This window comes from Vibrio sp. Y176 (genome assembly GCF_033438945.1).
Genome location: NZ_JAWOQS010000002.1, coordinates 610,846 through 841,531 on the forward strand (window position 1 = coordinate 610,846; position 230,686 = coordinate 841,531).

The following is a 230,686-nucleotide window of genomic DNA, read 5'->3' on the forward strand; positions in this document are numbered from 1 at the left end:
ACGTAACTGACCACAAGATTCCAGAATCGCCCAGGAAAGAGGATTCACTGCGTCTTCAGGCTCACCCTTTTCATTCAACTTCTGACCGCCGATACACACGTTTTGGTACAGCGGAGAACCAGCCGATGCTTTTGAGTGTGCACCAGAGCGAATCTTGTTTACTTCAAGCAACTTCAACCAGCAGCTTTGTAAAAGCTCCAGTGCGAAGTCTTTCTCAATCGTGCCGTTTTCGATATCGCGAACATAAAATTCGTTGAGGAATTGGTCCATACGACCGAAAGAAACCGAGTGACCGTTCGATTCGATTTGTAACATCAACTGAACGAAGTAGCTCAATTGCAGTGCTTGCCAGAAGTTTTCTGGAGCGTGGCTCGCGACATGACGACAGTTTGCCGCAATGCTTTCTAACTCAGCTTTGCGCAGCGGGCGCGTCTCTTCAAGCGCCATTTTCGCCGCCAATTCAGCATAGCTCAGCATGTGATCTTGAATCGCAAGCAGCACGATTTCGACTGATTTGTAGAACTGCTCTTTCTTCAAGCCTTCAAAGGTCGAAACATCATTGTTAGCACGGTGCTGACGAACATCCTCTAGCAAACCGTTCATGCCTAGCTTCAAGATTTTCTCGTTATCCACCGCAAGGTGCGCGTCACCCGAAGTCATGTTGCCTTCGGCTTTAATGATGGTGCTGGCTAAGATTTCTTGCTGCTCATCAGTAAACAAACCATAACAACGGTCTTGAACAGTTTTACCGCGCCAATACGGTGTGATGCTGTGGATGCTTTGCTTATCTTCTTCAGTAACAGCAAAGCCTGCACCAGGACGGTCGGCTAGCTCATCAATTTCCGCTTCAATCCAACGTACAGTGTATTCTGGGAAAATAGGCGCAGCGCGCACTTTGCTCGCTTGGTTACCGACGATCAATTCATCGTGTTTAATCCAAATCGTTCGAGTGCGTAAGTGCTCTTGCAGTGCTAGCGCACGTTGGACAATTACAGGTTTGTCTTCGTTTGCTTGATAAGCACGAGTGTATGCCTCTGCACGCTCGGTACAGACAGGTGGCGTTACGATATTTACCAGTGCCAATTTGTGCGCTTTGATACGCTCAGGAAGGTAATTCAGGTCCATAGTTAACCTCTTACAATCACGTTAAGTTGGGTGTTTTCGCTTGCGTATTGCATGGCGCTTTCTAGCAGTTCTGGTTTGTTTAATGGCTTGTCAGAACACTCGTAAGGCATATCGAGCAAACGGTATTTATTGATGCCGAGCGTGTGGTACGGCAGCAAGTGAAGTTCTTGGCAGCTCTCTAGTGAAGCCGCAAAATCGATGATGTCTTTCAACTCTTCGATGGTGTCATTGAACCCCGGCACAACGGGAACGCGAATCACAATGCGTTTCGCGATAGGTGCCAGTTTTCGGAAATTGTCTTTGATGCGTTTTAGTGAACCTTTCGCCCAACTAAGAAACTTTTCTTCGTCGGTGTGTTTTAAATCCGCCAACCAGCAATCAATATGCGACGCGGCTTTTTCGACGTTCTTCCACGGCACATGCATGCACGATTCAATGGCGGTAGAGACTTGGTTGTCATGCAGACGTTGTGCGAGTTCTGCCACCAAATCGGCTTGCATGAGTGGCTCACCACCGGAGAAGGTCACGCCACCTTGGCTTTGGTCATAGAAAGGTTTGTCTTTCATTAAGGTGTCGAACAGCATGTCTGATTTTGCTTCTTCACCGCAGACAGTCAGTGCTTGTGTAGGACAGACGTTTCGCAGCGCGATCAGTTGGTCTTCTTTGATGGCTTTGCGATTGATGATGATCTGGTTGTCGATGCGTTGAATACCATCGCTCACCGTTTCACCACCCGCCGTGGTTTGAGTTGTAGCTTGATACGCAGAAACGCACAGCTGGCAATCTTCCATGCAGCTTCGCTGATCAAACAACAGTGAATGCTTTTCGCTGCGGCTTTCTGGGTTTTGACACCAAGGGCAAGACAAGCTGCATCCTTTAAGAAAAAGAATGGAACGAATGCCATCGCCATCATGGGTAGAGAATCGTTGGATATTGAAATACATCTCTGCTTGCCTCTTGGTCTGTGCTACCGCTGTGTACCTAATTCGCTTCTTTTGCTCGTTGAGTCTTATGAACAGCTTTTCTGTTTTCTAACTGAAAGCTTCATTTGAGCTTTTACAAGTTTCACTTAACTTTCATTTAATGAAATTATTATAGTTTCAAATGAAATTTCAATTGATCAAAATCAAGATCTCGTTCGATTGTCAGATCTATAGTGATCCCATCATCAAAACGAAGATTTTGTTTAAGGTAGAAACCATGATTGAACTTTATTTAGATACTGCTGATGTGGCAGAAGTAAAACGCTTTAACCAATGCCTACCGCTAAAAGGCGTGACGACAAACCCAAGCATTTTGGCGAAATCAAAACAGGGACTGAATGAAACCCTAGCAGGCATGCAAGAAGCACTTGGCGGTACACCTCGCTTTCACGCTCAAGTCGTGAGTTCAACCGTCGAAGGTATGGTGGCAGAAGCGCGCCAACTGAATGAATTGCCTTACGACATGGTAGTAAAAGTGCCAGCAACAGAAACCGGCTTAGCGGCAATTAAGCTAATGAAAAAAGAGGGAATTCAGGTTCTTGCTACCGCTATCTATTCAGCTCAACAGGGTTTCCTTGCGGCACTGTGCGGTGCAGACTACCTAGCACCTTACGTAAACCGCATCGATGCGATGAACGGCAACGGTGTTGAAGTGGTCGCGGATCTTCAATTGTTGCTCGATCAAAACCAACTACCAGCGAAGATTTTGGCAGCGAGTTTCAAGAATACTCAACAAGCGATGGAGGTGATGAAACTGGGCATCGAAGCCATTACATTGCCAACCGATGTGGCGGCACAAATGTTCGCACATCCAGCAGTAAAACCGGCGGTTGAGCAGTTCGATAAAGACTGGAAAGAGACGTTCGGCGAGAAACTTTCATTTGAAAGCTAATTAAAAGTAGCAGCTAGACGTCTCAATGAATAATAAAGGGAGTCTTAACTCACCCTGTACGTAGGTGAACTTAAGATTCCCTTTTGTATTTCATATAAAGAGGTGATGTTTACAGCAGTTCTCTGTTGGTTAGAGACCAAAGGTACACGCGCTTGAGTAAACTGATTTTGAGCCTCTTACGAATACCTCGTTTGGAATTGCGGAGCCGGTTTGGTAGCGCAATGGCTTTCATCTCGGTTTTCATTTCTTTTCCATCCACCAACACAGTAGACCTCCAATGCAATAAGCCAGCAGATCTTTCCAATCAAATGTAGCGCCCAAAATTACAGCCAGAAGCGATGAAGATTCGATACCAAGCCAAACTGCAACCTGTAACAGTTGCCCTAACTCAACAGCAAACGCAATCAACACCACCAATGAAACCAGCCAGTTAACGGGTATGGAAAACAAGCTTGCAAGAGAGTAGTAGAGCCAAACCACAACCAGAACATCACCAAATGTCGGACGAATAAAGCTGTCTCGAACAAAGAGCGCGATAACGCCCAATGCGATAAAACACACCAAGCTTTTGAGTCCATTTGTTGCAGAAAATCGCAGGTGGATAGCGGACGTATCTTCCACCATATCGCTTGGCTGACCAGTGAGAGTTGCTCGCTTAAATATCTTCATGATTCGCCTTTGCGCTTTCTTCTGCTTTCTTATTTCGTGCGTACCAGTCGATGTTGCGTGTAATAACCATAGTGAAACTCAAAATCGCGAAACACAGCAATGTCCCCATAACCAATGCGTAGCTTTCTGCTTGTAGCAAGCCAAACAGTAATCCGTAGAGAGTGAGCAAACACGCTCCGAATATCGCGCCGTGCTTGGTGTTGCTCAACATACCGCTCACGTACACACTTAAAAGCCCGGTCGAGGCGACTGCCGACACCACATACGCCCAGTTAAAGCCGAGGTGTTCACTCATCGAAATCAGCAATAGATAGAAAAGTGCTAAAGCCAGACCAATAAAGCCGTATTGCACTGGGTGAACCGGACGCGCTTGGAACAGCTCCAGTAAGAAGAAACTCGCAAACACTAATGTGATAACCAACAGTGAATAGTTCACAGCTCGGTGAGACTTCAAATAGTGGTCCACGGGATCAATCAAATCTACGCCCATTTGTCGCTGTTCAAGCTCGTGACAAGCGTGATTCGACGACAAACAGCTTTGGAACAGCTGCGCGATATTGGTAGAGAAGTTATTGCTCGCCCATTGTGCATTAAATCCATCCTCAGAGACTTCTGATGACACCGGTAAGTAATCACCGATAAAGCTTGGATGTGCCCAAGTTGAAGAGAGTTCAACCGTTGTTTGACTGCCGATTGGTGTGACTTGAAGCTGTCCCATCCCTTGTAGCAAGAAGTTAAGATCGAATGCCAAAGGTTGTTCTGCGTTTAGGTCTGCAAGTGTCAGATCACTGTGGAAGCCTTGTGGTAACTGATTTAACCCCGTTCCCGGTGCGACTTCGATATCAGAGCTCGCCATGGTCATGTCATCCAAACGAATCAATCCACGGCTGTCTTCAATGCCAACGACTAGGCTCATGTTGTCAATATCAAGCCCCTGCAACGCCGCGAGATCATCTGCATCAAAAGTGCCTTTCAGTGCCACTTGTGCTTTGTATAAACGCGCGCGGTAAATGCCTCGGTACTTTTCAAAACTGTCCAGATTCGCGCTCATATCAAAAGTGCTAGGTAAAAGAAATTTACGACGCTCTTTAATCTGTACTTTGTCATCTCGGTAACTGGTTTCGGTGTAGTTAACCATGATGAATGGACCAATGATGCGCTGCTCGCCGCTGCTACTGCGTGCGATGTCGTTTCTAACTTCATCTTGGCGATATGAGCGTTCTGAGATCAGCCCAGTGACCATTGAAAGCGGGATTTGCAATAAGACAAACAAAAACAGCACGAAGGCGAACTTCGTGCCGAGTTGGTTATTGAGGATCTTTTTCATGTTTCATTCTCCATTTGCTGATGGGAGTAATCTAAATCAGCAATTTGGAGAACGAATGGAGCTAATGTGGAGTTTCTATGGAGTTGGTAAAACCAGCGTCACTTTCACGCCAGAATCGACGTTTTCGACTTGCAACTTACCCTTGTGCAGTTTGATCACTTGCTCAACAAAATTCAGCCCGAGCCCAGTGCTCTTAACACCATTTTCCCGAGCGAGGGAGTAGAAGCGCTCGGTTAAACGAGGCATTGCATAGTCGGGAATGTGAGGACCTGAATTGAAAATCGACAAGCACACTTTCTCTTTCGCGACCTCAGCTTTCCATTCAATGCATCCCTCCGAATCAACAAAATCCAGCGCATTGTCCATCAAGTTAAAAACGGCTTGTTTCAGCAAGAAGGCATCACCAAGCACGGTGAAATGTTCATCAATTTGAGTGTTGGCAATCACAGACTTAGCACTCAAACGCGCATCCGCCGATTCAACCACTTCATTGACCATTTGTTTTAGCGAGATAGCTTCGACTTGTTCTAGTTCAGGGCGCTTTTCAAGACGAGCCAGTTCTAGCAACTTATCAATCAATGACTGCATGCGATCGCTTTCTCGCTCAATGTTGCCAGCAAAGCGCGTGACCTTTTCTTCAGGCAATGGCATTTGCAATATTTCACTCGCGCCTTTAATTGCTGATAACGGACTTTTCAGCTCATGAGTCAGCGTCTGTACGTACTCTTCCACATACTGTTTACCATCGAGCTGATTGCGCATTTTCTCTAATGCATCACTTAGCGTGCCGTACTCATAAAAGATACGAAATGTCGGCTTAGAGACCTTTTCACCTTCACCCATTTTGGTTGCGTAATCTTCCAGCTTGTTCAGTGCCGAGTGAATTCGCCAAGCAAACAATGCCCCTGCCAATAGCACTAAACCACTCATCCACACCATCCAAAACAATACATTGCGTTTAGAAAGATCGATGAAGGGTTGTACTGAGCGATTGGATTTTGCCACCGTCACGCTGCCAATGATTTCGCCTTTGTGGTAGATGGGCGCAGCCACGTGCATAACGGTTGAGAGCGGATCTTTCGGGTCTTCGATGGTACTGCGCGCGCCGTATTGACCACGCAACGTGAGATAAACATCGTTCCATTGCGAGTAGTCTTTGCCTACGTCTTGCTGCCAAGAATCCGCAATCACAATGCCTTGTTTATCGGTGATGTAAATTCGATGGTTAATCGCTTTTTTACCGATTTCCCAAATGCGCGCTTGAGGCTCTCGCTGTCCATAAGCCGTTAATAGTTTGGAGAAGCGACTCTCAGACAACTTGTCATTCGCGACGTCTTCTTCCGCCAATACCGCGAGTAAGTTCGCCATATCCACTAGCGTCTCTTCGGTGGTTTGGCGCACGGTTGGCTTAAGTTCTTGGACAACCGTTTTGCTCACCATGTAAGCCGTCATCCCGACTAAGATGAAGTAGAGAAAAAACAGTCTGAGTCCAAGCGGGATCTTCGGCCAGCGATTCATCATTCACCTTTAATGCAGTAAAAGTAACCAAAGCCACGTTTGGTACAGATGCGTTCAGACATCTCAAACGGCTTCAACTTATGGCGAATGGCTTTGATGTGGGTATCGATATTACGCTCGTATGCAGCTTCCGGCGCCATGTCAGCAGCGACCATAAGTTGCTCTCGGCTCAATACATTGGAAGAGACAGAAATCAGTTTATCGAGGATTTTGAACTCCACCGCGGTCAGCCCAAGCATTTGCCCGCCAACACCGTAGTCGAAGTTCTGCGCAACTAAATCATGGTTCAATGGAGGTTGTTCTGGAACAGCTACAGGCTCTGGTTTGTCCTCCATCATTGGCGCTTTAGCTTTGATTCGAAGTTTAATGCGAGCCAACATTTCGCGCGGGCTAAATGGCTTAGTCACGTAATCATCCGCGCCAATTTCCAAACCGACTACGCGGTCAATTTCATCGCTTCTTGCGGTGAGAAAGATTATGGGAATATCAGAAAACTCACGGATGGTTTTGCATAATTCAAAACCATTGCCATCCGGTAAGCCTACGTCTAAGACAAGTAACGCTGCGGAGTTGTGCTGCAAAAAAGCTAAGCCCTCTCCTGCTGTTGCAAACCACTCTGCGTGGTAGCCATCCATCTCTAATACATGAATCAGGTTCTCTGCGATAGCAGATTCATCCTCGATAATAAGGACGGTGGGTTGTTCGCTCAATGTCTTAGCCTCATTGACGGTGTTTATCTTTATGTTGGTATTATCACTTAATTTGGGGCCAAGGCTAGTGGATTGATGCAGCAAAGGCGCAGTTCGTGGATAATACTAATCAAACACACTTCTATTCAGCATAATAAATTTATCACTTAGATTAATGAGTCACCACAATTGTGAATACAATGATTTCAACCATTGATATGAACAGTGTTCATTTTAAACTCAAGTTATCAATTCGATTTTATTTAAAGGACAGTCACTGATGAAAAGAGCGCTAATCCCCCTGGCTTTACTGACTTTGCTCTCAGGTTGCGCCAGCATGTCTCCGGATGAGTGCAAAACGGCAAACTGGTACAACGTAGGTTATCAAGATGGCCGAGACGGCAACGATCCAAACATTATCAATAGCTATACCGAAGACTGTGGTGAAGCGGGTGTGACACCCGACCGAGCGAAATGGAAAGAAGGCTTTGATAAAGGCACTATCCAATATTGCTCACCAGACAATGGGTACACTGTCGGTATCGAAGGCAAAGAATACTACGGTGTGTGCAGCAGCAAAGAGTTCATTGAGAACTACCAGTTAGGTCATCAAGAATATCAACGCCAGCAACGCATCCAACAAATCGATACTGAAATCTCGGTCATCGATAATCAGCTTGATGGCAATCCAGACAAAGACAATGCCAAGAGACTGAAAGAGAAGAGAAAGCGATTGGCTGACGAGCGTTCAAGCCTCCTATCGCCAACCATCAACTTGAATCTGAATTTCTAAATCGATTGGATTTAGCTTCTAAAAATTCATGGCCCTAGCTCAGTTCTAGGGTCATGAATTGACTGTTCGGATCGAGTTCGTAATCCCCGAACGGCTCGCAGTACACAAAGCCATGCTTTTCATACAACAGGCGCGCTGGTTTAAAAAACTCCATCGAGCCCGTTTCTAAACTCAAGCGCTGCAAACCTTTTTGCTTCGCTTGCTCAATCACATGAATCAATAATTGAGATGCCACACCTTGGTTTCTTGCCGTAGGCGTGGTGCGCATGGATTTCAGCTCCGCGTGTTGGTCATCCAACTCTTTAATCGCCGCACACCCAAGCAGTTGCTCACCTTTCCATCCGGTCCAAAATGTCACTTCTGGCGCTTTGAGCTTATCTAAATCTAACGCATGCACGCTTTCTGGTGGTGACGTGGCGTACATGTCCTGTAAATGTCCTTCCAACAGCGCTATCACTTGCGACCGTTCTAAATTGTCGATTTCAATCCTCATCTTTCCATCCTTGGTTTTTCCTAGCTAAAGCGGCTGTCTCATAATGTGTTGCGGTCCAACGGGGCCTCCGTGGTAAAGCTCATTGGTATCTTCAAACCCTGATTTTAAATAGCACTGATAAGCGGGTATGTTGCGGCAATTCACGGTGAGATAAAGCGCATCAAACTCGGGATAATGGCGTTTGGCGAAATCGGCAAACTGTTGAATGGCTCGCTTGGCGATGCCTTTGCCTTGATGACGGTGATCCACCAGCAAAGCACGTACGCCTAAACTGTTTTTCGGGCAAAAATCGTATTTCTCGCTGTAAGCAGCATCAAATAGAAAAAAGCCAACCACGTCATCGTCTGCCAAAATCAGATGCGGAAGCTCTGTGGGTTCAAGACGTGTAAGCATTTCACCCACATCCGCGACCGTAAACTGCGATTGCTCTTCTAGAACGCTAAGTTCGCAAGTGTGTTCATGTCGCTCAGGCGAATACTTTTCAATAGTAATCATAATCTTCCTTGTTGTTTTTATGCTCAATTCATACAGGGTATGTCGTAAATAGAAATACCTAGTGTCGTATTTCCCACTCGCAGGCAAACGTTTAGCACTCTATTATCCTCGCCATTCGATAGAGAGGTTTCCATGTCCCGTTTTTTACTTTGTAGTTTTGCACTCGTTTTACTCTACCCTACTGCCATTGATTTGTATCTTGTTGGTTTGCCTCAAATTGCGTCAGATCTCAACGCCAGTGAATCTCAGTTGCATATTGCGTTTTCGATCTATTTAGCTGGCATGGCTACCACGATGTTATTCGCGGGAAAAATTGCAGACTCTGTGGGACGAAAACCTATTGCCGTCGTCGGCGCGATGATCTTCGTGCTCGCATCTTTTCTCGGCGGGATGGCCGAGCAACCAAACACTTTCTTGATTGCTCGCTTTTGCCAAGGCATCGGTGCTGGATCTTGCTATGTCGTCGCGTTCGCGATTTTACGCGACACGTTAGACGATGAACGCCGCGCGAAAGTATTGTCGATGCTCAATGGCATCACCTGTATCATTCCAGTGATCGCACCCGTGATTGGTCACTTGATTATGCTGAAATTTCCTTGGCCGAGTTTGTTTACCACTATGGCAGGAATGGGCATTCTCGTCAGTGTATTGGCCATTTTTGTTCTCAAGGAATCACTAACCAGCCAACAAGGTGAAGAACAGACAACGCCAGAGAGCCATCAAGAGACTTTCTTCGAGCGATTTTTTATCAGTAGGCTGATCATTACTGCACTTGGAGTGACCACCATCCTGACCTTTGTTAACGCTTCACCAATTGTTGTGATGAGTATGCTTGGTTTTGATCGCGGTAGCTATTCTTCCATCATGGCGGGGACTGCGACGATCAGTATGTTGATTTCGTTCTCGGCGCCATTGGCATTGGGGATTTTCAAGCAGCGAACCTTAATGATAACCTCTCAAGTATTGCTCGCTTGTGCAGGCATCGTGCTCAGTGCAGCCCATTTCCATGATGGACAACCTTTTTACTATGTGTTCGGACTTGGGCTGATTTGCGCTGGCTTCGCTTGTGGCTTTGGCGTGGCCATGAGCCAAGCGCTCAGCCCATTCTCTCAACAAGCTGGCGTGGCGAGCTCACTACTGGGCATTGCTCAAGTTTGTAGTTCCGCGTTCTATATTTGGTTTATGGGTTTCATCGGCGTTACTGCACTGAATATGTTGGTGTTTATCTTAGTGCTAGGTAGCGTAATCAGCCTTGCTCTAATACTATTGATTCCAAAGCCTGTTCACGATACCCATTATGAAGAAATCCCTAGCGCGACTTGATTTAAACTTACTGTTCACTCTGCAATTATTGTTGCAAGAGCAAAGCGTCTCGAAAACCTCGAAAAAGCTGAACGTTACGCCCTCTACCGTAAGTAAGTCGCTCAACAAACTTCGTCATTGGTTCGATGATCCTTTGTTTGTCAAAACACCTAAAGGTCTTGCGCCAACGCCTTTGGCGCAAAGCATGGAGCAAGATCTTGCAGAATGACTGCAAATTGGCAGCCAGATTGCAGAAAAACGCAGCGATATTACGCCTAAAGGAGTGCGTTTTGATATCACGATTGAGTCGCCATTAGTGCTCACAGTGCTGGACAGACTCATCGTCGCTATCCACCAGCGATACCCTGAAGCGAAAGTAAAAACCAGTAACTGGGATTACGATTCACTCGACGCCATCATTCGGGGCGAGGCGGATATCGGTTTTACCGGCCGAGAAAGCCACCCTAGATCGAAAGAGTCGTTGGATCTTCTGCCTTATTTCTTGGATTTTGAGATTCTATTTTATGACCTGCCGATGGTGTATTTACATAAAGATCATCCGGCATTACAGCAAGAGTGGAATCTCGAGACCTTTCTGAGCTACCAACACATCAATATTGTTTGGGAAAAAAGTGAAACTTGGGCGTTGGATGAAGTATTAGCGGAACTAGGGCTACAGCGCTCTATCGGGCTGACGATGTCCAACTTTGAGCAATCCCTTTTTATGGCAGCGCAGCCGACGCATGACATGATCACCACCGCGCCGCACTATTGCAAAAGTTACACAGAAAAGCTGCATCTCGATTTGGTGTGCTTGCCAATTCCATTAGACCAAGCTCAACAAGACAAATTACTGATTCCATTTACCATGATTTGGCATAAACGCAATGCGTACAATCCCAAATTGCTATGGTTGAAAAACACCATTGAGTCATTGTACAAACAACCTTTCCAACCACAGTAAGACTCAGGCTAAGGTCAGGTTTTCTCTGGTTATTTTTAATGACTTTCTTGCTCTGATAGCTATAACTAATCACTTTATCAACTAATAAAAATGTTCTTTTGGATCTACACTAGCTGTTCATTTACACGCTAAGGATCAAGGATGTCGACCTTCTTACTCACTGCTATTGCAATGCTGGCGTTCGCTGCCAATTCATTATTGTGCCGACTTGCATTGGCCGAAGGGTTAATTGATGCAGGAAGCTTCACGCTCGTTCGATTGATATCTGGCGCTGTTATCTTAATCGCATTGCTTGTCGTGAGAGGTCAGTGGAAAACCGATCGGCCAACGTCTCGCTTTCGCTTTTTTGCTGGCGTGGCGTTATTTGGTTACGCTGCCCTTTTCTCTTTCGCGTACTTACAACTGGCGACAGGAACCGGTGCTTTGCTTTTGTTTGGTGCCGTGCAACTTACGTTACTGGCAATCTATTGGTGGCAAGGTGAGCGCTTTCAGTTTCTCGAAATCATCGGTATCGGCCTTTCAATTGTTGGATTTGTTTGGTTGATGTTGCCATCTGCCACGCGCCCCGATATTAGCTCTGCACTTCTCATGTTGATTTCTGGCGTTTGTTGGGCTGCGTTTACTGCGCTCGGTAAACAAGCGCCTTCTCCAAGTAGTGGAATCACGTGGGGATTCATCGCAGCATCAATAATTGGCGTGCTCCTTTCGCCATTAATCTTGTCCTCAATCCACCTTTCTTTGAGCGGAGTGTTGCTCGCTATCGCATCTGGTGCCATTGCCTCTGGCCTTGGTTATACACTTTGGTACCAAGTCGTACGTAAGCTCTCTTTACTTCAAGCCGCCGTCAGCCAACTTTCCGTGCCAGCCATTGCTTTACTACTCGGCAGCATCGTACTCCACGAGCCTCTTTCACTGCATACTCTTTTAACCAGCGGCATCATTCTTGGTGGGATCGCTTTGGTTTTTTTATCTCGATCCAAAAAAACAAACGAACAATCGGCAAGCCGATAAAAAGTAATAACTTTCCCTCTCAAATACCCATTCATCATCTATGCTTTTTAAAGCAGTAAAGCTCATTGCAGATGGTACAAGTGGTCTGCTTTGGTACCAGGCGAAGAATATAAGGTGAGAATTGGCTCACACAATGCAGCGATTTTGTTTCAAAAGTGAGAATCATCACAGATCGCGAATTTGCTCGTTTTAGGCGTTTCACCAATAACGCCAAGGGCTAGCACGAGATCAAGCCAAATACGCACTTTTTGTTTTGACAAAGGGTTTACAAAGCACACTTTTTCACCCGCTATATTCCGCCCCCCGAATTTATTCAGAACAAGATTCTGATTATTCATATAAGAAATTCATCAACTTATAACGATAAGCCTGAGCAAACTTTGACACTATGAACGACAAAATAAAATTCGCTATTAAAGTATCGCTTAGCCTAACTCTGGCTTATCTGATCCCGTTTGCCATGGGTTGGCCGCAAGCATCGACGGCCGCAACCACAGTGATGCTGATTGCATCCACAGGTAGTCGTCGTGAATCCCTCGCCAAAGGTACCTTACGCGTGTTCGGTACATTGGTTGGTGCCGTGGTTGGCTTGTTACTGGTGGGGTTGTTTGCTCAAGACCGCTTGCTGTACATGCTGAGCGTGTCGGTTGTGGTCTCATTCATTTTTTACTTCCGTAATGCCTATCAAAAAGATCCTACGCTACTCATGCTGACCGGTGTGATGACGTTGATGATGTCCAATGGCGGTGACGCAGAAGGTGCGTTCCTTTATGGCGTTGACCGCGCCTATATGACGGTGTTTGGGGTGGTGGTTTACACACTCGTGGGGACTTTCTTATTCCCGACCAAAACAGAACAAAACCTAAGGCAGCTCATCGAACAACTCAACCAAGCACAACGCGCGTTGTTCTCCGCTATCTTGCAAAATTTCGAGCAAAAATCGGCAGGGCAAATCTCTCCTCAAGAAGGCGGAGAAGAAAATCCAGAAGCGGAACAGCCACAACCTAGCGTGGACACTCTCATCGAACAGATGTTTGCCGCTCAAAATGCGCTCGAACAGCGCTTTGCTACGGTCAGTGTGGAATGCAGTGACGTGTCGGCCTACATGAAAGAGTGGCGCTTGGCAGTTCATTTGAACAAACAGGTAACGCAACAATTGACCGTCGCGGCGCACAGCCACTTTAGCCACCAGCAAGACCGTGAAAGCATCAGCAACTTTGATCAAGCCGTGGCGGAAATTGACGCGCTATTTGATACCTGCCAACAAGTCTGGGACGAAAAAGAACCCACTTATCGTGCCCAGGAATTCAAAGTCAAATACAACCAAGCGTTGCTTGAAGACGCAGCTCACCTAGAGAAAGGCTCTGCGCTTACGCTTGGTCACCTATTGGAACTGATGCATCAAAACTTGTCGCGTTTAGCGGAGAGCATTAGCTGCATTGACTCTGTGACGAACAATGTCTCCTTTGACGTGCCACTGCCGAAACCGAAAGGCAAGTTTCTATGGTGGGACGCAGAAAACTTTAAAACCGCGGTCAAAACCTTTGTCACTTATTGGGTTGCTGGACTGATTTGGATTTATTTCAATCCACCAGGCGGCTACTCGTTCGTGGTCTTCTCGACCATGTTTATGTCTTTGCTGTCGTTCGTACCTGTGCACCCGATATTGTTACTTGTGCTGTTCACTTTCGGCTTCTTGTTCGCGGTACCTTCTTACGTCTTCATCCTTCCGCAATTGGATCTCGGATTAGAACTTGGCCTGTTTATCTTTATCTACACCTTTATCGGTTTTTATCTGTTTAACGGGCCAGTGACGATTTTCTATATGATTGGCTTGTTTGTTCTCGGTTTAGACAACAACATGTTTTATCACTTCGGGATCCTCATGACGATCATGCTGTTGTTCTACATGGTGGTGTTCATGATTATTTTCGCGCACTACTTCCCGTTTAGCTCACGACCAGAACACCTCTTTTTGACCATAAAAGAACGCTACTTCCGACATACCCGAGAGCTGTTCACTACCTATCAACAGCAGTCTAGCTCGGTTATTACGCCGCTCAAACGGGCCTTACACTTGGTGACGCTCAATGTCTCATCGAAAAAGCTCAAAGTCTGGGGTTCGAAAATCAACCACAAACACTTTGATAAAACCACGCCAGAAGCGATTGGCGCGTTTAGCAAAGCGTGTGATGTACTCAGTAATCACATCAACATCTTAATGGCCGCCGAGAAAAAGTTGATGACCAATCCACTAATTACTCAGCTTCGCCAACAGCACCGCGATTCCATCATTCCTTTGATGGCGGGCGCTTTAGCCAGCCATCAAGCAACACAAGAACTCGACTCCGTATTCGACCAATACAGTCAGGATTACCAAACATTCGAAGATAAACTGGAAGATTTTTTTAGTGAGCTGGATTTATCTGACTACGCTTATTCAGAGATAGCCGGTTTTTATATCTTGCTGAATTTAAAACGGAACGTGTTCGAAGCAATCAAGCATTGCAAGCAAACCTACGAGGATATCGATTGGGTGAACTTACAACAGAAGCGTTTTTAAAGGTGGGGATATGATGCTTCCAAAACTAACCAAACCAAGCCTCGCCATACTTTCTTTGCTCGGACTCAGTGCGTGTACCACGGTAGGACCAGATTATGTTCATCCAAAGCAGGCGCCACTGCCAAGTGACTGGTCGGTGCAAAAAGCAGCCAAAGATACGCAGCAATCAGAGCAACAGCTACAACAATGGTGGCAGCAATTTAATGACTCGACTCTTAATCAGCTGGTTGAGTTGGCGAGCAAACAAAACCTCGATTTAGAAGCCGCAGGGCTACGAATTGTCCAAGCACGTTCATTGCTTAGTATTTCGACTGGCTTGCAATACCCACAAGTTCAAACCGTGTCAGGAAACCTAGCGCGTGCCTACGTAAATGATCAGGGCGTGAATAACGCCACTTTGTCGTTTGATGCTGCTTGGGAAATGGATGTTTGGGGCAAGTATGCTCGCGGAATTGAGTCGGCAGAAGCGGGTTACTACGCATCCATCGCATCGTATCACGACATCATGGTCACTATAACCGCCGAAGTGGCGCGCAATTACATCAACTATCGCACATTCCAAGAACGTATTTTGCTGTCTCGCCGCAACATAGAGATTCAAGAGCGTGTCGTACGTATTACTCAGGTGCAGTTCGACTCTGGCAACGTTACAGAATTGGACGTTCAACAAGCTAAAAACCAACTCTACACCACCAAAGCAGCGTTACCGAGCCTCGAAGTGGCAATGAAGCAATCACGTACTGTGTTGGCTTTGCTACTGGGTCTGTTACCAGAAGAAGTAGATCGACTGCTACAGTCGGATGGGATGCACAAGCAAATCGCTGAGTACGAAGCCCAGTTCAAATCGACGGGCAGAAAATCGGCGCTATCGGGCACCGACGAGCGTTCCATTGTGCCACGTCCACCGCTTTTGGATACGCTAGTGGATGCTAACTTAGTGATGCGACGTCCGGATTTGCAAGTCTCTGAGATGCAAGCTCGCGCGCAAAGTGCGCAGATTGGCGTGGCAGAAACCGCTCTGTACCCAAGCTTTTCGTTGTTCGGTTCCATCGGTATCGACAGTACGGTTCCCGATGGCAGCAGTTTCAGTTTTAGCGATTCGCTCACCATGGTGGTTGGCCCAACGTTCAGTTGGAACATTTTCCAATACGGACGCGTGAAAAATAACATTCGTTTCGAAGATGCTCGCTTCCAAGAAACGCTGACGAACTACAACAAAAAGGTACTGCAAGCCGTTAATGAAGTCACCAATGCAATCGAAGCGTATGACCTGTATTTGCAACAAAAAGATTTACGCTTGCAATCGGTCAACTCTTCCATTCGTGCGTTCAACATATCCATGACACAGTACGAAAACGGACAAATTTCATTCGAACGTCTGCTTAACTCGGTAGAAAAAATGACCCGTGCGGAAGACAGCTACGCAACGATCAAAGGTAATGTTGCGAACCAAGTTGTCGCGCTCTACAAAGCCCTCGGTGGAGGCTGGCAAACCCAAACAGGCAAACCCTTCCTAAGTGAATCGATTGCCACGCAGATGACAGAGCGCACTGACTGGGGAAGTTATTTAAATGAAGAAAACCGCGTATTGCCGCCTTTGCGACTCGAAACTCCAACTGAGACCAGTGATGAAAACAAAACGGAGGATCGGTAATGCCTCATGAACTCTCTTGGGGAGACGTTTACTTTTCTCCTACGCTACTCGTGCTCTTTCTCGCCGTCACGGCCACGTGGATAACGGTGATGATATTGAACAAGACACGTTTGTCTCGCTTCATCGCTTTTCCGTCTCTGACGTTTATTGCCATCATGGTCGGTTATGTGGTGGCCATCGACAGCTTTTATATTCAATTTTAGGTGCCAAACAAGATGAAAAAACTATTCGTAATCGCACTCAATCTTGTCATTCTTGGTGGCGCAGCTTGGCTCGGCTATCAAAAGTTTGAGGAATACTTTAATAACCCATGGACACGAGATGGGCAAGTGCGTGCTAACGTCATCAAAGTGGCTCCTCGCGTATCAGGCCCAATTGTAAATGTCGCGGTGCAAGACAACCAAGAAGTAAAAACGGGGGATTTACTGTTTGAAATCGACCCTGCGACTTACCAGGTTGCGTTATCTCAAGCCGAAGTAGCACTGGAGCGCTCCATTGTTAGCTCTCGCGGTAAAAAAATCGAATATGACCGCTTAAAAGACATTCGTGCCAAAGACCGTGGCGCAGTTTCTCATAAGGATCTGATTCGTCGTGAAATCGCTTACGAAGAATCGCTACTGCAAATCAAATCTGCAGAAGAACAACTAAAATCAGCACGCCTTAACCTCAGCTTTACCAAAGTTTATGCGACCGTCGATGGTTTTGTATCTAACCTCGATATTAGAAACGGTACGCAAGCGGTCGCAAACCAACCACTGCTCGCACTGATCGACAAAAACAGCTTTTGGGTATTTGGTTTCTTCCGTGAAAACCAACTTGCGCAAATCGAACCTGGCAGCCAAGCGCGTGTCACTTTGATGTCTCACCCAGACACGCCAATTGACGCGACGGTTGACTCGATTGGTTGGGGTATTGCGCCCAAAGACGGCACGGTCGGCTACAACCTTCTTCCAAACGTAAACCCTGTTTTTCAGTGGATTCGCCTAGCACAACGTATTCCGGTGCGAATCTCCCTACAAGAACTTCCTGAAGATGTTGATCTTCGATTCGGGCTTTCTGCGTCCATCATGGTGATGAAAGAGTCATCCGCAGAAAGTGAACAATAACTAAGTGAGAAGAGCCATGGTCATTGGTAAAAACCTCAAAAATATTAATGAAGAAAACAACTTCTTCTATCTAACCTTAGCACTAGTGATTTTGTTGCTAGGGAGTGCGATGGCACAAGTAGTAGGTGAAGGGACGATTGAACACATACTTCAGGCTTTCACGGTTCTGACGTTTATCGTCTGTTTTGCGAGCCTTCGCTTTGACAAAACCTGGTCTCGTTTCCTCTACAGCCTGTTTGGTGTTTGGGTTCTTGTGATTGTGATCAAGACCGTTTTCGACATCAGAGAGATGAATGTGGTGATGCTTGCCCTCACCTTTGCGTTCTTTTTCGGCACTTTCAAATCCATCGCAAGACAGATTCTTTTCACCGGCCATGTCAACAGCAACAAAGTCATTGGCTCGGTAGCGCTTTTCTTGCTGCTTGGTCTGATGTGGGCGATTGCCTACCTCATTCTGCTTGAGTTTTCGCCTGAAGCCTTTACCGGTATGGAAGCGATTTCTTGGGGGCAGAACTTCTCCAATGCAGCGTATTTCAGTTTCGTTACCTTAACCACGCTCGGTTATGGCGACATTAGTCCTCTAACACCACTGGCTCAAGTCGTGGTGTATTTAGAGGCCATCACAGGTGTTTTTTATATGGCGATTGTTGTTTCAAGTCTCGTCAGTTCTAACATTGATCATCAGGTAAACAAAAATGGATAAACAATCGGTAAAAATCGACAGTAAGCTTTTCATCAGTAATATGGTGGAATCGGCAATACGCATTGGCTTGATCTTTGTCTTGCTGATGTTTACGTACGACATCATCAAACCCTTCATCCTTCCGGTTATTTGGGGCGCTATTATAGCCGTCGCTTTAATGCCGCTTACCCAAAAATTGCAGCGTGTATATGGTGGTCGTAGAGGCTTGGCAGCCACAACCATTGCTTTACTTGGTATTGCCCTCCTTGTCACGCCACTTGTTATGGTATCAGGCTCCATTGTGGATGGTGCAACGCACGCGCTTGAAGTACTACAAAATGGACAAGTGAAAATACCAGGGCCAAAACCTTCCGTAGCGGATTGGCCTATCGTGGGTGATAAGCTCTACGAAGTGTGGACCCTATTCGCTACTAATCTTGAACAAGCTATTCAAACCTTTATGCCACAAATAAAGGCAGGACTCACATCTTTACTGGGTACACTGGGGGGCGTATTGGGAAGTTTACTGCTTTCAATCTTGTCACTTGCGATTGCAGCAGGTTTCATGACGTACTCTGAATCTGCAGCATCAGGCTTAAGAACCATCGCGATTCGAACCGCTGGTGAAAACGCAAAAAGCTGGACCACGCTTATCGCTGCGACAATTAAAAGCGTACTGCTTGGCGTAGTCGGTGTAGCGGCAATTCAAGCACTGTTGATCGGTGCTGGTTTCTTCGTATTTGGCGTTCCGGCAGCAGGTTTACTCACACTGCTTCTAATGATTTTATGTATCGCTCAGCTCCCGGCGTTGCTCGCAGTGCTACCTGTGATTGGCTTCATGTACATGACCCAAGACACCTCAACAGCAACCATGTTTACTGTTTGGGTCGTAGTTGCGGCTCTTTCTGAAAACCTGTTCAAACCAATGTTAATGGGACGTGGCGTCGACGTGCCAATGCCTGTGATTCTGCTCGGTGCCATCGGTGGTATGCTTTTCTACGGCATCGTTGGTCTGTTCTTAGGTGCCGTTATCCTAGCAATTTGGTATGAGTTATTTGTTTGGTGGTTGAGCATTGAGAAAGCACAACAGCAAGAAGAAATGGCAGAACAACAAGACGCTTCTGATGACCAATCAGAACCTGGACATGGTGCTGGCATTTAATAAATCAATAAGTTAGAAAGAAATTTAATCTATAAGTTATGATATCAAACCGCTGAATTTCAGCGGTTTGATTCTATTTGGATCACAGTTTCGTCGTAATAAATGCGATAAAAATGACGTTCTTGTTAAATTTTCATACTTATTACACTTGGGAGTTGCAATCGGGCAATGAACGATGCACTCTCGATGACCACTAATTTGCTTAGGATAAAAACAATGAAATTGATCAAGCCTTTAACTTGTGCGCTTGCTCTCGCAATGAGTGGCATGGCATTCGCAGATGTAACCGTGAGTGTTCCTGACAACGTTTCAGTATTAGCGGCTAACGGTGAAAAAGCAGAACTTTCGGGTGGTTTTTTCGCCTCTGAGAGAACACTGACGTTACCTGATGGCCTTAACCAAGTCGTATTTCGTTTCGCCCCTTACTTCAACCAAGGTAATGACCGTTTAAGTGTTGAAAGCGATGTTATCGTTACACGATTTGACGCGACCAATACCGAACTCACTCTACAAATGCCAGAATACCGCAACCTACGTGATGCGGAAGAGAAGATCAAAGACTTAGATTGGAAACTGGTTGATGATTCTGGCAACGCAATCGCGGTTGACCAGGACAAGTTGCTCAAACCGGGTATGCAAATCGGTCGTGATTACGTACGTGAAATCGAAGATTATAACCAAGCTGGCGGTGCAGCAGCCGTGGCTTTTGCTGGCGCAGCGACCATGCAGCCAGTCACGCTTCCTGCAAAGGTTCCTGCGGATATGAAGCAAGTGAGAGCTACTGCGGTTAAAGCGGATTCGACAGCTGAAGAGATGCTGCACTTCTGGTACCAAAAAGCAGACGCAGAAACCAAAGCTCGCTTTAAGAAATATGTTAATCAACAGTAAATCTGGTTAACTTTATCGATATTAAAAAAGCCACTTCACGTGGCTTTTTTGATCAAAAATTAGGAAACTTGGACAACTTTAGTATTGGCGATCAAGTCATGCAACAAACGTCGCTCCGGATGAAAGAACAACAATGCCAAATTTACCAACGGGATCCCCGGAATGAGCATCTCCAGTAAGTAGCTAATAACAAGCCTTAACCCTGCTGTAACTTTCGTTGCCTTACTATCATTTTTCATTACAACTTTAATACCAATCATGCGCATACCAATGGTTTGCCCATGACTCAATGCATTCCAGTTGATCATTAAAACCGTTGGTAAAGAAAGCAAGTAAAACGCCTGAGTTTCACGAACAAGCGTGAGGTTATCTGCTAAAGAGAGCTGAAAGTCGTTAAGAAAAGAGTTAATACTCAATGCAATTATTAACACGACCACCATCGTAAAGAGCAGGTCGATAAAACCAGCAATGATTCTCTGTTGCTTGCTCGCGATAAAAGCATACATGGACTTCAGTCACCTCAATGTAATTGGTTAAGCGAGAATGACTGAGTGTACAGACGCGCAATGGTGAGCGCAGTTTAGGTATTGCCAACATAATATTCAACTAAGAACATACTAAATCGCGGTCGTATCTCAAAAGTAATCATTACATCTTGAGCATAACCGTATCAATTTAACAAAACGCTACCAGTAACGTTCGTAAATGATATTTCCCCCAGTTTGATGGCGATACTTTTCCAAGCCTAGCTCTTGTAAAACGGGCACGGTATCTTTGATCATTTGCGGATTCCCACACATCATGACAAAGCTACGCTGAGCTGAGAATGGCGCATCAGCGGCGTTGGACAGTAAACCCGATTCGATGAGTTCAGGAATTCGGCCTTGTAATTTACCGTCAACCACTTCCCTGCTGACTATCGGTATATACTTTAATCTGCCTTCATATCGTTGCTGAAGCTGTTCAATTAGGTATTTATAAACCAGATCTTTTTCGAAACGAACGGCATGAACCAGCACAATGCGCTCATTGTGAGGCGGTAAGTTTATATCATCCAGCAGCGATAAAAACGGTCCAATCCCCGTACCTGTAGATAGCAGCCACAGGTCATGAGCCTGTTTAGGAATAGAGTCATGGATTAAATCGCCATGTGCGGTGGCACCGACATAAATGCTATCACCAGATTTAAGCTTTTGGAGCCGTGGAGAAAGTTGTCCTTGAGGGTCGGCTACTATTAGAAATTCCAACCAGTCGAATTGCTCGCTTGGTGCATTAACCACAGAGTAAGCACGGCTGATCGGCTTACCTTCATCATCAAGCAAAGCAAGCTTGGTGAATTGGCCAGCTTTAAAGGAAAGAGGCGCGCCAGATATTCTCAAACTGAACAGCTCACCTGTCCAATCAATGCGTTTCTCAACTCTTGCGAGGTTGAAACCTTTGAGTTCAATCATGAGACACCTCCTATCTGGTTACTCTTAGTTAAACTTACGCCTTCAACTCGATTATGTAAAGTTTCTAGTTTACATAATCAAACCACTATTTCATTTCACATTTTAAAAACAATTTTATTACATATTAAATGATTACATCTAGAATAAATGCTCAAAGTGATAAGTAGCGTCGCAATTTGTGGCAAAGCAGATGAAAAAGGAGCTATAAAAATGGACACACTGTTAAAGGACTTTCCCGTTATCACAGAGATAAAAGTCGCATGGGGTGAAATGGATGCTCTGCAACACGTTAATAACGTGGTCTATTTTCGCTACTTCGAGACCGCACGTTTAGATTACTTCAACAAAATTAACCTGCTGGTCGACCTGCAGACCTCGCAAATTGGGCCAGTACTGAGCGAGACTCAATGCCGCTACAAATTGCCTGTTACTTACCCAGACACGCTATTAGTCGGTTCTCGCGTAATCGACATGCAAGAAGATCGCATCACAATGGAGTACCAAGTGCTGAGTAAGAAGTGGGGGAAAATTGCGACCATCGCGACCGCCACTGGTGTGATGTTTGATTTTAAGAACAACGTTAAAGCTGCGATTCCAGATCACGTTCGCCAGTCGATTTTAGACTTGGAAGGAACCGTGGGTAGTACGCATCATTTGGAGTAGCAAGAAACGAGAGATTAAAGGCGAGGTTCCCGACAGCGCTCCTTCATCGCTATCGGGAATGATGCTGAGATACCATTCCAACTTACGCAATAAGAAAACTAGAGTCATTCTAATGAGCCTAAGTGAATCATTCGAAACCTCGCTAAACGTAACAGCAGCGCGACTCTTCCAGCCTACGCGATAAGAAAGCTACGTCATTCTAGCGAGCCATAGCGAGACTAAGAATCTACTTACCGCTTGCTGCAGACCATAAAGCCATGAATAAACTCAATACAATCTGAGAGTAGATTCTGAATCACGCTCGTTCCTCGCGGTTCAGAATGACGGTTCGAGTTTGGCTCTGAGCTCTACAAAACCATCTAAAAAAGCGATTCCAGAAGAACCTAAGTGAGTCACTCGGAATCTCGCTTTAGACGTATCAGCAGACCGACTCTTCCAGCCTACGCGATAAGAAAAGCTGCGTCATTCTAGCGAGACTAAGAATCTACTTGCCGCTTGCTGCAGACCATAAAACCATGAATAAACTCAATACAATCTGAGAGTAGATTCTGAATCACGCTCGTTCCTCGCGGTTCAGAATGACGGTTCGAGTTTGACTCTGACCTCTACAAAACCATCTAAAAAAGCGATTCCAGACAAGCCTAAGTGACCATCCGAAATCTCGCTTGAGACGCATCAGCAGCGCGACTCTTCCAGCCTACGCGATAAGAAAAGCTGCGTCATTCTAGCGAGCCAAAGCGAGACTAAGAATCTACTTACCGCTTGCTGCAGACCATAGAGCGGTTAGCAGAATGTCTCGATGTACAGCGCTTCCACCTTATCTCTGGCCCATTGCGTTTTGCGCAGGAACTTCAGCGACGATTTGATTGAAGGATCTTTCTTGAAACAGTTCACACGAACGCGCTCATACATGCCATTCCAACCAAAGTGTTCAACTAGTCGGGTGACGATTTTCTCTAAACTCAACCCGTGAAGTGGGTTATTCGGCTGATGTTGGCTCATGCTATTGATCCGGTAAAGTGAAGTTGCGCGCTAATCTAACTCAAACTCGCCGTGCAACCTAATGTTTTAACCTTGAATTGGCCTACGACTCTCCCCTATAGTAGCCCAAACTTCATAAAAGCCCTTTTCACGATGAAAGCCCTCAACGACCTCAATATTTTTGTCGAAACAGCGCGCCAAGGCAGCTTTTCAAAAGCCGCTAACAGCATGGACATGACACCAGCCGCCATTAGCGCATCGATTAAGCGTCTTGAAGGGCAAATCGGTTTCCCGTTGTTTGTGCGTTCCACCCGAAGCCTGCGTTTAACCTCAGAGGGCGAACTGTTTTTAGACAAAACCACGCAAGCGTTGGCAACATTGCAAGAGGGGTTGGATCAGATCTCAAGTGCGCGCGGGGAGTTGTCTGGTCAGCTGCACATTACTGCACCCTCCGATTTTGGTCGCAATATGTTGCTCGATTGGGTGGATGAGTTCATCGATCTCTACCCAAATGTTTCCATTAAACTAGAGCTGTCCGATAGCTTGACGGATATGTACACCAAGCCTGTCGATATTGCGATTCGCTACGGCGAACCGGCCGACTCCAATCTGGTCGTATTGGCATTGTGTGGGTCAAACGAACGGATATTATGTGCATCGCCAGAGTACGTAGCTACACATCCAGAACTCACCTCTCCTGCCGATTTAACGCAACACAATTGTTTGTGCTATATGGTCGCGGATTCGGTCTACAACAAATGGACGCTCACGCGTGACGGCGAGAAAGAACAAGTCGTGGTCAGCGGTAACTTGATGAGCAACGATAGTGACTTGCCACATCGATTAGCGATCAAAGGCAAAGGCATTGCGAATAAATCATTGATGGACATTAGCCGAGACTTAATCGAGGGAAGATTGGTACGAGTGTTACCAGAGTGGGATTGCGGCCCAGTGCCGCTCTACATGGTATGTGCCGATCGTCGATTATTGACGCCAACGATTCGGACTTTCCGCGACTTTATCCAACAAAAATGCTGCCAGCAACGCGCCAACGTGCTGGCAACCTTCTGTCATTAGGCGATAAATCGAAGAGGACGAATCTGGGTATATTCAACCCAATCATTCTCTTCCAATGTTTCAAGAAACGTCGCCATATGCGGGCTTTGCAAATGCTTATCCAAGGCCTCTTGCGATGCCCAGATTTCTTGGAACATAAATAGGCCATCAACTTTTTCGTCGAGATACAACTCGTATTGGCAACAGCCTTCTTCTTGACGAGTTGGCTCTAGTAAACCAGCAAGCAAATTCACCACCTGATCCTTACTATCTGGATAGGCTTTCACTTCTGCGACTAAGTGGATCATCGTTTTATCACTCTTTTGCGATTTATATATTGATTACGGGGTTCTACGTCACCTGTAAGTAAGCTCGAATTAGATCTCGGTGAATACGGTTTCTGCGTCCCAGCGAGACTTTGGCGTTTTCGCGTTGAAGTCATCTTCCGCGTGGTAGCCAAGCGGCACGATCACAACACTGGTATAACCTTTTTCACGCAAGCCAAATTCTTCATCCAGCACTTTTGGATCAAACCCTTCAATTGGTACTGCATCGATTTCTAACGTCGAAGCACCCAACAGCAACGTACCCACGTTGAGGTAAACTTGTTTCTCCATCCAATGGTTTGCATCTTTCAGATCAAAACGGTGCATGTTCACAAAGTAGCTACGACCACCGCGTACAGCCGCTTTCGCTTCTTCAGTTGGGAATCGACCATCTTTTTCTTCTTGCACCATTAGCGCTTCAATGTAGTCGTTATCAATGCCTGTTTTCGCACAAAACACCAATACGTGAGAAGCGTTGAGAATCTTCGCCGCGTTAAACGCGTAGTTCTCTTGCGCCGCTTTAGCGATGCGCTGTTTGCCTTCTTCTGTGCTTGCCAGAATGAAATGCCAAGGCTGGGAGTTCACACTCGATGGACTAAAACGAATCAGCTCTTTAACTGCATCGATTTTTTCTTGAGGTAGCTTGCGCGTTGGGTCAAACACTTTCGTTGAGTAACGAGATTTTGCAGCTTGTACGATATCCATGAGGTTCTCCAATTAATGAATTTAAGCTGTGTAACAGCATAACCTCATGAGATAAAGGGAAAAACCGATTTCGATTAAAAACATTTTCAAAATAAATTTGAAAATAAAAGATAAGAAAGGCTTTGAACGTTCTCACTGAACTTCTTCATCTTTTCAGCAATAATGCATGTTTGCTCGCAACCAAACTCAACTCATGCTGCCTCAAGATAACGTTATTACATCCTTTCTGTGCAAAAAGCTCGGTCACAATCACCTTCGAATTGCCGGCGAATATTGGCACATTGAGAAGTTGGTGGCCTTGCAATGCATGATGTTGAAAGAAGCGCCTAACCTCCAAGAAGGGCTGCTTTGGTGGAGTAAAAGTGTCTCATTATTCGACCGCCGTTTGTACGTCACATTGCAACATGGTGATGCCCAAATCCATCTGCAAGTCGAATGCAGAACAGCCGATATGCCAAATTGGGCGGAGTCGGTGTTTGGCTTGCTCAAAATGCAATTGGAAATGCTTGAGCTAAGCGAATCAATACAGGTACAAATTCAAGCAAGCAATCCACTCGCGGCCGATATTTTTCTAGAGGAAACGCAAGATTCTAAAACGAGTTCAAACGTGTTTGACTTGGTGAAACATGTTTATTTGCTGCTTTCTCACCAGCCAATTGAACAACCAGAATTACTGAGTGTTTTGAACGCCTTGTTCATCAAAAACAGCAATTACGCGCTCAAGTTAGAGCAAGCGGCAAGGCAACTGGGCGTCTCCAAACGCACCTTGCAACGTCGACTGCAAGAGAAGCAAATGAGCTACTCTCAATGCGTTGATTTCGCTAAAAGAAAGCAAGCACTCACTTTGCTTGCCGACACCCAACTCACAACGCAGCAAATCGCCTATCAACTTGGTTACGAAGAACCATCGAACTTTCACCGCACTTTTCGTCGTTGGTATCCGTTTTCCCCCATGCAGTATCGCCAACAATGTTTGGATAACCGAACTCAACTAAATCAACAACCGATCCGCTTGTACTACGCCAAAGCCAATACCTTCGACGATAACCACATCGACCAACCTGTCGGCAAAATATGGATGGAAGTGGACAATATTGCGTTTGAAAAAGTGGTCTCGGTAGAATGCCGTGACCGTGATGGCGCATGGCGGCGCTATCCCGCCTTCTTCGAGCGTTTTTTAAGTCATGGCACCGAACTCTGGGCGACGACCGAACTTCCGGTGGCGCATCCCCTTACCTTTCGCCTGTGTTATGAAGTCGATGGGGAACGTTACATTGAGAATAACCACCAGCGTGATTATGTGGTTTCTAAGGGGCTTTTAATTGGCGCAACGGAATATATTGTCCCGACTCGGCAGCTTATTAATATTGGGGCGCAATACACGCTCTTTATCGAACTGGCATGCCGACTTGAAAACGTTGTGAGGATTGACTGTTACGCCGATGATGACCCCACACCTCACGCAATGCGCTTGACCCAACACTCGCAACATTATGCTTGTTGGGTGCTGCAATTATCGCTCACTCAAACTGCAAAGCAGTGCCGTTTCCGCCTTTATGATGAATCCGACAACGAGCTCGCGAAAGAGCATTACCCGATACAATATCCTATTGTGCAACCGCTCAATTAAAACTGTCGGTCAGATCAAAACCATCACTTCGTGACATCATTTCACGTCTTTTTTGGCGTGAGATGACACTCTCAATTTCAAACCTTTACTTTATCGTTTCTGCATTGCTGCATAACGGAGGCAAAAACTGTGTTTGAAACTCTACCTAACCCAATGAATAAAATAAAAATACTTCCTTTAGCGATCGCTCTTGCTCTTTCTGGCTGTGGAAGCGACGAAACCACACCAGTCGATACAGGCAGCCACGTGGCATCTCCTGATTGGCAAGATCAAATCATTTACTTCCTGATGATCGACCGTTTTAACGACGGCGACAGCGCTCTTAATGATCAAGGGCAAAACGAATTCGATCCGACTTCGGATAAAAAATTTAGCGGCGGCGACCTCGTTGGTGTGAGTGATAAGTTAAGCTACATCGAAGATCTCGGTGCCACATCGATCTGGATTACTCCGCCAGTTGCTAACCAATGGTGGGATGCAGAGCAAAACTACGGCGGCTACCACGGGTACTGGGCGCGCGATTTCCAAAAAGTGGATGAGCACTTTGGTGACATGGAAAGCTACCAAGCGTTAGCACGCGAAGTGCATGCGCGTAACATGTTCTTAATTCAGGACATCGTGACCAACCATGTAGGCAACTTCTTCACCTACGATGATCCTTACAGTTATGATCCAAGCCTACCTTGCCAAGGCTTCCGTTTGATTAAAAATGCACTACCCGCCGGGCAAGAACTGCCGTACCCACTCAACATGAACGAGTGTAAAACAGACGGCACAGGCAGCTACCACTGGACGCCAACCGTCACCGACCACAACGATCCGGTACAAGAAAAAACCTGGCAACTCTCTGATTTGGATGACCTTAATACGTCCGATCCTGAAGTACGCGCTTATCTAAAAGAGAGCTACCGAAAATGGATTCGCGAAGTCGGCGTCGACGGATTCCGTATCGATACGGTGAAGTTTGTTGAGCACGATTTCTGGAACGACTTCCTGCACGCCGACGATGGTGTGATGACTCAAGCGGTTGATACCGGTCGTGACAACTTCCTCACTTTTGGTGAAGTATTCGAAACATCGACGCCTTACCACACCGAAGGCGAAGAGAAGATGCTGACTTACATCGGCGAAAGCGGCTCGCCGGAGCAGTTAACCTCGGTGTTGAACTTCCCATTGCAAGCAACCATGACTCGCGTGTTTGCAGCAGGACAACCGACCGATTACCTACGCTTCCGTCTTGAAAAAATGATGGCGATGTTCCCGAATCCATACATCATGCCGAACTTCATTGATAACCACGATATGCCACGTTTTCTATCACAAGGCAGTGTCAATGATATGAAGCAAGCGCTGATCACAATGATGGCTGTGCCGGGTATCCCTGTGATTTACCAAGGGACAGAACAGGCGATGTCAGCGGCGCGCGATGCGATGTTCGCCGGAGGGTACCGTGAAGATGGCAACTACGTAGACTCGTTCGACCAAAACAGTGAGATGTACTTGTTTATTCAAGAACTTGCCAAGCTACGCACTGAAAACAAAGTCATGACACGTGGTGAAATAAAAGTGATTGGCAGCGATAAAGCGGGCGCGGGCGTGTTCGCCTTTACTCGAACGTTGGATAACGACGAAGTCTTGGTTGTGATGAATACATCCAACTCGCCGATGTTGATGAACCAACTCGATGTAGAACAAGTTGGTGGCACCGTCTTCAAACAACAAATCATGTCGAACTGGGTAGACGCTCCAGAGCAGTTAATCGCAGATGAAAACGGTCACGTAACCCTTGAGCTACCAGCCAAATCTGCCGTGATTTACTCAAAAACTAACGATACCCAATCGGTAGATACCCCAGACCTCAACATCCAACTGGCGCAGGATTGGGAAGGAAAAACCATCACTGGTGATATTGTTATCGCGGGTAGTGCGAACGCCAACGAGAAGTTGAACCTCGTCGTCGATGGTAACTTGGAAACAGCGCAAACCATTACTGTAGGTGCTGATGGTCAGTTTAGTGTCACGCTGTCGACTCGTCATTTTGCGATTGGCGAGCAACAGCACCGCTTCGCGATTTATTCCACCGAGAAAAAAGCAGGCATCGAGGACGTGAATTTTGTCTCCAACCTAAGCTGGTCAAACACGCCGGACGACACCATTGATGATGCGGGCGATGCACAAGACGGCGTGGGCGGCCCAAACGGCAACTACTCATTACCAACCGATCCAACGTTCGACAAAGACAACAGCCAACTCGCGATCAACAAAGCAGAAGTGTTTACCGTTGGCAGTAACGTACGTTTGACCTTCACTATGGACAAAATCACCGACACTTGGTTGCCACCAAACGGCTTCGACCACGTGGGTTTCACCATCTTTATTGATTTACCGGAAGAAGCCGCAACCAACTTGTCTGAGCTACCGAAGATCAACGCTTCTATGCCAAGCGGAACCTGGAGTCGTAATGCGGTTGTTTTTGGCTGGCAAAGCTCGATTTACAACACCCAAGGTGCAAACGCGACAACATGGGGCGAAGCCGTTACACCCGCACCAACAGTGACAGTAGACAAAGCCAACAACACCATTTCAATGGACTTTGCCAGCGATGCACTAGGCCGCCCAGATTCGCTCGATGGAATCCGATTCTATGTCACGACTTGGGACTTAGACGGCCTTTCGGCAACTTACCGTCCGCTAGAACAAGACAAAGGCCCTTGGAACTTCTCCGGTGGCGCATCGGATGAAAGTAAGATTTGGGATGACTTACCAATCATCACCTTGTCGGAATAAACCGTTAAATAAAACACCGCCCAGCGTTTAGCTGGGTGGCCATCAACAAAAGAATGCAGAAAGACACTTCTGCTCGTTTTTATTCTAGTTAAAGAACGATTTCACCCACAGCACCAGACTGTCCCAAAGCTGACCGAACCACGAGCCCTCTTCTACCGCTTGGCTGCTGACCAAGGGATAACTCGCCACGGTACTGTCATCGCTTTTCCAAACGACCTTACCAATCTCATCTCCTTGCGCGATCGGCGCAATCAACGGTTCATTTAGCACCACACTCTTATCAAGCCCAGCCGTCATTGAACGAGGCAGAGTGAGATAGGCATCTTTAGCAAAGATCGCCTCAACTTGATTGGTATTTCCCTTCCAAACGCGAACTTTAGACTCAACTTGGCCTTGCTTAGCAACTTGCTTGGTGTCATAAAAACGAAAACCATAGCTGAGTAGATTCTTCGATTGGCTGATCCGAGCCTGTTTACTTGGCGTGCCCATCACCACCGAGATAAGGCGCATTCTTCCTTCTTTGGCCGAGCTCACCAAGCTGTATCCGGCATTGCTGGTGTAGCCGGTTTTGCCCCCGTCGACATCAATGGAATTGTCCCACAACAACTTATTGCGGTTGTACTGCGTAATGTCGTTCCACTTGAAGACTTTCTCGCTGTATAGCGCATACACATCGGGAACATCGCTGATGATCGACTGCATGAGTTTTGCCATATCGGTTGGTGAGGTTTGGATGCCATCACTATCAAGACCATGGGAGTTCACAAAATAGGTGTCTTGCAGTCCTAATTTCTCCGCCCAACCGTTCATCAAGGCGACAAAGCCGCGTTCACTGCCTGCAACGTGCTCAGCCAGTGCAACGCACGCGTCATTTCCTGATTGGATGATCACGCCGCGCATTAAGTTCGCAACGCTAATTTCATCTTTCGGTTTGATGAACATTTTAGAAGAACCGGGAAACTTGGCCGACCACGCGTTTTCGCTCACGGTGACAACATCATCCCATTTCAAACGCCCCGCTTTGATTTCTTGTCCAACTACATAAGCGGTCATCAACTTGGTTAAACTCGCCGGAGCAAGGCCTGCTCGCCCGTTATGCTCGGCAATAATGGCACCGGATTGAAAGTCCATTAATACGTAGCCTTTTGCCTGTAACTGAGGTGGGTTGGGCGTAACAACGGCAAAAGTAGGTACGCTTATTAAACAAGTCACAATTGTCCATCGAGCCAGTGACACTTTCATCCGACTTCCTCCATGCTCTTACTTTGTCGTAACTCTATTGAGCATAGCTCACTCAACCAGTTGCACCAGTCGCTAATCGTTTCATTTTCTTGAACTTACATTGATTTGACCAAGGTATAGAACTGAAGAGGCAATTGGGAAATAGCGTTGGTTCTTCGCGCCATTCGCAGTAAAGTAGCGCTACCCCTCAATAAGGAAATAAAGATAACAATGAACGCTCAATCATTTATCGACGCAGGATTGCATTACACTCCCCACAGTTTTACCGTTCCTCTGGATTACCAAGACGCAAGCAAAGGCACCATTAGAGTCTTCGCCCGTTCGGTTTGCCTAGTTGGCGATGAAGAATCGACCAAACCTTGGTTGGTTTACTTTCAGGGCGGGCCTGGCTTTCCCTCTCCACGTCAAAACGGCAATAATGGCTGGGTAAAACGCGCCCTGCAAGAGTACCGAGTTTTGCTTCTCGACCAGCGCGGTACGGGCAACAGCAGCGTAATTAATCACCAGACGCTTGCTCACCTCACGCCAGAGCAACAAGCAGACTACTTGAGCCGCTTCCGAGCGGATAACATCGTGCGCGACGCGGAATACATTCGTGAGCAATTTGGCGTCGAAAAATGGGCGATCTTAGGTCAAAGCTTTGGTGGTTTTTGCTCCCTCACCTATTTGTCTTTGTTCCCAGACCGCTTGCTACAAAGCTACATCACAGGTGGCGTGCCATCAGTCTCGCGTCATGCCGACGATGTGTATGAAGCCACTTTCAAACGCACCATGGAGAAAAACCAAGCGTTCTTCCAACAATTTCCCAATGCACAGCAACTTTGCCAAAACATTGCGAATCACTTGCTAGAAAATGAAGAGTACCTACCAAATGGTCAACGCTTCACGGTGGAACAATTTCAACAAATCGGCATCAACTTTGGTGTGAGTGATACTTTCTTACCAACTTACTATTGGCTAGAAAGCGCGTTGATTGAAGTGAACGGCAAACCACAACTTCGTTATGAGTTCTTAAACGATATGTTGGCGCAGCAAAACTTCCAAACCAACCCGATCTACGCCATTTTGCATGAATCGATTTACTGTCAAAGCTTCGCGTCGAATTGGAGTGCGCACCGCGTTCGCCAAACCCGATCAGAGTTTAATTATGAATCTGGCAAGCCATTTTACTTTACGGGGGAAATGGTCTTCCCATGGATGTTCGACCAATACGTTAACCTCAAACCACTAAAAGACACCGCAGAAATATTGGCAGCGAAAGAAGATTGGGCTGCGCTGTACGATCAAACACAATTGGCTCAAAACAAAGTGCCTGTCAGTTGCGCCGTTTACGCCGATGATATGTTTGTTGAAATGGATATCAGTCGAGAGACGCTCGCGTTAATACCAAATTCAAAAGCGTGGATCACCAATGAGTACGAGCACAACGGTTTACGTGCCGACGGTGAACGTATTCTCGATAGGCTCATAGCCATGGGCAAACAGACCGCAGCTACGTTGAAATAAGCCCGGCAGAAATTAGAAATACGCCTTTTCAGTATGTGGTGAAAAGGCGTTTATAGCGGTTTATGAACAATGGCGATCAGTCATTCACTCTTTATCCCTAAACCTTTATCCCTCACCACCTCATGTATAAAACTGCGACATGTCCTTTCCTTGTCAATGACTCCGGTGATTACTTGGTGCTTCTTGCGCCTAACTTTTTTGAAGGGCCTAAAAGAGAATAACAGCATAAATTTAAACCAAAAGTATCGGCTCCAACCTACCTAACCCACTATAATTAATGCTTATAATTTGAACACATAGCGACTTCACCTGCGGACATGCTCCCCCTATCAAAGACCGCCAGGCCCCGCCTACTCATAATATCCGTATAATTTGTCCGTATTTCCGACTAGTTTAGTCAGGTATACTTCGTGCCGCTAAAATTTTAAGGTCGTTGACCACCTGTATTTTTAAAGGAAACCTCATGAGTCAGTATGTAGTTTGTGCGCTGTACAAGTTTGTTGAGCTGAATAACTATCGAGAGCTACGCGAGCCATTACTTGCGTTGATGGAAAAACACCATATTCGCGGAACATTACTACTGGCAAGTGAAGGTATCAACGGTACTGTTGCATCTGATCGTGCAGGTATTGATACGCTACTGGAGTGGCTAAACAACGAACCTCGTTTGACTGGCACCGTATACAAAGAGTCGTATTCTGAGACCCAGCCATTCAATCGCACCAAAGTGAAATTGAAAAAAGAGATCGTAACATTAGGTGTTGAAGGTATAGACCCTCGCCACGTAGTGGGTACTTACGTGAAACCTCAAGAGTGGAACGATCTTATTGCTGATCCTGAAGTGTTTGTTGTCGATACACGTAATGATTACGAAATCGAGATCGGGACATTCAAAGGCGCTGTAAACCCAAATACTGAAACCTTTCGTGAATTCCCAGACTATGTAAAAGAAAACATGGACCCGGCAAAACACAAGAAAGTTGCGATGTTCTGTACCGGTGGTATCCGCTGCGAAAAATCAACGGCTTACATGAAAGAACAGGGCTTTGATGAGGTCTACCACCTAGAAGGCGGCATTCTTAAATATCTTGAAGAAGTTCCTCAAGAAGAGAGCATGTGGGAAGGCGATTGTTACGTATTTGACGGGCGTGTTGCCGTGAACCACCAGCTAGAAAAAGCAGATTACGATTTATGTAACGCTTGTCGTCTACCGATCACTGAAGAAGACAAACAGTCAGAATTGTTCGAGCAAGGCGTGAGCTGTCCAAAATGTCACGGCACACACTCAGAAGAACAAATTGCTCGATTCCGCGAGCGTGAAAAACAAGTTGTTCTTGCAGAGCAGCGAGGCGAGCAGCATGTTGGTGGTGAAAGTGCCAAGCAAAGAGAAGCCCGACGTGCCGCTAAGTACGCGCAAAAAGAAGCGCAGCGTAAACAAGACTAAGCCCAACTCTCCTTATATTTAGCGAGCTGCCGTAAGGTGGCTCGCTTTTACTACGCACCAATACTCTTTCAATACAATTTTGTATCCCTCACCAATACCTCTAGTTGATTGTCTCTTTTGCCTTCGGGTAGCCCCACCATTTCATCATAAGCACTTTGATGTACTAAAACCTGCTTATTTGCTTTGATATTCCTGCACTTCTTTTGCATCTCGATCAGGGAATGAGCCCTCAAAAAGATACCGTTGTCATCAGTGATAAATTGCGCTTCTCCATCAATCACGACAGATGCCTGGTACAATGCGAGATCAAGCGAATGAATGACCAATTTGTCTACATAGAAGTATTTTTGTAACTTACTCAATGGTATTGCCATGTGTCACCTCCCTGAAAGTTACCTCTACGTTTTGTAGAATAAAACCGATCATTGGATGAGATTTCTTCGGTTTACTTGCGTACAACATCGGAAACAAAGAGGATTCCGATGCAAACAATCAATGTCGTGTGGTTAAAGCGAGATTTAAGGCTGACTGACCATCAACCACTAACTCAAGCATTATCAACAAAGCACCCAACTGTGCTTTTGTATATTGTTGAACCATTGCTATTGAACAACCCACACTATTCTGAGCGCCACTGGCGATTTGTTTGGCAATCACTGCAAGACATGGATGAAACGCTCAAAGCGTATGGGCATCGAATCACGGTGCTGTTTGACGATGCCTTAGCATGTTTCCAATCAATTCAAGCGCAATATCAAATCAACGCTGTTTTTTCTCACCAAGAAATAGGACTCAACTGCACCTTTGAACGAGACCGACAAGTTGCCGCTTGGCTGTATGAGCAGAACATCGACTGGTTTGAATTCGAACACGGTGCTGTAATCAGAGGTGCAATAAACCGGCAAGGTTGGGACAAACATTGGGACTCTGTCATGAGAGCCTCAATAAGCCCTATTGAGCTCCAAACCGACTTATTGCATTCACCGGATGCAGAAGCTCTCGGCTGTTCGTTTTCGCCACCATCATCCTGGCTATCAAAATGCAAAGGAATGCAAACGGGAGGAAGCCGGCTCGCTTGGAAAACACTAGAGGACTTTTTCCATCGTCGAGGTCGTGATTACTATCGAAGCATTTCTAGTCCCACAGCCTCACGCACAGCCTGTACTCGACTTTCTCCATATCTCGCTTGGGGTAACATATCCTTGCGTGAAGTTTATCAATACCTTTTGAAACACTGGCAAGTCGCTGGGTTTCGTCGCAGCTTAATTGCATTGTCTTCACGGCTTCATTGGCACTGTCACTTCATCCAAAAATTCGAATCGGAATACGACATGGAGTTTTACTGCGTTAATCGGGCTTACGAACCATTGATTAAACAAAGTAGTACTTTCGATGAAGAAAAGTTAGCAGCATGGAAATCCGGGCATACTGGCGTACCTTTGATTGATGCCTGCATGCGCTGTTTGCACCACACTGGTTACATTAACTTTCGCATGCGTGCCATGCTGGTTAGCTTTCTTACTCACCACATGAACATGAATTGGCGAGTAGGTGTAACGCATTTAGCGCAACTGTTTCTCGACTTTGAGCCCGGAATTCATTACCCACAATTCCAAATGCAAGCAGGAGTAACCGGGACTAACACAATCCGTATTTATAATCCGATCAAGCAAGCCCAAGAACATGATCCTGACGGCACGTTCATCTACAAGTGGGTACCTGGATTGCAAATGGTTCCTCCCCCTCTTTTATTCGAGCCTTGGACAATGACCCAGATGGAAGCTGTCATGTATCAGTTGCAGCCAGATAGCCGTTACCTTGCACCTATTATCACACCAGACAACGCAGCTAAGGCAGCAAGAGAGCGCTTATGGACGTGGCGGAAACGAGCCGATGTGAAACAAGAAGGCAGACGAATTCTTGCGCGACATGTTAGACCCTCAAAAGAAAGTAGGACGCGATGATCATCTCTCAATCACAATGCGTACAAATGCAAACACACTCCAGGGAACCCGTTGTACCCTCAACTAGTAAGGAACACATTATGTTCAAACGTATCTTAGTTATCGCGGCGACACTGATGGCGACGTTATTTTTTATGCTTCCCGTCAAGGCTCATGAGCATGGCATGATGAAAGCCGATATTGTCGACGTTGCCGCTGAAAACGGCTCTTTCAATACGCTTGTTGCTGCGGTAAAAGCAGCGGGCTTGGTTGACACTCTCAAAGGGGAAGGCCCATTTACTGTTTTTGCACCAACGGATGACGCTTTTGCAAAACTGCCAGACGGCACAGTCGACATGCTCTTAATGCCGGAAAACAAAGACAAGTTAGTATCTGTTTTGACTTATCACGTCGTCCCAGGGAAAGTGATGGCTGCCGATGTTGTTAAGCTAGACAAAGCGACTACGGTTCAGGGGCAAGATGTGATGATTAAAACCATGGGCGATAAAGTCATGGTTAACGATGCAAATGTCATTGCAACCGATGTGAAAGCTAAAAACGGTGTCATTCACGTGATTGATACTGTCATCATGCCGAAATAACACCATTCAAAGGGCGGGACACTCCGCCCTTTAGACAGAACTTCTTCCACCCTTAGCACGATTCCTCTCCACTTATCCCCAACAAACCTCCATTCATTCACCGTGGCTATAAAAAAGATAAAAACAAAATTAAAATCAATATCTTGCAAGACGACACTGCACAATATTGACGAGGTTAAGATATCGTTATCTTTCAATTTGAGAACAGGATTCCATGTCAGTGACGTTTACTTTTCCACATGTAAATTCTTAAGCTAAATTTTGGCTGCTCAATCACATTTCGGCAAACCATTCGAAAGGGTGGGACGCAAAGCTTCCGGTCTGTCAGCATTTAAAAATCTAAAAGAATGCTCATGATAGCGGGGTTACCATGACGCAGTGTTACAGAAGTCCAATTTCTGTAGCGTTGCTTTATGCTCAGCATGCGCCGGGGTGTGACACTAGTTTGTCAGCCATAACAGAGGACATGTGATGAAATCATTTCCAACCAAATCCGTACTCGCGTTAGCACTTGCAAGCATTAGCTCAGGTGCTGCGGCTCACGGTTATGTATCAGAAACCAATGGTGGTGTCGCTGCAAGTCGCTCGGCACTATGTAAGTATCCAACGCCAGATACTAACGAAAAAAATAATAACTGCGGTGCGATTCAATATGAACCGCAAAGCGTTGAAGGCCCTGATGGCTTTCCCGAAACAGGGCCTCGCGATGGTAAAATAGCGAGTGCCGAAACCGCTTTAGCAGCCGCCCTTGATGAGCAAACTGCCGACCGTTGGGTAAAACGCCCTATTCAAGCAGGTACACAAACTTTTGAATGGACATTTACCGCTAACCACGTGACGCGCGACTGGAAATATTACATCACCAAGCCTGATTGGAACCCAAACGCTTCACTATCACGAGACTCTTTTGATCTAACTCCTTTCTGTGTCGTCGACGGCAATATGGTTCAACCCCCGAAACAGGTAAGCCATCAATGTAATGTGCCTACTCGCGAGGGATACCATGTCATCCTGGCAGTATGGGATGTTGGCGACACTGCAGCCTCATTTTATAACGTGATCGATGTGAAATTTGATGGTGACAGTCCCGTTATTCCAGATTGGAAGCAAGGCGGTCAAATTATTCCTACAATGGATTTAAATATTGGGGATTCGGTTTATACGCGCGTATTTGATCAAGCAGGTGAAAACATAGCGTATAGAACTGAACTAGAAATTACCGATGCAGCAATGGGCCAAGCGAAAAACTGGTCTTACGCACTCGCGACTAAGCTAAACCAAGAACAAGCAAAACTGCAAGCCGGGCAGTATGCAGAGGATAAATTCACTCCTGTTTATGGTACTAATCCGGTGTATCTGCAAGCAAATAGCGGCCTTGAGCGAGTAGAGATCGGCTATAACATTGAAACTCCTGTTCCAGAATACTCACTCACAGTAGATGGCTTAGCAGACGAATATATCATTGAGTCAACACCGACAACGTTGGATCTGACACTAACTGCTGAAGGCGATTTAAATGCAGAACTCACCGTTTACAATCACCATCGCGAACCACTTGCAAGTTGGGCAAACGAAATGAAAGACGGCTCGGTAGAGGCGATATCGCTCGCTTTAAGTAAATCGGAGCCGGGTCACCATATGCTCGTAACACGTATTAAGGATAAAGATGGCAACTTGGTGGATCAGCAAACACTCGACTTTCACTTAAAAGAAGAGTCAGTTACTCCACCACCATCTGATGAGTACGATTTTGTCTTCCCTGAAGGACTATCTAGCTACACGGCGGGCACAAAAGTGCTTGCCAGCGACGGGGGCATTTATCAATGTAAACCTTTCCCATACTCTGGTTACTGTATGCAGTGGAAAGAAAGCGCAAATCATTACGAGCCTGGAATAGGTTCACACTGGGAGATGGCTTGGGATAAAGTCAACTAAATCACCCTTTGAACGTTAAGTAAAAAGAGCCTCACTATGAGGCTCTTTTATAATCAAACGCAAAAATGACAATTTTCCCGGTCTAAACCATGAACACCAGATAAACTAGTGAGATGCGCTCGCCCCTCAATCAGCCCCATTTCATACCCTTCTAGTAAAACGGATTGTCGCATTGATAAGCGCTGAACATGAAAATTATCTGGTGGGGCAATTACCCTAACATGTGTTCCTGGTGGAGGGTTACGAATAAACTCTAATGATTGATTATAGTTATCTGCACGTCTTAACATCGCATCCGCCATTTTGGGGTGCTCCGCAAACAGTTTCTTCATCAGCCATGTGGTCTTAACTGGCTTTTTGGCATAATTCAGCGGGTGAGAGAGTACTACGGTTATGTCGCGAGCCCCTCGACGATAAGCCTCACGCACTGGTATAGAGTCAGCGACCCCACCATCGGTATAACAACCGCCAGAAAAACAAGGGGTATGCTTGTAGGCAATCGGCAATGCTGTTGTCGCTTCAATCGCATGGTGAAAATTATCACGTGTCACGCGATAGTAATCTGCTTGCCCTGTATCTACATTTGTTGTCGCTGCGAGAAAAGGAACGCCATTAAACAGTTTATTTTCATCGACGGGATACAAGCGATTAGATTCTTCAAACAGCCACTTCACATCAATGAGGTCCCCACCTTTAACGAAGCGAGTTGGGTCAAAAAAGCGTTTGCTTGTGGCCAGCTTAGTAATGACGTTAATACTGCGATGCGGGTAGTCGGTCAAATACCCAATCAAATTTGATGCACCAGCAGATACACCGATTGCAAAATCAAACGGTTTATAACTCTGCTCTAAAAACGCATCTAACACTCCGCTTGCGAAGACGCCTCGCATCGCGCCACCTTCTACTACAATTGCTTTTGTTGCCATATTTCCCCCATTCTCCTTGCCAAAAGAGTAATGAAATTCGTGCAATCACAACAATTGAATATTCTTATTATTGAAATAGGTGAAGTCTATTTATTTCTCTCTTAGAAAATGAAAACTAAAGTTCAAAAAATCCGTACCCGTTAGAAATGTAATTGCGGGCTTAACCAAGGTGGCAAAGTCTAAGAGAAATCTAGGAGAAAACCGTTTTATAGGCTTCGCCCGCGCCATCAATGAACATTTGAGTACCAATAACCGCTAGAATTAAGCCCATCATTTTAGTCACAACATTTAGAGCACTTGGTCCAACCGCTTTGACCAATTTGTCTCCAAATAAAAACAGTACATAGGTGATCACACAGAGGACAGCGAAAGAAACGATAGTAATAATGGTTTGATCGAAACCACCCGCTGTCGCAAAGTTCATCGCGGTAGCAATCGTTCCAGGCCCAGCTAATATTGGCATCGCCAGTGGAGACACTGCAATACTCAATGCCGCCCGTTGCTGAGCTGGTGAATACGCCTTCTCTTTGGTTTTCTGATGCGTCGAATCACCTTGAAGCATGTTAAAACCTATCAAAAACACCAAAATGCCGCCTGTTATTCGCAATGCATAAAGCGTGATACCAAACAAATCAAAAATTAACTTACCGGCAATAGAAAATATCGCGATGATAATAAATGCAATAAAAACCGAGCGGAGCGCAATGGAACGGATGGTTTCTTTATCTTCATCAGCAGTTAAACTCAAAAAGATGGGAATATTGGCGATAGGGTTCATGATGGCAAAGAAGCCCATAAACACCGTAACTGTATGAACAATGAGTTCTTTCATATTTTCCACTGCATTTAAATTATTGATTCTAAAAACAGTATATACGCTCTCAAACAGAACGAGTGGTGTATTCTCGATTCGTCTTCACACTTATGCACCAAGCATTGTTTTTCTTTTGAGATAGTTTACCGACTCATCAAATGTCGCTAAGGTGAGTCTTCAGCCTTTAACGTAACAGGGGATGTTAAGTCACCATGAACAGCACGATTCAAACAATTCTCAATCACCGCTCAATTCGAAAATTCACCTCACAACCGATTGAGAGCGAACAATTAGATGCCATTCTTCAAGCCGGCCTTGCGGCGTCCTCATCAAGCATGTTGCAAGTCGTTTCAATTATCCGCGTGACCGACAAAGAAAAACGTACGCTATTAGCTCAATATGCCGGAAATCAAGGGTACGTTGAAAGCGCGGCTGAGTTTTTGGTGTTTTGCATTGATTACCAACGCCACGCCAGTATCAACCCAGATGTTCAAGCTGACTTTACCGAGTTAACGCTAATAGGCGCTGTAGACTCGGGCATCATGGCACAAAATTGCTTGCTTGCGGCGGAGTCGATGGGACTAGGAGGTGTGTATATTGGTGGTTTACGAAACAATGCCCAAAAAGTAGACGAATTATTAGGTTTACCCAAAAATACTGCCATTTTATTTGGTATGTGTCTTGGTCATCCAGATCAAGCCCCTGAAGTAAAACCTCGCCTACCTAAGCATGTCGTGGTGCATGAGAATCAGTATCAAGACCTAAACTTGGATGATATTCAGACGTATGACCAAACTATGCAAAACTACTATGCAAACCGTTCGAGCAATCAAAAACAGAGTACTTGGTCGCAAGAAGTCACCAGTAAACTGGCTGGCGAATCACGTCCGCACATCCTTCCGTATTTGAATGGGAAGGGGTTAGCGAAGAAGTGACCATGTCGAAAGACAACAAAACAAAAAAACGAGATATGAGTCACATTTTTAATAATCCTATTTAATACAACGAGATAATTAGTCGGTAAATTTTCTTGGTTGTATTTTAGAAAGAAAACACTATATATAGAGCTAATAAACAAAATTTGAGCTAATTGAACAAGTTTTTTATCCGCAATATGAAATCTTGTAAGTGAAAACATAAAAATACGATATTTATTTGGACACTTGCTGCATTACTGTCTATTGCTCTAACCATTGAAATTCATTAGAGTTCATGCCTCCAGATGCAATCAATCCCTTATTGAGCGCTTTATAAATAGAAGAAGATGGTGCTTATAAGGTTATGTTGTGAAGTCTTTTCTGGAAAAGAATGTTGCTACCAGCAACTCGCTCTTTACGTCAGATGAATGAAAAAACATGAATTTCAAACATAAAAAGCTAGCTAGTTTAGTGCTTTCCTCAGTACTTCTTTCTGGATGTACTGTACCCGGTAGTCACCTTTCCACAGATGGAAAAAACTTCGTCGAAGACAGCAATGTTAGTCGCACTTCTGATTTCAATGTTTTTCCACTTACACTTGATAAAGTATCTGAACTTAAAAGTTTGGGGATAGAAGCCAAATCCAACCCTGAACTAGATCGCCAACTTAGCGCTTATGAGTATGAGGTTGGCCCTGGAGATATACTAAACATTACTATTTGGGATCACCCAGAACTAACTATTCCTGCTGGTTCTTATCGCAGCTCTGCTGAAGCGGGGAATTGGGTACATGCTGATGGTACTATCTTCTATCCATATATAGGTATTGTTGAAGTTGCGGGTAAAAACGTTCGTCAAATTCGTGCTGATATTTCTCGCCGATTAGCAAAGTACATAGAAAGTCCTCAAGTGGATGTCAGCGTAGCAGCTTTTCGTTCGAAAAAATCCTACATTACTGGTGAAGTAAGTAATCCTGGACAACAACCAATCACCAACATCCCACTCACCTTGTTAGATGCAATTAACCGTGCAGGTGGATTAGCCGAAAACGCCGACTGGAAAAATGTAACACTGACAAGAAACGGCATAGTTGAAAACATATCTCTTTATGCGCTGATGCAAGAAGGCGACCTCACTGAAAATAGGCTACTTCAACCAGGTGATATCATCCATGTGCCAAGAAATGATTCACAAAAGGTTTTCGTTATGGGTGAAGTTAACGATCCTAAACTACTGAAAATAGATCGCGCTGGCATGAGCCTTACGGAAGCTCTGAGCAACGTTGGCGGTATTAATCAGATATCAGCGGATGCGACAGGTGTATTCGTAATTAGGAGGTCACAAGACGCAGGTTCACTGGGCGACATATATCAACTTGATGTCTCCGATGCGGCAGCGCTCGTTATTGGTACTGAATTTGCTCTGAAACCGTATGACATCGTTTATGTCACTGCGGCGCCTATCAGTCGTTGGAATCGCGTTATTGCACAACTAGTACCTACCATCTCAGGCTTCAATGAACTTACAGAAGGCGTCCTTCGAGTCAGGACTTGGCCATAGAAAAAGCATTCTGAAGGGCTTGTTTGAACACAAACAAGTCATTCAAACGTTGTCTATAAGGAGCAAAACATGTTTTCGAACATTCTTGTCGTGTGTGTAGGTAATATTTGTCGCTCTCCCACAGGAGAGCGGTTACTACAGCAACTACTCCCAGATAAACAGATTTCTTCGGCGGGTATTGCCGTAGAAAAAAGTCGCCTAACCGGAAAGCCAGCAGATGAAACCGCCAGACTTGTCGCGTCAGAACGTGGTATCTACCTGCTAGACCACAAAGCGCAGCAGCTAACCGCTAAGTTGTGCGCAAAACAAGACCTAATATTGGTGATGGAACAAGGTCATATCGATGCTTTGACGGAGCTGGTACCAGAGGCTAGAGGTAAAGCAATGTTATTTGGTCACTGGATAGGTTCCGTGGATATTCCAGATCCATACAGACAGAGTAGAGAAGCCTTTGAGCATGCATTATCTCTGATTGAAAATGCTGCTCATGCATGGGCAAAAAAAATATAAATTCAGATCACTTGGCGAAATTAAAAAATAATGGCTAACCAAACAATACAACCATCTGCTCTTGCTGATGATGAGATCGACCTAGGCAAGCTCTTCGGCATATTGATAGACGCGAAATGGTTTATCATCAGTATTACACTCTTTTTTGCAACATTAGGTATCGCGGTCGCGTTGCTATCAACTCCGATTTACAAAGCCGACGCGTTAATACAAATCGAAAAGAAAAGTTCAGGTGGTATTTCGGCGATGGTCGGTGACATGGGAGAACTCTTTTCTGCCGAATCATCTGCAACTACAGAAATTGAAATAATTAAATCGAGAATGATTCTTGGCGATACCGTTGATAAGTTTAACTTAACAACCATTGCCACTCCTGATTACTTACCTTTTGTTGGTAAAGGTCTAGCACGAATCAACGGTACTCAAAACTACATTTCTTTGACCACGTTTGAAGTACCTCGAACGGCTAAAGGATTATCTCATCAACTGATTGCTACAGACACCGAGAAAGGTCAATTCAGCTTGATGCTTGAAGACCAAATGGTACTTTCTGGTTCAGTTGGTCAACTAATTGAGATGAATGGCTATCGTGTAAAAGTGAACCAGCTCAATGCTCAAAATGAAGATACTTTTACAATAAGTAAAATAAGCAAGTTAGATGCTATCAACAAGTTAGCCTCACAACTTTCTATTTCAGAGAGAGGTAGCCAAACAGGTATTGTATCTCTAAGTATTGAAGGTGAATACCCAGACCACAATCAGCTTGTTTTAAATGATGTTGTTCAAAACTATTTTTTGCAGAATGTTAGAAGAAACTCAGCTGAAGCTGAGCAGAGCCTCAACTTCCTTAAAGGTCATTTACCCGAGATTAAGGACAAGCTAACTATTTCAGAAGATACATTGAACAGTTTTAGACAAGAAAACGAATCTATCGATTTAAATCTCGAAGCACAATCTACTCTAAAAGTGATGGTGGCACTTGAAGCCCAACTTAATGAGCTAACATTTAAAGAAAGTGAAATCAGTCAAAAATTCACCCAAGACCACCCAGCTTATAAATCGCTGTTAGACAAACGTCAGACATTACTACAAGAGAAAGAGCGTCTTAACAAACAAGTTCAAAAACTGCCAAAAACACAGCGCGAAGTCTTGCGTATGACTCGTGATGTCGAAGTAAACCAGCAAATCTACATCCAACTTTTGAATAAAGTTCAAGAGCTAAATATCATAAAAGCTGGCACCGTAGGTAATGTGCGTATTATTGACAACGCACAATCTTACGCAATTCCTATTAAACCGAAAAAACCTTTGATTGTAGTTTTGGCTACTCTTCTAGGAGGCATGGTAGCTGTCGCATTTGTTCTGGTAAAAACCGCGTTTCATCGTGGAGTGACTTCTCCTGATGTAATTGAGCAAACTGGAATATCTGTATATGCAAGTGTTCCAAAATCGGCACAACAATTGGAAGTTGCGAACAAGCTAAAACGTAAAAACAACAAAGACTTACTTCTTTTAGCAAATGCCAATCCAGCAGATCTATCAATTGAAGCACTACGTGGACTTCGAACCAGCTTACACTTCGCAATGTTGGAAGCCAAAAACAATGTCTTAATGATTTCAGGCCCAGCGCCTTCCATTGGTAAGACGTTCGTATCAACCAACTTTGCTGCAGTTGCGGCTAAAACGGGTCAAAAAGTCCTTTTGGTGGATGCTGACATGCGAAAAGGTTATTTACAGCAATGTTTTGGCCTCACAGCAGAGCAAGGGTTATCTGACTTACTAAGTGGAAAAATTGATCGAGCAACCGCAATCAAGCCAAGTCAAGTTGAAAACTTGGATGTGGTTACTCGTGGTCAAGTACCACCAAATCCATCAGAGCTTTTGATGCATCCACGATTTGTTGAATTTGTAGAACAAGTATCAAAAGAATACGATCTAATCATCATCGATACACCGCCTGTACTTGCAGTAACGGATCCAAGCATCGTTGGTGCACTTGCTGGCACCACATTGATGGTAGCTCGCTTCGACCAAACGACATTGAAAGAAATTGAGGTAGCACGTGGTCGCTTCGAGCAATCAGGCGTTGAAGTTAAAGGGGTGATTCTCAATGCAGTTGAGAAAAAAGCATCTAACTCATACGGCTATGGATACGGCTACTATAACTACGCGTACAAAAGCGAATCATAACTTGAATTTAGATCGCTAATTAAACCAAATATGACAAAGCCCTGCTAGAAACAGCAGGGCTTTTTCTATTGCACTCTTAATTGCTTGTACGTAATCAAACTAAGCAAGACAAAGAATATTGGGTCACTCCAACCAAAACCGACAAATACTCCGATAATGCCGGCATAGGTAGTAATCACTGCCCCTAAGCCATTAGTAATCAATAATGCTTTAAACAGCTGTTTCGCGGTATGCCCTGATTCCACATTACGTAACATCAAACGCACCGCAGCGATTCCACCTAAAAAGATCGAAGTATGCTGCGATAAAAACAGCGCGTACTGGTCGTTAATTTGTACTCCATAGATCGGCCACATTATGGTTGGTACAAAAAACAACGCAAAAGCGAATACCGTATATACGACACCATGAACGGTTAGAAAAGTGCGGTTGGTCATCATCTCCTTATCCTCTAATAGGCCCTTGATTGAGCGTAGTTAACGGCACATTGATATCGAAAATTTGACCTCGTACTTCGACTACGCCCATTTTTCGTAAGCGTGCGGCATGCATTTCGAGATAAGCTTGCGCCGTGGCTTCATCTTCAAAAAGATAGATACCACCACCGAGTTTGTCTTTTTCGCTTTCCGTCCAGATTTTCCAAATCATGCCCGGCTCTGGGTTAATCGACTTAGCTAAGTCGACCAGAGCATTCGACATCTCGTCACCAAACGGACCATGAAATTCAAAATCAACTTGCAATAATTTCGCCATCTTGAGTCTCCTCTTCTTATTGACTCGTTTTCGATGACAAGATTATTACCTTTATAAAACTGACAGAAAAGTTCATAATTTCGCCATTAACTGTCTAAAAAATTGACTCATGAGACTAAAAACGACCTTAGAACAATGGCAAACGCTACAAGCGATTAATCAAGAAGGCAGCATTCAATCCGCAGCTTTACTGCTCAACAAGAGCCATACCACATTGAACTACTCGGTGAGGAAGTTAGAAGACCAACTTGGTATTCAACTTATCGAAGTACGAGGGCGCAAAGCGGGTTTGACAGAGCACGGCAAAACCATACTGCGTCGTGCACAATCCATGCTTGAACAAGCGCGGGAACTAGAAGTCATCAGCGAGCAGTTAAAAAGTGGGGTGGAATCTCAAATCACGGTCGCAATAGATCATCTTTGTGACCCTTGTTGGCTTTATGCACCACTCAGTCAATTTTTGGAGGACAACAACACGACCTCCGTTCAAGTGGTTGAAACGTCACTGAGCAAAACAACCGAAATGGTCGTAAATGAGCTCGCTGACATCGCAATCATCAACTTACCGATAACCAACTACCCTGCCGAAGCATTTGGCGTAACAACCATGCTGCCTGTAATCGCAGCACACCATCCACTCGCTAAAAAGCCGCATGTTTCCATCGACGATTTTGCAACCACCAGCCAAATTGTCATCCGTGACTTAGGTGATTCAGACAAAACGAAAAGAGATGTGGGTTGGTTACGCGCACGTCAGCGTATTACCGTCGATAACTTCGACCACGCTTTTCACGCCGTAGAGCAAGGCGCTGGATTTTGTCGGCTACCAGCGCACTTAGTCGCAACCCGCAAGAGCGATAAAATTAACGTATTGGAGATCGAACACTCCCATCAATATCAAGTTGCGCTGCACCTCACTTTGCCCAAAGGAGCCAAAAGTGGTCCTGCGACTCAAGCGCTTTATCGTACTTTACTCAAAAGTGTAGAAACTCGAGTCTAGCAACAGTGGTATTGAGTTGAATCGCTAGTGTTATCGGCTATTGATTCTCCCTAAATATAGAGAAACGGCCATTTTGTGACGCTACACTCTCACAAAAGGTTGCACGAAGGATAGCGACCACCTACTATCACTCTGCTCATGCCTAAAGCACCCAACACTCGCGGAAAGAACTCGGTTCACGGCAATATCCTCACCTGCTTGGTTTAGCAGGCACAATCTGTTTTTACCTTCTTTTTAGCTTCTATATAGGCGAGTGTGGAAGAAATAAGAAAGGTGAAATATGAACTCTACAAATAGCTTCTCGATCAATATCAATCAGCAAAAATCCATTGCTAAAAAAAGGCTCAAAGCTATCCGCCTATACGATGACGCCATGTTGGAGTTAGTTAAGCGATTTCACTCCAAACCAGAATCTTTGGCTCCCAATACAATTCAATTGGCTGACGTTCAACATGCACTCGCAAGAGAACTTGGCTTATCCAGTTGGAGTAAACTAAAAGCTCATGTCGAAGAGCTAGAAGCGCACAAACTAGCCATCAAACAACAAAAACCGCCCCTAGATGCGAAAGTAAAAACGCTACACGTTCGTTGCGGTCACGATATACAACAACAGCTTAAAACCAGTGGATTTGAAGGGACATTTTTAGCCCTGATCGATCCGCTTTGTATTGGCCCCATACCAGCAACACCGCAGAACTTCCTTGCCATTCGTGCCCAATATGTCGTAGAGACTCTGCTGCCTGTGATGAAGCGTGAAGACTCGGTTCAAGATATAGTCACATTGGAACAATCAAACCTCGATCTGTTGCAAAGTGATGTATTTGAACGAATCGTCTTTTGGGTCGAACATGACAGTTATGATCAATTGATGCTAATTCGTGCTCTAACACAGTTAGAGAATGTAGAGAATAAAGTGATAGAGATCATTGAGTTGAACCAGTTCCCGGGCACTGAACGATTCATCGGCTTTGGGCAGTTGCCTGAAGAAGCTATTCGTTCTTGTTGGCGATACCGTAAACCTGTGACAGCAAAATTATTCAGTCAGGCTAAACGGTGTTGGCACGCTATTACATCACCGACACCTATTTCCATAGTTAATTTGATTCAGCAGCATAACCTGGATTGCTTGCCCAATATATTCAACGTGCTTAAACGCCATTTGCAAGAGTTACCTAATTCACAAACTGGATTGAGCTTGACACAACACCTCGCACTAAAGGTCTTGAGCTCGCAAAATCGTTCAATTCCCATCAAAGATTGGTTTGAGCAATATCAACAACTAGAACCTCTTCCTTACCTAGGAGACGTGATGTTTTACGCGTTACTCCTCCCTCTAGCACAGTGTCAAACACGTTTGATCACGATTGAGTCACGTGAAAGGCACTGGTGGGAACAAAGCGTCCGTATCACTGAGGCTGGCAAGCAGTGTTTGGAAGGCTTAATACGAGCGAAACAATGCTATTGGGTTGGAGGGATTAAAAATACCAGTCAAAGTTATTGGAGCTGGGATCACCTCCAACTAACTACACTTGCCAACCATCATTGAGTTGACAAATATGAAAGCATAAAGGGTTCGTTGGCTCTGATGAACACTCAATACTAAATTATCCCTAAAGAAGCGACCGCTAGCCTGAATATAACTTAAATAGTTATGCAGAAATGCATCCACTCAAAGAGAGTATGCACTCTATCTCTTATTAAAATTTATTGTAAATCCTCTTTGTTATCGGTTGTATATTCGATAAAAGTGTTAAAATACAAACTTTTCATCCGGCCAATTCGTTAATATTTGGTTAAAATCCCATTTTTATTAGTGATAAAGTTCACATCTATTAACCATTTAGAGGATTATTCTTTCGTATTTTCTCACTCCGCTGCTAATCTGCTCGCCGCTTTGAAGTGAACTCAAGGTGCATAACTATAAGGAGTGTTCTCATGAATACCAAGAAACCGATGTCGCTTACCAGCCGCGTAATTTTAGGTATGGTTGCGGGTATCTTGACAGGATTTGCAATTCGCACACTTTTTGCCGACAACGGATTTGTCGACGCATACATTGTTAATGGATTATTCGAAGTTGGTGGACAGATCTTCGTTGCCAGCTTAAAAATGCTTGTTGTACCGCTAGTATTTGTTTCGTTAGTTTGTGGTACTAGCTCTCTCAAAGACCTCTCTACACTGGGTCGCATGGGCGGTAAAACCCTCGCTTTCTACGTTACGACAACGGCTATCGCGATTACGCTTGCTCTAACTATGGGTACTCTATTCCAGCCAGGGGCAGGGGCAGATCTAACGGCAGCAAGTTCATTCAAATCAGCCGAAGCGCCATCTTTAGGTCAGGTGATCATCGATATGTTCCCGACCAACCCAATCAGCGCAATGGCAGAAGGTAAAACTCTGCAAGTTATCGTGTTCGCCGTGCTATTCGGTATCGCGATCAGTGCAGCGGGTAAACCAGGCGAACGCATCGCAGCATTCTTCTCTGATCTGAATGAAGTGATCATGAAACTGGTCGCGATTTTGATGAACTTGGCGCCTTATGGGGTGTTCTTCTTAATGGCGAAGCTATTTACTGGTCTTGGTCTGGGCGCGATCGTCAATCTGGCAGAGTACTTCTTAGTACTGGCTGGTACGCTTGTCCTACACGGTCTAGTTACTTACAGCTTAATGTTAAAAGGTTTCACAGGTCTAAACCCAATTACGTTCCTACGTAAGATGGAAGACGCGATCATGTTTGCTTTTTCTACAGCATCATCGAACGCGACGATTCCAGTGACAATGGAAACAGCAAAGCACCGCATGGGTGTTGAGAACCGTGTATCATCGTTCACAGTACCACTTGGTGCAACCGTGAACATGGACGGTACGGCGATCATGCAGGGCGTAGCAACTGCGTTTATTGCTCAAGCTTTCAATATTGATTTAACTATGGGCGATTACCTAATGGTTATCATGACGGCAACTCTGGCGTCTATCGGTACCGCAGGTGTTCCTGGTGTGGGTCTTGTCATGCTTGCTATGGTATTGAACCAAGTTGGTCTGCCGCTTGAAGGTATCGCGCTCATCATGGGTGTTGACCGTCTTCTTGATATGATTCGTACCGCAGTAAATATCACTGGTGACAGTGCAGTAACCGTCATCGTTGCAAAATCAGAGGGTGCATTGGATGAAGCTCGCTTCAACGACCCAATGGCAGGCGTAGCCGAAGAAGAAGTGCACCTGAAACGCGCGGAAGCTTAAACCCTTCCAAGTTAAATTATCCTGTCTAAGCAAAAACCACCTTACTCTAAGGTGGTTTTTTATTTCCAATTAACCCGAAGTCAAAAAGGTTTAGATAAAATTCTCGTCCCCCGAGGTTGTTTCAATTACTAATCGGTAAGTAGTTAGAAAGTAGTTAGATTCTATATTAGCTCATCTAGAGCGTTAAGATAACTCGCCTATGTTTATCACTTTGAAAATGATATAAGGAACATTTTCATCATATAGAGATACAAATTCCATTATCAAATTAAAGTTCAAAACCAAATCGCGATAGATAGTAGTCTGATAATTAAGTTGGTACTAAGATACATACATCATAATTTTATGTTTAAAAATAGTCTTTTTTTATTCATTTTCTCATTTCCAATACTTGCATTAGGTTTCAACGAAAGTATGTTCGATTTTTTTAAGAAATTTAAATATACATTAAGCCCAGAGGTAAAAGGTACTTTAGTTCTTGATCAAAGACCTCTAGAAAATGTAACGGTTTACTTAGAAGCTAATTTTTTAAAAAATAATTACAAAAGGAGTTCAAGTACTAATGAGTTAGGTGAATTTCACTTTAAACCAGTCATACATTCTCAAAGGTTCAAAGAATCAGCTTTGAATCAAACATATTCATATATCGGAATATATACCTATATAAATGAAGAAAAGAAATATATTTGGGAGTCTCAGTTAAACTACGTTTCACCACCTATATTTATAGAGGACAACTTAAGTAATCTTTACTGTGAGCTTGAAGATACCGAGTTTCGATACTTTTTCAAGAATATCAATCTAGATAATGCTGGAGATCTAATGGTTATTAGCAACTGCAATTTAAATGGATTTTTATATAAAAGACACTTTTCATAGAGTTTATGATTGTGATGATTATTAAACTCAAAGTTCTTTAAAAGCAAAAGCTATACCTGCACGCCTCAATCAAGTTTAAACATATCAATCAAAGTGCTAATTCGCAGAATATTTCTCTAAAGTAATTCACTACTTAACTTTCGTATACTCCTGATTCTACATAACCAGTTAGTTTGCACTGACTGTACACATAAGTATCATCTTCACCATTTCCAAAATAAGAAAAAGCGAAGTAGTAAACTTCATTGGTTACTTCACAATTCAAATTTCCCATATTTTCTCTAGCAAACTCATAAGTCTCATAACCATCAATTCAAGACTCCCATATCGTCACCTCTTCTCCATTTGCTAGATGAGTCTTCAAGAAAACGAGCACGTATTTCTGATCTAAGTTCAATAAGTCTTGAGACTCATGCTCTTCCAATGCAGGGAAGGCAAACGATCCGTTAGCATCAGTAATAGTTTGAAACTCATGAATGGTTCCACGCACATCGACTCGGAGGACCACTAATTGAGATGACAACGGTTTTCCGTTCAAAGTTAGCATACCAATAATATCTGGCGTATACATGTACATGAAAGGTTTCTCTTAGATAAAAACTTGAATCTGAAAGTACCCTTTCAAATCGAGCAAATCTACTACGGAAAAACGTATTGTGACGAGCTCGTGTGCTTTGAGTAAATGTTAAAAATAACAATTTCTTGTTTGCGCTAAACCAAACATAGAACATGTTTGATGGGCCATACCTACTCCACCATCGAATTCAGTTTTTCTCTGGCTTGTGCTTCGTGTTCTTTAGTGATGGCATTACCGACTGAGTTAGCGGCTAAGGTAAGTGCTGCCATGTCATCGGTAAAACCGACGCCAGTTAGTACGTCTGGCACCATATCTGTTGGTAGGACGAAGTAAGCCAGCGCGCCACCTAGTATAGCCTTGTGGCGAACGGCGGTGTTGGAATCTGTCATCGCGAGCCATGATTTAATGCCCATTACGGCAATTTCTTCACCCGCTTTCTTAACCGACCCTTTCATTTTTCGCCAGAATGTTTTCTCATCTGGCGCTTGCATCGTTTGATCTTTGGCGTCTTTCGGCGCCGATTTTACAGACATTGTTGTGCTCATCGTTGCCTCCGAAATTTATGACTATGTCCAACATATTAATAAATCGAACCTGAACGCAAGATTAATAACAAGAAATGATAGTAAAGTGAAACACAGATAGAAAAATCCCCAAACCGAAGTCCGGGGATTATTGCCTTGGAAACAAAAAGTCTTGGAAAACAAAAAGTCTTGGAAAACAAAAGTTTTGAAACCAAAAGCTTTGGGAGCCAAGCTTTAGAAGCAGAATGCCTTATTGAACAATCGTCTCCAGTACACGTATCAACATTTTGATACGTGGTTCAATAGACTCAAGCAACAAGTACTCTTGATCGCTGTGGAAGCCCGCACCGATAGGTCCTAGACCATCCAAAGTTGGAACACCAAGAATAGCCGTGTTGTTTGCATCAGAGCCACCACCGACTTCTTTCCAATTGATGTCGATAGCCAGTTCACTTGCCGCTTCTTCAACTAGCATCATCAGGCTTTCTGTTTGTGGGCTTGGCACCATAGAAGGCTTATAAGCTTCACGAACCAACTCAATGCTCACGCCATCAACGAATGGTGTTTCCAGCATGCCATTTAGCTTGCTATCGACATCATCGTATTCTTCGTTGTTCCAGAAACGCACATCCACGATCGCTTCAGCGTGATCAGGGACGATGTTCGCACCGTTGCCGCCAGAAACAATGCCGACGTTCAGCGTAGTACCAGATTCAAAGTTGGTCATTGCATTGACAGCCAGAATCCAATTCGCCATCTCAGTGATTGCGCTGTGGCCATTCTCTGGCTCGTTACCTGCGTGAGCAGCAACGCCATTAAAGGTCATTTTGTAGCGAGCCATGCCTTTACGCGCTTTCACTAAACCACCGTCTACACGTGCGGCTTCTGCAACCAGTACATTCTTAGCGTTTTTCGCAACTGATTGAATCCAATCCACAGAGTCCAGAGAGCCAGTCTCTTCATCTGGGTTCATGCAGATAGCCATAGACAACTTATCCAACACCGCTTGGTCTAGATTGCGCATCGCGTATACGATGTTCAGCAAGCCAGATTTCATGTCCGAGACGCCCGGACCGTAGGCTTTTTCTGCATCTTGAGACATTGGTCGAAGCTCAGCGGTACCCACAGGGAACACAGTATCCATGTGACCAATCAGCATCACATCGATTTGCTCAGCTTCCGGCTTGTTTCGAACTTCAAGACCGATGCCCGCTTTGCCACAGTCGATGCGTTTTACGCTCCAACCTGACATCGCTTGGTACTTCTCTTCAAATTGAGAAGCGATAAACTCGATACCATCAGTCGTGTAAGTGCCACAATCCACATTAATCAGCGGACGTAGCTCTTCTAGATATTCATTTAGAGAGAATTGCATGACTCACTCCTAGACAAACAGATTCATCACCAGCATTGCGCCAAATGCGTTCAATACTGAGATTGCAATCATAACTGGGATGTAACGACCTTCAGTACCGATTGGCCCCATGATACGACCCATGTACTGAACTTGAGAGCCCATTAGGTAGATAGCAGGTGCAAGAATCGCAATGTGCGTGCCGTTAAGGATACCTTGGTCAAACAGCGTGATAACCACACCCACTGCGCCACCCATCGACATCCAAGCACCGATCAATACCGCTGCAGCTTCACCCGGAAGACCAAACACCGCCATGATTGGAGAGAACACCGTGCCCATCAGATCCAGCGCGCCAGTGATTTGTAGCGCCTTGATGATAACAAATGCCATCAATACGTTAGGCACCGTAGAGGTAGTCGCAATCACCCAACCTTTCTTAGCACCTTCGACGAAGATATCCGTCACCATTGGTTTTTTCGCTTTAACGTCACCCATTATGCCGTCTCCTCTTTTAAGTTCTCTGATTTGTTTTGGTCTTGCTTGTCTTCTTTACCTTCCGTCATGTTCAGGTAGATACGGAACAGGTTCGCGCCGATGATCTTAAATGCGAACATCACCACAACTGCTAAACCAATAGAAGACGTTACTGCTAGAGAGCCGTCAGCCATCGTCAGTGTGAACAGCACAGCACCCGATGAGAAGAAGTTCACGATGGTTGCACCTGCAGTGAACTGGAACATGGTAAATACGTCCGTTTCACGCTTAGTTAGGTGACCTTCATCTTTTAGCTGACGCGTCATTGCCGCACCTGCATCGGTACTTTGTAGAGAAGCAATTAAAGCCAGACCAGAGTTACCAGGGATGCCCATTAGAGGACGTAGAAGAGGAGTAAGAAGCTTACGAGCTGCTTCAAGTGCACCGTAGTGCTCAAGTACGTTGATCATACCTAAGGCGAACATAACAGTTGGAATCAAAGTAAGTGCGAAAATGAAACCGTCGCGAGCACCGCTACCACCAGTACCGCGAAGCGACGTTGTTGCAACTTGCACACCGTCAGCCGTTTCGGTGACACCATACGCCACCTTGCCGAAAGAGCCATTGAGCGTTGTAAAATCGAATACACCGTACCATTCGCTAGATTGCATCAGGCCAGAAAAGAACACAACCGCAAACGCCAGAGCAACGTAGCACCCCAGTGTAACTTTACGCTCAGTTTGAACAGGAATTTTCATAACATTACCTACACATGTGGAACTTAACACATATGTTCACCTGAATAATGTGCTAGAGAGATGATCAAAATCAATCCGCCTGCCGAACATTATCGCGACTCAGTTATGAAGTTTTGTTTTATGATTCCAATCACAATTGAAAGATAATAAAAATTTGTGCCAACAATTAGGTATTTTAATCTATATCGATAGCTCACGACTTCTTCATCAACTCAACAAATGATTCTGACGAATATTGCTTTCTACAACATTCATGACGTACTTCATACTTTGGCATTGAGGCAATATCGATTAACTCGAAAGTAACATTCAGCCACGAAATTTAGGTTAGGATGGCCCGGTCATATGTAAACGGCATAAACCAGAATTAACAGGACTATACGACCCATTGTTACGCTCACAATATAAAATAGCCAAATGGACACTCGCCCTCGTGCTTTGGGTGGTGATGATATGCTTAAGCCAAAATTCTGGTTTCTCGAAAAGCTGCCCGAAGGCTCACCAAATACAGAGTCAGCAAGATGAGAGTGTGAATTTATCACCATCTTGCGACCTTTCAGAAAAGCTGGTTCAAGCGTACCAACATCAGTTTGATCATATTCTTATTCCATTTTTTCTGTTTGCTTTGATTGTGGCGCTGCCGATGACAACCACAGCAATTCGTTATCTGGAATACACAGAACCGATACCGGAAAAGTATCGGGTTCACCTAAAACTTTGCGTGTTTAGAGAATAAAGCCAGCAAGGCGAGAGACCTTTCTGCCTGACTTTTGTACATATTTTATTCACTTCACATAACAAACAACGAAATTTAAAAGTTTTAGGAAATATTATGACATTCACTCGTACACTTTTGGCGTTAACGATGGCTATCGTATCTGCCGTATCTTTCGCATCAGAAAAGACCGCAGAACAAAAGCTAGAGGAAGTTAATCAGATACTAAAAGATAACCCTCAAATTCTTGATTCATTGCACCAAAACCTTCAAGAGTACATTGCGTATCAACAGTCATTTGGCGACACCTTGAAGGAGGTTCGTCAATATCTAAGTGATGGCAAACATTCCTCTTTTGGTGCTGAAAACCCTGAGTTAACCATTATTAACGTAACAGACTACAGCTGCCCTTTTTGTAAACGTTTAGAAGGAGAGCTGGTCAAAGTTGGTAAGGAATATCCGCAGGTAAAAGTGCTTAACCTCAATGTCTCTTTTAAAGAACAATACGAGAAGAACGGTTACAACTCGGCAAGTTACGCATTAAATGTTTGGCAAAACCAGCGAGATAAATACGAACAAGTGCATGAGTTATTGGTGAAAAAACCGGGCGCACATGACGCACGTTCCTTAAATCAAATCGCAAAAAAAACGGGGACAGAAGCACAGCTTGTCGACGACAAAGAGACCAAGGCGTTGCTTGATAAAAACTATCAGTATTTCACGCAACTTGGTTTACGCGGCACGCCTGCGTTGATCATTAATGATCAAGTCATTCCTGGCTATGTGCCGTTTGACGAGCTAGAAAAAGTCATCGACCAAGAACTGGCGAACTAATACAACAAAGCCCTTCCCTGATAACTCAAGGAAGGGCTTTTTCTATCTAGGCTTAAAACGAAGTTCTAACTACTTGTCGCGACCCACAAACGCCACAACGACTTTGTCATTGCCAAGCGAGCGAGAGAACACGTACGCGCCTTCTTGTTCAATTACTTGATGCTGACCCGCACCAATCGCTGGGTGCGCTTTACGGAACTGACCAAGAGTTTGCCAGTGTTTGAGCAGCGCTTGCTTCTCATCAGATAGCTTCCATACCATGTCAGAACGAGTGCCTTGGTGGAAATCGTCCGCGTAAGGACCAATGTTACGACCAACTTCATCACCATAATAAACCTGAACAGCACCAGGACTCAGAAGCAGTGCATTCGCGGCGTTACGCTGCATACCGTAATCTTTGAAGCGAGAGAAGAACAGCTCGGTATCGTGAGAAGACATGTAGCTCACAGGGTTAAAGTCTTTCTCATTGGCGATAGTGTCCGCATAGCTTTGGTAAGTGTCTGCCATTTGGCTGAAACACGCCGCGCCTTTATCTAATTTCTTCTGCATGTCGAAGTTAATCAACGCATCAAAGCCATCGTCAAAGTAAGGGCTGCGATAAGCGGTATGTCCCCATACTTCACCCATCATCCAGAATGGCTGACCTGACTTACCGTTCTCTTTACGCCACTGCTCAAGGCTGCTTGAAGCCTCTTCTTTCAAGCGTTTCCACACATCGCCTTCAACGTGCTTCACCGTATCGACACGGTAACCATCAATGCCAAAGCGTTTCACCCAATCAGTTTGCCACTCAATTAGGTAGTCCGAGACGGTGTAATTGTCGCGCGCCTCTACGCGAGTACCAGGGTTATCCAATAGCCACTGCGCGGGCTTCACGGCTTTGTCTGATTCGGTGATAAAGTCAGGTAAACCCGCCAATGACATAGTGATATCACTGCTGCCCGGAGCTGGGTATCCCGGTAGACCTGTTCTTACCCAGTCACCGCCCCACCATTTCGACCAGTTTGGACTCTGGTAATCAATATTCTGGTGATAGCTATGCCAATTTTCACCCGCTTTTGGTTGCCAGTCACCCCACTTATTCGGTAAATCAGCGTTTGGTTTTAACACCTCAATACCGTCAAATTGCAAATCGGCTAACGTTGAGTAACCGGTGTGGTTGATTACTGCGTCCATCAAGACTTTAAGGCCACGTTTGTGTGCCTCTTCCACCAGCTTTTTCAGATCAGCTTCGTTACCGAAGTTCTCATCAATCTTGGTAAAGTCACGCGTCCAGTAACCGTGGTAAGCGTAGAATGGGAATGAGCCGCTATCGCCGCCGCCAACAAAGCCGTGCACTTGTTCAACGATTGGCGACAACCAAATCGCATCTGTACCTAGGCTCTTGATGTAATCTAGCTTTTCGATCACGCCTTTTAGATCACCGCCGTGGAAGGTGCCGATCTCTTCTTTGCCGTCTTTCTTGCGTCCATAGCTGTTGTCATTGCTCGTATCAGCATTCTTGAAACGGTCGACCATCACGAAGTAAATGTTGGCATTGCGATAATCAAACGATACTGCTTCTTTGGTTTTCTTCACTGGCTCTAGTAGCACCAACCCGCCTGAATCTTTGCTTGGCGTCAGCGATACTTGCTGATCTTTTACTTCGACCATTTGCCCAGAGTAAGCATCACGCAACTTGGTGCCATCGGGGAAACTGTCACCCAGCGCAATGGTGACTTCGCCGCCTTGATAAACCTCACATTGCACTTGTGGGATTGGGCGTTTGAATTCTGTCTTCGCGGCTTTCTTAGGTTCACGCTTGAAGCGCAGTGTTTTCGCTTCCGCATCAAAAGCAAAAGAGTAATCGCCAGTAAAGCGGATTTTTAACGGCAGTTCCGTTGGCTTTCCGCAGTTCAGCGCGATAGGTTTATTGAATTTGACCTTCTGGCCATCAGGCGCGACACAGTCGCCTTCAACACCCGTAATTTTGAGCGTGTATCCATCTTTGGTTAAGGGCACAACCAAAGGCTGCTCTGCATTTAAAGGAAAGTCACGGCTGTTGGTCGTGGTCGAAATGGTGATGTTTGGCTCGGCGATGGCACTTGCCGATGCAAGCAATAAGGTAGTCGTAATCAGATTCAGTTTCATCGTTCAGTCCATTGGTTGCGCATAGGCGCAGTATTCGTGTTGTATTTTTATTCACACTAATAGTAAATGGATGAAAAACTGAGCACATCATTCTGAAAGGCTACGCCCTAAAGCTTGTGACGCTTCACATTTTATTGATATAGGGGCGTAGTTCTATTTAAGTGCAATAGATTGAGGGAGTTAAAGTTGCACGCTGCCAAGATTGCTCATTTGATTCATCGCCCATCTTGTGCGGCGAGCAGTGTACTCACTTTGTGGGTAGACTTTGATTCGATATGGGTTTGGCAACACAACGGCTAAACGCGCTGCTTGCCACTTCGAGAGTTGCTTTGCACTGACACCAAAGTAATTCTGCGCCGCTGCTTCGGCTCCGTAAATACCGGGACCAAATTCAACCACATTTAGATACACTTCTAGAATACGCTCTTTACTCCACATCAGCTCCATCAGTAAGGCAAAGTAAAGCTCGTAAGCCTTGCGAACGTAGGAGTGAGAAGGAAACAAAAACACATTTTTCGCAGCCTGTTGGGTAATAGTGCTCGCGCCTCTCGACGGACCATTATTACCAGCCTCGGAAATCACGTCGAATAGCGATTCGAAATCGACACCATAATGATGAGGGAATTTTTGATCTTCGGTCGCAATCACCGCTAACTGCATATTTTTTGAAATACGCGACAAGGATACCCATTCGTGTTGGCTGCTGTCTGGATAGTTCTTTGGTGGGGCAACAATACGGCTTAACTTCCACCCCCATATTGGTGGATCGACATATTTCACCAAACCAACCAAAACGACTGGGGCGATCAGCAATATCAACACCATTTTAAATAGAAATGACTTAAGCCTTTTCAACATGTGTAGTTCCCCAATGCATTAGCGATTGATGATAAACAAACCCGTGAGCTTGCCTGATTCAATCAAGAACAACAAGTTTTAGAGGTAAAAAGTAGGTCAAAAAAAGCCCGATTTACAATGTAAAACGGGCTTAGAATTTGATTAGACTAAATTATTTGTGCAGCTTGTAGAACACGGTTGAAAGTGGAGGCAAACGAAGCTCAAGTGATTGAGGCAGTGATTCACTTTCAACTTTTTCCGTTTTCACAATGGTCAGCACTTTAAAATCGCTGCCGCCGTATTTGCTGTCGTCCGTGTTCAGCAGCAGTTCGTATTGACCTGCATTTGGAACACCTAAACGGAAACGCTCGTGTGGTACGGGCGTAAAGTTGGTGATGATGAGAATACGCTCACCCTCTTTACTGATACGCTCGTGCGCTAGGATACTCGCATCCGCTTCGTCTTGTAGACGCCACTCAAAACCAGCAGGAACACAATCTTGATCGTGCATCGCCGCTTCATTTCGGTACAAGTGGTTCAAATCTCGCATCAGCTTTTGGACACCTTGATGACGCTCATATTCCAGCAAGAACCATTGCAACTGATCATCGTGGTTCCACTCCGCCGTTTGGCCGATTTCCGCGCCCATGAAGTTCAGCTTTTTGCCCGGTTGACCATACATGTAACCGTAGTATGCACGTAGGTTTGCAGTTTGCTGCCATTCATCACCCGGCATCTTGTTATGGATAGAGCCTTTGCCGTACACCACCTCATCGTGAGAGAGAGACAAGACGTAGTTCTCGCTGTGCGCATAAACCAGCGGGAATGTGATGGTATTGTGGTGGTATTTGCGGTGAACAGGATCTTCTTTGATGTATGAAAGACTGTCGTGCATCCACCCCATATTCCACTTGAAGCCAAAACCTAAACCACCCATAAAGGTTGGCGCAGACACGCCCGGAAACGCCGTTGACTCTTCCGCAATCGTCATCGCATTCGGGAAGTGCTTGTACACTTCTTCGTTCATCCATTTTAAGGTTGCGATTGCGTCGTAGTTTTCGTTGCCACCGTCGACGTTTGGTACCCACTGATCGTGACTACGTGAATAATCGAGATAGAGCATCGACGCGACAGCGTCCACGCGAATGCCATCGATATGGAATTGTTCAAACCAGTACAGCGCATTCGATACAAGGAAGCGACGCACATGTTCACGGCCTAAATCATAGATGTATGAGTTCCAGTCTTGGTGCCAACCGCGACGCGGATCTGGATCATGGAACAGAGGCGTACCATCAAAGTTCGCTAAACCATGATCATCCGATGGGAAGTGCGCCGGTACCCAATCCAGCACAACACCGATACCTGCTTGGTGACACGCATCCACGAAGAATTTGAAATCATCAGGGGAGCCAAAGCGGCTAGTTGGTGCAAACAAGCCAACAGGTTGATAGCCCCATGAGCCATAGAATGGATGCTCAGACACAGGCATCAGTTCAACGTGGGTGTAGCCCATATCCACAAGGTATGGCACCAACTGCTCCACGAGTTCGCGGTAGTTCAGGAAATCACCTTTCTCGTCGCGCTTCCATGATCCAGCATGTAGCTCGTAAAACGATAACGCTTCATCACGCTTTTGCGTCACTGCACGGTTTTGCCATTTCGCATCTTGCCATTGGTAACGCTTGTGATCGTAAGTAATGGACGCGAACGATGGGTATTGCTCAGAGTAGAAACCCCAAGGGTCTTGTTTATGAGGAAGCCCTTCCCCATTTGGCCCTTTGAGCTCAAATTTGTATTGTACCCCCTCTTCCAGACCAGGAATGAATAGGCCCCAGATACCGTAGTCTAGGCGTTGCATTGGATGACGACGGCCATCCCATTGGTTGAAGCAACCCACAAGGCTAACAGCAGATGCATGTGGTGCATAAACAAGGAAACGCACACCAGAGATGTTTTCACCGCCACGTTCTAGCGTGACAAAGTGTGCGCCCATGTAGTGATACATGTCTTTTGGCGTATGCAGATGCTCGTACTCTTGGTAGATATTGTGGTACTGGTACGGGTCATCAATAATTTGTTCAACACCATTCCAATCGACCGCTAAACGGTAGTGGGTCAGGTGTAAATCGCGTTGCTCTTTTAAGATGAAACCGCTGTCGCCATCACGCTCAAGCGCCACGCGAGGTTCACCATTAACAAGCAGTTCAACCTTGTTTGCGCCCGGCATCCAAACTCTCAGCGAAGCTTCGTCGTCAATGAAAGGACCCAGCGCCGCAAATGGATCTGAGTAAGCCGCCTCAGCAAGCAGTTCGTATGCGCGTTCGTGTTGTTTCTTTATTTTCTTGGTTTTGGTGGTTTTCAAATCTTTCTCCCTAGAGCCAACATCCTTTTCAAGACCAGAGATCTGAATCAAACATCGGTTTCTCCACAGCCAACGTTGTGAACTCACAAAAAGACTCCGCTTCTCACATTCGTTGCGTAAACGGCGTCAAAATACAAAAATGCCCGCTATTGTCGCGGGCATAATAACGGTACTTCATCCTAACGGATTGTGTTTTAGGAATGAGTGACCTAGACGGAACTTTCGTACCTCTGAGCTAACAAAATTGGTAATCAGCTCGTCCATCTACGCCACTCTAGGCATCTTACTTACTCGCCTGTGCACGAACTTCAGTAAGGCGTTTAGAAATACGATTCACATCTTCACGGCTGAAGATTTCATCTAGGTTCATCGACAATTTACGACGCCAGTTTGGATACTCATCCACCGTACCAGGAATATTGACCGGTTGATCCATTTCTAGCCAGTCTTCAAGCTGAACACTAAGCAGTGCAGAGTCACCCGCGGCTACGTGCAGTTGCAGCGCTTCGCTTAGGTATGAATCCATTGGCACGTACTGAGCATCATGACCAATGCCTTCTGGCAAATAGCCATGCCAGCGAACACTGTCTAGAATGCCTTGTTTGCACTTCAAGCGATCAGCGAATAGGCCTTCCAACTGCTGCTCATCAGGGTACAGACCAATCTCACGCCCCATCTTCAAGTCATCACAGTGCCAGAAACCGCGTAGTGTTGGCATATCGTGCGTACACAGCGCAGCCATAGACTGCTCAGCGTAGTGCTTCGGAGAAATAAAGCCACCGTCGTCTTTTGATGTTTCGAAGAAGAAGACTTTGTACGAATGCACACCCGCATCACGAAGGATATCAACGATTTCATCAGGTACAGTACCCAAGTCTTCACCGATTACAGAACACTGATGACGGTGAGATTCCAACGCTAGGATTGCTAGCATGTCTTCCACTGGGTAGTACAAGTATGCGCCTTCTGTCGCTTTCTCGCCTTTTGGAATCCACCAAAGGCGAAGCAGGCCAAGTACGTGGTCGATACGCAATGCACCACAATGCTTCATGTTAGCACGTAGCAATTTGATGTAAGCGTCGTAGCCAGTCGCTTCTAAAACCTGAGGGTTAAGCGGAGGCAGACCCCAGTTTTGGCCTAGTGGACCAAGTACATCTGGTGGTGCACCGATGCTTGCATCCAATACTAGCGCGCCTTCATCAGCCCATGTTTCACTACCAGAATCAGCAACACCAACCGCAAGGTCACGGTACAAACCCACAGCCATGCCTTTTTCTTCGGCTAGCGCTTGCGCTTCTTTGATTTGATCGTCTGCGATCCATTGCAGGTACATGTACAAGTGAACACGATCTTGGTTATCCTTGATGTACTTCTGAGTACCAGCTGCGTCGAATGTGCGGTATTTCTCAGGGAATACAGGCCAACCCCACATGTTTGCATCTTCTGCATGTAAATCAGCATGAAGTGCATCGAATGCAGCTTGATGTAGCAAGCTGTCGCCGCCTTTTTCAACAAAGTCCAAGAAGGCACGAGCGCGATCGGTGTTTTTGTCTAAATGGCGAGCTTTAAACTCACTGAATAGTAGCGGAAGAACGCTCATTTTTAGTTGCGAAACTTCGGTGTAATTCACCCAATGAGAGTCTCGCGCTTTTTGTAAACGTTGTTGGAACTCTGCGCTACCAACACGCTGTTGTGCTTCTGCACTTAGCGCGAATTCAGGTACAGAGCTTACGTCGATGTACATGATGTTCAACCAACGACGAGAAGACGGGCTGTATGGGCTTGCCCCTTCTGGATTCGCAGGGAACAGCGAGTGAATAGGGTTCAAGCCAATGAAGTCACCGCCACGAGAGGCAATATCACTCACCAGTTGTTTTAGGTCGCCAAAATCACCGATGCCCCAGTTATGCTGAGTACGCAGTGTGTAAAGCTGGATACTAGGACCCCATAGCTTTTTGTGTTGGTTTAGATCGTCTTGTTTGAAACACGCTTTCGGCGTAATGATCAATGACATCTCGTAAGGTGTTTTACGACGCTTACGACTGATGATCAGTTTGTGATAACCCCAAGCCAAGTTCTTTGGCAATGCAAACACTAGAGGGCCACCCTCAGCACGCTCATCACGAACAATTTGGGACTGAAGATAGCCTTCAAGTACCTCTCCTTGTTCTGTTTCTAAACGCCAGCTGAATTCACTCTCACGAGCACTCGTACCTAGGTTTAGTTCCACTTCGACTGGTTCGCCGTCGCGTAAAACAAGAACAGGGGCTAGTACGTCTTTTTTATGTTTCTTTTCAGCAGAAGCCAGTAGTTTTTCATCACTGCTAGTATCGTAGCCAAGCGAAGCGAGCAAGCGGCGTAGCGTCTCCTCAGACACTTTAGCCTCATCTCCCCAAGCACTGACATAGCTATCAGCCAATCTCGCCATTTCCGCGACTTTCTTTAATGCTGTTTGTTCTTTCATCGCTTTCTCCGAAGGTAATACCAACACCTTCCATGTAGGGTTTTATTGTTATCAATAACTTCTTTTGGAAAATGACCAAAGGTAGCGCTTGGCTACCTTGGTCTTAACTAGGTTCTATTAGCGTTTCACCGCTTCAAGTTTCCAGATATTGTTCACGTAGTCTCGGATTGAGCGGTCTGACGTGAACTTGCCAACAAGGGCGGTATTAAGAATGGCCTTCTTCGCCCAGCCAGCTTGATCTTTATATTGTTCGCTCATGTCTTCGTGCGCTTTCACATACGATGCGAAGTCCGCAAGACATAGGTATGGGTCACCGCCATCCAGCAGGCTATCGTACGTTGCACGTAGTAGGCCCGGTTGACCTGGAGTGAATTCTTCACCCAGTAGTAGGTCCATGGACGCTTTGAGTAGGTGATCCGCGTTGTAGTAGTCAAATGGGTTATAACCTTGAGCTTTTAGCGCTTTCACACCTTCAACGTCTAGACCGAAGATGTAGATGTTCTCATCGCCCACTTCTTCACGAATTTCAACGTTCGCACCATCCATCGTACCGATAGTTAGGGCACCGTTTAGCGCCATCTTCATGTTACCTGTACCTGATGCTTCTTTACCCGCTAGCGAGATTTGTTGAGAAACGTCAGCCGCAGGGATAATGATTTCAGCCATGCTCACGCGGTAGTCAGGGATGAATACCACTTTCAGCTTGTTACCGATGCGAGGATCGTTGTTCACCTTGTCTGCAATCTTGTTGATTGCGAAGATGATTTCTTTCGCTAGGTGGTAACCCGGTGCTGCTTTTGCTGCGAAGAACACAACGCGTGGCGTACACTCAAAACCTGGTTCATTAAGAATACGGTGGTACAGAGACAGTACGTGTAGCAAGTCTAGATGCTGACGTTTGTACTCGTGCAGACGCTTGATTTGAACATCGAAGATTGCATTAGTATCGAGCTCGATACCCATGTTCTCTTTCACCCAAGTTGCTAGGCGTTCTTTGTTCTCTTTCTTCACTGCCATGAATTCTTTTTGGAATGTCGCGTCAGTAGCGTACTTCGCAATACCTTCAAGTTGCTCTAGTTTCGCTGGCCATTCTGGGCCGACTTTCTCAGTGATAAGCTGAGACAGACCTGGGTTACAGAACTTCAACCAGCGACGTGGCGTAATACCGTTCGTTACGTTGTGTAGACGTGTCGGGTACATTTCGTGGAACTCTGGGAATAGGTCTTTCTTAACCAATTCAGAGTGAAGTGCTGCTACACCGTTTACTGCGTAAGAGCCGATTACACATAGGTTTGCCATACGAACCATGCGGTGGAAACCTTCTTCGATGATAGAAAGCTTCTGTTGCTTCGCGACATCACCCGGCCACATTGCACGTACGTCTTGTAGGAAGCGGTGGTTAATCTCGTAAATGATCTCCATGTGACGTGGTAGCAGGTGCTGGATTAGCGACTCTGGCCATGTCTCTAGTGCTTCTGGAAGTAGCGTGTGGTTGGTGTACGCAAATGTCTTAGAGCTGATTTCCCAAGCCGCTTCCCAAGCTAAACCTTTTTCATCCATCAGGATGCGCATTAGTTCAGGAATCGCAATCGTTGGGTGTGTATCGTTAAGCTGGATAGTCTCTTGCTTAGGTAGATCCGCTAGCGAGTAGCCCGCAGCTTCGTGGCGACGTAGGATGTCACGTACAGACGCTGCTGAGTGGAAGTACTGCTGCATTAGACGCAGTGTTTTACCTTTCTCGTGGTTGTCGTTCGGGTAAAGCACTTTAGTGATGTTACCTGCGTCGATCAGTGCGTGCTGAGCTTCGAAGTAATCACCATTGTTAAAGCTTGCTAGTGAGAATGGTGCAATCGCCTGACATTCCCAAAGACGTAGCGGGTAAACCGTGTCTGATTCGTAACCCACAATTGGAAGATCCCAAGGCATTGCTCTTACTGTCATGCCTGGTACCCATTTGCGAACTTCTTTACCGTTCTCGTTAATCACTTCAACGTGACCGTAAAAACCGATCTCTTGCGCAAGTTCTGGACGCGCAATTTCCCAAGGGTAGCCTTCTACACCGCGCCATGCGTCAGGTGCTTCTTGCTGGCGACCATCTTTGAATGACTGTTTAAATAGACCGTATTCGTAATGTAAACCATAGCCGACAGTTGGGAATTCTTGTGCCGCACATGAATCCATGAAACACGCAGCCAGACGACCAAGGCCACCGTTACCCAATGATGGGTCGCGCTCTTCTTCTAGCAGATCAGTTAGGTTGTAACCCAGTTCAGCCATTGCTTCTGTTACTTGTTCATACAGACCCATGCTGATTAGGTTGTTACCCGTCAAACGACCGATAAGGAATTCTAGCGAAAGGTAGTTAACGCTCTTCGCACTTTTAATGCGTGGATCTTCTTCTGTCGCAAGCAAATCTAGAGTAGTAAATTCAGCCAGAGCATGCCCCATTGCTAGGTACCATGCGCGGCTGTCTGCGTTTTCAATCGTATGAGCGTAAGTTACAGATAGGTGTTTCTTTACGCTTTCTTGGAACGACTTCTTGTCAAATTGTTTTTGTTGAGTAGGTTTCATTACGAAATTCTCACGTCTTTTGGTAATTCATCTGCCATACATCGTGCATTTACCTCTGTGAATAAACATCCTCCTAATTCTCATCCTTTGAAGGAGGAGGGCTGAGGGCGTAGAGGGGGTACCATTGCTAGGTTAGTGATCCAAATCTCAACAAAGTGAACTTTGCACCAGTTCTTAGTGATTTTGATCACAATGGAATGTGAGAAAGGTTAAAACCCGTTCATGACGCTTTTTATAGTCCACTCATCTGATGATGTGAAAATTGTAATATCGGTCACATTAACTCGGTCAGCGTAGAAGAACTTTTCGTAATCTATGTGCAACGCGATCTTAACGCTAACGAAACAAACGATATTTAAGTGACGACAATCACAAATAAAGGGCGTAGTTGATGGTAAATCCATCAACCCTTGAGAATTAGGAAGTGGATCAAAGTAACGAACATTTCTGATGTCGTAACATCCCTCTCAGCTCACAGGATTGTACGCTTTTTATACAAACTAGAATTAGGCGATGTGAGTTATTTCTAGTTTTCGCTAGCTTTTATATTTAAGTGACCGTATGGAATGGTTTTTCAGACGGACGCAAGCCCCAATAGTAGCGACATTATCCGGTATTCAAACAGTGTTTTTGATGCTGATGGCATCATTCAGTAAGACGGCTTTCAAGGGGGCTTTACTAGAATGATCACGTTGCTGTCATTTGGGTATACATAAATAAGGACATAACTACTAATGTGGATTCCATCTAAGCTTACTCGACCAGGACGCCTGCACAATGCCATCGTGCGCCCACGAGTGTTGGACTTACTACAGCAAGCGCCTTACTACAAATTGGTTTTATTCCGATCCCCAGCAGGTTACGGAAAAACAACAATGGCAGCGCAGTGGCTATCCGATAAGCCAAACGTCGGTTGGTACAGCATTGATGACAGCGATAACGACGGCTTTCGCTTTGTAAACTATCTGCTTCAAGCATTAAACAAAGCCACCAACTTCAGTTGCGCTAACGCACAAAAACTGGCGGAAAAACGTCAGATCTCGTCTTTACGCTCCCTATTTAGCGAAGTATTCGCAGAAATGGCTGACTTTCATCAAGAGTGTTACGTGGTGCTTGATGACTACCATTTAATCACGAATGATGAAATCCATGAATCCATGCGTTTCTTTTTAAAGCACATGCCAGACAACCTCACCGTTGTGGTAACCAGTCGTGCAGCGCCGCCTCTAGGCACTGCAAACTTACGTGTTCGTGATTTAATGATCGAAATTGGCAACGAGATGTTGGCGTTTGATACCGAAGAAACCACTCGCTTCTTTAACCAGCGTATCGCCGATGGTATTGATGAAGACATGGCGAACAGCCTAAGAACCTATGTTGAAGGTTGGCCATCGGCGATGCAGTTGATCGCATTACAAGCCCAACATCAAAACCGCACATTGGCGCAAACTGTAGAGTCGGTATCGCAGTTCAATCACGCGCACTTGTGGGATTACTTGGTCGAAGAAGTGTTTGACTTACTCGATCACGAAACTCGTCACTTTTTAATGCAAGTATCCGTGCTTGACCACTTCAATGATGAGTTAGTGTTTGCCCTTACCCAACGCGAAGACGCACTGGGAATGATTGAATCGCTTAACCGTTACGGCTTATTTATTTACCCGCTCGAAGGGGAACAGAACTGGTTCCGGTTCCATAACTTATTTGGCGAGTTTTTATCTCATGAGCGCCAAGCTCGTATTCCTCAGCAAGAAAAAGATCTCCACCGCAATGCTGCTATCGCTTGGTTACAACAAAAAGCACCACACCAAGCGATTCATCATGCACAAAAATCGAATGATAAGGACTTAGTGGTAGAGATCCTAAACGAATTCGGCTGGAAGATGTTTAACCAAGGCGAACTCAGCACACTGGAAAGCTCAATTAACAAGTTGGACGATGATCTGTTGTTCAGCCACCCAAAACTTACGATGCTCCGAGCATGGTTGGCTCAAAGTCAGCATCGTTATAACCAAGTGGGCCACCTGCTTGAAGAAGCGGAAGAGGAACACAAAAAGCGTAACATTGCGTTAGATATTCATTATCAAGGTCAAGCAAACGCGTTGCTTGCTCAAGTGGCTATCAACAGTAACCAGCCAGAAAAAGCTCTCGAATTAGCGGAGTTAGCGCTTAGCCAACTTGATAACACAATTTACCGTAGCCGAATTGTGGCGACTTCGGTTGTTGGTGAAGTTAACCACGTGCTAGGTAAACTAGACCGTGCTTTGCCAATGATGCAACAAACTGAAAAGCTAGCTCGTCAGTATCAGGTATACCACCAAGCGTTATGGGCAATATTGCAGCAAAGCGAGATTTTAATTGCACAAGGTTACGTGCAAGCTGCCTTTGAACTACAAGATTCCGCATTCCGTCTGATTGAAGATCAGCAGCTTCAGCATGTTCCTCTTCATGAATTTTTGCTGCGTATTCGCGCGCAAGTACTTTGGTGCTGGAACCGACTTGATGAAGCGGAAGAATGCGCGTACAAAGGTCTGCAAATTCTCGAAAACCATTCACCAAGCAAGCACTTACATAGCTATTCGATGTTGGCGCGTATTGCGATTGGACGCGGTGAATTAGACAAAGCCGGTAAATTCATTGAGCATATACAGCACTTGATGAAACAGTCGACTTACCACGTAGATTGGACTGCAAACGCTTCACTATCGTTGATTCTATTTTGGCAAGCGCGCGGGAATACCGATGCAATGCAAGAATGGCTCAACACTGCGGTTCGTCCTGAATCGGCATGCAACCACTTTTCTCAATTGCAATGGCGTAACATTGCCCGCGCCCACATTAACTTAGGCCAATATACCGACGCTCGTGCTGCGTTAGATTTCCTCCAAGGTGAAGCTCGTCGCACTAACCTAATCACAGATACTAATCGCAACTTAGTGGTTGAAGCGGTCCTTTCTGCTCGCCAAAAAGATGAGGAGCAAGCCAAGGCACTGTTAAAAGAAGCATTAGTAATGACGAACCAAACTGGCATGGTCGGAAACTTCCTGATTGATGGTGCAACCATTGGCGGTCTGCTGGAGAAGTTGAGCCTCCGCCATGAACTGGGCGATCTTGAGCGTCACCGTGCTCAACAGTTAATGAAGGACATTTCATCGAATCAACGTAGCCGGTCGATTCACTTTGATGAAGACTTTATTGAAAAGTTGGTGAATCACCCTAATGTGCCAGAGCTAGTACGTACCAGCCCATTAACACAACGCGAATGGCAGGTTCTGGGACTGATTTATTCAGGCTTTAGTAACGAGCAAATCGCACAAGAGCTGGATGTGGCAGGTACGACAATTAAAACCCACATTCGCAACCTGTACCAAAAGCTTAATATTGCTAATCGTAAAGAAGCCATTGTGACAGCTGAAAACTTGCTGCAGTTGATGGGATACTGAACTGCTCGATAAACGGGTTAAAACGTAAAGTAAAACACAAGGGTTGGCGTAACACGTCAGCCCTTTTTTATGACTGACAGTAAGAGAAGTGCAATTTGCAAAGCACGTAAGTAACGTTGTTCATATAAAAAAATAGCCAACCGCAATAATCGCGATTGGCTTATATTTAGTGTGAACAAATTGTATTCACTAACAACGTCAGTTGGCTAGGTGACCCTCGGCTTAAGAAGGGTCGAGCAGTATTATGCATTAATCATGCCAAAATGCAAAGACTTATTTTTGGGCACAAGATCTCATATAAGCTGGATTTGTTCACGCGCAAATTATCAAAATGCAATTTGATAATGCAAATTGCAATTGCATAATGCAACCAAGATTAATAATTGATAGTAGAGTTAATCATCTCAAAAATGTAAACCAAGCATTAAAAGCTCGTTACGGCGGCATTGTCTCTTGGCGGGTAATAAAGATAGGCAATAGATTGGATATAAAACCAAGTAGTTACAGCACTATTTCATACTTTTTTCATCGCAATGTTTGTATACTCTCTGCCATCGAAACGACTTAGCATTAGAGCAATGAACTACTTAATTACTTTCTTCAAGGGAATCGCCATGGGTGCAGCAGATGTTGTACCTGGTGTATCTGGCGGCACCATCGCGTTTATCACTGGTATTTACGATACGCTGCTTGAAAGCATTCGACGCATTAACCCCTCACTTTTCTCTATCTGGCGAAAAGAAGGGGTTAAAGCCGCGTTTAATCACATCAACGGATTCTTCCTTATCGCTCTGTTTGCCGGCATTTTCACCAGTATTGCAACGCTAGCAAAGTTGATTACTTGGCTTCTTGACACACACCCGATCCCACTCTGGTCATTTTTCTTTGGCCTGATTTTGGTCTCTGTGTATCACATTATTCGTCAGGTTGAGCAACGCGATCTTGTCCGCTTTGTCATTCTGCTCGTTGGTGTCGGGTTTGCTTATAGTATTACTGTGCTCAAACCTTTACACATGGAACCAACGGCCATTAACACCTTATTCGCTGGAGCTATCGCGATTTGTGCGATGATCTTGCCGGGTATCTCTGGCAGTTTTATTTTGCTGCTGATTGGCATGTATGCTCCTGTATTAGCCGCAGTGAAAGGTTTTCAAGTCGATACATTAGCGCTATTTTTGTCTGGCTGCGTGATCGGTTTACTGTCCTTCTCTCACTTATTGTCGTGGTTACTACGCAAGTTCCGTGATTTCACCCTGATGTTTTTGACTGGATTAATGATTGGTACGTTGCCAAAGATTTGGCCATGGAAAGAAACCATCACTTGGCGCACCAATTCGAAGGGCGAACAAGTGCCATTGCTACAGCACAACCTATCACCATTTGAATTTGAACACGTGACATCACAACCTTCTCAGTTAGTACTTGCTGTCGTAATGATGCTTGCAGCCATTGCTCTGGTTTTGGGTCTAGAGAAATTCGCAGATTCAGATAAATAACTTTGGTATCAAACACATACTGAACCAAATAAAAACGGAGCCAATTGGCTCCGTTTTTATCTATTGGCTAAGGGCAAAAACATCTCAATTGAAAACTCTGCTGTATTTGATGCAATAAAGTCCGTCGCGTTACTAAGAAGCTGGTCACCGAGGTATAACGCACAATTTACCGAGGTCACGAGTTGGCGAGCGGCGCATCTGTGCTACGATGCTCGTAATGTTAAGTGATAAATGCTGAACCTTAATGAAACTGTTACAAATCGCCGCTGTTTCAGCCGCATTAGTTGCGGGATTTTATGCCCCGACTCTAATAAAAAACTTTTCTTCTTCCACTCAAAGCAAGTCAATAGATGAATACTGCTTTCTCTCTACAACCTCTTGCGTCCAAGAAAATGTTACGATGACGCTAAACTCAGAAACTGCTCAACCCTTGGTTCCTACCACTCTAAATGTTGAGTGGCATACAAGCGATGCTAAGCAACTCATCCTAAGTCTTTCAGGAAGAGAAATGGAGATGGGTGAGCCTAAGTTTTTGCTGAAGCAAATCGCTCCTGGCCAATATCAAGGTGACATCATTCTCCCAGTTTGCACGGAGGATGCAATGACTTGGGTTGGTGAACTCAGTGATGGAGAGAATACCGTTTACCCTGCTATAAAAATGCAAAGATAAGGAATCGTTATGAGCCGCAATTGGTCCCTATTTCTCGTAGCTGCTTTCGCACTCGGGTTTGGCGTAAAGAGCTATTTAGATAATCAGAAAACGAAGCCAGAGCAAGTGGACAGTTCCACCTCTCAACAAACAGTATTGTTTGGGGAAAATAACCAAGCCATCAATATCTTCGATGTGAATGACCCTCGCATCCGAGTCGTCTATTTTGGCTTTACTCGCTGCCCAGACGTTTGCCCAACTTCTCTTGCAATGCTGGCAGGAGCACTGAATCAAATTGACGACGCGCAAAAAGCACAACTACGCCCGATGTTCATTTCTTTAGACCCAGAGCGTGATGAGGCCGATGCATCAGCAAAATATGCCCATTACTTCCATCCAATGATTGAAGGCCTATCGGCACCACTTGATGTAACGACACCTTTGGCACACAACTATGGTGTCATTTTCCGCAAGACAGAATTGGAAGGCTCAGAACTAAAATACACGCTGGATCATAGCTCTTACTTTTACTTCTTGAAGCCGGATGGCACGTTAATCACTAAAGTACCGCATACGCTCTCACCGGCACCGATTGTTGAAGCCATTTCAAAACTAACGACCGAAGACTCTTCAAATGACGGTTAAGTCAGCGCTGAAGCAATTTTTCAATTTCCTAACTCATACCAACCCCAATGTCGAACAAGACGTCGATACGATCATTGACGCCATTGGGGGCATAGAGAACCTGCTAGAAACTGGTGCATGTGCGACTCGGCTGCGTCTTACCCTCAGAGCGACGTCCGTCATCGATAAGAACGCACTCAAGAATCATGGCGCGCATGGCGTCGTGATATTGGATGATCGTCATGTCCAAATCATATACGGCTTAAAAGCCAACACGTATTCGCAGATTATGGAAGAGCGCATCACAAAACAAAGTTAATATTTTTGCAGTATAGCTACCCTCTTTAAAAAAGGGCGGCTATACTCTTTTGGCTTAATTAACTCACTTATTTATTAACCAACGAAGAGGACACAAGATGATTGTATTGAATAACACTAACTGGGCATCGCAAGGGTAACCCTAACAGCACCAACTCTGTGGCATAACCACAACTTCCCCTTCTCTGCCCGGTCTTCACCGGGGTCAACTCTATCCGAATTAGACCCTAATGCGATTTGTATTAAGGCGCTTTGTTGCGTCTGGGATAATTCAATAATGAATCAAACACATACTTTTTGTGACACATTAGTTTCAACTTCAAACCCTCTAAAACAATTGGGTTGGAAACCATTTTTTCAGCAACAACTGACATTAGACGATTACGACAACACTATCTTTGCTCGTGTAATTGCGCATCACCGAAGTGGTTATTTATTGGCAACAGAAACTGGGCAAGTTCATCTTAATGCCCACCATTCTTTACCCAATATGACCGTCGGAGACTGGGTAATCTTAAATGAAGATCAGCAATTTGTTCGCCTACTGGATCGCTTGAGCCTCTTTAGCCGCAAAGCCGCTGGCAGCAAAGTGGCAGAGCAACTCATCGCAGCCAATGTGGATACAGTGTTTATCGTCTGTTCCCTTAACGACGACTTCAATTTAAGTCGTATTGAACGTTATCTTGCCTTGGCTCATGAAGCCGAAGTCGAACCCGTCATCGTGCTTTCCAAAGCCGATTTGTGTGACAATACTGATGAACTAAAAAGCCAAGTACAGAAGCTCGACCCTCTATTAGCGATAGAGACAGTCAACGGCTTAGAAATAGAGAGTGCTTCTAAACTCATGACCTGGTGCAAAGAAGGACAAACCCTCGCTTTTATCGGTTCTTCAGGCGTTGGCAAATCAACTCTTGTTAATGCATTACTCGGGCAACAAGAACAGGCAACTGGGCATATTCGTGAAGACGATAGCAAAGGGCGACATACAACTACATCGCGCTCTATCCATCTATTACCTGATGGCGGCATCTTGATTGATACTCTGGGAATGCGCGAGCTTCAACTAGCAGATTGTGAATCGGGGGTCAGTGAGGCATTTTCTGATATTGAGGCTCTCGCTCAGCGTTGTCGCTTTGGTGATTGCCAGCATCAAACTGAGCCGGGTTGCGCAATTCAAACTGCGATTGAAAATGGCAAACTGGAAGTTCGTCGTTTCAATAACTATCAAAAACTATTGCGAGAACAAGCCTTTAACGGTGCGACTTTGGCAGAGCAACGAGCTCAAAGTCGACAGTTCGGGAAACTCACTCGAAATGCCATGAGTGATAAGCGCAGGCGCCAACAAAGTTATTAATTTGTTGCGTTTGAGTTGTCAATAAAATCAAAGGAGACGAAAGTCTCCTTTTTAACAACTTTATTAAAAACCATTACTCATAACTAATGATAATTTTCAACATAAAAATCTTATTTAAATAACATTGAGCAAACATTTAATCCAAAAACAAACTAAAACTAGACACAAAATATTACCAAGCTAAGATATGTGATATTCAGCAAGAAAATGGCTGAATTTATAAAAACAGGATAATTGATAATCATGTGTCTTAGTGACCAGAAGCAATGCTCACCCCTTGCAATACAAGGGCATTATCGCCGTGTAATGATGGACTATTGCCCTGCCACTCTGGCATAAAATTGCAGGAATGATGTATGCAACACAACAGCCTCGTTGCCCGATATGCTCGTGGTAACCTCGTCGTCCAGATCCTTGTCGGTATCGTCTTTGGTATTTTGCTCGCGACAATTTCTCCAAGCCATGCCGAAAGCGCGGGATTAATTGGTAGCCTTTTTGTCGGTGCGCTTAAAGCGATCGCGCCAATTCTTGTGTTTATTTTGGTTGCCGCTTCAATTGCAAACCAAAAGAAAAACCAACACACTTACATGCGCCCAATCGTTGTACTGTACCTGATGGGTACATTCTTCGCGGCGCTATCAGCAGTGGTTCTAAGCTTCCTTTTCCCGACCAATTTAACGCTTGTCACCGGCGCTGAAGGTGCAACGCCTCCTCAAGGTATTGCTGAAATTCTACGCACATTGTTGTTTAAACTGGTCGACAACCCAGTAAATGCACTAGTAGAAGCAAACTACATCGGCATTCTTGCTTGGGGTGTGGGTCTGGGTCTTGCACTACACCACGCATCGGCAACAACGAAGGCCGTATTTGAAGATCTAAGCCACAGCGTGTCTCACATTGTGCGCTTTATCATTCGTCTTGCACCATTTGGTATCTTTGGCTTGGTTGCTTCAACGTTTGCGACAACGGGCTTTAGCGCGCTAGCAAGCTACGCACACCTTCTGGCGGTTCTTCTTGGCGCAATGATGATCATCGCACTCGTTGTAAACCCGGCGATCGTGTTCGTTAAAACCAAACAAAACCCTTACCCACTTGTATTCCGTTGTCTACGTGAAAGTGGTGTAACAGCGTTCTTCACTCGTTCAAGTGCGGCGAATATTCCAGTAAACATGGCACTATGTGAGAAGCTAAAACTGGACGAGGATACATACTCAGTATCTATCCCTCTAGGTGCGACCATCAACATGGCTGGTGCTGCAATCACTATCACAACGCTAACGCTTGCAGCTGTGCACACTATGGGTATCGAAGTTGATCTACTGACTGCGCTACTTCTAAGTATTGTAGCTGCGGTTTCTGCATGCGGCGCATCAGGTGTTGCAGGCGGCTCTCTACTACTTATCCCACTTGCGTGTGGCCTGTTTGGTATCTCAAACGACGTAGCAATGCAGGTTGTAGCGGTTGGCTTCATTATCGGTGTGATTCAAGACTCTGCAGAAACTGCGCTAAACAGCTCAACAGACGTTGTCTTTACGGCAGCAGTTTGTAAATCAGATCAGCAAAAAGCTCAGTAAGACTGACAGAACAAATAGAAAGGGGAGCCGATGATGGCTCCCCTTTTTTGTTTAATTGCGCTCAATTATGCGGTGACCAGAGCCACTTCTTCAATCGGGAAGTGTTTGCTTGGTTCAACAAACTCTTGCTGCGCCGCGATAGTTTGCAGCTCCCATTCGCCTGCATGATACGTTGCACTTAACACCCCGTAGCACGCGTCATGACAATGTTGGAAAGCTTGTTTAGGAGACCAGCCTTTTAAGAGTCCCGCGGTAAAAATAGCTGAAATAAGATCGCCCACGCCAACAGGTTGTTTAGCAAACTCAAATTGAGGACGCTTCGCAAGGTAAATACCTTCTTGCGTAGCCAATAGCATGTTAAAGCTGCCATTTTCTAGGCAGTAAAGGTGCTTAACTAGCACCACTTTTGGACCTTTCTCTAGCGCACGTTGGCATGCGGTGATCGCATCGTCTAGTGAGTGGATTTCCATCTCAGCAAATTGACTTAGCTCGAATTGGTTCGGAACGATCACGTCCGCCATTGGCATCAAACGCGTTAGAAGATTTTCAGCAATGCCCGGAGCCACAATGCAGCCTTTGTCTGGCGCGCCCATCACAGGGTCGCAAACATAAAGTGCGTTCGGGTTCGCTTGCTTCACTTTCGTCACGGTATCTTCAACAGCAAGGCACTGCTCTGCGCTACCTTGGTAGCCCGTCAATACCGCTTGGCACTTTTCCAGCGCGCCGATGTTACCAAGTCCACGAACTAACTCGCTGATGTCTTCAGCCGCAAACGCTCGCCCAGTCCAGCCTTCTTGATACTGCGTGTGGTTAGAAAATTGAACGGTATGAATCGGCCATACTCCGAAGCCCATGCGTTGCATTGGGAAAACAGCACTGCTGTTACCAGCATGACCAAAAGAAACATGAGATTGTATAGAGAGGATACCTTGCATAGTACCTTACCTCTTATTGTAGTTATCGATAGTTCAAAGACAGCGGCAAGCGCCAGTTTTGCGAAACCAGTAGTGTATCCGACAAACCAAGATTCTCTAACTCAATTCTCCTCGATATCTTCAGAGTAAGTTGGAGCGTTGGTTTTCAACACCATCTTCTTAATTTCCATTTTGTCTTTATTCAGTGCGATTTCTAGGGTATCTCCTTCCCTTATCCTGAGCTGAGCCAGGATTACGCTTGGAATGACTACGGCGGTGTCGTCACCGATTTTAACAGGTTGACTTATCATCTTTCGTCCTCCAAATGTCGAAAATGAGTTTTCACGTCATTGGATGTCTAGCCTCAAATACGTTGAGCTGACTTGGGTTTGGCGTAAATGCCTAAAAACAAAGAGCCTTCCACACCGCGTTTGGGAAGGCTCTTTCTGTATTATTTTTTAATTTGCTAAAGGCTCATGCTTCGCAGCAATCAGACCGTAAGCACTCCAGCCTAGGAAGGTTACGATAGACCCCCACATCATCGCTTCGTAGCCGGAGCCGTAAAGCGCATAGAAGCTGTACAGAGAGCCAATCAGAGCGATAACGTTGGTGGTTTTCATCTCGCGCTCTGGCACGTGCGCCACTTGCTGCATAATAAAGATTGCGCCCATACATAAGATGTAAGGAATAACGTTTGTTACTACCGCTAGGTTAACCAGTGCTTCGAACTGCTCGTTCAGCGTTGGAGAAATCGTCATTAGAGACAATACTGATTGGATGATAGTAATCGCGATCATACCTTTGATCGGTGTGCCGCGTTTGTCCACTTGAGAGAACAATTTAGGGAAGAAGCCCGCATCAGAAGACGATTTGAACACTGACGCGATAGTGAATTGCCAACCCAATAGAGAGCCCGCACAAGCCAATACCGCCATACCCGCAACCACTTTACCTGCTGCTGAGCCAAGCATCACAGACCATACGGTTGAGAATGGTGCGGTAGAAGCGGCAAGCTCAGAGTTTGCAACGATACCAGAACAGATGTTTGTCGATACAATGTAAACCACAGCCGCAATTAGCGTACCGCCTAGCACTGCGATTGGTACGTTCTTCTCTGGATTTTCTACTGCTTCAGAGTTCGCACAAGCTGATTCAAGACCAAGGAATGCCCATAGAGTCATCGCAATAGAAGCACTCACCGCTTCACCAAATGGCAAGCTGTGTGGGTTCCAAGCTTCAATGTACATGGTTGGGTTAAACCAGAACCAACCAACAATACCCAATGAACACACTGGTAGGATTACGCCCCACACGGTGAATGTACCAATTTGACCTGTGATTTTCGCACCACCGAAGTTAGCGAAAGTACAAATCCAAAGAATGGCGATGGTGTACAAACAGGTTTCGACCGGAGATAGGGTCACTTCAAAGAATGCGGAGCCGTAACCCACACAAGTAATCGCGATCGCAATATTCGCAATAAGGAGCGACAAACCGTAAGTCCAGCCCGCCATAAATGCACCCGATTTACCGAATGCATAAGACGCGTAACCGTTCATACCACCGTCACGTTTACTAAAGCGACCACATTTTGCGAACACGTAAGCCAACGCCAAAGAGCCCGCCGCCGTGATCAGCCAAGACAACACAGAAATGGTGCCCACTTGCGCCAGTTTACTTGGCAGCATGATGATACCGGAGCCAGCCATGTTGATGAATGTCAGAATGGTTAACTGCACCACCGACATTTTTTTAGTTTCAGTACTCATAAATTATTCTCCACGAATAAGCGGTTCGCACCGACGCCGGAGCGTGGTGCGAACGGGTAGATTAATCTTTTAGGACATAACAATGTGCGGTAGTGCGACCGTTAACATCTTCAAGGTACACACCTTGAATTTCTGGCGCGAAGCCTGGGAAGCGGTTAATGCCTTCTTCTAGAGATAGGAAGTAATCCACCACCTGTTGAGTCCAGACTTCACCAGTGATCACACAGATAATGCCTGGAGGGTAAGGAAGTGCACCTTCAGCGGCTACGCGGCCCACGGCCTCTTTAAGTGGTAGGTAATTGCATTCACCACGGAAGTATTTGCGTGTTGCTACGTCAGGTTTGTGAACCATTTGTGGGAAGTACTCGCTGCGGAACATCGCTTTTTGTAACTGTTTCACGTTCAGCTCTTTGTACATGTCATGCATTTCCTGACATAGCTGACGGATGGTGTAGCCACGGTAGCGTTCTTTATTCGCTTCGTAGACGCTTGGAAGTACGATACTTAAAGGGGCATCATCACGGATGAATTTTTCGAATCGGTTAATTTGAGCCACAAGGTGACGGATCTTACCCATATCTTCCGCAGGAGTGAGTAGGAACAAGATAGAGTTCAAGTCGCACTTTTCAGGGATGATGCCATTTTCACGAAGGAAGTTCGCTAAAAGCGTTGCAGGAATACCGAAATCTGCGTAGCTGCCATCTTCAGCAATACCTGCTGTGGTTAGTAGCAATTTACATGGGTCAACGAAGTATTGACCTTCACCGTACCCCTCGAATTTGTGCCAGCTTGCGTTTGGCTCAAACATGAAGAATTTCTTGTTCGTTGCGATCACGTCAGTGTCGTAGCTGCCCCAAGGTTGGCCTTCGACTTCATCTGGAATGAACGGACGAATCAATTCACAACTCTTAAGGATTTCTTTACGCGCTTCGATACCTGTCTTAACCGCATCGCGCCATAAACGCAGACCTGCTTCGCCGTCGTGGATCTTCGCGTTCACATCAAGCGCAGAGAACAGTGCGTAGAATGGTGAAGTCGATGCGTGCATCATAAACGCGTTGTTAAAGCGTTTGTGGTTACAGTAACGAGCTTGACCTTTGATATGGCGGTCTTTTTTGTGGATTTGCGATGTTTGAGAGAAGCCAGCTTGTTGTTTGTGAACAGACTGAGTCACGATCACACCTGCGTCTTCTGGTTTCAAATCCAGCAGCAGTGGTGAACAGTCTTTCATCATCGGGATGAACTGCTCGTAACCAACCCATGCAGAGTCAAACAGGATGTAGTCACAAAGGTGACCTATCTTATCCATTACGTAGCGAGCGTTGTAGATAGTACCGTCATAAGTACCAAGTTGGATAATAGCAAGACGGAAAGGACGTTCATCGCGTGCACGTTCTGGATCCACTTTCGCGATTTGAGCACGAATGTACTCTTCATCGAAACAGTGCTCATCCATACCACCGATGAAGCCCCAAGGGTTACGCGCCGTTTCTAAGTAAACTGGCATACCACCCGCTTGGATTAACGCACCGTGGTGGTTCGATTTGTGGTTGTTACGGTCGAACAGTACCAAATCACCTTCAGTTACTAGCGCGTTACACACCACTTTGTTTGAAGCAGAAGTACCGTTGAGTACGAAGTAAGTTTTGTCCGCGTTAAATACTTTTGCAGCGTGCGCTTGCGCTTGGTGTGCAGAACCTTCGTGGATCAGCAAGTCACCTAAATCCACGTCCGCGTTACACAAGTCACTACGGAACAGGTTTTCGCCGAAGAAATCGTAGAATTGTTTACCAGCTGGGTGTTTTTTGAAGAACTGACCACCTTGGTGTCCCGGACAGTCAAACGCTGAGTTACCCATCTCAACATAGTGCGTTAATTGCTTGAAGAAAGGAGGAAGCAGACGACATTCGTACTTGGTTACCGCTTCGTTGATTTGACGACAGTAGTACTCAATAGATTGTCTTTCTAAATCGATAACGCCAGTTAGCCAAACGTAATCTTCTGCCGAAACTGGGTTTTCATCCGTTACTAAGAAAACTGGAATACCGTAACCCGTTTCAGAAATCATTTTATGCAGACCTGCTTTAATGTCTGCTGAAGTAATAATAGCCGCACCAACGTCGGTTAATTCAACTTGCTCTAAAGGTTGTAAATGACGATTAAATTGTTCATCTAAAGATTCAGCTAATAAACTGAAGTCTTCTGGCATGTAATTACTAACACCTATAATTAAACGTTTCATTTGGAATATCTCTTTTTTGTTCTTTAAAATTGACAGGTACAGATATTACAAACGAAAACGATATTTAAAATTCAAAAAACAAATTTCGTGATTAAATTTTCATATTTAAAAGTCTTATTTTCTCGAATTAAAATTTCGCGATCTTCATCACTTTCCAATTGATAGCCCAATGATATTGAAACCAGGCTTAAAAGGAAAAATAATTAAAAATTGTGTGACCACAGCCATTGTTGTTAGAAATAAAATATCAAGAAAATAATTTTTTGAGATTTCCATCACTATATAATTATTAGGACTATATTATTAGGAATGATAAATATTTTAATTTTAACTAAATTTAAACACATAATAAAAAAGCCATCAACACATGTATTGATGGCTTTTTACTTTAGGTGCAAAGGAAACACAATTCAATTAAATAAATGACTATCTAGTTTGACTCCATCATTCGACCATTGCTGATAACGTTTTACAGACATGCCTGACGAGTACATAGTGTGTTTACAATCCATGCACTCGACAAAATACAAGCCACTCATGCCAGCCATAACGTGCAGTCTACGGCTATCGCAACGCTTACAGGACAAGCGTTTTACTTTGGTATTGACGTCAATACGACGAGCAAAGTTTAACGTTTCATGAGAGCATAAAGCATCAACAGCACTATCTTTAAATGGATGTTCACTCAACAAGTAATGAATGGCGTAATCATACACCGGGGGGATTGAAGATTTTCCACTTTCAATATTACTTATTTTAGCGACGGAAACACCTAATAAAGAAGCGAACTCAGCCTTACTGTACTCTAAGATAAACCTTGAAGAGATAAATTTATCTGCACTAATGATTCTCAACATACACAAATCTCTAATATAAATAAAAACAGAGATAAAAAATTATCTCTATTTATTATGAAACATGTAATGAAAAAGTTACTTCCTAGTGTAATTCTGCATATTAACTATGCTATTTTATTTTTACGTTATCTTGCGCCTAATTAATCATAAAATCAATAATCAACACCTAAATATAAAAGAACAATTTAAGATTTATAATACATTTTTTAATTTACATTATTAGATAAAGTAATGAGTACTATTCATCTATAAATCGGGGCATCAAGCAATTGCTCTTCAATCATTATTACTATCAATTGAAAAGGCTTGATCTAAGCCCAATAGCGGAAGTAAATAAAGAGGGAAAAACCTCTTTTTTAAGGTACACAGATCCCATCTTAGTTAAGTACTAAAAATATGTTGAAAAATCGCATAAATAGTATGCACATCAGTAAAATGACTGCTTAAGTAAGTTTACATTCTGTTGTCGTGACTGATAGAGATACTGGCAAAAGAGCAAAAGAAAAGCCTCAATCTTGAGGCTTCTGGATAAGATAGGTTATGGCTGAAGGAAGTTTTGAGTGAAATCGAGCGCATCTTTAGAGAGTTTTTTTTCGTTGGGCGATGTGCTTGCCTGGTCTTCTGCTGTTACCGTTGTCATGTTAGGCTGAAAATCTAGTGTTGATGTCTCCTCCCAAGCTTCGGAGACGTCTTTATTCTCATCATTCAACACCGCATTGAGCTCCTCTTCCGCAGGAAAATACGCTTCGCGTTTGTACACTTTGTTAAGGGCTCGAATAATAGAGTGCTTTCTCACCATTCCTGAGGCCAGCTTTCTTTGCAACGGCTTCGCTATGGACTGCAATCCAACGACAACATCAACACCAATATTGGTTGCCACTTCATCACGCAACGTACGTGCAGGTTGGTAGCCCATATTAGCAGCAAGAAACAGCCAAACGTAAGCAATTGCATTACCCGTTTTACCTTTATCCTTCCACGCTTCGCCAGCATGATACATCGCTTTAGCACTGCCACCTTCCGCGGCTCGTTCTAGCCAGTAGCAACCTTTAACCATGCTTTTTTCTGTACCAATGCCATTTAGGTAACATAAGCCGACTTGGATCTTGCCATCTGCACTGTCTTTTTCCGCCGCTTTCATAAACCAGTAAAGCGCATCTGCACTGCGTCCTGCACTATTGTCTGGTGAAAGCTGCCATTCCCCCATATAAATCATGGCATCAATGCAGCCTTCTTCGGCGGCCGTTTCAATCAGTTGGTTACCTTTTGGGATATTTTTTTCAGTTCCTCGACCAAAGACCAAGGCCTTGCCCGTCGAAAATTTCGCTTCGGTATCCCCTTCCATTCCCGCAATTGCGGTACGCCAGAAGTTTGCCTGCTCTTTTAAAATCACATCTTCGCGCATGCGTTCACTTAAGCGAACAATGCCGTACATCCCCGTCACATTGTCCAGTTTAGCGGCTTTATCATACCAATACAGCGCTTGACGAATGTTGTCCTTTTCGGCTTCTTTCGCTAGAAATAAAATGGTGGGGATATGCCCGGTTTCTGCTTTGAACTCTCGCTCTTTACGCTCTTGCTCTCGCGCTTTATGCATCGCCTTTCGATAAGCGGCTTCGCGAGCTTTCCTCTCTGCCTCGAGTCTCTGTTTCCGCATCGACAACGAGATCATCCACACAAATATCAGGACGAGTGAAAGGCCAGTTGCCGCAATGGCAATGCCCATACTACTCATAAATAGCCTCTTTCGGTTTCAGGGCCCAATTCAACTCCCTTTCAGGGAAATCTTATGATTACGTGCCGACATAACGCCGACTACCTTCATTATATAACGACCACTTAGCGAAAATCTGAAGCTTGCGAAGACTTAATGGCGGTATTTTATTCAACATCACTGCAACTTATTTTTAAAAGAAAAATATAGCCCTCATTTTTATAGAACTTAATCACGGTTTTGGGGCTGAGACATTCTCATCCCCTATCATCCCCCCTTACTCATCCCATAAAAATTTACATTTTAATGATGTGCAGAATCTCTCACTATGCGCCTATTTTATTATTTAATTTGTGAACAAAATCGACTGTGACAGAAAATTTGCATCTGTAAAAAACTTAACAGCCTGCTCTCACATTTTGCTGATGATTCAGTGTATTAGCATCTAATTGAACATTTCCTTTTTTGGCATCTGCCTTTCTAGCGTGTGCAAAACCTTCTTGATGATTGAGTCAGCGAAGGCAGCGCGCAGCTCAATATCAATTCAATAACAATGGATTTGTAAACGTGGACAATAAGACATTTAAATTATCAACAATTGCCAAAACCGTACTGCCTTTGATTTCCGTCGCGGTAATCAGCGGTTGTGGTAGTGATAGCACGAACGAAGATACGACGAACCCTGGCTCAGGCTTGTACCCTGCGGGAGAGAACGAAGTCGTCATTTATTACAAACGTGACGTAGCATCAGCTTCAACGGCCAGCGACTACGAAGGTTGGGGCTTGCACCTATGGAACGGTGAGGGCTGTACCAGCACAGATTTAGACGCAATGGGCATTCCGGGAACAGGAACGGATTGGTCTGCGCCACACCCATTCGATGGCATCAACGACACCTACGGTGCTTACTACGTACTGAAAATAAACCCAGACGCCTCTGACCCACACGAATGCATGAACTTCATTCTGCACAAAGGTGATGAGAAAGCGTTCGGCAGCGCAAACTCAAAAGTAGAGTTGACGAAAATCGGCGAATCGAAAGGTTTGTTTGGCTTCCACGGCAGCAGTGAACTTTACTACGAGCCAATAGAAGAGCGCCCTGTTGAAATTGATGGTCAAAAAGCCCATTGGTTAGACGCCAACACCATTGCATGGGAAGCAGCGACCAGTGCGGATTCCATGAAGCTGTTCTACAGCCTTCGCAATGACATCAAAATGGATGAAGACAAGCAAATCTCTGGCGGTACAGCGATTGAGCTGACAAAAGCTGGTGAGTTGTCTGATGGTCTAAAATCACGCTTCCGTCACCTTGCTAGCCTTCAAGCTGCGGGTATCGATGTCGATGACGCGACCTTGCGTACGATCCTGAAGTCACAAATCGTTATGGTGGCTTACAACGCAAATGGTGACGTCATTTCTGCAACTGAAGTGCAAAAACCGGGCGTTTTGGATGCGGTGTTTGCCGATTCCAAGGCAGGTAACGCGATCGGTCAAGAACTCGGTGCGATTGTGGAAGGCGGTGCCGCAACCTTCAAACTATGGGCACCAACTGCCCAAGATGTTGATCTGATAATCTACGATGAAAACTTAGCAGAAGAAGCGACCGTTGCCATGACGGAAGACCCAGCAACAGGTATCTGGGTTTCTGAGGCACAAAGCAACGTTGTCAACAAATACTATCGCTACCAAGTTAAGGTATACCACCCAACAACTGGCGTTGTTGAAACGCGTTTGGTAACAGACCCATATTCAATGAGCTTGTCTAAGAACTCACGATACTCGCAAGTGGTTGATTTAGATGATCCAAGCTTAATGCCTCAAGATTGGAAAAACTACGCACGCCCAACGGTTAAAAAAGACGAAGACCACGTCCTTTACGAGTCACACATTCGTGATTTCAGCTTTAACGACAGCAAAGGCACACCAAGTCTTGATGGCAAATATCTGGCGCTTACAGAACCTGAGCGTGAGTCTGTATCTCACTTACAAGCTTTAAAAGATGCTGGCCTAACAACGCTACATATCCTGCCAGCATTTGATATTGCAACCGTGGATGAAGACGCTGACAAGCGAGTCGATATCACCGACACCGTGGGTAAACTTTGTGGCATCAAGCCAGAAGCCTCCATTTGTGAGACCGAAGATGACGGCAAAGTGATTGAAGAGGTATTAAATAGCTACGACCCAACAACGGGCAAAGCACAAGCGTTGATGAACGATCTTCGCATGCTAGACAGCTTCAACTGGGGTTACGACCCTTACCACTACACCGTGCCAGAAGGCAGTTATGCGACCGATCCTAACGGGTCTAAGCGTATTCTAGAGTTCCGCGAAATGGTTCAAGCGACGCATAAAATGGATCTGAAACTGGTCATGGACGTCGTGTACAACCACACAAATGCATCTGGTGTGAACGAAAAATCAGTACTGGATAAGATTGTCCCTGGGTACTACCACCGCCTAAACGTCAACACTGGCGGCGTCGAAAACTCAACCTGTTGTGATAACACCGCAACCGAGAACTTGATGATGGGTAAACTAATGGTTGACTCATTGATGGTATGGGCGGATGACTATAAAGTCGATGGTTTCCGTTTTGACCTTATGGGCCACCAGCCGAAAGATGTGATGGTTTACGCACTTGAAAAAGTCCGTGAAATTGATCCGAATACTCTGTTCTACGGCGAAGGTTGGGACTTCGGTGAAGTCGCGCAAAACGCTCGCTTCGATCAGGCGACACAAGTCAACATGGCGGGGACAGAAATCGGTACTTTCTCTGATCGTCTGCGTGACGCAGTTCGTGGCGGAAGCCCGTTTGATGGCGGTGTAGATTCTGAAGGTAAGCACCCACTTCGCTTTAACCAAGGCTTTGGTAACGCCGCTTATCCTAACGAAGAAACCAAAACTGACGCAGAGTCGGTGAATGGTCGTTTACACAACCAAGATCTGGTTCGTCTAGGTATGGCTGGTAACTTGGCTGACTACATCCTTCTTGATTACAAAGGCGAAACCAAACTGGGTAAAAACGTTGATTACAATGGTGCGCCTGCAGGCTACACAAAAGTGCCATCAGAGAACATCTCTTACGTGTCTAAGCACGACAACCAAACATTGTGGGATAACAACGCCTACAAGATTGCGACAGGCACTTCATCTGCCGAGCGTGCACGTATGCAGTCTGTGTCCCTATCAACGGTGATGCTTGGTCAAGGCATTCCATTCATCCACATGGGTTCTGAGCTATTGCGCTCTAAATCTATGCAGCGCGACTCGTACGATTCTGGTGACTGGTTCAACCGTGTATTCTTCGACGGAAGCGACAATAACTGGAACGTTGGTCTACCACGTGAAGACAAAGACGGTGCAAACTGGGAGCTGATCAAAACCATCGTTGGTGACAGCACGGCGAAACCAGATTCAACCGACATCGAGCTGACTAAGCAACAATTCCTAGAGCTACTAAAAATCCGTAGCACAAGCGAACTGTTCCGCCTAGATACCGCGCAAGAAGTGATGAACCGTGTGGACTTCCGCAACGTAGGGAAAGACCAAGTGGAAGGCTTGATTGTGATGTCTATCGACGATGGTACATCAGCGGGTGCCGATTTGGATTCGAACTACGATGCTGTCGTGGCCGTTGTGAACTCAACATCAACTGAGAAATCTTTCAAAGTTGCTGGCGCAACTGGTTTCGAACTGCATGAAGTTCAACAAAACTCTGCGGATGACATCGTCAAAGGTGCAAGCTTCACCAATGAAACGTTCACAGTACCAGCACTGACAACAGCGGTATTCGTGCAGCCACAAAACGGCGCGCAAGGTGCTGGCCTACCAGTAAACACGGATAACAAAGACGTATCGAGTATTCCTCCTTACGGCGAAACTGTTGTTTACGTGAAAGGCACGATGAACGAGTGGTCTGATAGCAGTGATTGGGCGATGACCTTTATTGGCAACGGTATGTACTCTGTAACTGGCGTTCTTGAAGCTGGTGAACACGAGTTCAAATTCGCGGACTCTGGTTGGGCAAATCCAAACATCGGTTGTGATGCTGCGAATATAGCTTCTGGTTCACTAGAATTAGGTTCAGAAGGTAACTGTAAGCTGTCTGTTGCTGAAACAGGTAAGTACAACTTCACTCTGAACGCGCTGCATGTTCAAGATGAAAGCGTAGAAAAACCGGTCGTGTCAGTGACCAAGTCAGCAGATGCACCAACATTCGGTGAAACAGCACTTTACTTACGTGGCACTATCACTACATGGGATGCTCCAGCACAAGACTCAACAGCGAAGTTCAGCTATGTTGCAAATGACGTTTATTCGCTAGACATTGACCTAGCGGCGGGCAACTACGAGATGAAAGTTGCGAGCGCAGACTGGGCAGCAGACACCAACTTCGGTGGCGAAGGCAGTGTTGAGCTTGGTAAAGCGCTAACGATGGAAGTCGGTGGCGGTAGTGCAAACCTGAAAATTGCGATTGCAGAAGCAGGAAATTACAACTTCCACTTCAACGCGGCTGACAAGTCAGCGCCAATCGTAACCGTCACGAAGAACTGAGTTCTCCAGTTTTCACAACATCCGTAAATACAAGGGGAAGCATTATGCCTCCCCTTTCTTATTCTCAATGGTTCGCCGTGAGATTGACTCGCAATGTTGAAACCAATTGCGCGTTAATTCCCCCAAATTTGCTCAACAAATTCAGGATGATCGATAAACGGGTTGCGGTTTCCTTGGAACTCAAACACCAAGTCATTGCGACGGATTTCTTTCGCGCTAACAGGATCATTTTTGTGCCAACGTTTCAGCATGTTTAGCATCCAAGGTTCAAATACGTTCGTACTGGTGCCATCCAACACCGCGTCAGAGTTGCTCGTGTTGTTCTCCCAATTGCCAATCACGTTCTCGTAACGGGTTGCCATGTAAAAATACGCGCGCGCAAAATCGCCTTTAAACTCATCAATCGGCTCAAACACGGTGCCTGAATAACCCAGTGCTGTGCTCGCTTGACCTAGCTTAGAACCATTGCTGGAAACATAAGTCGAGGTGCCCACTTCGCCAAATGGCCAGTTGCTACGTTTGGCGTTTACATAACCATCGGTGGCAAACAAATGGTGACCGTCTGAGTTCATCGGTTCAACTTTTCCACCAAACCAGCTTTTCGGGAACGAGTGTTCACGGTTGTAGCAATCCCCTTCTTGACTGTATTGACCGCATTGGTCGGTTACTTTCGTGAAACTCACTGCATCGTTGCCCGCAGGCTTCTCTGAATACATATCAAGAATGGAGCCGTCTTTCTCGTAGTAGTTATCCAAATCTGCGTCTTTTACCAAAGTCCAAATCGCTGAATAGCCACGGCTGGAGTGATTATTGATGATGTTAAACAGCGCCGTTTTTAGAGCGTATCCCGTCTTACCAGACGCGGCTTGATAATACCCATCAACCACTGGTGGAGTCGTGGTGGTGTCACCTAACGTAAAATCAGTGGTTTCGCTTTTGGCGAACTCAGCGCCAGAAGCAAGGGTCTTGGTTCCTTCCATCAACGTGTACGAACCCGCGCCACTTCCACAACAAATGCCGTCACCATACTCATCTTGAATGGTGAACTGGTAATCACCGTCGGCTAAACACATGCTTTTTTCAACGGTGGTTGCCGACTCATAACCCTGACCAGAGAACAGCACTGCGGATTGGCTGTTTTTCAGCGTCCAACTCGTTTCAGAGCCATAGTTGTCGGTCGTGAGAGTCAAGACCACTTGGTGATCACTACAGCTCTCTACGGGAGGCTGCGTGCTTGTCTCAGTCGGTTGAAAATTATCGACGTAGACAACTTCTGAGCCATCAAAACTGGCTTCATCGTAAAAACGCAAACCGACGTTGATGGTCTTGTTCGAGCTCGCTGTGTAGTTGTGCGCGAGCTCTTGCCACTGGTTTATCTGTTGTGGGTTCGAGTAATTGTGATAACCATCAACCACCAGACGTGCTTTTACATTTCCTTCGGTATGATAAACCGAGACAGAAAACGGATAGGTTTTCCCTTGCTCCACATTAATGGTTTGCAAAAAGTCGGTGTTGCTTTGGGTACCTGTATTCACGACGACCTGGGCAGCCAGACCACCCGATTTGATTTGCTCGCTGCTTGGCGACACTGTAATGCCCGCGTCAATCTCTGACCACTGCGTAGGTACATTGCCATTCCACTGCTCAAAGTCACCGTTGATAATTTGGCTATATGCAAACGGAGAGCTAACAGCAGCAAGGAGACAGAGGGAGTTCGTTATGGATTTCATTATACTTTTCCATTAGTTATATAAATCCCAAACACGATAAACATATTAGTGGGGCATAAGTAATCCTTCAGTCACATTTTTACGTTGCACAAGTGTTAATTTACTTTTTAATGTGCAGCTTATCTCACAAATATTCACCTGCTGAAAACAAACGCCAATACAAAAAGCGAAGCTACTTGTTGGCTACATCGTCGTAAAACCATTAAGGGAAAAGTAAAACAGACAGAAAAAAGCCAAGTGTGCGCCTATGGGGGTCAGCAACAACACTTGGCTTGTTTATAAGAAAGCTTGTGGTCAGCTCAACTGGTGAGCATCAATTCTGGATAATTCCTTAAGGTTTTACCGCAAAGAATCGCCCTTGTAATGGCGACATCGGAAGTTGATATTGACCATTGCTCGGAGCAATTTTTTCATTCGTGAGTAAATCCACCAGCTCACCGGTGCCAACACTCTCCTGAGCAAGAATGACGGTTCTCGCGCTCTCTAAGGTATTTAGCGCAAACAAGATTTTGTCTGAACCAGATTGTTTCAAGTCCACATAACTGCCGTTACTCGCAACTAAATTCGTGCGTGACCCCTGATAAAGTGCGGGATGCGTATCGCGCATTGTCATCAGCGATGTCACATAAGCTTTGAGATCGGCTTGGTTTGCATCAAGCGTCGTCGTCACGCCTTCAATTTTCGCACTGCTGCGCGCAACGTGATCATCGCACAAACCTTGAATAGCACAGGTGTTGTTGTCTTCTTTTGCGGCAAAACCATCCACTTGATCCCCGATTTCATCGCCGTAATACAACGTGATTGGCCCAGTGTACGCAGCTTGGAAAGCAAACGCGGCTTTATGGCGTAACCAATATTCTGCATCATTCACATCCGCCAAGTTTCCGCGCTGCAACAAGTCACCAAAGCGCACTAAATCATGGTTGCCGATCATCAAATTCGGCTGCGCATGTGTTGGATATTGGTTGTGTGTGCTGTAGCCGTTGTCTAGCCAATCCACACCGCGACCACCCACGCCACTCTCATTCACGGCCAAAGTTTCAACGATGCGATAGCGCATAGGGAAGTCAAACGCAGAGCACAATGCGGGATCGCTGTTCGATCCATACGCCTCATTCGCGATCTCAGACTCCCCTTTCCAAATCTCTGCCACCATGTAACCCAACGGATTCACTTGATCGCCTTTGCTATTGGTGTACGTCACACTTTGTGAGGCTTCATCGACGGCTTTACGAAGTTGTGTCCATGCGTCTGTCGGAACTTGATAGGCTTGATCTAAACGCCAGCCGTCAATCTTGAGTTCTTTGATCCAATACGTCGCAACCTCTTTGTAGAAATCGAGACTAGCTGGGTAATCAACAGGATTGCTTGAGCCAGAAGGCAACAAGCCGGAAGGTGAGGGTTTGATCAAACCATTCTTATGGTGGCCAAATACGCCATCAAAAAATACGTACAAACCGCGTTTGTGTGCTTCTTCGACTAGAGTTTTCGCGGTCGCTAAGTCACCAAATTTAGGGTCGATTTCAAAGTAATCTGTCGCAAAATAGCCGGTGGCGTCCAAACGATCCGCCCAATGATCTTGTCCTGCTATCGCTTCTGATTCAAAAACTGGCGTCAACCAAATCGCGTTCATCCCTAAATCTTGGATGTAATCGAGTGAATCAATCACTCCTTGCAAATCGCCGTTATGATGGCTGGTGCCATAACCTGTACCGTGACCAATGCTCGCATCACCATCCACAAAACTCTCTACCATGATTTGATAAGTACGAAGTTGGTTACTTTGCGCCATGACATTGGCTTGGCAAGCATAACTGGTATCCGGTAGCGGAGTGCTGCTATTAGTGTCGCCACCACCAGAAGAATTACACGCAGATAAAGCACCAATCACACTTAACGCAAGCAACGAGCGAGACAGGCGATGGTTACGTAGGATATTACGCATTTTATTCTCCCTAACTTACTCAAATAAACTACTGGCATTTGAGTAATAAAATTAACCCCGACATTTGTTTCATGCAGGGGTTAATAAATAAAAAATAAATCTTAAATAACTGAATGAAATATTATTGGCATTTATTTACCATGACATGAACAGGTTTGCCTTTTCCTTCAAACTGAAGACTCCATACATATTTACCATCTTCTTTAATATCAACCGAAGTATCCGTACCGTAACCACCAAATGTTAATGGTGTTAATTCACCAACGTTCATTCGATTGCCTTTTGCGGTAAATTGTGGGAACCATAATTCGGTCGCATACTGCATTTTGTAGGAGCCTACTTTTTCTTGAACCACGGCTTGGTAGAAATTATTCCCTTTGTAGGTGTATTGACGCTGAGGCACGTGTTTCCAATCGGAATCCGCAAACGTACCCACCACAAATAGTGGTTTAGAAATAGGTCCTTTCGCCGTGCTGTCTGGGTTGTCACACGCTTTCATGAAAGCAACCACTTCGTCTTGAGACATATTAACAACTGGCTCTGTGGCCGCTTCAGGTTCTGCCGTCGATTGACAACCTACTAAGGCAACAAGTAGGGCAGCAGCAAGAGAGGTCTTCATCATGTTCATTTCACGTAATTCCTTTTTAGTATATCCAAAGCAAAATAAACTCAACGGTTAAAAGAAATATTAATCGTTATTAAAATGGAAATATCAAACGCCAAATAAATATCGTCAGATTGTGAATTTAAATCACTTCGAGAAGTTTGTTTATTTCCTAAGTACACAAAATAAATTAGGAACTGCCATTAATTATTGATCCAACCTATATAAAAAACAAAGTAATAAAAATAATTATGTGAATAAGGTAACTCTATGTAGGGGTATTTTTATTAGTTTATTTTCTATGAAAAAGGTCAGCATTTCGCTGACCTTTTTTTATCTGATTATTTTCTATTTACGGCTTTCACAAACACTTGTTGCGCACCTTCGATACCTAGCTCTTTTGCTTCATCAAGCAAAGTGAGCGCTTTCGGAATATCATTCGCTGCGACTGCTGCTTCAATGGAGCTGTAGTAGTAGCTAGTAAGGTCCGTACCTTGGGGAATGTTATCGTTTTTCGCAACAATCTTAGTATTCACAATATCATTCGCGGATACCGAAAAGCGGAACTGACCAAGTGGGCTATGTTTCGCTAGAGGGTCTGCAATATCTGGCGGCTGAGTGTGGCGCGCCATGGCGAAGGCTTTTGCAGGGTGTAAAACTTGTGTACTTCCTTTTAGATCGGCGGAAGTCGTGTAAACCAACACATGCAGATCGTTACCTGTCATGTCTGGAATCACATTGAGATCAAGTACGAATTTATCGTTGTCCAACAGTTTTGCTGGTTCGTACTTAAACTTTGAAAAATCTGCTTGGTAAATGGTTTCTCCTGCCGAGTTCATCACTGCGACATTAGGAGCATAAAATTGAAGCTCTTTACTTACGAATGTCTCTAATTTGATATCGAGACTGCCACGGTTGCCTGGAAGAGCAAACGCTGCAATAGCGCCAGCACTGTTACCATCCAACAACATTTGGCTTTTATCAGTCAAAGCGAATTCAGTAACCACAGGCACGTTAAGCGGTACCCATTGAATATCACCCGATTGCGTGATCACTTGTTGCTGACCTTTTGGACTCATCTCTACTTGTTCTACAGACGCACAACCAGTAGCCAACATGCCCAGCAGTACGGGAGCAAGCCATTTTTTCATTACTGTCTACCTCGACTCTTTATTGTTTTTTAAATAAATACAGCCAGATAAGTTCTGGCTGTATCATTCTAGGACAATTTAGGACTTAGTGGTTAGATGATTACCACCAAGCTTCAGCTTGTACACCGAATTGGAACGTATCGTCTGAACGGCCGTTGTCAAATGTGTTTGAGTTGTCTTCTTTGTCAGCCGTTAGGTAAGAAGCGTAAACACGGATTTCAGGACGAGCCCAGAAGCTAGAGCCAGCAGACCATGCTTGAGCAACAGTTAGCTTACCGTATTTGTTTTCTTCGCCGTCGTTATCGTCGATAGCGTAACCAGCTTCGAAGATAGTTTTGTGGTTGTCATCCCATTTGTACATTGGACGAACAACAACAGACATTGTTTCCCACTTGTCTTGGCCAGCCCACATGTCTTCACCAACACCGTACACTAACTGGTGACCCATTTCCCAGCTGTCGCCCATGCCGATTACACCCCAGTTGATTAGGCGGTAACCAGATGCACCGTTGTCAGCTTCTGCGCCGTACCAGCTACCGTCGCCGTAGAATGCCATTGTTTTAGAGTAACCTTCAGTACCGTACTGAAGCACTGTTTTGTTGAAACCAGCGTCTAGACCTTGAGTCAATTCTGCTGTGAACATTACGCCGTTTTTCGCATCTTTAGTGCCGTTTGGCGCAGCGTCAGTTTCGTTAAGAATTGCGTAGTTCAAGCCCATTTCTAGAGAACCGTTGTCCCATAGAGGAAGACCTGCGTAACGTACGTCTAGAGTGTTTACGTTTGTTGCGCCACCATCGTTGCCTGGGTCAGCGATATCGCCGCGGTCGTTACGAACCCAAGCGAAAGAAACTTTACCAGGACCAGCTTCGATACCTTCAACACCAGCGCCCGCGCCAGAGATGTTCCAGTAGTAGAAGTCAGAGATATGAATGTCGTGACGTTGGTAGTAGCGTTTACCTGCCCAAAGCGTTGCTTCAGGAGCAAAGTTTAGTAGGCCTTTAGCTTGAACGTTGAACTGACGTAGTGCGAATTGTGCATCGTCTACACATTTCACTTCGCCGTTATCCAAACCACAGTTAGCAGAAGTGCTTTCCCAGTCGTTTGAACCGTTAGAAGTCATTGCAACCATAGAGTCTACGTAGAACGTTTTGCCGTTGTTGTTGTAAACTTCTTTACCTAGTTGAATCTCGCCGTAGATATCGCTTTCATTACCTAGACGACCGATCTTGTTCTTTTCGAATGTTAATTGTTGACCACCGTCAGCGTTCACGCCAACGCCAGCACGCATGTAACCGTGGAAATCCACTGCGAATGCAGAACCAGCAGCTAAAGTTGCAGCTACAGCAGCAGCAATTGCACTTACTTTTTTCATTCTTAACTCCATTAAGGGTATTTATAATTCTGTCTTCCCTGCTCACTCTTTTAGGTGAATATAGGCAGTAAAAACACACCTAAAGAAAGAGAGGTAAGATGGGAACGAATCCCCGTTTGTTTCAACAGTTGTGAGATTACCCGAGGCGTACAAGGATGACTTCCTCCGCCCTAAACTAATTTAAGGGGGATGAGAAGGGAGTAGAAAATTTACCGAATGGTGTTTTTTCGAGTCAGATCACCAATCTAGGGAGGAATTAGTAAGTTTGTTCGGTTTTGAGCCGCTACAAAGTGATAGCCATTTCATATTTTTGACTCTAAGCCGTCACATAAAGTAATTAAATTACACGAATATTTTTATATTTAGGGTGGTTGACCTTAGTAAGACAAAGTTTTTAACTTATAGTTTCCTAAAGGTAGCAATAAATATTAAATAAAGTATCTCCGATGACACGACTTCTCTCTCGCCCCTACCCCCTGGGCGCAACATTGAATAAAGAAGGCTGTAACTTCTCTATTCATGCTCCAGGCGTAAAAGACATTCAACTGGCATTGTTTGCAGACGATGGCAGCTACGAGCTTCACGGTTTACCGAATGAATACGCTGGCATACGTCATACTTTTATTCCAGATATTAAGCCGGGGCAAAAATACGGTTACCTTGTCTCCCACAAGGAAGAGCCACTGTTAATTTCTGATCCGTACGCAAAATCAATAGATAAAGCCCTCCACTATCACCCTCCGTACTCTCCAGCCAAAAGTTTCGATATGTCGAAGTGCGTCGTTATCGAAGATGATTTTGACTGGCAAAACACGGATCACCCGCGTATACCCAGAGAAGAGATGGTGTTGTTTGAGACGCACGTCAAAGGGATTACCCAACGCCACCCAGAGGTTGAGGACAAGCTGAGGGGGCGCTATTTAGGTCTTGCATCACCTGAAATGCTGGCCTTTTACAAACAACAAAACATCAACACGCTGCAATTGCTACCTGTCGCAGCATGCATGCATGAGCCTCACCTACTAGAGATGGAAAAGGTCAATTATTGGGGATACAACCCTTATCTCTTTATGGTGCCCGATCCGCGCTACGCAGAACAAGACGCCGTTACGGAATTAAAAACAACAATTCGCGAATTGCATAAAAACGGTATCGAAGTGATTCTCGACGTGGTTTACAACCACACTGCTGAAGGTGGTGAAGGGCCTACAATTTTCAACCTGAAGGCCCTCGATTCCTGTTTTTACATCAAACATGGCAACCACTTCGCCAATTACACTGGCTGCGGAAATACAGTGGATCTCACCTACCAACCAGCCTTAAACCTTGTGATGGATACATTGCGCTACTGGGTTAGCGAATTTAAAGTCGATGGCTTCCGTTTTGACTTGGCTGCAACGTTAGGTCGACAGGGCGATGATTACAACCCAGAAGCAGCTTTCTTTAAAGCCGTTGCGCAAGACCCAATTTTGCGTGAAACCAAATTGATTGCCGAACCTTGGGATATTGGTCCAAATGGCTACCAAGTGGGTAACTTTCCATTTGGTTGGAACGAATGTAATGACAAACTGCGTGATATTTCCCGCAGTTTTTGGCGCGGTGATCAAGGCTATTTAAAAGAGTTTGCCACTCGATTAATGGGCTCTCGTGACATTTATAGTGCAGCGAACTGGCCATACAAACTCACCGTAAATTACATCACTTATCACGATGGCTTCACACTGCAAGATTTAGTGTCTTACAAGCACAAACATAACGAAGCCAATGGCGAAGAAAATCGCGACGGTCACGGTGACAATCGTTCAGAAAACTACGGTGTTGAGGGCGAGACGGAAAATCTGATGATCATCGCCACGCGTGAGAAGCAAAAACGCAACCTTATTGCTAGCTTGCTGTTTGCCTTCGGTATCCCACACATTCTCACTGCTGATGTTCTGTCTCACACCCAAGGCGGTAACAATAATGCCTATTGCCAAGACAACGAAACCAGTTGGCTGAACTGGGAAGAGACAGAACGTAAGCAACATTTCAAAGCATGGATGTCACAAATGGTCGCCAACCGAAATCAATACATGGTGCCATTTATCCGAGCTTTCAGTGGCGAAAACCGCAATAACAACCGTATTTTCTGGCGCCGTACAGACGGTCGCTTAATGGAGCACGATGATTGGAACCGTTTAAGCTCCGTCGCACTTCACCTTGGTATCGGTAAAGAAGGGCAAGAGCTGGTCTACCTCATCAACCAAACTAACGCCACAGCGCGCTTTAAGCTCCCCAATGAGCGAAAGCAAGAATGGGTGACGATCTGTGATACAAACGTACGTAATCTCAACCCAGGACATGCTGAAGGCGAAGTCTTGCTGTCACCCACCTCGATGGTGATTTTGCACTATCAACCAAACCAAAGCACACCAAAAGGTGAGCAAACGCATAGCTAAGTTGTAAACGCTCCAAAAAAGGAAAGCCGATGCATCTCAGTGCTTCGGCTTTTTTGTTGGTTAGATGTGCCTAACTCATTATTCGCAAGGCGGCGCTAGGTGAATCAAAGCTAACCCACCCAGTGACGTCTCGCGGTATTTCTTGTTCATGTCCTTGCCCGTTTGGTACATGGTTTCAATCACCTTATCCAACGAGATCAAACATTTACTATTACGTTTTAATGCCATGCGAGAAGCATTGATCGCTTTCATTGCACCCATTGCATTACGCTCAATACACGGTACTTGCACTAAGCCACCAATCGGGTCACACGTCATGCCTAGTGAGTGCTCCATGGCGATCTCGGCCGCAATACAAATTTGCTCATTGCTGCCACCACGCAGCGCGGTCAAGCCAGCTGCCGCCATGGAAGAAGACACGCCAACTTCGCCCTGACAACCCACTTCGGCCCCCGAGATAGACGCATTGGTTTTGTACAAAATGCCAATCGCACCGGATACAGCAAGGAAGTCTTTAAGCTGTTTGGTATCCAGCTCTTTGATGAAGCGATGGTAATACATCAATACCGCCGGAATCACACCCGCCGCACCATTGGTTGGCGACGTTACGACTTGTCCACCAGCCGCGTTTTCTTCACTCACAGAAAAAGCAAACAGGTTAATCCAATCCATGATTTCCATTGGATCGTTTTCAATTGCTGCATTTGCTTCAAGCTTCTTCAGCAAGTTAGGCGCACGGCGGGTCACGTTCAAGCCGCCATCCAAGATACCTTCTGTCTCGAAACCACGCTCCATGCAACGCGTCATCACACGCCAGATCTGTTCTGCACGTTGATTGATGGCTTCCATTTCCTGAAACGCTTGTTCGTTTTTCAGAATCATGCCGCCGAGGCTCATGCCGTTCTTCTCTGCCTGTGCCAACATTTCGTCTGCACTGGAGAATGGAAACTCAACTTCTACGGGAGCTGTCGCACTGCCATTTTGCAGTTCATCTGCCGTTGCGATGAAACCACCACCGATAGAGTAGTAAGTTTCAAACCCAACCTGATTGCCATGCGCATCTAACGCAGTAATCGTCATGCCATTCTCATGCAGAGGAAGGTTCTCTTCATGGAACAACATGTCCGTTTTGTAGTTGAATTCGATTTCATGACGGCCATCGACAGACATCATGCCCTCTTCAATCGCCTTGCGCATCGCTTTGTTCGCAGAAGCGATTTTGATGGTATCTGGTTTGTTACCCAATAGACCCAAAATCGTTGCACGGTCAGTATGGTGACCAATCCCCGTTAACGAGAGTGAGCCGTATAAATCGACTTGAATACGAACCACTTTTGCCAAGTTCGATTCAATCAAACGAGTGAAGTGATAACCCGCGATCATTGGACCATTGGTGTGAGAGCTAGAAGGGCCCACACCAATCTTGTAAATATCAAAGATGGACAGCATAAACTTACCTATTACGACAATGCAGCATAAAGCCAATCAGGGAGAACCATACAAGCAGCGATGGTCGCCACAGCGAACACCAACAGCCCGTAATGGCTTGCGGTTGGCTTTGCAAAAAGATGTTTTTGATTATTGATAAAGATTTGTTGCTCGGCAGTCACAGCGCCCCAACGACGGCTCACTAACACACCAAACAAAAGGAAGACAAACGTACCAATTGGCGCGAACCACGGCCAAGTCACGTCGAGATACATGGCAGTAAACACCGCAATCACACTCATGATACTGCCAACGATCACGCCTTTCTCATTGGCTTTTGCCCAGAATAAGCCAAGCACGAATGACCCAAGACGGATACCAACAAAGATGGAAGTCAGGCTAGCGATGGTTTTGAGTACCGATTCATTCGATACAGCCAGAAGAGCTGGCACTACCACCATAGCCGCAGCGAGCAAACTCATCTTTCTTGCGACTTTTTCGTAGTGCTCATCATCGGCACTCTTGCGAACGAAACGCTTGTAGATATCAAACGTTGCGACGGTCGCCATTGAGTTGTAGGTAGAATCCAAGGTCGACATTGCGGCCGCCGCCAATGCGGAAATGATCAAACCAACGACGATTGGGTTAGTGTGGTTGAAGACGAAATCCAAAATCACTTCGTTGCTGTTTTCAAACGATTGATCTTGATAGAAAACACTCAAAAGAACACCGAGTACCGCGAAGAATAAGTACACAAAAAATGCACCGTAACCACACAACAGCATCGACTTCTGCGCCGTCTTTTCACATCTCGTCGCTAACGTGCGTTGGATGATCAATTGGTTGGTGCCGTACACACTCAAATGCAAAAAGCTCACGGCAACCACGCCAGCCCAGAGTGTGGTATCTACGCCTAAATCAAAGTCTAAGTTGATGATATTCAGGTGATTACGAGAAAGGTAATCTGCCGCATTAATCTCTGTCATTAGAATGGCAAAGATAGCGATGCTGCCTGCTACCAATACTGCAGATTGCAACATATCGGTCCAGATAACCGTGGAAATTCCGCCCGCATAGGTATAGCAAGCGGTGAAAATACTAATGTAGATAATGGCTTCAGAAATACTGATAGGCAGAACTTGCACTAAGATCAGCGCCACGGCATACAAAATCACACCCGCAGAGATACATTGAACCACAATGAACACAATCGAGTTGATGGTTCTTGCATACACCCCAAAGCGGTGCTCAAGGTATTCATAAATCGAAGTCAAGCCCAGCTTATAGAAGACAGGCACAAAGAAAATGACGGTGAAAAAGATAACGATGGGATAGTTAAGGTGAATACTCATCGCTTCCATGCCAGAGCTATAAACCCAACCAGGCATCCCTACAAACGTCATCGCACTAATGTAAGTCGCAAGTATCGAAACACCCGCCGTAAACCAGCCAAATTGCTTTCCACCCGTAGAAAAGTCGCCACCATTGCTGTAGCGCTTGTTCACTAAATAGCTGATTAATATGGTGATTAACACGTATAACGCAATCACCACAAAACTTGAGTACGTAACCATTTCAGGGTTTCCATAATTCTGGGTGCTAACTATTTGTGCTTGGATATTACTTTAAAAAAGCATATCTAAACGATAATCCCGCCATAACTGTGACTATAATCACCAATATAGACGGTTATATATTCAAAAATACCAAAAAGACCGATTTAATGAGACTCCCATCACTAAAAATCACTAATTGGGTACGCATTCATTTTAAAATTGATATTGATCACGGATCTAATGACCTTAAAAAAACTATGATTCACCACGACACGAAATCGAAGATGATCCCAATAAGATCGTGTTCTTTAAGTTTGAATAGCAACAAATCCTAAGTGAAATAGAGGTTTATCGGTCATGAATGCCAAAAGACACATGAGCGAAGTTCCTATGATTCAAAGGGTAGCTGCCTATCTAGCGATACTGGTTGGTTACTTTTTCTATTGTTATAACTTTGTAATTATTGACTACGTACGCCCATACATCGTCGAAGCGTATGATGGTATTAGCCTGTCAGACACTGCCCAGTTCTATACATGGCAGTCGGTTGGTGCACTTATCGGTGCATTGAGCTGTGCTTGGTTCGCAACAAAATTTGGTAAGAAATCCACTCTTATTACCATCACAGCCCTAAACGGTGGCGCAACGATCATCAATATGATGTTCACCGACTACACAACATGGGCAGCAATGCGTTTCATCATTGGTTTGTCACTGGGTGGTTACTTCACCGTGGCAGTAAGCCTGATGATCGGCCTATTTACGCCAACGGTACGTGGTAAGTTGACGGCATTCGCGTCTTCTATGTTCTCTGTTGCACTGATGGTAATGGGTGCGTATGCAGCGTTTATTGCAAGCATCGATGCACCATGGGAAAGCCTAATGCTTGTTGGTGGTATCCCACCATTGGCAGCCGCTGTTGTCATGATCTTTGTACTACCTAGCGACAGCAAAGTGATCGCTTACGGTGAAGAAGAGCAAGCAAAAGCGGAAGAATCAGACGCACCAGCGAAAAAAGGCTCTTGGGGAGAAATGCTAAGCAAGCCCTACCGTAAGATCACACTAACCTGTCTATTACTGGCTGGCCTTAACTTCTATGGTTTCCAATTCTTTGGTGGCTTCGTAACCACTTACCTACGTGATGTACGTATGTTCGACGGTGCAACTATCGGTCTCATCTTCTCTATCTCAGCATTTGGTTCACTGTTTGGTGCTTGGTTCTGGGGTTGGGTAGCTGACAAATTCGGTCGTAAGGTGAACGCATTTGGCTTCATCCTAGCGGGCATCATGGTTTCAATCTTCTTTGTTGCACCTGGCGACATGGTGATTGGCGGCCTAAACATGCTGGCTCTACTTGGTTTGATTTACAACTTCGGCCTGTCTTCTTCAGCGGTATGGGGTGGTTACTTCTCAGAACTGTTCCCAGCACACCTACGTAGCTACGGCGCAGCGCTATTCCACGGCGGTCGTATCCTCGGTATGTGGGCACCAATGGTACTTATCTTCATCCAAGAACGTACCGACCTACAAACCGCAATGTGGGGTTCACCAATCGTATGGATCCTTGCTGGTCTTCTATGGCTATCACTGCCAGAGACACTAAAAGGCGGCGTGTTCGATAAGAGCAAAAAAGCCGAAGCAGCAAAAGCGTAACTGAATTTCAAAAACTCCGGCTGGCTCCCCGGCCGGATGAAAAAACTTAATTTCGAGTCCTGTTCCCAAAGCCGACTCGACAGCAAATAAGAGAGTTTATTATGTCTAAATATCAAGAAGCGAAACGCGTTGTACGTGAATACTTCAGCGCAATGGAAAACGCAACTCACGAGAACGTGGCAGAAGTACTAAAAGCACACACTTCAGAAGATTACCTATGGCGTGGTGTTTACCCATTCCGTGAGCAACAAGGCGCTCAAGCAGCGGCTGACGTTTTCTGGGCTCCTTTGATGAAATCAATGACTCGCATGCAGCGTCGTCAAGACATCTTCATCGGTGGTGAGAACGAAGTAACATCAGGTGAAATCTGGGTAATGAGCATGGGTCACTTCATGGGTCTATTCGACGCTGAATACCTAGGCATGCGCCCAACTGGCAAAATCATGAACATCCGCTACGCAGAATTTAACTGTGTTGAAAACGGCAAGATCACTAAGACTGGCCTATTCCTAGACCTTCTAGGTGCAATGGACCAAGCGGGTTGTTACCCACTACCACCATCAACAGGTAAGCACTTCGTATACCCTGGTCCTCGTAACCACGATGGTCTACTGTTCGAAGACGCAGCACCAGAAGAAGGCGTAGCAACACTAGCACTAGTGAACAAGATGGTTGATGACCTATCTGCACTAAACGACAGTGGCGCTATGGGTTGCCCACCAGAAGTTCTTGAGAAGAGCTGGTCTAAAGACATGATCTGGTACGGTCCATGTGGTATCGGTGCGTCTTACACAATTCCTCGTTACCAACAGCAGCACCAATTGCCGTTCCGTAACAACCTGAAAGACAAGAAGTTTAATGGCCACGTATGTCGTTTCGCAGAAGGTAACTTCTCTTGTTTCTTCGGCTGGCCAAACCTATCTAACACGCCAATCGGTGGTTTCCTAGGTATGACAGGTGGTGAAGTACGTGCAGACATGCAAGTGGTTGACGTTTACTACCGTGATGGCGACAAGCTATCTGAGAACTGGGTACTGATCGACCTTCCTTACTGGCTAAAACAGCAAGGTCTAGACGTGTTCGAGCGTACTCAACAGATCCTAAACCCTTCTCTATAAGAAGTCCTAGGGGCGGATTGTCAAACCGCCTTTATGTTGCCTGAATCCCCTCTCGGTTCAGGCGACATGCTCCCAACTCGTGCCTCAAGGATGGGGCACAACCTCAAGATAGAACCCTTATTCACAACGGGCATGAACGCACGGTGGCTTTCTGCGCCCTGAATAATGAGATTGATGATGAAAAAGTCGACCCTTTCTGCAGTGATTTTAGCAGCGCTTACTTCTAGCTCAGCCTTTGCTGCACACACTTTTGTTAATGACGCTGGTGACAGCTTAACCATCGATGGCCGTTTCGATCTTCGCTACCAAGACCGTGGCGGTGATGACAACGGCGAATGGAATAGCGGCAGCTCACGTTTCGGTTTGAAAGGCCAAATGGGTCTGGATAACGGCTGGACTGGTTTCGGTCACGCGGAATGGGGCTACAACTCTGGCGCGAACGGCGACAACATTTACGACCGCTTGCTATACGCAGGTGTTGATCACGAAAAATACGGCAAGATTGCTGCGGGTACTAAGCAGTGGTCTACCTTCTACGACGTAGCATGGTACACCGATTTAGGTCGTGTATTCGGTACTCGTGGCTCAGGTGTTTACAACCTAGCTGACTGGGGTATCGCATCAGGTGCAGGTCGTGCAGAAAACTCAATTACGTACCGTAATTCAATTAATGACAAAGTGAGCTACGGCTTTACTTACCAAACCACGCGTGAAGATGTTGCTCTAGCAAGCAATGCGACAGCCTCACTGAAAAACGGCATGGGTGCGTCTATCACTTACAAACCCGTTGATGGCGTAACACTTGGTGCGGCTTACCATCAAAATGAAGTTGCGGATCTAGACGCAAGCGTGGTTGGCGTAGAAAACGGCGACAACATGCGCATCATGCTATTGGGCGCAAACTACAGCAACGGTGGCTTCTACGCGGGTGCGACTTTCCACGTTGGCGAAAACTGGGAAGCGGTAAGCCAAGGCGGTACGGACGTAATGTTCGATACCCTAGGTGGCGAAATCTACACTTACTACCACTTCGACAACGGCCTACGCCCAACGTTGAACTACAACTACATGGAAGATCGCGGTGACGAGACACAAGGTTATGAGCGTAACTTGCTGATCCCTGGTCTTGAATACCACTTCCAGAAGAACAAATTCCTAGTTTGGACTGAATACCAGTTCGACCTAGGTAAAGATCAGTACGATGGCAGCAAATTCGAAAACCGTGATGATCAATTCGCGGCAGGTATTCGCTACTACTTCTGATAATACTCATCGCTCACCACCTATACCCAAGTAGCCTTAAGGTGGTGAGTGATGAAGTTCTTATCAACACAAAGCAAAGTTATCTTGAAGCCAAGTAGTCATCACTTCACTAATAATTAAAGGCTGCTCAAGCGTAGATAGATGCCCACACTCAGGGATAACATGAAGCGTGACGTTTGGGATGCATCTCTCCATGAGCAGATGATTGTCTAGCGGACAAAGCTTATCTTCTTTACCTGTTATCACCAACGTAGGAGCTTGAATGTCCGCCAATAAAGGTCGAGCATCCGGGCGAGTTGCTAACGCTTTAGCATGTGCTTCAAATGCCTCCAAACCTACATTGACCGCCATGCCTTCTATACGCTCAGTTAACGCTTTGTCTTGCAAACGGCTTGGATGAATCAGCACAGGCATCAGAGTGTCAGGCGTAATGCGTTCAAACTCACCATTTAATGCCTGATTAACCAGTGCATCACGCTTTTGTGTCACCTCTGGCTTTTCATCTGCTGCATTGGTATCCATGAGGATCAAGCCTTTGACTCTGTTTGGCGCTTGACGGTACACCTCAAAGGCAAGAATCCCACCCATTGATAAGCCACCCAAGACAAACTCCTGCGGTGCGTCTTGCAACACTCTCTGCGCCAGCTGTTCCATTGACGGCAATGAAGCCAGCGTCGGGCATGAAGGCTCAACCCAACTTGGCAACGCTCGGTTAATATCCTCAAACAATGTGCCATCACAAAGTAGTCCGGGTAGCCAAACTAACGAGGTGGGTTGCGTCATTTTATTCTCCTGCAAGCGGCTTTGGTTGATCAGACCCAAGAATACAATACGTCAAACTATTACCACGCAAGTTCGTCAGTGAATAAGACGCACCTTCTGGAACATTCAACACATCACCGCGCGTTAAAACAACACTCGCTTGTTCGCCTTGATGCGTGAGGACCACTTCAGTATCGCCATCAAAGTTGATAAGTACTTGTTTTTCTTCTCGGCAGTGTTGAGGAATCGAGCCACCTTCAGAAAGCTCATAAGCCATGATGCTCACTTCATCTTCACTCTTTACTTGGAAGTCATAGCTCGCCAAAGGGTGACCCGTTAAGGCGTATTGTTTCACGTTGCTTCCGCTGAAATCGCCTTTGATTTCACGATAATCTTTTTGCAGAGCGACAAATGGCATCATCTCTTCTGCGGTGTAGGTATCGAAGGTCGCGAGCTCTTCTTCGGTAAGCAGCGGCATCAATTCTGATTCTTGTGGCACCGGGTCGCCATTAATGGTGTCCACGAGTGTGCCATCGGCTTTGAGGTATAAACCATAACCTTGACTGTCTTTAATAACGTTTGGATGCCAAATAACGCCGCCACCTGAATCGTCGCCGCCAAGTACCGAGAACATAAAGCCGTAATCGCGGCCAACCACTTCAAATCCACGGAAGAGATTGGTTGGAATCGAGATGACGTCACCGTGAGACAACACCGCCTCATGCTCTCCATCGTTCCCCCAATAAAAACGGAACTGACCTTTGAACACCAAGAAAAGCTCAGCGGTGCGATGAGAATGTAACGAATTTTTGATGCCCGGCGGTTGGCCTGCAGCACCAATATTAAAGCCCGCCGTATCGCGAATATGAACATGCTGACGACTGCTCTCTGCCACCCCTGCACCGATAATACAAAAGTTATCTTTGAGATCACTGCCTGGCGTGCGCGCATCAATAAACGCACTCGTACCCGGAATCAGTTCCATGTAGCGGACCAGGTTATTATTCATTTTAGATTGTAGAGTCATTGTAAATCCTTGTTGTCCTTGTTTGGACCTAGCCTTTGAATTGTTAGTTACAAGCCTAAAGTTAGTTACAGACCGAAAGTGTGTTACAGACCTAAAGGTCGCCCACCATCAACCGCGATGGTATTGCCTGTCGAGAAGGTCAAAACTTCTGCTGCGGCGTACACGGCTTGAGCGACTTCTTCATCATTGGCTAAACGCTTAAGCGGTGTGGATTGTTCTTGTTGATTACGCCATGCGTCATCCAAGCCTTTGACAAACTCAGTGTCGACAAGCCCTGGAGCAACAGCCAAAACGCGAACCTCGGGAGACAGAGCGCGAGCTAAAGAACGGGTCATGTTCTCCGCGGCAGATTTACTTGCACAGTAAGCAATGTTGCTCCCCATCGCAGTCTGTGCCGCGATAGAAGTAATGTTCACCACACAACCATTGGCTTGCTTAAGCCAAGGCTCAAACGCTCGAACCATGGCAAAAGGCGCACGGACGTTCACTTGGAAAATTTGGTCAAACAGTTGATCATCTAAGCTTTGCAAATCAGAGTGCGCGACGAATTTCGTCATCCCCGCACAGTTGACCAACAGATCCAGCTTGTCGCTTATTTCACTGACTTGATGTTTAAGCTGTTCAATCGCACTAGAATCTGCCACGTTCAGTTTGAATGCTAGATGCTCGTTACGTGGCAGCGAAGAAAGCACATCCTCGGCCGCTTTCTGATTACTGTTGTAAGTCAGAATTACGCGATATCCAGATTGAGCCAGCTTGCGACAAATGGCGGCACCCAGTCCGCCACTGCCGCCTGTGACTAAGGCAAGTTTCGACATATTACGCCTCTTCTACTTTGCCTTTGTAACGGCGCACACGAATATCCGCTTGCTCTTTGTGGCCAGCAAAACCTTCGAGTGCACACAAGCGAGAGCAGTACTCACCGACTTTTAGCGACGCAGCTTCCGTTACACGCTGGTAAGTACAGGTCTTGATAAATTTACCTACCCAAAGACCACCGGTGTATCGCGCCGCTTTCTTCGTTGGCAGTGTATGGTTGGTACCAATACATTTATCGCCGTAAGAAACGTTGGTTTCACGACCTAGGAACAAGGCACCGTAGTTGGTCATGTTATCTAGGAAGTATTTAGGATCTTCGGTCATAACTTGAACGTGTTCAGACGCAATATCGTCTGCCACTTCCACCATTTCTTCGTAGCTATCACACACAATCACTTGTCCGTAATCTGCCCACGCTTTACCCGCGACTTCAGCCGTTGGAAGAATGGTTAACTGACGTTCAATTTCTTTGATGGTCTGTTGCGCAAATGTTTCGCTATTGGTCAACAATACAGCGGGAGAGTTGTAACCATGCTCAGCCTGACCAAGCAAGTCTGCCGCTGCCAATTCCGGGTCACAGCCTTTCTCATCAGCAATGACCAAGGTTTCCGTTGGCCCTGCAAACAAATCGATACCAACGCGACCAAACAACTGACGTTTTGCCTCTGCCACAAATGCGTTACCCGGCCCTACAATCATATCGACTGGCGCAATAGTCTCTGTACCAAGAGCCATTGCACCTACCGCCTGAACACCACCGAAGCAGTAGATTTCATCCGCACCCGCCATTGCCATCGCAGCGACAATCGCGACGTTCGGCTGGCCGTTAAACGGAGGCGCACAAGCAATAACACGTTTTACGCCCGCGACTTTCGCCGTCAGTACACTCATGTGAGCGGATGCAACCAATGGGTATTTTCCACCAGGGATGTAACAACCCACGCTGTTTACTGGAATATTTTTATGCCCCAGTACCACACCAGGCATGGTTTCTACTTCGACGTCTTTCATTGAGTCACGTTGAATTTGAGCAAAGTTTCGAACTTGTTGCTGAGCGAACTCGATATCATGACGAGTCGATTCATCAAGCGCATCCACACAGGCTTGGATTTGCTCTTCTGACAGGCGGAATTGCTCCGGCGACCAGTTATCAAACTTTTCAGACAACTCACGTACAGCGCTATCACCTTTCGATTCAATATCAGCAAGAATGTTTTCAACAATCTGACGCACTTTTGCGTCGTTTGATGCTGATGCTTCTTCAGTGATTCCGTTTTTTAAAATGCGTGCCATTGGGTTTCTCCTTGAACATTGAGGCTGACGAACGGTTATTTTTATGCTTTTGGATACGAATGCAAAATCAGATTAAACACTTAATTAACATTTGACAAGTTAAGTCAACAAACCACAAAAACACTCCTTAAGCCTTTGTATTTATTAGTTTAAACAAATAAAAGCAAGTAATAAGGACCTTAATTAAGTTTAATTTTTAATCAAAAATGAGTTTTAGATCACATCATTTTTACTCATCATTTACATTTCCACATGTTAGTTTTTGCATACCTTTGCAAAGGAGAGAATCATGAGCAATTTTAAACAACGTCTGAATCAAGAAACGATATTAGGTACATTTGTTAAAACCCCTCACCCTCACATTATCGAAGTATTGGCACTGGCAGAGTTGCCTTTTGTGGTACTGGATGCAGAGCACGCACCTTTCGATCGCTCCTCGCTTGATCTGTGCATCATGGCGGCCAGAGCGAATGACCTCGCGTGCGTGGTACGAGTACAAGACAGCGCCCCTTCAACCATTTTGAACGCGCTTGACTGTGGCGCGGCGGGTGTACAAATTCCCCATGTTTGTACTGCTGAGCAAGCGACGCAACTGGCGAAAATCTGCCATTACGGAGAAGGTGGCCGAGGGTATGCTGGTTCCAGTCGAGCAGCGCAATACGCCACTAAGCCCATGGTTGAACACTTAAAAGACAGCCGTGCGAATACGATTGTCATTGCACAAATTGAAGACCCTCAAGGGGTTGAAAATGTTGAAGCGATTGCCAATGTTGAAGGAATTGATGCGCTCTTCATTGGCCAAGTTGATCTCACTGTCGCTTATGGTGCTGATAGCGTTCATGATGAGAAAGTCGCACAAGCAAGTATGCGAGTAATCGAAGCGGCCAGAGCCGCCAATAAACCTGTTGGCATGTTTGTCGCGACGGCTCAACAAGCTCGGGAATGGCGTGAACTCGGCGTTAGCTTCTTTTGTGTTGGCTCTGAACACAAAATGATCATTGATGGCTTCAAGCAAGAGAGAAATGTGATGAATTCTTGAGTTTTCTCTGATATTTACGCCTTATCAATGTAATGCTCTAGACACAGAAATCCCCTAGCCCATACACTCAGCACGTATGAGAAGGTTCAATGGCCTTAAATAAGGAGTATCACCATTAAAGCGAAAGTAACTTCGATCGACGTCGCGAAGATGCTCGGCGTCTCTCAATCGACGGTATCTAGAGCATTCAGCCCGACTGCGAGTATTAGCGAGAAGAAACGCAAAATGGTGATGGATGCCGCAGCTAAGCTCGGATACACACCGAATGCCATCGCCCGAGGTCTGATTTCGAATCGTTCAGGCTTAGTGGCGATTGCGTTAGATAGCGAATCAAACCCAATGTACGACATGCAATCTCGTGCTTTGGCTGTCGAAATTCAAAAGCGAGGCGGACAAGTTGTGCTTTGCCCTATCGACAAGGACGACCTCGATCTCGCCATTTCACGCGCCATTGAATACCAAGTGGACGGACTCGTTATCGCCACCAGCCGTTTAACCTCACGCGCGTTTGCCCAATGCGAAAAGTTTGGCGTTCATTTAAGCTTGATTAACCGCTACGCCGAGGGTATTAATGCCAATAGCTCTGGTATTGATAACCGATTGGCGGGCCAACAAGCAGCCGAGTATTTAACGCAGAAAGGCGCAAAACAGTGTGCTTATATCAGTGGCGATGCTGGCTCCATGACCAGTGAAGAGCGTTGGCTGGGTTTCTCTTCAAAATTGCAAGAACTCGGCTCCCCGTCACCAACCTTTATCCAAGCCAAGTACAGCTTTGAAGCAGGCTTAGAAGCGGCGAAAGCGATCTTGTCGCACACTAGCAAACCCGATGCAATTTTTTGTGCAAACGACATCCTCGCCATGGGTGTGATGGATGGCTTGCGACAAGCCGGAGCAAAGATCCCCCAAGACTTCTCTGTGATGGGTGTAGATAACATTCCGATGTCTGCATGGCCGAGCTATGATTTGACCACCATTGCTCAACCAGTCGACAAAATTGTTAAACGAGCGGTTGAAGATTTGATGAATCGAATCAACGGCAACCTGGATGCAACTGGCGAATACCTTTTCGAGCAAGGCACCTTGATCGAACGTAGTAGCACCATTTAATAAATCCATTTTTATTCATTCTTCATAAACAAAATGCCTTGCTTTCGAGTAAGGCATTTTCTGTGATCACGATTAAATTTTCACCAATCGTTATTTAATTCCTCATCAATTCATCAATCTTGTTATTGACTTGTTACTTTAATGTTTTATTTTGGATTCGTATGCAAAATGGATATGAATTGCTCAACTAATTTATAAAAACATAAAAAGTTGTGTGACTTGCCGACGAATGCCAATGGCAGGTCATACCAGAAAAAAGGAAGAACGATGAAGAAAGTAATCCTTACTTCACTTACCGCACTGGGGCTTGCATTTAGCAGTATGAATACGTTTGCAACCAGTGTTATTCGTCTTGCTCATGACAGTCAAGAAACCTCTCCCGTACACAAAGCAATGCTCTATTTCGAACAAGAAGTGGAAGCTCGCTCAAACGGTGAGATAGAAGTTGAAATCTATCCGGCGAGACAACTAGGCGATGTGCGTGAGACGACTGAACTCGTACAGCAAGGCAACTTACAAATGACGTTTGGTGCGTCAGTTTTACTCTCTCCCTACGTCCCAGAGTTTAACGTGCTCGACGTGTTCTACCTTTTTGATAGCGAAGAGCAAGCACACAAAGCGCTCGACAGTGAGAAGATCGGACAACCATTGTTGAATGCTATGGAATCAAAAGGCTTTCATGGACTTGGCTTTATGGAGGTCGGCTTTCGTAGCGTGACCAACAACAAACAGCCAATTGATAGTATTGAGGACCTGGAAGGGCTAAAGATTCGCTCGGCATCTAACCCCACTCAAATAAGCGCGTGGAAATCTATTGGTACTGCGCCAACACCTCTGTCTTGGGGAGAAATTTTCACCTCGTTACAACAAGGCCTGATTAACGCTCAAGAAAGTGCTATCTACTCTATTTATGCCGAACGTTTTTACGAGGCACAAAAGTACCTCTCTTTAACTAACCATATATACACCAACTACGTGTTGTTCATGAACAAATCGTTTTGGGATTCACTGCCGGCCGCACAACAAGCGCTGATCAGTGAAGTAAGCAAAGAAACCATCGCAAAACAGCGTGAGCTCGCCGCGCAGCAAAACCAAGAAGTAATCAAAGAGCTCGAAGCAAAAGGCATGACGGTTAACATCGTCCCAGACGAGGTACGCAGCATCATGAAAGAGAAAATGAATGCGGCCGTGTACCAGGACTTGCGCAGTAAAACGGGTAAAGACTTGTTTGACAACGTGATGGCCGAGATAGAACGCCTATAACTCCCACTCTTTTGCACGATCTGGCAACAGGTCGTGCTTTCTCGTTTTGGAGGTGAACATGAAGTGGTTTCGCTTACTAGACAAATACCTAGAACCAACCCTTATCGTTATCGCGATCTCAACGATGACAACTTTACTGTGCTTGCAAATCGCCCTACGCCTGTTCGATGCAACGATCGCGTGGGCTGAAGAGCTGGCTCGTTATTTATTCGTATGGGCGATGTACCTGAGCATCAGCTACTGTATCCGAGATGATCGACACATCCGCATTCGTGTGTTCATCGATAAACTTCCGGGCAATTGGACGCAATTCAGTTTGATTGTCTCTGATCTTATCTACCTTGCCTTTAGTGCCACTGTCGCCTGGTTTGGATTTAAGGTTATAAACCGCAGCCTGCAACTCGGTCAGATTGCACCCGCAATGGAAATTCCTATTGCGTGTTTGTATGCCTCTGTTTTAGTTTGCGCACTATTAAGCTGCGCGCGCCTAGTGACAAGCATTTATCAACGTGTGAACGCGTGCTCCACCAGCAATGAACGAGTTCGCTTTTCTCGACAACGCTATCGCCATATCAAAGCAAAGTACCGTACTTCTAACCGACTATTGGAGTTTAACGCATGACGTCTGCACTTTTGTTTGGCAGCTTTGGTCTGCTTCTGCTCATTGGCGTTCCGGTCGGTATTGCTCTGGCGGCAGCCAGTATGGTCGCGATACTCAGTCTGCCGTTTCTTAACATCGAGTTTTTAGTCCAAGGAATGGTAACAGGGCTCGACTCTTTCCCTCTCCTCGCCGTCGTTCTTTTTACCTTAGCAGGTAACCTTATGAGCCAAGGAGGGATCTCAAAACGATTATTGCATGTGGCGGAGGTCTTCTTTGGCCACTTTACTGGCGGGCTTGGCATCGTGGCCATTGTGGCGTGTATGTTCTTCGCTTCCATCTCTGGTACAGGGTCTGCCACTGTTGCCGCTATCGGCCTGACGATGATTCCCTCGATGGTGAAGAAAGGCTACGACCGCAGCTTTGCAGGTGCTTTAATCGCTTCCTCCGGCGGAATTGGCGTCATTATTCCACCCTCTGTGGTGATGATCGTCTACGCGATCACAGCTGAAGTATCGGTAACTAAGATGTTCATGGCGGGCATCATTCCTGGCTTGGTCGTCGGTATGGTATTGATCGGCTATTGTCTAATTGTCTCAAAAATGCGGGGCTACACAGGTAACGAGCGCAAAGCGACCTGGGCAGAGCGTCTTGCTGCGCTAAAAGAAGCCAGCTGGGCAATGCTACTCCCCGTTATCATTCTCGGTGGTATCTATTCTGGTATCTTCACGCCTACCGAATCAGCCGCCATCGGAGTTCTCTATGGCTTATTCTTTGGCATGTTTGTTTATAAAGAGCTCAAACCTGCGCAAGTGGTGAAAATCATTCTAGAGTCGTCACTGTTAGTTGGCGCAGTACTCGTCATTGTGGGTGCGTCCGTGACGTTTGGCCGCATATTGACCCTAGAACGTCTACCGACCGAGATTGCCCAGTTCATTCTATCGATTACCGAAAACAAACTGCTGATACTGCTTTGCATCAATGTTCTGTTGTTGCTTGTTGGTACCTTTATGGAAACGCTGGCGGCCATTGTTATTCTCACGCCAATTCTGCTACCCATAACGTCAGCACTCGGCATGGACCCCGTTCATTTTGGTATCGTGATGATCGTGAACTTGGCCATTGGCTTTGTTACGCCTCCTCTGGGAGCCAACCTGTTTATGGCAAGTCAGGTAGGCAAAGTACCGATAGAGTCGCTCTCTAAAGCCATCATGGGTTGGATTGGTGCAATGATAGTGGCGTTGATGTTGATTACCTTCATCCCTGCCATCTCGCTATCGTTGCCTGCGCTTTTATCCTGATAGTTACACTCAAAGAACGCTTATGACTGTTATAGCCACTAGATAAACACCTTTCTAGTGGCTTATTCGTTATTTACTTCCGATTTAATAAAAAAGCCTTTAAGCATTCGTATGCAAAAGGAAAATTTGAAAGATATAAGGATAATTGACACCAAAATAGCTGAATATTAGCGATAAAGTCTATTTGGGTGCCTTGATCTGCATGATTATCAGTTTTGGCTTAATCATTTGTTTCCATTCAAACAGATAAAAATAAATTAAGCGATTAAAAAACAATAAGATATTAGGAAATTCATACAAAAAACTTTGACCTCCTTTCTTATTAACACGTCTCGATAAGAGATAGCTTCCATCTCTCCTGTACTTTTTTAGTTTATTTTCCGCTCAATTGTTAAAAATCTGATCATCAGCACGCTATTTAAACAATCGAAAAACAATCCGTTGACAAAATGGCAACATGATATATTTTGAATACGTAATCAAAACATAATTATTCAATTACGGAGGTGATTTATGGCCATGGTTGGCTTCGATGAAAAGTGGCGTGATTTTCCCGACTACATTCTTGGTATCACAAAAGAGATTTGGGAAGACCGAGGTTTAAACACCTTAGAACACTACTACTCTCCCGACATTGTTGTGCGTACTCCACTCTCTATCGTTCAAGGAAACGAAGGGGTGATCAGTGCAACAATGGCGACACTGGCCGAGTTTCCCGATCGCACGCTATATGGCGAAGACGTCATTTGGTCAGGCACCCCAGAGCAAGGCATGCTTTCTTCTCATCGAATCATCTCTACTGCAACACACAGTGGCAACGGCTTCTACGGGCAAGCCTCGAACCGCAAACTTCGTTTCCGTATTATCGCAGATTGCCACGCTATTAATAACCAAATCAATGACGAATGGTTGGTTCGCGATCAAGCCGATATCGCGAAACAACTGGGTATGACGTCAGAAGAGTTTGCACGCCAACAAATCGAATTTGAAGGTGGCGTGGAATCAAGCCCATTTCCGTTCACACCTGAAGTCGACATTCCTGGACCTTATTTGGGCGTAGGCAACGACAACGAATATGGTCAGCGCTATGAAGCAATTCTCAGAAGCCTTATGAATGCCGAGTTCTCTATAGTACCGAAAGAGTACGACCGCGCTTGCATCGGCGAATACACTGGCGGTCAAAATGCCCTATCACACTCGGAAGTCGATCATTTTTGGATGGCACTTCGTGCGTCTTTCCCAAATGCTCAATTTACCGTTCACCATCGTATTGGCCGGGATGACGACATGATGTCACCACGCGCTGCAATTCGATGGTCTTTGCACGGTAAGCATGAGGGATATGGGATGTTTGGTAAGCCTTCAGGAAAAGAGGTTTACATCATGGGGATCAGCCACGCTGAGTTTGGCCCTTGGGGTCTTCGTCGCGAATTCACTTTGTTTGACGAGACCGCAATCTGGAAGCAAATCCTGCTACAACAAGGCTAACGGCTGACTAAACACTATTTATTAAAATCACAGACAGTAAGGAAGCAACATGTCACTCAACATCATCGAACAGTTCTACCAGAACTACTTCAAAGCCGCAGACATCGAGCAAAAACAGGCCGCTCTGCAAGCTTTGAACCCTGACGTAAAATGGTGCGTGGCGCACCCTGTGAACGATCTTAATGGCCCAGATGCAACCCACGAATCTTTCCTCTCACCACTTGTTAATGCTTTGCCTGACGCCGAGCGCCGACCAATAATTGTGATGCACGGCGAATACGAAGGCCGCACTTGGTACAACTCTACCGGCTACTTTATCGGTACATTTGAACAACCACTATTTGGCATACCAGCAACAGGGAAAACACTCTACTTGCGTTACACCGAAATGGTGTGTGTGGAGAACGACCAAATCACCGAATCTTACATGATCCCAGACTTCATCGACGCGATGAATCAAGCAGGCTGCAACCCTCTTCGTAAAAGCTTAGGTCACGATGGCTTGGTTCCTTCTCCTGCAACTTCTAACGGTATTCAACAATCTGTTGTGTCTTTGGAAGAAAGTGAAAAGAGCGCCCAGCTGGTTGAAGATATGCTGTCTTGCTTGGGTCGTTTTGATGGCAAAGATCTTTTCTCGATGGATTTAGAAAACTACTGGCACAATGACTTCATGTGGTACGGCCCAGCAGGTATTGGCACGACGCGCGGTGTCAAAGGTTTCCGTAACCACCACCAAGCGCCATTTGTGTTTGCGTTCCCAGATCGAAGTGTCGATATTGAGGTCAATTTTTTGGCCAAAAATGACTACGTATCCACAGGTGGTTGGCCACATATGCATGGTACTCACACTGGTCACAGTGGCTGGCTCGGTCTCGCCCCGACAGGAAAACACATCGAACTTCGCGTTATGGACATTTGGCGACGCGAAGGCGATTTACTGAAGGAAAACTGGGTGGCGATCGACATCGTTCATATCCTGCTGCAACTTGGCTATGACGTGTTTGCACAAATGAAAGAACAGTTAGAAGGACCTAATTATGCATGAGTTTGGCGCACTTAACTGGAGCATCCTTGGTGGATACATAGCCCTAACGCTAGTATTGGGTGCGGTGATTGGTAAGCGAGTAACTTCAGCTAGCCAATTCGCTTTGGGTGATAAGAGCATCCCTTGGTGGGCGATCGGTATTTCTGTCGTTTGTACTTACGTGAGTGCCATGTCTTTCCTTGGTGGGCCAGCTTGGTCTTACAAAGAAGGCCTGTCGGTTATCGCGATTCACCTCAATTATCCGCTGGTGATCTTCTTCATCGTGGCTGTGTTTATGCCGTTTTTCTACAACAACGGTTTAACCTCCATCTACGAGTATCAAGAACGACGCTTCGGTAAGGCTTCACGACTGACTTTGTCGTTTATCTTCCTTATCAAACAAGCATTGAGCTCGGCAGCCGTACTCTACGCGACAGCAATGATTTTAGAGTTCATTACTGGTATCGACGTGATGTACTGCATCATGATCGTCACTGCAATTGCCCTTATCTACACCGTAATGGGCGGTATCGCGGCTGTCATTTGGACCGATGTGATTCAAGCAGTAATCTTATTTATTGGCGCATTCATCATCATTGAAGCCGTTTGGAATGGCATGCCTGCTCCAATGACGGAGGTCATGGCAGAACTCAAAGCAAAAGGAATGACCGATGCCCTACAGACAAGTTTTAACCTAAGCCAAGTAACGACGGTATGGGCTGGCGTTATCGCAATGACGATGTTCCACACCACCGTGTATGGCGGTAACCAGATGATGGTACAACGTTGTATGGCCGCTAAAAGCATGGGCGATGCGAAAAAGGCAATGTTGATGATGGGCTACGTGGCCTTCTTTATTTACTTTGTCTTTATCTTGCTTGGCGTACTGTTCAACGCTTATTACGACGGTAAAGAGTTTGAAAACGGCAACACCATCATTCTTCATTATGCGAGTGAATATGGAATGCCAGGCTTGATGGGCATCATTGCCGCTGCGATTCTGGCGGCAAGTATGTCGAGTCTCGATTCCGCCTTTAACTCAATGGCGACCGTTTCTGTGGCTGACTTTTACAAACGCTTCTACAAGCAAAACGAGTCGGAAGAGCATTACTTAAAGGTATCGCGTTTCTTCACGGTGGCGTGGGCGATTTTGGTCATCATTCCAGCGATCATGTTTGCCACCAGTACAGGCTCGGTACTGGAAGTGCTGAGTAAGGCAGGCTCTTACTTTGTCGGTGCGAGCTTCTGTATGTTCGTCCTTGGTTTCTACTCAAAACACATTACGGAAAAAGGCTTGTTAATTGGCGTTGCTGCTAGCTTCTTGGTGATTTGGTATGTAGCCGTTGCGACCGATATTGCGTGGCCTTGGTATTGCGTGATTGGCGTCCTTGTGAATGCCGTTGTCGCTTACATTGCTAGCCTTCTCCTGACGGGTAAACAAGATGAAATGCATCTTTACACAGTGAAAGGCCAGCAAGCGGAATATGCTCGTCTAAATAAACCAATCAAGGAAGATGGGTGGTATGTCGTTCCCGGTAAAATCGACGCCCCGTGTTATGGCCTACTTGTTATGTTTGTGTTCTCTCTCGTGATGCTTTGGGGGATCAACGCGTTTACCGACAACGCTCCTATGCTGATTAACTTTATGCGTGGCTGCTCTATTCTTGTCGCTACCGCTTGCATCGGATACATGGGGTATTCACTCCTCTCCCCGAAACGTAAAGTTGCAGTCAAACAAGCAAATTAATGTTCTTTACGTAGATACTGTACGTCCAACAAACGGACAGTATCTACGCACTAAATCTAGTGCTAGCTCAAAGCAAACCAAATGGGTTAACCCACATTTTGCTTTTTAACACTCCAAAGCCATTATTCTACTTAGGATACCCCGTCAGAACATTTATGAATACGTACCTATTTATGCTAGTCTTATGACCTCAATTACTGGCAACTAAGTTTTATTCATGAAATCAATTAAACACGTAGTCACATCAAAAGATGTGGCAAAGATGGCAGGCGTCTCTCAATCTACTGTATCGCGCGTGTTTGTTCCGGGTAGCTCAGTATCCGAAAAGACCAAGCAAAAAGTCTTTGAAGCGGCTAAAGCCCTTAACTACCGCCCTAACGCCTTTGCACGTAGCCTGACCACAAACGAATCGAAATTGATAGGTTTGGTGTTTCCTGATGCGGATTACCCTATCCATATGAAAACACTGCAATTAATTTCCAGTGAGTTACAGAAAAAAGGTTATTCTGCCGTATTGATTCCATGGCAAGTGGATGAAGAAGAGGGCCACTCAATCCCAAATATCTTCCAGTATCGCGTCGATGGTGTCATTGCTGCTTCCGCAACCTTCAATAAGTCCCTTTATGAAGAATGTGAAGAGTTTAATATCCCAATTGTTCAATACGCACGAGTTGTTGAAGGTACTAGGAGTAGCTACGTTATCAGTGACAACTACGAAGCAGGCCAACAAGCCGCGCAACTTCTGCACAAAAGTGGCGTGAAGAACGCGGTTTATTTGACGGGAGAAGTGCCAACCTTTACGAATGACGAACGCCAAAGCGGCTTCTGCACTGAATTTGAAGACCTAACCGGCAAGACGCCACGCATCATTGAAGCCAGCTATGACTACGCGAGCTCACTTGATAAAGTCCGTGCCATACTGGCAGACAAAAATCGGCCTGAAGCAGTGTTCTGTGCAACCGATAACCTTGCGATGGCGGTCATGGATATCGCCCGTATAGAATGCGGGTTGAGCATTCCTCAGGACTTACAAGTCATTGGTTTTGATAATATTCCTCAGACAGAATGGTTAAGCTATCAATTAACCACGTTCCGCCAGGATTTCCGTCGCCTCGCTCGCGAGTGCGTGAAGATCATTGTTGATCAAATTAATACGAAAAACGGCAGCCTAGTAAAAATGATGGTGCCAGTGAAGTTAATCGAGCGCCAGACAACAAAAGCTTAAATAGCTATAGCCAGCCATTCGGTTGGCTTTTTTATTTGCCTCTGACTCCCAAACGGCTCATTTAGTGTTGTAAGCATTAATGAACCCATGTATATTTATGAGCCATTACACTATATGAACCAAACAAAAAAGGCTCATAATCCTTATGACCACGTATCTTTACACTCGCTATTCGCCAAAAAATCGAGCTTACCAAGAGCACCTTAATACTCTAAAAGCTTTTGCGCCCGAAGCTCAGCATTTTGAGGATAAGGTTCGTGGTTGCATGCCTCCAACCGAGAGAGAGGCATTCTTACGACTGCTCGATTCCGTCAGAGCTGGGGATACGATTGTGCTCTGGTGGCTGACCGCATTTGGTCGCGACTTTAGTCAAGCATTGAACACGATAAAAATGCTACTCGATAAAGGGGTAACATTGAAAACCGTATGTGAATCAATAACTTTTGAGCCAGGTTCTGTTCAAACTCAAACACTACTCACAGTGTTATCTGGATATGGGAAAGTGCAGACTGAACATCGCCTGTTTGCCGCAGAGCAAGGGCGACAGGCCATTAAAGAGCAGCCAGAATTATGGAAACAGAAGTTTCGCGGCCGCCCCGCAAACAAAACCAAACACCAACAGATCGCAACGTTACTGCTAGAAGGCTACACATTGCAAAACGTAGCAGAGCAATGCGAAGTCAGTCTATCCACTGTGAAGCGGGTCAAAGCAAAGCTAAATGGAGTGGATGACGAAGGCGGCTTAAGCTCACGACGCCAAAAAGGTTGTTTGAATGGAGACCAGTCATGAGTCGCCCAATCAACTTTCATACTATAATACTCGCCTGTCTTATTATTAGCGTTGGCCAGTTGAGCATGGGGCTAGTTATGCCCTCTTTGCCATGGATAGCAAAAGACTTTTCCATCTCCCTCGACCAAGCTCAACTACTTGTGAGTATTTATTTGCTCGGCTTTGGCCCCTCTCAATTTATCTACGGGCCAGTGTCAGATGCTTTAGGACGAAAAAGAGTATTACTTACCGGTTTACTCATCGCGATGTCTGGTCTGCTGATGATTATTTTCTTCAGTGACACATTTACAGGGATGGTGATGGGGCGCTTTTTACAAGGGTTAGGTACAGGATGCTGCGCGGTACTCGCGAGGGCGTCGACTCGAGATAGATTTAGCGGGGATGAACTCCCAGTGGCAATGTCTTACATCGCTATGGCGGCTTCAATCACGCCACTTATTGCACCTGTGATTGGCGGCTTTATCAACTTCCACTTCGGTTGGAGTATGGTGTTTATTTCTCTATTGGGCTATGTCTCGCTGGCCTGGGTAATCATCGCCTTTAAGTTCACAGAAACCATCACAAAACGTTCTGTCATTCCGTCACCCCGAAAAATGTTACTCCAATACAAGAGCTTACTTACGTCTCGTTACTTTATGAGTTTCGCCAGTATCAGTTGGTTAAACTTCAGCTTAATGATTACGACAGTCTCTGTGATGCCATTTATCATGCAAGATCAAATTGGCATGACCTCCGCTCAATACGCGATGTGGGCGCTCATTCCCGCTTTGGGTATGTTATGTGGTACCACGATTTGTAACCGAGTAAGGCCAATTATTGGCAATAAAAAAATGCTGCTTTGCACCCCATTTCTTCACCTTACTGCCGCAATATGGCTATTTTTCTGTCCCGTTGAGCCTCTATTTCTGATGCTAGGACAGCTATTAATGATCTTGGGTAATGGTATTGCCCTACCTTGTGCACAAGCGATGGTAATGCAACCTTATAAAAAGCAAGCAGGTGCCGCAGCCGCAATGTCTGGTGGTGGACAAATGGTCGTCTCCTCATTGGTCAGCTTAACTCTGGTGCAGCTTGGATTGAGTCAAGCATGGCATCTAGCGATCGTTATCGTAATATTTGCATCGCTTACCTTCACCAACATTCAACGTGGCTTCAGTGCAGAGCAACCTTCAGAACGATAACAAAAAACATACTATTGTCCTTATAGTTACGACAAATCGTATAAACTTAAATTTAGGAAAAGTTGGCGGATACTAACATGATGTTGCATTTAAGAATGGGCGCCTTAACACTCGCCACATTTATATCCGCTGGCACTGATGCGAGCGCCAACGAAAACTGGCAGTTCGAGAGTGACAAGGATGGAATCACAATTTACTCCCGAGAACATAGTGACGGTTTAGTTGAGATCCGTGCCCGGATGTTCACACCCACCAGCTATGGTGCATTTTTAACGCTACTGGAAGACAGTGACAATATCCCGAACTGGATTGACAATGCCAGTCATAGCCGGGTTTTAAATCAGATATCGGCCACCGAGAACATCGTTTACACCCAGTTTAAAGCACCATGGCCTGCCAAAAATCGGGATATGGTCACCTACTCAAAGTACTGGGTCGATGAGCTGGGATTCACGATAGAAATCAAAAGCGCACCTGACTCATATCTTGCTGAACAAAATGGTTATGTTCGAATTCGCTCGGTTGATGCGACTTGGGAGTTACAAAAACTCACAAACGATACAACACTCGTGGAATACAAGGCGTTTGCTGACCCCGGAGGTCTATTGCCAAACTGGCTGCTCAACAAACTCTCAAAAGAAAGTGCATGGGCGACATTTAGTAATTTAAGAAAAGAGTTACCTGAATATCAGCAATACTCTCATCCTCAAATAGATGAGTAAGCGTCGCTCTTCCCACTCGCTTTTTAATACGGTACATAATAACAAAAGGCGGCATTGCGCCGCCTTTTCTACTCAACGTGTTACTGCTGTGCAACCGTTACAGGTTTAGTTGCACCACGGTAATCAAACTCAAAACCAATACCTTGGTCTGTCACGTCCATCGTCATACCACCAACAAGCTCGCCTTGTAAGCTTTTGACAACATCATCCGGAACCGGCTCCCCAGTGATTGACGACGCACTCTCTAACACTTCCAAAATACGCTCTGAATCAAAATCAAAGCTGAACAAGCCATTTGGAGAAAGTGATTGCGCCATCACTTCTTTGCTTGCTTCCGCAGCACTATCACCACTGTAAAGGGTGAAATGGTTTTCGTTTAGACGAGCAAACACGTCCACCTTCATGCCTGTATGCATTTCTAATAGGTCACTGACATTAACAGGTTGGTTATCCGGTTGAATTTGCAATTGAGCAAGTTCAGGAACGAACATTTGCGCAGTTTGAATAAGCATCATTGGATCATTGGCAGAAAGAGACAACATACCATCTAGCTGGCTAAATACTTCACCATGCTGAGCATTAGTATCTACTTTGATATCAAACATTTGCAGGCTTAACCCTTTAAGGCCGTTAACCATGCCTGACCCCATGCTTACAGCGGCTGCTGGATTCTGGCCGCCCATCTCTTGCTGCATTTGTGTCAATAAAGAGCATTGGTATTGAGGCTGAGTCAAGTCAGCCCAGATCTGACCAATCGATGGCGCTAGCGTATTGATGTCTAAACCAAGCGCCATACTAAAGAAACTCTTATCACTTTTAGACTCTGCCAATACACCACGAATCGACTTGAGCGCATCTAGAATCACTTTATTGTTGGACTCAACAACAAAAGAACCTTTAATGAACGCCTGATCGCCTTTCATCTTGTATTCTGCAAACGCGACGGACTGAGGCCAGTTTTCTGCAACTTGAGTAAGCTCAGTATGGCAGGCTGGTGAACGCATTTCCTCAATAGTTGGTTCAGGATCTATTGCATCCAACGTGCTGATTTGACGAGCAAACATATTGCCATCTTTCGTCGTCAAACCTTTAATCACTTCGCGATGATCAAAGTAACCAAAAGAGTTGTTGTTTTCACCGTATTTGGCTTGCAACGCCTCAAGACGTCCACTCTCAGCAATATTTTGACTTGGTGCTTCAAGCCCTAATGCCATTTTAATCGGGTTTTGAACGCCCAGTTGCGGAACATCAACCGTTAACGTAAGCACGTTATCAACCACGGCTACAACCAAGCCAATACCGTCCTGCGGGTCAATTGAATCAGTCATCTCGTAACGACGATACTCGACTTCACCAAGCTTAACCAACTCATGCTTAGCGCCGCTCATCTGCTCTTCATGATCCAGTGTTTTCCATAACGCGGCAGGGTCTTCAATATCCACTTTGTACACCGGTACCATACCAATTGTGTACAACACAGGATTAATGTTTTCCCCGGTGCCCAAATAAGCTTTTAATGTTTCTGGCGATGCAGCACTCTCTAGGTATCCATCGAATAAATTAACTGCAAACTGCTGTTGTGGAGACAGTGGTTCATCGGCAAAAAGTTCTGCAATCGAGCCTTGGTTCGCCGTACCGAATGCGTTCATGTATTTATAATGGTTAAAAGGTTCAGTCTGATACGTCACCATAAGTGAATCTGCAGGAACTTGCGTTAACAGTGAGCCTGCATCACTTGCGGTAGTATTGTTTTGGTACAGGTAGCCAGCGCCCCCTGCTGCTGCGACCACTGCTGTAGCCAATAGTAGTTTTTTCACGACCAACTCCGTTGTCATAGTTATGTGTTCCTAAACGAAATGTAACGCTTAGGTTTAAAGCCAATGAATAGTGCTTTATATCAACCGCTATCATAAACAAGTTATCGATGTAATGAATGTCGGTTTGATAAATTATCCAACATTTATAAGGCAAACCGTGAAGTAAGTTGAATTGCGTGCGGATGCTATTGGCAATATTCACAATCCAATTTCTCGGATAACCGCCTTAAAAATCATAATATTCAGTTAAATGAAGCGATTTGGAGTAATTACGACCAAAATCAGCAGAATATTAAATCTTTATTGAGTCTTTTATCTAATATCTGAAAACGCCTCACGACCTGACACTTCTTTCCAATTTGCCTCTGGCAGTCCCTACTCGTTTTCCTTACATTCCTACTAACTCAGTGACGAGACGTATACCAAATACGAGCAATAGAAGACGATGAAAGACCAGTTGACGATCTCTATATCAACTATCAATGGCTCAAGACATTGGTACTTCAGTAAAAGGATGCAACGCAACATAAAAACGTTTTTCGTTTTTTTTGTTGTTGCTCTGGCCGCGACCGTAATCTTAATTCATCACTTGTACACTCGCGTTGATAATGCAGCGTTAAAACAAGCTGAATTGACAGAGCATTCACGCACCATGGGTGAAGAGCTCAGCACACTGAAAACACTTAAATCAGAGCTAGAAAATGACCTTTCAGAACGGGAAGAACGGGTACAACTTGTTTCGGAACGTTTGGGTGAATTAGAGAAAGTGCTTGGGGTTGGAGAACATACCTCGACAAATAACTTGGATGCTAGGCTCGATGCGGCGGCGATAACCTCAAACGTTCGCATGGTGTTATTAAACCAAATACCAAGTGGTTCTCCAGTCGGCAAGGTACGGCTATCTTCCGGATTCGGTAAGCGTATCCATCCGGTGACAAAAGTTGCCAAGATGCATCGTGGGCTCGATTTTGCCGTAAATATCGGCACCAAAATTTATGCCCCTGCCGATGGGGTAGTGGAAGTCACCCGCCGCAGTAATAAAGGCTCTGGTAACTTCCTCAGGCTGCAACATTCTTTCGGTTTTTCGAGTTCTTATTCGCACTTGAAAGCGTTCAAAGTAAAAAGTGGTCAGTTCGTCAAAAAAGGGCAGCTGATTGCAATTTCCGGCAACAGTGGGCTCTCTTCTGGCCCTCACCTGCATTACGAGGTGCGATTTGTTGGGCGAGCACTGAATCCGAAACCATTTGTCGATTGGAGCCTTAATGATTTCGAAGACATTTTTACTAAGGAGCGAAGAATACGATGGGAATCTTTAATCAAAACAGTGGAACAACGAGTAGCTCAGCAGCTTCAACTCTCATCGCCAAAGGCTGTTCTCTTAGCGGAGAACTCAAAGTAGAAAACGATGTCCAGATTGATGGCATCGTCGATGGTCAAATTAACGTGGAAGGCACTCTCGTTGTCGCAGAAAGCGGGCGAGTAAACGGTGAAATCTACGCTAAACAGCTGATCATTAATGGCATGATGGACGGAAACTGTCACGCAGAACACATTCAAGTGCTTGCCAAGGGACGCGTAAGCGGTAGGATCTGGAGCAATAACCTCAGCATTGAACCTGGTGGCAAATTCTTTGGTGAAGCAGCCGAATTACCTGAAAAGGAAGTGGTAACGTTAAAGGGTAAGGCTCAAGACAGTGCGATCACAAAAGAAAACAACACCAACAATGAAAAGCGACTTGCGCGTAAATCAGCATAAAAGCTTTGATTAAAGTGCTTAAAAAAGACGGCTTTCACGCCGTCTTTTTTATTACTATTGCCACGATTTTCGTCAGAAACTACGTGATTATTCGGCCGGATTTAAAACCATCACCGAGCGTTTTGCTTGTGGACCAAAAGCTGATTTTGCATGCGCTTTCACTTCATCTAACGTCACACTTTTAGCCACTTTCTCAACGTCAAGTAACACATCGACGCCGTAATCATGCACCAAATAACGAGTATATGCCCATGATCTCTGTGCTGGGTTGTCATCCAACCCTTGCATCGCGACTGCCAGTTGTTTCGCGGCCGTATCCACTTCTTTTTGGGTAATATTTGACGCTAAACCATCAAACACTTTGCCCAGTTTACTCTCTAAAAGTGCCACGTCTTCGGGCTCGACTTGAGACTCCAAGAGCCAATCAGAGATGGGTTCGCGATCTTGTGTCATGGTGTAAATGCTCGGGCTGTAATCAAGGCTAGACTCTTCTCGCACAATATCCAAAACACGTGCATTACTAATACGTTGCAAAATATCTTCGATAACCGTGTCTCTTGCCGTACGTTGGTAATCGCTCGTATTAGTCAAACGCATTACATACAACGATGAAGGTTCATGCCCATCCGCAACCACAGTTCGCTCCGGCACTTCCGGGTTAAACGCAACGTGATAATCAATCGAACGACTCGGTTTCATTTCGATAGAGGCCACATACTTACGCAAAAGTGGTGTAATTTCTTCCGGCTCTACGTTTGCAACAATAACCATCTTAAAACCATCATTGGTTTTGAAAAGTTGCTCATGCACCGCTAGTATCTGCTCAGAAGTCACTTGTTCAACATCATCACTGGACACTATACGATGACGACTACCCGGCAAATAAGAATTGCCGTTTGCTTTTTGAATCAGTTTTCCCATCGGTGATTCAAAAAAAGCGCCGCTCTGCTGTTTAAACTCTTGCTTCGCTGCTGCCATCTGGCGCTCGTCGACTTTAATCTCCGTCGCTAGGTTGTATAGTCCATTCAAAGCATCAGTTAGGTGCGTATTTGGCGCCGTAATTTGTGCTCCGTGACTGGTCGCATCAAGCATCGCGCCAAGCGCAATGTTGTTTTTGCGTAAGTAGCTATCTAGCTCTGAACCAGAAAATGCCCCTAACCCACTGCGTATTGCCGTTGTTGCTGCGATTTCATAAGCGGCATACAACGTCGGATCAACAGCGGCTTTACCACCTTGGCTCGCATAGTAAATATACGCTCGACCACCCGCTTTAGTATCTTTTTGGAACCACACTTCGACACCGTTTGATAGCGTATAGACTTGAAAACCACCCGCTTCCTGACGCATGCTCGTGATGCTGCCTTCCTGGGTAGGCTTTAAGAATCCATCCACTTTGTCATACATCTCTAACGGTTTTTCGCCAGTTTGAAGATAGGCACTGTTTAGAGCGGCAAATACACCATTGAACTGTTCTGACGTTTCGCTTTTCCCCAAACCAATAAAAAGCTTGGCTGCTGAGATAACAAAGCCGTCAATTGTGTGTTAATGCTCTCTAAATTCTCGTTGTTGATGAATTCTGCCAAACTCTGGGCATAATTCTCTTTTGATTGGCTGACACTGTCTTGTCCAATTTGAAAAACACGTGCTTCTGCGTAACTGTTTGGCTTGCGCTGACTCCAATCTGAATCAATATTTGCAAGTTCACCTTGCCAATTTGACATAACGCTATCTAACTCGGATTGAGTCGCACCATAATCTCTCAACGACGCCAAGGTACGAATGAAAGTCTGGTGCATTTGTTCGCGGCGATCTGGTGCAAACGAAATCCCTGCCGACGTCATACGCTGATAGTTAGAGTAATAGGGCTCTGCATAAGCGTATTGAAAAGGTTCAGCGGCGTCACTGAGTACACGGATCAAACGCTGTTGAATGAGTTGTGTTGCTACTTCATCACGCCACACTTCATGTTGTTGCTCAATCGTCGTGCCGCCACTTAGACCACGCTCAATCACTAAATGAAGACTTGGTGATTCCATCGTGTTACTTGGCAAGATTCTGTTTTCGTTGTTCACTCGAATATCACGGCGCTTCTCTATTAGCGTATCCGAGGTACTTTCCCAGTTCGAGAACTTGCTTTTGATAATCTTGGACAGTGAATCTACGTCGATATTACCAGTCACAATCAACTCGGCATTTTGTGGCTGGTACCATTTGTCGTAAAACGCCTTTAACTTACTCGAGGAAGCATTTTGAATCGCTTCGCGAGTACCTATTGGGTCATGCTCACCATACATAGTGCCTTCAATCGAGGCTTGGTAAGCATGCATAGAAAAGGACTTATCATCCGGATTAGCACGTCGCCATTCCCCGAGAATCACCCCTTTTTCTTTCTCTACTTGCTCAGGAGCAAACTCAAGTCCGTTACCGATATCTCTCATCCACTTCAGGGCATCTTCTAGCTTCGTATTATTCGCAAGGTCAAGTTGGTAAGACGTTTGCTGATAACTGGTAAAAGCGTTGATATCAGCGCCAAAGCTACCACCAGATTGCTCGAAAAGTTTAACAACGTCGTTACCGGTAAAATGCTCACTACCATTAAACGCCATATGCTCAACAAAGTGAGCGTAACCCTTTTGAGAAGATGTTTCTTGGAATGAGCCGATATTCATCACCAAACGGACCGAGACTTCTTGGTCTTCTGTTGGATAAAGATGGTATTTCATACCGTTCGATAACTGGTCCACGTGCCAGTTGGCGTCAGGTTGAATCGGCGTCGACTGTTGTATCAGAGCACACCCTGACACTAATAACGCGGGGACTAACAATATACTGCGCATAACGATTGCCCATAACAATGATTAAGCTAATCAATATATATCCGGTGCTATAACCTTCACATTTTTAATGGATTATCAGACGCGCAAATGTGATAAAGATCACCTTTTATTGAAATCAATTCTCATTTACAAAAATCGACAAATCCTTACTTTACAAATACATAAATAATATCGTTCCAAATCCTTTTGCTTATTTGATGTAAAACTCAAATTCGCGACATGGAGTCAGTATTTATTTTGAGCAATAAAATATAATTATTGAACAGATTCGAATCTAACTTTCTGCTGCATATTCAACAGCGCAGAGAGCACTGATGAGAATAAAAACACAACAACTATTATTCAAAGATCTATTATTCGCTTTATGTTCAAAAATCTATCATTAAAAAACAAACTGGCAATCTCTGCCAGTGCCGCCATCATTCTAGGGGGAGTGCTGGTAGAGGGGCTGTCTTTTCGAGATTCATTAAATAGGCTCGATGTCGAAGTCGCACAGCGACTAGAAAGCACTAGCGCATCTTACAATCAATACGTAAAGGACTGGCTACTCTCTAAAGAGCGCGCACTAACTTCACTCTCTTCTGATTCAGAGAAACGTTCTCTGGTTACGCATTTGAAACAAGTCCGAGACTCTGGCGCGTTCGATAACGTTTTCCTCGCTTACCCGGACGGGTCACAAGACAACGCTAATGGGGTGGTTTTGCCACCAGGTAATAACGATCCTCGCAAGTGGGGCTGGTACACCAACGCCATTGCCAATCCATCGAAAGTCTTTATGGATAACCCGACCGTTGCTGCTGCAACTGGTGCGAATGTGGTGTCGCTCGGTAAAGCCCTGCAATTGCATGGTCAAACCGTCGTTCTGGGTGCTGACGTAGAGATCGGTGATATCCTGAACAGTCTGAACCAAGTGATCCTACCGGGTGCAGGTTATATGTTTATTGCCAATGAACAGGGCAATATTTTCACTCATAACAACGGTAAACTGCTGAATCAACCGGTTAGCAAGCTAGGCCTCAACAACAACGACATTACGTCTGCCGCACGTTCAGGTACAGAGCGTCGCGTCTCTATTAACGGCACCGAATATGTGATTTACGCGCGCCACATAGAGGGTACCCAGCTCACAACAGTGACGGTGTTAGATCAAAACTCGTTGGTTGCCCCACTCTACGATGCTGTTTGGGATCAGATCATCGCAACCACCATCGTCGTCGTTATCTGTGTAGCTTTGTTTAATCTGCTATGTAACATCTTGTTCCGTCCGCTCTACAACGTTTCGAATGCGCTTGCACAAATCGCAAACGGTAGCGGCGACCTAACTCAACGCATCAAAGTAGAAAACCGTGACGAAGTTGGTGAGCTGGCTGAAAACTTCAACCAGTTCGTTGAAAGTTTGCAGCAACTTATTGGTCACATTCGTCACCAAGCGGAAGAACTGAGCCAACAATCGGAGCTGAGCACGACTCGCGCGAATCAATCGGTTTCCGATCTGAACCATCAGCAACAAGAAATCACTATGGTGGCGACCGCTGTGACTGAAATGGCATCGGCAACGCAAGAGATTGCAGCACATGCAGAGCAGACGGCTAAAGCCGCTCAAGACTCTTCAGCAAGCACACAAAATGGTCATGAGTTAGTGATCAACTCCAAGTCATCCATCAACAATTTGTCTTCTGAAGTCAACCAAGCGAGCGTTGTCATCGGCGAGCTCAACCAGCACGCGCAAGACATCTCAACCGTACTATCAACGATTCGAGACATCGCAGAACAAACCAACTTACTGGCTCTGAATGCGGCGATTGAAGCGGCGCGTGCAGGTGAACAAGGTCGCGGTTTTGCCGTTGTTGCAGACGAGGTTCGCGTGCTATCACAACGCACACACACCTCAACCGAAGAGATTCGCTCGACGATCGAGACTTTGCAGCAAACCACACAACGCGCTGTGACCATCATGGATACAAGCTCTCAGCTCGCGCAAGGTTCGGTGGAAGATGCAGATCGCGCAGCACTGGCTCTGGATGAAATCAACGCGGCCGTTGCGCTGATCAGCGATATGGCAACGCAAATCGCGACCGCCGCCGAAGAGCAAACGCACGTAACCAATGAAATCACGCAAAACGTCACGTCCATTAAAGATGTGACCGATCACTTGGTAGTTGGTGCCGAAGAATCGATGAATCAATCTGCTGAGCTGAAATCGCAAGCTGAGGATCTCAACTCGAAAGTGGCGACGTTTAAACTGGCTTAAACGCCACATTAAGGACGCTCTTAAAAACAATACCCCCCCGCTAGCAACTTTGTTACTAGCGGGGTTTGTTTTTATGGATCGACGTTTTTATTGCAGATAGCTTTCGAAAGACGTAAACCTACACCGCCACACACATCGGCGTGCCTGAGATTGGGTCGTTAAATACTCTCGCTTGTAAATCAAACACCGATGCCAACATACCTTCTGTCAGTACCTCTTGCGGTGTTCCCTGCGTGACTAACTGACCTTTTTCCAACACCACCAAATGATCGCAGTAACGGCACGCTTGGTTTAGATCGTGCAGCACTACGACCACTGTTTTGCCTTTGTCGTTCATCTGCCTCATGAGTTTCATCAGCTCAACTTGGTGAGAGAGATCCAAGTAAGTGGTTGGCTCATCAAGCATCACTACGTCGGTATCTTGCGCCATTACCATCGCAATCCACGCCCTTTGCCTTTGACCGCCAGACAGAGATTCAACTGACTTGTCAGCAAACTCAATCACGCCAGTATCTTGCATTGCTTGCTCGACCAAGGTCTTGTCTTGTTGACTTAACCGGCCCCAATGAGAGAGATAAGGCGAGCGGCCATATTCGACCAGTTTTCTGACGGTAATACCTTCAGGACTGACAAGAATCTGCGGCAGCAAAGACAACGAACGCGCCAAGCGTTTATCACCGTAGCTGCTTAGTGGTTTGTCGTCATACAACACTTGGCCAGAAGCGGGTTTATTGATGCGTACCAAGGTTTTTAATAGTGTCGATTTACCGCAACCATTTGGACCAACTAGTGCGGTAATTTTACCTTGAGGAATCGACAAAGAGAGATCTGGAATGATGGTCTGTTTGCCGTACGCGACGGATAAGTTCTGCGTTCGTAACATGCTTACCAACCTCTATAACGATACAAAAGAAAAATGAAATATGGTGCGCCAATAACAGATGTCAGCACTCCCGCTGGTAGCTCAATTGGCGGCTGTAAGCCTCTCGCTAAACCATCGGCGCAAATCACCAACAAAGCGCCAAGGGTTGCAGCGGCTGGAATCAACAACTTGTGGTTGTGGCCAAACAGCAAACGCGCAAGATGCGGCGCAAGCAGGCCAACAAAGCTGATCGTGCCTGCCACAGACACACTGATACTCGCCAATAGCACGGCAGCAATCAACGCAATAATTTGGATCTGTCTTGGTTTCGTGCCAAGTGTAGTGGCGCTTTCTTCTCCCAGTCCCATAACATCTAGCCGCCAAGCCAGCCAAAACGCCAATGGTAGTAGCAGCAATAAAGCACTCCAAATAAACGGCACTTGTTGCCAGTTTCGTCCCCACAAACTGCCGGTTAGCCATACCATCGCCGTGTTGATTTCAATAGGGTGCACAATCAGAAGAAAATCGATACCGCTGGCTAAAAATGCGCTGACAGCAACACCAATCAGCGCCAAACGTGCTGGTGTTGGTTTCGACCAGTAAGCCAGCACAGCAATAAAGCCAGCAGCAAGCAAGCCTCCCGCCATGGCGACCATCGGCAACATTGCCACTGGCGCATTCGGATACAGCACCAAACAAGCGGTAGCCGCCAGTCCTGCTCCGGCGCTTATCCCCATTAAATCTGGTGAGGCAAGTGGATTACGGATGACGCCTTGAACTAAAACGCCTGACAGCCCCAACCCAGCGCCCACGCCAATGGCGAGCAACATTCTCGGTAATCGATATTGGTGAATCACAAAGTCTGAGTCAGAGAAAGAAAACAGTAATGCAAAAACCTGTTGAGCCGACATGTTCGCCGCGCCAACAAACAGCGTGAGAGAAGACGCAATCAGCAACAATCCAACTAATGCAAACAGTTTGGTTTGATTCATCATGATGATTTCCTCATTGCAATCGCGATAAAGCAAGGTGTGCCCAACAGCGCGGTAATCACGCCCACTGGCGTTTCAGCCGGAAAAGCAATCGCTCGTGATAAAGCATCTGACCACGTCACCAATGCCGCGCCACACAAGGCGGAAACCGGAATGAGAATGTGATAGTTGTGACCAACAATCGGGCGTACCAAGTGCGGCACTAACAACCCGACAAAGCCAATTGGCCCAGCAATCGCTACGCTAGTTCCTGCCAACAGCACAACCGCTAAACCACTGATAAATCGCGTAAGACGAATGTTACCACCTAGCCCAACAGCAACTTCGTCCCCCAACGCGAGTAAATTTAAGTTTCGCGCTAAGCCCATGGCGAGCACCAAACCTAAAGTCGCAAAAGGCCACAGTTGCTGCCACTGCTCAGAATCTACCGCGGAGAGTGAACCCGTTAACCAATGCAACACGCTGTAAGCCATGTCATCCGCCAAAATTACCGACGCACGAGTTAACCCTATCAGCAGTGCACTGATGGCAATGCCCGCTAGCACTAAACGCAATGGGTGAGAACGCGCGGAGAAAAAACCGCCCAACAACATGACCGCACCACCACTTAGTAGCGCGCCGAGTACTGCGTTGATGATTGGGTTCAATTGACTAAAGAATGGTACGCCGATAGACGCCAAGGCCATAAAACAAGCCGCACCAGCATTAATGCCGAGAATGGATGGCGACGCCAAAGGGTTACGAGTTAATCCTTGCATCAGCACTCCAGATACCGCAAGCGAAGCGCCAATTAGTAACCCAGCATAGGTACGAGGCGCACGCAGCGTCTCGAGGATTTGATGCAGCATATTACCCTCATCAAACGCAAACCAATAGCTTGTCAGATCATTAACGCTCAAAGAAAAGTTGGACCAGCCAATCATTGAGGCTGCATAGGCTGAGAGCGTACACAACGCCATAGCACAGACAAACAAGCTCGCTTTCCAATGCGATTTGCTAACCGAAGACGCGCTTTCCGAGCTTATCGCCGCACTCATGAGCGCTCCAATAACGCTTCAAGATTGCGGGCAATTTCTTCCGCAGCCAACATGCCGCGATTTAACGACCACAGTTCAGGAGAGACCTCAACAAGTTGCTGTTTTTTCGCAGCTGTTAGCAGCTTAAATAATGGGTTTTTGCGCCACTCATCCACAATATTTGGTTGAGAGTAAAGTCCAACTAACAACCAATCAGGGTTGGTTTTTAGTAAAAGTTCGAAACTGGTTGGGATATACGCTTTTTGCTCAGATGGAGCCAGCGGGCTTTGGATGCCCAGCGTACTCAAAACGCCCCCAGCGTAAGAAACCGGGCTATGCAGCCACATCCCTTTGTCAGAAACCACACCAAACTGAATGGTTTCTTGTGTTGCAAAATGCTGTTTGAACTCCGCCATGGTCTGTTTGTGCTGCTCAATTCGTTGTGTCATTTTCGCTTGTTTGCCAATTGCCACGCCGATTTTGTGTGCGGATTCGAGATTTTCTTGATATGTCTCACCACGGCTTTTTAACAGCAAAGTTGGCGCAATTCGCTGCAAATCCTGATAAATAGCGCGATGGCGTTCTGCATCAGCAATGATCAAATCAGGCTTGAGCACCGCAATCGCCTCTAAACTCGGTTGTGAACGCATGCCGACCGATCGCCAAGGTTCAATCTTAGCGCGAACAGCAGGGATAACTCGTGTGGCATCGTTGTCATCGGCGACGCCTACCGGTGAGACATCGACTGCCGCTAATGCATCGACAAACGAAAACTCTAAAACCACAATACGTTGAGGTATCGCTTCTAGCTCAAACGTGCCTTGCTCATCTTGCACGCTGCGCGCCTGAGAAAATGCGCTAAATGACATCAAAGCTGAGCTCAGTAGCATCAGCAAAACGGTTGAAAAGTGTTTGATCGTAAATTGTTTTTTATTTTTCATCTTGCTTTTTTCCAGTGCTAAGAGTTTTCCATTACCTAAGATCGGCAAAGTCGCCAAGGTAAATTGGCGACTTTTCTTTTCAAACTCGGTGAACGAAACGCTTAAAACTGATAGTTCAGATCCAGTGTGTAAGAGCGTCCCGGAGCTGGGTACCGACCAACTGGGCTTGTATCAATCCCGCGGAAGTAATACTCCTCGTCAAACAAGTTGTTCACCGCAACATTCATGCGTAACTTGCCTTTGTCGTCTTTGTATAAATCCGTCCCCAAATTGAAATTCCACACCATGTAAGATGGTACTTTACCCGTTGCGCCTGTTGCATCTTCGGCACTGGTGTTGGCGTTATCGGTATACGAGTCACTGAAGTAGAAACCCGATAGCGTGGTGTCCATGCCGTAAAATGCGTAGGTTGCATCCCAACCAAGCTGATGCTTAGAGGTGTAAGGCAGTTGATTACCTTTATTCGCGCCTTCTTCTTCAAGCGTAGCGTCTAGATAGTTGTAGCTTGCGCCTAAACTCAGTGCAGGTAGTGCTTCAGGCACGTAACGAGCAGAAAGCTCTATGCCTTGGTGAAGTGTTTTTCCGATGTTATCGAAGGTCTGCGTTGAGCTTTGCCATTGCAATTGATCCTCAAAGTCGATGCGATAAAGTGCAGCGTTAAAGCTGGTCGCATCTTGGGTGTAACGCGCGCCGACTTCGTAGTTCCAAGCCAGTTCGCTACCTTCTTCACCCAAACCTCGGATGTAGGCAATTTGTGGCGCACGAAGTGATTTTTGCGCGTTCGCATACGTCACCCACTGGTCAGTTAAGTTGTATGCCACCGTCAAACCTGGCAACCATTCCGTCACGGTGTTGTCTGCCGTTTGTTTTTTACCACGATCGGTAAACGTCATTCGAACCGACTCAACACGCAACCCAGGCGTTACCTTCAATGTATCATTGAACAAACCAATTTCGTTGCTAACGTATCCAGCAAACGCGTCCGTATCTAGATGCCAATCACGCGGAACGCTGGTTGCACCACCGGCGATTGGAGTCTGAGTGAGTTTGTAGTCAATGTCTTCATTAACATAACGGGTACCCACGATCCAGTTTTGAGTAACGGATTTACCTTCGCCAAAGTACATCGCCATTTTTGGCTCTATACCATACACGGTAAATTCACGTGGAGAGGTACGAACGTCCGTCGCTGGCAGAGCCGGATCCGCCCAATGGCCACCCGCGCTGTTAAAGCCCCACTTGAAAAGACGCTCTGACTTATGGCCAAACGTTAGCACTTCTAGCTCGGCACTGTCGGCAAATGGCAAATCGTGGATGTACTTAACACTCCAGCGCGTCGACTTACCTTCATAATCATCGTAAGGACGTTTCGATTGGTGACGATCTTGTTCGTAGTCTTGTGGCGAAAGTGCGCCCGGCATTTGCGTTTCAGCATCGTAACGTTGCAGGAATGCTTGAATCTCTTGAGTGTCACTCAGTAGCCACTGTGCTTTGGCTTGGAAGTTCTTCACGTCCGTATCGGAATGTTCACGGAAGCTTTCACCTTTTAGGAAGTTACCTTCCAACTGTAGTGCAAATGTGTCGCTTAACCAGCCGCCCGTGCGCAGGTAAAAATCATTCAGCGGCGCATCACCGCCATCAAACACGGTAAGGCGGTTACTGATTTCAGTTTGCCACGTGTGTGGAATCGGTTTGGTCACTAAGTTGATCACACCACCGACGTTGTTTGGGCCGTACTGTACTGCGGCACCACCGCGTACAATGTCAATACGATCAAGCATCGACAGTGTTGCTGGGAAGATAGACTGACCAGTGTGACCATATGGCGCAAGTGTTAGCGGTACACCATCCATCAAAAACTGAGCATGACCACTACGGCTTGCTTTCAAACCACGTACGGAAATGTTAGGCAATACGCCCGTTCCGCTTTCATCCTGAACTTTAATACCCGGCACGCGCTGCAGCGCGTTATCAATCGAACCTGCGGCGGTTTTCTCAATTTGATCACGGGTAATGACGGTACGAGCACCAGGGTACTCTTTGACGTCTTCAATTTCAGATTTACCAATCACGCTACCAGTGACAACGACAGTTTCCATCGCGGTAGTTTGTTCTGTTTTAGCAGGAGCGGCAACCGCGCTCATGGATGTGGCAGAAGCGATTGCAATCGCAAGCACACTGTAAGTGGTAGACAAACCAGCACGTACACGCACTTTACCATCCAAATTCTGGTAAGACATTAAGATCTCCTTTGCGAGAAATTGAGCCTCGGGCAGAATACATCCCGTAAGCTCTCGGGGCTAAACATCCTCAATATGAGGTAAAAATTGGCTAACAGGCGCTAACTACGCACAAAAAGCCTAGAACTGATATCCGTAGCTGAGCATAAACTCGGCTGGTGCGCCGTAGCCAATCTGGTTTAAGCCAGACGTGCCGTTTGTTGCGCCAAGAATGTATTTCTCATCCAAAATGTTGTAAGCGTTCGCTTGGATTTTGTGACGACCAGTGGTGTACGCCGCCATCAAATCCACCGTTGTGTAATCGCCAAGTGCGACGGCTTCGTCGTTACCTGCGTAACGGTCGCCCACGTACTTCACACCACCGCCTAAACGCCAGTTGTCATCCAATTGGTAAGTGCTCCAAAGAGAGAACAAGTGGTCTGATACATCGTTCGGCTTTTTGCCTGTGGCTTTGTCTTCCGCGTCCAAGTAGCTGTAACCCACAGAGATGTCCCACTGTTTAGTGATTTGACCGCGAGCCTCTAATTCAATACCTTGGTGACGCACTTCAATTTTATCGATCACATCGCCGTCCACGTTAGTTTGTGGTTGCTCTTGATCAATCTGGAACAGTGCCGCATTCAACATTAATGCGTTATCCAAAAGGTACGCTTTCGCACCCACCTCTTTTAAGTCGGTGTGGAAGAATTCCGCCAATTTTGGATTGATGTAGATACCAGCGTACGGTAACTGCCAAGAGCGCGCTAAACTGGCGTATACGGATGTGTCGGAATTGATGCGGTATACCAAACCAGCACGGTAGCTGACTTTGTCATCATCCAATTTTTCCTTATCTGAGCCCGCTTTTTGTTGTTCGAGTTCCATCGAGTCGTAACGCACGTTACCGATCAAAGAAAGGTCACCCCACGTATAGACATCTTGCACATACAAACCTGTCGTGGTGGTGGTATTGTCACGAAATGGCTTAAAGCCCGGATCAGGCGTTGGACCAACGACTGGGTCGTAGATATTTTGCGGAGGAAGCGTTTTGTCACTTGCCAACGTTAGGTCGATATCGATCTGGTTGAAATCTGCACCCACCATCAATTGATTGTCCCTGGTTTCCCAAACCAACTCAGATTGTAAAGTGGTCGTAGTACGTGGATCGTAACCAAAGTTGTTGACGGTTTGAGACACTTCATTACCCGTCACTTTGCCCTGACGCGTGCCTTTTTGCTCAAGTTCGATATGGTTGAATGCCGCTCGGTTGTTCCATACCCATTGATCATTCAGACGCCATTCGTAATCCACCGCAATACGGAGACTGTCTGACTCCTGATAGTCGTTTGTACCGCCAAAGTAAGTGCTTACTGGCAAATCAACTGGCTTGCCATTTTTTGATGGCACACCACGATACGGCACTAGTTCTTGATGGGCGTATTCCACGTCAATATCAATGGTGTGACCTTCCGCTGGTAACACACGAATGGTCGGTGCAATGAAGAAATCGTTTGAATCAACATGATCAACGTACGAGTCGGCTTGACGGTATTCCAAGTTAATACGCCCGTTGACCTTATCTGTAAACGCCATTGAGCTGTCGACCTGACCAACATATTGGTTGTTGCTGCCTACACTACCGTTTACGTGAGTAAAATTCTCACCGTTAGCGCGTTTCGTCACCAAGTTGATGATGCCCCCAGCCGAACCACGGCCATACAAAGCACCCGCAGGGCCTTTCACAATTTCAACGCGTTCAACGTTCGCTAAGCTGCGGTAAGACTGCAACGTACCGTCATCTCGCAAGCCATCACGGTACATATCGTTGAGTGAATCAAAACCACGGATCATGAACTGATCGCGGCTGCCTTCGCCCAAGGTGTTATTGACCCCGGCTACCCCATCTAGCGCATCCACTAAGCGCACCGCGCCTCGGTCTTGCATTTCTGTTTTCGTTACTACGGATACCGCTTGTGGCACATCAAGCCATTCCACATCGGTTTTGGTGCCTGATTGAGGCATGTGTTCAGCATAACCTTCGTACTGATGCCCGAAGACTTGAATCGTTTCAGTTGCTGATGAGGTTGAGTTCGTCTCTTCTGAAGCCACTGCGCTTGGTGCTACTAGTGAAGAACCAATCGCGACCGCCAAGGGGGTCAGGGTCAATAATTTATTCATTCCATAATTCCGTTTAGTTGTTATAAAGCCAACGGATGGAAATAAGAACAAATATTATTTCTATTTGCAATATTAATTTTATGCTCTATATTTATTTACCCTAAAAACACAACTAACAACAAAAAAAACCAAACATAATAACAATAAACACTAAAACTTCTGCCCTCAGTCTCGCGAGAGGCACATTGGAAGACGACCGTGAGCGACTTTATCAACGTTAGAAGAAAATGTTAGAAAATTAGGAAAGCTCATGAAATCTACGATGATTATCGTAAGTCATGTCGTTAACGATGCAGTCACTCACGGCTTCGTGCCTGCAGCTAAAGCGATGGACCTTCACGTCGTTCTTATCACCGACCATAAGCTCAGCCATTTAGAGCTGGCGAGTCGTGATAGTCACTTTAATCCGGATACCATTCTAGAATGTGATGTCTTCAACCCATTAGAACTCATCGAAACCATCACGGAGCATGAATTAAAGCCAGACGCTATTTTTAGCAATAGTGATCACTTACAAACTTCCACCGCCATCTGCGCGCAATTTTTTGGCCTCCCATCCAAAGATTGGTCTGTCACGTTAAAGGCCAAAAACAAACACTTAACTCGACAAGTGTTAAATGAAAAATCCTTACCCAACACACAAAGCTGTTTGCTGCATCGCCATTCGAATGTGGCATTAGGCATGGCCTTCCCTGTCGTAGCAAAACCCAAAGAAGGCGTGGCAAGTTTAGATGTACAGCGCTGTGACTCCCAAAGCGGGCTCGATGCTTACTGCGAGGCGTTTTGGCAAAAGCACCCAAACGCCGCCATTCTGGTGGAGCAGTTTCTTCAAGGACCGTTGGTTACGCTCGAAACTTTAGGAGACGGTAACCAACTTATCGCCGTGGGCGGTTTTGATGTGTCGCTCTCTGAGCCGCCTTACTTTATCGAAACCGCCGCAGACTGGAACGGACCAAACGGCATTGCTCACCGAGAAGCTTGCTTGGCTCAACTGAAAGCGTTCGGCGTTGGTTTTGGAGTTTGCCACAGCGAATTTATCATCACGGAAAACGGCCCAGTTCTGGTGGAAATCAACTACCGCAGTATTGGAGATGGCCGCGAATTCTTGCTCAACAATCTCGCTCACTTCGGCTGGTTTAGCACGATTTTGGGTCTGCATCTGGGTCGAAGATTGGACGGCGATTACCAAATTCACGGGTCAGCGCACGTGCACTACGTAGTTGCAGAACACTGTGGTGTGATTAACGGAGGTTCGACGTCGTTCATCCAACACGATGACGATATCATCACCCAGCAACAGGTACTAAAAACCGCTGGAGAACACTTCCAACAGAGTTATTCCAATAAGGATTATCTCGCCCGAATTTCGATTGTCTCACCATCAGGGCGAAACCTCGACCAAGCGCTGCAGAACGCGCTTAGCAATTTCGATCTAGCTCCGACTCGTGAGGTGGCAGCATGAATGACAACGCTTTGTATCTAACGCAACGATTGATCGACACTTGCTTACGCGAAGACATGTTTGGCATTTTGTCGAAGGCCAAGTTCAGTAGCGACGCGCCAAAAGGGGGAATTGTTCCTCAAGACGAGCAAGTCTGGCTGATATTTGCCAACTCTGATTTCACGTTGTATTTACCTGTTGCGCCAACGTATTACATGCAGCACTGGCGCTACGGTCACGCCAATGACGAAACACCACAAGGTTGGTGGGTGGAGAAAAATGGCCAAGTCGAGCATCAACAACATTACAAAGAGTGGATTACACTACTAACGACACTGGCGCATGAGAGCTCTCACGAATTGTTGGCGGGATACCTTCAAGAACTGGAATGTGCAGAGAAACACAAAGCGCTGTGTGACCAAGCGTTTCATCATCACGCAGACCACATTTCTCAACCAATATCCGAGCTTGGTTCTTGGCATAAAAAGCTGCTGCTAGCCGACCAGATCGCTTCTTACCTTGACCATCCGTACTATCCAACTGCGCGGGCGAAGTTTGGTCTGAGCGATGAAGACCTTGCTAAGTACGCGCCCGAGTTTGCACCAAGCTTTGCTCTGCATTGGATTGCGATTGAAAAATCACTGGTGACATTAACCAGCGAACAACCTGATTGCTGGCCGACCATGGAGCAAGTTGGGCTTCCTGCTGATTTTGCACTGAGCCACGTTCTGTTCCCTGCACATCCGCTCACCCTGCGATCTTTAGAAGCCTTACCCGAAGGTGTGATAGAAGCGCCTTTAACGTATCTAGACGTAACGCCGACGCTTTCCGTTCGTACGGTGGTCGTGAACGACGCACCGCACATTCACATCAAAGTTCCGCTGATCATGCGATCGCTAGGCACGAAAAATATTCGCTTAATCAAGCCTTCAACACTGTATGACGGCCACTGGTTTGAACGCCTACTCAGCCACCTTGAACAAACGGACGCCGACTTAAACAGTCGCTTGTTCCATTGCAACGAAAAACACGGTGGACACGTCGGTGAGGATAAAACCTTCGCGTACATCGTACGTGAGTACCCACTTATTCATTGCGAAGACAAAGCGCTAGTTCCGGTTGCCGCACTGGCAAGCCCAATGCCTGACGACCGCTTGTTCTTAGAACACTTGGCAGAGCAGTACTATCAACAAGATACGCTGGCGTGGTTCAAAGATTATGTCGACCTATTATGCCAAGTGCACCTCACCTTGTGGCTTCGTTATGGCATCGCATTGGAGTCCAACCAGCAAAACGCCATCGTTGCATTTGATCAACAGGGCAAAATGACGCTCGCGATGAAAGACAACGACGCGGCGCGAATTTGGCCTGAACGCTTCCACTTTGCAACAGAGCATGCCGCCCAAAAACACGGAACAGGAACAACTCCCGTGGATTGTGATGAACTGCTCGACCAACGCATCAAAGTCGACAATGAATTGGCGCTCGGTCAGATGTTTACCACCATCACACTGCAACTGGATATTGCAGCGATTGTAGAAGCCATGGCAGCGAAGGGCATTTCCTCTTCAGCATCGCTTTACGCTATCGTGGCCAAAAGCATTGCAGAGCAACTCAACCGATTAGAAGGCGAAGGGTTAGAGACAAAACTGGCTCGCGAGTTACTGCAAGAGGCACCTGATTTGTACGCCAAGTACTTGTTGAGCTCTGGCAGTTTGCTCTCAAAAGAAGCCTCCGGCGCGAGTGACATCAATAAGTTCTATGGTTTGTCGGCTCCGAACTTCTTGCTGCTTTCTAGCGAAGAAGCGCAACGCGCCTACTTAGAAGCCATCAAAAAAAGCGTACGTTAAACGATTATGACCAAACTCATCTACAGTGTGTTGTTGTGCCACTTTATCGCTGCGTTTGCCGCGTTAGGTATGCCGCTATTTCTACCCGTCGTGTTGCCAACGTTAGGCGCAAGCATTGATGCGGACTGGGCAGGGGTATTGTTTATCCTACCTACGTTTTGTACTGCGTTGGCGGCGCGATTTTGGGGCAACTTTGCCGATCGCTACGGTCGCCGCCGCTCACTCTTGCGTGCGCAACTTGGCCTTGCAGCAGGGTTTGCGCTGTGCGGCTTGGCAGACAACCTCGCCATGTTTGTGTTTGGTCTTATTGTTCAAGGAACCTTTGGCGGCACCATGGCCGCCTCGAACAGCTACTTATCTAGTCAAATTAAAGAAGCCAAAACACTCGGCAAGTCACTCAATAAAACCCAACTATCTGCTCGCTTGGCGCTGATCGTTGCGCCCATTGGGCTCGGCTGGAGCTTGTCCGAAACCAACCCACTCAACGCGTACCTGTGGTTATGCGTTTTGCCTTTGATTGCGATGGGCATCACGCTAACACTGCCAGTGGATAAACCCGCCGAACGAAACTTCGAAAAGCCAAACTCAGAATCTCAGCAAGAACAACCTGTTGCACAGAAAAACGCAATGCATGCCATTCGTTGGATCTTCTTTGCTCAGTTCGGGTTTGCGTTTTCTATGGTGGTGACCTTTCCTTATTTCTCGCCGTTTGTGCAGCAATATGGCATCACTCACCACGCATGGATCGGTTTTTTGTACGCACTGCCGCATGGTGTCTATCTGTTGCTGGCAGGCAAAATCCACGTGTTGTCAGATGGGCTGAATCGCCATCAACCGCTGCGCACGTTGTGGCTTGGGTTTGCATTGCTTGCCGTGAGCTCTGCCTTGCATTTGATTGCATCCGAAACCGCACTCATTGCTGCGAGAATTATCTTCGGCATCGCGATGGTGTGTTGTTATCACGGATTGCATCAGCATCTTGCGAGCAATCTGGATCGCAAACTCAGTGGCAAAGTATTTTCTCGCTTTGATGCCATGTCCAAATGGGGTGGCGTGGCAGCGGGATTTTGCGCTTCTTTCATTTCTAGCTTGGGGCTACTTGAGGTTCCTTTCCTACTTTCTGCGATAGTCAGCGTAATCACCTTGATCGCGCTGGTTCTCCATTCAAAATTTGGAAATCAACATGTTACAAACTCAATCCTCCCAGACTAGCGAGTTACGCGCGCATGAGGAGCAGCTCAATCGTGAGAAAGCCCAACTCAACACGATAATGGGTGTTCTTAATTGTTACTTACGTGAATTTGCGCTACCGAATCAACAAGTGGAATGGCACTACCAATCGACATCGCTACCCCAAACGTTAAAACGCAACTATTCCGCCAAGCAGCGGGTAGCCGTTCATCTTTCTCAACAAAATGGCGTGCTGGTTTTGCCGATTCACTACGCGAGCAAACTGGGCAAAATCAAATTGGCAGAACTGCCGTGGGCGAAAATGCCGGGATCTGGTTGGGCGAAATTGGATGCCACGCAAACTCTTACGCTTTTGCTTAACTATCTCAAGCAGGTGTTGGCGATCCCGTTCAACCATGAGCTGATCGAACAACTGGAAAATAGCGTGCTGGTTACCGAGCAGTTTCTCAACGTCGCGCCCAAATCGCATCACAACGAATTTATCGCTTCGGAACAATCTCTGATTTGGGGGCATACTTTCCATCCGACCCCGAAAAGTCGTTCGGGCGTCACCATGGATGATCTCTTAGCGTTTTCTCCAGAAGTCGGCGCGCAAGTCCCGCTGTACTGGTTTGAAGTGGATACGTCCTTACTTGATGTGCTGAGTTCCGACGGAGAAGCTAACCCTGCTCAGCGCATGCTACAACAGCTCGCGCCACAACACGCCGCCAGCGATGGGAAGACCCTCTACCCTTGCCATCCTTGGGAAAGCTACACCATTTTGAGTAACCCAAGCGTGAAGCGCGCCATTGAACAAGGCAAGATCACACCACTGGGTTTAGGTGGTGAAAAGATGCAGCCGACCTCTTCAGTTCGTACCCTCTACCACCCAGATATGGATTGGTTTGCGAAATTCTCCATCAACGTACGATTAACTAATTGCGTGCGCAAAAACGCGTGGTACGAACTCGACAGCGCCGTGCAGCTCACGTCGATTCTCAAACCGATTCGAGAAAACGAACAGCTGCACAACCCTGTATTTAAAGTGATGACAGAGCCTTACGCCACCACATTAAATCTAGAAAGTGTCGCTGAGCGTAATTGGGATGACAACACCAAAGCGCGCGAATCGTTTGGGATTTTGTATCGCGAAAATTTCTCGCTGAGCGAAGTCGATATCTTAAAACCAACCCTCGCTGGCGCTCTGTTTGCTTACGACAAAAACGGCAACAGTTGCATTGCTCAACGCCTTAAAAACAAAGCGCGTACTACGCAAAATCGCTATTCCGACATCGCGACACTTTGGTTTGAACGCTATTTGCATTGCCTGATCCCGGGCGTATTTAATTACTACTTCAAACACGGGGTGGCGTTTGAGCCGCATTTGCAAAACACCCTGATTGGCTTTGAGCAAGAGATGCCGTGTTGTGTTTGGATTCGTGATTTGGAAGGCACTAAATTACTGCCGGAGTTCTGGCCAGCAGAAACATTAACTGACTTGTCTGAACGCGCACGACAATCGGTTTACTACAGTCGCGAACAAGGCTGGAATCGCATCGGATACTGCACCTTTATCAACAACATCAGCGAAGCGATTTTCTTCATCGCAGAAGGTGATGAGCCACTAGAGCAAACGCTGTGGAATGCGGTGCAAAGTGCCATTGTGCATTGGCAATCAGTGAATGGAAAACAACCGGAACTAGAAACGTTGCTAAATGGTGGTCACTTCCCAAGCAAAAATAATTTCACCACGCGTTTGATGCAAAAAGCCGATAAGGAGTCGGGCTATACCCAAGTCGCCGCGCCTTGGCAGCAACACGAAAAAGGATCGCAACATGTCTAATTCACTCTCTCTACCGACACACGTTTGCCAACAAGTTCACACGCTCGCACGGCAGCAAAGTCAACCCTTGTGCGCGTACGTGTATGACCTAAGCGCCTTAGAAGAACACATCAAACAACTGCGTCACGTTTTGCCGAAAAATGTCGAGCTATTTTACGCAGCTAAAGCCAATCCATCGGGCCCGATTCTTAAAACGCTCGCGCCGTATGTCGATGGTTTTGAAGCGGCATCTGGCGGGGAGTTGACACACCTCCACCAGCAACAACTCGATAAGCCATTGATCTTCGGTGGCCCCGGAAAAATGCTAAGTGAATTGCAACAAGCGATTGAGCTTGATGTTGATGCAATTCATGTCGAAAGCCTCACCGAGCTACAACGCATTGGAGCACTAACCGAGCGCCTCAACCGCCCTGCTTCGATCTTTTTGCGTATGAACATCGATATTGGCGACATCACGCTCAGCAAGTTGGCGATGGGTGGCAAGCCGACTCCATTTGGCTTGGACGAGTCCGAGCTGAGTAATGCTTTGATGTTGCTGCGCGATTTCCCGCAAGTGTCACTCAAAGGCTTCCATTTTCACTTGATGTCGCATCAGCTCGATGTTGAACGTCACTTAGCGTTAATGCAGCGCTATTTCCAAGTCGTGAAAACGTGGCAGCAGGAGTTCGAACTCAGTGAGCTGATGATCAACTTGGGCGGCGGTATGGGGATTAACTACCAAAACCCTGAGCAACACTTTCCGTGGATGGAGTTTTGCGACAAGTTGGAATTCCTCATCGCCAAAGAGCAAGTGCAAGACTGGACACTGCGTTTTGAATGCGGACGTTTCATCACGGCGGCATGCGGTTATTACGTGATGGAAGTACTGGATATTAAACAAAATCTTGGCGAAAACTTTGTCATCGCGCGCGGAGGAACTCACCACTTCCGCACGCCAGCGGCGCAGAGCCATGATCATCCATTCGTCATCCTGAAAAGCGAGCAACACCATGAGATTTCTCATCCAATTCAGCATGCACAAGCGACCTTTGTCGGCCAGCTTTGTACGCCCAAAGATGTGCTGGCACGCAATCAACACGTCGCCCACGTCGATATTGGTGATTACGTTGTGTTTACCTTAGCGGGCGCCTATGCGTGGAACATCTCCCATCAAAACTTCTTGATGCATGAACCGCCGATCTTCCACTATTTTTAAACGGCATACTTCGCTTCATTCAAGCCCCAATCATTGGGGCTTTTTTATTCTTCAACATAACAAGCAGCCCTAATACAGCACTCTACTTCGCCGCCGCGTGGGTTAAATTGCCCAGCACGCCGCTGATTTTGTTCAATACCTCGTCACAGCCTTCAATATGATGGCGCTGCTTTAAATACATAGGATCGTTATAAGCTAACCACGTTTTGCCTTCATCATCTTCATACACCAACACTTTTTGGGGTAAATCTAGCGCCACTTCCTGCGCACAGATCATCAGTGGCGTGCCCACTTTAGGGTTTCCAAACACGATAACTTCGGTTGGTCGCAACGTCATATCGACTTTCGTGGCATTCTCTTGATGGTTAATGCGCGCAAAGACGTTCAACCCTTTTTCTTGCGCGATAGCGACAAATTTATCCGCCGTATCTTTTGCTGAATGCGTGCTCGCAACGGTTACCACACCCTCACCAGCCAACGCACTCAATGACGTCAACGCCACGACCAACCCGATGATTACTTTTTTCATTTGTCGTCCCTTCCTCTCTCTGAGTCGAAAACTAGATATAGAAAAACCAAGTGTAGGAAAACTATAGAAGTCAGATCCCACTATCGCGAATTGCACTCTACCCACTCAAGAGTCGACCGTGTAACACGGATTAATTGATTCAGATTAATAAAGCATTAACTAGCCGAGCATCAAAAGTGTGAAATACGTAACATTTGCAGCCTATTTTAGTAAGAAAGAGAAAAGTAGTGACACGCGATCAATTTGAGTTATTAGCACCCGGTGGTGATTTAGATTCCATCAAAGCCGCCATTGCCGCTGGCGCCGATGCAATTTACTGTGGGCTCGACCGCTTCAATGCTCGTAACCGAGCGAACAACCTCACCTTAGATAACTTAAATGGCGTGCTAACGTTAGCCCATCAGCACAGCTGTAAGATTTTCCTAACGTAGAATGTGCTGATTTTAGAAAGTGAAATTCCGGCGATTGTTCGCTTACTCAGCCAACTGAACACCACCAAAATCGATGGCGTGATCGTACAAGATCTCGGTCTGGCCTACATTCTCAAACATCACTTTCCCGATTTGGATGTGCACGCTTCAACACAACTGAACACGCATAACGAAGGCCAGATCCTCTTTCTCAACCAGCTCACCGCAAGCCGAGTAAATCTATCTCGCGAACTTAACATCAATGAGATCAAACATCTGGCGCAATTTGGTCGCGAGCACAACGTAATGATGGAAGTGTTTGTCCACGGCTCATACTGCATCGGATTCTCCGGAATTTGCTATATCAGTTCCGCTCGCAATGGTGCATCAGGTAACCGTGGACGCTGCAGCCAACCTTGTCGCGAACAGTACGAAACGACCAAAACGGGCAACAACTACCCACTCAATATGAAAGACAACTCCGCCTTTGGGGACTTGAAAGCGCTTGCCAATGCTGGCGTGTATTCATTAAAAGTGGAAGGACGAATCAAGAAATCGCACTACGTCTATACCGTGGTCGATCGCTTGTGCGAGGGTTTGGAACTCTCTGAAGACACCACCGAGTTATACACGGTGTTCAACCGCGATTTCTCCAACGCATTTTTGCAAGGTGATTTCGGCAAGGCGATGTACATCGACAACCCGCGCGACCACGCTGTAAAGCATTTTTCGAAGGTTTATCAATGCCAGTCTGCTGATGATGTGCAAGCGGTGAAAAAGAAACTCTACGACGACAAAACCGCGATCATTGAGAAAGTGGCAGAGCAAACTAAGTCGTTCGATGTCACTTCGACACAAGTATCCGGCAGCAGCTTGAAAGGGTCGATTGATGTGCCAACTCTGCCAGCGTTACCTCAACCAGAACCTCGCCAAGGAGCGCCAAAACTATCGGTTCTGATCTCGTCAGCACAAGAAGCCATGCTGTGCGAATACCAAGACATTGATGTTTACTATCAATTGCCAATGGGATTGTCTGGTGAACTGAGCGCGATGATTGAATTGTTCCAAGCCAACCCAATGCTCAAACCTTGGTTCCCTGCCATTTTGATTGGCGAAGACTACCAAGCCGCTCGTGTATTTTTGGAAACCATCCAACCTGAATTGTTGATCACCAACAACTCAGGCGTCGGCATGATCGCAAAAGAGCTCGGCTTAGGCTGGGTGGCAGGCCCACAAATGAACACGGTGAACTCATACGCGTTTAAATGCCTTCAAGACGAGTTCGCGGCAAGTGGCGCGTTTGTTTCTAACGAGCTGAATATGAAGCAGATGCGCCATATCAAGCGTCCGCAAAACATGCGCAGCTTCTACAGCATTTATCATCCAAATACCCTACTCACGAGCCGCCAATGTTTATTCCAACAAACCGAAGGATGCCGTAAGGTGAAGGTCAACAAAGGTTGTTTGAAACGCTGTGATAAACGCACGTCTATCATCAACTTAAAAGACAATCCTTACGTGGTACAAAAACAAAAAGGCAGCCACAATTCAATCTACAGCGAGCACAACATCTTAAACCTGCAAGTGCTGCACGATCTGCCGCAATTGTTTACCGATGTGTTGATCGATCTGCGTGATATCCAGACCGAAACGAAAGTCTCAGCAAGCAAACCTGAGTTGATTGACGCGTTCTTAGCTCTACTTGAAGAACACAGCGAACAAACCGTCCAAACGCTGAATGCCATGATTCAACCAACAGCCAACGCGCAGTATTTGAAGGGGTTGTAGGCGGTACTTGAAAGTTAAACAACGCATCCACTCTCAACATATCTTGAACACACACAGTGCACTGACTACAATAGCGCACTTTTTACGGAATTTAGGTCACACAAAATGACAGATACAGCTAAACCAGCTCTACCAGATCGCCTAGCGGGTAACCCACGTAGCCCATTCTTCATCAAAGAATGCTTCGAGCACCAAATCGGTATTCGTATCAACGGCCAAGAGCGTACTGACGTAGAAGAATACTGCATCAGCGAAGGTTGGGTAAAAATTGCTTCTCCTAAAGCAAAAGACCGTTTTGGTAACCCAATGCTAATCAAACTTAAAGGCGAAGTTGAAGCGTACTACGTGTAAGCTAACCACGCTGAATTTCTTTGAAAGCTCGAGTCTGACTCGGGCTTTTTTAATGCCTGTCATATCCCCTTCTCGTTTAATCTATTCCCTCTTCTTTTCAGTACAAGTTATTAAGAAATCGATGTAAATCGCTGTTTTTATCTGATTGTTGTCTAAAGTTTCTAGAGACATAACTGCAATAGTGATTGCCAAAAGAAACGACACCTTTTGAATACAGGGAGAGGAAATGGAAAGCCCACTTGTCACACTCAAACACGCCAGCAAAAGCTTTGTTGATGGCAAAGAGACACATCGCGTGTTAGAAGGCGTCGACTTTACGTTGAACACAGGAGCGAGTGTTGCGCTGACGGGCGCAAGTGGCAGCGGCAAAAGTACCTTACTCAATGTCATCGCTGGCTTTGAGCCACTTTCCGAAGGTGAATTGTGGTTAGATGGCGATAACACGGCGACTTGGAAAGACCCACAATGGAGCCGATTTCGACACCAAAAACTCGGTGTTATCTTTCAGCAATTCAACCTATTAACGCCACTCAACGTGCAGCAAAACATCGCCTTCCCTCTGCATTTGAATCAACAGAAATGGAACGACTGGTGCGATTATTTGGTCGAGACTCTGGGCATCAGCCAACTGCTCGATAGACATGTTTCTGCCCTTTCCGGTGGTCAACAACAACGAGTCGCTATTGCGCGCGCCTTAGCACACAAACCTAAACTGCTACTTGCTGATGAACCCACAGGTAACCTCGACCAAAAAGCGGGGTTAGAAGTGATGAAGCTACTCAGTGAAATCACTACCCAAGGCAATACGGCAGTGCTGTTAGTCACCCACAGCCCTGAATGCGCTGAGTTTATGAAAACACGGCTGCGATTAGATAATAGTCAGCTACAGAACAGTCATCACCAAAACAAACATGAGCTTCGCCATGAAGCAAGCTAAGCAACCAAATACCAGATTCACTCATACTCGACTCGCCCTGAATCTATTTGCAGCGCACTATCGGCAGGCGCCACTGCAAGCCGCCGCAATTCTGATCGGTATCGTGCTGGCTGTGACCTTGTTTGTTGCGGTGCAAGCAATCAACCTTAATGCCAAGCGCAGTTATGCGGAATCTACCGAACAGCTTAGCGCACAAGCTCAAAACTTAATTATTCCACCAGCAGGGCAAAACTATCTGCCCGAATCGCTCTACTTCATCCTCAGACAAAACGGACTCAGTGCAACACTACCTGTAATCGAAGGGCGAGTGAGAGACGAACAAGGGCGTCGCTGGTCAGTGCAAGGTAGCGAGTTGATTGCCGCCATCTCATCACGTTCGCGCTATTCTTCAGAAAACCAACAAAACGTGTCTTTGTTCGACAGCGCTTTACCCTTGCCAGAGCTTTTGGTCGGCAAACCAATCGTGATGATGAGCCAATCGCAATATCAGAACTTAGGCAAAGTAGACACCCTAACTCTGGACGATATCCCAACCCAAGTGGTGGTATTACCCGATGATTGGCAATTGGGCAGCCGAATGTTGATGGACATTGGCTTTGCCCAGCAACTGCTCAATAAACAAGGGCAGCTCAGTTACATTGCGGTTTTCCATTCGGGTGATAAAGGAAATAAAGACACGCAAGCCAATTGGCAGAAGCTGATTGGTGAGCAAGGACAATGGATTTCCAATAATCAAAGTACAGACCTTGGCTCACTGACCGACAGCTTTCACCTCAATCTCACCGCAATGAGCTTACTCGCCTTTTTAGTCGGGCTGTTCATTGCCTACAACGGCGTAAAGTACAGTTTGCTGAAACGCAATCGTCTGTTAGTACAAATCCAACAGGCGGGTGTCGCGCCGAGCATTGTGTTCTCTGCACTGTTAGTTGAACTCACTATTCTCGTTACCGTCGGCGCTTCCCTCGGTTTTGTATTGGGCATGCAGCTTAGCCACTGGTTACATCCGACCGTGGCACTAACGCTTGAGCAGCTTTACGGTGCGACACTGCTGCCCGGCACTTGGCAGTGGCAATGGTGGGCGCAAGCCCTGCTACTCACGTTAGCCGCAACCCTATTGGCATGTTGGCAGCACTTTAAACAGCGAGTGCGCCAACCGCTCTCTTCTCATGGTGGATTTTATCAAGCACCTGAAGCTTCTAACGAAAACCAATTGTTCGTGATAGGTGCTGCGTTGACGACTCTTGCACTGGCAGGGTTATGGCTGAGTGAACATCACCGCTTCACCATGGCGTGGCTCGGCGTACTTGTGGTGTCGATTCCTTTGTATCTAACCAAAACACTCAGTGTATTAGCCAATTGGTGTGAAAAGCGCACCAGTTCTAGTTTGATGCAGTATCTGTTTGCTGAGTTGCGCGAGCTGATTTCTCCGCTTTCTCTCGCCATGATGGCACTGCTACTCGCCGTTACAGCCAATATGGGCATGAACACGCTAGTGGGCAGCTTTGAATCCACCCTAAAACAGTGGTTAGAACAAAGGCTACACGCCGACATTTACGTCAGCCCCGCACAAGGAGAAATCGCAGATGTAGAGCACGCATTAGGGCAGTTCCACAAGGTTGAGACCGTCTACAAGCAATACTACGTCGACGATAACCTGCAAGGCTTACCGATTTTGCTTGGTACCAAAGACCAAGACACCTTAGAGCAAACCATGGTGTTCAAATCGCATTTGGAGAACTTCTGGTCACGCTTTTACCAAGGTGAGTTAGTCGCTATCAGTGAACCAACCGCGGTCAAACTGGGTTTATCACTGGGTAGCGAACTCACGCTTGATGCCGTTCCAAGTAAGAACCTGCTTGTGGGTGCGATATTCCATGATTACGGCTCACCCAACGGTGAAGTCTTATTAGCACCAAAGTTATGGCAAGAAAGTGGCTTTACCAACCTGCCGATAAGCCTTGGCATTAAAGTCTCGGGGGACCCACAAATCGTCTACGAGCAACTGCGCGAGAAACTGAATCTGCATCCAAGTCAGCTCTACGATCAGGCGCAAATCAAATCCATCGCGTTGGATATTTTCTCGCAGACCTTCGCCATTACGCGTGCACTCAACGGCGTGACGTTGATGGTCGCGGTGATTGGCTTGTTCAGCGCTTGTTTCATGCGGCTCGACGCGCGCAAAGCCGCTATTGCAAGGCTGTACGCACTTGGTGTTAGTCGTCGTAAATTAATGACTATGGTGGTCGGACAGATCGTCGCTCTGGTCAGTTTTACTCTGATTATCGCCCTGCCCCTCGGTGCCATGGTGGGTTATGTTCTGACAGACATCGTCACCTTGCGCGCTTTTGGTTGGAGCTTAAATTATCTGTGGAATTGGAGTGATGCCCTCAGTATTGCGGCGATCACCATCTTGGTGGCGGTGATTGCAACCTTGATTCCGCTGTGGCGATTGGTCAGCAAGCCTGTCGTATCCAGTTTGCAAAGCGAGGTGTTGTGATGGTTCGATTAGAAAGCACACTTACTCTATTCATGAGCAGTCTGTTCCTGTTCGGTTGTGAAGATCCCCAACAACAAAATATGGGCACGTTGCTGGGCAGTGGAGATACGCAAAGCGAGAGCAACCTATTCACACCCGTAGAAAAAGGGGATGAACTCACCTTCCCGGCAGACCATCAAGCGCACCCAAACTTTCGTCATGAATGGTGGTACTTAACCGCTAACTTAATTGATGAAGACGGCAACCCACTTGGCGTCCAATGGACACAATTTCGCTTTGCTGCTGCGCCGCCAACGGGCGAAGATGACGTGAAGAAAACCGAGTGGCAAGCTCAACAAATCTACATGGCGCACAGCGCAGTCACGACCGCGGACAAACACTACGCTGATGAAAAATGGTCACGCGCTCAAGCCTCTCTAGCCGGCGTCGACACTTCACCGTTTCGTGTTTACCTCGATGATTGGCAGTGGACTTCTTCAACCAACGACCTATTCCCTGCCACGTTGAAGGCGAGCTCCGAACAGTTTGGCTATTCGCTGACGCTTACCAGCACTGCACCGTATCAAAAGCAAGGCGAGCAAGGGTACAGCACCAAAAGCGCCGATGGTCAGGTGGCTTCGTATTACTACAGCCAACCGTTTATTGAAGTCTCCGGTGAAGTCACTATCGATGGTGAGGCCCATCAAGTGTCGGGCAAAGGTTGGATAGATCGAGAGTGGAGCTCGCAATTCTTACTCGACTCACAACAAGGCTGGGACTGGTTTGCCCTAAGGTTGAGTGACAACACCAGCTTGGTGGTGTTCCAATTGCGGGATTCCAAAACTGGAGCAGCCAGTTACGCCAGCGCAAAGCTGATGCAGCAAGGTGGCTCTGGCATCGCCATTTCTCAAAAAGACATTCGCTTAAAAGCAACCAAGCAAACAGAAATCCAAGGGCGAAAGTATCCAACCCAGTGGCAAATGTCGATTCCAAATCAGCAAATTGAGCTTACCGTTTCTGCTCTCAACCCGAACGCGAAAATGCCGCTTTCTGTGCCTTATTGGGAGGGCCCAGTACGTATTGAGGGCTCTCATTCTGGGACTGGCTATATGGAACTAACGGGGTATTGAAATGTTGAGCGGGAGCCCCAATTATTCTGCTAGAACAAATACTGGCAACCAAGTCATACACTGATTGAAAGGAAATATGATGAACCCAATTATCGCCTTGCTGAAAGAGAACAACATCAGCGATGAACAGATCAACGAAATCTTCCAGACTCTGACGCAGAACCCGCTTGCGGCAATGGCAACCATCAGTCAACTAGGTCTGCCACAAGAGAAGCTACAAATTCTGATGGCACAAGTGATGCAAAACCCTGCGCTCATCAAAGAAGCCGTTGACGAGCTGGGATTAGACTTCTCTAAAGTTGAAGAAGCAAAAGAGAAACTTCAGAGCCAAAACCAAGGCAACTAAGTCCTAGCCATTAGCGCTGAATATAGAAAAGGCCGTTAACCCGAACATGTGGGTTAACGGCTTTTTGCGCTCTAAGCTCAACCAATTTCTATCACGCATTTCTCACTACCCACTCTTGAAACATTGATTCAATTCGGTAGGCTTTGAGCAACTCTAGAAAGGATGAGCTAACCAATGCGCGTTGATTACCAAAAAAGATTGTTGCCTGTTATTCGCTATCTAGAAACACATTTTAACGAGCCGTTAATTCTGCCAGAGGTCGCCGCGCTTGCCAATCTTTCACCGTATCACTTTCATCGCACCTTTAAAGCGGTTCAAGGTGAAACGCTGGCGGATTTTATTCGCAGACTGCGTTTAGAAGCAGCGGCAGATGAGCTGTTCAAATCCAAGCAACCGGTTTTAAATGTCGCATTAGAATATGGATTTTCTAGCTCACAAAGCCTAGCGAAAGCGTTCAAACAGCATTTTGGCGTGACCCCTACTGCATTTCGAGATTGCGATAACTATCAAGAGTTTGCCATACTGGCTCGAAACAGCAAGATTGGACACACCTTGCGCAAGAATGGAAACGAAGTATCAACAAGCGATCCATATACTGGCTCTACACCAACAACATGGAGCAGCACAATGGAAACGCAAAACTTTGAAAAATCAAAACTGGCTTACATTCGCGTAAACGGCCCTTACGGCCAAGGTTATGAAGAGCCATCTGGCCGCTTGTATCAATGGGCAGGGATGAAAGGCTTGGCAGGCAATACCTGCATCTTCATCTATCATGACAACCCAGAAATCACGCCTGATGAGAAGTGTCGTACCGACATCTGCTTGATGGTGCCTGAAGATACAGAAGTGCCAAACGGTATTGAACTGCAAGACTTCCCCGGCGGTCAATATGCGGTGATGCGCCAACACATTACTGACCCGAGCCAATACTCAAAAGCGTGGGATGATGTCATGAGCAAGGTAATTGAATCCGGTATTGAGAACGACGATCGTCCTTGCTTTGAGCTTTACCACAGCTTCGACCCACAAACGCACCATGCAGACGTTAGCTTCTGCACTGCCATCAAATAAACCAAAAGCCTGCATCGTTGCAGGCTTTTTCATTTCTTACTCTGGTTGCTTAAATTCGTTCTTCCAAACGCTGTTTATCTTTTAATCCAATTACTTAGAACACGAACGAATACCTCAATACTTTCGTGATCCTACTTCGCGTTTTGACCACGCGCGCTCATTCGCTCGGCTGAGTTGGGATTCATTTCACAGATTATTCATGAAGCGAACCTAGACTGAAAAAATTCTATCGACCCCGTTCGACCTACAACGCTAGGCACAATAAAAACTAGGTACTACAGCACCTCTAGGACATTCCATGAAGAAGAACTTACTTGCTATTGCTCTTGGTAGCGTAATTGCGCTGACTGCTGCCCCATACTCTATCGCGGCTAACGATGCTGCTGTCCAATCTTCCGCCGATTACTCACAGATCGTCACTAAACGCCAGGTTGTCGACCAACTTCTCAACGACGCAGTACAAGCATTCAAATCCCCTGCGCGTATCTCGCATGCGGGTTTTACCGCCAAAATGCCGAGCAACATGGAGATTGTTACCGACCGCTTACTAGAAGCATACAAACTTGAGCCGTACCGTACTGACCTACTGATTTCTGCAGCAAACGCGCAGATCTACAACAAGAATGCAGACCGCGCGATTGAACTGTTTGAACAAGCCCTTTCTGTCGCACCAGACGATGTGGATTTGCACGCTTACTTAGCGGTATGGCAACGCTTTGAGGGCAACCAAGCGGAATCAGCGAAACACATGGCGACGCTCACGAAGCTCAATGCAGGTAAAGCCGCAGACATCCAACGCATCTTCGACACCGTAGACCGCGTACTTGCGACGCCACTAAAAGAGAAAGCCGACAAAGGCAAACTGGATGACAAAGGCGCAATCGTCACGTTGGGATACGCGCTGAACCCAGATGGTTCTATGCACCAGATCTTAGTTGAGCGTTTGGAAACCACGCTAGCAATTGCAAAAGCAAACCCAGACGCGTTGATCGTATTGACGGGTGGCGTACCGAAGAACCACAAAACGGAAGGCAAGTTAATGGCAGATTGGCTGATTGAAAAAGGCATCAGCAAAGATCGAATCATTGAAGAAAACTACGCCACCAGCACGGTAGGTAACGCCCTATTCAGCAGCTACGCATTGGCACGTCATAACATCAAACACGCGACCATCATAAGCTCAGCGAGTCACGTACGCCGTGGTCAAACCTTGTTTGAAATCGCAAGCTGGCAAACTGGACCACAAGACATCACTTTTGACACAGTGAGCTACCCAGACAAGCCACTGAAAGACTTAGCCAAAGCCAGCGATGGCGAACTGCTTGGTATCTACCGCGATGCACTGCGTACTTACGGCATGTGGAGTTACCGCTCTTACCCGCTAGAGTCGCGTTAAGTACTCTCGACTCATACCAATCAAAAAAGCCGGCGTACTTGCAGGCTTTCTTGTCTTTGTGCAGTGATAAGAACCGCTTAAATTGCTTCGCCGTTTACCGTTACTGCCACATCAATGTTGCCACGAACTGCGTTTGAGTATGGGCAAACTTGGTGTGCAATGCGCGTTAGCTCTAGCGCTTGTTCTTGTGGCATGTCTAGCTCTACCGCTAGGCTCACTGTTAGTGCAAAGCCGCCGTTATCGTTCGGACCGATGCCCACTTCCGCTGTTACGGGTGCACTTTTCAGATTTACTTTACCTTCACGCGCTACGTGCAAAATCGCGTTAGAAAAACACGCTGAATAGCCCGCGGCAAAAAGCTGTTCTGGGTTAGTTGCTGCGCCTGTTCCGCCCATTTCCTTCGGGTATGACAGCTCTAGATCGAGAAGACCGTCATCAGTTTTTACTTGACCATTACGACCAGCCAAAGCGGTAGCTTGAGTTTTGTATAGAGTAGTCATGCGAGTGTCCTTCTTAATTTAAGTTGCGCACAATTTAATTGCTTGCAATCTTATATCGAAGTAAAGATCGTTTGCAACTATATTGTGCACAATTTATTTTATGACTCTCTTTCTCTGTGAGCAGGTAGGCAACGCCAATGAGCCAGTGTTACACCGACAACACCATGACCAACGACGATAAACTCTTACTCGAAAACCAAGTTTGCTTCCCGCTCTACAGCGCAGCAAATGCAGTGATCCGAGCGTACCGCCCGTTGTTGGATGAGCTTGATCTGACTTATTCGCAGTACTTAGTGATGATGGTGCTGTGGGAGAAAGACGGTGCCAGCGTGAAAGAATTGGGGTCACAACTGCATTTGGACTCAGGCACACTCACGCCGCTGCTTAAACGCTTAGAAGCAAAAGGCTATGTAGAGCGTGGTCGCAGTGAAACCGATGAGCGTGTTCGCGTACTCAACCTAACAGAACAAGGTCGTGATCTTAAGGAACAAGCCAAGTCAGTGCCAAACGCCATGATGTGTAAAATCACCTTAGAGCTAGATGAAATGATCATGCTGAAGAAGCTGTGTGGCAAAGTGCTCGACAATCTAAGCTAACACGATAGAAGCCTACGCTTCCCCACTTCCTATTAGAAAGAGTCTGCCGAGATGCAGGCTCTTTCGATCTTAGCTAGAAGATCTACTCAAAGTAATCATCGGTATTCTCTATTGCTAATCTGCGTTCATCTTCAATAAAACCTATCAAAGCAAACTCACCTACATCGGATATGCCTATCAAGTGAAATAGGAAATGGCTATCAATAGGATAGTTACAAGCGATTTTCCTTAAACACACTCCGATGAGAATATACTTTCCGAAAGCAACAACAGCTCAGCTTAAAACATTCAAAGGAAAGTAAATTATGATTAATACTCAAATCAAACCATTTGCAGCTACAGCGTACAAAAACGGCGAATTCGTTGAAGTAACAGAACAAGACGTTCTAGGTAAATGGGCAGTATTCTTCTTCTACCCAGCAGACTTTACGTTTGTATGTCCAACAGAACTGGGCGACCTAGCAGACCACTACGAAGAGCTACAAAAACGTGGCGTAGAAGTTTACTCAGTATCAACTGACACACACTTCACTCACAAAGCATGGCACGACAGCTCAGACACAATCGGTAAGATTCAGTACTACATGCTTGGCGACCAAACAGGCAACATCACAAACAACTTCGGTGTGATGCGTGAAGGTCAAGGTCTTGCAGACCGCGCTACGTTCCTAATCGACCCAGAAGGTACTATCCAAGCAATGGAAATCACTGCTGAAGGTATCGGTCGTAACGCAGAAGACCTACTACGCAAAGTGAAAGCAGCTCAATACGTAGCAGCGCACCCAGGCGAAGTTTGCCCAGCTAAATGGAAAGAAGGTGAAGAGACACTAGCTCCATCACTAGACCTAGTTGGCAAAATCTAAGCCACTGAAATTTAAGTTCTAATCAGTTCCCGATTTCCTTTTTCTGATTAGAACTGAATTAGAGAGCACTTCAGGTTAGATACCTTGACGACCTTCTGCCTGATTTGCTCTCTCCCCCTCAGGTTTTATCTACAGTAACCACTTTTTAGTTTTAATTAAGGTAGTAACAACTATGTTAGACCAAGCGATCCAACAACAACTCAAACAATATCTGGCTAATGTAAAAGAAGAAGTTCGTTTAGTGGTTAGTCTAGATGAAAGCAAAGCATCGAATGACATTTTGTCTCTAGCGAACCAAATCGCAGATATGAGCGACCTAATCACTGTTGAACGTGACGACAACGCAAGCGCACGTAAACCAGTGATGGCGGTAACTAACCCGACTAAAGGCACAGCACTACGCTTTGCAGGCTTGCCAATGGGTCACGAATTTACCTCTCTAGTATTGGCACTGCTTCATTCTGGCGGTCACCCAATCAAACTAGAACCAGAAGTGATTGAGCAAATCGCAGCACTAGACAAAGATCTAGACGTAGAAATCTTCATTTCACTGTCGTGTCAAAACTGTCCGGACGTGGTTCAAGCGTTCAACATGATGGCGGCGATCAACCCGAAAGTAAAAGCAACCATGATCGACGGTGGTTTGTTCCAAGATGAAGTGAAAGAACGCGACATCATGGCCGTACCAAGTGTATTCGTGAACGGTGAGCTATTCGGTCAAGGCCGTATGTCTCTGACTGAAATCCTAAACAAAGTGGATGACGGCGCAAGCGAGAAAGCCGCGAAAGCACTGAGCGAAAAAGACCCATACGACGTACTTGTTGTCGGCGGTGGCCCTGGTGGTAGCGCTGCTGCTCTATACGCTGCTCGTAAAGGTATTCGTACTGGCGTTGTCGCTAAGCGCTTTGGTGGTCAGGTTATGGACACCATGGCAATCGAGAACTTCATTTCGGTAAAACGTACTGAAGGTCCAAAACTAGCAACTGACCTAGCAGAACACCTAAAAGAATACGACGTAGACGTAGTGACTGAGCAACAAGCTGAGAAGTTAATGGGCGCAGCACATACAGAAGATGGTTTGATTCACATCCAACTTGAAAGCGGCGCAACGCTGAAGAGTAAGAGTGTCATCTTAAGCCCAGGTGCACGCTGGCGTGAAATGAACGTTCCGGGTGAGCAAGAGTACCGCAACAAAGGTGTCGCGTACTGCCCACACTGTGACGGTCCACTATTCAAAGGTAAGAAAACTGCAGTTATCGGTGGTGGTAACTCAGGTATCGAAGCCGCTATCGACCTCGCTGGTATCGTAGAACACGTAACGGTTCTTGAATTCGCAGACGTACTTCGCGCAGACCAAGTGCTTATCGACAAAGCGAACTCACTACCAAACGTAGACATCATCACGATGGCGCAAACAACAGAAGTAGTGGGCGACGGTACTCGCGTAACAAGCTTGAAGTACAAAGACCGCAACACAGATGAAATCAAAGAGATTGAATTATCAGGTATCTTTGTTCAAATCGGTCTAGTACCAAACACAGAATGGCTAAAAGATTCAGAAGTAGCACTATCTGAGCGCGGCGAAATTGAAGTCGGTAGCCGTGGCGATACTAGCTTAGAAGGTGTCTTCGCAGCCGGTGACGCAACAACCGTTCCTTACAAACAGATCATCATTGCGATGGGTGAAGGTGCAAAAGCAAGCTTAGGCGCATTTGACTACCTGATCCGTAAGCAAGGTTAATCTCCAATTTCTTGAGCACAAAGCGCACGGTGCTGTGTTTTCTTCCACGGAAAACCAATCGGGGCACCGTGACAGCGATGAGTAACAAGAAATACAATCAAAAAACCTAGAAGCCCAAAGACTTTGCCAGTAGGTATTAACTGCTGGCTTTTTTTGTTTTTTTTTGGGGGGGGGGGGAACAAATTATTACTAGAAATAACAGGGTAAAATAAAGCTGCCGAAATACACTTAGGGTGAAACATTGCGGGCTTTAACTCGTTTCTACTGCTTCAAATATCAGACCTTTTAGCTGACAACGATGGTAAATTTCATACAAACCACCTAATTCATCATTGCAGTAAACACCGCCTCCGTTATTTTCAATCCTGAACAAGCCTCCGGATTTGATTGATTTACTACTCAACACTAATTTTTTAAACCGCTTTACACGACTTGGCTTACCATTAGCTCTTACATTTAACACAGTGCGATCCTTATCAATGGCATCGCAAGTTTTGAGTATGTTTATGGCATACCAACGCTCGCCAGCGACGCGTAATGGCAAAAACTCACAACTGGAATCAAGAGCTTCGTTTATTTGATTATATGCGGACTCAGAACAAGCAAACTCGCCTGCACGCCAGATTGCAAAATCAGGTTTTGTTGTAAGCATGTGGTTATCACTCACCCACTCCAAATCAATAATCATCCAAGTATCAGCGACACGCTCACCACATAACTCCCGCAAATCGCCATCCGAGTATTGTATAGAAATCTCTAGTTGAGTTTCTTGTAAAAAAGGGAAATTCTCAACATCATGATTAAGTGTAAAAACTTTCATCTTTTGCTTACTTAAATCAAACGGTTAACTGGAAGTCCCCATCATGTAACATCTTTCCAATCTTGCACAAGGTTTCAATGATTTCTGTGTGAGCCAACTCTTCAGTGTCAGCTGCCTGACCTTTATAAATGGCGTCTACAAATAAAATCAAAAAAGCCCTTTACCTCAACTTAACTTGAGGTTTTAGCATATTCATCGTTGGCTAGAAAATGACAAAAAGGAGCACATCATGATCCAACTAGAACATATTAACTTAGTCGTGAAAGATATCCCTGAAATGCTGAAGTTTTACCAAACTGCATTTCCACATTGGTACGTGCGTGATGAAGGTAAAGGCGAATGGAGTGGCAAACCAAGAAACTGGCTACATTTTGGCGACGAGTATCAATACATAGCCATGAGTGACCATGGCGAAGGAGAAAACCGCGAGTTGAGCGGGCACCAAGTTGGGCTAGCGCATTTTGCTTATGTGACCAACAACGTCGATGCAATCATCAAAAGACTAACCGATGCAGGTTATCCGATTGCCCAACCTGGTGCTGATGAACCATACCGCAAAAATGTGTATTTTGTTGACCCTGCCGGTTTTGAGATTGAATTTGTTGAATACCTGGCGGATGACCCAAAACTTCGTAACCTGACAAGCTAAAAGAGATGTAAATAATAAAACGCCAGCAGATAGTGACTGCTGGCGTTTTATTTTATCTATCAGGCTTCTTTATCGCATTAGCGCTGTTTGGCAAAAACCTGAGTCCAGTAATATCCGTAGCGTGCAGAGTGATTTTCGACAAGCGACGCGCCCATCTGATCAAAATCCGCACTCATGATATTAAGGCAGTGACCTTCACTCGATAACCAAGCATTAATGACGGCGTTAATGCTGCTTTGCCCTACGGCGACATTCTCACCAATGGCGCTCCAAGCATAACCCGTTGCGTTAACTCGATCTGACATTTTGCTGCCATCAGAGCCTGTGTGGCTCATGAAATCGCTGTTCGCCATATCGCTTGAATGTCGATAAGCGGCGCTTTCCAAATCGTAGCTCCAAGTCAGGGCCCCAACAGGTGGCATGGTGGTTGCGCCACACTGTTGTGTAGTAGAGCGGGCGCTGTTGACCGCTGCAAGCATCTGCTCGGCAAATGTGCCTTGTGACGATGTGGAACCTGTGTTTTGTGAGCCGCTTTCTGCTGGGGCTGACGACTCCCCGTCGCCGCCACATGCGCTGAGAAGCAGGGCCAAAGCAGGCACTAAGATCTTAGTTGGCATTGTCTTTCCTTTATGAGTGACGAAGAGCAAACTGCGCTTTTCGATAATAACGCCCAATAAACTAACAAAAACCAATAAAAGCACCATATAGCTTAGGGGGTTTTAACCAAAGACTCACATGAAGTTTTCAATCGCCTTGGTTCGGTCGATAAATCGGCAACGCTTCAGCCCAAGTATGGAATGGCGTTTCATCCATATCCTGTATTGCTTGAGTGATAAAATCGATGAACACCCTCACTCGGGCAGGCACATATTCCCGGTTGGCATAGAGAAGATACACGCCATTTCCTGCTTGGCGCATACTCGGAAATATCGGCACTAAACGCCCCGCTTTAAGCCAGTCTCTCGCGATAAAATGAGGGATCTGAGTTAATCCTAAGCCTTCTGCGCAAAGCTCTGCCATGGATTCACCGTCATTTACAATATAGTTTCTTTCGGGGTCATATTCACTCGCCCCGTCTGGTTCTGGCATCCGAATCGGCAACAGTTTCCCCGTTTGTTTAAAACGAAAACGAACCCAAGAATGGTCATTGAATACATCCGGGCCACTCGGAACACCATGGCGCGCTAAGTAATCCTGACTGGCACAAATGATAAAATCGATAGGGCTCAGCTGACGCACAATCAATTGACTATCGTGAACGACACCAGAGCGAATCGACACATCAATACCTTGCTCAATAATATCAACGTAGGCGTCATCGTAATGAATATCGATAGTGATGTTAGGGTAGCGGCGGCAAAACTCTTTTAATAAAGGACGAATATAGAGGCGACCGTACGAGACTGGCACATTAATCTTAAGCTGCCCTGAAAGCGCATCATTGTGACTTTTTAATGAATCCTCACATGCCGCCAGCTCTTCCAGTACAAACCTAGCAGTATTTGCGTACCGACGACCAGCTTCTGTCAGGCGGCTCTGTCGCGTAGAACGTTGAAAAAGCTGTATACCCAAATCGCTTTCAAGACGATGTATGGCTTTACTCACGGTCGAAGGGTCAGTGCCATACACTTTGGCAGCCGCAGCAAAACTACCGCCATCTAAAGTAGCAATAAAAAATCGTAGGGACCGTATCTTATCCATATAACCAATGAACTCTATTCATGAATTTTATTCACTTTAGTAAAGACCAAGTGGCTCTTCAATCACTAATTAGCCTAAATATAATGAACCTCAATAACTTGATGCTCTGTTAGCGAGGAAAAAACCATGGGTAAAAACGGATTGAAGAATGCACTACAACTATTGATAGCGACACTAGTCCTATTCTTTGGGGTGCTTCAAACAGCACATGCCGCAGATAAACGAATTGGTATTCTGGTTTACGATGGCGTACTGACCTCTGATGTTACTGCGCCTTTAGAGGTCTTTGGCGTCGCAAGTCGTCTCACTTGGTTTAGTGATTATGACGTGCTCACCATTTCCGTCTCAGATCAGAAAACCATCACCACTGAAGAAGGATTAAAAATTGGTGTGGATGCTTGGATTGGTGATCTGCCGGAACTCGACGTATTGGTTTTAACATCCAGCTATGACATGGATGCACTAATCGAAAATAAAGATCTCATTCACTTTATTAAAACGACATCAAAGGCGGCAGATTGGATGGCAAGTAATTGCTCTGGCGCGTATTTGTTAGCCGAAGCTGGCCTTTTAAACGGCAAAAAAGCAACAACTTGGGCCGGAGGTGAAAACGGCTTTCAAAGAGATTACCCAGCAGTCAAAGTACAAGTCGACCAGAATTTTGTCATTGATGATGGCGTTATCACTTCGAACGGTAGCCTAGTTAGCTATCAAGCTGCTCTTAAGCTACTTCACCTTATGACTTCAGAGTCTAAAGCTCAGGAAGTCGCAGATGCCATCCAGTACTCACGCTTTTCCAACCAACCATTTTAAACGTGTAAGAAAGAAATCAGAGTCACCCTTCGATATTTGGAAGGTTAACTCTTCGAATTTGTCTTCCTAATCGAACAACCCTTTTTATCACTGTAAAAGCGATAAAAAGGGTTGTCGTTCATCTGGCAGACACAACGTGCTCTCCAAACTTTTTATCTTAATGCTATGGAAAAACATAAACGTTACGAAGCACTGACGAAAGATCGATACCAAGAGATTTACCGTCTCGCGTATTGGTTATGCAAAGATCACCACCTTGCTCAAGATTTAGCGCAAGAAACCTTTCTGAAAGCGTGGCGATTCTTTGATAATTTAAATGATCCCAACGCCGCGAAGTCTTGGCTCATTACTATTTTGCGTCGTGAGAATGCTCGGCGCTTTGATAGAAAACAGTACGATTTTGTCGACATTGATGAGTGTGCAATACAGACAAAAACCTACCCTGGCAGTGACTACGACATGGCCCAAGATTGGCTTCAAAAACAAATGATGATTCTCGAACCCAAATACCGAGAGCCGTTGCTCTTGAGCTTAGTGGCTGGGTTGAATCATGATGAAATTGCCCAAGCCTTGAGGCTCAACCACAACACAGTGGCGACTCGATTATTCAGAGCGCGTAATCAGATCATCGCACAGAAGGAGAGTCATTAAGACACAAAAAGTAGTCAACCATGTAAACTAACTGGCTATGCTCCGGTCTATTTCATAAGTCGTTACACAACTCGACGCTTTAACGCTTTACATCAAGCGCGACTAGATGAACACTTCTTGTCAAAGTACAATAACAGCCGACATAGAGTAGAGTCAGTAAAACATTATGAGTAACACGACGGCGAAAAAGCCGAATCCCTTATTTGAAATCCTTTTCAACGTATTTATCCCTTCCTTCATTTTGATGAAGTTTAGTGGCGATGAGCATCTAGGGACAGCAATGGCGCTGGTTGTCGCTTTGCTATTTCCTATCATTTATGGCGGTATGGACCTTGTCCGTAACAAGAAATTTAACTTTATTTCTGCTCTGGGCTTTATCAGTGTTCTGCTAACTGGTGGCATCGGCTTGTTAGAGCTTGATACACGCTGGTTAGCACTAAAAGAAGCCCTGATTCCTGGCCTGATCGGTTTAGCGGTTTTGGGTTCAACGTTTACCCGCTACCCACTGATGCAGAAGTTAGTACTGAATGACACAGTGTTGAACCTCGCGTTGATTAACCAACGTTTAAAAGAAAATGGTAAAACCGATGCGTTCGAACGTTGCCTTATGTCTTCTAACTACCTGTTTGCAAGTACTTTTGCGTTCTCATCTGCAATGAACTACTTCCTTGCGACTTGGATTGTGACTAGCCCTTCTGGTACTGCTGCCTTTAACGAAGAGTTAGGGAAAATGACGCTGTACAGTTACCCAATGATTGCCATCCCAAGTATGTTGATGATGTTCGGTATTTTTTATTACATTTGGCGTCAAGTACGTGCGATGACATCGCTCGAAACAGAGCAAATCTTCCATCTAAAATAGCCCAATCATTACAAGTAAACCCATAAAAAAGGGAGGATTTTATCCTCCCTTTTCTCAACAGGCTCACTGTAATTCACAGCGTCAAAATGATTTTTCCTGACACTGCTGACGAGCGTCGCTCAACCATTTCAATCGCTGTTTGAAAGTCCTCTAACGGCAGATAATATGCAACGTTTAACTTTATGTCGCTGCTAATAAAATGTTCTAACATTTCAGCGAACACCGTCTTTCTCCCGCCTTTACCTACCGATTCTTCCCAATACCGCAAAAAGAATGTACTAAAGTCGATGTTGTTGGCCTTCATCGATTCAAAAAACTCAGGCGTATAAGGCGTTAACGACAATGTTCCGTAGTTGATGTATTGGCCGTTTTCTTTCAAGGTACGAATGAGATCCGTGCCAGCCTCACCACCTATCGCGTCCAGAACGACCGTTGGTTGTGGCAGTTGGAACGTTTGCAGCTGCGCTTGTAAGTCTTTCTTCGCGTCCAACACTGGAATGGTATCGTACGGATACTCGTCTCGCTTTGAGGTCACTGCAATCAGTGCAAAACCCAGTGAATGGGCGAGCTGGGCAAATATCTTACCGATCGCTGACCCTGCTGCATTGATGATCACCACATCGTCTTTGTTCAACTTAGCTACTTTAGTGGTGATCACCCACGCGGTTAACGCGTTGATGTACAACTGACAGGCATAGCCGTTCTCCAAACTCTCAGGTAGCGGAAAAAGATTCTCAGGCGAGGCATCTATGTAGTATTGCCAAGTACCACTCATCGCCACCAACACCTTTTGCCCAACTTGAAGGTCAGTTTGACCAACTGCACTGACTTCCACCACACACCCAACCGCTTCAAATCCCGGCACGCGAGGTGGTACGTGAACGCGGCGGTATTGCCCAATACCATGAATGGAAAGCAAGTCACTTGGGTTAATATTGGTGGCTTCCAGTCGCACCCGAACCTTGCCCTGAGCAAGCGGTTTGAGGGGCTCTTTTTCCAACGACAGCGACGTTTGGGGCTGACCAAAACAGAATTGATTCACTCGAGTATTTATCGTTGGTGCCATTGTTATTCATACCATGTAATTGAAATTCAAAAAGGAAGTTTCGCGACTTCTACTCAAAAGCATTAAGTGAAGTCGAAGCTCTGTATTTCTACCTGCGCGATGCGCCGTTCACTCTAAACTGTTGTGGCGTCATATCAAAATAGGCTTTAAATGCTTTGATGTAGGATGAGTCATTTTGATAACCCACTAGGTCTGCAATGGCTTGGATTGGCAACGATTCATCTAACAAAGAAAGCGAGTAAATTAGCCGAATTTGTTGCCGCCAAAGTAGAAATGAAGTGTTGAATTCCTTGGCGAACAGCCGTGATAAAGTACGCTCAGACGCCCCAATTTCTCCCCCCACTCTTTTAGCGAACAGCTTAACGCGGGCTCGTCTGTCAATTGCTCGAAAATCAGTTTTAGTCGTCTGTCTTGTGGCAGCAATAACTGAAATGTCTGCACGTTGCTTTTCAAAATTTGATCATGCAACACCGCCAGCAAATGCAGCACTTCTTCGTGGCTTGTCTCACCTTCACACTGTCTGCGGATCTCTTGTAAAAGCTCATTTAAAAACGGCGTTAAAGCAATGGTTCTCACTTGTTGCTCGTACGTTGCGCCAAACTCAGGGTTGAGGTAAATGCCAACAAATATCGTGTTGCTTAGAGCAATCGACTCGTGTTGAACACCCGCAGGAACAAATAACGCAGAGGTGTGCGGAACCAAGTGCTGATAATGCTCAGTTTGTGTTTGCAATAACCCTTTGATAGGAAAGATGATTTGATGCCAAGTGTGTTGATGCAGCGCATCAATGTAACCTTTTGGCATGTCGATGGTTTTCACTAAAACAGGAGAATGGGGATTCGCGGCCATCATCTCATTGGAGGTGACGACGCCTGACTTCGAATCAATTTGGCGAGTTAGCATTGTTAGTTGTCTTTTCATCCCTACACCGACACAAGTTTACTAGGCTATCATGCTCCGCATCGCGAATGAAGGTAAACACTTTATCTCTCATTCAAATAATAAGGAGGTTACATGAAGAAAATCGGCGTCGTAAAAGCTGTGCTAGCAGGGAAAACCGTCCCTTATGCTCATGGTGCGCAAAGCGCAATCAACAAACAAGTGCTGCCTGAGCGCCAGCATGCAACAGAGCTCGGTTTTATCAGTGATGAGCAAGGTGATCCGCGCTTTCATGGTGGCATTCAAAAAGCGCTTCATATTTACCCAAGCGAACACTACCCAATCTGGCAACAAGAATTAGGCGAAAGACCAATTTTCCAATCCGTCGGCGGCTTTGGCGAAAACATCAGCTCCGAAGGCGTCACCGAATCCACGATTTGCTTGAAAGATAAAATTCGCATCGGCTCAACACTACTGGAAGTGTCGCAAGGTCGCATGCCTTGTTGGAAACTTAACGTACGCTTTGACCAACACGACATGGCGAGAAGACTGCAAGATACGCTTCGAACAGGCTGGTATTTCCGAGTGCTGGAAGAAGGCGATATCGGTGCAGGTGACGAGATTATTCTGTGCGAAAGACCTTATCCAGAATGGCCATTGGCTCGTATCATGGGTGCGGTTTTCACTGGCTGTTTAGATAGAAAAGAACTCACTAAGCTGTCTGAGCTGCCGTTAGTCGAGTCTTGGGGCAAGCTGGTCGAGCGCCGTCTAGAAACTGGTGAAGTCGAAGATTGGGAAATGCGCTTGATTGGCCCAACTGCCGTTAATACTCAAAAGTAAAATTTGTAAGCCATGCTCTGAACCGACTATGCCGTCAAGAGCGTGTTTTTTGTTTTACTTCGCACTCGGGGCTGGGCGTTTCGACTTACCTTGAAACTGCTTAATGCTCTTCTTAGCATGAGTTCGACGGTTGGCTTTTTTATCGCGTGGCGCGCGTTTGCTCTCGCCAGTTGATGGCTTATCCGTTACTGGAAAACCTGCCAGATCTTGCACTGGTAATGCACGTTGAGTCAGATGACGAATCGCGCTTAGTGCGTCCATTTCACCATGACAAACCAATGACACCGCCACACCTTGTTCGCCTGCGCGAGCGGTGCGCCCTACTCGGTGAACATAGGTTTCTGCATGCATTGGCAGTTCAAAGTTGATCACTACAGGCAATTGCTCAATGTGAATGCCGCGCGCTAGTAGATCGGTGGCAATCAACACCTGAATTTGCCCAGATTTAAACTGCGCCAGTGCTTCTTCTCGCTCATCTTGACTCTTATTGCCATGCAGCGCATTGGTTGAGATGCCCGCTTTATTCAGCTTCTTCGCTAAGCCATCGGCGTTCTCTTTCGCACCAATAAAGACTAATGCCTGAGTCCACGCGTTTTTTTGAATCAGTTCAATCAATGCCTTGGTTTTACTGCCTTTGTTAACGAGGTACAGCGTTTCAGCAATATCTTGGTTGGTGCTGTTTTCTTGATGCGCTGCAACTTGCTTTGGTGCCGGCATAAGCAGCTTCGCTTTACCCTTCAACTCATCTGAAAACGTTGCCGAGAACATCGCGGTTTGACGCTGGTTTGAAATAAGCCCCGCAATATTTTGTACGTCAGGCCAAAAGCCCATATCCAACAGACGATCCGCTTCATCCAACACTAGGTAATGGATATTGCTTAAGTCTAAACCGTTGTTTGCCAGATCAACCAAACGACCTGTCGTCGCGACAAGGATATGAGGATTTGTCGCTAGCGCCTGCTGTTGTTGCTCTTTATCAACGCCGCCACACAAACACACTGCGTTGAGTTCAAGAACTTGACCAACTTGGTTAATTGCTTCACTCACTTGCATTGCCAGCTCACGAGTTGGCACAAGAATCAGCGCTTTTTGCTCTGGATTGACACCCAGCTTTTCCAACAAAGGCAAACCATAAGCAAGGGTTTTGCCGCTGCCTGTATTTGCCAAAGCCAATAGATCTTGACCAGCCAACAGCTCAGGAATGGCCAACGCTTGAATATCGGTCGGTTTCTTGAAGTCTTTTGGCAGTGCGTGAATCAGCTCAGAACTCAATGAGAGAGTAGAAAATGGCATTAACGAAAACCTTGTACTTTGGGTTGAAGAAGCAATAAAAATAATGAAGATGCGGTAAAACGCAGGCGCGGACTTTACCACAATCTGCTAGGTGAACCATCCTATTTTAGGCGCTTAAACCAAGCGTCGCCTACGCAAATCGTCAGAAAACTAAAAAGCGCAAAAAAGCCGTTAGTCTGTACTGCCACAGAGCTAACGGCTAAAAAACCTTGAAGAGAACGCTTCATCAGCCTTTCACTGCGGCTGAAAAGAAATGTGCAGTTTATTAAAGCACAGCTTTACGATTCGGTAAGAACACTTCACCCAACATGCAACGAACCGAACCACCACCAATAGATTCTATGGTAGAAACGTCGAATGGCAGCAATTTACCGTGCGTTGCCAATTGGTTTCTTTGTGCTGGTGAAAATGCATCGTACGCCGATTGCGACATCGCAATCACCTTGTCGCCGTTGATCGTTTCTAGTTGCAGAATGTTACCGCAGAACTGGTTCATCTGATCAAGCGAAATTGAGATGACTTGCTTGTCTTTGGCGAGTGACTTCATTACAAAACGACGCTCAAATTCTGGGATCACTTCGTCACAAATCACGCAAAACTGTTCGCCAACCGCCATCATCACATTGGTGTGATAAATCGGCGCACCAGACGGCAAACGAGTTTGGAAAGAAATCACTCGTTCATAGCCAATACGATCGGCGTAATCTTCTAAAACCAGACGATCACAACGTTGTGAGAGTGCGGCATAGACCGTTTTATTTAGGTGGTCAAACACCATCACACCCGTGCTTTCTAAATACGCTTGCTCGTCAAGATATTCAGTTAGACTGCTGCGTCGATGAACTTCTCGCCCTGCTTGCGCTAGTGCTGCCACAAGCGCATCGGGACGTACTTCTTTTTGACGGTTTTCACAGGCCATTGGAAAGGTGTACAACGTGCCATCTGGCGTAGTGCTAAACCAATTGTTTGGAAATACCGCGTCTGGCGTTGCAACATCTGAAGTTGGATAATCAAACTCAACAACTTGAACGCCCTCTTGACGCAGCGTTGCAACCATACTCGCGAACTCGGCCATTACTCGACGTGAGACTTCTTCTTGGCTGAGTGACACTTTATGTTGGAACTCATTATCTTGTGCGGTTTCTTCATTAAAACGAAACTCTTTCGGTGGCACCATCACTACGCAGTTCGCGGTTTGGCGCTGAGCACTTTGCGTGCTTTCTTCTTTCCCATTAGCAAATTGGGTCACTGATTCGTGTAATAGCATCCAATACATTCCTTATCACTAGAATGAGGAGATTGTAAATTTATTGTTAACTTCAGTTTTGCTGTTTTGACAATTAATTTAATTGCCCAAAAGTAATTTTTGCTGCATTAAGTTCATTTTTCCCTAAATTTTATTGTCACTTTGCAGGTTTAAGCTTTTATTGCACCGTGATGAACATGATAAGAATTCATCATAAGAATCAGAACCATAGACAATCACACCCATAACCAACTAGTTACATTTAAGACACAATCGGTTAGACTATTTTTTCGCCCCTCTCGTCAATCGGTCTGCTTTATCGAGGAGCAGGCAAGAAACTCTCATACACGCGGTTTCGTCCAAAGCAGCGTGAATCGATGGATTTAGCCACCCCAAATGGCACTGTTTTAACTTTAGGATGAGTTATGTTTAAACGATTTGAAGGCTTTACAGAGCCGTTCCCCAAATCTACGCCGGATCAGCCTCCTTCAGGGATGTTCGCTTTTCTGCGTTATTACACTCGTGGTTATGAAAAGCCTTTGATCATCATGTCTTTGATGGCCACAATTGTGGCTGTTGTTGAGGTAATGTTGTTTGGCGCCATGGGACAATTGGTTGATTGGTTGTCTACCAGCAATCCAGAAACGTTCTTACAAGACAACAAATCGGATTTGATTTTCTACGGAGCCTTATTGCTGGTTGTCATGCCTATATTGGTGATCTTGTACTCGTTGCTCGTTCATCAAACGTTATTGGGCAACTACCCAATGTCTATCCGCTGGCTTGCACACCGGTATTTGCTCAATCAAAGCTTGAACTTCTATCAAGATGATTTTGCAGGTCGAGTCGCAACGAAAGTCATGCAAACCTCATTAGCTGTGCGCGAAACCGTGATGAAAGCTATGGATGTGTTTGTTTACGTTACGGTTTACTTTACCAGCATGATCATTATGTTAGCGACGGCAGACTGGCGTTTGATGATCCCAATGATTGTCTGGCTACTCGCTTACATCGCTATCCAAATCTATTTTGTCCCTAAGCTCAAAGACGTCGCTTCAGCGCAGGCCGATGCACGTTCGACAATGACAGGGCGCATCGTCGACAGTTATACCAATATTCAAACCGTCAAACTGTTTTCTCATAGCCAGCGCGAAACCCAATATGCCGAGCAAGGCATGAAAGGATTTTTAAATACGGTCTATCGTCAAATGCGCCTAGTGACCGGCTTCGACGTCGCTGTAGAGATCTCAAACTATATTTTGGTATTTTCCGTTGCTGCTTTATCGATTTACCTGTGGTTGGATAGTGCCATTAGCGTTGGCGCGATTGCGATTGCTGTTAGTCTTGCATTGCGCGTAAACGGTATGTCGATGTGGATAATGTGGGAAGTTGGCGCCCTCTTTGAAAACATGGGAACCGTTGTCGATGGAATGAAAACGCTCTCTAAGCCTATTGATATTAAAGATAAACCAGGCGCAAAAGACTTGGTTGTCACTGAAGGAGGCATTCACTTTGATAACGTCAGCTTCCATTACGGTGAGAACAAAGGCGTGATTAGCCATCTCGACCTCAACATCAAACCAGGAGAGAAAGTCGGCTTAGTTGGGCGCTCCGGCGCCGGAAAATCGACTTTGGTGAACTTGTTACTTCGTTTCCACGATGTCGAAGACGGCAGCATTAAGATCGATGGACAGAACATCTCAGAAGTCACACAAGACTCTTTGCGTTCAAAGATCGGTATGGTGACCCAAGATACTTCTCTGCTACACCGTTCAATTCGTGACAATATTTTGTATGGCAATCCAGATGCGACAGAAGAAGATTTGCTGAAAGCCACTAAGCAAGCGCATGCCCATGAGTTTATCGAAACTCTGACCGACCCATTTGGTAATGTCGGATACGATGCGCAAGTTGGTGAACGTGGTGTGAAACTGTCTGGCGGCCAACGTCAGCGTATCGCAATATCTCGTGTGCTACTCAAAGATGCACCATTGCTGGTATTGGATGAAGCAACATCGGCTCTGGATTCAGAAGTCGAAGCGGCGATTCAGGAAAGCTTGAATGAATTAATGCAAGGGAAAACGGTTATTGCTATCGCTCACCGATTATCGACCATCGCACAAATGGATCGCCTCATCGTGCTAGATAAAGGCAGCATCGTTGAACAAGGTTCTCATCAAGAACTCATTGCGAATAACGGCATTTACGCCCAGCTTTGGGCGCATCAAACTGGCGGATTTATCGCTGAAGAACTAGACAATCAACACGCTTCTTAACGAGTGATAAGCTCAATAAAAACGGCGCTTTAAGCGCCGTTTTTTATTTTAATCCATGGCTAGATGCTCATATAGCCATTGTGGTTTCTCATATATGAAACACTCTCCATGATAAAGCTCACACTTTTTCTGCTAATATACCGCCTCGTTGCGTATCCATTGCAATGAACACAATACAGAGTATTGAGCCGTCTTCATTTGTCATTTCACTTTTTGAGAAACAGCTATACTCAATAGATGGCTTAGTTATTATATTAACAATAAGGTAATTAGCTTATGTGTAAATGTGGTTCAATGCAGATCGTACAACTCAAACCAAGTTGGGCTGACAAGCTATTCGGCTACTCAGAAAGATGGAAATGCCAACTTTGTTGTAAGATCTACCGCATCTAAAATTAAAAATAGAATCTTAGTTTTTCTAAGAAAAAGCAGTGGCCCGACAATGATTGTCGGGTTTTGTTTTTCTGAACATTCATTTTTTGTCCCTTCTCTACAAGACTACTCATCACGGCAAAACCTAGCATCTTAATGTGACTTAGGTATAGAATCAGGCCCACTTATTCTTTCCGATATTCATATATAACTGGTCACTATGAACAAAAGTTTGCTAACGAATGTCCTCGCTATCGCTTTGATGGCTGGAGGTCATCAATTACAAAACGACTATCTTTGGTATGCAGGGCTGTTTGCGTTCTCAGGCGCCATCACCAACTGGCTTGCCATCCATATGCTGTTTGAGAAAGTGCCTGGATTATACGGTTCTGGCGTGATCCCCGCGCGATTTGAAGAGTTTAAACTGGCTATCAAAAACTTAATGATGGAACAGTTTTTTACTGAAGCGAACATTGACCGATTCTTGAATAAAGAAATGGCGGGCGGTGTGAACATCGATCTTCAACCAGTAATTGAGAAAGTAGATTTAAATCCAGCATTTGATTCCCTAGTGGAAGTAATTGAAGGCTCTCAGTTTGGTAGCATGCTAGCGATGTTTGGCGGCTCGGAAGCGCTACAACCCATGCGCCAACCTTTCGTCGAAAAGATGCAAGAATCCATCATTGAGTTGAGCAAGAGCGATAACATCAAAGAAGCACTGAAAGAGCAATTCGAATCTCCTGCAATGATGGATGAGATAAAGCAGAACATTGAAGGTATCATCGATCAACGTTTAAGCGAATTAACACCGGCATTAGTTAAAGAAATGGTGCAAAAGATGATCAAACAACACCTTGGCTGGCTAGTCGTTTGGGGCGGTGTTTTTGGTGGTTTAATTGGCGTTATCAGCACCTTTATCGGGGCATAATCGCTCACCGATTTATTAAAAAGGAGCTTCGGCTCCTTTTTTTATCTTGAAAAAATAATACGCCAAGCCACGCTAAATAAGGAGGCTCAACACATGCCTCGCCTAACCAAGGAGCTCGGGATTAACACCAAATCCCGTTTTATGTTCTTCTATGACCACTTCACTACGAGTTTGAATCACGCCCGGAAGCGTACCTAACTTGCTCGACATAAACTCCTGATACGCTTTCATGCTCTTAACACGAACTTTTATCATGGTATCGAAATCTCCAGAGAGCGAGTAACACTCCTCAATTTCAGGCATCAATTCCACCGCTTTCGCAAACTTTTCAAAAATAGAAAAACTGGTTTGGTCTAAACGAATATGGATGAATACTTGCACATCCAGCCCCAACTTTTCCGCATTTAACTCTGCATGGTAACCATTGATATACCCTTCTTTTTCTAGTCGCTTTACACGGTCAGAACATGGAGAAGTCGTTAAGTTAATCAGCTTTGCTAGTTCTACAACTGGAATTCTGCCTCTCGAATGAAGCACTCTCAAAATATGTAAATCAATCCGGTCCAATTGATAACTCATTAACCCACTTCCTTGTAACCACTTAGAAAGCATCACATTAATCGTTGCTCAAACAATTGCAAACCATCAAATGCACAGCATGTGAAATTCAGCAGAGAATAACCAGAAAACAACGAAGGAGGGAAAGAGCTATGATTATTGCCGCTCACTTAGTAACCGTGATATGAAGAGAAAAAGCAACCTAGCGGCTCCCGCGGAATCGCAAATTTGAAAGCGCATGACACGCCTGTATAGATATGTCGTTCGGGCAAAGCCGCCCTATTTAGCCATTAATCATGGCTATCACTCAGAATTAGAGTGCGGCCGATGTATGCCGTGTAGGATGTGGAACAACCTCTCCAATTGCACGATGATTACAACAACGGCAGTAGTATTGAGGCTCCATCTCGTAATAATGTTCACCTGATACAAATTTCGCCATCAGCTGTGTAAAACTCACCATTTTGCCTGTTAACGACTCAACAGACTGAGGCTCGCAACGCTTCATAATCACTTTATGTTGCGTTGATTTTCTACAAGCTGCGCAATATATATCCGGCATTTCTCTTCTCCCTACTTTTTCGTCCTACTGACAATTGACATATTTTGTTCAAAATAATTCCACAATTAAAAAGCTCCTTTAATTTTTTGTGCCCTATCTTCAAAAAATTGAACGAAAGTATCAAAAAACTGAGACATTGGTCAGACCTCAACTTTTATACCATCATTATGAGCAAACGTGCTTATGTGTGTAATAATACGACACATTACACATAAGCAATTGTTCGGGCTTATTATTTGGTAAGGCGCATGACAACTTTACAGCTGGCTAGATCGAGCTTTCGAGACGCCTTGTTATCTTGATTTACCCCGCAAACCAGTTGCTAGCAGCTATAGCCGTCTCATCAAGGAAGAAATGCATGACGATACAACCGATTCTCACTACCGAAAGACTCGTCCTCCGGCCATTCAATATCGATGACTGCCAACAAGTGGCTTTACTCGCTGGAGATAAGCGAATTGCCGACATGACAGCAAACATCCCTCATCCTTATGAGCGACCGATGGCGCAAGCATGGATAGATAGGCACGATCCGATGTATCAGCAGCATCAAGGCGTGGCGTACGCTATTACCTTGCGAAACACGGGGGAGTTACTTGGTGCAGTGAGTTTACCGCGTATCGAAGAGGGCTACGGTACATTAGGCTACTGGGTTGGCGTGCCACATTGGGGGAAAGGCTATGCATTCGAGGCCTCCAAAGCCTTACTCGAATTTGCTCGAATGCACTTTGAGTTAAACGGAATAACCGTGATGCATTTGGTGGACAATCAGCGTTCTAAATCGGTGATCCAAAAACTAAATATCCCTTACATCGGTGACAAAACATTGCGCATGCAAGGCAAAGAACGAAAGGTTTGTGTCTACCAACTCACGTTCGTCGCTTCTGAATAAAGTCGAGGGATATGTCGGATGATCATCCATGAAACTTCACAAAATCTGCCCAAGAACAACCCTTTCTTGCTAGGAACTGTAGTGTTGTCGCTGTTCTATTTTTCCTACCTAGCAGACAAGATCGTCGAGTTTGGACTCGTAGCACTCACAATAATAGGATTGAAACTGCTCTCAACGTACTTCACGCGCCGCGCGTTCAATCCTAAAACGCTAGATATCGATGCAAGCACCAACACCTTGAAGTACCGCCAGGGCTCAACGGTTTACTTCCGTCTACCTATTGATGACATTGTCAAAGTCCAAATACAGAAAGAGTTCTTCTCTAGCAAAAGTTTGATGCTCTACACAGTCAACGACGCTTACCAAGTGCCGAATTCAGACAATTTCGATTCTCTACAGTTAAAGGATTTAATGAAACAACTTGAAGAGAGAATTGATGATCAATCTCGCTAAAACGAAAAGAGAAGACATTCTAGAATGTTGCCAATTTGGTCTCTAAATAGAAAGACAAAAAAGCCAGCAATAACGCTGGCTTTTCTCTGTGTTAGTCTTGCGCGACTTTCACGCGAATTTTGCTTTTTTCTACGTTCGTCAAATTCAGTGCTTCAAGAGCAGAAATGGCTTCTGCTTCGTCCGGCATGATGACAAAACCGAAGCCTTTCGACAAACCCGTGTCTTGATCAAGCACTAGCGAACACAGTTCTACTTTGCCGTACGCTGAGAATAATTTGCGGATATCTTGCTCGGTCATGTGACGAGCCAAGTTTCTTACTAAAAGTTTCATAATGAACCTAGTTGGTTTGATAACGGTTCGATTCTCCCAGTTTCTCTCTGGCAAACCAAGTGAATAATATGACGGCGTTGACTAGATCATTCTAAGTACATCTGTTTAAATGATTTTCCGTTCATTTTTCACCCATAGGAGAGTCGGCATGGAAACGAAACGTCTCAAACTCATCCCTGCTTGTTTAGAACGAGCCGAAGAGGCGCATCAAGCTGTCGTTCGCAGCCAAAAGACTCTCGAAGTCTATCTGCCGTGGGTGCCTCATGTGCTGACATTAGAAGCGATGATAGAAGGGACAGAGAAAGCCATCGCAAACTTTGAAAACTTCGAAGAAGAGCTGCGTTACTACATGATTGAAAAGGAAAGCGATCGCTTACTGGGTGCGGTAGGCTTGATGATTCGAGATCCCGACGTACCATCCTTTGAGATAGGTTATTGGTTAGATAATGCTGCCGTTGGCAATGGTTATGTTGCCGAGGCTGTGCTCGAAGTTGAGCGCTATGCGTTTGATGACTTGGGCGCCAAGAGAATCGCAATTCATGCTGATAGCACCAACCAAAAGAGCCGGGCTGTAGCCGAACGCTGTGGTTATGAGTTCGAAGGAGAGCTCAGAAACGAACGTCTGACTACATCGGGAGAGCTGAGTAACACCGTTATTTACGCCAAAATTCGTCGCGACTAACACTCCAATCTAACCGAGCAATGCTAAGCTCTGATCTCAAGCTACCACCATTAACGCTAATTAAGTTTCAGATAAAACAAAGCCCGCTAAAATAGCGGGCTTTGTGTTCATATACGGGAAGTTACTAGTCTAGTTCAACCAGTTTTTTCTCGAACGACTGGTGTTGGTCTAACACGTCTTGCGCAGCACCACCCGTTGCTTTACTTACCACAATGATGGCAAGCGTAGAGAAGATGATGCCCGGTACGATTTCGTACACATCAAACCAACCGCCTGTTAGCTGCTTCCAAACTACGATAGTGATACCACCAACAAGAATACCTGCTAACGCGCCGTTACGGTTCATACCGCTCCAGTAAAGGCTAAGTACAACCGCAGGACCAAATGCCGCACCAAAACCAGCCCAAGCGTAAGATACAAGACCGAGTACTGAGCTATCAGGCGTCATCGCTAGGAATAGCGCAACAAGCGAAATAACGATAACACCGATACGACCAATCATTACGATTTCTTCAGAAGACGCTTCTGGCTTGAATACTTGCTTGTAGAAATCTTCTGCAAGCGCTGAAGATGAAACAAGGAGCTGTGAGTCAGCGGTACTCATTACCGCCGCTAGGATTGCTGCTAACAACATACCCGCAACGACAGGGTGGAATACTGCGTTAACCAATAGCATGAAGATCTTCTCACCGTCTTCTAGTTGAGTACCCGGATGACCCGTAACCCAAACCAGACCAACAAGACCAACAAGCATTGCACCAACCATAGATAGTGCCGTCCAAATCACTGCGATACGACGTGCAGTCGTTAGATCTTTGTTTGAACGAGACGCTTTAAAACGCGCTAGGATGTGTGGCTGACCAAAGTAACCAAGGCCCCACGCCGCTAGAGAGATAATGGCAATCGCAGATAATGGTTCGCCTTTCGCGTCATTCCATAGCGTTGCAAGTTCTGGGTTGATGTCATGTAGATCAGAACTTAGCTGACCTAAACCACCGTCCATTACCGCTATAGGAACAATCATTAGCGCAGCCGCCATTAGAAGACCTTGCACTAAGTCAGTCCAAGATACCGCTAGGAAACCACCGAATAGTGTGTAAGAAACGACACACACCGTACCGATGATAACAGCGTAGGTATAATCTAGACCGAATACCGTCTCAAACAGTTTGCCCCCTGCGACCAAACCTGAGCTGGTGTAGAAAAGGAAAAATAGAAGAATGAAAAACGCAGAGATTGTCTGAATCAGTTTCGACTTATCGTTGAAGCGACGTGACAGGAACTCTGGCAACGTTAGCGCGTCAGTTTGGATACTGTAGGTACGTAGGCGTTTTGCACTGATGAGCCAGTTTGCCCATGTACCAAGAAGTAGACCGCCGGCTAACCAGAAGGCCTCGATACCCGCAGCGTACGCATAGCCAGGCAAACCTAGCAGCAACCAACCACTCATGTCTGAAGCACCTGCAGATAATGCAGCAGGCCACGGACCTAGGCTACGGCCACCTAGGAAGTAGTCAGATGAATTGGAAGTCCTCTTATACGCGTAAACGCCAATAGCAACCATAATCAGTAAATACGCCACAAAAGTGGACGTGATAGCAAAGCTATTTTCTATCATTAGATAGTCCTCGTTATAATTATTTCCTTCCTTGCCTGCCCTGATATTTTACCGTCTCAGCAATACATCAGAGTATAAAAAACCAATCTGGACCGGCTCTCAGTCCAGTTACTCCAGATTGGCATTACAAGTCAGGTTAGTGAGTTTCGTTCCCCAACTCGAGTAGAGTCGCGTTACCACCCACCGCGGTAATATTTATCGTTCGAGTGCGCTCAGTAATGAAGCGCAACGAGAGATGAGGATCATGAGCCAATTTCGGTGACTCTAAATCCGTTTCAGAAACTAAGCCGACGATTGCACCGTCACGCTTAGCTAGTTGAAGATTGAGCGCATGCTCAATCTGTGAACGCCCAACATAACCCACACTACGTACATCGCTCTCAAGCAACGGGGCAGACGCATCGTACGCAACAACCTGGACTAAGTTAGATGGGAAGTTTGCCAACGCTACAGCTTGCTTAACCAATTGGTTTAGCTCTGCATTGTCACTGCAAACGACCACACTGTTTCCTGCAATTAAGGCACAGGTGATCATCGCAAAAGCACTGTATAACGCATTATCAGCAGGCTCGATGTTGTTTTCACAAATCACCAAAGCCACACCGCGTCCTGCGGCATACAGTTCGTTAGTTTCCCCTGTAGGGCCAACTAACTGGTGAGTTTCTGCAAGAAGAGCTGATGCTTGTTGCAAGTGGTAAGAAACCACTTTGGCAACGGTAGACTGCTGCCCTTCTAGTGCAGATTTAAATGCCAGAACATGCTCGCATTTGTAATCAAAATCAGTCAGATTCCACTGCTCCCACGCAGAGAATGCATCTTTAAAATAGGTGATCTGATGAACCATAATGCGACTCCTTATGCGTTTTCTGCTTGAGCAAGAAGATGTTGAGTAAATCGGAATAGGTAGTGTGGACCACCAGCTTTCGGGCCAGTACCCGACAAGCCTTGACCACCAAACGGCTGTACACCAACCACAGCGCCAACTTGGTCTCGGTTGATGTAGCAGTTACCTACTCGTGCATGTTTCTCAATCCAACGGTACGTGGTTTCGTTACGGCTATGGATACCCATCGTCAAGCCAAAACCCGTTCTGTTGATCTGCGCAACCACGTTCGGTAATTCAGACGCTTTAAAGCGAACAATGTGCAAGATTGGACCAAATTGTTCTTCTTTCAGCACATCGATGCCCGAGATTTCAAACGCACTTGGTGAGACAAAGTCACCATGCTGGCACGATTCATCCAGCTGTAGCTGAGCGACTTTAGTCTGTGTTTTGCTCATTTGCTCAAGGTGAGCGAGGAGTTTTTGTTTTGCATTGCTGTCGATAACCGGACCAACATCCGTTTTGTGTAGGTAAGGTAAACCAACATGCAGCTCATTCATCGCACCTTGAATCAGGTTGATCATACGGTCTGCTACATCTTCTTGTACAAATAGAACACGAAGGGCAGAACAACGCTGACCTGCAGATGCAAACGCCGAACGAATCACATCACGCACCACCTGCTCTGGCAATGCAGTACTGTCCACGATCATTGCGTTTTGACCACCTGTTTCCGCAATAAACGGAACCGGTTTCGCGCTGCGCTCCGCAAGCGTGACGTTAATGCGTTGCGCCGTTGCCGTTGAGCCAGTGAATGCCACACCAGCAATAGCATCATGAGAAGTCAGTGCATGACCAATCTCAGCGCCGCGACCAGTAAGTAACTGAATCACACCTGCAGGGAAACCAGCATCAAGCATTAGTTCAATAGCGCGAGCGGCAATTAAGCTTGTTTGCTCAGCAGGTTTTGCAACCACTGTGTTACCCGCAATCAGTGCTGCCGTCACCTGACCAAGGAAGATAGCCAACGGGAAGTTCCAAGGGCTAATACACACAAACACACCAAGACCTTCACGGCTAGAAATGCGTTTCACACCATCAAAGCCTTCTAGCTCAAATGGCTGTAGGTTTTGCGCTTGTTTCGCGTAATAACGACAGAAATCCACCGCTTCACGAACTTCATCAATGCTATCGTGAATCGTTTTACCCGCTTCTTTGTGACAAATCGCCACCAGCTCAGCTAGGTTTTCTTCCATTAAGTCAGCAAGCTTTTCTAAACAAGCCGCTTTTTGTTCTACAGGAACGGCTTTCCAATCAGAGAAAGCAGTTTGCGCCGCATCAATTGCAGCGGAAACGTGATCAAGAGTTGCAAATGCCACTTTGCCGACTTCAATTCGGCGATCGTATGGTGCGGTGATGATCTCAGCCGCATTTTCCTTGATCATGCTTTCGGCAAAGCGTTCACCATTGATCATCGGGCCTGCAACCCACTGGTTGTCCATGAAGCTTTCGACCTGAGCTTCAAATGGCTTCGCTTCACTGTCGATGTCGATGTTGACGCCATATGAGTTCTTACGCTCAGGGAAAATGTCGGCAGGTAATGGGATCTTGTCGTTGTGTAGCGTGTCAAAACCCGTCAACACATCCACAGGGTGATGAGTCAACTCGTAAATTGGACAACGCGCATCAACTAGACGGTGTACAAACGAGCTGTTCGCACCATTTTCAAGCAGACGACGAACCAAGTACGGAAGCAGATCAGCATGGCTACCGACAGGAGCATAAATACGTACTGGCTGACCGTACATTTTCATAACATGGTTATACAGTGAATCACCCATACCATGCAGGCGCTGGAACTCGTATTCTTTGTGCTCCGCCATGACAGCAATTGCCGTAACCGTGTGAGCATTGTGGCTTGCAAATTGTGGGTAGATATTACCGCGAACACCTTCGCTAAGTAGGAAACGAGCACAAGCTAGGTATGCAACGTCCGTCGCTTCTTTGCGAGTGTATACTGGGTAATTTGCATAACCCGCTTGTTGAGACCACTTGATTTCGCTGTCCCAGTACGCGCCTTTAACCAAACGCAGAGGAATAACGTCACCTTGCTCTTTTGCGAGTGCATTTAGCCACACCAAGACTGGTAGCGCACGTTTTGAGTAAGCTTGAATAACTAAACCAAACTTGCCCCAACCTTTCACAAGATCGCTACGGTACACTTTCTCAAATAGCTTCAGAGAAAGCTCAAGGCGATCCGCCTCTTCTGCATCGATTGTGATTGCAACGTCGACTTCAATAGCACGTTTTAGTAGTTGCATTAGTGAGTCATACAACTCTGTCATTACACGTTCTTCATTTGCGACTTCGTAGCGCGGGTGTAATGCAGAAAGCTTGATGGAAATCGAAGGCGCTGGACTGGTGTCATTGCCGTAAGTTTCTCGACCTACCGCTTCGATCGCCATTAGGTAATCTTTGAAGTACTTGTTCGCGTCCGCTGTAGTTAACGCCGCCTCACCTAACATATCAAATGAGTAGGTGAAACCTCTGTCGCGCATCGGACGACCGTTCTTTTGCGCTTCTTCAATCGTACGACCACGAACAAACTGGTGACCCATGATCTTCATTGCCTGATACATGGCTTTACGAATCACGGGCTCAGAGAATTTATTTACCAGACGGTTTACAGCCTGACCTGGGCTCTGGGTGCCTTGCTCACCAAGACCAACCACTTTACCTGTTAGCATGAGGCCCCATGTTGATGCGTTAACAAACACAGAGTCAGAGTTCTTCAGGTGAGATTTCCAGTCTGCGACACTCAACTTATCTTTAATCAAAGAATCTGCTGTCGCGGCATCTGGGATGCGCATTAATGCTTCTGCAAGACACATCAGCAAGATACCTTCTTGAGTATCTAAGCTGTATTCCAGCAATAAAGCATCAATCATCTGGATTGACTTCTTATCGGCACGAATGGCTTCGATAAGGTGGGTCGTTTGGGTAGTGATCGCCGATTTTTCATCCTCTGTCGGCGTCGCTAGTGGCAATAGTTGCTCTAGCCATTGAGACTCGTCCACCATATATAATGGCGAGATCAGTGACCACAACTTATCAAGCGGCTGCCCGATAAATTCCGGTGTCAACACGTTCGTAGCTGTAAACATGTGTGTTCCTCAATCTCACTCCTCGAAAACCGCTTCGAGGATTGTCAATGGCTGGCAGTGTATTTTGAGGCCGATAAGAATACTTGTCAAAAACTACGACATTTTTGCCAAAAACTCGCTTTTATAACAAAACATCCACATAGTCACATTCAAATAGGTAATATTTTGTGTTGTAAATTTTAATTTTTTCATTGCATTCACAACAAAATATCAAGAATATCAATAAGATTTTTGTGAAGAGCTCGTTCTAAGGGAAAATGTAGGATCAAGTGGCATATCAACCACTGCAAAGAACAGAGAATTTAAAAAAACGAGAGATAGGTCACGTGAATAAAACATAAAAAAACCATGCATAGTGCATGGCTTTATTCTGATTGATGATTATTTGACCTAAAAAAACGCGTTGTTATCCAACTTGTTTTTTATAACGGGAAGGTGATATTCCCTGTAAGCGAGTAAAAGTATGAGTAAAAGTACTCTGGCTTGAGAAGCCAGTAAACTCGGCAATTTGCCCTAAAGAAAGGTGCCCTTGCTCGATTAATTCACGAGCCATGTCGATACGCTTTCCAAGAACATATTGATGAGGTGTAATCCCCATCTGCTCTTTAAACAAGCAATGGAACTGACTTTCCCCAAGAAACACTCGCCCGGCCAATTGAGCCACACTAATCTTATGACTCAGGTGCTGCTCAATGTAACGATCAATCGCCTCCAAATCAAAGCGCGACTCTTTTCGACTGGTCTCAAATGCCGAGATATGGCGCTGCATTAATGCAATCACAGTGTCGTTACACGCACGACTTAACAGCAGGTCATCCGGATGGTTTCGCATTTCCTGAACCAACATCTGTATCAACTTCTGAATTTGACTATCTAACTGGAAGTAGACATGATCTCTCTCCAGGTTATTGATTTTTTGAAGCATTTCAGGATCATCATTTGTCGGTTTGGGCATATTCAGCACCAAAATATCCGATTGATTGATGACGCCACCGAAAGCATGATCAGAGCATGCGGTGACCACACAACCTTGACCAGGGCCGACAAGATTACCTCGCCCGCGCACTTCAAATTCGGCTTGCCCTTTTAAACCAATCACGATCTGCGTATAAGAATGATCGTGGCAATCCATATAAGACGGAAGTGTGATCAGCTCCGCCGGCTTCGGCAGCATAATCTCTTGATATGAAAGGATTTTTTGGTTATCTGAGTCATTCATTTTAAACAGTCGTCTTTACACGGTCAGCCTACGTCTTCGCATCATATACCTTCTTTGTTGGGTTGCAACTTTTACCCAACTCAATCGACAAGATCAAATCAGCATGATCAAGTTCATTTACATGATCATAGTTCCGGAACGATGATCATGCGAGATTAATTTACGGTCAGTGAGCAACCAATTTTATTAACAAAAACGGATAGATAGGCAACACCTTACTTATACATAATCAATCAATGTAAAGATCCTTATTACCGAACAATCCGTTATTTTGTAAAACACCGTGCTCCATATTAGATAAGTCGTCCCTGAAACGGATCGAAACCCACGCTTAAACTCAACATAGAGGGATTTCCCCCCTTACTAATATGCCTCTGATTCAATACATTAGTTATCGAGCTTTAAGATGCATACGATCTAAGGCTCTCGGTATCTCATTGATACCTCTAACTTACTTAGCAGACCCTCGCTAGGTAATTTAGAACCTCTTCTACACGTCGACAAGATTATATCTTGTGTTGCCAGCCCGTCTTCAGGCTGGCTTTTTTTTCGCTTCTCAACAATGAAAACAATGGCATAAGCTGATATCATAGCGTTTGTCTCACTGTCCCTCTCATATGCTTAGGTGCTGCTCTTTCGCTCACAAGTGATATGAACGTCAACCACATTACAACTGAGTTGTAGGAAGCATGATCAATGACGATACGAGTTGTAAGCCGAACATTGGCGGACATCCGTGAGCGCACATATCTGTAATGAAACAGACCATTTTCCCAATTAAACTCTTCGTTCCATTTCGTCGTTGTCTATGACTACCTGACGAAAACATCGAACACCATGAATTTAATTGGATTGAGCGCCAATCAACGAACGTGTTCTAGCAACGTAACTGCCTACTTGGCAACATCAATACGAGCCATGTAACACGGACGTCTCTGTATTGGTAAAAGCAGTATGTAGTGAGTCCTTTTGTGAATATTTCAGTCGATACCATAGAACAATCCCTCCTTAAACAGCTACCAGGTTGTTGGGGATGCAAAGATAAAGATTCGGTATTCCTATACGTAAACCAGGAATACGCAGAACTGTTAGGGCACACGTCGCCCGAGGAGTGCTTGGGTAAAACTGATTTTGATATGGCCAGCCCAACCACTGAATGCGCGCAAGAATTTCAACGCCAAGATAAACACGTTCTCGAAACTGGCGAGTCACTAAAAATTCTGGATATCCACCCTTATCCAGATGGCCGCTGGCGAGCACATATATTTACTAAAACACCGTGGCGAGATGACAAAGGCGACATCGTAGGCACCATTTTCTACGGAAGGGAACTCACCGACACCGCCGTGATTGAAGTCGGGTATTGGGTTTGTCGTGCAATCAGTACCAACCCAAATCAACAATCCATCTTTCGTTTTTCTGACTTACAACCAAAACCAGAGAAGCTCACATGCCGCGAGCAAGAAACGCTTTTCCTCTTGCTCTATGGCAAAAAGCCTCAATTTATCTCTCAGGTCATGGGCATATCAACAAAAACCGTTGAAGGTCACGTCGCACGCTTACGTAATAAGTTTGCAGCGAACAGCAAGAACGAGCTAATAGATAAAGCAATGGAAGCAGGCTACGGCTCTGTTGTACCCAAAACCCTGCTTAAGCATCAATTATCGGTTGTGTTGAATGGAGAGCGATAATTCACATCGCTTCCACCTACAAAAACACCGCCCCAATTCGGCGGTGTTTGTTTATTCATGAGGGACCATAAGCCTATGGCGCTAAACGATCAATGTCCCAACTTCCATCATGCTGGGAGAAAAGAAAACGATCGTGAAGGCGATGTTCGCCACCTTGCCAAAATTCGATGCTCTTTGGTTTTACGCGAAAGCCACCCCAAAAGGTTGGTACTGGTATTTCACCCTTAGCAAACTTCTGTTTTAGCTCTAAAAACTTACCTTCCAACACACCTCTGGCAGAAATACGACTACTTTGTTTGCTCGCAATTGCGGCCAACTGGCTCTCTTTAGGACGAGAAGTAAAGTATTTCATATTCTCTACGGCGGTAAGCTTTTCAGCCACACCAGTAATATGAACTTGGCGCTCTAACGGGTGCCAAGGGAAGTGCAAACTAATATTGCTGTTATGCTCTAGCTGCTGGGCCTTGCGACTGCCTAGGTTGGTGTAAAACACAAAACCATCTTTGTCGACGTTTTTCAATAGAACAATGCGTTGAAACGGCATGCCATTTTCATCAACCGTTGCAACTGTCATCGCAGTCGGGTCCGTTAAACCCGCTTCAACTGCTTGCTCTAGCCACAGATTAAATTGATCAATAGGATCAGCTTTCAATTCTTTACGACGCAGCCCACCTTTGGTGTACTCACGACGAATATCAGCAAGTTCCATCTTTACTCCTTCACTCGTTTTTGTCGATTGTGCTCCCGATACTGAGGAAATACAAGGACATCATTGTGCTTGTTATCGTTGCCGCTCACAGCATCACAGTGCGTCATTTGATACCATGACACAAAAAACCAGTGAGCCGATCGTGAACTTACTCAACCCCAAAGCCCTACGTCATTTTTTACTGCTACTGTGTGCCGTTGGCATTTCAGGGCTTGCGCTTACTCATCATTACGCAACTCAATACCAACATGATCAATGGCAACAAAAGCTAGAGAGACAAGCCGCGCAAGTGTCACAAGAAGTGGACTACGAACTGGCAAAGTTTGAACAGATACCAAACCTATTAAGTCACGACCCAAGACTACTCAAAGCAGTAGAGCGCGGAACGCCCTCTCAAGAGCTCAACCTACTGTTATCAGATTGGTTGAAGCAAAGTTTGGCCGATACGATTTACGTTCATGACCGCACCGGGTTAGTCATTGCCTCAAGTAACTTTCAGCAAGAAGATACGTTTGTCGGCTCTAGCTTTAGCTATCGCCCCTATTTTAAAAATGCGCGACGCGGTGAGCCCGCTCAATACGTTGGATTAGGCGTACGCTCGAATAAACGTGGGTACTTCTTCTCATCTCCGCTGTGGGTAAATGAGGAAGTCGTTGGCGTGATCACAGTAAAAGTGAATTTGGAGCAATTAGAACAGCGCCTTTCGCAAACCACGACTGACGTACTCATTACAGATAAACACAATGTCGTGTTTATGAGCAATTTACCAGACTGGCGCTATCGTGCACTTTTCCCACTGTCATCGAGTGCAATAAATGAACTTACCGAAACGCGTCAATATGGCGATACCTTACCCGAATATTTTGGTGAGTTAACGGCACACAGTGGTGTCACGGAGTTTGATGACAATCAATTGCTTCTATCACCGAATTACCTCGCATACGCAACACACTTATTGGATAAAGGGTTTCGCGTCGTTGCCTTAATTAACCACAACAGCGTTCTTGCCGCCGTTTTACAGGCCGATATCGTCTTCCTGATCTTATATGCGCTCATTGCTCTAATTGCGTTAGCGTGGTTCCAAACCCTAGTTAACAAAGCGCGCCTTGCTCATCTCAATGTGAGCCTAGAAGAAAAAGTAGTGCAACGGACACTAGTTCTGAGTGAAGCCAACCAAAAGCTACAACAGACCATCCGCCAATATGAACAAAGCCAACAAGAGCTTAAACAAACACAACAAGAGCTGACGCAAGCCGCGAAATTGGCACTGTTGGGCGAGCTATCAGCCAGTATTAATCATGAGATAAATCAGCCACTTTCCGCACTAAGAACCTATACCGAAAACTCGCAGCGTTTGTTGGCAATGGAAAAATACCCAATGGTCGCTGACAATTTGGGCAAAATGCTGACACTCAATGACACCATTTCGGAAGTCATTGCCCGCTTAAAAGTCTTTACTCGGAAAGCCACGCACGATTCACACAATGAAATCTCAGTACTGCACGACGCGGTACATACTGCCACCAGCATTTTGAGCAACAAGCTTATTAAGCAAGGAGTAACACTAAAAGTTCCGGCCATCGACTATGATGTGAAGCTGGCCATTCACAGCGTTGAATTAGAACAAGTGCTGATCAATCTCTTCCACAACGCGGCACAAGCGATGGAAAACCACTGTATCGATCCGCAAATATCCATTGCTGTTCAGTGTCATGATGACAGTTGCGACATTCTTGTTTCCGATAACGGACCAGGGATGTCAGACGAAGCCCTAGCAAAAGTGTTCGACCCATTTTTTACGACTAAGCCGGAGGGTCTTGGATTAGGTTTAACAATCTCCAAGCGGATTATAGAGAGCTATCACGGCTCCCTCTGTGCCTATAAACATCAGAACACAGAACAACAAGCAGGAGGGATGACCTTTATCGTGACGCTACCAATAGTCAATCAGAATAAACGTACCCCAGAAGTGGAAAACGACCATGAATAACCCAGTTTTCTTTGTTGATGACGAACCACACATTCGTGATGCCGTGTCTCAAGCCCTGCTGATTGAAGGGATAGACGTCACCTGCTTACCAAACGCAGTAGAAGCCTTACGCGTAATCGACTCAAATACGCCTGCGATTATCATTACCGATATCCATATGCCCGTGATGGATGGCTTGGAATTTATGCGAACTTTGCGAAGCAAAAACGATCACTTTCAATTCATCGTACTTACTGGACATGGAGATGTGAAAACCGCGGTAGATGCGATGAAAAGCGGCGCGTACGACTTTCTAGAAAAACCGTTTTCAACGGAACAGCTCATGAAATCGCTCAACAATGCCAGCGATAAACTGAACTTGTTGCAAGAAAACATCTGGCTTAAGAAAGAGCTCGACATGCAAACTCATGTTGGTCCGAAAATGATTGGTCACAGTAAGGCCATGGTTAGTATTCGTCGCGCCTTGATCAGTGCGCCTACAAGCCAGCCGCTCATTTTTGTAGGTCAAGATGGTACAGGTCGCCGGCTCGCCGCACAATTTGCCCACGACATACATGCAACACCGGATAGTGAGCTAATCGCCGCTTCTGGTGAAGACCTCTATGAGCTTTCATTAGAAGCGCTCGACAAAGCCATACACCGCTTAAGTGAAGGAAAACGCCACTGCAGTTTGTACTTACATAGCGCAGAGCATGTATCATTTGAGCAATGGGAATACTTGTTCAAGCACCCAAAACTTGAACGTGTTTTTGGCGCGACCACCCAAGCCGAGCCACCTCTAAAATCCCTGGCGACTCTAATTCACTTACCGACGCTCGATGAAAGAAAGGAAGATATAGGGCCTTTATACAAGCATTTTGTGCGCCACACAGCGAGTCGATATCAGTTACAGCCGCCACATATCAGCCTAGAAGAGGTCAAACACCTCACCAGTCTCGAATGGCCAGAAAACGTTAAGCAGCTACGCCAATTTGCTGAACTTCGTGCCCTCAAGCCAGATACTTTTAGAATGGAAGATTGGAACAGTGAGAAAAGTCTTGAAATTCAGAGTATGACTCAGCGCACAGAATACTTTGAATATTGCTTGTTATTCGATGCATTGCAAAGACATCGCGGCAGACTCAAAGAGGTTCAACTAGAATTACAGGTATCACGCAAAACCTTGTACGACAAACTAAAAAAACATCAGTTGGATAAAGCCAAGTTCAAGGCGTAATAGCTATACTCCGGCGCTAATTATGCTTTTGTTTGATTTAGAAAGTGTAAGAAAGCTCATTTGAAGAGAGAATAACCCTCTTCTCATATTTTATTAGCCGAGCATGCTGACATGATCGGTTAATAATAATAAGATCAAAAAGATAATCCGTAATTATATAAGCAGGGACTGTGATGAGCCGAGATAACTACAACAAACTCAACGATGAAGAGTTGGATTTTGTTGATGACAAAACTGCAGCATTGCTCCTCAATACCCCCAACAGCGCGCGTTTTATGCTCTGGGTTATGGTGCTATTTTTCATTGCAGCAATAGGTTGGGCATCTTGGGCTGAAATCGACAAAGTCACGGTTGGTCAAGGTAAAGTGATTCCCTCCTCACAGATACAAGTAGTCCAAAACTTAGAAGGTGGCTTAGTCAAAGAAATCTTGGTCAAAGAAGGTCAGTTGGTTGAAAAAGGCCAACAGTTACTGCTTATCGACGACACCCGCTTTCGCTCAGATTTTCGTGAACGTGAGCAACAAGTTGCCAACCTTACCGCATCTGTGCTGCAACTATCCGCTTCTATTAACAGTGTTGCCGTTAATCGTGATTTTGAAACGGAAAACTGGCGTCAAAGTGTACTACTTGATTACGGTAAACTGACCTTCCCACCAACCTTGGAAGAGACTCGACCTCAACTCACACAGCGTCAAAAAGCAGAATATCGCGAAGATCTAGATAATTTACGCAACCAACTTTCTGTTATTGACCAACAAGTGCAGCAAAAGCAGCAGGACTTGGTAGAGATCCAAGCACGAGTAAGGAACTTGCGTCAAAGCTACCAATACGCGAAAAAAGAACTCGATATCACCAAACCTTTGGCAGACGAGGGCGTTGTTCCTCGTATTGAACTGCTCAAATTACAGCGCCAAGTCAACGATACCCGTCGTGAAATGACGTCCAGTGAGCTCAAGATTCCCGTATTGCAATCAGCGATTCGAGAATCCATGCTCAACCGTATTGATGTTGCACTCAAATTCCGCTCTGAACAGCAAGAGAAACTCAACAGCGCCCAAGACCAGTTATCTGCCTTGGTTGAATCAGCGGTGGGCTTGGAAGATAGAGTAAACCGAACGGTTGTGAATTCGCCAGTAACAGGCAAAATCAAAACACTGAACATCAATACTGTCGGTGGTGTTATCCAACCTGGTATGGATATCGTCGAGATCGTACCAACAGAAGACACACTATTGGTAGAGGCGAAAATTGCGCCAAAAGACATCGCATTTTTACGCCCAGATCTTCATGCTATCGTGAAATTTACAGCTTACGACTTCACAAAGTACGGCGGTTTAGAGGGAGAGTTGGAACATATCAGCGCGGATACCACTCAAGATGAAGAAGGCAACAGCTTCTACATTGTTCGTGTACGCACCGAAAAAACAAACTTTGGTCAAGATGCAGATTTACCAATCATTCCAGGAATGACAGCATCGGTCGATATCATCACAGGGAAGCGAACCGTTTTGGAATATCTACTTAAACCGATTTTAAGTGCCAAAACGAACGCCTTGAAGGAGTAAACCACATTAAGGTACTCGCGATAGGGAGTATTGAGCGATAAGTGATTAAATAAAAAGCACTTATTTCTCACTGACGAACTCTCTAGAAGAGTATACTTGTGATACGAGTCGAATATGCGATCCAATTTGCAGCGTAAAGTTACATTATTAATCAGCTTAAGTTGTTTGTCGTTCCAACTTGGTGCGCTGAACAGTAAAGAACAACGATGGGTCAATACGGTCACAGCGGTGTACGGCGAACGTGCGGGATTGCGCGTAAATACATGGCGAAAGAACCTCGACTTATTTAAACAATTAGAGACTCATGAACAGCTCGCTGGCGTTAACGACTTTTTTAATCAGCTGTATTTCGTTGACGACATAAAACTGTGGGGAAAGACAGATTATTGGGCTACGCCACTCGAATTTTTAGGGAGTAACGCAGGAGACTGTGAAGATTTCACTATTGCTAAGTACTTCTCTTTACTCGAGCTAGGAATACCAGATTCAAAGATGCGGTTAATATACGTAAAAGCCATCGAACTGAATCAGTTTCACATGGTATTAGCTTACTACCCTACCCCAAGTTCTGAGCCGCTCATTCTCGATAATATCAATCCTGACATTGTCCGAGCCTCTAAGCGTAGCGACTTGCTACCGATATACAGTTTTAATGGTACAAACCTGTGGTTGATGAAGTCATCTGCTAGCACTGGAGAGCTGGCAGGGAAAGCATCACGGTTGAGCCTTTGGAATGACTTACGCTCGCGCGAACGTAAGTTGCAGTTAAATAAACCTAAAATTAACTATGACGAGTGAGAAACATGACCCTATATAAGAAGCTTGTGGTGGGGATGGTTACGGTCTTTATACTCTTGTTGGCATCAGTATTCGTAATCCAATTCAACACGACTCGAGACAGCTTGGAGCAACAGCAACGTTCAGAGGTCAACAACACTATTAACACCGTAGGTTTGGCATTGGCTCCTTACCTAAAGGACAAAGATAAAGTCGCGGTTGAGTCCGTGATTAATGCTCTATTTGACGGCAGCACCTACTCAGTTGTTCGTCTTACAGCATTAGATTCTGACTACCAGATCGTGCGTACTTACCCAGTTAAACCAAGTACGGTGCCACAATGGTTTATCGACATGAATCTATTTAAAGCGATTCACGATAAGCGTGTTGTGACCAGTGGTTGGATGCAGCTCGCCGAAGTAGAAATCATTAGCCACCCAGGCGCAGCTTACGAGCAGCTCTGGCAAGGTTTTATTGGCTTGCTGTCTGTATTCAGTGTCATTTTTCTGGCTGGTTTAGTGGCAATTTCATACATCCTACGTCGCTCGCTAAAACCATTAACGGCCATCGTGAATAAAATGCATGAAATCGCGAATAACCAATTTGGTGAACCGCTTGCTCGTCCAAGAACCAAAGATCTTATCGCGGTGGTAGATGGCATTAACATGATGTCTGCTCAAATCGAGCTATCATTCAAAGAGCAAGCCAAAGAGGCGCAACGTCTGCGTGCTCAGGCTTACCTCGATCCTATATCTAAATTGGGTAACCGCTCATTCTACATCAACCAAATCGACCAATGGCTTGCAGAGCAAACGCAAGGGGGTATCGCGCTACTCCATGCTGAATACATTGGGGACATTTACGAGACCAAAGATTACCAACGCGCAGATGCCCACGTTAAAGAACTGTCTCAACGTTTGAAAAACACCATTGATGTACCGGGAGCCACTATTGCTCGCTTGTCTAGTGATGAGTTCGGCTTGCTTTTCCCTCATATGGATGAGAGCGAGTTACGCATTTTATCGGACAGCATCGTCAATTGTGTGAACGGCCTAAATACTGACCCAACAGGCTTAGCAAAACCTAAAGCGTCACTAGGGGTTGCACACAGCAAAGATCAGAAAACGCGCTCTGAAATCCTCTCGATGGTGGACAACGCACTATCGAAAGCCAAAGCGCAACCAGACAAGCCATACGGCTTCATTGGCAGTGATACACCTTCTAGTTTGATGGGTAAACAGCAATGGAAAGCGTTGGTTGAAGAAGCCATTCATAGTGATTGGGTTAAATTCCGTTTCCAAGCTGCGAAAAACACATGGGGTAAAGTATTCCACAACGAAGTATTTTCAAGCATCGAAAAAGATGGTGAAACGTATCGTGCGAATCAGTACCTATTCGCACTAGAACAGTTAGACGCCACCAACATCTTTGACCAGTATGTCATTGAATCAATGATTAAGATGCTAGAAAATGGTGAACTTAATGACCCAGTCGCGATTAACATCGCGCAAAGCAGCTTGTCTCAACCATCGTTTATTCGCTGGACAACTAGCATGCTGGAAAAACACGCCAAAGTGGCCTCTAAGCTACACTTTGAAATTCCAGAGGAATGCTTTATCGATCAGCCTCACCACACAGCACTGTTATGTAATGCCATTCGCCAATCAGGTGCTGAGTTCGGCGTAGATAACTACGGACGTAACTTCCAATCTTTGGAATACATCCAAGAGTTCCGCCCGAACTATGTGAAGCTCGATTACCTATTCACACACAACTTGCACGACGAAAAACAGAAATTCACGCTAACGTCGATCTCTCGTACTGCCCACAACCTTGGTATTACGACTATCGCATCGCGTATCGAAACTCAAATCCAGTTGGATTTCCTCACTGAACACTTTGTTGAGGTATTCCAAGGATTCATCGTCGACAAGGAATAAAAAGGTTTATCAACGATGAAAGACCCTTTACTGAATTCGCTCATCTACGTTAGCCGTTACTATGGGTTAGCTAACTCGCCAGAAGCGCTAGTCAACGGACTACCGCTATCTGACGGTAAACTGACCCCATTTTTGCTACCAAGAGCAGCGGAAAGGGCCGGATTGGTTGCCAAGGAAAACCGCGCAGAGCTGGAGAGCATCTCCAGCCTAATTCTGCCGGCAATCTTAGTTCTTAAAGGCGGTGACTCTTGCGTTCTCAACAGCATCAATATGGAGAAACGCGAGGCCGAAGTCACCACCCTAGAAAGTGGAATGGTGCCGATCTCTATTCCATTAGAAGACCTACTTGAGCAATACACTAGTCGGTACTTTTTAGTTAAAAAGCAATTCCGTTTCGATGAGCGCTCTCCCGAAGTGCTCAAAACCAACGAAGGCCACTGGTTCTGGTCCACCTTGTGGCAGTCAAAACGCATCTACCGTGATGTTTTAATCGCATCACTTCTCATCAACCTCTTTGCGGTTGCCGCTCCGCTATTCACTCGCTTGGTGTACGACAAAGTGGTTCCGAATCTTGCGTTTGAAACCCTATGGGTACTAGCAAGTGGCATCTTTGTCGTGTTCCTGTTCGACTTCATTCTCAAGTCGCTGAGAAATTACTTCATTGATGTGGCGGGCAAGAAGTCTGACATTCTGATTTCATCCAAACTGTTCAGCAAAGTGATGGGGATTAGAATGGAATCGAAGCCGCCTTCGGTCGGTGCCTTCGCTCGCCATTTACAAGAATTCGAATCTATTCGAGAGTTTTTTACTTCAGCGACCGTCAGTGCTCTCATTGATTTGCCTTTTGCCATTCTGTTCTTAGTGATTATATGGCTAATGGCTGGCGATCTTGTGTATGTACCGATGGTGGGCGTGGTCATTTTGATTATTCACTCGCTACTGATACAAGGGCCGCTGCGCCGCTCCATTGAGGAGGGTTCACGCCTAGCCTCGCAAAAATATGCCAATTTGATAGAGAGCTTGGCTGGGTTAGAAACCGTAAAAATGCTCAGTGCGCAAAGCCAATTCCAATACCGCTGGGAAGAGGCAGTTGCGCACATGGCGAACTGGAATATAAAAAGCCGACGAATTACGGATAGCATTCAAAACGCGGCGGGTTTTGTGCAGCAAAGTAGTAACGTAGGGATGATCATCCTAGGCGTTTACTTGATTGCAGAAGGCGACTTAACCATGGGTGGTTTGATTGCCGCAACCATGCTTAGCGGCCGCGCGATTGGTCCTTTGGTTCAGTTATCCTTACTCTCTACGCGCTACAACCAAGCGAAGTCTTCTATGACAATTATCAATCAAGTCATGGAGATGCCGGATGAACAAGAAGAAGGTAAGCGTTACATTCACCGCCCAATAGTACAAGGCAAAATTGAACTTGAACGCGTGACCTTCCACTACCCAGATTCACCGGTGGCGTCGATTCGAGATTTGAGCTTGACCATTAACCCAGGCGAAAAAGTAGCGATCATAGGTCGTATCGGTTCGGGCAAAACCACGTTAGAACGTCTCATCATGGGCTTGTATCAGCCGACGGAAGGTCATGTTCGCATTGATGATACCGACATCGCACAGCTGCATCATGTCGACATTCGCCGTAATATCGGTTGTGTGCCGCAAGATTCGAATCTGTTCTTTGGTTCTATCCGCGACAACATTACGCTAGGTCGCCCATTAACCGATGACCGTGACGTACTAGACGCCGCGAATCGTGCCGGTGTTACTGCGTTTACGCAATCTGACCCAGCGGGCTTAGAACGCCAAGTTGGTGAAGGTGGTGCAATGCTTTCGGGGGGTCAACGTCAAGCAGTCACGATCGCTCGTGCATTTTTGGGTCGTCCTCCTGTTCTACTCATGGATGAACCAACCAGTGCGATGGATAATCGCTCAGAGATGCACATTAAACATCAATTAGCACAGTTGAAACCTAGTGAAACGCTGATTCTGATTACGCACAAAACGTCTATGCTCGACATCGTTGATCGCGTAATTGTGATGGAGAAAGGCAGCATCATCGCAGATGGCCCTAAAGCGCAAGTGCTGAACGATTTGAAACAAGGCAAAGTGCGTGCGGTTAGCTAGCCTGAATTCACATTGATAAAAGACAAAGGCCCCGTTTAACTTGTGTTTAACGGGGCTTATTTTATTGGGAGCCCGAGATAATTAAGTTCTTCAAGCGCGACCCAAACGAGTACAAGGCCAACAATCACGAATAAAATCATAATCGCCTTTTCATCTTCTTCCATTTTTCAACGCCCTAAAAGCTATTTCAATTAATACACCTTAGGTTATCAGGACAAAAGTCATATTCAGCTCGTTTATGAGGAACTGGCATCATAGAATGTCGGATATGGGATACAGCTCAAAGATTGCTCTCTTCAAAATCACGTCAGCTTTGATTGAATATAAGTAATGAAGCCAAAGAGTTCGTAATTCTCACTAAGTCTTTGATTAACTTATACAGTACTCTGTGGTACCTCAACACAGAGACAAATGGTGTAAAGAAAAATTGTGATTACTTACAGCAAAAAATCAGCTATAAAAGCCGCTTTCTAGATATCGTCGAGATGAAGAAATGAATGATTGGATCCAATTAGAGCAAGTGAGCCAGTATTTCACTACGGGCTCCCTCGGTTACAAACTATTGATGGGCATTTTTGTCCTGATCGCGTATCGCATCCTGAAGAGGATTGTAAATAGAGCCATCCTAAATTTGGCAACAACGAAAGGTGTAAAAAAGGCTCGTTTGAGTTTTATTCAGCGCTGTTTCAATGTCGCGCTGCTATTTTTGACCGCCTCTATTTTTGCCATTATCACAGGTATTGGCTATGGCGATGTGTCTTTGTTCCTATCGTCCATTTTTGCCGTATTAGGTGTGGCGTTTATTGCGCAGTGGTCAATTCTGAGCAACATCACAGCCAGCTTTTTGATCTTTTTTGTCTTCCCGTACCGAGTGGGTGACCGAATTAAAGTCGTAGACAAAGATGAAGACATCTGCGGTGAGATTCAAGAAATCAGCATGTTTCACGTGTTAATTAAGCACGACAACGGTAACTTGATCACTTACCCAAACAACCAGATTTTGCAAAAAGCAGTGCTAAAGCTGGCAAAAAACAAGCCAGAGCCAAGTAAAGCAAAATCTCGGATTTATACTCGCAGAAAGAAATAACCCACTAAAAAGCCGATGTATCTACATCGGCTTTTTAGTATCACTTGGTGGTCACAAATAACCCAAAGTTAATGGCGAAAAACAGTGAAGAGACAAACGTATAAGCTGAAGGTCACCACTGTATTCTTTCATGATAAAAACATGACACATCGCCGAAACCAAAAGCGCCACTTTAACCAAAGGAAGCTTCTTATTTACGAACCTTAAATAAATACAAAAAATAGAGATGGTGCAAGCAAAGAAAAAATCGTCACTAGTTCCATCTTCCTTAAAATACAAGGACATGGTTTTAGTTAAGCTTATATTTTTAGCTTCATTATGAGCCACCCACTAATATTTAGCGAGATAAGGGCATAAAAGAGGTAAAAAACAAGACTGACCGAAACAAAAAGTAGTGCATGCACTTTTTCTTCTAAGCTCTCTGGATGAACATTCATATCCACATCAAACACCCCCGCTATAAAGTGTGCAAATACCGTGGAAGAGGCTGTAGAAAGGCCTCCTACCATAATGATAATAATCCCTCGCCTTAAGAAACGATGAAATGTACTTTTCCCGCCTTGGATCAGGTCTGAGTTTACATATTTTAATCTATTTTTCCGCCTATTAATCATCACTAGCATCGGTACCTTTATCATTGTTTCCAAGAGAGTTTTCTACATCTTTAAGATCTTCCTTTAACGCTTTTATACACGACATTCATCGTCGTTGCATTCACTGTAGTTATGCCGTCGACTTACCCTATAAGAAAGCTCTTTAGATACCAATTCGTACTTTATCTATCTCAAATCTCTTCTTGACCTCAACTTAGCTTGAGGTTTTAGCCTTAGTCGCACGATTAAAAATCAACAATGAAAAAAGGAACCATTGTGTCCACAATTGCGATTATTTATTTCTCTAAAACCGACGTTACTGGTCAGCTTGCTCGCGCGATTGCCGCAGGCGTTGAACAACAAGGCATTAAGCAGCAAGATGACTGTGAAATCCTCTCTCACCGAATTGAAGGCAATGAGATTATTGAGGGACGTTTTGTGAACCCTAAACTAATGGATGAACTTGCTGAGTGTGATGCGATTATCTTTGGCTCACCGACCTATATGGGCGGTGTAGCAGCGCAGTTTAAAGCATTTGCAGATGCAAGCAGTGAATCTTGGTATTACCAGAAGTGGGCAAATAAAGTGGCAGCAGGTTTTACTAGCGGAGGAGCGTTGAATGGCGACCAATCTTGCACATTACAATATCTCCAAACGCTCGCTAACCAACACGGCATGATGTGGGTCGGGTTGGATAAGATCAGCAATTCTGGGGAGCAAAACCTGAATCGTTATGGTGTACAAGGCGGTATTGTTGCACAAGGTGATGAAGATGGTCAGTTGCATGCCTCTGATGTTGCAACGGCGGAGTATCTTGGCAAACGAGTCGCTATGCTCGTGAATAAACTCTCCACTCGCTAACAATAAAAAGAAGCCCCGTAAGATACATCTTCGGGGCTTCATATTTATCGCTTGTTTTGAGCGCTACTTCTTGATGTAGAGGTCTTTCGAGTAGATACGACCTTCTACGTTGCTCTTGGCAAAACCGCCAACCGTAGGACGAACCAAACGCGCTTGCATGTAATAATAGATTGGCGCAATGGGCATATCTGCCGCCAGCAACCGTTCAGCTTGGTCGTAAAATCCTTGGCGCGCTTTCTCATCGGTTGCAGCCAATGCACTGTTCATCGCGTTGTCGTACGCTGCATTGCTGTAACGTGCAAAGTTACCCGAAGAACCTGAGCGAAGTAAGCTCAGGAAAGTAGACGCTTCATTGTAATCACCGCACCAGGAAGCACGCATCACATCGAAATTGCCTTGTTTACGCGCCACTAAGTACGACTTCCACTCTTGGTTTTCTAACTCCACGTTTGCACCGAGATTTTTTTGTAGCATCGACGCTATCGCAACCGCGATCGATTTGTTTGCCTCACTGGTGTTGTACAGCAATTTAAAATCGAGCGGCTTGTCTTGGCTGTAACCCGCTTCTTTTAACAACTGACGCGCTTTCTCGTCACGTTGTTGCTGACTCCACTTACTGTATTCAGGGGGCGTCGCATCAAAACCGGCAGTGTACTGATGCGCAAAGGTGTACGCAGGAAGGTTGCCCACTTGCGTGACACCATTCGTAATCACATCACGCATGATGGAGTACGACACCGCTTGACGCACTCGCGCATCATCAAATGGCGGACGAGTGGTATTGAACGCGTAGTAATACGTGCACAGTAATGGCACCACCGTGTAAGCCTGCTTGTAATCTTGTTTAAGCTTCTGCGCCATATGAGTCGGCACATCTGACGTGATATCCAGCTCTCCTGCCGCATAACGATTGATTGACGCGTTTTGGTTTTCAAACGGAATGTAAGTCACTCTGTTTAGATGCGTATCTGCGCTGTCCCAGTAATTTGGACTCTTAACCAGTTCAATGCGCTCATTCACGACCCACTTATCCAATGTGAATGCACCGTTGCTAACAAATTGGTCTGGATCGCTCCACGGCTTGTCGCGCTTTTCCACTGTCGCTTGATGTACTGGCATCATGGACGTGTGCCCAGTCATAGCAACAAAGTACGGCACTTGACTGTCCAACTCAAAACGTAGGGTGTATTTATCCACTGCCTTGATACCGAGATCGTCCAAAGGCTTTTTGCCCTCTGCTACATCGGTGATGTTTTTGATCTTGGTGAGTTTGAGATACCAAACATTTGGAGAAGCGGTTTTCGGATCTACCGCTCGGCGCAGTGAATAGACAAAATCATCCGCCGTCACAGGCTCGCCATTCGACCATTTCGCGTCTTTGCGCAAGTGAAAAGTAAAGGTTTGGTTGTCGTTGGTTTCCCATGATTCTGCCACACCGGGAATAATGTTTCCGTCACGATCTTGAATCACAAGCCCTTCAAATAAGTCACGAATCACATGCATTTCTGGCAGACCTTCGGCTTTCGCTGGGTCAAGCGTCGCCGCCTCTGCGTCATTCGCACGTACTAAATGCTGTTCTGCGGCAAGTTGAATGCCTTTAGGTAAGGTCTCCGCAGCAACTGATGTAGCAAGAAAAGGGGTGAATAAAGAGGAAATCAGCAACGCCGTTGAATGTTTTTTAAAATCCATATCGTTTTTCGTTCTCCTAACGCGTCTTGTGAAGCAAGTGCCACAATTAACATTTCAACCGTTGACGAGTTTAAACGGTTCAGTTTAGCTAGGTGTAATTAGCTTAGATATTGATACTACTTCATCAATCAGGAGATTACGGTGAGTCTAATTCCAAGAACGGAAAGAGCGGCATTTTTAATTCGGCCAACATCATACGGTCAATCCGTGCTTGGTGCGCCATTACTGTATTTTCCGGCTCAAGTCGAAAGTGCTTCGCGAGGTTTGATTTTGGCAGGCACTCACGGGGATGAGACAGCCTCGATTGCAGGTTTGTCCTGCGCGCTAAGAAGCTTGCCTGCTGAAAACTTACGACATGATGTGATTCTGTCAATGAATCCTGACGGCAACCAACTAGGCACACGCGCAAATGCAAACCAAGTGGATCTCAATCGCGCTTTTCCAACCCAAAATTGGACTGAGCATGGCACAGTGTATCGATGGAGCTCTCACACACCCATTCGAGACGTAAAGGTGAAAACAGGCTCTAAAAACCAGCTAGAGCCAGAAGTTGGCGCATTAATTAACTTGATTGAACTGCGCAGGCCAAAGTTTGTGGTGTCGTTTCATGAACCGCTTGCGTTTGTGGATGATCCCAAACATTCCAACCTCGCCAAATGGCTCGGCGAGCAGTTTCAACTGCCAATCGTTGACGATGTCGACTACGAAACACCCGGCTCATTCGGCACTTGGTGTAGTGAACGTGATTTACCTTGCATCACGTTGGAATTACCCGCGATTTCTGCCGATCTCACCATTGAAAAACATCTCTCCGCTTTTATTGCTTTGCTGAGGCACGATCCGGATCTCTAGTCCGCTGTTAAACAAGCGATCATGTGAGGATCTGTTTGATGTCGGTACTAATATCGCTGATCAACTGACGGGCACTGTCGTCTCTTTGCTGAACCAAGATGATAAACAGCAAATCGGTGATCACGTTTTGCGCGGTACGCGAAGCAATGGATGAGCTGCGATGTTCCGTTTCATTGGCAATCGTATCAAACGTAATATCGGCAATACCGCGCAAGCGACTTCTTCCAGGCGCAGATAACGCAATCACCTTCGCGCCCTGCTCTTTTGCCGCTTCTGCCGCGACGAGAATTTCTTTGCGCTCACCCGAAAACGAGATTGCGATCTGAACATCTTCTGGAGAGAGCGTGCGGGCAACAGCAATCTGCACGTGGCTGTCTTGTTCAGAAAGCGCCGTAATACCAAGTTTAAGCAGTTTAAAGCTTAAATCCTTCGCGGTCAGTGCAGAGCCCCCAATCCCGACCACTTGCACTCGACGCGCTTCACTCAACCATTTCACCGCTTGGTGACACGCTTCGTAAGACAGCGTATTGGTGGTTTGAAACATAGCGTCGGTTTTCGCTTTCACCAGTTTCTGTGAAATAACCGCAATGGGGTCGTCAGCCAAAATATCACTGTGCAGCGGTGTCGACTGCATCGCATGCTTACGACCAATCTCTTCATTCAGAGCTAACTTAAACTCGCTGTAACCTTTAAAGCCGATACGCTGAGTAAATTTCACAATGCTCGATTGACTCACTTTTACTTGCGCCGCAAGTTCTTGGCTGGTGAGCAGCGCCGCCTTTTCTGCGTTTTCAACAATCCAATCGCCAACCAAACGACCACTTTGCGAAAGCTGAGTACGCCTCGCGACTATCTTATTGATAACTGACACAACAAAAACCTCAAAAATTTTAAATAAATTATTCCAAATCAGAAATAATAGGCGTTTGATTTAACCCCCTGATTATTCTAACCAAGACATTTAATCCCGGACGTAATAGACGTATATTTTCTCTCATTATTCCAAATTTCTCCTGCATAAAGAATAACCTCAAGTGTGATTTTTATCACCAAACCTGAATATTTTATTCCATAAAATCGCCCTCAGATTGAACATTACGAAGAGTGCAAAACATGAAAATTGATTTAAGCAGATTGGTGACAGAAAGCCGTAACCCAGCCAGTGCCGAGATCGATACGCTTTCGACCATCGAGATGCTGCAAGTCATTAATGAAGAGGATCAAAAAGTCCCGCTCGCGTTAAAAGCGGTGCTACCACAAATTGCAGAGACAGTTGACGCAATTACCCAAGCTTTTGTAAATGGTGGCCGTTTAATTTACATGGGAGCTGGTACGTCAGGTCGCTTAGGCATTCTTGATGCAAGCGAGTGTCCTCCTACCTACGGCACGCATCCAGATATGGTGATTGGCTTAATTGCTGGTGGACATCAAGCGATTTTAAAAGCGGTAGAAAACGCAGAAGACAACGCGAAAATGGGTCAAGACGACTTAAAAGCACTTCACCTCACCAAGCATGACGTGGTTGTAGGCATTGCAGCGAGTGGCCGTACACCTTATGTACTAGGTGGTTTGGACTACGCTAAATCCATCGGAGCCACGACCGCATCTATCGCCTGTAATCCAGAATGTGCCATGGCAGAAGCGGCCGACATCGCGATTCTGCCGATAGTTGGCGCAGAGGTTGTCACTGGATCTTCTCGCATGAAAGCCGGCACCGCACAAAAACTGGTGCTAAACATGCTCACGACAGGCGCAATGATTCGTAGCGGTAAGGTATTTGGCAACTTAATGGTGGATGTAGAAGCCACTAACGCCAAGCTCATACAACGCCAAACCAACATTGTTGTGGAAGCAACCGACGCATCAAAAGAAGAAGCAGAGCGAGCATTAAATGCCTGCGGTCGCCACTGCAAAACCGCCATCTTAATGATTTTGGCCGATTTGGATGCCGAACAAGCCAAATCACGCCTCACCGCGCACAACGGCTTTATTCGCGCAGCACTAAATAATCCGAGTTCTGAAGGATAGACCCTATGGCAAAAATAACTTCAAACACAGTATCGCAGTTGCTGTCCGCAGTGGGTGGCAGTAGCAACGTAAGCAAATGTGGTAACTGTATGACGCGTTTGCGTTTATCGCTCGCCAACAATGGCTTGGCTGATCAATCAGTTATCAAGCAAATTCCCGGCGTAATGGGTGTGGTGGAAAGCGATGAGCAGTTTCAGATCATTCTCGGTCCCGGAAAAGCTCAACAAGCGGCTGAGATGATGAATCAATTGATCGACAGCTTAACCTCTGGTGACAGTGAAGAAGCAGATATGCCGCAACAAGATCTTTCTGCCGTCGCGGCCGAGCAGAAAAAACAGATGAAGAGCAAACAAACCAGTGCGGTTCAGCGTTTTTTAAGCAAGTTTGCTACCATCTTTACGCCGTTGATCCCTGGCTTTATTGCCGCTGGTTTGTTGCTAGGTTTTGCGACGTTATTGGAACAGATGTTTGTTCTCGACCAGACACCAAGCCAGTTTACGTTGGATTTGATCGCCTACATGAAAGTCTTTGGTAAGGGTCTGTTTGCTTTCCTAAGTATTCTGATTGGTTACAACGCGCAGCAAGCATTTGGCGGCTCTGGTGTTAATGGTGCCATTCTCGCCTCTTTGTTTGTGCTGGGTTACAACCCAGAGGCGACATCCGGCATTTACTCTGGCATGAACGAGTTTTTCGGTTTTGCGATTGATCCGCGCGGCAACATTATCGGCGTACTTTTAGCAGCGATCATCGGTGCACAAGTCGAGCGTAAGGTTCGTCAATACATGCCAGATGATCTGGACATGATCTTAACGTCCGTTATCACTCTGTTGATCATGGGTGCGGTAACCTTCTTGATCATCATGCCAATCGGCGGCGAGCTGTTTAAAGGGATGTCTTGGTTGTTCCTCAACTTGAACGATAACCCATTAGGCGCTGCAATCTTGGCAGGTTTGTTCTTAATTTCTGTGGTATTTGGCATCCACCAGGGTTTTGTTCCAGTGTACTTCGCATTGATGGAAGCACAGGGCTTTAACTCACTATTCCCTATCCTGGCGATGGCAGGTGGCGGTCAGGTTGGCGCGTCAATGGCGCTGTATTTCAAAGCCAAAAAAGACGCTCTACTGCGCACTCAAGTTAAAGGCGCTATTATTCCGGGTCTTCTAGGCATTGGCGAACCATTGATTTACGGCGTGACATTACCACGTGTAAAACCATTCGTTACCGCTTGTATTGGTGGTGCTGCGGGCGGCTTCTTTATCGGTTTAGTTTCTTACCTTGGCTTACCAGTTGGTCTTAATACGGTGTTTGGCCCATCCGGTATCGTGGCGATTCCTCTCATGACATCTGAAAATGGCATCTTCCCGGGCATGATGGTGTTTGTTGCTGGCCTGCTTATCTCTTACATCGTCGGCTTTCTCGCGACTTACTTCTTTGGCTGCAAAGACGTCGATTTAAGCTAAATCATTCTTCCCCTATAGGAATGGACTAGCTCGCGCCCTTGGCAAACAAGGGCGCACCCTCTCTCTACTTCACGACAATTTTTCTTATTCCGTTACTCGGAAGGGGCTTTGTCGTACCTAAAACAATAGAAATGAAAGGTCGTTAATCATGAAAAAGCACATTTTGACTCTACTTCTCCCAACATTGATGGCATCAAACGCAATGGCAGCGCAGCTGTATCAAGCGGAAGATGGGTCAGTTTTAAATATTTACTCTCGTCTTGGTTTCAATGTCACCAGTAAAAATGATGAGCACGGCGATGCAAATGGCGAGTTTGATGGCCGTATTGGTTTAAACGGTTCACAAACCATCAACGACTACGCGTCGATCATCGGCCAAGCGCAATACCAAGTGGGTGCAGCTGAATACGCAAACCAAGTAAACGACAAACCGTCTCTGACCGCACGTTATGTATGGGCGGGTATTGATGCGAAAGATTATGGTCGTATTACTGGTGGTCGCGTGGCATCTGGATTGATTATGTTTACCGACATTGGTGATGTGTTCGCCTCTTCCGATGTTTCTATGGCGCGCCAAGCGAATAAAGTCGACAAAACCGCGACGCAAGTTTTCCGTCAAGATGGCACGCTGCAATACCAAAACAACCTAGGTAATTTCGATTTTTCTGTCGCGTACATTTTAGGAAACAACACTTCTGAGCTCGACTACGGTTATAACACTGCACTGCGTTATACGCTAGACATGGGAAATTTGGGTACCTTGGCACCAGTGGTGGCGATGCAGAAGAATAAAGGTGATGCACGTGAAAGAAACGACACCGATTACACATTCTGGGGCGCAGGTACGCGTTACTACCTAGGTGATTTGATGTTGGGTGCGTTGTACTCGGAAGATGAACTAGAGGGCTATTACTCACAAACCAGTACCGACAAAGTGATGGAACTAACGGCGGTTTACAGTGTAAATGACAAATGGGTACTGCGTGCTGGTTATCGTTCTTTAGAAAACAGTGATGGTGACGAGCTAGAGCTGAAAGATACAACGCTAGAAGTGCAATACAAACTGACGCCTCGTTCTTCTATCTACACTAACTACGTTGATCGTAACGGCTCGCGTGGCTACAGCAATGGACAAGAAGTCTCGTTTGGCGGTGCGCACGCAGACGAAAGCTACTACCACTTAGGTCTACGTTACGAGCTGTAAGCACGATACTTAATGTAAGTTAGCTGAATCCATGAGCTTCTTCTGTGTCCGGTCAGTAATTATTGCCTTTAATGCTGATTTGAAGAAGCTCCCCTCGCAATATGTTTTCTTCGTTACCTGTTTTAACCAACACGCCTGCATCAGGGAGGCTGGTGACAGTAGCTAACAATTTTCCATCAACAAAGTGCAATGCCGCATAATCGTGAATGCCATAACAAGTGATGCTCGGTTGAGAACGAGCAAAGGCTTGGAAAACCTCGAACTTCTCACCTACATGAGAAAAATGTGCCGCAGCCAAACCGTCAATAAATCCAAGACAACGCATAACTTGGTATGCTTCGGGATCACTGTCTGTCACCGCAAACTCAAACCAACAAATTGCACCTGCGCTCATGCCACAAATGATGATGCCTTGTTCATAACACTGCTTGAGTATTCTATCGATTCCCCATTCGCGCCAAATGGCCAACATCGAACGCGTATTACCGCCACCTACGTAAATGATGTCTTGTTCAAATAGCATTTCTTTCCAACCAGCTTCAAACTTAAACAGCGGAAAATGGGTCACGTTTTCACTAAGCTTCGCATCGTAAAAACGTTCAATCACTTCATCGGCATCTCCCGTGGCTGTAGGTATAAAACAAATGTTTGGATTCTCCTTACCAGACAAAGACAAAATGTATTGATCGAGCGGGCTCGGATTCTCTCCCATCATCCAGCCCCCACCGCCAATCGCAATACAGTGTTTTCGCATTCCTTTGCTTCCTCAATTGTTGCTAAGTTTGTTGTCGCTATTCGCCGACAGAATATATGTTCCTAAAGTGATCAATGAACGCTCGCGTTCTTCTTGGTAAGTGCTCACGTTTTGGGTAAAGCAGATAAAGCGGCAAAATCGCATCCGTTTGCCATTCTGGCAGCAAACTCACGAGTTTTTCTTTTTGTGCAGGGTCGAGTTTAGCCAGTGCAAATTCATCTAACATGGCTACACCACAGCCAGCCAAAGTAGCATCCAACATGGACTGGACAAGATTAAAACTCAGCGTACTTTCTAACTCAATGCTGCACTGCTGTTGAGTTTGCTTATGCGTAAACGTCCACTTGTCTAACACCAAGTCACGACTTTTATAAAGGATGTGCTCTAAGTCACCAAGATCCTCTGGCGTACTTACATTTGGTTTATCAGCTAAATACGAGCGATGAGCGATCGGTTTACAGTGTAAAGTGCGTAGCTGATGGCCGACGTATCCCGCTGGGGGAGTATCGGTAAAGTAGAATGCGATATCAAACCCAGCCTCAATCAAGTCGAGAGGTGTCTCTGTGAAGATCACTTCGACGCTCACTTGTGGATGTTGCAATCGAAACTCGATCAATGTTTGGCTGAGTAACGCAGCTCCGAAAGAAGCGGACGCCGCTATTCTCAATTTTCCCGATACGATCTCGTTTGCCATGACTTGCTCATTGATCTGCTCAGCGCCTTCGAGCAGTTGCTTTACCTGCTGATAAAACCGCAAACCATCGTAGGTCAAATTAAACTGGCGCGTAGTTCGCTGAATAAGCTGCACCGACAATATGTCTTCAAGCTGTTTAAGTTGCCGACTTACATGCGCATTCGAACAATTCAGTCGCTTTGCTGCACCAGCAATACTCCGTTCCTCACACAAAGCGACGTAAAGTGGTACGTAGCTGAGCCATTTTATTTCCATACAGTAATTCTGAATCTCTAAAATCAAACTACTGGAAATAATAGAAAGCCTCTAAACTCTGTACAACCTAAATTTGAAAGGATGAGTTATGAGTGTTTTCGACACGTGGTTAAAAGGTCAAGTCATTAAAGATCACATCACTAATCCCAATATCATCGTTGGCGATTACAGCTATTACTCGGGCTTCTATCATCAAAAAAGCTTCGAAGAGCAAGCGGTACGCTACTTGTTGGGTGACCCCGTCACACTTCAAGAATGGCAAAGTAGAGAACCCGATAGCATCGACAAATTAATCGTTGGCAAGTTTTGTTCCATCGCTTCTGGAGCCACCTTCATGATGGCAGGAAACCAAGGTCATCGCATTGACTGGATTTCGACCTTCCCCTTCTCTCCTGAAGAATTTGGAGAAGGCGTACAAGACGGTTTCGAGCGTGCCGGAGACACAGTGGTGGGAAATGATGTTTGGATTGGCGGTGAGGCGATGATCATGCCCGGAGTAAACATCGGCGATGGAGCCGTCATCGGAGCACGCGCCGTAGTGACGAAAGACGTGCAACCTTATTCTGTGGTGGTTGGAAACAACCAAGTCGTACGTCAACGATTCAGCGATAAAGAGATTGAAACTCTACTCAATATCCAATGGTGGAACTGGCCAATAGAACACATTAAACAAGCAATGAAAGTAATGTGTAGCAGCCAAGTGGGTGCGCTTGCGGACTACTATCAAGAGCACATTGTCGATTTGTAGATAAAAAAAGCCCACACATATTGTTGCGACGTGTGGGCTCAGTGAGTAAGAAAGCTTAAACCGCAGCGACGTCCTCTTCTTCCAAGTTCGCCGAGACTTTAATTTCGTATTGATTGAAACGGAACGAACAACCGCCATGAGTGCGCTTTGTCGTTACTTGTTCGTCGCCAAACTGCACCGTCACGCGAGTGAAGACACGCTCTTTGGCTTCGACAATATTTTCTTCTAACGCGACTTCAAAGTCATGTTCCGTTTGTTCTAGCTTTTGCTTTATCGCTTCAAGCTGCTCGTTGTTTTGTGTTTTCATCACGTCAATCTGAGCTTGTTCTTCGTCGGTACGTTCGGCTTTAGGACGTTTCTTAAATTCGAGCTCTTTACGAATCACATCCATCGTGCCTTCTTGAGCGCGTTTGTATTGATCTTTGAGCTCTGCTAATCGCTCCTTAAATGCAGAATAGCGCGCGAACGCTTCTACCTTAGTGGCGGTGTCGCCTTCTACGCCCAATTGTAAGCACACCACTTTGTCACCGACTTTTGCATCTCCGCCGCTGAGCGTACCGTTCCTACCGTTCGCATCCAGCACCGTCAGATTGCGCCCACAAACAATATCGTTATTCATGCTGTGCACCGCCAACTCAATATCTTCGCCAGCTTGCAAATCACAATATTGGGCGTAGCTGGCACGAATCGAACCTTTGGCTTTGACGTGACAACTCTTTGGCTGGCCATCACTCACGGTGTGGCCAATGATCCCTTTACCAACTTGAATGTCGTCTTGCGCTTGTACGTCAGCCGATTCAATGAAGCCGCCTACAGTAATAGAACCCGTCGCTTTAACAATCATGCCGGATTCAATGTTGCCACCGATAATCACATTCCCTTTGAATTTCACGTGACCTGTATTCACGCCAACGCTATTGAGGCAGAGTGCGTTATCAACTTCGATGGTTTTGTCTTTAATCAGAGGCGTACCGGATACCGATGCGATCAATAGGTTTGGGTCGTGCTTGCATATCTCGGTGCCCTTGCCAGGCTTCATAGGGCTGTCTTTTCCAGCTTGTGGAGGGATCACTCGCCCTTGAACAGTAAAACCTGGCGTACCTTTGGTCGCAGGCGTGCGGCGCATCACCTCATCGCCTACGTCAACCGCGATAGTTTCACCGAGGTTACGTAAATCAATTTTGTCGCTAGCAGATTGACCGTCTTTGGGTTTGAGGATGCGTTTGGTGATGTCTTTAACAAGAGGAGTAAAAAGAGCGTCTTTGCCTTTGATAGGTTGCTTACCAACCGCTACAGGTTGAGAAAAAGTTTCCCCAGGTTTGAGCTGAGTGCTGACAACCAACACTTTCTTCAAAGCCAGTTTGTTGATGCCTTTCGAAACTCGCGCTTGAGCAAGAGCTTGAACAATCTCGGGGCCGCGTAAACCTCGGCCTCCGTAAGCACCGACAACGTTCATACTGGCGAGCATGTCATTATTCGACAATTCGACCTCAACTTGTGCGTTGCGTTTTTCTGCAATGACGATGCCTTCGTAAGCTTCAGCTTTACGTTCTTTGGCGCAGTTAATGAACCTAACGACTTCCCCCTCTACAACAAACATCTTTTCGGCGTTCATTACGACGAGCTGCTCGTTTAATTCATTTTGATTTAGCTCACCACCGAGATCCACTTCACCCGGAAGACGGGCTATCACCTTGGTTTTATCTTCAGATAACTCAAGACACAGCTTCCACATACCCTTACCACTTTGCATCCCATCAACACTTTCAGTCTAACCAAATCCGTTTTCTGAACAAACCTCGCATTTCTTATTATAGGGCTCACGTCACTAAAGAAAGTAATCCATCAATAACGGTTAAACAGGATATTAAGAGAAAACTCGATTTAGCCTAAAGCTCAATCAAAATACACGCTGAAACAAAAAGGAGCTGGATTTACAGTGTAAAATCAGCTCCCAGTAATTTCATTTACAGTGTAAATTTCCCTTTATTGTTTACAGTGTAAATCGCTCCAAATGTGTCTTACTTCGTCCCTTAACTGCTGCTCAACTTGCCTTCTTCCAGGTAAACCAAATTGCTGAGCACATTCAGTCCAACTACGGTTAAGAAAAAGCTTACTGATCATCAAGTCGGAAGCGGAGTTCAAACCTAAGTTAAGTAACCACTGCTGAAGCCACACAGACACAGACTCATAACTGTTACCACCATCAGCATAACATTCAATTAGTAATAACTTAGCGGGATGAAGTGGACTCATTCCCAAAGGTTGCGGCAATAGAGCTCGGAAAATAGGGGCTTCTAATTTTGGATAGACGTCAGCCACATTGTTAGACAACATTTCTTCAAATAGCGCCTGAGATTGGTCGACCCAAACCGTCTGTTGGGAATCACAAGGTTTGACCATCAAGACTGAATAACAACCGCTAGCAGCATCGCGCATTGACCCTAAGCGAATTGTACGGAAGTTCGATTGTCGCCAGAAATAGAGCAACTCTTCCGTCGCACCAAAACTCGTGGATAAGTAGGCAATGTGTTTAGCAGCCATTTGCTCAAGTTGCTGCAGAATTTTTTGACCAATGCCTTTGCCTTGCAATGCTGGATGAACCGCAATTCTCATGACTCGCAGCGTCGATAGATTCGCGACATTCGGGAATCCTAGGTGGTTTGCAATCGTAATTGGGGCTAAGTGTCCTTTAGGACGACGCTTACCAAGCTGGATTTCTTCAACTAATTCATCGTCAAGGCCCCCCTCTTCGACCGCTAATATCACCCCCACAACCGCATTATCTTGCTTAGCAAAATAGAGCTGACTGTTGTCGTCTTGCAAAAGGTGAATCAAATCATTCGGAGAGGTCTGATAATGAGCATTCACCAAAAGAGCGAAGCACTCACGCAGCAAACTAGGCTGCGATATCAAATTGTTCTTATCGGCTTTAGAAAGGGAAATTGAGTCGACCTGGTTAAGTTGATGGTGCGTTAACTCCGCATCCAACAAAAACGCGTCATAGAGCCATGATTCGAGCGCATCATTCATGCTCCAGCGGATGGGCTGTGTCATGTGCCATGTTTTCATTCCCGAACGCTGTTTCTGAAGCCAATCAACAAATTTAATCGTAAAGCCCCGACCACAACCTTCATAACCATGAACAGTCGTAGAAAAAACGAGTCGATGATAATGTTCGGTAATGCTTTTGAGCATAGGAACTGGAATTGCAGCCGCTTCATCGACAAGTAACAAATCACATTCAGGTCTGCTCGATAGAAGTTCGTCAGGAGCAATGAATTGAATGGCTCCCTGCCCTGATTCTAATCTGTCCTTCCTAATACGCTGCGCATTAGGAAGTAGCCGCAAAGCATGTTGGTAAACAGGCTCAACGGCTTTTATAGATGGTGCCGTAATTAAGATTCTAAGCGGCTTCTGCTTTAATAAGTTCGCACACGCAATGCCGAGGGCACTTGTTTTTCCACGTCCACGATCAGCGGTCAAAATTAATGGTCGCTTTCGATGTCCAGTTACCACCTTTTCAATTAGAGAAATGGCATGTTCTTGTTCCGTGTAGTGGCTTTCTTTTTCTGCTTGCTTGATGTCTGGAGCCGTTGGCAATGGTTTGTCTTGCTCAATAACAACGAGCTTCTCCCATTGTTTGTGCATCCATTGCTGAGCAAAATTCGCATTTTGTCGCGGCTTAGTAATGACAATAAGAAAACCGCCGCCAACCAATGAGCCAAGCGCGGCGGTAAAACTATTTGCGTCAAAGCCATTTCGAGCATCAAACAATAGAACGTCACACTCTCTGCCTAGCAACATGTGCCCTTGTTTAGACGAAACACTGGATACGTTTTTCAAACCAAAATCACCAACAGAAAACCAACGTTGATGGCGCTGCGTTTTATGGAACTCTGACATCAACGCATTTTGCCAAGAAGCCTCGCCTTGAATGACAACACCAATCCTTTGGAAAGATTGGTGAGCTTGATGTTGAAGTGATGAAAGGAAATCAGATTGTGTCTGCATTTTGTCTATCCAACGTTGAACTGACGCAATGGTATCACATCTTTAATTTGACGCTTCTCAGATATAAAAAAACCGCCCGGAGGCGGTTGATTCAATCATCATTTGTTATTGCAGTTTGGTTTGTACAAACGCAAGAATCTCTTCCATTAAGCTGTCGTCAACTTTCTTCAAGTTCAACGCCAGGCTGCTACCTTTTCGGCTATAGCTTGCTCGACCTTTAACTAAGTCGACTTTTTCCGTCTTCTTACCAGGTTTTGCTGGTGCAAGTTCAGTAATCCAATTTTCGATGCTTTCCGTGACTTCTTTTGTCAGACGAGCAACGCCTTGAGCTGTGCTTCGCTGCCATAAAAATCCTTCGCTAGAGCGACATTTATCTAACAGCTCTTGCTGCTGCTCTGGCGTTAGCGTTGAAAACTGTTTGTGCAGTTTCACGATTGTTGGGCGACCGAGATCGCCAACATTCGGATACGCTTGAAGCAGTTCTAACGGTAATGCTGCGGCTTTTAAAGCGCCACTTACCAACGCTTCACTGCACTGGAACATTTTTGCCAATGCTTTCTGATCCTCAGCTTCACCACTATCAAGCTTAGCCTGCATCTCTTTACCTTTTTCGTATAAAGAGAGCGGTTTGTGAGCATTTGCCACATCAGACAAAAACTTAGCATGGTCAGTATTGATGTTGTCAGCAACATAAACCAAAAAATCTTGTTCAGCGAGGATACAAGACATGCGACGACGGCTACCATCTAAAACTTCGATCTTGCCATCTTCAGTTCTACGACCCACAGCTGGATATTGTTGGCCACGCTCTTTGAGTGTGACTAAAACATCAGATAAAGCATGTTCGTTTAAGAACGATTGCTCACGAGCGTTATCAACAAATACTGTTGTTTCTGTCGCAACTTTATTTGCAGGAATACGCACAAGTTCAAACTGAACAATATTTTCACCTGCAACTGCTAGTTCAATCGTTTGAGCTTTCTCTTTTGCCGCAGTTTGCGCCTCTTGCGGAGTCACAACACGACGCTTATTCGTTTTGCCAAATAATTTCGCGTTTAATTCAGACGTTTTCAAAGCCATTTACTTATTACCCCTGATTCAATGACGGCCAATTAGAGTGCAGCACACGCTCTAATTCCAGTGCGCTCTTATGAACAGCGTCTTGCGCGGTAGCTAGTGTCTTCTTACCGCCTTCAAAATCGCTTACTGTCAGATCAAATACTGTGCTGTAGGTATCGGCACAGGTTTCAAACGCACGGCTACGAGGAATAGTAGCCATCATAACTTGGTCACCTAGAAGATAGTTCATTTCAGTTAAAACAGAAACTTGCTTCTTATTGTCGTCCTCAAACATGGTTGGCATCAAGCGAACAAACTCAAGACCATTCCAGTCCTCCGGGAACATTTCATATACCGTAGGCAAATGCTGGAAGAAGTTTACTGTTGAAGCCCAGTCCAGACGCTTAGCCGCACAAGGAATTAGCAAGGCATTTGATGCATACATCGCATTCCATACTAATGGGTCAACGTGTGGACCGGTATCAATCATAATGATATCGAAGTCATCAGCAATTTTATCAATCAGTTGCTCTTTCAGCAGACGGACGATATCGAGTGATGGGTCTTCAGATAGCGTTTGCCATGCTTCCGCATTAAACATCGCGTCTTCTGGAAATGCTGAAATCGACTTTAAGTTCGGATATTGCGTTGGCAGCAATACGTTTTTACGTAAAAATTCACTGTCAATTTCCACACCATCAGGCACGTTACCCAACATAATGTCTACCGCAGAATAGATATTATCATGCTCTGCCATGCTGATTTGCGGGTTGAGGAATAAACGTAGCGAGCCTTGTGGGTCTAAGTCGATTAAACAAATACGGTATCGTTTATCCAAATTTAGCGCTAAACATGCCGCTAAATGAACCGCGGTCATTGATTTACCTGTACCGCCCTTTTGGTTCTGCACATTAATAATCCAAGGTTTGTTACCTGAATTCTTTTTACGCTCATGAAATTTAGGCACTTCAGCCGCATCCATGAGCATGTGTGCTTCTTCTAACGTAATTGAATAATGATTCGCGTTGTTTTTAGTAAATTGATGCCCAGCGGCTTCCATTTTACCAATCGCGTCGTCGAGCTTACGGCGAGTTAGACCAGAACGGGTTTCCATCATCGCTTTCGACATTGGTGGGAAGTAGTTATCGCTTCGCTCTTCTAAAACAATTTCAATACGGTCAGCTTGAACCTGCTGAGTCAGCTCCGCTAACTCAAGAAGGTTTTCAATCGTTTTTTCTCTTTTCATGCCAAATTCCGTTGGAAGGATTTATAATTGCAATTGTACAGCAGTAAAGACCAAAAACAACAAAAAGGTGCACGAACATTTTGAATTACCATCACATAAAAAAACACCCAAATCGACGCTTTTATGATTTATGGTCAAAAAGATAACTATTTTTAATCAAATAATCTTCTCATAATTGGACACCTAAACTTAAAAATAAAAAGTGTTACAGTGTCACTCATTTACAATGTAAATCAATTTTATACCGGAACGATTATAATCTTAAGCTAAATTACGGATTATGTTAGACCAACCTAATTTAAACGAAAAATAGTAAGTAATATCGGAACAATAAAGACCTGAACACCTTGATCATATCTCCGAACAAAATAGGGCAGTTCCAGCTAAACATCTATGGAAGTATGATCAAGGTATACTTATGATCATGCTTCCGTGTTAATAAACAAATCCGAAAGCATGATCATGGCAAAATTGAGCAGAGTACGGTGTAAACACGCAAATAAAATAAGATCCATTAATCGGAAATATGATCAAGCCTTAGAATCTCTCGGAAGCATGAGTTTTCTTCTCTGATTTACGGTTGAGTGCAGACAGAATGGGGGATTGAGCAGAAATTGACGGTATAGAAGCCGGAACAATGAAATTGCTCAAGTTGCTATGATAAATCACGCTCTCATGATCATGCTTCCTGTAAATAAGCAGAGACTAGGATTTACTTCTAAATATGAGCGACTTGAATGTATTTTAATCAGATGAGTGATATCTCATCAATATGGACGCCAGAACGATAGATATATTGGCTCTTGATCATCGATCCGAGTATAAATAACATCACCAATGCACAATATAATCATCGTGAAGATCATTATTAAATACTGCATCTGTGGATAACCTGTAAAAACATCATGATCATCGTTTCAAGACTCTTTTGATCATCTTTTCACAACCTTAATGATCATGCTTACGAATAAATATGATCATGCTTTCAGGTTATTGTTGATCATACTTTCAGACTTCTTATGATCATAGTTCCGAAGCACATGGAAATAATAGTCTTATAGAACAAAAGCTTAGCGAAAAATTTCAAGCCAGATCATTAGATCATATAATCAATTAAGATCAGATTAATCAAAAAGATCAGTTATTTAAAAAACAATCTTTTTTCTTTATTTATGATCTGTTTTTCTTTATTCTTCGGAACCATAGCACAACTACGGCTAGTGTGATCTGGATCTAAAATGACGGCTGATGAAAAAATTCTGATTAAAGCACCGAGAAGCCACAAAGATGGCCATCTTTTTGAGGTACATGAATCCTCTGCGGATTGGGTAGAGCAGTACCAACATTTCAAAGGGGTGACCAAAAGCATCTTAGAGTTGCTTAATCTGATTTCATTACGAGGCTTCAGCAGCAAGGATGGTTTGGTTTCAACCACAGAGATTGTGGAAGCAACAGATGGGCAACTCACACGTGCAGCCCTGCAACAACGTTTGCGCGCGGCAGTAAATATTGGTTTATTTACTCAAACTCCAGTGCGTTTTGAAGAGGGACTTGCTGGTAAAACGATGCTACATAAATTTGTGAATCCCAATCAGCTTATATCTGTGTTGGGAGCAACAAGTCTTGTTACCGACAAAGTTCGCCAGAACGAAAAACAAAAACGTTCGAAAGCATTGGCTCAGACTCAAGTAAACAAACGTTTGTTGAATGAGCACGGGTTAAACACACCTCCCACGATGAAAGATGAAGCCGATCAATTTGTTGTATCTCCAACAAATTGGGCTGGGATCATTGACCAAGCACTTGCGCCACCAAGAACTCGAAAAAGTTATCAGAAATCCATGGTGTCGATCTCTGGCACTAAAGCCGTTATTGAGACGCGATCATCCAAAAATATCATGACTGTGGATGATCTCATGACCCTGTTCGCTCTCTTCACGTTAACGGTTCAGTATCATGATCATCACAAAGATCAGTATCAGCTTGATGCTGCTCACGTACCAAACAAAACGCCGCTATACATCACTGATATTTTGTCGCTCAGAGGCAAAAAAGACAGTGGCCCAGCTCGTGATTCCATTCGCGATAGCATTGATCGCATTGAATTCACTGATTTTCAGCTCCATGAACTTACTGGACGTTGGCTAAGTGAAAACATGCCAGAGGGCTTCAAAAGTGATCGTTTTCGTTTTCTTGCTCGAACCATCACGGCCTCTGAAGAGGCACCTGTGGAGGGAAGCGATGGTGAAATTCGTATCAAGCCAAACTTATATATTTTAGTTTGGGAACCTTCGTTTTATGAAGAGCTGTTAACGCGCGATTATTTCTTCTTGTTTCCGCCAGAGATCTTGAAACAACATACTTTAGTGTTTCAACTGTACTCTTTCTTCCGTAGTCGCATGGTTCGTCGTCACACGGATTGCATGCTACTGAGTGAGTTAAACCAGAAACTTGCACGTAACATTGAATGGCGACGTTTCTCCATGGATCTGATCCGAGAACTAAAGCGTTTGTCTGATGGAAAAGGGAATGATGATCTATTCGTCGTTAATTTGTGGGGTTATCACCTGACGATCGAAACCATGATCGAGAATGATAAAGTGATGGATTACCAGATCGACATCAAATGTGACGTCGAAGAGGTGCTGCGTTACTCACGTGCTCGTACAACCAACGCAGGCAAGCGCAACATGGCGCCTACGCTGCCAAACCCGCTTCGTAATGAGATGGTAACCCGACAGCAGCTTGAGGAGCTCTCAGGCATCATAGACGGCGAATTTGAGCCCATTCAACGCAAAGCACCGTCTCCAAGAGGAAATTTAGGGCGACGCGTGAAGCAAAGAAAACATTTGGTAGAGATCAATGCTGATGAGATCACCATTACTCTATCTAAATATACCTCACCAGAGGCTCTAGAACGCAGTATAACGGCTTTATCTGCGATGACAGGGCACTCGTATGCCTCAATCAAAGAAGAGTGCTCAGATTACATAGAGAAGCTCGATTGGCTAAGGGTAGGGGATGAGCCGATTCCTTATGAGACATTAAGTAAAACCGTCGAGCTGTTTAACACCCAGAACGATGTCAAGCATCTTACCATCGAGCGCTTGATTGCGGGGTTAGCGGTGCGTCGGAAAGTTTGTCGTCAAATCTTCGATGGTCACATGGATGAAATGGTATTTCGTGCCTTGGATGAAATGGCGATTTAAAAGTGTCGCTTGATGTGTATCAAGCTATAGGTGTGATGTATCGGTTTGAAATGTAACAATGTCTTTCGATGATAAAAAACAGACTTAACTCTTACAAACCACTGACATTAGAAGCCAAGCCTAATACTACTATTTATCCCGAATAGACAACCTTTTGTCCTTTCTGATGATTAATAGATTGGCTCATATTGTTACATTCATTCTGAATAGACTTCGCGAGTTTCTCCTCAGGAAACTCGCTTTTTTTTGCCTAAAATTCCGCTAATTAAGCCTTGATCATTTTTCCGGACTAATGAGGTAAACCTTGATCATGCTTCTTGGATTCATTCCAGTGTAATGAACGCATCAACGCAACATGTGATTCGATTAAGCTATGGGCTTGTTCCTGCCACTTGTTTTGATCACACTGCTGATTACAAAACTCTAACGCCACAACGGTGAGATGCTGAAGTCGTCTCAAACACCAATCTTTGATCAGAATATCAGTCGAGACTTGGCATGCTGCTTGTTCAAGCTTTGCACTCGTATAAAGCAAGGTTTGATATGCTTTCTGAGGGTCTTGGTACCTTGCATGTTGAAACACGCGTAAACATCCATCCAACCAGCAAGCAATCGCTTTACTTTGAAGATCACTCAATTCGGGTCCAAACACGTCATCAGGCACCTGATATAAGATCGTTTCCAATTTTTCTACTTGATCATGTTTCCGCTGTTCGTACCACATGGCGATTTGATCTTGCCAAGTACTCAAATCCATTACGCTGCCTCAGTCCATTGTTTTACATAGTGATTTGGCCCTATTTGATCAAATTCGTCGACAATTATGCTGCTACGTTGACGAATTTCATCGGCATCTATCGAATAGTTTGGCTCATTTTTCACTAAGTTACCAAAAGGTAAGTCAGGATCAGGAACGGCAGAAATCAACAGCTTAGTATAAGGATGCTGCGGATTCTTAAGTATTGAATGAGTGTCGCCCCATTCAACGATTTGCCCTTTGTACATTACTGCGGTTTCTTCCGCGATGTAGTGCGCAGTCGCCAGATCATGAGTGATGTATAAAAAACCAATTCCCAGTTCTTGCTTCATTCGTTGCATTAAATTCAACACTCCCAAGCGAATAGAAACATCCAGCATAGACGTAGGCTCATCCGCAAGAATGATTTGCGAACCTACCGCTAAAGCCCTTGCTAAGTTTACTCGCTGACGTTGCCCACCACTGAGTTCGTGAGGGAACTTATTCAATGTCTCTTCAGGTAGTTCCACCAGCTTTAGGAGCTCTTCCAAGCGGGCTGGGATGTCACGCTCGTTTTTGACTTGTTTATGAATTTTTAAAGGACGTGTTAGGTGATGGCGAATGGTATGAGTTGGATTGAGAGAGCCAAACGGATCTTGAAACACCATTTGTACTTTACTGCGATATTCTTGTAGAGCCGATCGTGACGTGATCTCATTTATGTCAGTGCCATTGAAAAGGATCTCGCCTTGCGTTGCTGGATAGACTTTGGTTATTAAACGAGCGCAAGTACTCTTACCGCAGCCTGACTCTCCAACCAAAGCCAAGGTTTTTCCTGCGTACAGATCAAAAGTCACTCCTTGAAGCGCACGAAAGGTTTCCTCTTTCGCTAAACCACCGCCCACTTTGAATTCTTTAATCACATTTTTCATTTGGATGATAGGCTGGCTCATGGTTACGCTCCTTGTAACTCTGGTTGTTTGTGGACGTCATGGATGTTTGGGAAAGAAGCCCATAGCTTTTGCGTGTAAGGGTGTTGAGGATGATTGCGTATATCGTATGCTCGATTGACTTCGACGATTTCTCCGTGACGCATGATTGCAATTCGATCACATAGTTGGCTCATGAGTGCCAGGTCATGAGTGATAAAGAGGACTGAAAAACCGAACTCATCTCTAAGCTGATAAATTTGCTGTAAAATTTCTCTCTGTACCACTACATCTAATGCTGTTGTGGGTTCATCCATAATGATCAGTTTTGGATTTAGAGACAAAGCAATGGCTATCACCAACCGCTGACGCATTCCTCCTGAAAATTGATGAGGATATTCTGCTAAGCGTTCTCGAGGAATATTGACCAAGTCCAACAACTTTTCTGCTCTATCTTTTGCTTGAGCGTTAATGAGGCCTTGATGGTGTCGTAACACATCTGCAAATTGCTCTTGTATCGTTAAGACAGGGTTGAGTGAGTTCATCGCGCTCTGGAACACCATGGCGATTTCACTCCACCTTAGAGCGGTCAGTTCAGAGTCTGAGATACTAAGGATATCTTTGCCATCAAACCATATTTTACCGCCAGAAATGAACGCTGGCGGCTTATGAAGACGATTTATTGAGAATGCAATTGTGCTTTTACCACATCCAGATTCACCGGCAAGACCAAATACTTCGCCTTTGCCGATATCAAAGCTGACGGACTTTACCGCATTAAAATCACCATTATCAGTGATGTAATCGACGCACAAATCTCGGATCTGGATGACCGGGTCATTGTGGTATGCATGACTTAAGTTAATACCATCCATATAAACACCTTACCAATCTAAAAGATAATTATTATCATTATCAGGTGTGGCGGTTTTTAGAAAGTATCAAATTATGAATCAGTGAAGTGACTCGAAAGTTAGGTGAAACAGGAAGTGGTGTAATGCGTCGTTGATAAAACTAAAGAAGAGCAGAATTGAGAGCTAGATCAGCACACTTTTCGTAGGGGGAATTACTCAAATTTAATCGTAAATTTGTCCCTTGGCAAAACTTAAATGATGAATCTATTAAGGAGTTAACGAAAGGGCGGGAGGGGTCACATTTCCCTACAGTTTTTCTTACCACCTTGTTCCGGTTTTGCTATAGATTACGCATCGAAAACATGGTGTGTTCGGAGGAAATATGTCCATTAATTCTATCGACCATGACGAGATGACCAACATCGCTCACAAATGGGAATTACCTGATGAGGAAACCGTTGTGAAGCCAGAGAAAACAGTGAAATCAGCAGAAGCCAGAAGACGCATTGAAGCGTTACGTGAGATCCGTGAAAGTGGGTTGACCATTGAAGAAGCAAGGGAGCTTGGCTTGATACACTGATCGCCTCAGGTTGGTTTAGCAACCCATAGGGTAGTCGACGGACTGCCCTTTTTATTTTTTCACTCTATTACTCTCTTATTCAAACTCTCCATTTATCTGTCTTGCGCCTCAAAAGCACGAGTTTCACACTCACGTCCCGTCCCGAAGAAGTTTGACAATCTGACCTTGTGTTACTAGATATATCAGTAGCGATATGCTTTTTGTTGATTATCGCAACCACAAAGCAAGGAGCGCAAGTATGGTTGATCAAATCCTTTTTTATGAGCCCGATGAGCCCCACGGTTTTCTCTCAAATTTTTGCCATGCCCCAGTCAATATCTCCTCCCAAACTTGGCCCACCAGCGAACATTATTACCAAGCCCAAAAGTTTCTCGATGCTCAGTTGCAAAGTAAAATTCAGCACGCAAGCACCCCTGACGAAGCGTTTGCTTTAAGCCGCAAATACGAACACTTTGTCAGAAGCGATTGGGACGATATAAAGTTGGCTGTTATGGCTTTCATCGTTAGGGAAAAGTTTCTACAAAATCCACCATTAGCGCAGCAATTAATGAGAACGGGTAACGCTTGCCTAACAGAGCATTCTCATAAAGATGCCTTTTGGGGAGACGGGGGAGATGGTAAAGGAGAAAATCATCTAGGAGAGATTCTGATGAATGTGCGGGCAGAGCTGAGACATGTTGAGCCTTACAATCTCGTGAAGTTTATCGATAAAGCCAAATTGCCCACCCAGTGGGGCACATTTATGATGTACGGCTTTATTGAAGCCGCGACAAATAAAGAGCATCTTGCTCTGGTCTATGGCGAGCCAACAAAAAGTGCAGCACCACTTATTCGGTTGCATTCGGAGTGTCTTACCGGAGATGCTCTATTTAGCACGCGTTGTGACTGTGGTTTTCAGCTTAATAGAGCGCTACAAAACATCGTCAAAGAGGGATGTGGCGTGCTGCTTTATTTACGTCAAGAAGGACGTGGAATCGGCTTGATTAATAAAATTCGTGCCTATCACTTACAAGATGATGGCGCAGATACCGTGGAAGCAAATGAACGTTTAGGTTTTGCCGCTGATATGCGTGATTACGCGTTCTGTAAAGGAATGCTAGAGCATTTGGGGATTGACGCTGTGCGTCTAATGACGAATAACCCACGCAAGCTCGCCGCCTTAAAAGCGGTTGATATTAACGTCATTGAACGAGTGCCATTACAAGAAGGGAATAACCCAAGTAATCAACATTACCTGCAAACCAAGGCGAGTAAATTGGGGCACATGTTTGATCCTAAGTTTGTTAACCACACTAAGTAAGTGCTACAGATTTTACAGAAACAAAAACGCCAACGTATCATCGTTGGCGTTTTTGTTAATGAGTTGATTCATTGATACTTTTGAATGATTTCATCAATTTCCCCTGAGGCTTTTAATTCAACGAGTCGTGTATTGATGTAATTTTGAGTTTCTGGTTGCATTTGAGGTGAAAAAGCCAGGTAGATTGAGTAGTCAGGAATAACCGAGCTGAAAGGCTGTATCTGAAAATTCTCTAACGGCAAATTGAGTCGCTTTAAGTTGTAAAGGACTCGGGATTCCATCTCGACAAAAGCTGTATCTCCAGGGGTTCGGCTTATCACTCGGTATGCGGCGTTGTAGTCTTTCACGCGCATTTCATTGACACTGCCATTTTCAAAGAACGGTGTTAAATTTGGATAATCAAACCCCAGCAGTAATACAATAGAACGACCATGCATCGTATCCATATTTTTGAATTCTAAAGGCTTCTCGCTACTCGACACCAGTACATGTTTTACAGTGTAAATGGGCTCCTCAGATAAATTTTCCGATTGCACCTTGCCCCAGTTCGGGCTGCCATAAGTTAACCAGTTTGGCTCAGCGCCTTCTTCCAATATGGAAATCATACGTTTAAATGGATAAGTATGATAATTCACTTGGTAATCCGACTCCGCGAAGATAGCGCTGACGATATCGGTCACAATTCCGGAGTGCATTTGTCCCTGTTGTTCAATTTGAAATGGTCGAGCTTGTTCAGCAATGACGTAATAGTTCACTTGATTTGCGGTCACATGAGAACTTACAACAATTAAGCTAAAAGCCAATCTAAGTAGAAGTCTTTTCATCGTATCCTCGATTATTATTTGTGCGTAGCTATATTTAGAGTAGCGCAAGTTTATCGGAGCGGTTTCATATGGATGAAAAAGAGCGATCTCAACGTCGTTTTAGTATCGGCAACCAACTTATGTTGGCGGTATTAACGTTGAGTTTAATCTTTACGGTCATCATTTCTACAGTGAGCTTATATCGAGTTTTTCACGAAGATTTAGCCCATTTAGATGTTGAATTAAAGCAGGTTGAGTCTAGCTATTTATCGAGCTTTTCTGCGAGTTTGTGGGTAGAGGATAGGGAGCTGTTGCTGACACAAGCTCAAGGTGCAATGCGTATGCCCTCGGTGGACTACTTACGTATTGCTAGTGAAGACGAAGTTATCATTGAATTAGGTTCGGCGCTTTCTGAGGATGTTGTCGAGAGAAGCTGGCCGATGCAGTATCGGGTCGGCGATAAAACGTATGATCTCGCGATATTAACGGTTCAATCGGATCTTAGCGCGATATATGAAGATCTTTGGCAGCAGTTCTTTTTTCTACTTACGACAGAAGCGATCAAAATTCTTGTCCTCATCATTGGTGTTCTTTGGGTGGCGTTTCGCTTGTTGGTCAATCCGTTACAATTGCTGTCTGGTGCGGTGAGCGATTTTCGTGGCGGTACAGTGCCGAGTAAAGTGACTCTCCCTAAACGATGGTGCTTTGATGAAGTGAGTGTTTTGGCAGAGAAATACAACCGAAGTGTTGAGAAAGTGAAAGAGCACCAGACTGAGTTAGAGGCTGAACGCGATAGGGCAGAAGTCGCTAATCGTAAGAAAAGTGAGTTTCTTGCCACTATGAGTCATGAGATCCGCACACCGATGAATGGCATTATTGGTGTGTCGTCGTTGCTCAATGACACCGACCTCGATCCCCAGCAAAAAGAGTTTGTAGAGATCATTGACAGTTCTTCTCACTCACTAATGACGATCATCGACGACATTTTGGACTTCTCTAAAGTTGAAGCTGGCAAAGTAGAGCTGGAATACACGAGCTATGATCTTCGCGAGCTACTTGACGATGTCATCAGTTTACATAGTGTCAAAGCCAAGCAGAAAAACTTACAGCTGCTCAGCGATATTGATCCTCACTTGCCAATGGAAGTGCAAGGTGATGCCACACGATTGAAACAAGTTCTGAACAATTTGTTGAGCAACGCGATTAAATTTACCGAGCGCGGCCATGTGAAGCTTCTTGTAGCGTTATCTCGACTTGATGGAGAGACCGCTCATATCCGGTTTCGAGTTGTGGATTCTGGTATTGGTATTGCGAAAGAGCACCAACAAGCAATCTTCGAACGCTTCCAACAAGCTGATGGTAGTACCACCAGAAAGTATGGTGGGACAGGGCTTGGTTTGGCGATAGCTGCACAGTTGGTTAACTTGATGGGAGGGGAAATACAACTAACAAGTGAGCTTGGGCTGGGAAGCTGTTTTGAATTTTCGATTCCTGTTGCTGTAATAAATGCGCAATCGACCTATACCGACCAACTTAATGTATTAGATTTCCCGAAAGCGGAAGACAACGAAATCAGCCCTCAAGATAACGATAAACCTTGGGTATTGGTTGTTGAAGATACCATCGTCAATCAGAAGGTAGTTCGCATCATGTTAGAAAAACTGGGTGTGCGAGTGAGTGTCGCCAACCATGGCGAAGAAGCATTGCAGCTGTGTGATCAGCAGCCTTTCGATTTGATTTTTATGGACTGTCAAATGCCTGTGATGGATGGGTTTATTGCTACGGAGCGAATTCGAAAAATGGGAGAGTGGGGGAAACACGTTCCAATTATTGCGCTAAGTGCCAATGTCATTAAAGAGGATCAGCAACATTGCTTCGATGTTGGGATGAACGAGTTCGTGGCTAAACCCGTTACCAAGACTCGATTACAACAAATATTCGAACAGCATTTACCAAAAGCACTGAAAATCAGCGCTGTGCCTAAATAGTTAACTTGAAATCGATCAAGTTAAGTGCGTTTCTATTCTGTAATTGTAACTCTGTGTGATATAGTGCCCGGCTAGTATTTAAAGTACCTTGAGGCTGTGAATGTCGTTTAATCTATCCCTATTGCCGCCTGACGAAAAAAACAAAATCGAACTGGATAAGCAGGCGTCGTTTTTGGTTTGGAAGCTCAGAGAGGCCAAATCTGGTCCTGAAGCAATAGAAGAACAGTTGTCCAAGATTAACGATGCTGATGAAAAGGCGTTTTTCCAGCAATCGGTCGAAAAGTACAAACGAGTAATGGGTGTCGCTTAACGCGAACCGTGGCAATGGTTCAATCCAATGCGACGAATGAGGTAACCTCCCTATTCCTTTGCTAAGCGAAATTGAAAAGGTTTCGCTTTTTGCTAAAATCCTTCGCATTAAATTTGAATTTAGAGAGACATCCCGATGGGAAGAAGTTTTGAAGTGCGCAAAGCCTCTATGGCGAAAACTGCAGGCGCGAAAATTAAAGTTTATTCCAAATACGGTAAAGAAATTTACATGTGCGCGAAAAACGGTGGTGGTGATCCAGACATGAACTTGTCTTTGAAACACCTGATCGCAAAAGCGAAAAAAGACCAAGTTCCTGCGCACGTTATCGATAAAGCGATCGACAAAGCGAACGGTGGCGGTGGTGAAGACTACACTCCTGCACGTTACGAAGGCTTCGGCCCTGGCGGTACTAGCGTTATCGTTGACTGTCTAACAGACAACGGCAACCGTACTTTCCAAGATGTACGCCAATGCTTTGTGAAAGTCGGTGCGAAAATTGGTGTTGAGGGCTCGGTTTCTCACATGTTCGACCACCAAGCTGTATTCCAGTTCAAAGGCGACGATGATGAAATCATCCTAGAAACGCTAATGATGGAAGACGTAGACGTTACTGACGTTGAGCTAGAAGATGGTGTTATCACTGTATTCGCACCTCACACAGAATTCTTCAAAACAAAAACTGCGCTTAACGGTGCATTCCCAGATCTAACGATCGATGTTGAAGAAATCACATTCGTTCCGCAAACTCATACGCCTGTATCGGGTGAAGATGCTGAGAAGTTCCAGAAATTCCTAGATCTTCTAGATGACTGTGATGATGTTCAGCAGGTTTACCACAACGCAGAGCTGTAATTAATTCGCTCATATCGTTGTAAAAAGGCTTCCTCCGGGAAGCCTTTTTTGATCGCTTTTTCTCAAGCAGAGCTATACGTTACGATATTTGGAATAACACAGCGACATGATTACACCAAAACAGATACCTTGAGTTAGCATCGCCGTGCCGCCATAGCTAAAGAAGGGAAGTGGGCTACCCATTACTGGCAACAAGCCACTCACCATGCCCGTATTGATAAAAGCATACAGAAAAAAGCTCATCGCTAATGCGCCACTTACCAGCCGACTAAAAAAGTGGTCAGACTGACATGCAAGCAACATAACGCGTGCAGTAATAAACAAGTACAATGCGAGTAAGACTAAACTGCCAACAAAGCCCCATTCTTCTGCATAGGTCGAAAAAATAAAGTCCGTATGACTTTCTGGAATAAACCCAAGTGTTCCCTGCGTTGCATTCATCCAACCTTTGCCTTTCATACCGCCTGAGCCAATCGCAATCAAAGATTGTATGATTTGGTAGCCCGAACCCAGTGGATCGGACTCAGGGTGCAAGAACTGTGTTACACGGCTCTTTTGATAGGTTTCCATAACGAAGAACCATAAAATAGGTGCTAACGTTAAAATGCTCGCAATAAACCCGCAGATTATTTTCCAGCTCATGCCAGCCAAAAACAAAACGAACAATGCATAAATGATGGTAAAAACTGCACCGTCTAAATCCGGTTGTAGCGCGATTAACCCGGCAGGAATCATTGTAATAAGTAAGCAAAACGCAATTTTCCGACTGTCTGGTCGACCTCCTTCAATATGCAGCATCCAGGCGATCATGATTGGAATGGAAAGCTTGATTAGCTCAGACGGTTGAAAGCGGAAGAAGCCGATATCGAGCCAACGTTGAGAGCCATTGGTGCTATCACCAAATAAAGCGACAGCAAGTAGTAGCGCAACCGCAATAATGTAGAGATATGGAGCTGAGCGCTGATAGCTGGACGCTGGAATCGAGGACATGACCAAGATACAAACTAATGTCAGTCCGCAGCGCGCCAAATGTTTGAAGAGCATCGCCTCATTAAAGCTACTGGCACTCCAGAGAGTGAGCGAACTTAACAGCATGATCGGAATGATCGCCATGAGCAGTGGCAAATCAACTCTTGGGAAATAACGCTTATTCATTTTCAACGACCTAATAACGCACCTATTTTGAGTGCGAAAACAACTAAAACTCGAAGAGTTCAAACTATTCCGATGCTAAGAATCTCGATTTGGAAACAACAGACACCATGCAAAGGTGTGTAAGAAAGGAGAGTGCGCACTGTCTGTTATGGGTAGTTGTGGGATGGATAAATACACTAGCCTCAGATTTTAAGCCAGTGTTTTTATTGTGACTGCCGTAAAAATGTAGCGTTACGAATGAACGGAATTGTATTTTCTGTTTAAGTGAATGTCATTCATCCTCTCTCAATACCATTCACTCTGCATAACTGCCATTGGTCGCATGCAAAAGCAGCGTGCGATCTTCTCCCTTAATCTGAAACCATCAAATCACGTTCAACTAAGGACAGTACATGATGGTTTCTCAATTTCGCTCAATCAAAGCTCTTAAACTGGCAAGTACCTTTATCGCCGCATTTGCACTCAGCAGCAATCTGACTCTGGCTAACCCAAGCGAGCGCACACTCAGTCAATTCAACCAAGCGGCGCAGGGTGACTCTGGTTTAGTTGATACCGTTTACGGCGAATTATCCAAACAACTTGAAGAGCAGGGCGCTACGCCGGTGACTTTGGTGTATTTAGGCAGTGCAGAGACGTTGCAAGGTCGTGAGGCGTTTATGCCTTGGAACAAGATGAAGTTCACCGAGCGCGGTCTTGCCACAATCCAAAAAGGTTTGGACCTAATGGCGAATCAGCCAGTACCACTGCAAGAGCAACAACGCTTACAAGGTTTGCCGGAATATCAACTAGCCACCGCTATGGCAGCTACTACGTTTACCTCTCTGCCAGACATGTTCAATCACTTTGAGCGTGGCTACGAGCTGTACCTTTCTCTGCTCGATGAACCGAGTTTTAGTCAGCAACCTTTCGCGGCTACTTCGTGGATTTACCGTTATGCCATTGAAGCGGCACTGCGCGCTGAAGATGTTCAACAAGCCAAAATATGGTTAGCGCAAATGGAGCAATTGGGCGACAGCAATCTAGAAACGCAAACCGCGAAAGCGTTGCTAGCCAAGTATTAGGGAGGCGTCATGATCGTTTTTAATCAACTCAGTCGCGATTACGCCCTTGGCAACCAAACGGTGCGTGCATTGCGAGACGTGTCTGGTGAAGTGTTTGCCGGCGAAATGGTGGCATTGTGCGGGCCGTCTGGTTCAGGCAAAAGCACCTTACTTAATGTGCTTGGCATGCTGGATACTCAATACCAAGGTCAGGTGACATTTGCAGGCAGCCCATACCCAACCGGACAAATGCAGGCTGCAAAAATGCGCCGTGAAAAGCTTGGTTTTGTATTTCAAAAATTCAATCTTGTCCCTGTGATGACGGCGTTAGAGAACGTGGCGTATCCGCTGCATCTCAACGGTTTTTCAAAAGCGGAACAAACCGAGCTCGCCACACAAATGCTAGAACACGTTGGCTTGGGTGAGTTTATTCATCACATGCCCGATAACTTGTCGGGCGGTCAGCAGCAGCGTGTGGCAATTGCGCGCGCCTTAGTGCACAAACCTGCATTGGTGATCGCTGATGAGCCAACCGCAAGTCTTGATAGCCAAACTGCCAACAAGGTCATCGACATTATGAAAGGGCTCGGACACGAGCTTGGCACCACTTTTATCGTCGCCACTCACGACCCTCGCATGGCATCCCGTTGCGATCGCACCATTGAATTGGTGGATGGCAAAATTACCCAAACGCACGCAAGTGTGGAGGAGGTTTCATGGGCAAGCTAATTCCTGTTTCGGTTCGCCTTGCTTGGTTGAACCTGCAACGTAATCGCCGCCGCAGTTTGTTGTCGATGCTGATCATCGCTATTGCCGTGTTTGCGTTAACCAGTGCGGGCGGTTTTGGTCTGTACACCTATGACAGTTTGAAAGAATCGACAGCGCGTGACACGGGGCATCTGACGTTAACCACGCCGGGTTATTTCGCCAAAGAAGAAGAGATGCCACTGAGTAACGGTTTAACTCATGCAGACGACATTATCAAGCAATTGATTGGCTTAAACGAAGTGCGAGGCGTGCAGCCACGAG

General features: G+C 45.5%; 188 protein-coding genes, 4 pseudogenes and 1 riboswitch (2 of these 193 running past the window's edge). Of the genes and pseudogenes, 107 read left to right on the forward strand and 85 right to left on the reverse strand.

The window, feature by feature from the left end:
- A protein-coding gene (locus R7O13_RS06935) for a formate C-acetyltransferase/glycerol dehydratase family glycyl radical enzyme (RefSeq protein ID WP_262689165.1) crosses the window boundary here: on the reverse strand, nucleotides 1–1,125 show its 5' end (the start). Its footprint begins 1,314 nt before the window's first position; 1,125 of the gene's 2,439 nt are visible here — the first part of the coding sequence; the start codon lies at nucleotides 1,123–1,125; its stop codon lies off the left edge, out of view.
- A gap of 2 nt (nucleotides 1,126–1,127) precedes the next feature.
- Nucleotides 1,128–2,069 carry a glycyl-radical enzyme activating protein gene (locus R7O13_RS06940; protein ID WP_318303374.1) on the reverse strand — a complete coding sequence of 314 codons (942 nt, stop codon included), beginning with the start codon at nucleotides 2,067–2,069 and terminating at the stop codon, nucleotides 1,128–1,130.
- Between the two features lie 256 nt (nucleotides 2,070–2,325).
- Between R7O13_RS06940 and R7O13_RS06945 the strand changes: the two genes are divergently transcribed.
- Nucleotides 2,326–3,000 carry a fructose-6-phosphate aldolase gene (locus R7O13_RS06945; protein WP_027726626.1) on the forward strand — a complete coding sequence of 225 codons (675 nt, stop codon included), beginning with the start codon at nucleotides 2,326–2,328 and terminating at the stop codon, nucleotides 2,998–3,000.
- Nucleotides 3,001–3,240: 240 nt separating this feature from the next.
- Here the strand turns inward: R7O13_RS06945 and R7O13_RS06950 are convergent, their stop codons facing one another.
- From R7O13_RS06950 to R7O13_RS06965, 4 genes are all read right to left on the reverse strand, one after another.
- On the reverse strand, nucleotides 3,241–3,669 hold the full coding sequence (locus tag R7O13_RS06950) for a DUF2809 domain-containing protein (RefSeq protein ID WP_167415859.1): 429 nt from the start codon (nucleotides 3,667–3,669) through the stop codon (nucleotides 3,241–3,243).
- Nucleotides 3,656–4,996: a cell envelope integrity protein CreD gene (gene creD / locus R7O13_RS06955; RefSeq protein ID WP_213973095.1), complete on the reverse strand. Its 1,341-nt coding sequence runs from the start codon at nucleotides 4,994–4,996 to the stop codon at nucleotides 3,656–3,658. Before creD ends, R7O13_RS06950 begins: the two co-directional genes overlap by 14 nt.
- A gap of 75 nt (nucleotides 4,997–5,071) precedes the next feature.
- The gene (creC, locus tag R7O13_RS06960) at nucleotides 5,072–6,514 is read right to left on the reverse strand and encodes a two-component system sensor histidine kinase CreC (protein WP_213905628.1); all 1,443 of its coding nucleotides are present in this window, start codon (nucleotides 6,512–6,514) and stop codon (nucleotides 5,072–5,074) included.
- Nucleotides 6,514–7,224: a response regulator gene (locus R7O13_RS06965; protein WP_191116026.1), complete on the reverse strand. Its 711-nt coding sequence runs from the start codon at nucleotides 7,222–7,224 to the stop codon at nucleotides 6,514–6,516. Before R7O13_RS06965 ends, creC begins: the two co-directional genes overlap by 1 nt.
- Nucleotides 7,225–7,483: 259 nt before the next feature.
- Here R7O13_RS06965 and R7O13_RS06970 point away from each other — a divergent pair, with 259 nt between their 5' ends.
- Nucleotides 7,484–7,996, forward strand: coding sequence for a DUF2799 domain-containing protein (locus R7O13_RS06970; protein WP_005374970.1), 513 nt, complete (start codon nucleotides 7,484–7,486; stop codon nucleotides 7,994–7,996).
- Nucleotides 7,997–8,030: 34 nt separating this feature from the next.
- On the opposite strand, the gene R7O13_RS06975 is transcribed toward R7O13_RS06970, so the two are convergent.
- Complete coding sequence (locus R7O13_RS06975) at nucleotides 8,031–8,489, reverse strand: GNAT family N-acetyltransferase (RefSeq protein WP_053303884.1); 459 nt, start codon at nucleotides 8,487–8,489, stop codon at nucleotides 8,031–8,033.
- Between the two features lie 24 nt (nucleotides 8,490–8,513).
- Entirely contained in the window at nucleotides 8,514–8,984 is a 471-nt protein-coding gene (locus R7O13_RS06980) for a GNAT family N-acetyltransferase (protein WP_238843719.1), read from the reverse strand.
- Nucleotides 8,985–9,116: 132 nt separating this feature from the next.
- On the opposite strand from R7O13_RS06980, the gene R7O13_RS06985 reads away from it, so the two are divergent.
- The 10 genes and pseudogenes from R7O13_RS06985 (at nucleotide 9,117) to R7O13_RS07030 (ending at nucleotide 20,316) form a co-directional block, all read left to right on the forward strand.
- Nucleotides 9,117–10,307, forward strand: coding sequence for an MFS transporter (locus R7O13_RS06985; RefSeq protein ID WP_318303377.1), 1,191 nt, complete (start codon nucleotides 9,117–9,119; stop codon nucleotides 10,305–10,307).
- Nucleotides 10,282–11,250 (forward strand): annotated as a pseudogene (yidZ, locus tag R7O13_RS06990) (HTH-type transcriptional regulator YidZ). Before R7O13_RS06985 ends, yidZ begins: the two are co-directional and overlap by 26 nt.
- 141 nt (nucleotides 11,251–11,391) lie before the next feature.
- On the forward strand, nucleotides 11,392–12,261 hold the full coding sequence (locus R7O13_RS06995) for a DMT family transporter (RefSeq protein WP_161440752.1): 870 nt from the start codon (nucleotides 11,392–11,394) through the stop codon (nucleotides 12,259–12,261).
- Between the two features lie 388 nt (nucleotides 12,262–12,649).
- On the forward strand, nucleotides 12,650–14,824 hold the full coding sequence (locus tag R7O13_RS07000; protein WP_318303379.1) for an FUSC family protein: 2,175 nt from the start codon (nucleotides 12,650–12,652) through the stop codon (nucleotides 14,822–14,824).
- A gap of 10 nt (nucleotides 14,825–14,834) precedes the next feature.
- Nucleotides 14,835–16,478, forward strand: a complete 1,644-nt coding sequence (locus R7O13_RS07005) for a TolC family protein (RefSeq protein ID WP_262689164.1) — start codon at nucleotides 14,835–14,837, stop codon at nucleotides 16,476–16,478.
- Nucleotides 16,478–16,681: a DUF1656 domain-containing protein gene (locus R7O13_RS07010; RefSeq protein WP_005374946.1), complete on the forward strand. Its 204-nt coding sequence runs from the start codon at nucleotides 16,478–16,480 to the stop codon at nucleotides 16,679–16,681. Before R7O13_RS07005 ends, R7O13_RS07010 begins: the two co-directional genes overlap by 1 nt.
- A 12-nt stretch (nucleotides 16,682–16,693) precedes the next feature.
- Nucleotides 16,694–17,584 carry an HlyD family secretion protein gene (locus tag R7O13_RS07015; protein WP_033906681.1) on the forward strand — a complete coding sequence of 297 codons (891 nt, stop codon included), beginning with the start codon at nucleotides 16,694–16,696 and terminating at the stop codon, nucleotides 17,582–17,584.
- 16 nt (nucleotides 17,585–17,600) lie between these two features.
- Nucleotides 17,601–18,287, forward strand: coding sequence for a potassium channel family protein (locus R7O13_RS07020; protein WP_017634413.1), 687 nt, complete (start codon nucleotides 17,601–17,603; stop codon nucleotides 18,285–18,287).
- Nucleotides 18,280–19,428 (forward strand): AI-2E family transporter, encoded by a 1,149-nt coding sequence (locus tag R7O13_RS07025; RefSeq protein WP_005386936.1) that lies wholly within the window; start codon nucleotides 18,280–18,282, stop codon nucleotides 19,426–19,428. The genes R7O13_RS07020 and R7O13_RS07025 overlap by 8 nt, the downstream gene beginning before the upstream one ends.
- 216 nt (nucleotides 19,429–19,644) lie before the next feature.
- Complete coding sequence (locus R7O13_RS07030) at nucleotides 19,645–20,316, forward strand: DUF2057 domain-containing protein (RefSeq protein WP_213867900.1); 672 nt, start codon at nucleotides 19,645–19,647, stop codon at nucleotides 20,314–20,316.
- A 59-nt stretch (nucleotides 20,317–20,375) separates the two neighbouring features.
- Here R7O13_RS07030 and R7O13_RS07035 read toward each other — a convergent pair whose 3' ends face one another.
- Both R7O13_RS07035 and R7O13_RS07040 read right to left on the reverse strand, forming a co-directional pair.
- Nucleotides 20,376–20,822: an RDD family protein gene (locus tag R7O13_RS07035; RefSeq protein WP_025768614.1), complete on the reverse strand. Its 447-nt coding sequence runs from the start codon at nucleotides 20,820–20,822 to the stop codon at nucleotides 20,376–20,378.
- Between the two features lie 180 nt (nucleotides 20,823–21,002).
- Nucleotides 21,003–21,767, reverse strand: coding sequence for a ferredoxin--NADP reductase (locus tag R7O13_RS07040; protein WP_005374935.1), 765 nt, complete (start codon nucleotides 21,765–21,767; stop codon nucleotides 21,003–21,005).
- Between the two features lie 210 nt (nucleotides 21,768–21,977).
- On the opposite strand from R7O13_RS07040, the gene R7O13_RS07045 reads away from it, so the two are divergent.
- Entirely contained in the window at nucleotides 21,978–22,430 is a 453-nt protein-coding gene (locus tag R7O13_RS07045; RefSeq protein WP_005374933.1) for an acyl-CoA thioesterase, read from the forward strand.
- A gap of 783 nt (nucleotides 22,431–23,213) precedes the next feature.
- On the opposite strand, the gene R7O13_RS07050 is transcribed toward R7O13_RS07045, so the two are convergent.
- On the reverse strand, nucleotides 23,214–23,432 hold the full coding sequence (locus tag R7O13_RS07050; protein ID WP_025613103.1) for a VF530 family DNA-binding protein: 219 nt from the start codon (nucleotides 23,430–23,432) through the stop codon (nucleotides 23,214–23,216).
- A 132-nt stretch (nucleotides 23,433–23,564) separates the two neighbouring features.
- Here R7O13_RS07050 and R7O13_RS07055 point away from each other — a divergent pair, with 132 nt between their 5' ends.
- Entirely contained in the window at nucleotides 23,565–24,488 is a 924-nt protein-coding gene (locus R7O13_RS07055) for a LysR family transcriptional regulator (protein ID WP_005484216.1), read from the forward strand.
- Here the strand turns inward: R7O13_RS07055 and R7O13_RS07060 are convergent.
- Nucleotides 24,485–24,775 carry a putative quinol monooxygenase gene (locus tag R7O13_RS07060; RefSeq protein WP_017634435.1) on the reverse strand — a complete coding sequence of 97 codons (291 nt, stop codon included), beginning with the start codon at nucleotides 24,773–24,775 and terminating at the stop codon, nucleotides 24,485–24,487. The two genes, R7O13_RS07055 and R7O13_RS07060, sit on opposite strands and share 4 nt — an antisense overlap.
- Before the next feature lie 69 nt (nucleotides 24,776–24,844).
- A complete protein-coding gene (locus tag R7O13_RS07065; RefSeq protein WP_005374924.1) occupies nucleotides 24,845–25,498 on the reverse strand; it encodes an oxygen-insensitive NAD(P)H-dependent nitroreductase NfsB in 654 nt (217 codons plus the stop codon).
- Between the two features lie 166 nt (nucleotides 25,499–25,664).
- Between R7O13_RS07065 and R7O13_RS07070 the strand changes: the two genes are divergently transcribed.
- On the forward strand, nucleotides 25,665–27,128 hold the full coding sequence (locus R7O13_RS07070; protein ID WP_213867901.1) for a helix-turn-helix domain-containing protein: 1,464 nt from the start codon (nucleotides 25,665–25,667) through the stop codon (nucleotides 27,126–27,128).
- Nucleotides 27,129–27,257: 129 nt separating this feature from the next.
- On the forward strand, nucleotides 27,258–29,915 hold the full coding sequence (locus tag R7O13_RS07075; protein WP_213867902.1) for an alpha-amylase family glycosyl hydrolase: 2,658 nt from the start codon (nucleotides 27,258–27,260) through the stop codon (nucleotides 29,913–29,915).
- Nucleotides 29,916–29,999: 84 nt separating this feature from the next.
- Here R7O13_RS07075 and R7O13_RS07080 read toward each other — a convergent pair whose 3' ends face one another.
- Complete coding sequence (locus tag R7O13_RS07080; protein ID WP_005462693.1) at nucleotides 30,000–31,157, reverse strand: D-alanyl-D-alanine carboxypeptidase family protein; 1,158 nt, start codon at nucleotides 31,155–31,157, stop codon at nucleotides 30,000–30,002.
- A 210-nt stretch (nucleotides 31,158–31,367) separates the two neighbouring features.
- Between R7O13_RS07080 and R7O13_RS07085 the strand changes: the two genes are divergently transcribed.
- The gene (locus R7O13_RS07085; protein ID WP_318303383.1) at nucleotides 31,368–32,663 is read left to right on the forward strand and encodes an alpha/beta fold hydrolase; all 1,296 of its coding nucleotides are present in this window, start codon (nucleotides 31,368–31,370) and stop codon (nucleotides 32,661–32,663) included.
- A 463-nt stretch (nucleotides 32,664–33,126) separates the two neighbouring features.
- Nucleotides 33,127–34,107 carry a rhodanese-related sulfurtransferase gene (locus tag R7O13_RS07090; RefSeq protein ID WP_132936263.1) on the forward strand — a complete coding sequence of 327 codons (981 nt, stop codon included), beginning with the start codon at nucleotides 33,127–33,129 and terminating at the stop codon, nucleotides 34,105–34,107.
- A gap of 68 nt (nucleotides 34,108–34,175) precedes the next feature.
- On the opposite strand, the gene R7O13_RS07095 is transcribed toward R7O13_RS07090, so the two are convergent.
- Complete coding sequence (locus R7O13_RS07095) at nucleotides 34,176–34,481, reverse strand: DUF6482 family protein (RefSeq protein ID WP_005374898.1); 306 nt, start codon at nucleotides 34,479–34,481, stop codon at nucleotides 34,176–34,178.
- 108 nt (nucleotides 34,482–34,589) lie between these two features.
- On the opposite strand from R7O13_RS07095, the gene R7O13_RS07100 reads away from it, so the two are divergent.
- The 3 genes from R7O13_RS07100 to gbpA all read left to right on the forward strand — a co-directional run bounded on the left by R7O13_RS07100 (nucleotide 34,590) and on the right by gbpA (nucleotide 38,587).
- The gene (locus R7O13_RS07100) at nucleotides 34,590–36,071 is read left to right on the forward strand and encodes a deoxyribodipyrimidine photo-lyase (protein ID WP_318303386.1); all 1,482 of its coding nucleotides are present in this window, start codon (nucleotides 34,590–34,592) and stop codon (nucleotides 36,069–36,071) included.
- 80 nt (nucleotides 36,072–36,151) lie between these two features.
- A complete protein-coding gene (locus tag R7O13_RS07105; RefSeq protein ID WP_062730898.1) occupies nucleotides 36,152–36,652 on the forward strand; it encodes a fasciclin domain-containing protein in 501 nt (166 codons plus the stop codon).
- A gap of 272 nt (nucleotides 36,653–36,924) precedes the next feature.
- Nucleotides 36,925–37,025, forward strand: a riboswitch (cyclic di-GMP riboswitch).
- Nucleotides 37,026–37,123: 98 nt separating this feature from the next.
- Complete coding sequence (gene gbpA / locus R7O13_RS07110) at nucleotides 37,124–38,587, forward strand: N-acetylglucosamine-binding protein GbpA (protein ID WP_137283003.1); 1,464 nt, start codon at nucleotides 37,124–37,126, stop codon at nucleotides 38,585–38,587.
- Between the two features lie 53 nt (nucleotides 38,588–38,640).
- Here the strand turns inward: gbpA and R7O13_RS07115 are convergent, their stop codons facing one another.
- Together R7O13_RS07115 and R7O13_RS07120 are read right to left on the reverse strand one after the other, a co-directional pair.
- Nucleotides 38,641–39,513: a patatin family protein gene (locus R7O13_RS07115; RefSeq protein WP_017634445.1), complete on the reverse strand. Its 873-nt coding sequence runs from the start codon at nucleotides 39,511–39,513 to the stop codon at nucleotides 38,641–38,643.
- 190 nt (nucleotides 39,514–39,703) lie between these two features.
- Nucleotides 39,704–40,345 (reverse strand): MarC family protein, encoded by a 642-nt coding sequence (locus R7O13_RS07120; RefSeq protein WP_005374889.1) that lies wholly within the window; start codon nucleotides 40,343–40,345, stop codon nucleotides 39,704–39,706.
- Between the two features lie 194 nt (nucleotides 40,346–40,539).
- On the opposite strand from R7O13_RS07120, the gene nfsA reads away from it, so the two are divergent.
- The 4 genes from nfsA to R7O13_RS07140 all read left to right on the forward strand — a co-directional run bounded on the left by nfsA (nucleotide 40,540) and on the right by R7O13_RS07140 (nucleotide 45,504).
- The gene (gene nfsA / locus R7O13_RS07125) at nucleotides 40,540–41,262 is read left to right on the forward strand and encodes an oxygen-insensitive NADPH nitroreductase (RefSeq protein ID WP_033906672.1); all 723 of its coding nucleotides are present in this window, start codon (nucleotides 40,540–40,542) and stop codon (nucleotides 41,260–41,262) included.
- A gap of 420 nt (nucleotides 41,263–41,682) precedes the next feature.
- Complete coding sequence (locus R7O13_RS07130) at nucleotides 41,683–42,804, forward strand: polysaccharide export protein (RefSeq protein ID WP_318303389.1); 1,122 nt, start codon at nucleotides 41,683–41,685, stop codon at nucleotides 42,802–42,804.
- 69 nt (nucleotides 42,805–42,873) lie between these two features.
- Nucleotides 42,874–43,314, forward strand: a complete 441-nt coding sequence (locus R7O13_RS07135; RefSeq protein WP_064376871.1) for a low molecular weight protein-tyrosine-phosphatase — start codon at nucleotides 42,874–42,876, stop codon at nucleotides 43,312–43,314.
- Between the two features lie 30 nt (nucleotides 43,315–43,344).
- The gene (locus R7O13_RS07140) at nucleotides 43,345–45,504 is read left to right on the forward strand and encodes a polysaccharide biosynthesis tyrosine autokinase (RefSeq protein WP_318303391.1); all 2,160 of its coding nucleotides are present in this window, start codon (nucleotides 43,345–43,347) and stop codon (nucleotides 45,502–45,504) included.
- Nucleotides 45,505–45,569: 65 nt separating this feature from the next.
- Here R7O13_RS07140 and R7O13_RS07145 read toward each other — a convergent pair whose 3' ends face one another.
- Together R7O13_RS07145 and R7O13_RS07150 are read right to left on the reverse strand one after the other, a co-directional pair.
- Complete coding sequence (locus tag R7O13_RS07145; protein ID WP_318303539.1) at nucleotides 45,570–45,941, reverse strand: hypothetical protein; 372 nt, start codon at nucleotides 45,939–45,941, stop codon at nucleotides 45,570–45,572.
- Between the two features lie 7 nt (nucleotides 45,942–45,948).
- The gene (locus tag R7O13_RS07150; RefSeq protein WP_318303393.1) at nucleotides 45,949–46,257 is read right to left on the reverse strand and encodes a monooxygenase; all 309 of its coding nucleotides are present in this window, start codon (nucleotides 46,255–46,257) and stop codon (nucleotides 45,949–45,951) included.
- Nucleotides 46,258–46,366: 109 nt separating this feature from the next.
- On the opposite strand from R7O13_RS07150, the gene R7O13_RS07155 reads away from it, so the two are divergent.
- The 4 genes from R7O13_RS07155 to R7O13_RS07170 all read left to right on the forward strand — a co-directional run bounded on the left by R7O13_RS07155 (nucleotide 46,367) and on the right by R7O13_RS07170 (nucleotide 51,376).
- The gene (locus tag R7O13_RS07155) at nucleotides 46,367–47,257 is read left to right on the forward strand and encodes a LysR family transcriptional regulator (protein ID WP_318303395.1); all 891 of its coding nucleotides are present in this window, start codon (nucleotides 46,367–46,369) and stop codon (nucleotides 47,255–47,257) included.
- Nucleotides 47,258–47,537: 280 nt separating this feature from the next.
- Complete coding sequence (locus R7O13_RS07160) at nucleotides 47,538–48,803, forward strand: DUF1835 domain-containing protein (RefSeq protein ID WP_318303396.1); 1,266 nt, start codon at nucleotides 47,538–47,540, stop codon at nucleotides 48,801–48,803.
- Between the two features lie 389 nt (nucleotides 48,804–49,192).
- Nucleotides 49,193–50,497: a dicarboxylate/amino acid:cation symporter gene (locus R7O13_RS07165; RefSeq protein ID WP_054576578.1), complete on the forward strand. Its 1,305-nt coding sequence runs from the start codon at nucleotides 49,193–49,195 to the stop codon at nucleotides 50,495–50,497.
- A 414-nt stretch (nucleotides 50,498–50,911) separates the two neighbouring features.
- Nucleotides 50,912–51,376 carry a DUF6795 domain-containing protein gene (locus R7O13_RS07170; RefSeq protein ID WP_242014585.1) on the forward strand — a complete coding sequence of 155 codons (465 nt, stop codon included), beginning with the start codon at nucleotides 50,912–50,914 and terminating at the stop codon, nucleotides 51,374–51,376.
- 313 nt (nucleotides 51,377–51,689) lie between these two features.
- Here R7O13_RS07170 and R7O13_RS07175 read toward each other — a convergent pair whose 3' ends face one another.
- The 5 genes from R7O13_RS07175 to R7O13_RS07195 all read right to left on the reverse strand — a co-directional run bounded on the left by R7O13_RS07175 (nucleotide 51,690) and on the right by R7O13_RS07195 (nucleotide 55,066).
- Nucleotides 51,690–51,953, reverse strand: coding sequence for a DUF6795 domain-containing protein (locus R7O13_RS07175; protein WP_082240197.1), 264 nt, complete (start codon nucleotides 51,951–51,953; stop codon nucleotides 51,690–51,692).
- 170 nt (nucleotides 51,954–52,123) lie between these two features.
- Nucleotides 52,124–52,498 carry a YkvA family protein gene (locus R7O13_RS07180; RefSeq protein ID WP_318303399.1) on the reverse strand — a complete coding sequence of 125 codons (375 nt, stop codon included), beginning with the start codon at nucleotides 52,496–52,498 and terminating at the stop codon, nucleotides 52,124–52,126.
- Between the two features lie 229 nt (nucleotides 52,499–52,727).
- On the reverse strand, nucleotides 52,728–53,852 hold the full coding sequence (locus R7O13_RS07185; RefSeq protein WP_318303401.1) for a M20 family metallopeptidase: 1,125 nt from the start codon (nucleotides 53,850–53,852) through the stop codon (nucleotides 52,728–52,730).
- Nucleotides 53,853–53,861: 9 nt separating this feature from the next.
- Complete coding sequence (locus tag R7O13_RS07190; RefSeq protein ID WP_005374849.1) at nucleotides 53,862–54,329, reverse strand: YjiG family protein; 468 nt, start codon at nucleotides 54,327–54,329, stop codon at nucleotides 53,862–53,864.
- The gene (locus R7O13_RS07195; protein ID WP_005374846.1) at nucleotides 54,329–55,066 is read right to left on the reverse strand and encodes a nucleoside recognition domain-containing protein; all 738 of its coding nucleotides are present in this window, start codon (nucleotides 55,064–55,066) and stop codon (nucleotides 54,329–54,331) included. Before R7O13_RS07195 ends, R7O13_RS07190 begins: the two co-directional genes overlap by 1 nt.
- Nucleotides 55,067–55,514: 448 nt before the next feature.
- Between R7O13_RS07195 and R7O13_RS07200 the strand changes: the two genes are divergently transcribed.
- Both R7O13_RS07200 and R7O13_RS07205 read left to right on the forward strand, forming a co-directional pair.
- On the forward strand, nucleotides 55,515–55,802 hold the full coding sequence (locus R7O13_RS07200; protein ID WP_049872671.1) for a hypothetical protein: 288 nt from the start codon (nucleotides 55,515–55,517) through the stop codon (nucleotides 55,800–55,802).
- Between the two features lie 96 nt (nucleotides 55,803–55,898).
- Nucleotides 55,899–56,615, forward strand: coding sequence for a DsbA family protein (locus tag R7O13_RS07205; protein WP_005384623.1), 717 nt, complete (start codon nucleotides 55,899–55,901; stop codon nucleotides 56,613–56,615).
- A gap of 69 nt (nucleotides 56,616–56,684) precedes the next feature.
- Here the strand turns inward: R7O13_RS07205 and R7O13_RS07210 are convergent, their stop codons facing one another.
- The 5 genes from R7O13_RS07210 to R7O13_RS07230 all read right to left on the reverse strand — a co-directional run bounded on the left by R7O13_RS07210 (nucleotide 56,685) and on the right by R7O13_RS07230 (nucleotide 66,982).
- A complete protein-coding gene (locus R7O13_RS07210; RefSeq protein ID WP_318303403.1) occupies nucleotides 56,685–58,745 on the reverse strand; it encodes an alpha-amylase in 2,061 nt (686 codons plus the stop codon).
- Between the two features lie 180 nt (nucleotides 58,746–58,925).
- The gene (gene mtgA, locus R7O13_RS07215; RefSeq protein WP_318303405.1) at nucleotides 58,926–59,603 is read right to left on the reverse strand and encodes a monofunctional biosynthetic peptidoglycan transglycosylase; all 678 of its coding nucleotides are present in this window, start codon (nucleotides 59,601–59,603) and stop codon (nucleotides 58,926–58,928) included.
- Nucleotides 59,604–59,754: 151 nt separating this feature from the next.
- A complete protein-coding gene (gene glgB, locus R7O13_RS07220; RefSeq protein WP_318303407.1) occupies nucleotides 59,755–61,947 on the reverse strand; it encodes a 1,4-alpha-glucan branching protein GlgB in 2,193 nt (730 codons plus the stop codon).
- A 283-nt stretch (nucleotides 61,948–62,230) separates the two neighbouring features.
- Nucleotides 62,231–64,411, reverse strand: coding sequence for a 4-alpha-glucanotransferase (malQ, locus tag R7O13_RS07225; RefSeq protein WP_005374838.1), 2,181 nt, complete (start codon nucleotides 64,409–64,411; stop codon nucleotides 62,231–62,233).
- A 117-nt stretch (nucleotides 64,412–64,528) separates the two neighbouring features.
- Nucleotides 64,529–66,982 (reverse strand): glycogen/starch/alpha-glucan phosphorylase, encoded by a 2,454-nt coding sequence (locus tag R7O13_RS07230; RefSeq protein WP_005374836.1) that lies wholly within the window; start codon nucleotides 66,980–66,982, stop codon nucleotides 64,529–64,531.
- Nucleotides 66,983–67,716: 734 nt separating this feature from the next.
- On the opposite strand from R7O13_RS07230, the gene malT reads away from it, so the two are divergent.
- The 7 genes from malT (at nucleotide 67,717) to sstT (ending at nucleotide 76,440) form a co-directional block, all read left to right on the forward strand.
- Nucleotides 67,717–70,425 (forward strand): HTH-type transcriptional regulator MalT, encoded by a 2,709-nt coding sequence (gene malT, locus R7O13_RS07235; RefSeq protein WP_005374834.1) that lies wholly within the window; start codon nucleotides 67,717–67,719, stop codon nucleotides 70,423–70,425.
- 578 nt (nucleotides 70,426–71,003) lie between these two features.
- On the forward strand, nucleotides 71,004–71,921 hold the full coding sequence (locus tag R7O13_RS07240; RefSeq protein WP_031778872.1) for a DUF368 domain-containing protein: 918 nt from the start codon (nucleotides 71,004–71,006) through the stop codon (nucleotides 71,919–71,921).
- Between the two features lie 244 nt (nucleotides 71,922–72,165).
- Nucleotides 72,166–72,591: a hypothetical protein gene (locus R7O13_RS07245; RefSeq protein WP_017634464.1), complete on the forward strand. Its 426-nt coding sequence runs from the start codon at nucleotides 72,166–72,168 to the stop codon at nucleotides 72,589–72,591.
- Between the two features lie 9 nt (nucleotides 72,592–72,600).
- A complete protein-coding gene (locus R7O13_RS07250) occupies nucleotides 72,601–73,215 on the forward strand; it encodes an SCO family protein (protein WP_054700614.1) in 615 nt (204 codons plus the stop codon).
- On the forward strand, nucleotides 73,205–73,513 hold the full coding sequence (locus R7O13_RS07255; protein ID WP_017634466.1) for a PTS transporter subunit EIIB: 309 nt from the start codon (nucleotides 73,205–73,207) through the stop codon (nucleotides 73,511–73,513). Before R7O13_RS07250 ends, R7O13_RS07255 begins: the two co-directional genes overlap by 11 nt.
- 276 nt (nucleotides 73,514–73,789) lie before the next feature.
- Nucleotides 73,790–74,866, forward strand: coding sequence for a ribosome small subunit-dependent GTPase A (gene rsgA, locus R7O13_RS07260; RefSeq protein WP_318303412.1), 1,077 nt, complete (start codon nucleotides 73,790–73,792; stop codon nucleotides 74,864–74,866).
- A 356-nt stretch (nucleotides 74,867–75,222) separates the two neighbouring features.
- Nucleotides 75,223–76,440, forward strand: coding sequence for a serine/threonine transporter SstT (gene sstT, locus R7O13_RS07265; protein ID WP_318303413.1), 1,218 nt, complete (start codon nucleotides 75,223–75,225; stop codon nucleotides 76,438–76,440).
- Between the two features lie 65 nt (nucleotides 76,441–76,505).
- On the opposite strand, the gene pdxY is transcribed toward sstT, so the two are convergent.
- From pdxY to R7O13_RS07295, 6 genes are all read right to left on the reverse strand, one after another.
- The gene (gene pdxY, locus R7O13_RS07270) at nucleotides 76,506–77,375 is read right to left on the reverse strand and encodes a pyridoxal kinase PdxY (RefSeq protein ID WP_318303415.1); all 870 of its coding nucleotides are present in this window, start codon (nucleotides 77,373–77,375) and stop codon (nucleotides 76,506–76,508) included.
- Nucleotides 77,376–77,476: 101 nt separating this feature from the next.
- Nucleotides 77,477–77,665 (reverse strand): AbrB/MazE/SpoVT family DNA-binding domain-containing protein, encoded by a 189-nt coding sequence (locus tag R7O13_RS07275; RefSeq protein WP_042522194.1) that lies wholly within the window; start codon nucleotides 77,663–77,665, stop codon nucleotides 77,477–77,479.
- A 147-nt stretch (nucleotides 77,666–77,812) separates the two neighbouring features.
- Nucleotides 77,813–79,123 (reverse strand): putrescine-ornithine antiporter, encoded by a 1,311-nt coding sequence (potE, locus tag R7O13_RS07280; RefSeq protein WP_042522196.1) that lies wholly within the window; start codon nucleotides 79,121–79,123, stop codon nucleotides 77,813–77,815.
- A gap of 61 nt (nucleotides 79,124–79,184) precedes the next feature.
- A complete protein-coding gene (speF, locus tag R7O13_RS07285; protein WP_033906657.1) occupies nucleotides 79,185–81,365 on the reverse strand; it encodes an ornithine decarboxylase SpeF in 2,181 nt (726 codons plus the stop codon).
- A gap of 410 nt (nucleotides 81,366–81,775) precedes the next feature.
- The gene (locus tag R7O13_RS07290; RefSeq protein ID WP_318303418.1) at nucleotides 81,776–82,222 is read right to left on the reverse strand and encodes a helix-turn-helix transcriptional regulator; all 447 of its coding nucleotides are present in this window, start codon (nucleotides 82,220–82,222) and stop codon (nucleotides 81,776–81,778) included.
- A gap of 538 nt (nucleotides 82,223–82,760) precedes the next feature.
- The gene (locus R7O13_RS07295; protein ID WP_238855225.1) at nucleotides 82,761–83,957 is read right to left on the reverse strand and encodes a tetratricopeptide repeat protein; all 1,197 of its coding nucleotides are present in this window, start codon (nucleotides 83,955–83,957) and stop codon (nucleotides 82,761–82,763) included.
- A 546-nt stretch (nucleotides 83,958–84,503) separates the two neighbouring features.
- Here R7O13_RS07295 and pulA point away from each other — a divergent pair.
- The gene (gene pulA / locus R7O13_RS07300) at nucleotides 84,504–88,493 is read left to right on the forward strand and encodes a pullulanase-type alpha-1,6-glucosidase (RefSeq protein WP_318303419.1); all 3,990 of its coding nucleotides are present in this window, start codon (nucleotides 84,504–84,506) and stop codon (nucleotides 88,491–88,493) included.
- Between the two features lie 113 nt (nucleotides 88,494–88,606).
- Here the strand turns inward: pulA and R7O13_RS07305 are convergent, their stop codons facing one another.
- The 5 genes from R7O13_RS07305 to R7O13_RS07325 form a co-directional block, all read right to left on the reverse strand.
- Entirely contained in the window at nucleotides 88,607–90,223 is a 1,617-nt protein-coding gene (locus R7O13_RS07305; RefSeq protein ID WP_318303420.1) for an endonuclease, read from the reverse strand.
- Between the two features lie 331 nt (nucleotides 90,224–90,554).
- On the reverse strand, nucleotides 90,555–92,168 hold the full coding sequence (locus R7O13_RS07310; RefSeq protein ID WP_318303422.1) for an alpha-amylase family glycosyl hydrolase: 1,614 nt from the start codon (nucleotides 92,166–92,168) through the stop codon (nucleotides 90,555–90,557).
- A 121-nt stretch (nucleotides 92,169–92,289) separates the two neighbouring features.
- Nucleotides 92,290–92,796 carry a hypothetical protein gene (locus R7O13_RS07315; RefSeq protein ID WP_017634473.1) on the reverse strand — a complete coding sequence of 169 codons (507 nt, stop codon included), beginning with the start codon at nucleotides 92,794–92,796 and terminating at the stop codon, nucleotides 92,290–92,292.
- 317 nt (nucleotides 92,797–93,113) lie between these two features.
- Nucleotides 93,114–93,923 (reverse strand): MalM family protein, encoded by an 810-nt coding sequence (locus R7O13_RS07320; protein WP_005374786.1) that lies wholly within the window; start codon nucleotides 93,921–93,923, stop codon nucleotides 93,114–93,116.
- Nucleotides 93,924–94,023: 100 nt separating this feature from the next.
- Complete coding sequence (locus R7O13_RS07325; protein ID WP_005374784.1) at nucleotides 94,024–95,295, reverse strand: maltoporin; 1,272 nt, start codon at nucleotides 95,293–95,295, stop codon at nucleotides 94,024–94,026.
- Between the two features lie 446 nt (nucleotides 95,296–95,741).
- On the opposite strand from R7O13_RS07325, the gene glgX reads away from it, so the two are divergent.
- Nucleotides 95,742–97,733 (forward strand): glycogen debranching protein GlgX, encoded by a 1,992-nt coding sequence (gene glgX / locus R7O13_RS07330; RefSeq protein ID WP_318303424.1) that lies wholly within the window; start codon nucleotides 95,742–95,744, stop codon nucleotides 97,731–97,733.
- Between the two features lie 78 nt (nucleotides 97,734–97,811).
- Here the strand turns inward: glgX and R7O13_RS07335 are convergent, their stop codons facing one another.
- Both R7O13_RS07335 and R7O13_RS07340 read right to left on the reverse strand, forming a co-directional pair.
- Entirely contained in the window at nucleotides 97,812–99,182 is a 1,371-nt protein-coding gene (locus tag R7O13_RS07335) for an L-serine ammonia-lyase (protein ID WP_318303426.1), read from the reverse strand.
- 11 nt (nucleotides 99,183–99,193) lie between these two features.
- On the reverse strand, nucleotides 99,194–100,735 hold the full coding sequence (locus tag R7O13_RS07340; RefSeq protein ID WP_318303427.1) for a sodium:solute symporter: 1,542 nt from the start codon (nucleotides 100,733–100,735) through the stop codon (nucleotides 99,194–99,196).
- Nucleotides 100,736–101,074: 339 nt separating this feature from the next.
- Here R7O13_RS07340 and R7O13_RS07345 point away from each other — a divergent pair, with 339 nt between their 5' ends.
- The 3 genes from R7O13_RS07345 (at nucleotide 101,075) to R7O13_RS07355 (ending at nucleotide 104,751) form a co-directional block, all read left to right on the forward strand.
- The gene (locus tag R7O13_RS07345) at nucleotides 101,075–102,370 is read left to right on the forward strand and encodes an MFS transporter (RefSeq protein WP_005374774.1); all 1,296 of its coding nucleotides are present in this window, start codon (nucleotides 101,075–101,077) and stop codon (nucleotides 102,368–102,370) included.
- Between the two features lie 101 nt (nucleotides 102,371–102,471).
- The gene (locus tag R7O13_RS07350; RefSeq protein ID WP_005374772.1) at nucleotides 102,472–103,488 is read left to right on the forward strand and encodes a nuclear transport factor 2 family protein; all 1,017 of its coding nucleotides are present in this window, start codon (nucleotides 102,472–102,474) and stop codon (nucleotides 103,486–103,488) included.
- A 177-nt stretch (nucleotides 103,489–103,665) separates the two neighbouring features.
- Complete coding sequence (locus tag R7O13_RS07355; protein ID WP_039974032.1) at nucleotides 103,666–104,751, forward strand: porin; 1,086 nt, start codon at nucleotides 103,666–103,668, stop codon at nucleotides 104,749–104,751.
- A gap of 63 nt (nucleotides 104,752–104,814) precedes the next feature.
- Here R7O13_RS07355 and R7O13_RS07360 read toward each other — a convergent pair whose 3' ends face one another.
- From R7O13_RS07360 to hisD, 4 genes are all read right to left on the reverse strand, one after another.
- Nucleotides 104,815–105,534, reverse strand: coding sequence for an alpha/beta fold hydrolase (locus tag R7O13_RS07360; protein WP_151515263.1), 720 nt, complete (start codon nucleotides 105,532–105,534; stop codon nucleotides 104,815–104,817).
- Between the two features lies 1 nt (nucleotide 105,535).
- Complete coding sequence (locus tag R7O13_RS07365; RefSeq protein ID WP_151515262.1) at nucleotides 105,536–106,540, reverse strand: cupin domain-containing protein; 1,005 nt, start codon at nucleotides 106,538–106,540, stop codon at nucleotides 105,536–105,538.
- A gap of 83 nt (nucleotides 106,541–106,623) precedes the next feature.
- Complete coding sequence (locus tag R7O13_RS07370) at nucleotides 106,624–107,358, reverse strand: SDR family NAD(P)-dependent oxidoreductase (RefSeq protein ID WP_151515261.1); 735 nt, start codon at nucleotides 107,356–107,358, stop codon at nucleotides 106,624–106,626.
- A gap of 1 nt (nucleotide 107,359) precedes the next feature.
- Entirely contained in the window at nucleotides 107,360–108,652 is a 1,293-nt protein-coding gene (gene hisD, locus R7O13_RS07375; protein WP_225455610.1) for a histidinol dehydrogenase, read from the reverse strand.
- A gap of 289 nt (nucleotides 108,653–108,941) precedes the next feature.
- Here hisD and R7O13_RS07380 point away from each other — a divergent pair, with 289 nt between their 5' ends.
- From R7O13_RS07380 to R7O13_RS07435, 12 genes are all read left to right on the forward strand, one after another.
- A complete protein-coding gene (locus R7O13_RS07380; RefSeq protein ID WP_053307977.1) occupies nucleotides 108,942–109,691 on the forward strand; it encodes an HpcH/HpaI aldolase family protein in 750 nt (249 codons plus the stop codon).
- Between the two features lie 150 nt (nucleotides 109,692–109,841).
- On the forward strand, nucleotides 109,842–110,798 hold the full coding sequence (locus R7O13_RS07385) for a LacI family DNA-binding transcriptional regulator (RefSeq protein ID WP_025768661.1): 957 nt from the start codon (nucleotides 109,842–109,844) through the stop codon (nucleotides 110,796–110,798).
- Nucleotides 110,799–111,065: 267 nt separating this feature from the next.
- Entirely contained in the window at nucleotides 111,066–112,061 is a 996-nt protein-coding gene (locus R7O13_RS07390) for a TRAP transporter substrate-binding protein (RefSeq protein WP_318303429.1), read from the forward strand.
- Between the two features lie 58 nt (nucleotides 112,062–112,119).
- Nucleotides 112,120–112,683 carry a TRAP transporter small permease gene (locus R7O13_RS07395; RefSeq protein WP_025768663.1) on the forward strand — a complete coding sequence of 188 codons (564 nt, stop codon included), beginning with the start codon at nucleotides 112,120–112,122 and terminating at the stop codon, nucleotides 112,681–112,683.
- Nucleotides 112,680–113,960, forward strand: a complete 1,281-nt coding sequence (locus tag R7O13_RS07400; RefSeq protein WP_047102426.1) for a TRAP transporter large permease — start codon at nucleotides 112,680–112,682, stop codon at nucleotides 113,958–113,960. Before R7O13_RS07395 ends, R7O13_RS07400 begins: the two co-directional genes overlap by 4 nt.
- Before the next feature lie 513 nt (nucleotides 113,961–114,473).
- A complete protein-coding gene (locus R7O13_RS07405) occupies nucleotides 114,474–115,448 on the forward strand; it encodes an ester cyclase (protein ID WP_054574863.1) in 975 nt (324 codons plus the stop codon).
- A gap of 49 nt (nucleotides 115,449–115,497) precedes the next feature.
- On the forward strand, nucleotides 115,498–116,493 hold the full coding sequence (locus R7O13_RS07410) for an ester cyclase (protein WP_213962297.1): 996 nt from the start codon (nucleotides 115,498–115,500) through the stop codon (nucleotides 116,491–116,493).
- Nucleotides 116,486–118,219 (forward strand): sodium:solute symporter family transporter, encoded by a 1,734-nt coding sequence (locus tag R7O13_RS07415; protein ID WP_085569427.1) that lies wholly within the window; start codon nucleotides 116,486–116,488, stop codon nucleotides 118,217–118,219. Before R7O13_RS07410 ends, R7O13_RS07415 begins: the two co-directional genes overlap by 8 nt.
- Before the next feature lie 217 nt (nucleotides 118,220–118,436).
- Nucleotides 118,437–119,444, forward strand: a complete 1,008-nt coding sequence (locus R7O13_RS07420; protein ID WP_318303430.1) for a LacI family DNA-binding transcriptional regulator — start codon at nucleotides 118,437–118,439, stop codon at nucleotides 119,442–119,444.
- A 145-nt stretch (nucleotides 119,445–119,589) separates the two neighbouring features.
- Entirely contained in the window at nucleotides 119,590–120,234 is a 645-nt protein-coding gene (locus R7O13_RS07425; protein ID WP_017634492.1) for a recombinase family protein, read from the forward strand.
- Complete coding sequence (locus R7O13_RS07430) at nucleotides 120,231–121,415, forward strand: multidrug effflux MFS transporter (protein WP_137282972.1); 1,185 nt, start codon at nucleotides 120,231–120,233, stop codon at nucleotides 121,413–121,415. The genes R7O13_RS07425 and R7O13_RS07430 overlap by 4 nt, the downstream gene beginning before the upstream one ends.
- Before the next feature lie 77 nt (nucleotides 121,416–121,492).
- The gene (locus tag R7O13_RS07435) at nucleotides 121,493–122,137 is read left to right on the forward strand and encodes an START domain-containing protein (protein ID WP_318303431.1); all 645 of its coding nucleotides are present in this window, start codon (nucleotides 121,493–121,495) and stop codon (nucleotides 122,135–122,137) included.
- 80 nt (nucleotides 122,138–122,217) lie between these two features.
- Here the strand turns inward: R7O13_RS07435 and R7O13_RS07440 are convergent, their stop codons facing one another.
- Entirely contained in the window at nucleotides 122,218–123,972 is a 1,755-nt protein-coding gene (locus R7O13_RS07440; protein WP_196297851.1) for a hypothetical protein, read from the reverse strand.
- Between the two features lie 427 nt (nucleotides 123,973–124,399).
- Here R7O13_RS07440 and R7O13_RS07445 point away from each other — a divergent pair, with 427 nt between their 5' ends.
- Nucleotides 124,400–125,353, forward strand: a complete 954-nt coding sequence (locus R7O13_RS07445; RefSeq protein ID WP_053307982.1) for a M23 family metallopeptidase — start codon at nucleotides 124,400–124,402, stop codon at nucleotides 125,351–125,353.
- On the forward strand, nucleotides 125,257–125,709 hold the full coding sequence (locus tag R7O13_RS07450; protein ID WP_080773744.1) for a bactofilin family protein: 453 nt from the start codon (nucleotides 125,257–125,259) through the stop codon (nucleotides 125,707–125,709). The genes R7O13_RS07445 and R7O13_RS07450 overlap by 97 nt, the downstream gene beginning before the upstream one ends.
- Before the next feature lie 87 nt (nucleotides 125,710–125,796).
- Here the strand turns inward: R7O13_RS07450 and R7O13_RS07455 are convergent.
- Nucleotides 125,797–128,546, reverse strand: a pseudogene (locus R7O13_RS07455) (M16 family metallopeptidase).
- A 364-nt stretch (nucleotides 128,547–128,910) separates the two neighbouring features.
- Here R7O13_RS07455 and R7O13_RS07460 point away from each other — a divergent pair.
- A complete protein-coding gene (locus tag R7O13_RS07460; RefSeq protein ID WP_130545695.1) occupies nucleotides 128,911–130,797 on the forward strand; it encodes a methyl-accepting chemotaxis protein in 1,887 nt (628 codons plus the stop codon).
- Between the two features lie 118 nt (nucleotides 130,798–130,915).
- On the opposite strand, the gene fecE is transcribed toward R7O13_RS07460, so the two are convergent.
- The 6 genes from fecE to R7O13_RS07490 form a co-directional block, all read right to left on the reverse strand.
- Nucleotides 130,916–131,680, reverse strand: a complete 765-nt coding sequence (fecE, locus tag R7O13_RS07465; protein WP_262628621.1) for a Fe(3+) dicitrate ABC transporter ATP-binding protein FecE — start codon at nucleotides 131,678–131,680, stop codon at nucleotides 130,916–130,918.
- A gap of 2 nt (nucleotides 131,681–131,682) precedes the next feature.
- Nucleotides 131,683–132,654 (reverse strand): FecCD family ABC transporter permease, encoded by a 972-nt coding sequence (locus tag R7O13_RS07470; protein WP_047102431.1) that lies wholly within the window; start codon nucleotides 132,652–132,654, stop codon nucleotides 131,683–131,685.
- The gene (locus tag R7O13_RS07475; RefSeq protein WP_373417454.1) at nucleotides 132,651–133,610 is read right to left on the reverse strand and encodes a FecCD family ABC transporter permease; all 960 of its coding nucleotides are present in this window, start codon (nucleotides 133,608–133,610) and stop codon (nucleotides 132,651–132,653) included. Before R7O13_RS07475 ends, R7O13_RS07470 begins: the two co-directional genes overlap by 4 nt.
- Nucleotides 133,611–133,684: 74 nt before the next feature.
- A complete protein-coding gene (locus R7O13_RS07480; protein ID WP_169628466.1) occupies nucleotides 133,685–134,608 on the reverse strand; it encodes a Fe(3+) dicitrate ABC transporter substrate-binding protein FecB in 924 nt (307 codons plus the stop codon).
- A gap of 101 nt (nucleotides 134,609–134,709) precedes the next feature.
- On the reverse strand, nucleotides 134,710–136,848 hold the full coding sequence (gene pvuA, locus R7O13_RS07485; RefSeq protein WP_025768677.1) for a TonB-dependent siderophore vibrioferrin receptor PvuA: 2,139 nt from the start codon (nucleotides 136,846–136,848) through the stop codon (nucleotides 134,710–134,712).
- 120 nt (nucleotides 136,849–136,968) lie between these two features.
- Nucleotides 136,969–139,005, reverse strand: a complete 2,037-nt coding sequence (locus tag R7O13_RS07490; protein ID WP_025768678.1) for a TonB-dependent receptor — start codon at nucleotides 139,003–139,005, stop codon at nucleotides 136,969–136,971.
- 250 nt (nucleotides 139,006–139,255) lie between these two features.
- Between R7O13_RS07490 and R7O13_RS07495 the strand changes: the two genes are divergently transcribed.
- Genes R7O13_RS07495 through R7O13_RS07515 form a run of 5 tightly spaced genes read left to right on the forward strand, consistent with a single transcriptional unit; the run spans nucleotide 139,256 to nucleotide 146,504 of the window.
- Entirely contained in the window at nucleotides 139,256–140,467 is a 1,212-nt protein-coding gene (locus tag R7O13_RS07495) for a hypothetical protein (protein ID WP_318303440.1), read from the forward strand.
- Nucleotides 140,464–142,296 carry an IucA/IucC family protein gene (locus R7O13_RS07500; RefSeq protein ID WP_262647312.1) on the forward strand — a complete coding sequence of 611 codons (1,833 nt, stop codon included), beginning with the start codon at nucleotides 140,464–140,466 and terminating at the stop codon, nucleotides 142,294–142,296. Before R7O13_RS07495 ends, R7O13_RS07500 begins: the two co-directional genes overlap by 4 nt.
- Nucleotides 142,297–142,302: 6 nt before the next feature.
- A complete protein-coding gene (locus R7O13_RS07505) occupies nucleotides 142,303–143,508 on the forward strand; it encodes an MFS transporter (protein ID WP_318303441.1) in 1,206 nt (401 codons plus the stop codon).
- A complete protein-coding gene (locus R7O13_RS07510; RefSeq protein ID WP_318303442.1) occupies nucleotides 143,480–145,309 on the forward strand; it encodes an IucA/IucC family protein in 1,830 nt (609 codons plus the stop codon). The genes R7O13_RS07505 and R7O13_RS07510 overlap by 29 nt, the downstream gene beginning before the upstream one ends.
- Complete coding sequence (locus tag R7O13_RS07515; protein WP_318303443.1) at nucleotides 145,302–146,504, forward strand: type III PLP-dependent enzyme; 1,203 nt, start codon at nucleotides 145,302–145,304, stop codon at nucleotides 146,502–146,504. The genes R7O13_RS07510 and R7O13_RS07515 overlap by 8 nt, the downstream gene beginning before the upstream one ends.
- An 82-nt stretch (nucleotides 146,505–146,586) precedes the next feature.
- On the opposite strand, the gene R7O13_RS07520 is transcribed toward R7O13_RS07515, so the two are convergent.
- Nucleotides 146,587–147,033, reverse strand: a complete 447-nt coding sequence (locus tag R7O13_RS07520; protein WP_069536942.1) for a DUF302 domain-containing protein — start codon at nucleotides 147,031–147,033, stop codon at nucleotides 146,587–146,589.
- 227 nt (nucleotides 147,034–147,260) lie between these two features.
- Here R7O13_RS07520 and R7O13_RS07525 point away from each other — a divergent pair.
- From R7O13_RS07525 to R7O13_RS07560, 8 genes and pseudogenes are all read left to right on the forward strand, one after another.
- A pseudogene (locus tag R7O13_RS07525) lies at nucleotides 147,261–149,231 on the forward strand (U32 family peptidase).
- A gap of 105 nt (nucleotides 149,232–149,336) precedes the next feature.
- Entirely contained in the window at nucleotides 149,337–149,582 is a 246-nt protein-coding gene (locus R7O13_RS07530; protein ID WP_005374689.1) for a DUF3297 family protein, read from the forward strand.
- Between the two features lie 226 nt (nucleotides 149,583–149,808).
- On the forward strand, nucleotides 149,809–150,519 hold the full coding sequence (locus tag R7O13_RS07535) for an ABC transporter ATP-binding protein (RefSeq protein WP_256903086.1): 711 nt from the start codon (nucleotides 149,809–149,811) through the stop codon (nucleotides 150,517–150,519).
- Nucleotides 150,506–153,016, forward strand: a complete 2,511-nt coding sequence (locus R7O13_RS07540) for an ABC transporter permease (RefSeq protein WP_318303444.1) — start codon at nucleotides 150,506–150,508, stop codon at nucleotides 153,014–153,016. Before R7O13_RS07535 ends, R7O13_RS07540 begins: the two co-directional genes overlap by 14 nt.
- Nucleotides 153,016–154,125: a lipocalin-like domain-containing protein gene (locus R7O13_RS07545; RefSeq protein WP_318303446.1), complete on the forward strand. Its 1,110-nt coding sequence runs from the start codon at nucleotides 153,016–153,018 to the stop codon at nucleotides 154,123–154,125. Before R7O13_RS07540 ends, R7O13_RS07545 begins: the two co-directional genes overlap by 1 nt.
- 79 nt (nucleotides 154,126–154,204) lie before the next feature.
- Complete coding sequence (locus tag R7O13_RS07550; protein WP_318303540.1) at nucleotides 154,205–154,471, forward strand: DUF2999 family protein; 267 nt, start codon at nucleotides 154,205–154,207, stop codon at nucleotides 154,469–154,471.
- A 174-nt stretch (nucleotides 154,472–154,645) separates the two neighbouring features.
- Nucleotides 154,646–155,545, forward strand: a complete 900-nt coding sequence (locus R7O13_RS07555) for an AraC family transcriptional regulator (protein ID WP_318303448.1) — start codon at nucleotides 154,646–154,648, stop codon at nucleotides 155,543–155,545.
- 298 nt (nucleotides 155,546–155,843) lie between these two features.
- Nucleotides 155,844–156,941: an ElyC/SanA/YdcF family protein gene (locus R7O13_RS07560; RefSeq protein ID WP_213964022.1), complete on the forward strand. Its 1,098-nt coding sequence runs from the start codon at nucleotides 155,844–155,846 to the stop codon at nucleotides 156,939–156,941.
- Between the two features lie 77 nt (nucleotides 156,942–157,018).
- On the opposite strand, the gene R7O13_RS07565 is transcribed toward R7O13_RS07560, so the two are convergent.
- On the reverse strand, nucleotides 157,019–157,441 hold the full coding sequence (locus R7O13_RS07565; protein ID WP_005374640.1) for an organic hydroperoxide resistance protein: 423 nt from the start codon (nucleotides 157,439–157,441) through the stop codon (nucleotides 157,019–157,021).
- A gap of 137 nt (nucleotides 157,442–157,578) precedes the next feature.
- Between R7O13_RS07565 and R7O13_RS07570 the strand changes: the two genes are divergently transcribed.
- The 3 genes from R7O13_RS07570 (at nucleotide 157,579) to ahpF (ending at nucleotide 160,641) form a co-directional block, all read left to right on the forward strand.
- Entirely contained in the window at nucleotides 157,579–158,037 is a 459-nt protein-coding gene (locus R7O13_RS07570) for a MarR family winged helix-turn-helix transcriptional regulator (RefSeq protein ID WP_061035115.1), read from the forward strand.
- A gap of 305 nt (nucleotides 158,038–158,342) precedes the next feature.
- Complete coding sequence (gene ahpC / locus R7O13_RS07575; RefSeq protein ID WP_069217891.1) at nucleotides 158,343–158,900, forward strand: alkyl hydroperoxide reductase subunit C; 558 nt, start codon at nucleotides 158,343–158,345, stop codon at nucleotides 158,898–158,900.
- Nucleotides 158,901–159,072: 172 nt separating this feature from the next.
- On the forward strand, nucleotides 159,073–160,641 hold the full coding sequence (gene ahpF / locus R7O13_RS07580; RefSeq protein ID WP_318303451.1) for an alkyl hydroperoxide reductase subunit F: 1,569 nt from the start codon (nucleotides 159,073–159,075) through the stop codon (nucleotides 160,639–160,641).
- A gap of 250 nt (nucleotides 160,642–160,891) precedes the next feature.
- On the opposite strand, the gene R7O13_RS07585 is transcribed toward ahpF, so the two are convergent.
- Nucleotides 160,892–161,461, reverse strand: coding sequence for a hypothetical protein (locus tag R7O13_RS07585; protein ID WP_318303453.1), 570 nt, complete (start codon nucleotides 161,459–161,461; stop codon nucleotides 160,892–160,894).
- A gap of 229 nt (nucleotides 161,462–161,690) precedes the next feature.
- Here R7O13_RS07585 and R7O13_RS07590 point away from each other — a divergent pair, with 229 nt between their 5' ends.
- Nucleotides 161,691–162,110 (forward strand): VOC family protein, encoded by a 420-nt coding sequence (locus tag R7O13_RS07590; protein WP_005374615.1) that lies wholly within the window; start codon nucleotides 161,691–161,693, stop codon nucleotides 162,108–162,110.
- A 77-nt stretch (nucleotides 162,111–162,187) separates the two neighbouring features.
- On the opposite strand, the gene R7O13_RS07595 is transcribed toward R7O13_RS07590, so the two are convergent.
- Together R7O13_RS07595 and R7O13_RS07600 are read right to left on the reverse strand one after the other, a co-directional pair.
- Nucleotides 162,188–162,727 (reverse strand): CAP domain-containing protein, encoded by a 540-nt coding sequence (locus R7O13_RS07595; protein ID WP_017634523.1) that lies wholly within the window; start codon nucleotides 162,725–162,727, stop codon nucleotides 162,188–162,190.
- A 127-nt stretch (nucleotides 162,728–162,854) separates the two neighbouring features.
- On the reverse strand, nucleotides 162,855–163,811 hold the full coding sequence (locus R7O13_RS07600; protein WP_318303454.1) for a LysR family transcriptional regulator: 957 nt from the start codon (nucleotides 163,809–163,811) through the stop codon (nucleotides 162,855–162,857).
- A 126-nt stretch (nucleotides 163,812–163,937) separates the two neighbouring features.
- Between R7O13_RS07600 and R7O13_RS07605 the strand changes: the two genes are divergently transcribed.
- From R7O13_RS07605 to R7O13_RS07615, 3 genes are all read left to right on the forward strand, one after another.
- A complete protein-coding gene (locus R7O13_RS07605) occupies nucleotides 163,938–164,624 on the forward strand; it encodes a DJ-1/PfpI family protein (RefSeq protein ID WP_005374612.1) in 687 nt (228 codons plus the stop codon).
- A gap of 120 nt (nucleotides 164,625–164,744) precedes the next feature.
- Complete coding sequence (locus R7O13_RS07610; RefSeq protein WP_262590063.1) at nucleotides 164,745–165,275, forward strand: sigma-70 family RNA polymerase sigma factor; 531 nt, start codon at nucleotides 164,745–164,747, stop codon at nucleotides 165,273–165,275.
- 166 nt (nucleotides 165,276–165,441) lie between these two features.
- The gene (locus R7O13_RS07615; RefSeq protein WP_005383527.1) at nucleotides 165,442–166,137 is read left to right on the forward strand and encodes a VC0807 family protein; all 696 of its coding nucleotides are present in this window, start codon (nucleotides 165,442–165,444) and stop codon (nucleotides 166,135–166,137) included.
- Nucleotides 166,138–166,210: 73 nt separating this feature from the next.
- Here R7O13_RS07615 and R7O13_RS07620 read toward each other — a convergent pair whose 3' ends face one another.
- Nucleotides 166,211–167,203, reverse strand: coding sequence for a zinc-dependent alcohol dehydrogenase family protein (locus R7O13_RS07620; protein WP_318303456.1), 993 nt, complete (start codon nucleotides 167,201–167,203; stop codon nucleotides 166,211–166,213).
- Between the two features lie 88 nt (nucleotides 167,204–167,291).
- A pseudogene (locus tag R7O13_RS07625) lies at nucleotides 167,292–168,106 on the reverse strand (AraC family transcriptional regulator).
- A 111-nt stretch (nucleotides 168,107–168,217) separates the two neighbouring features.
- On the opposite strand from R7O13_RS07625, the gene R7O13_RS07630 reads away from it, so the two are divergent.
- Complete coding sequence (locus tag R7O13_RS07630; RefSeq protein WP_213866658.1) at nucleotides 168,218–168,922, forward strand: MOSC domain-containing protein; 705 nt, start codon at nucleotides 168,218–168,220, stop codon at nucleotides 168,920–168,922.
- Between the two features lie 54 nt (nucleotides 168,923–168,976).
- Here the strand turns inward: R7O13_RS07630 and R7O13_RS07635 are convergent, their stop codons facing one another.
- Both R7O13_RS07635 and R7O13_RS07640 read right to left on the reverse strand, forming a co-directional pair.
- Nucleotides 168,977–170,215, reverse strand: a complete 1,239-nt coding sequence (locus R7O13_RS07635; protein WP_213866657.1) for a DEAD/DEAH box helicase — start codon at nucleotides 170,213–170,215, stop codon at nucleotides 168,977–168,979.
- A gap of 265 nt (nucleotides 170,216–170,480) precedes the next feature.
- Nucleotides 170,481–171,482, reverse strand: coding sequence for an arginine deiminase-related protein (locus R7O13_RS07640; RefSeq protein ID WP_005374598.1), 1,002 nt, complete (start codon nucleotides 171,480–171,482; stop codon nucleotides 170,481–170,483).
- 404 nt (nucleotides 171,483–171,886) lie between these two features.
- Here R7O13_RS07640 and R7O13_RS07645 point away from each other — a divergent pair, with 404 nt between their 5' ends.
- Nucleotides 171,887–173,737: an ABC transporter ATP-binding protein gene (locus R7O13_RS07645; protein ID WP_005374597.1), complete on the forward strand. Its 1,851-nt coding sequence runs from the start codon at nucleotides 171,887–171,889 to the stop codon at nucleotides 173,735–173,737.
- Between the two features lie 592 nt (nucleotides 173,738–174,329).
- A complete protein-coding gene (locus R7O13_RS07650; protein ID WP_213867953.1) occupies nucleotides 174,330–175,037 on the forward strand; it encodes a DUF445 domain-containing protein in 708 nt (235 codons plus the stop codon).
- Nucleotides 175,038–175,139: 102 nt separating this feature from the next.
- On the opposite strand, the gene R7O13_RS07655 is transcribed toward R7O13_RS07650, so the two are convergent.
- Both R7O13_RS07655 and R7O13_RS07660 read right to left on the reverse strand, forming a co-directional pair.
- Nucleotides 175,140–175,616, reverse strand: coding sequence for an Lrp/AsnC family transcriptional regulator (locus R7O13_RS07655; protein WP_005374595.1), 477 nt, complete (start codon nucleotides 175,614–175,616; stop codon nucleotides 175,140–175,142).
- Between the two features lie 292 nt (nucleotides 175,617–175,908).
- Nucleotides 175,909–176,157: a hypothetical protein gene (locus R7O13_RS07660; RefSeq protein ID WP_130545664.1), complete on the reverse strand. Its 249-nt coding sequence runs from the start codon at nucleotides 176,155–176,157 to the stop codon at nucleotides 175,909–175,911.
- Between the two features lie 358 nt (nucleotides 176,158–176,515).
- Here R7O13_RS07660 and R7O13_RS07665 point away from each other — a divergent pair, with 358 nt between their 5' ends.
- Nucleotides 176,516–177,049, forward strand: coding sequence for a GNAT family N-acetyltransferase (locus tag R7O13_RS07665; protein ID WP_085569453.1), 534 nt, complete (start codon nucleotides 176,516–176,518; stop codon nucleotides 177,047–177,049).
- A gap of 18 nt (nucleotides 177,050–177,067) precedes the next feature.
- Complete coding sequence (locus tag R7O13_RS07670) at nucleotides 177,068–177,502, forward strand: hypothetical protein (protein WP_262592633.1); 435 nt, start codon at nucleotides 177,068–177,070, stop codon at nucleotides 177,500–177,502.
- A 91-nt stretch (nucleotides 177,503–177,593) separates the two neighbouring features.
- Here the strand turns inward: R7O13_RS07670 and R7O13_RS07675 are convergent, their stop codons facing one another.
- A complete protein-coding gene (locus R7O13_RS07675; protein ID WP_005374587.1) occupies nucleotides 177,594–177,833 on the reverse strand; it encodes an RNA recognition motif domain-containing protein in 240 nt (79 codons plus the stop codon).
- Between the two features lie 148 nt (nucleotides 177,834–177,981).
- Between R7O13_RS07675 and R7O13_RS07680 the strand changes: the two genes are divergently transcribed.
- Nucleotides 177,982–178,515, forward strand: coding sequence for a GNAT family N-acetyltransferase (locus R7O13_RS07680; RefSeq protein ID WP_042522265.1), 534 nt, complete (start codon nucleotides 177,982–177,984; stop codon nucleotides 178,513–178,515).
- A gap of 124 nt (nucleotides 178,516–178,639) precedes the next feature.
- On the opposite strand, the gene putP is transcribed toward R7O13_RS07680, so the two are convergent.
- The 4 genes from putP to R7O13_RS07700 form a co-directional block, all read right to left on the reverse strand.
- Nucleotides 178,640–180,133 (reverse strand): sodium/proline symporter PutP, encoded by a 1,494-nt coding sequence (gene putP, locus R7O13_RS07685; RefSeq protein WP_005374582.1) that lies wholly within the window; start codon nucleotides 180,131–180,133, stop codon nucleotides 178,640–178,642.
- Nucleotides 180,134–180,269: 136 nt separating this feature from the next.
- On the reverse strand, nucleotides 180,270–180,977 hold the full coding sequence (locus R7O13_RS07690; protein ID WP_005392153.1) for a delta-1-pyrroline-5-carboxylate dehydrogenase: 708 nt from the start codon (nucleotides 180,975–180,977) through the stop codon (nucleotides 180,270–180,272).
- Nucleotides 180,978–180,988: 11 nt separating this feature from the next.
- A complete protein-coding gene (gene putA, locus R7O13_RS07695) occupies nucleotides 180,989–184,120 on the reverse strand; it encodes a bifunctional proline dehydrogenase/L-glutamate gamma-semialdehyde dehydrogenase PutA (protein ID WP_318303459.1) in 3,132 nt (1,043 codons plus the stop codon).
- A 406-nt stretch (nucleotides 184,121–184,526) separates the two neighbouring features.
- Nucleotides 184,527–185,339 carry an AraC family transcriptional regulator gene (locus R7O13_RS07700; protein WP_104976367.1) on the reverse strand — a complete coding sequence of 271 codons (813 nt, stop codon included), beginning with the start codon at nucleotides 185,337–185,339 and terminating at the stop codon, nucleotides 184,527–184,529.
- 971 nt (nucleotides 185,340–186,310) lie between these two features.
- Between R7O13_RS07700 and R7O13_RS07705 the strand changes: the two genes are divergently transcribed.
- The gene (locus R7O13_RS07705) at nucleotides 186,311–187,030 is read left to right on the forward strand and encodes a PAS domain-containing protein (RefSeq protein WP_017820063.1); all 720 of its coding nucleotides are present in this window, start codon (nucleotides 186,311–186,313) and stop codon (nucleotides 187,028–187,030) included.
- A gap of 73 nt (nucleotides 187,031–187,103) precedes the next feature.
- Here R7O13_RS07705 and pdxH read toward each other — a convergent pair whose 3' ends face one another.
- Nucleotides 187,104–187,739, reverse strand: a complete 636-nt coding sequence (gene pdxH, locus R7O13_RS07710) for a pyridoxamine 5'-phosphate oxidase (protein WP_318303462.1) — start codon at nucleotides 187,737–187,739, stop codon at nucleotides 187,104–187,106.
- Between the two features lie 115 nt (nucleotides 187,740–187,854).
- Here pdxH and R7O13_RS07715 point away from each other — a divergent pair, with 115 nt between their 5' ends.
- The 7 genes from R7O13_RS07715 (at nucleotide 187,855) to R7O13_RS07745 (ending at nucleotide 198,444) form a co-directional block, all read left to right on the forward strand.
- Nucleotides 187,855–189,729 (forward strand): sensor histidine kinase, encoded by a 1,875-nt coding sequence (locus R7O13_RS07715; protein ID WP_017634535.1) that lies wholly within the window; start codon nucleotides 187,855–187,857, stop codon nucleotides 189,727–189,729.
- Entirely contained in the window at nucleotides 189,722–190,945 is a 1,224-nt protein-coding gene (locus R7O13_RS07720; RefSeq protein WP_005383565.1) for a sigma-54-dependent transcriptional regulator, read from the forward strand. Before R7O13_RS07715 ends, R7O13_RS07720 begins: the two co-directional genes overlap by 8 nt.
- 173 nt (nucleotides 190,946–191,118) lie before the next feature.
- On the forward strand, nucleotides 191,119–192,510 hold the full coding sequence (locus tag R7O13_RS07725) for an HlyD family type I secretion periplasmic adaptor subunit (protein WP_005374562.1): 1,392 nt from the start codon (nucleotides 191,119–191,121) through the stop codon (nucleotides 192,508–192,510).
- A 114-nt stretch (nucleotides 192,511–192,624) separates the two neighbouring features.
- Nucleotides 192,625–193,308: a transglutaminase-like cysteine peptidase gene (locus tag R7O13_RS07730; protein ID WP_005374561.1), complete on the forward strand. Its 684-nt coding sequence runs from the start codon at nucleotides 192,625–192,627 to the stop codon at nucleotides 193,306–193,308.
- A 5-nt stretch (nucleotides 193,309–193,313) separates the two neighbouring features.
- Nucleotides 193,314–195,227, forward strand: coding sequence for an EAL domain-containing protein (locus R7O13_RS07735; protein WP_005374560.1), 1,914 nt, complete (start codon nucleotides 193,314–193,316; stop codon nucleotides 195,225–195,227).
- A 15-nt stretch (nucleotides 195,228–195,242) separates the two neighbouring features.
- Nucleotides 195,243–197,357, forward strand: coding sequence for a type I secretion system permease/ATPase (locus R7O13_RS07740; RefSeq protein ID WP_318303463.1), 2,115 nt, complete (start codon nucleotides 195,243–195,245; stop codon nucleotides 197,355–197,357).
- 493 nt (nucleotides 197,358–197,850) lie between these two features.
- A complete protein-coding gene (locus tag R7O13_RS07745) occupies nucleotides 197,851–198,444 on the forward strand; it encodes a mechanosensitive ion channel family protein (protein ID WP_017820061.1) in 594 nt (197 codons plus the stop codon).
- 299 nt (nucleotides 198,445–198,743) lie between these two features.
- On the opposite strand, the gene R7O13_RS07750 is transcribed toward R7O13_RS07745, so the two are convergent.
- Nucleotides 198,744–199,082: a hypothetical protein gene (locus R7O13_RS07750; protein ID WP_017821886.1), complete on the reverse strand. Its 339-nt coding sequence runs from the start codon at nucleotides 199,080–199,082 to the stop codon at nucleotides 198,744–198,746.
- 231 nt (nucleotides 199,083–199,313) lie between these two features.
- Between R7O13_RS07750 and R7O13_RS07755 the strand changes: the two genes are divergently transcribed.
- Nucleotides 199,314–199,898, forward strand: coding sequence for a flavodoxin family protein (locus R7O13_RS07755; protein WP_213869906.1), 585 nt, complete (start codon nucleotides 199,314–199,316; stop codon nucleotides 199,896–199,898).
- Nucleotides 199,899–199,961: 63 nt separating this feature from the next.
- Here R7O13_RS07755 and R7O13_RS07760 read toward each other — a convergent pair whose 3' ends face one another.
- On the reverse strand, nucleotides 199,962–201,587 hold the full coding sequence (locus R7O13_RS07760; RefSeq protein WP_318303464.1) for an ABC transporter substrate-binding protein: 1,626 nt from the start codon (nucleotides 201,585–201,587) through the stop codon (nucleotides 199,962–199,964).
- Nucleotides 201,588–201,728: 141 nt separating this feature from the next.
- Between R7O13_RS07760 and mpaA the strand changes: the two genes are divergently transcribed.
- Nucleotides 201,729–202,439: a murein tripeptide amidase MpaA gene (gene mpaA / locus R7O13_RS07765; protein ID WP_046875646.1), complete on the forward strand. Its 711-nt coding sequence runs from the start codon at nucleotides 201,729–201,731 to the stop codon at nucleotides 202,437–202,439.
- A gap of 19 nt (nucleotides 202,440–202,458) precedes the next feature.
- Here mpaA and R7O13_RS07770 read toward each other — a convergent pair whose 3' ends face one another.
- Complete coding sequence (locus R7O13_RS07770; protein ID WP_033907250.1) at nucleotides 202,459–203,310, reverse strand: MurR/RpiR family transcriptional regulator; 852 nt, start codon at nucleotides 203,308–203,310, stop codon at nucleotides 202,459–202,461.
- A 242-nt stretch (nucleotides 203,311–203,552) separates the two neighbouring features.
- Between R7O13_RS07770 and murQ the strand changes: the two genes are divergently transcribed.
- The 3 genes from murQ to R7O13_RS07785 all read left to right on the forward strand — a co-directional run bounded on the left by murQ (nucleotide 203,553) and on the right by R7O13_RS07785 (nucleotide 207,131).
- A complete protein-coding gene (gene murQ, locus R7O13_RS07775) occupies nucleotides 203,553–204,467 on the forward strand; it encodes an N-acetylmuramic acid 6-phosphate etherase (RefSeq protein ID WP_318303467.1) in 915 nt (304 codons plus the stop codon).
- A gap of 5 nt (nucleotides 204,468–204,472) precedes the next feature.
- The gene (gene murP / locus R7O13_RS07780; protein ID WP_318303469.1) at nucleotides 204,473–205,927 is read left to right on the forward strand and encodes a PTS N-acetylmuramic acid transporter subunit IIBC; all 1,455 of its coding nucleotides are present in this window, start codon (nucleotides 204,473–204,475) and stop codon (nucleotides 205,925–205,927) included.
- A 148-nt stretch (nucleotides 205,928–206,075) separates the two neighbouring features.
- Nucleotides 206,076–207,131 (forward strand): porin, encoded by a 1,056-nt coding sequence (locus R7O13_RS07785; protein WP_262653138.1) that lies wholly within the window; start codon nucleotides 206,076–206,078, stop codon nucleotides 207,129–207,131.
- A 52-nt stretch (nucleotides 207,132–207,183) separates the two neighbouring features.
- On the opposite strand, the gene R7O13_RS07790 is transcribed toward R7O13_RS07785, so the two are convergent.
- Entirely contained in the window at nucleotides 207,184–207,885 is a 702-nt protein-coding gene (locus tag R7O13_RS07790) for a peptidase E (RefSeq protein ID WP_318303471.1), read from the reverse strand.
- Between the two features lie 37 nt (nucleotides 207,886–207,922).
- On the reverse strand, nucleotides 207,923–208,834 hold the full coding sequence (locus tag R7O13_RS07795; protein ID WP_318303472.1) for a LysR family transcriptional regulator: 912 nt from the start codon (nucleotides 208,832–208,834) through the stop codon (nucleotides 207,923–207,925).
- Nucleotides 208,835–208,922: 88 nt separating this feature from the next.
- On the opposite strand from R7O13_RS07795, the gene catC reads away from it, so the two are divergent.
- Complete coding sequence (catC, locus tag R7O13_RS07800) at nucleotides 208,923–209,582, forward strand: type C chloramphenicol O-acetyltransferase (RefSeq protein WP_017821876.1); 660 nt, start codon at nucleotides 208,923–208,925, stop codon at nucleotides 209,580–209,582.
- 55 nt (nucleotides 209,583–209,637) lie between these two features.
- Here catC and R7O13_RS07805 read toward each other — a convergent pair whose 3' ends face one another.
- The 4 genes from R7O13_RS07805 to R7O13_RS07820 form a co-directional block, all read right to left on the reverse strand.
- On the reverse strand, nucleotides 209,638–211,317 hold the full coding sequence (locus tag R7O13_RS07805; protein ID WP_213966477.1) for a DUF342 domain-containing protein: 1,680 nt from the start codon (nucleotides 211,315–211,317) through the stop codon (nucleotides 209,638–209,640).
- 251 nt (nucleotides 211,318–211,568) lie between these two features.
- On the reverse strand, nucleotides 211,569–213,596 hold the full coding sequence (locus R7O13_RS07810) for a tRNA(Met) cytidine acetyltransferase TmcA (RefSeq protein WP_318303474.1): 2,028 nt from the start codon (nucleotides 213,594–213,596) through the stop codon (nucleotides 211,569–211,571).
- Between the two features lie 105 nt (nucleotides 213,597–213,701).
- Nucleotides 213,702–214,676 carry a ParB/RepB/Spo0J family partition protein gene (locus tag R7O13_RS07815; RefSeq protein WP_005374504.1) on the reverse strand — a complete coding sequence of 325 codons (975 nt, stop codon included), beginning with the start codon at nucleotides 214,674–214,676 and terminating at the stop codon, nucleotides 213,702–213,704.
- A gap of 7 nt (nucleotides 214,677–214,683) precedes the next feature.
- On the reverse strand, nucleotides 214,684–215,901 hold the full coding sequence (locus R7O13_RS07820) for an AAA family ATPase (protein WP_005374503.1): 1,218 nt from the start codon (nucleotides 215,899–215,901) through the stop codon (nucleotides 214,684–214,686).
- A gap of 1,238 nt (nucleotides 215,902–217,139) precedes the next feature.
- On the opposite strand from R7O13_RS07820, the gene R7O13_RS07825 reads away from it, so the two are divergent.
- Nucleotides 217,140–219,110, forward strand: a complete 1,971-nt coding sequence (locus R7O13_RS07825; protein WP_017635223.1) for a replication initiator protein RctB domain-containing protein — start codon at nucleotides 217,140–217,142, stop codon at nucleotides 219,108–219,110.
- Nucleotides 219,111–219,399: 289 nt separating this feature from the next.
- Here the strand turns inward: R7O13_RS07825 and R7O13_RS07830 are convergent, their stop codons facing one another.
- The 3 genes from R7O13_RS07830 to R7O13_RS07840 are packed head-to-tail and all read right to left on the reverse strand — an operon-like array spanning nucleotide 219,400 to nucleotide 221,650.
- Nucleotides 219,400–219,867, reverse strand: coding sequence for a transcriptional regulator (locus R7O13_RS07830; protein ID WP_065275567.1), 468 nt, complete (start codon nucleotides 219,865–219,867; stop codon nucleotides 219,400–219,402).
- Nucleotides 219,867–220,799 (reverse strand): ATP-binding cassette domain-containing protein, encoded by a 933-nt coding sequence (locus tag R7O13_RS07835; protein ID WP_053350124.1) that lies wholly within the window; start codon nucleotides 220,797–220,799, stop codon nucleotides 219,867–219,869. The genes R7O13_RS07830 and R7O13_RS07835 overlap by 1 nt, the downstream gene beginning before the upstream one ends.
- Before the next feature lie 2 nt (nucleotides 220,800–220,801).
- Nucleotides 220,802–221,650 (reverse strand): ABC transporter ATP-binding protein, encoded by an 849-nt coding sequence (locus R7O13_RS07840; protein ID WP_318303476.1) that lies wholly within the window; start codon nucleotides 221,648–221,650, stop codon nucleotides 220,802–220,804.
- 361 nt (nucleotides 221,651–222,011) lie between these two features.
- On the opposite strand from R7O13_RS07840, the gene R7O13_RS07845 reads away from it, so the two are divergent.
- Together R7O13_RS07845 and ribA are read left to right on the forward strand one after the other, a co-directional pair.
- Nucleotides 222,012–222,209 (forward strand): PA3496 family putative envelope integrity protein, encoded by a 198-nt coding sequence (locus R7O13_RS07845; protein WP_005374493.1) that lies wholly within the window; start codon nucleotides 222,012–222,014, stop codon nucleotides 222,207–222,209.
- Between the two features lie 238 nt (nucleotides 222,210–222,447).
- Nucleotides 222,448–223,509: a GTP cyclohydrolase II gene (gene ribA / locus R7O13_RS07850; RefSeq protein WP_017635221.1), complete on the forward strand. Its 1,062-nt coding sequence runs from the start codon at nucleotides 222,448–222,450 to the stop codon at nucleotides 223,507–223,509.
- A 68-nt stretch (nucleotides 223,510–223,577) separates the two neighbouring features.
- On the opposite strand, the gene R7O13_RS07855 is transcribed toward ribA, so the two are convergent.
- Nucleotides 223,578–224,333 (reverse strand): substrate-binding periplasmic protein, encoded by a 756-nt coding sequence (locus R7O13_RS07855; RefSeq protein ID WP_005374490.1) that lies wholly within the window; start codon nucleotides 224,331–224,333, stop codon nucleotides 223,578–223,580.
- Nucleotides 224,334–224,401: 68 nt separating this feature from the next.
- On the opposite strand from R7O13_RS07855, the gene R7O13_RS07860 reads away from it, so the two are divergent.
- The 3 genes from R7O13_RS07860 to R7O13_RS07870 all read left to right on the forward strand — a co-directional run bounded on the left by R7O13_RS07860 (nucleotide 224,402) and on the right by R7O13_RS07870 (nucleotide 227,462).
- Nucleotides 224,402–226,300: an ATP-binding protein gene (locus R7O13_RS07860; RefSeq protein ID WP_017633805.1), complete on the forward strand. Its 1,899-nt coding sequence runs from the start codon at nucleotides 224,402–224,404 to the stop codon at nucleotides 226,298–226,300.
- A 100-nt stretch (nucleotides 226,301–226,400) separates the two neighbouring features.
- Entirely contained in the window at nucleotides 226,401–226,610 is a 210-nt protein-coding gene (locus R7O13_RS07865) for a DUF3283 family protein (protein WP_005374484.1), read from the forward strand.
- A gap of 135 nt (nucleotides 226,611–226,745) precedes the next feature.
- Nucleotides 226,746–227,462: a YebC/PmpR family DNA-binding transcriptional regulator gene (locus R7O13_RS07870; RefSeq protein ID WP_005374482.1), complete on the forward strand. Its 717-nt coding sequence runs from the start codon at nucleotides 226,746–226,748 to the stop codon at nucleotides 227,460–227,462.
- Between the two features lie 72 nt (nucleotides 227,463–227,534).
- Here R7O13_RS07870 and rodA read toward each other — a convergent pair whose 3' ends face one another.
- Nucleotides 227,535–228,617: a rod shape-determining protein RodA gene (gene rodA, locus R7O13_RS07875; RefSeq protein ID WP_104980289.1), complete on the reverse strand. Its 1,083-nt coding sequence runs from the start codon at nucleotides 228,615–228,617 to the stop codon at nucleotides 227,535–227,537.
- Nucleotides 228,618–229,009: 392 nt separating this feature from the next.
- Between rodA and R7O13_RS07880 the strand changes: the two genes are divergently transcribed.
- The 3 genes in view from R7O13_RS07880 to R7O13_RS07890 are tightly spaced (at most 9 nt apart) and all read left to right on the forward strand, a layout consistent with a single transcriptional unit that may run on beyond the window.
- Nucleotides 229,010–229,678, forward strand: a complete 669-nt coding sequence (locus R7O13_RS07880) for a hypothetical protein (RefSeq protein WP_104980291.1) — start codon at nucleotides 229,010–229,012, stop codon at nucleotides 229,676–229,678.
- Between the two features lie 9 nt (nucleotides 229,679–229,687).
- The gene (locus R7O13_RS07885; RefSeq protein WP_005448872.1) at nucleotides 229,688–230,386 is read left to right on the forward strand and encodes an ABC transporter ATP-binding protein; all 699 of its coding nucleotides are present in this window, start codon (nucleotides 229,688–229,690) and stop codon (nucleotides 230,384–230,386) included.
- On the forward strand, nucleotides 230,374–230,686 hold the beginning of the coding sequence (locus R7O13_RS07890; RefSeq protein WP_239932114.1) for an ABC transporter permease. 956 nt of this gene lie beyond the right edge of the window; the window shows 313 of its 1,269 coding nt (coding positions 1–313); it begins with the start codon at nucleotides 230,374–230,376; the stop codon falls past the right edge of the window. The genes R7O13_RS07885 and R7O13_RS07890 overlap by 13 nt, the downstream gene beginning before the upstream one ends.

What these genes read in the sequence shown, in the direction of transcription:
- R7O13_RS07595 (WP_017634523.1), bottom strand. Translation starts at nt 162,727, where the DNA reads ATGCCAACTAAGATCTTAGTGCCTGCTTTGGCCCTGCTTCTCAGCGCA.
- pdxY (WP_318303415.1), bottom strand. Translation starts at nt 77,375, where the DNA reads ATGCAAGGTATCCTCTCTATACAATCTCATGTTTCTTTTGGTCATGCT.
- R7O13_RS07295 (WP_238855225.1), bottom strand. Translation starts at nt 83,957, where the DNA reads ATGAGTAGTATGGGCATTGCCATTGCGGCAACTGGCCTTTCACTCGTC.
- R7O13_RS07130 (WP_318303389.1), top strand. Translation starts at nt 41,683, where the DNA reads ATGAATTTCAAACATAAAAAGCTAGCTAGTTTAGTGCTTTCCTCAGTA.
- R7O13_RS07305 (WP_318303420.1), bottom strand. Translation starts at nt 90,223, where the DNA reads ATGAAATCCATAACGAACTCCCTCTGTCTCCTTGCTGCTGTTAGCTCT.
- R7O13_RS07515 (WP_318303443.1), top strand. Translation starts at nt 145,302, where the DNA reads ATGTCTAATTCACTCTCTCTACCGACACACGTTTGCCAACAAGTTCAC.
- putA (WP_318303459.1), bottom strand. Translation starts at nt 184,120, where the DNA reads ATGTTTACAGCTACGAACGTGTTGACACCGGAATTTATCGGGCAGCCG.
- R7O13_RS07180 (WP_318303399.1), bottom strand. Translation starts at nt 52,498, where the DNA reads ATGAGCACAACAATGTCTGTAAAATCGGCGCCGAAAGACGCCAAAGAT.
- R7O13_RS07035 (WP_025768614.1), bottom strand. Translation starts at nt 20,822, where the DNA reads ATGTATGCTTTTATCGCGAGCAAGCAACAGAGAATCATTGCTGGTTTT.
- R7O13_RS07205 (WP_005384623.1), top strand. Translation starts at nt 55,899, where the DNA reads ATGACATTCACTCGTACACTTTTGGCGTTAACGATGGCTATCGTATCT.
- R7O13_RS07440 (WP_196297851.1), bottom strand. Translation starts at nt 123,972, where the DNA reads ATGACAACGGAGTTGGTCGTGAAAAAACTACTATTGGCTACAGCAGTG.
- R7O13_RS07885 (WP_005448872.1), top strand. Translation starts at nt 229,688, where the DNA reads ATGATCGTTTTTAATCAACTCAGTCGCGATTACGCCCTTGGCAACCAA.
- R7O13_RS07505 (WP_318303441.1), top strand. Translation starts at nt 142,303, where the DNA reads ATGACCAAACTCATCTACAGTGTGTTGTTGTGCCACTTTATCGCTGCG.
- R7O13_RS07855 (WP_005374490.1), bottom strand. Translation starts at nt 224,333, where the DNA reads ATGAAAAGACTTCTACTTAGATTGGCTTTTAGCTTAATTGTTGTAAGT.
- R7O13_RS06980 (WP_238843719.1), bottom strand. Translation starts at nt 8,984, where the DNA reads ATGATTACTATTGAAAAGTATTCGCCTGAGCGACATGAACACACTTGC.
- mtgA (WP_318303405.1), bottom strand. Translation starts at nt 59,603, where the DNA reads ATGTTGAAAAGGCTTAAGTCATTTCTATTTAAAATGGTGTTGATATTG.
- pdxH (WP_318303462.1), bottom strand. Translation starts at nt 187,739, where the DNA reads ATGGAACTTGCTGATATTCGTCGTGAGTACACCAAAGGTGGGCTGCGT.
- R7O13_RS07140 (WP_318303391.1), top strand. Translation starts at nt 43,345, where the DNA reads ATGGCTAACCAAACAATACAACCATCTGCTCTTGCTGATGATGAGATC.
- R7O13_RS07250 (WP_054700614.1), top strand. Translation starts at nt 72,601, where the DNA reads ATGAGCCGCAATTGGTCCCTATTTCTCGTAGCTGCTTTCGCACTCGGG.
- catC (WP_017821876.1), top strand. Translation starts at nt 208,923, where the DNA reads ATGAGTGTTTTCGACACGTGGTTAAAAGGTCAAGTCATTAAAGATCAC.
- ribA (WP_017635221.1), top strand. Translation starts at nt 222,448, where the DNA reads ATGGTTGATCAAATCCTTTTTTATGAGCCCGATGAGCCCCACGGTTTT.
- R7O13_RS07025 (WP_005386936.1), top strand. Translation starts at nt 18,280, where the DNA reads ATGGATAAACAATCGGTAAAAATCGACAGTAAGCTTTTCATCAGTAAT.
- R7O13_RS07155 (WP_318303395.1), top strand. Translation starts at nt 46,367, where the DNA reads ATGAGACTAAAAACGACCTTAGAACAATGGCAAACGCTACAAGCGATT.
- R7O13_RS07080 (WP_005462693.1), bottom strand. Translation starts at nt 31,157, where the DNA reads ATGAAAGTGTCACTGGCTCGATGGACAATTGTGACTTGTTTAATAAGC.
- R7O13_RS06945 (WP_027726626.1), top strand. Translation starts at nt 2,326, where the DNA reads ATGATTGAACTTTATTTAGATACTGCTGATGTGGCAGAAGTAAAACGC.
- R7O13_RS07880 (WP_104980291.1), top strand. Translation starts at nt 229,010, where the DNA reads ATGATGGTTTCTCAATTTCGCTCAATCAAAGCTCTTAAACTGGCAAGT.
- R7O13_RS07530 (WP_005374689.1), top strand. Translation starts at nt 149,337, where the DNA reads ATGACAGATACAGCTAAACCAGCTCTACCAGATCGCCTAGCGGGTAAC.
- R7O13_RS07690 (WP_005392153.1), bottom strand. Translation starts at nt 180,977, where the DNA reads ATGGTTCATCAGATCACCTATTTTAAAGATGCATTCTCTGCGTGGGAG.
- R7O13_RS07560 (WP_213964022.1), top strand. Translation starts at nt 155,844, where the DNA reads ATGAAGAAGAACTTACTTGCTATTGCTCTTGGTAGCGTAATTGCGCTG.
- R7O13_RS07230 (WP_005374836.1), bottom strand. Translation starts at nt 66,982, where the DNA reads ATGAAACCTACTCAACAAAAACAATTTGACAAGAAGTCGTTCCAAGAA.
- R7O13_RS07480 (WP_169628466.1), bottom strand. Translation starts at nt 134,608, where the DNA reads ATGAAAAATAAAAAACAATTTACGATCAAACACTTTTCAACCGTTTTG.
- R7O13_RS07200 (WP_049872671.1), top strand. Translation starts at nt 55,515, where the DNA reads ATGATATGCTTAAGCCAAAATTCTGGTTTCTCGAAAAGCTGCCCGAAG.
- R7O13_RS07590 (WP_005374615.1), top strand. Translation starts at nt 161,691, where the DNA reads ATGATCCAACTAGAACATATTAACTTAGTCGTGAAAGATATCCCTGAA.
- R7O13_RS07310 (WP_318303422.1), bottom strand. Translation starts at nt 92,168, where the DNA reads ATGCGTAATATCCTACGTAACCATCGCCTGTCTCGCTCGTTGCTTGCG.
- gbpA (WP_137283003.1), top strand. Translation starts at nt 37,124, where the DNA reads ATGAAATCATTTCCAACCAAATCCGTACTCGCGTTAGCACTTGCAAGC.
- ahpC (WP_069217891.1), top strand. Translation starts at nt 158,343, where the DNA reads ATGATTAATACTCAAATCAAACCATTTGCAGCTACAGCGTACAAAAAC.
- R7O13_RS07090 (WP_132936263.1), top strand. Translation starts at nt 33,127, where the DNA reads ATGAGTCAGTATGTAGTTTGTGCGCTGTACAAGTTTGTTGAGCTGAAT.
- R7O13_RS07170 (WP_242014585.1), top strand. Translation starts at nt 50,912, where the DNA reads ATGTTCGATTTTTTTAAGAAATTTAAATATACATTAAGCCCAGAGGTA.
- R7O13_RS07150 (WP_318303393.1), bottom strand. Translation starts at nt 46,257, where the DNA reads ATGGCGAAATTATTGCAAGTTGATTTTGAATTTCATGGTCCGTTTGGT.
- R7O13_RS07600 (WP_318303454.1), bottom strand. Translation starts at nt 163,811, where the DNA reads ATGGATAAGATACGGTCCCTACGATTTTTTATTGCTACTTTAGATGGC.
- R7O13_RS07660 (WP_130545664.1), bottom strand. Translation starts at nt 176,157, where the DNA reads ATGCCGGATATATATTGCGCAGCTTGTAGAAAATCAACGCAACATAAA.
- R7O13_RS07790 (WP_318303471.1), bottom strand. Translation starts at nt 207,885, where the DNA reads ATGCGAAAACACTGTATTGCGATTGGCGGTGGGGGCTGGATGATGGGA.
- R7O13_RS07325 (WP_005374784.1), bottom strand. Translation starts at nt 95,295, where the DNA reads ATGAAAAAAGTAAGTGCAATTGCTGCTGCTGTAGCTGCAACTTTAGCT.
- R7O13_RS07335 (WP_318303426.1), bottom strand. Translation starts at nt 99,182, where the DNA reads ATGCTGTCCATCTTTGATATTTACAAGATTGGTGTGGGCCCTTCTAGC.
- R7O13_RS07105 (WP_062730898.1), top strand. Translation starts at nt 36,152, where the DNA reads ATGTTCAAACGTATCTTAGTTATCGCGGCGACACTGATGGCGACGTTA.
- R7O13_RS07860 (WP_017633805.1), top strand. Translation starts at nt 224,402, where the DNA reads ATGGATGAAAAAGAGCGATCTCAACGTCGTTTTAGTATCGGCAACCAA.
- R7O13_RS07735 (WP_005374560.1), top strand. Translation starts at nt 193,314, where the DNA reads ATGACCCTATATAAGAAGCTTGTGGTGGGGATGGTTACGGTCTTTATA.
- malQ (WP_005374838.1), bottom strand. Translation starts at nt 64,411, where the DNA reads ATGAAAGAACAAACAGCATTAAAGAAAGTCGCGGAAATGGCGAGATTG.
- R7O13_RS07010 (WP_005374946.1), top strand. Translation starts at nt 16,478, where the DNA reads ATGCCTCATGAACTCTCTTGGGGAGACGTTTACTTTTCTCCTACGCTA.
- R7O13_RS07785 (WP_262653138.1), top strand. Translation starts at nt 206,076, where the DNA reads ATGAAAAAGCACATTTTGACTCTACTTCTCCCAACATTGATGGCATCA.
- R7O13_RS07320 (WP_005374786.1), bottom strand. Translation starts at nt 93,923, where the DNA reads ATGAAAAAATGGCTTGCTCCCGTACTGCTGGGCATGTTGGCTACTGGT.
- R7O13_RS07540 (WP_318303444.1), top strand. Translation starts at nt 150,506, where the DNA reads ATGAAGCAAGCTAAGCAACCAAATACCAGATTCACTCATACTCGACTC.
- R7O13_RS07835 (WP_053350124.1), bottom strand. Translation starts at nt 220,799, where the DNA reads ATGAGCCAGCCTATCATCCAAATGAAAAATGTGATTAAAGAATTCAAA.
- ahpF (WP_318303451.1), top strand. Translation starts at nt 159,073, where the DNA reads ATGTTAGACCAAGCGATCCAACAACAACTCAAACAATATCTGGCTAAT.
- R7O13_RS07630 (WP_213866658.1), top strand. Translation starts at nt 168,218, where the DNA reads ATGAAGAAAATCGGCGTCGTAAAAGCTGTGCTAGCAGGGAAAACCGTC.
- R7O13_RS07675 (WP_005374587.1), bottom strand. Translation starts at nt 177,833, where the DNA reads ATGAAACTTTTAGTAAGAAACTTGGCTCGTCACATGACCGAGCAAGAT.
- R7O13_RS07085 (WP_318303383.1), top strand. Translation starts at nt 31,368, where the DNA reads ATGAACGCTCAATCATTTATCGACGCAGGATTGCATTACACTCCCCAC.
- R7O13_RS07450 (WP_080773744.1), top strand. Translation starts at nt 125,257, where the DNA reads ATGGGAATCTTTAATCAAAACAGTGGAACAACGAGTAGCTCAGCAGCT.
- R7O13_RS07380 (WP_053307977.1), top strand. Translation starts at nt 108,942, where the DNA reads ATGAGCAATTTTAAACAACGTCTGAATCAAGAAACGATATTAGGTACA.
- R7O13_RS07840 (WP_318303476.1), bottom strand. Translation starts at nt 221,650, where the DNA reads ATGGATGGTATTAACTTAAGTCATGCATACCACAATGACCCGGTCATC.
- sstT (WP_318303413.1), top strand. Translation starts at nt 75,223, where the DNA reads ATGCAACACAACAGCCTCGTTGCCCGATATGCTCGTGGTAACCTCGTC.
- R7O13_RS07550 (WP_318303540.1), top strand. Translation starts at nt 154,205, where the DNA reads ATGAACCCAATTATCGCCTTGCTGAAAGAGAACAACATCAGCGATGAA.
- R7O13_RS06985 (WP_318303377.1), top strand. Translation starts at nt 9,117, where the DNA reads ATGTCCCGTTTTTTACTTTGTAGTTTTGCACTCGTTTTACTCTACCCT.
- R7O13_RS07620 (WP_318303456.1), bottom strand. Translation starts at nt 167,203, where the DNA reads ATGGCACCAACGATAAATACTCGAGTGAATCAATTCTGTTTTGGTCAG.
- R7O13_RS07060 (WP_017634435.1), bottom strand. Translation starts at nt 24,775, where the DNA reads ATGATCCACTTAGTCGCAGAAGTGAAAGCCTATCCAGATAGTAAGGAT.
- R7O13_RS07670 (WP_262592633.1), top strand. Translation starts at nt 177,068, where the DNA reads ATGATCATCCATGAAACTTCACAAAATCTGCCCAAGAACAACCCTTTC.
- murP (WP_318303469.1), top strand. Translation starts at nt 204,473, where the DNA reads ATGGCAAAAATAACTTCAAACACAGTATCGCAGTTGCTGTCCGCAGTG.
- R7O13_RS07520 (WP_069536942.1), bottom strand. Translation starts at nt 147,033, where the DNA reads ATGAAAAAAGTAATCATCGGGTTGGTCGTGGCGTTGACGTCATTGAGT.
- potE (WP_042522196.1), bottom strand. Translation starts at nt 79,123, where the DNA reads ATGAGTACTGAAACTAAAAAAATGTCGGTGGTGCAGTTAACCATTCTG.
- R7O13_RS07645 (WP_005374597.1), top strand. Translation starts at nt 171,887, where the DNA reads ATGTTTAAACGATTTGAAGGCTTTACAGAGCCGTTCCCCAAATCTACG.
- R7O13_RS07845 (WP_005374493.1), top strand. Translation starts at nt 222,012, where the DNA reads ATGTCCATTAATTCTATCGACCATGACGAGATGACCAACATCGCTCAC.
- R7O13_RS07825 (WP_017635223.1), top strand. Translation starts at nt 217,140, where the DNA reads ATGACGGCTGATGAAAAAATTCTGATTAAAGCACCGAGAAGCCACAAA.
- R7O13_RS07585 (WP_318303453.1), bottom strand. Translation starts at nt 161,461, where the DNA reads ATGAAAGTTTTTACACTTAATCATGATGTTGAGAATTTCCCTTTTTTA.
- nfsA (WP_033906672.1), top strand. Translation starts at nt 40,540, where the DNA reads ATGAACAGCACGATTCAAACAATTCTCAATCACCGCTCAATTCGAAAA.
- R7O13_RS07385 (WP_025768661.1), top strand. Translation starts at nt 109,842, where the DNA reads ATGCTCGGCGTCTCTCAATCGACGGTATCTAGAGCATTCAGCCCGACT.
- R7O13_RS07115 (WP_017634445.1), bottom strand. Translation starts at nt 39,513, where the DNA reads ATGGCAACAAAAGCAATTGTAGTAGAAGGTGGCGCGATGCGAGGCGTC.
- R7O13_RS07365 (WP_151515262.1), bottom strand. Translation starts at nt 106,540, where the DNA reads ATGACTCTACAATCTAAAATGAATAATAACCTGGTCCGCTACATGGAA.
- R7O13_RS07340 (WP_318303427.1), bottom strand. Translation starts at nt 100,735, where the DNA reads ATGGTTACGTACTCAAGTTTTGTGGTGATTGCGTTATACGTGTTAATC.
- R7O13_RS07050 (WP_025613103.1), bottom strand. Translation starts at nt 23,432, where the DNA reads ATGAGCCAACATCAGCCGAATAACCCACTTCACGGGTTGAGTTTAGAG.
- R7O13_RS07650 (WP_213867953.1), top strand. Translation starts at nt 174,330, where the DNA reads ATGAACAAAAGTTTGCTAACGAATGTCCTCGCTATCGCTTTGATGGCT.
- R7O13_RS07420 (WP_318303430.1), top strand. Translation starts at nt 118,437, where the DNA reads ATGAAATCAATTAAACACGTAGTCACATCAAAAGATGTGGCAAAGATG.
- R7O13_RS07160 (WP_318303396.1), top strand. Translation starts at nt 47,538, where the DNA reads ATGAACTCTACAAATAGCTTCTCGATCAATATCAATCAGCAAAAATCC.
- R7O13_RS07535 (WP_256903086.1), top strand. Translation starts at nt 149,809, where the DNA reads ATGGAAAGCCCACTTGTCACACTCAAACACGCCAGCAAAAGCTTTGTT.
- R7O13_RS07490 (WP_025768678.1), bottom strand. Translation starts at nt 139,005, where the DNA reads ATGAATAAATTATTGACCCTGACCCCCTTGGCGGTCGCGATTGGTTCT.
- R7O13_RS07510 (WP_318303442.1), top strand. Translation starts at nt 143,480, where the DNA reads ATGTTACAAACTCAATCCTCCCAGACTAGCGAGTTACGCGCGCATGAG.
- R7O13_RS07615 (WP_005383527.1), top strand. Translation starts at nt 165,442, where the DNA reads ATGAGTAACACGACGGCGAAAAAGCCGAATCCCTTATTTGAAATCCTT.
- R7O13_RS06940 (WP_318303374.1), bottom strand. Translation starts at nt 2,069, where the DNA reads ATGTATTTCAATATCCAACGATTCTCTACCCATGATGGCGATGGCATT.
- R7O13_RS07400 (WP_047102426.1), top strand. Translation starts at nt 112,680, where the DNA reads ATGACGTCTGCACTTTTGTTTGGCAGCTTTGGTCTGCTTCTGCTCATT.
- R7O13_RS07830 (WP_065275567.1), bottom strand. Translation starts at nt 219,867, where the DNA reads ATGGATTTGAGTACTTGGCAAGATCAAATCGCCATGTGGTACGAACAG.
- speF (WP_033906657.1), bottom strand. Translation starts at nt 81,365, where the DNA reads ATGAAACGTTTAATTATAGGTGTTAGTAATTACATGCCAGAAGACTTC.
- R7O13_RS07210 (WP_318303403.1), bottom strand. Translation starts at nt 58,745, where the DNA reads ATGAAACTGAATCTGATTACGACTACCTTATTGCTTGCATCGGCAAGT.
- fecE (WP_262628621.1), bottom strand. Translation starts at nt 131,680, where the DNA reads ATGTTACGAACGCAGAACTTATCCGTCGCGTACGGCAAACAGACCATC.
- R7O13_RS06950 (WP_167415859.1), bottom strand. Translation starts at nt 3,669, where the DNA reads ATGAAGATATTTAAGCGAGCAACTCTCACTGGTCAGCCAAGCGATATG.
- R7O13_RS07410 (WP_213962297.1), top strand. Translation starts at nt 115,498, where the DNA reads ATGTCACTCAACATCATCGAACAGTTCTACCAGAACTACTTCAAAGCC.
- hisD (WP_225455610.1), bottom strand. Translation starts at nt 108,652, where the DNA reads ATGGCACGCATTTTAAAAAACGGAATCACTGAAGAAGCATCAGCATCA.
- putP (WP_005374582.1), bottom strand. Translation starts at nt 180,133, where the DNA reads ATGATAGAAAATAGCTTTGCTATCACGTCCACTTTTGTGGCGTATTTA.
- R7O13_RS07345 (WP_005374774.1), top strand. Translation starts at nt 101,075, where the DNA reads ATGAATGCCAAAAGACACATGAGCGAAGTTCCTATGATTCAAAGGGTA.
- R7O13_RS07865 (WP_005374484.1), top strand. Translation starts at nt 226,401, where the DNA reads ATGTCGTTTAATCTATCCCTATTGCCGCCTGACGAAAAAAACAAAATC.
- R7O13_RS07680 (WP_042522265.1), top strand. Translation starts at nt 177,982, where the DNA reads ATGGAAACGAAACGTCTCAAACTCATCCCTGCTTGTTTAGAACGAGCC.
- R7O13_RS07100 (WP_318303386.1), top strand. Translation starts at nt 34,590, where the DNA reads ATGCAAACAATCAATGTCGTGTGGTTAAAGCGAGATTTAAGGCTGACT.
- rsgA (WP_318303412.1), top strand. Translation starts at nt 73,790, where the DNA reads ATGAATCAAACACATACTTTTTGTGACACATTAGTTTCAACTTCAAAC.
- R7O13_RS07135 (WP_064376871.1), top strand. Translation starts at nt 42,874, where the DNA reads ATGTTTTCGAACATTCTTGTCGTGTGTGTAGGTAATATTTGTCGCTCT.
- R7O13_RS07665 (WP_085569453.1), top strand. Translation starts at nt 176,516, where the DNA reads ATGACGATACAACCGATTCTCACTACCGAAAGACTCGTCCTCCGGCCA.
- R7O13_RS07370 (WP_151515261.1), bottom strand. Translation starts at nt 107,358, where the DNA reads ATGTCGAAACTTGCCTTAGTCACAGGCGGCAGTGGCGGACTGGGTGCC.
- R7O13_RS07415 (WP_085569427.1), top strand. Translation starts at nt 116,486, where the DNA reads ATGCATGAGTTTGGCGCACTTAACTGGAGCATCCTTGGTGGATACATA.
- R7O13_RS07190 (WP_005374849.1), bottom strand. Translation starts at nt 54,329, where the DNA reads ATGGGTGACGTTAAAGCGAAAAAACCAATGGTGACGGATATCTTCGTC.
- R7O13_RS06975 (WP_053303884.1), bottom strand. Translation starts at nt 8,489, where the DNA reads ATGAGGATTGAAATCGACAATTTAGAACGGTCGCAAGTGATAGCGCTG.
- R7O13_RS07355 (WP_039974032.1), top strand. Translation starts at nt 103,666, where the DNA reads ATGAAAAAGTCGACCCTTTCTGCAGTGATTTTAGCAGCGCTTACTTCT.
- R7O13_RS07820 (WP_005374503.1), bottom strand. Translation starts at nt 215,901, where the DNA reads ATGAAAAGAGAAAAAACGATTGAAAACCTTCTTGAGTTAGCGGAGCTG.
- R7O13_RS07640 (WP_005374598.1), bottom strand. Translation starts at nt 171,482, where the DNA reads ATGCTATTACACGAATCAGTGACCCAATTTGCTAATGGGAAAGAAGAA.
- R7O13_RS07020 (WP_017634413.1), top strand. Translation starts at nt 17,601, where the DNA reads ATGGTCATTGGTAAAAACCTCAAAAATATTAATGAAGAAAACAACTTC.
- R7O13_RS07730 (WP_005374561.1), top strand. Translation starts at nt 192,625, where the DNA reads ATGCGATCCAATTTGCAGCGTAAAGTTACATTATTAATCAGCTTAAGT.
- R7O13_RS07760 (WP_318303464.1), bottom strand. Translation starts at nt 201,587, where the DNA reads ATGGATTTTAAAAAACATTCAACGGCGTTGCTGATTTCCTCTTTATTC.
- R7O13_RS07700 (WP_104976367.1), bottom strand. Translation starts at nt 185,339, where the DNA reads ATGAATGACTCAGATAACCAAAAAATCCTTTCATATCAAGAGATTATG.
- R7O13_RS07725 (WP_005374562.1), top strand. Translation starts at nt 191,119, where the DNA reads ATGAGCCGAGATAACTACAACAAACTCAACGATGAAGAGTTGGATTTT.
- R7O13_RS07290 (WP_318303418.1), bottom strand. Translation starts at nt 82,222, where the DNA reads ATGTTGAGAATCATTAGTGCAGATAAATTTATCTCTTCAAGGTTTATC.
- R7O13_RS07005 (WP_262689164.1), top strand. Translation starts at nt 14,835, where the DNA reads ATGATGCTTCCAAAACTAACCAAACCAAGCCTCGCCATACTTTCTTTG.
- R7O13_RS07070 (WP_213867901.1), top strand. Translation starts at nt 25,665, where the DNA reads ATGTTTGCTCGCAACCAAACTCAACTCATGCTGCCTCAAGATAACGTT.
- R7O13_RS07030 (WP_213867900.1), top strand. Translation starts at nt 19,645, where the DNA reads ATGAAATTGATCAAGCCTTTAACTTGTGCGCTTGCTCTCGCAATGAGT.
- malT (WP_005374834.1), top strand. Translation starts at nt 67,717, where the DNA reads ATGTGGATTCCATCTAAGCTTACTCGACCAGGACGCCTGCACAATGCC.
- R7O13_RS07500 (WP_262647312.1), top strand. Translation starts at nt 140,464, where the DNA reads ATGAATGACAACGCTTTGTATCTAACGCAACGATTGATCGACACTTGC.
- R7O13_RS07055 (WP_005484216.1), top strand. Translation starts at nt 23,565, where the DNA reads ATGAAAGCCCTCAACGACCTCAATATTTTTGTCGAAACAGCGCGCCAA.
- R7O13_RS07460 (WP_130545695.1), top strand. Translation starts at nt 128,911, where the DNA reads ATGTTCAAAAATCTATCATTAAAAAACAAACTGGCAATCTCTGCCAGT.
- R7O13_RS07470 (WP_047102431.1), bottom strand. Translation starts at nt 132,654, where the DNA reads ATGATGAATCAAACCAAACTGTTTGCATTAGTTGGATTGTTGCTGATT.
- R7O13_RS07475 (WP_373417454.1), bottom strand. Translation starts at nt 133,610, where the DNA reads ATGGCGTTGTGTACGCTCTCAGCCTATGCAGCCTCAATGATTGGCTGG.
- R7O13_RS07195 (WP_005374846.1), bottom strand. Translation starts at nt 55,066, where the DNA reads ATGAAAATTCCTGTTCAAACTGAGCGTAAAGTTACACTGGGGTGCTAC.
- R7O13_RS06970 (WP_005374970.1), top strand. Translation starts at nt 7,484, where the DNA reads ATGAAAAGAGCGCTAATCCCCCTGGCTTTACTGACTTTGCTCTCAGGT.
- R7O13_RS07445 (WP_053307982.1), top strand. Translation starts at nt 124,400, where the DNA reads ATGAAAGACCAGTTGACGATCTCTATATCAACTATCAATGGCTCAAGA.
- R7O13_RS07720 (WP_005383565.1), top strand. Translation starts at nt 189,722, where the DNA reads ATGAATAACCCAGTTTTCTTTGTTGATGACGAACCACACATTCGTGAT.
- R7O13_RS07655 (WP_005374595.1), bottom strand. Translation starts at nt 175,616, where the DNA reads ATGAGTTATCAATTGGACCGGATTGATTTACATATTTTGAGAGTGCTT.
- R7O13_RS07120 (WP_005374889.1), bottom strand. Translation starts at nt 40,345, where the DNA reads ATGAAAGAACTCATTGTTCATACAGTTACGGTGTTTATGGGCTTCTTT.
- R7O13_RS07815 (WP_005374504.1), bottom strand. Translation starts at nt 214,676, where the DNA reads ATGGCTTTGAAAACGTCTGAATTAAACGCGAAATTATTTGGCAAAACG.
- R7O13_RS07750 (WP_017821886.1), bottom strand. Translation starts at nt 199,082, where the DNA reads ATGATAAAGGTACCGATGCTAGTGATGATTAATAGGCGGAAAAATAGA.
- R7O13_RS07360 (WP_151515263.1), bottom strand. Translation starts at nt 105,534, where the DNA reads ATGACGCAACCCACCTCGTTAGTTTGGCTACCCGGACTACTTTGTGAT.
- R7O13_RS07545 (WP_318303446.1), top strand. Translation starts at nt 153,016, where the DNA reads ATGGTTCGATTAGAAAGCACACTTACTCTATTCATGAGCAGTCTGTTC.
- R7O13_RS07040 (WP_005374935.1), bottom strand. Translation starts at nt 21,767, where the DNA reads ATGATTGAACTCAAAGGTTTCAACCTCGCAAGAGTTGAGAAACGCATT.
- R7O13_RS07145 (WP_318303539.1), bottom strand. Translation starts at nt 45,941, where the DNA reads ATGACCAACCGCACTTTTCTAACCGTTCATGGTGTCGTATATACGGTA.
- R7O13_RS07185 (WP_318303401.1), bottom strand. Translation starts at nt 53,852, where the DNA reads ATGCAATTCTCTCTAAATGAATATCTAGAAGAGCTACGTCCGCTGATT.
- R7O13_RS07065 (WP_005374924.1), bottom strand. Translation starts at nt 25,498, where the DNA reads ATGGATATCGTACAAGCTGCAAAATCTCGTTACTCAACGAAAGTGTTT.
- R7O13_RS07740 (WP_318303463.1), top strand. Translation starts at nt 195,243, where the DNA reads ATGAAAGACCCTTTACTGAATTCGCTCATCTACGTTAGCCGTTACTAT.
- R7O13_RS07425 (WP_017634492.1), top strand. Translation starts at nt 119,590, where the DNA reads ATGACCACGTATCTTTACACTCGCTATTCGCCAAAAAATCGAGCTTAC.
- R7O13_RS07165 (WP_054576578.1), top strand. Translation starts at nt 49,193, where the DNA reads ATGAATACCAAGAAACCGATGTCGCTTACCAGCCGCGTAATTTTAGGT.
- R7O13_RS07495 (WP_318303440.1), top strand. Translation starts at nt 139,256, where the DNA reads ATGAAATCTACGATGATTATCGTAAGTCATGTCGTTAACGATGCAGTC.
- murQ (WP_318303467.1), top strand. Translation starts at nt 203,553, where the DNA reads ATGAAAATTGATTTAAGCAGATTGGTGACAGAAAGCCGTAACCCAGCC.
- R7O13_RS07745 (WP_017820061.1), top strand. Translation starts at nt 197,851, where the DNA reads ATGAATGATTGGATCCAATTAGAGCAAGTGAGCCAGTATTTCACTACG.
- R7O13_RS07805 (WP_213966477.1), bottom strand. Translation starts at nt 211,317, where the DNA reads ATGTGGAAGCTGTGTCTTGAGTTATCTGAAGATAAAACCAAGGTGATA.
- R7O13_RS07715 (WP_017634535.1), top strand. Translation starts at nt 187,855, where the DNA reads ATGACACAAAAAACCAGTGAGCCGATCGTGAACTTACTCAACCCCAAA.
- R7O13_RS07810 (WP_318303474.1), bottom strand. Translation starts at nt 213,596, where the DNA reads ATGCAGACACAATCTGATTTCCTTTCATCACTTCAACATCAAGCTCAC.
- R7O13_RS07605 (WP_005374612.1), top strand. Translation starts at nt 163,938, where the DNA reads ATGGGTAAAAACGGATTGAAGAATGCACTACAACTATTGATAGCGACA.
- R7O13_RS07255 (WP_017634466.1), top strand. Translation starts at nt 73,205, where the DNA reads ATGACGGTTAAGTCAGCGCTGAAGCAATTTTTCAATTTCCTAACTCAT.
- R7O13_RS07435 (WP_318303431.1), top strand. Translation starts at nt 121,493, where the DNA reads ATGATGTTGCATTTAAGAATGGGCGCCTTAACACTCGCCACATTTATA.
- R7O13_RS07175 (WP_082240197.1), bottom strand. Translation starts at nt 51,953, where the DNA reads ATGTACATGTATACGCCAGATATTATTGGTATGCTAACTTTGAACGGA.
- pvuA (WP_025768677.1), bottom strand. Translation starts at nt 136,848, where the DNA reads ATGTCTTACCAGAATTTGGATGGTAAAGTGCGTGTACGTGCTGGTTTG.
- R7O13_RS07795 (WP_318303472.1), bottom strand. Translation starts at nt 208,834, where the DNA reads ATGGAAATAAAATGGCTCAGCTACGTACCACTTTACGTCGCTTTGTGT.
- R7O13_RS07395 (WP_025768663.1), top strand. Translation starts at nt 112,120, where the DNA reads ATGAAGTGGTTTCGCTTACTAGACAAATACCTAGAACCAACCCTTATC.
- R7O13_RS07390 (WP_318303429.1), top strand. Translation starts at nt 111,066, where the DNA reads ATGAAGAAAGTAATCCTTACTTCACTTACCGCACTGGGGCTTGCATTT.
- R7O13_RS07045 (WP_005374933.1), top strand. Translation starts at nt 21,978, where the DNA reads ATGGACACACTGTTAAAGGACTTTCCCGTTATCACAGAGATAAAAGTC.
- R7O13_RS07565 (WP_005374640.1), bottom strand. Translation starts at nt 157,441, where the DNA reads ATGACTACTCTATACAAAACTCAAGCTACCGCTTTGGCTGGTCGTAAT.
- R7O13_RS07350 (WP_005374772.1), top strand. Translation starts at nt 102,472, where the DNA reads ATGTCTAAATATCAAGAAGCGAAACGCGTTGTACGTGAATACTTCAGC.
- R7O13_RS07275 (WP_042522194.1), bottom strand. Translation starts at nt 77,665, where the DNA reads ATGATAAGTCAACCTGTTAAAATCGGTGACGACACCGCCGTAGTCATT.
- rodA (WP_104980289.1), bottom strand. Translation starts at nt 228,617, where the DNA reads ATGAATAAGCGTTATTTCCCAAGAGTTGATTTGCCACTGCTCATGGCG.
- R7O13_RS07555 (WP_318303448.1), top strand. Translation starts at nt 154,646, where the DNA reads ATGCGCGTTGATTACCAAAAAAGATTGTTGCCTGTTATTCGCTATCTA.
- R7O13_RS07240 (WP_031778872.1), top strand. Translation starts at nt 71,004, where the DNA reads ATGAACTACTTAATTACTTTCTTCAAGGGAATCGCCATGGGTGCAGCA.
- R7O13_RS07635 (WP_213866657.1), bottom strand. Translation starts at nt 170,215, where the DNA reads ATGCCATTTTCTACTCTCTCATTGAGTTCTGAGCTGATTCACGCACTG.
- creC (WP_213905628.1), bottom strand. Translation starts at nt 6,514, where the DNA reads ATGAATCGCTGGCCGAAGATCCCGCTTGGACTCAGACTGTTTTTTCTC.
- R7O13_RS07870 (WP_005374482.1), top strand. Translation starts at nt 226,746, where the DNA reads ATGGGAAGAAGTTTTGAAGTGCGCAAAGCCTCTATGGCGAAAACTGCA.
- R7O13_RS07000 (WP_318303379.1), top strand. Translation starts at nt 12,650, where the DNA reads ATGAACGACAAAATAAAATTCGCTATTAAAGTATCGCTTAGCCTAACT.
- R7O13_RS07430 (WP_137282972.1), top strand. Translation starts at nt 120,231, where the DNA reads ATGAGTCGCCCAATCAACTTTCATACTATAATACTCGCCTGTCTTATT.
- R7O13_RS07570 (WP_061035115.1), top strand. Translation starts at nt 157,579, where the DNA reads ATGAGCCAGTGTTACACCGACAACACCATGACCAACGACGATAAACTC.
- glgX (WP_318303424.1), top strand. Translation starts at nt 95,742, where the DNA reads ATGACACGACTTCTCTCTCGCCCCTACCCCCTGGGCGCAACATTGAAT.
- R7O13_RS07245 (WP_017634464.1), top strand. Translation starts at nt 72,166, where the DNA reads ATGAAACTGTTACAAATCGCCGCTGTTTCAGCCGCATTAGTTGCGGGA.
- creD (WP_213973095.1), bottom strand. Translation starts at nt 4,996, where the DNA reads ATGAAAAAGATCCTCAATAACCAACTCGGCACGAAGTTCGCCTTCGTG.
- R7O13_RS06995 (WP_161440752.1), top strand. Translation starts at nt 11,392, where the DNA reads ATGTCGACCTTCTTACTCACTGCTATTGCAATGCTGGCGTTCGCTGCC.
- R7O13_RS07015 (WP_033906681.1), top strand. Translation starts at nt 16,694, where the DNA reads ATGAAAAAACTATTCGTAATCGCACTCAATCTTGTCATTCTTGGTGGC.
- R7O13_RS07315 (WP_017634473.1), bottom strand. Translation starts at nt 92,796, where the DNA reads ATGAACATGATGAAGACCTCTCTTGCTGCTGCCCTACTTGTTGCCTTA.
- R7O13_RS07405 (WP_054574863.1), top strand. Translation starts at nt 114,474, where the DNA reads ATGGCCATGGTTGGCTTCGATGAAAAGTGGCGTGATTTTCCCGACTAC.
- R7O13_RS07095 (WP_005374898.1), bottom strand. Translation starts at nt 34,481, where the DNA reads ATGGCAATACCATTGAGTAAGTTACAAAAATACTTCTATGTAGACAAA.